This window comes from Tessaracoccus sp. MC1627 (genome assembly GCF_014164725.1).
Classification (GTDB): domain Bacteria; phylum Actinomycetota; class Actinomycetes; order Propionibacteriales; family Propionibacteriaceae; genus Arachnia.
Map to the genome: position 1 here is coordinate 1 of NZ_JACJGA010000001.1, position 230,686 is coordinate 230,686.

The following is a 230,686-nucleotide window of genomic DNA, read 5'->3' on the forward strand; positions in this document are numbered from 1 at the left end:
CCTACTCCACGCGCCGAGCCAACGGCCTGGACCTCGACCACACCCACCCCTTCACACCCGGCCGCCGAAGGCAAACCCGGAGCGGGAACCTTGCCCCACTCAGCCGCCGAGTCCACCGCGCGAAAACGGCCCGCACCTGGCGCGCCGACCAACCCAGACCAAGCCAGCTCCACTGGTCCAGCCCCCTGGCTACCGCTACGAAGTCACCCCCACCGGCACCCGCATGCTTGTGTGAGCGGTCGCGTCGGAGGAGCGCTGCGGGAGGTGAGGCGACGGCGACGCCCCGAACGGGCTGCCCACTGGAACGTGTGATCGGTGGGGCCCGCGATACCCCGTCGCCCATTAGGCTGGGGGCAAACGGAAGGGGCAGCCTGTGAAGGGCGTTGTCGTGTTCTCCGGGTCGGCCCACGCCGCGCTCGCCGACGAGATCTGCAGCCACCTGGGTCTTCGTCGTTCAGGCGTCAAGATCTCCCGTTTCAGCAACGACTGCCTGCAGGCGCAGCTGCTGGCCAACTGCCGCCAGCGCGACGTCTACATCGTGCAGCCGCTCGTGCCGCCCACGCAGGACCACCTGATGGAGCTCCTGCTGATGATCGACGCGGCCCGCGGCGCCTCGGCCGGCCAGATCACCGCCGTGATGCCGCACTACGCCTACGCGCGCTCGGACAAGAAGGACGCGTCGCGGATCTCGATCGGCGGGCGGCTGGTGGCAGACATGCTGTCCACGGCAGGGGTGGACCGGGTGCTCACCATGAACCTGCACGCGCCCCAGGTGCACGGCTTCTTCTCGGTTCCCGTGGATCACCTCACCGCACTGGGGGTGATCGCGGACCACTACCGGGATCGGGACCTGAGCAACACCGTCGTGGTCTCCCCGGATCTGGGGAACGCGAAGCAGGCCACGCTGCTGGCCCGCCTCCTCAACCTGCCGGTCGCGGCCGGGTCCAAGCAGCGCCTAGCAGACGACCGCGTGGTCATCGACGCCATCGTCGGCGACGTGGCCGGCAAGCGGGCCATCGTGCTGGACGACGAGATCGCCACCGGAGGCTCCATCGTCGAGATCGTCACCCGGCTAGGGGACTTCGGCTGCGAAGAGGTGTCGGTGGCGTGCACTCACGGACTGTTCGCGGGCCAGGCCGTGGAGAAGCTGCAGAACGTGTCGCGGATCGTGGAGGTGGTCTCCACCAACACCGTGCCCCCGCCCGAGAACTTCCCCGGCCTGACGGTGCTGAGCGTAGCGGGACTGTTCGCCGACGCCATCGACCGCATCCACAACGGCCGCTCGGTGAGCAAGCTGTTCAACGACGTGGACCCGTCCTATGCACCGCCCCCGCTGCCAGAAGGCCTCTTTTAGCCCCTTTTAGCCCTCGTCGCTAGTCCTCGACGCGCCGGTCTCGGATTCGGCGCGCCACCTCGCGCCACGACGGCACGACGACGCCCTCCTCCGCCATCAACCGGCGCAGGCGTCGCCTACTGAGCTGGATACCTACGATCCCCACCGCGAAGAAGGGGATCTGGAGCAGCCACGCGAGGCGGAGTTGCTCCGGGGTGTAGGCGCTGCCCCCCGAGAGCCAGTCCAGGAAGAGGCCCATGATCAGGATGAGCACGGTGCCGCCCACGAAGCCGCCCGCGATGACGATGCCGTTGGCGGCCCCGAGCCGGGTCACCGGGAGGTTGGTGCGGGGGAAGTCGAAGCCCACCCCGGTGCCGGGGCCCGCCACCGCCAGCGCGAGCACCAGCAGGACCAGCAGCGGTAGCGGGGCGCGCCCCGGCCACAGCAGCACGGCCGCCCAGCACGCGATGACGGCCCACACCAGGATCATCACCAGGGTGCTGCGCCGCAGCGGGTGCCGGGCGGTGAGCGACCCGACGACGGGGCCGGCCACCATCGATGCCACCGAGAGCAGCGCGAAGAGCCCGCCCGCTTCGGCCTGCGACATTCCCTGGCCGACGACGAGGTACGGGATCCCCCACATGAACACGAAGGTGATGCTGGAGAATCCAGAGGTGAAATGCACCCAGAAGCCGAGTTGGGTGGCGGGGTGCATGGAGACCCCTCTGATCCGGCCGGGGATTTCGCGAATGGGGTCCACCACCACCGCCGACGCCTGCCCGGGGGGAGCGTCGCGCACCCACGCCATCACGAGCACTGCGGCCAGGACGCTGAAGGCCACTGTGATGAGTAGGCCCGTCTGCCAGCCCATGAGCTTGATCAGCGGAAGGACCGCGCCCACCGCCGCGATCTGGCCCAGTGCGCCGACCATGCCCGTGACCTGGCTGAGCACGGGGACGCGCTGCGGCGCGAACCAGCGGGGAAGGAGTCTGAGCACGGAGTTGAACATGCAGGCGTCGCCGATGCCGAGCAGCACCCTGGCGACGTAGGCCGTGGACAGGTCGTCGGTGGTGGCGAGCATCGCCTGCCCGCCGGCGATGACGAGGGTTCCGCCGGTGAGCATGAGGCGGGAACCGTACCTGTCGAGCAGCAGGCCGACGGGCACCTGGGCAAGCGCATACGTGGCGAGTTGCAGCACGACGAAGGTGGAGATGATGCCGGGAGTGGTGCCGAAATGATCCGCCGCCTCAAGCCCCGCGACGCCGAGGGCGGCACGGTGCATGACCGCCAGCGAGTACCCGAAAACGCCGACTCCCCAGACCACCCAGGCCGCTCGACCGTATCCGCTCGCCGCCACGCGTGACCTCCCGGGACGATCCTATGCCGATGACTGATGAACCCACGCCCGCGGCTGGGCTGTCGCGGCAACCGTGGGCAACAGAGGCACCGGCGGCCGACGTCGTCGTCGGGGGTCGGCCCGGTTGCCGGGAAAGCGCCGGGCCGACCGGCCGGCCGCAGGAACGGTGGACGCCGTTCCTACCCCTCCATCGTCGCATCGTCGACATGGGAGCCCTGGTGGGGGTGGAGGAGCCGCGCACCTTACACAGGTGTATTCTGCGTTCGTCCTCTCTGCCCCTTTGCGACCCCTCAGATGGTGGCGATGTCGATCACGTAGCGGTAGCGGACCTTCGACGCGACGACATTGTCGTACGCCTCGTCGATCTGATCCGCGCCGATGATCTCGACGATAGGCGCGAGCCCGTTCTCAGCGCAGAAGTCCAGCATCTCCTGCGTCTCCCGGATCCCACCGATGTTCGATCCGGCCAGCACCCGGGCCTGCCCGGTGAGCACGCCGAGGTGCACCGACGACGCGTTCTCCGGCAGGCCGACGTTGACCAGCACCCCGTGCGCCTTGAGCAGTTTGAGTAGCGAATCCAGCTCGACGCCGTCGGAGACGGTGGTGACGATCAGGTCGAACGAGCCCCGGAGAGACTTCATCACCCCGCGATCCTGCGTGGACACGTAGTCCGTGGCGCCGAGCTTGAGCCCGTCGTCGCGCTTGGCCAGAGTGCGGCCGAGAACGATGGTCTCGGCCCCCATGGCCGCCGCGATCTGCACGCCCATGTGACCGAGGCCGCCCATGCCGACGATGCCCACCCGTTTGCCAGGCGCGGCGCCCCAACGCTTCAGCGGGGAGTAGAGCGTGATGCCGGCGCACATCAGGGGGGCGGCGTGCTCGAGGCGCATCTGCTCCGGCACGCGCATCAGGTAGTCCTGCTCCACGGTGATGCCTTGCGAGTAGCCGCCGTCGGTGGGCAGCCCGTCGCGACCGGTCCCGTTGTAGGTCCAGACCGCGCCTGGCCGGCCGGTGCAGAACTGCTCCTCACCCTGGAGGCACATCTCGCAGGTGCGGCAGGAATCGACGAAGCAGCCGACGCCAACGCGATCACCCACCTGGAACCTCGTCACCTCCGAGCCCACCTGCCTGACGACGCCCGCGATCTCGTGGCCGCCGACGAACGGGTAGTGGATGGGCCCCCACTCGCCGCGGGCGGTGTGGATGTCCGAGTGACAGATGCCCGTGTACGCGATGTCGAAGTACACCTCGGTGGGGCCCGGCTCGCGACGGCTGATGGTGGTCCTGTGATAGCGGCCGGTGGGTGAATCGATGGCGTAGGCGGCGACGTCGGGCATGACTTCCTCCATGAAGCAGATCCGTGGGACAGCTTGCGATGCTACCCCGTCAGCTTCTACTCGCCGCCGAGACCTTCCATCCACGCCGCGACCTCGGCGCCCGGCGCCGGCTCCTCGGCCGTCTCGGACGGCAGCGTGCAGTTGGGCGCGACGCCTGCTGCCGGCCCGAACTCCTTGCCACCGAAGATGTAGGTCTTCGCGTAGTCGTAGTAGGCGGCGTGCTCGCCCGAGTCGTACGGATTGTCCAGCGCACAGCGGCCCACGTAGTAGCCGACGACGTCGGCGAACGTCTCCGTGACGCTGCGGCCCGCGTACTCGCTGAACCGGCCCTCGCGGGCGAAGAGCTTGGTGAACACCGTCCAGTACTCGGGGTTCTCGTAGCGGTCCGAGTTGCGCACGTGGCCGAGCTCGTGGATCACGAGGCGCACGAGGCGGCCCTCGTCGCCGCTGTCCAGCGCGCGCTGGAACTTCGCGAAGTCCATCGTGACGTAGTTGGTCTTCGTCAGGCTCCAGTCACCCCAGGCGTAGCCGGAGATGTGGGCGGCGTTGAGGCCGAGAGTGCCGTGCACGTTGGCCTGGAGATCCGCGCGGTAGGGGGTGCACTCCACCGCGTCCAGGGTCTCCCACAGGATCTTGATGGAGGGCCGGCGCTGCTCGGTCCACTGGGATCCGGCGAGCTTGAAGCCGAAGGTGGCCGCGAGTTGTTCCTTGAGCTGCTCGATCGACGCGTCAGCCGGGTAGGGCTTCGTCGAGGGGCACGGGGTGGGGATCCCGGTCACAGACGCCACTGGGGCGGGGGCGATGGGCAGCGCCTGGGCGGAGGTGGCGACGACGGAACCCGCGGCGACGACCAGGGAGGCCGTCAACGCTGCGATCCACTTGCGCACAAGCTCTCCCACTCTTCACAGTCAACGACCCCAAGAATCTCTCAGGATTCTCAGATAGTCAAGCTGGTGTGCTTCGTTCACAGGACTCTGGGGATAAGGGTGTGGATAAATCGTTCAAATGGGGCGAACTTGTCCACATCCGGGTTCTGGGCTCCGAAGTGACCCTCTGCTCCTCTTACATTTGCGGCCGGAAGGGAGGCCCGATGCACGATCAGAAACGGCCACACACGCCGGAACCCGCTGCGCCCGCCGCGCCCCGGCCGGCCGAGGTCCAGCTGCGCGCACGCCGCAGCCCCAAGCTGATTGCCCTGGGAGCGATGCTCGTAGCGCTCGGCGGGCTCGGCGCCGCAACCCTCTATTCCATGAACGCGGACCACCGCGCGGTCGTTGTGATGGCCACCGACGTGCGCCGCGGGGACACGATCGAACGGGAGGATCTTGCGGTCCTTGAGGTCCCCGAGAGCCTCGGGGTCGAGGCGCTGGGCGCCGCGGAGCTGCCGGGCCTCGTCGGGCAGCGCTCGCTGACGGACCTCCCGCAGGGCGCGTTCCCGCTAGCACGCCACGTCGGGGAGGATCCACTTCCCAGCGGGCAGGCCCTCATCGGGCTGCGCCTCCCGCTCGGCAAGCTGCCCACCGCTGACATGCCGCCAGGCACCGCCGTACGCCTCGTCGGACTTGTGGAGGGCACGAGCACCGCCGCCCGTGCGGTCGTCGCCAGCTCGCCGGTGCTCCTCGACGACGGGGCCAGCTTCTCCCTGGACGTCCGGGTCTCCGATTCAGACGCGGATGCCGTGGCACGGCTCTCCGCTGCGGACCTCCTCGCCGTCGTCGTGGTCAGGGGGCAGTGATGGCGGTTGTCCTGCTCGCCTCGGCCACCGGCTCGCCCGGGGTCACCACCACCGCCCTGGCGCTCGGCCTGGCCTGGCCGCGACACTCGCTGGTGGCGGACTGTGACCGCGACCCCTCCCAGGCCATCCAGGCCGGCTACCTCCGCGGCATGGACCACGGCGGGCGGGGTCTGATGGCCCTGGCGCAACTCCACCGGGAGGGAACCGCGCTGGCCCCCGAGCTCTGGCGGCACACGCTGCCCCTCACCCAGGGAGGGGACCGGGAGCGGAGGCTCCTCCCCGGATTCTCGACGGCGGGGGCGTCCAGGCTGTTCGAGCACGTGTGGGGCCCACTCGGCGAGGCGCTGGCCTCCCTGGACGACCGCGGGATCGACGTGCTGATCGACGGCGGACGGATCTCGTCGGCGGGGCTGCCGCTGGGCCTGCTCGCCGCGGCGGACGCCGTTGTGGTGTGCGTGCGGTCGTCGCTGCGCTCACTTGCCGCGGCCAGGATCCATCTGGCCACGGTGGAGGAGCAGCTGCGCTCCATGCCGTCCCCCACAACGGCGGGCCTGGCCGTGGTGGGCCCAGGCCGGCCCTACGCGGCGGGAGAGATCGCGGCGCAGTTCGGCCTCCCCTGCTGGCTGGAGCCGTCGTGGGACCCACGCCAGGCCGAGGTGCTGAGCGACGGCGCCGTCGAGCCGAGGCGGTTCCACGAGGGAGGGTTCATGGGCAGTTTCCGGGCGGACGCGAAGGCGCTGTCAGAGCGCCTCACCCGTACCCGCCAGGCCGTGGCCGCGGTGACGGTGAGGGCCTGATGAGCGTCGGACAACTACCTCCGCTGGCGGGGGCGCTGGGCAGGCTGGGGCTCATGCCCGCGGACCCCGGGCCCGCGGCCCCTGCCCCTGATCCCTCGTCCGCCCGCAGGGCCGCCGCGCCGTCGGCAGGCGGGGCTTCCATTCCCCAGGACGTGGACTGGCAGCTCGTCGTCGGGCTGCGGCGCGAGGCGGTGGAGCTCATCTCCAACGCCTCCGCCGAGTGGCAGGCCACCCGCAACCAGCCCATGCCGGAGGAGGACCGCCGGGTCCGCGGCCGCGCCATCATCCGCAGCGTGGTGCACGCCCGGGCACAGAGCCTCGGCGAGGCCGGGGAGGCACTGTGGCCGCTCGAGCTGGAGCTGCGCTACGTCGACGCGGTGGACAACGCCATCTTCGGCTACGGCCGGCTCCAGCCGCTGTTCGAGATCCGAGACGCCGAGAACATCGAGATCCACGGCTGCGATACGGTCACGGTGCAATACGGCGACGGTCACCGCGAGGCGCACGCCGCCGTCGCGGACACCGACGAGGAACTGGTGGACGCCATCCGCTTCCTGGGTCAGACCGCCACGCCGCCAAGGCCGTTCGACGACCTGCATCCCACGATGACACTGGCCCTGGGCAATCGCTTCCGGCTGCACGCCATCGGGTTCGGACTCTCGTTCAGGCCGAGCGTGGTCATCCGGCAGCACCTCCTGACCGACGTCACCCTGGCCGAGCTGGCAGACGACGGGATGCTGCCGCCGCATGTCGCGCGCCTGCTGCAGAGCGCAGTGATGGCTCGCAAGTCCATCGTCATCTCGGGAGACCAGGGCGCGGGCAAGACCACACTGCTGCGTGCACTGATCGCGGCCATCCATCCCACGGAGCGGTTCGGCACGCTGGAGACGGACTACGAGCTGCTCACCCACCTGCTGGGCAACCGTCGCAACATCCTGGCGCTGCAGGCCAGGGTGGGGATGGGCGAGATGGCTGGCGGGACCAGCGTGGGGTCCTACTCGGTGGCGGATCTCATCCCGGAGGCGCTGCGGCAGAACCTCACCCGGATCGTCGTGGGCGAGGTGCGTGGCTCGGAGGCGGGCGCAATGTTTGAAGCCATGCAGTCCGGCGCGGGATGCCTGGCCACGACGCACTCGCACTCGGCGTCGTCGACGATCGACCGCCTGGCGGCCAGGGTGGCGCAGGGCCGGGTGCTGAGCGTCGAGGACGCGATGCATCAGATCGCCCATCACCTCAACTTCATCGTCCACGTCACGCTCCGCGACGACGCCTGGCGTGGCGGCACGAGAGTCCGGTTCGTCTCTGAGGTGAGGCAGCTCACCGGATCCGTCGAGGCGGGCAGGCCGGCCACGCACCTGGTCTACCGCGCGGCCACACCCACCCAGCCCGAGCTCTTCCAGCCTGAGGCGGCGATGGCGGCGGAGTTGGCGCAGTTCGACGGGGCCGGCCCGTGGGGGTGATCCTGGCGGCGCTGTCCGGATCGACGCTGGGCCTGGGTCTGCTGCTGGTGGGGCTCGGCTGGCGCCGCGCTGAGCGGTTATCCACACAGAAGTCCACAGGCCTGTGGACAAGAGTGTCGCGGTGGTGGACAGGACTGTCGAGGGCCCGCAGGGGCTGGTTCGCGGCCGCAGGGGCAGCGGGTGTCGTGGCCGGCCTGGCCACCGGCTCGGTGATGGCCTTGGTCCTACTGCCCGCCATCTCCATCGCCATTCCCCTGCTGCTGAGCGCGCCGCCCAACCGCGAGATCGAGATCCTGGCCGCCCTGGACCGCTGGGTGAGGCTGATCGCCACCTCGCTGTCGTCGGGCAGATCCATCCGGGACGCCATCTTCAGCACCCGCCAGCAGGTGGCTCCGGTGCTGCGCGAGCCTGTCGCACGGCTGTGCACGCGCCTGGATCAGCGCTGGCAGGCCCGGGATGCGCTGTTCGCCATGGCCGACGAGCTGGCCTCGGCAGACGCGGATGCGGTGGTGGCCGCCCTGACCATCGCCTCCGCGAAGGGCGGCTCCGGCGCGCGGGCCACCCTGGGTGCCATTTCCGACAGCATCCAGGCCCGCCTCGCCGCGCTGCGCGAGATCTCCGCGGAACGCGCCAAGCCGCGCGCTGTGGTCAAGCAGGTGACCTTCATCACCCTGGGCGTGCTCGTCGGGGCGTTGGTGATGAATCCGCAGTTCTTCGCCCCGTACACCACTCCCCTCGGGCAGCTGATCGCGCTCGGACTGGCCGCCGCGTACCTGGGCTGCCTCGTGATGCTGCGCCGCATGACGGTGCCGCCCGTGGCACCCCGCTTCCTCCGGAGCGCGCAGTGATCGGGGCGGCCATCGGATTCGGCATGGTGGCCGGTCTGGGCGCCGTCGTGATAGTGCGGGGCTTCACCACTCCCCCGGTTCGCCTCGGAGACGCGTTGGCTCTCCTGGACAGTCGTCAGCCGACGGCGTCGGCGTCGGCCCCCGCCGTCGGCGTGGAGGCGCTGGGCGAACGGGTGCACAGGCGCCTCAGGCTCCCGCTGACCGCCCGCCAGCAGCAATTACTGCTCATGCAGGGCCGCAGCGTGGGGGACTTCTTCGTCGAGAAGCTTGTCTGGACGGCGGCCGGGCTCCTGCTCCCGGTGGTGTGGGCCGCGTCTCAGATGGCGTTCGGCGGCTCACCAGGCCCCGCACCCCTGGCCATCGGCCTCGTGGCCGCAGTGGTCGGCTACTTCGTTGCTGACCTGCGGCTCCGCGGCGGGGCGGAGCAGGAACGACGCGCCGCCACCGACGGCATCCACACGTTCTTCGATCTCGTCGTGTTGGAGCGGTTGGCCAACTCGTCGGCCGCGCAGGCGGCGGCGAGCGCGGCTGGTGTCTCCGATTCGCCCCTCTTCCGGAGGATCTCATCCGGCCTCGAACGCGCCCGCATGGAGCAGTCCCAGCCATGGTCCGAGCTGCGGGAGGTGGCCCGGGAATGGAACGTGCCGGAGCTGGCGGACTTCGCGGACGTCATGCAGCTGGAGGAGCAGGGCGCGGGCCTGGCGGACGTCCTTCAGGCTCGGGTGCGTGAGCTGCGCGACGCCCACCTGGGCGCCCAACGCACCGCCGCGCAGGAGGCGAGCGAGGCGATGTCGCTGTGGATGACCATCCCCGCCCTGATTCTCGGTCTTGCCCTCCTGGTTCCGCCGCTGCTGAAGCTGTTGGCCACCTGATGTCAAGACCCGGACCACAACTGTGGACGACTATCTACTCTTTCGCCCGCACCTGTGGATAACTCAAGAACTGGCACTGCCCCCCACCACAATCATCACCAGGAGGTTCCCATGTCACCCATCCATCACCTCGTCGGGCTGCTCGTCACCCTTCGTCACCTGCCCCGCGAGCGCGATGAGCGAGGCCTCAGCCAGAGCACGGAGAACGCCATCCTGCTCGCGGGCGCCGCCGCCATTGCACTGGTGGTCATCACCGCCATCACCGCGTACGTCACAGATCGCCTCCCCAGCTGACATGCGCGCGCACTCAGCCGGCGAGGAGGCAGGGCCATGAGGCTCATCCGCGCCCTCGGCGCCACGCTGGCACTCGCCTTCCTCCTGATCGGCATCCCGTGGATGCTGCTCCAGGTGGGGAATCCGACGGCGCTCCTCAACGCGGACTGGGCCACGTCGCTCTTCGTGGCGATGGACAGCCGCCTGGTCGTGGCCGCGCTGAGCGTGGTGGGCTGGGTGGCGTGGGCGGTCCTGGCCCTCACCGTCGTCTTCGAGCTGCTGTCCGTGGCCACCCGACGGCGGGTCGCGGTGGCGCTTCCCGGCACCGGCTGGCTCCGGCCCGTCATCGGGGCGCTGGTGTTGGCGGCTGTCGCGGCGCCCAACGCGGCGGTGGCCGACACGGTCGCGGCGCCTGGCGGCCCCGCTGATGCGTCCGGGGGGCGCGCGTCGGTCTCGGCCCGCGCCGAGGCCTCCGTGTCCGATGAGGCGGCAGGGTCGCGCACCTACCTGGTCCAGCCGGGCGACGAACTGTGGGGGGTGGCCGAGCAGGAGCTGGGCGAGGGAGGCCGCTGGCGGGAGCTGGTGGCCCTGAACCCCGGGCTCACTGAGTCCACTCGGCTCGAGGCCGGGACGCGGCTGGTCCTCCCCGAGGAAGCAGCCGTGGGTGCCGTGGAGGAGGTGGTGGTGGAGGAGGGTGACACGCTGTGGTCCATCGCGGCGGACGAGCTCGGGGATCCCGAGCGGTGGCCGGAGATCCACCGGCTCAATCAACAGCGCATCACAGACCCGGACCAGATCGACACCGGTTGGGTCCTCAGCGTCCCCGTTGCCGCTGAGCCGGTCGTCGAGGTTGTCCCAGTGGCTGCGGCGCCGGCGGATCCCCTTCCTGACGAAGTCGCGGTTGAGTCCTCGCTCAGTGACCCCACCGACACCTCCACGCCCAGCCGCCCGCCCGCCACTCCGCGGCCGGACGAAGGTGCCGCGGACCCGCTCCCCGGTCCACCCACCGTTGCCCCATCTGAGCGCGCCGACGAAGCCGCGGCCGCCGTGTCCTCGATGGTTGACGCGGACGACGGCGTGGCCGAGGTGCTCGGCCCCATCGGAGCCATCCTGGCCAGCGGCATCGTGGCGGGCCTGGCCTCACGGCGTCGCCTGCAGCTTCTCGGCCGTGCGATGGGCCGCAGAGCCGTCCCGGTCTCACCTCCACTCGCCCGCTTCTGGGCGGCGCTGGCGAGGCGGGCGGAGGAGGCGGAGCCAGGGCAGTCGGCCACCGCCGTCGTCCTCGGGTGGACCGCTGAGGGCGAGACGGTCGCGGCGGACGTGGAGCGGGAGCGGGCGCTGATCCTCACCGGGCCGGCTACGGCGTCGGCGCTGGCCGCTGTGGTGACGGGCCTCAGCTGCGCGCCCTGGGCCGATGAGACGCAGCTTGTCCTGGTGGGCGGCACCGAATGGGCCGACGCCCTGGATGATCCCCGGATCAGCGCCACGCACACCGTCGAGGACGGCGTCCTGGCCCTCACCAGACTCTGCAGCCAACGGCGCCTCGCCATGGCCGGTCGCACCCTCCCCCAGCTCCGCGAGGACGCGGACCTGGCCGGCGTGTGGCAGCCGGTGGTGGTGGTGTTCGTGTCGACGGTGAACCCGGTGCAGCTGGATGCCATCGCCGATGCCCTCGCCCTCGGTGAGGTGGGCGTGAGCGTGGTCGTCGGATCGGAGTCCGCCACCCAGCTCGGCTCGCACCCCGTGACGGTCGATGATCGCTCAGGCACCTGGCGGGGTCAGTCGTTCACGCCCCAACTGCTGACCCAGCCGGCCCGCAGGGCAGTGCTTGAACTGTTCCGCGCAGCCGGCAGCACAGACACAGAGCAGGCTCCGTGGTGGCGCTCGGAGGACGAGCTTCCCCCCAACGTGACGCCCCTTCCGCACTCACCCAGACCGTACGAGGACGCCCCCATGACCGGACGGCTCAGCACTCCCGAGCACCCGATGCTGCTCCTCCTCGGGGATCCGGACCTGATCGGCGCCGCCGGAGACGTTCCTGGGCGCGCCGTGGGCCAGTGCCTCGAGTACTGCGCCTGGCTCCTGGAGAACCCCGGATCCACGCCGACGGCCATGACGCGTGCGCTGTTGATCGCCGAGACCACCCGTCGCTCCAACACCAGCCGGCTACGCAGCTGGCTGGGCGCCGCCCCGGACGGGGCGCAGTACCTGCCGGACGCGTACTCGGGGAGGGTGTCGCTGGATCCGAGGGTGTCCTCGGACTGGGAGCAGTTCCGCACCATGCTGAGCGGTGGCGTGAACCTGTCCTCGGACGCAGCTCTCGTGGCGGCACTGCGCCTGGTGCGCGGCGAGCCCCTTGGCTCCTTCGAGTTCCAATGGGGCTGGGCGCACCAGCTGCGCTCGGACATGGTGTCCATGGTCGTGGACGCGGCCAGTGTGCTGGCGGACAGGGCGCTGGAGCGCAGCGCGGCCGAGGCCGCCCTCTGGGCGGTACGAAGAGGACGTCTCGCTGCGCCCTCGAACGACGCCCTCGCATCGCGGGAGATCCTGGCCCTCGCCCTGGCCGGTCGTTCCTCCGAGGCCAACGGCGCCGCGGTGGCCCTGACCCGGACGGCCCGCGCCGAGGGCCGTGACCTGGCGCCGGACCTCTCCAGGCGAATCCAGGCCGCGCTCCACGCACCGTCGGCCCGCCGCGCAATGGCGGGGGCCCCCGAGGCGTGAGCTCCTAGACCAGTCCGAGGCCCGCCAGCGAGGACCTCTTCGCCAGGGCTGGGCGCAGTGCGTCGCGGCCCGGCTCACCGAAGACCTCGAGGAAACCGTCGACGAACAGCGGGGGCAACTCCTCCGCCGGGCTCCCGGCGCGGCACTCCACCAGCGCCGCCAGCGCGGTCGCGGCATCCTTGGCCGCCTTGGCGCGCAGCTGGTCTGGCTGCAGCCGATTCATCCCCCACACCACCGACGAGTATTGGGGATCGGTCAGGCAGGTCTGGAAGTAGACGGCTGCGGCGTCGCGCAGCTGGTCCTGCACAGCCGGCAGCCCCACCGCGGCGACGGCGGCCCGCACCTCGCGCCCGGCGTAGAAGCCATCGACGGCGCGTCGGACCTGGGTGAGGCTGGGAGTGAGTCGATCCTGGCGGGCATGCACCAGGATGGTCAGCCAGAAGCCGAGGAACCTGTCCCCGTCGTCGCGCTTGCCGTAGCGGGCGCGACGCAGCGCGGGATCGAGCTCATCGCGGGGGGCCTCCACCATGCCCGCAACCTACCACCGTGCTGGACGCGGCCCACGCCCCGCCGTCAGCCTGCCAGGGCGAGCGCGCGGGCCACGATGATGGCCACGAACACCGCCGCCAACAGACCCACCAACGGCCACTGCCAGGCGGCGCGGCGCTCCTTGGGCAGGTACATGATCAAGGCCGCCGTCGCCGCGCCGCCGAGGAGGCCGCCGAGGTGCCCCTGCCAGCTGATGCCCGCCCAGGTGAACGACAGGACGACGTTGAGTCCAAGCCAGAAGAGGATGCCGCGCACGTCTCCCTTGTGCCGGACGGCGATCAGCAGAAGAGCCCCCATCAACCCGTAGATGGCACCAGAGGCGCCGATGGTCGAGAGGAATGGCTCCGAGAAGAGCATCACCGCGGCCGACCCACCCAGGAGCGCCACCAGGTAGACCGCCAGGTACCGCGCCCGGCCGAGCACCTGCTCGATAGTGGGCCCGAGCAGCCACAGCACCAGCATGTTGAACAGGATGTGGAAGGGGGCGGCGTGGGTGAAGCCGGAGGTGATCACCTGCCAGGGGGCGCCCGTGGCCACCCCCGCCTGCCACACGTAGCCCTCCGCTGCGCAGCCGGCCGCGTCCGTGAGCAGGATCTGGTCGCCCACCGGGCAGATGCCCTGCGGGGTCAGGGCGAACAGGTTGAACAGGGACCCGAAGGATCCCCCCGTCAGCAGGACCCCCGCGAACACGACGACGTTGATCACGATCAGCGCGATCGAGGTGGCGCGCGGGTTGGCCGCCCGAGTCCCCCCGTAGGGGAGTTGGAGTTGCCGTGTCTCGCGGTGGCCGCGGGACACGCACTCAGGGCACTGGAAGCCGACCGCGCCGGGGATCATGCACTGCGGACAGATGGGCCGGTCGCAGCGCTGGCACGCGATACGCGTGGGTTGATCGGGGTGTCGATAACACGTCGACGACTCGGCATCCATGCGACGAGCGTACCCAGACGCCGCAGCGGGGCGGCTCCGTGGTTGGGGGCTGAGGGCCCGGGCTGGACGGGCTCGGGGCTGCTACTGCCCGACGGGCCGGCGCGACGCCGCCCAGGCCTCGCGGAACTCGGGATCATCCATGACCAGGTACACCAGGCCGCAGTCCTGCGGCCCCGTCACACTTGCCTGGCACAGGGTGCACGGCTCCCCCGGGCGCAGCGGGCACTTCGCGTCGGGTCGTCGCCGCGGGAGGGAGGGCTGGGGTGCCTTGAGCATCGTGCGTCCCATTCTAGGGCGAGCGGTCTTGGCCACTCCGGGCGGGTGGGCCGGTAAGTTGTGCCCATGGGTCACGGGCATGGGCACGGGCACGGCAGCCACGGGGTCGTCGAGGTGGGCCAGCGCGCCCGCACCCTGCTCACCGGCCTGCTGGTGGTGTTCGGCGTCCTCGCCATCGCCGGGCTGATCTGGCTGTGGCCCAGCCAGAGCGAGGTGTCGGCGGCGCTCAACAAGATCTCCGACGCCCCGGGAGTCACCTACGAGCAGGCCACCATCGACTCGATCGCGGACGGATGCGAGTCCTCCGTCGAGACCCCGACGGGCACGGCCGCGTGCATGACCGCCACCGTCACGCTCACGTCAGGGCCGGACGCCGGTGAGCAGGCCGCCGTCGAGCTCACCGGCCCCAACGTGCACAACGGGCTGCGGGCCGGCGACACCATCGAGGTGGCGCGCGTGCCTACCTCTGACGGCATCCACTACGCGTTCAACGGCATCAACAGGCTGCCGGTGCTTCTCGCGATGGCGGCGCTGTTCACTGTGGCGGTGGTCGCGGTGGCGCGCTGGCGCGGGTTGTTCGCGCTGCTGGGGCTGGTCATCGCCGGCGGAATCCTGTTGGGCTTCATGCTGCCGGCCATCATCGTCGGGAAGCCGGGGATGGCGGTGGCGCTGTCCGGGTCCACGGTGATCATGTTCATCGTCCTGTACGTGGCCCACGGGGTATCGATGCGAACCTCGGCGGCGCTGGCCGGCACCCTCCTGGGGCTCGCCGTCACCACCACGCTGGGGTCGATCGCCGTCGGTGCGGCACGCCTGTCCGGCTTCGCCGAGGAGAACGAGTACGACCTGGCCCAACTCGCCCCGGGCATCAACTTCCAGGAACTCCTGATGGTGGGCATCATCATCGGCGGTCTGGGCGTGCTCAACGACGTGACCATCACGCAGGCCTCGGCCGTGTGGGAGCTGCGGGCCGCCGCGCCGGAGTGGACGCGGTCAAAGGTGTTCTCGGCGGGCATGCGGATCGGGCGGGACCACATCGCGTCCACCATCTACACCATCGTGTTCGCCTACGCCGGTGGCGCCCTGACTATCCTGCTGCTGCTGTTCTTCACCACCCGGGAGCCGCTGGACCTGTTCGGGTTGGAGCTGTTCGCCGGGGAGGGCGTGCGCACATTCGCCTCGGCCATCGGGCTGATCCTCGCGGTGCCCATCACGACCGGCATTGCGGCGCTCACCGTCGGCCCGGCACGGGAGTCGCACGAGCCCCCCAAGCACAGCGGCCCCGTCGCCGACCCCGCCGTCGAGACGGACGGCGGGGGTCAGCGGCCGCGACCCGGGACCGGCAGCCCCAACCATCCCCCCGACCTGTGGTGCGCCCCTCCCACCCGCTCGACCCCGCCCAGCAACGGGTAGCGCTCGCGCACGGCAGCCTCGATCCGCTCGTGGAGCGTCGAACTGGCGGCTGGGCAGTCCTCGCACGCGCCGCCGAAGTCCAGGGTCAGCCGCCCGCCCTCCGCGGCCGCGACCGTGATGACGCCCCCGTGAGATTCGACGTAGCCGGCGAGTTCGCCGTCGAGGATCTCCCGGGCGATCAGGCCGAGCAGCTCGTCGGATCCCTCATCGACCTTCCAGCCGGGCAGGTCGACGGCCGACGAGACCGCGTCCCGGATCCGCGGCCCGTGCTCGGTCCACGTGTGGTCCGGGGCGAGCCACGTCCACACTCCCCCGCGTTCGACGAACGCCTTGGTCAGCACGCCGTACTCGAGCAGCGGGCCGAGGGTGCCGGGGGCTGAGACCACGCGCCCCACCGGCAGGTCGACGTCCGTGACCCACCGGACCGCCGCGGGCTCTCCGGGGACGGCCTGGGGATGGATGCTGCGCTTCACAGGAGTGCTCCGACGATCGAGTGGGCAAGGAACGCCATCAGCCACGCGATGACCCCGAGGTGCACGAAGGCGATCAGCGGCCAGCGCCAGGTGCCGGTCTCGCGCCGCATCACGGCGAGGGTGGACATGCACTGCAGCGCGTAGACGAAGAACACCAGCAGAGCCGCGATGGTGGGCGGCGTGAAGACCTTCTCCCCGGCGCGGGGCCCCTCGGTGTGGGTCATCGCCTCGAGCGCGGCGGTGGGGTCCTCCGGGTCCGAGGCGGCGGCCACCTGGCCCAACGTCGAGACGAACACCTCGCGGGCGGCCAGGGAGGAGATGACGCCCACGTTGACGCGCCAGTCGAAGCCGAGCGGCTCGAACACGGGTCCGATGGCTCGCCCCACGGCTGCAGCGGCCGAGTGGTCCAGCGTGTAGGCCGTCACCGCGACACTGTCAGCCGGGTCCACCCCAGCCTCGAGCAACTCGTCGGTACCGCGGATCGGCAGGTTGAGCAGCGCCCACAGCACGACGGTGGTGACCAGGATGATGGAGGTGATCTTGCGCAGGAAGGCCTTGCACGCGTCCCATACGGAGATCAGCACGGTGCGCAGCCGCGGCATCCGGTAGCTGGGCATCTCCATGTAGAACGGCAGGCTCATGCCGGAGCGTCCGACGATGCGCTTCCAGAACCAGGCCGACGTCATGGCGGAGGCGGCCCCCATCAGGTACAGCCCGAACATGATCAGGCCCTGCGCACCGATGGGGCCCCAGCGCAGGTCCGGCGGCACCAGCATCCCGATGAGCAGCACGTACACGGGTAGCCGCGCGGAGCAGGTCATCAGCGGGGCCGCCATCATGGTGGCGAGCCTGTCCTTGGCCGACGGCAGGGTCCGGGTGGCCATGATGCCGGGGATGGCGCACGCCATGGAGCTGAGCAGTGCGACGAACGCGCGACCCTCCAGCCCCGCGGTGGCCATCACGCGATCCATCAGGTACGCGGCCCGCGACAGGTAGCCGGAGCCCTCCAGCAGCGAGATGAGCACGAAGAGCAGCGCGATCTGGGGCAGGAAGACCAGCACCCCGCCGACGCCGGCCAGCAGCGCGTCAGCGACGAACCGGCCCAGCCACTCCACCGGGATCGACGACCGGGCCACGTCACCCAACCAGGCGAAGGCAGCCTCGATCCACCCCTGCACCGGGGCCGCGACCATGAAGATGGTCTGGAAGAACGCGAACATCGTCGCAAAGAACACCAGTGACCCCCACACGGGGTGCAGCAGCACCCCGTCGAGGCGGCCGGTGCGCGAGTCGGGGTCGGGAGGCGCGAAGTGCGCGGCCTGGAGGATGGATCTGGCCCAGCCGGTCACCTCGTCGGGCTCGGTGGGCGGCGGCAGCGGCGGGGCGGGCCAGGCCGACGGTGCGGCAAGCGCCTCGCGCAGTGCCTCGACCCCCCGTCGCTCCCCCGCCACCACGGGCAGGACCTTGACGCCCAGCGCCCGTCCGAGCCGCTCCGGGTCCACCCGGCCGCCGCGTCGGAGCAGCTCGTCGACGAAGGTGAGGACCACGACGGTGGGCAGGCCGGCCTGCTGCACCTGCGAGACAAGGCCGAGTCCGCGGCGGAGGTGGGTGGCGTCCACCACCACGACGAGGCCGGCGAGCTCGTGGGCCTCCTCCAGCACCTGCGCGACGATCTCTTCGTCCGGGCTGATCGGGTCCAGCGAGTAGGTGCCCGGGAGGTCCTCCACGACGACGGGGCCGGCCGGGGTGTCCACCCGCCCCTCGTACCGCGACACCGTCACCCCGGGATAGTTGCCCGTCTTGGCCCGCAGGCCGGTCAGGCCGTTGAAGAGGGTGGTCTTGCCGGCGTTGGGGCTTCCGACGAGCGCGACCCGGGCGGCGTCGGGCAGCACTGGCGCTGCGGAGGTTCCGCCGTGGTTGTGGGTCATGCGGAGACGAGGATCCGCCGCGCCTCAGCCCGGCGCAGCACGATCTCGATGCCGCCCACGCGGAACATCAACGGGTCGCCGAGCGGCGCCTGCCTCAGCCTGATCACGGGTTCTCCCGGCGTGAATCCGAGGTCGAAGAGGCGCCGCGCGACGACGTCGTTGGCGTCGAAGGCGGCGATGGTGGCCGCCTCGCCTACCCTCAGTGCGTCCAGTGCGCGCGTCGTCCCGGCGTCCAGCTGTTGGGCTGTGATGCACCGACGGCTCACGAAGCGCTCCACGAGGGTCATGGAATTAAGCTAACACTGCGGTTGTCAATTGCGACCCCGGGGGTCAGTTATGAGCTGAGGCTGTCCTAACCCCTCAGTCGTGCCACGTCGCCTCTGCGAAGTCCCCACCCCCGCACGCGGGCCGTGGATAGGGTGGAGGAGCAGTCAGTTGGAGGACACCATGCAGTACACCCACCTCGGCCGTTCCGGCCTTCTCGTCTCGCGCATCGTGCTCGGCACCATGAACTTCGGCCCGCACACCTCGGAAGAGGACTCGCACGCCATCATGGACCGGGCCCTCGACGCGGGCATCAACTTCTTCGACACCGCCAACGGCTACGGCGGTCAGGGCCATCGCGGCCGCACCGAGGAGATCGTCGGGCGCTGGTTCGCCAAGTCTGGCCGCCGCGACGAGGTGGTGCTGGCCACCAAGTGCTATGGCTCCACCCTCGACGAAGAGGTGCCGAACTTCTCGAAGCTGTCCGCCGTCAACGTGCGCCGCTCGGCGATCGCCTCCCTGCAGCGGCTCCAGACCGAACACATCGACCTTTACCAGATGCATCACGTGGACCGCGCCACCACATGGGAGGAGGTGTGGCAGTCGATGGACCGCCTCGTCGCCTCCGGCGACATCGTCTACGTGGGCTCGTCGAACTTCGCCGGCTGGCACATCGCCGCGGCCAACGAGGCCGCCAAAGCGCGTCACTCGCTCGGCCTGGTCAGCGAGCAGTCGCTCTACCACCTCGCCGCCCGCACCATCGAGCTCGAGGTCCTCCCGGCAGCCCGCCACTACGGCCTCGGCGTCATTCCGTGGTCGCCGCTGGGTGGCGGCCTGCTGGGTGGCGTGCTCCGCAAGATCGATGAGGGCCGCCGCGCAGACGCGGGCATGCTGAAGCGCATCGAGAAGCAGCGTGCCCAGCTGGAGCAGTGGGAGGCGTTCTGCGACGAGCTCGGCCACGCGCCCGGCGACGTGGCCCTCGCGTGGTTGCTGCACCAGAACGGTGTCACCGGACCGATCATCGGGCCTCGCACCATGGAGCAGCTCGAAGGGGCCCTCCGCGCGGTGGAGATCACCCTCGACGACGCGGCCCTGAAGCGCCTCGACGAGATCTTCCCCGGCCCCGGCGGCGCCGCGCCGGAGGCCTACGCCTGGTGACCGGACGCTGAGCCGTGGCGAAGATCTCGACCCTCGACGAGGCCACCCGGATCCTCATCCTCAGCGGGGCCGGGCTGTCCACCGCCGCGGGCATCCCGGACTTCCGTGGGCCGGAGGGCCTCTGGACGCGCGACCCCTACGCGGAGCTGGTCTCCACCCTCTCCTGGTACCTCCGCGACGACGACGTGCGCAAGGCGGCCTGGCGCCGTCGGGCCCACCCCGCGATGTGGGCCGCGCAGCCCACTCGCGCACACCGGGCCATCGTCGAGTTGGAGCGGGCGGGGCGGTTGCGCGCGATCGTCACGCAGAACACCGACGGTCTGCACCAGTTGGCCGGCAGCAACCCCGATCTGGTGCACGAGATCCACGGCTCGGCGCGCACCTGGCGCTGCGAGATGTGTGGGCGCACCGGTCCGATGGAGGAGATGCTGGAGCGGGTGGCGGCCGGCGAGGAGGATCCGCGTTGCCCCGCGTGTGGGGGGATCACACGGGCCACCGTCGTGCTGTTCGAGGAGGTCCTCGACGCCGACGTGCTGGGCGCCGCGGTGGCGGCGGCGGAAGACTGCGACGCCATCGTCGCCGTCGGCACCACTCTCGGCGTCTACCCCGTCGCCGGCCTGTTCCCGTTGGCGTTGGAGCTCGGGGCCTACGGAGTGATCGTCAACGCGGAGGCCACCGCCTACGACGACGACGCGGACCAGGTCATCCGCGGTCAGCTCGACGAGGTCCTCCCGGCTCTGCTCGGGGTCGCGAATGAGTGACGAGGTGGTGGAGCGCGTGCTGCGGGCCGTGGAGCAGGTGCCGCCGGGGCGGGTCGTGGCTTACGGCGACATCGCGGCTCTTGTCGGCACGTCGCCCCGCCGGGTCGGCAGCATCATGACTAGTTGGGGCGGTGAGGTGTCGTGGTGGCGGGTGACCAACGCTTCTGGGCGAATGCCCGAGCATCTGCTCCCGCTGGCCCGGAAGCAGTGGCAGCGGGAAGGCATCGACGCCGACGGCGACCGCTGCCTGATCAGCCGCTGCCGGGCGGACCTGGAGCGCCTAGGCGACGACTATCGGGCCGCCGTTGCAGATCTGCCTGACCGCCCATTTATGGACGCCCCCTAGCGCTCAACACCTTGTTGGGTGGACACTGGCGGCGTCACCGGAGACGCACCCCCAGCGTCGGTGATCGGAAGTGAGTTGCATGACGGAAGAGCCGGAGTACGAGCACACCTCGGGCATGACGCAGTCGGCGATGCGATCGTCGAACCTCGCGTTGGTGTTTCTGCGCGTGGTGGAACACAGCGGGCACGTGTCGCGCGCGGGAATCGCCCAGCAGCTGGGGATGACGAGATCGACGGTGTCGCGGCTGGTTGACGAGCTGATCTCCGGCGATCTGGTGAGCGAGGGCGAGGCGGCCAGCGCCGGCCGGGGCCGCCCCGCGGTCCCGCTGTTCATCAAGTCGGGCACCACGTTCGGGCTGGGCCTGCATGTACGCCTGGGCAGGCTCGCGGTGGGCCTCGTGGACCTGACCTCCAAGGTCACTGCCTCGAGGGAGGTGGCCACGGACGCCAAGCACCTGGGTGTCGCGGGGACGATGGCGGAGTTGGAGCGCCTCTCACGCAGCGTCCTGGAGGAGCTTCCTCCCGCAGGCCGCCTCATCGGGGCCTACGTGGCGCTGCCCGCGTTGGTGGATCGCAAGGCCGGCGTGGTCGTGCGCTCCACCCCGCTCGGCTGGGAGGGGGAACGCCCTGCCGATCACTGGTCTCTCGAGCACGACGGCGTGCCAGTGGCGCTGGGTGTCGCCAACGACGCGGACTGCGGCGCGGTCACCCTGCTGCGCGACGCGCACGGCGGGTCCTTCATCATCCTCTGCGGTGACGCCGGGGTGGGGGGCGCCATCGTCGTCAGGGGCAGGCTGCACCTCGGCGAGCACGGCTGGGCCGGAGAGATCGGACACGTCTGCGTGGATCCGCGCGGGGCACCCTGTCCGTGCGGATCCGTCGGTTGCCTGGAGACGGTGGTGGGCCAGCACGCTCTGCTGTCAGCGGCCAGGCAGCCCTCCCTCGAGGCACTCATCCATGCCCTCTCCCACGGCGACGAACGGGCCCAGACTGTGATCCGGCGCGCCGCCGGCGCCTTGGGAATCGCGCTCGGGGCTGCGATCAACCTCTCCGACGTGTCCACCGTGCGCCTGACCGGACACTTCGCCCACCTCGAACCCTGGCTGCGGGAGCCTCTGCACCGGCAGCTGGCGGGCCGGGTGGTGTGGGCGCGCAAGACACCCCTGGAGGTCACGGCACTGACCGACGCGCCCCTGAGGCCCGCGATGGGGGCGGGGCTGGTGGCCATGGGACCCGTCTTCAAGGATCCCGAAGGGTGGCTGGCCGCCCGCGCCGGCCACTACCACCTCTGAGCCGGTCGGTCCACACAGCCGTCCACACAGTTGTCCACAGGTTCGCGGTGCGAAATGACCGCAGGTCACCGCGAAGGGGTCAGGCCCCGTCGGACTCGTCGGACTTATCCGCCGGGTTATCCACAGCCTCGGTCTCCACATCGCTGACTGCGCGCATCCGGGCCCAAGACCAGAGGACGAGGCCGATCAGCACCATGGGCAGCGACAACCACTGACCCATGCTGAGCCCGAGCGAGAGGAAGCCGAGCTGCGCGTCGGGCTCGCGCCAGAACTCCGCGATGAACCGGAACAGTCCGTAGCCGGCGATGAATGCGCCGGTGATCTGGCCGCGGAAGCGGGCCTTGCGGGCGTAGAGCCAGAGCAGGATGAACAGTAGGACGCCCTCGAGGAGCATCTGGTACAGCTGCGACGGGTGGCGCAGGACGTCGCCCCCGGTGGGGAACCTCATGGCCCACGGCAGATCTGCCGAGGCCTCGCGGCCCCACAGCTCGCCGTTGATGAAGTTGCCGAACCGGCCGGCCGCCAGGCCGATGGGCGCGGCGGGTACGAGGAAGTCCGCCACCTGGAGGAAGGGGCGCTTCTCGCGGAAGGCGAACCAGGCCAGGCCGAGCGCCACGCCGATGGCACCGCCGTGGAAGCTCATCCCGCCGTCCCAGATCTGGAGGATCTCCAGGGGGTTGGCGAAGTAGTAGGCCGGGTTGTAGAAGAGCGTGTAGCCGAGGCGTCCGCCCACCATGACGCCGATGATGGCCGCGAGCAGGATGTCTTCGATGCTCGTCCGGGTCCACGGTCTGGGCGTGGCGATGGAGCGGTAGGGCTCGTGCCGGAGGCGCAGGATCATCAGCCCGTACCCCATCGCGAACGCGAGGAGGTACATGAGTGCGTACCAGTGGATCTTCAGGCCGAAGATGTTGATGGCAACCGGATTGATGTCCGGGAAGGTCAGCTCGAGGGGTGTCACGGCCCCAGCTTTCCATACCGCGGCAAGGTGGCCGCCGGACCGGCCATCACTCCTCGGTGGGTTCCCAGGCTCGCGGCGTGATGTCGGGGCGGTTCGCCCATGGCTGGCTCATCAGCGGCGAGGAGATCAGGACGTCGGCAGTGGCCACGTTGCACGCCATGGGCACGTTCCACACGGCCCCGATCCTCAGCAGTGCCTTCACGTCAGGGTCGTGGGGCTGCGGCTCGAGCGGATCCCAGAAGAAGATGAGCGTGTCGATGCGGCCTTCGGCGATCATCGCGCCGATCTGTTGGTCCCCGCCCACGGGGCCGGACAGCAGCCGGGTCACGGGCAGCCCGAGCTCGAACTCCAGCATCGTGCCCGTGGTGCCGGTGGCGAAGAGGGTGTGGTGGCTGAGGGTGCCCCGGTTGTAGTTGGCCCAGCTGAGCAGCTCGGCCTTCTTGTTGTCGTGGGCCACCAGGGCGATGTTGTGTTTGACGTCCGGCATGTCTGCCGCCTCTCATCCGTGTGAGGCCAGCGTAGGCCTGCACGAACCGCTGGGCGCGGCTTAGCCGTCTGTTGCCTCCACCTGCTCGATCGGGGTCCCCGCGGTCCGGCTCAAGCAGCGGTGAGTCCGAACCACCGCCGCGACACCGCCGCGATCCGCTGCCTCAGCATGCCCCCGCCGCCGCTGGTCACCACCAGGCCGTAGACCATCCGCACGGCCGTGAGCACATCGTCGACGACGAGGTCCGGGCGCACCTCCCCCGCCTGCCTGGCGGCCTCCACGTGGGGGGCGAACACCGCGACCACACGCTCGTTGCCGCCGAAGTCCGGCATCTCGCGCCGCGCCTCGACCGCCATCTCGACGAAGGCTGCGGATTCCACCACGCTGTCCACCATCACTCCCCACAGGGCGCTGAAGGAGCCGGGGCCCACGTCGGCCCCGGCCGTCTCGAGGCGGACGAAGTTCTCCTCGAACACCGCCAGCGCCAGGTCCAGTCGCTTGGGGAAGTGCCGGTAGAGCACCCCCTGGCCGACGCCGGCCCGCTTGGCGATGGCCTGCATCGGCACGTCGTAGCCCCGTTCGGCGAAGAGTTCGCGGGCGGCGGCCAGCACCGCGCGGCGATTCTCGGCGGCCGCTGCGGGTCCCCTATTGATCCGACGGTGATGGGCGGGCATGCTGGACAGCATAGAACCGGACATAGATGTCCGGTATGAGGAGGAGAGATGACGCAGACTTTCGACCACACTTTCGATGTGGTGGTTGTGGGCTCGGGTGGGGCCGCGATGGCCACCGCGCTGGGCGCCGTCGACGAGAAGCTGGACGTGGTGATGCTGGAGAGCACCGAGAAGTGGGGCGGCAGCACGGCCATGTCGGGAGGCGGCCTCTGGCTGCCCAACAATCCCTTGATGCAGCGGGAGAGGGTCTCCGACTCCCGCGAGTCCGCACTCGAGTACATGGAGGCGTGCATCGGGGACGTCGGACGGTGCACATCGCGCGAGCGCAAGGAGGCCTTCGTCGATTCGGTGTCCGACTTGGTCACCACCGCTGAGCGCTACGGGGTGGAGTTCGTCCGGGCGGGCGAGTACCCGGACTACTACCCCGAACTCCCCGGTGGGCGGATCGGGCGCGCCGTGGAGGTGAAGCCACTGGACTCGAAGGTGCTTGGCGACTGGTATTCGACGCTCCGCCTCACGGCGCCGCTGCCGATCATGACCGACGACGTGTGGCTCATCCAGCGCGCCTGGTCCACCTGGGGCGGATTCAAGCGCGGAGCGAGCCTCGTGTTCCGGATGCTCGGATTCCTGGGCACCGGGAGGCGGGGCGTGGGGATCGGCGCCGCGCTCGCCACCGCGATGTTCGCGGGCGTGGTGCAGAAGGGCGGAGCGAAGCTGTGGCTGAGCAGCCCCGTCGAGGAGCTGATCTTCGACGGCGACCGCGTGGTCGGCGTGCGGATCACCCGCGACGGCCGCACCCAGACGGTGGGCGCCCGCCGCGGCGTGATGCTCGCGGGCGGCGGATTCGACCGCAACGCCCTGATGCGGGTGCAGTACCACGGCATCGAGGGCGACAGCTCCGGCAACCCGGGCAACCTGGGCTCAGCGATCGGGCTCGGCCAGCGGGCGGGCGCGGCGCTGGAGCTGATGGACGACGCGTGGCGGGGCGCGTCCGTGATCGGCGCCGACGGCGGGGACCCGTCCTTCATCGTGGGCGAGCGGGCGCTGCCCTACTCGATCATGGTGGACGGCCGCGGGGAACGGTTCGCCAACGAGGCGGAGTCCTACGTGGACCTGGGGCACCACATGTTGGAGCACGACAAGGACGGTGCCTACTGGATCATCGGCGAGGCCCGCCACGCGCGCCGCTACATGCGCACCTACGCGATGGATCCGCGCACCAACAAGAAGCTTGCGGCCGAGGGGTTGATGGCGAAGGCGGACACCGTCGAGGCTCTGGCGCGGAAGCTGCGGATGGAGCCCGCCACGCTGCGCGCCACCGTCGACCGGTTCAACGCCTTCGCCCGGGCGGGCGTGGATGACGACTTCGGCCGCGGGAGGTCCGCCTACGACCGCTACTACGGCGATCCGTCGGTGATCCCGAACGCCAACCTGGGCCCGCTGGAGAAGGGTCCGTTCACGGCGTATCGCGTGGTGATCGGCGATCTGGGCACGAAGGGAGGCGTGGTGACCGACGAGTTCGCGCGGGCGCTGCGTGAGGACGGCTCGGTGATCGAGGGCCTGTACGCGGCGGGCAACAACTCGGCCTCGGTGATGGGGCGCACGTATCCCGGCCCCGGCTCGACGATCGGCCCAGCGGCGGTGTTCGGCCTCCGGGGGGCCCGCCACATGGCCGGCGCCGGATCGGCGGGAGACCTCGTGGGTGCGGGAGGTTCAACCTCCGCCGGCTGACGGCGGCGGTGCGCTGCCAGCACGGTCATACAGAGATATGAGCATTTGGGATCACCGGCTCGAATGCCTCATAACTATGCATAACTATGACTCGCTCCCCGGGCTCGATAGGCGAAGGCGGAGCACCTCAGACGTGATCAGGTGTGGTGTGCCAAGGTGGGAGGCATGCAGACTTCCATTTTGGGTAGGACCGGCCGCACCATCGGCGTCGTGGGACAAGGATGCTGGCAGTTCGGCGGCGATTGGGGCTCGGTCAGCGACGACACCGCCATGGCGGTCCTCCACACCGCCGCCGACGAGGGCGTCACCTTTTTCGACACCGCGGACGTCTACGGCGACGGGCACAGCGAGGAGCTCGTCGGCCGTTTCCTCAGGGAGCGCGCCGACGACTCTCTCACGGTGGCCACCAAGCTGGGCCGCCGCGCCAACCCGCACACCCCGGACCAGTTCACCCGCGACAATCTCCGCGCCTGGACCGACCGCTCCCGCAGCCTGCTCGGCGTCGAGGCCATCGACCTGATCCAGCTGCACTGCCCGCCCACACCGGTGTACTCCGACGACTCGGTCTACGACGTGCTCGACGAGATGGTGGCCGAGGGCCGGATCAGGCACTACGGCGTGTCCGTGGAGACGGTCGACGAGGCCCTCACCGCCATGGCTCGTCCCGGGGTGGCCAGCATCCAGATCATCCTCAACGTGTTCCGCCGCAAGCCGTTGGAGCGCGTGCTGCCGGCCGCCGTCGAGGCGGGGGTGGGCATCATCGCGCGGGTGCCGCTGGCCAGCGGGCTCCTGACAGGCCGGTTCACCGCGTCGACGACGTTCGCGGTGGAGGACCACCGCACCTACAACCGTCAGGGCGAGGCCTTCGACCAGGGCGAGACGTTCAGCGGGGTCCCCTACGACGTCGGCGTCGAGGCGGCGCGGGAGTTCGCCGCCATCGTGCCCGAGGGCGTCAGCCCGGCCCAGCTGGCGCTGCGCTGGATCATCGATCAGCCTGGGGTCTCCGTCGTGATCCCGGGGGCGAGCCGGCCGGAGCAGGCCCGGGCGAACGCGGCGGCGGGGTCGCTGCCGTCGCTGACCGCTGAGCAGTTGGCGGCGTGTGAGCGAATCTACGACGAGTACATCCGCGGGTACGTGCACGACCGCTGGTGAGGCGTCGGCCGGGCCTACGATGGAAGAAGGCATCAAGATCCGGCCGAACACATCTGGCCCCGCTGAGAGGTGGCATCCATGATCCCCGTCCACATCGTCGGGCTCGCACTGGACGTGAAGTCGCAGCCGGTGGTGATCCTGAAACCCGTCGGCGAAGAGACGGGCGAGGGCAGGATGCTGCCGATCTGGATCGGCGGGCTCGAGGCCGCCGCGATCCTTCAGGGCGTCAACGGCGACCCGGCACCCCGGCCGCTCACCCTGGACCTGATGCGGCATGTGCTGGAGGCGTTGGATGCCTCGGTGGAGAGGGTCGCGATCACCCGCATCGAGGGTGGCACCTTCTACGCCGAGATCACCTTGTCCACGCCCGGCGGGCAGCTCGTGCTGGACGCGAGGCCCTCGGACGCGCTGGGGCTCGCCGTCCGCACGGGGACGGTGATCTGGGCGGACGAGTCGGTGCTCGACGACGCCGCCATCCCCGACGACCGGGAGCACGAGGTGGATGAGGAAGCCGAGGTGGAGGCGTTCACCAAATTCCTGGAGGACGTGGAGCCGGAGGACTTCCAGGGCTGAGCCGGCGCCGACCCCGCTAGCGTGTGCCCATGGCCACCCCTGATTTCATCCTGAAGCTGCGCGAGAAGGTGGGCCACGCCCCGCTCTGGCTGACCGGCACCAGCGCCATCGTCGTGCGCGACGGCGAGGTGCTGCTGGTGCGGCGCGCGGACAACGGCGCCTGGACTCCGGTCACGGGGATCGTCGATCCGGGCGAGGAGCCCGCGCAGGCCGCCCGCCGGGAGCTGCTCGAGGAGGCGGGGGTGGTGGGCGAGCCGGTGCGGTTGGTCTCGCTGCGGGTGACGCCGATGATCACCTACGACAACGGGGATCAGACCCAGTACCTGTCCGTCGAGTTCCTCTTCCGGTGGGTGAGCGGCGAGCCCCACCCCGCCGACGACGAGAACACGGAAGCACGATGGTTCCCCCTCGACGACCTTCCGCCCTTGTCGCAGTGGCATCGGGAGGCCCTCGAGCACGCCCTGACAAGCGACGAGGCCACCCACTTCGTGCGGTGATGGACATCGGCGACGGCGGGGAGGGTACCGCCGAAGGTCCGTCCTGCGCTTCCCGCGAACGGCGGAGCAGAGGTCCCTGCGTGACCCACCCGTTGCGCTATCTTGAGCGCGTCGTCGGCCTGAGCCGGCGCATCACTGAACAGGAATTCTCATGACTCAGCCTCCCCAGGACCCCCAGCGCAACGTTGACCCGGAGCCGATCGGCACGCCCGCCGAGCAGCCGAGCTTCGATCAGCCCACCTTTGACCAGCCCGCCGCCGACCAGCAGCCCGCCGACCCCCAGCCCTACGCCGCCCCGTTCCAGGCGGACCCGGCCCCGGCCTCCCATGCCCAGCCCGAGGCCCCCGTCTACGGGCAGCCCACCGGCACCCCCACTTACGGGCAGCCCACCGGCCAGCACCAGGGCCAGCAGCAGTACTCCGGCGCCCCATACCAGGGCCAACAGCAGTACTCCGGCGCGCCTTACCAGGGCCAGCAGTTCGGCGGCGCCCCCGTGAGCCAGAAGTCCAAGATCGTGGCCGGCATCCTCGGCATCCTGCTCGGCGGGCTGGGCATCCACAACTTCTACCTCGGCTTCACCAAGAAGGCGCTGATCCAGCTCCTCATCACCGTGCTGTCGGTGGGCTTCCTGTCCTGGGTGTCGGCCATCTGGGGCCTGATCGAGGGCGTCCTGATCCTCATCTCGAAGCCGGGCGAGCAGTGGCACCGCGACGCGACGGGCGTGGAGCTCACGGACTGAGTTGGTTGCTCCCTCTCGACGGTTCCCTGGGTCTGGTGGATCAGGACCCAGGCGGAGAGAGTGAGAATCCGGGGAGATGGCGCCCTATGGCGTCCATCTCCCCGGATTCTCACCATGTGGGTGCATGCGTCAGCTGACCGCGCGTGCCTCCTGCAGGACCTGCGGAGGCATGGCTCGCCGCAACTTCCAGGTGATCGCAATCGGTCGCTCGCCTCGGTGGTCGACGTAATCAACGTCCCCGAGCAGCAGATACGGCGCGCCAGTGCCGAACTCCCACGTCGAGGTGTTCCTCACGAAGAGCGCCACCTCGGCGCCATTGGTGCGTTGGGTCACGTAGCGCTGCCCCGTCGGTGATTCGACGGTGGTCCGGGACTGCGACTCCCAGTGGAACAGCGATGCGTTGATGGCGTAGTCGCGATACATCGTGGTTGGCGAGAAGCCGCGCTCGGTCTTGACGAGTGTGACCAGCAGCGCGTCGACGTCGACCTCCCGGTTGTAGAACACCCCCTCGCGCAGATTCCCGGGCAATCGGCTGAGGCTGGCGTACCCCAGAGCGGCCGCAAGCTCCTCACGTGAGTACCGCGCATGCGACCTGAGCGGCGTGTCACGGAGCCGTCCGACGAGGGGGCGCGCCACGTGTTCGGCCTGGTCAAGCGCCCAATCGAGCACCATGCACGCCTCCTGCCTGAAAGCTGGCTCATCACGCAGAGCCGCCAGGCCATCCTCGACGCTGGCGAATCCTCCGCCGTGCGGCCAGAGGGAGAAAAAGAGCATCTGGGCCCAGCGACGATCTGGGTCCTGGAGGTTCTGGGAATAGGGGGCGGCGTCCGACAGCAGCCGCGTGTAGGCCGCGTGGCGGTCCACATCGTCGACGTGAACCAGCGCTTTGACGCGTTTCAGGAGCTGGGCCTCCAGGTGCCCGCCCGCGGGGGTGGGCAGGCCCGCCTCGCGGCGCAGCTCGGTGAACGACTTCTTGCCCAGCAGGTCAGGAAGCTCGACGCCGCTCTCGTCCAGGTAGGTGCGGAGGTCGACGTCGCCGACGGCCCGCATTTCGGCGACGAGGTGCTTCCACCGTGTGGCGATCTGAGCCTTGATGTTGTCGAGGACGCGCTCCTGAGTGACGTCGTCGAGCACTATCTGCGAGCCCGACGGCAGGTAGGGGAAGCCGCGCTCTACCTGCTCTCTCAGTGACTTCCGCGACCCTCCGACGATGGCGCGGAAGCGCTGGGCGACGTTGAAGTCCTTACGGTGATGGCCCACGAAGTCCAGCACCGTCAGCACCGGCTTGTCCGGAGTGCGCCTGAGGCCGCGCCCCAACTGCTGCAGGAAGATCGTGGCACTCTCCGTGGGGCGGAGGAACAGCAGGGTGTCGACGTCCGGGATGTCGACGCCCTCGTTGAACAGGTCCGCGGTGAAGATCGCCACCAGCTCACTCGCAGTGAGCCGAGCGACGGCTGCCTTGCGTTCAGCCTCAGGGGTGTCTCCGTCGACGGCCACCGCGGGAAGACCCGCGTCGTTGAACACCTTGGCCATGTAGCGCGCGTGCGACACGTCCACACAGAAGCCCAGGGCCCTCATGGCACCCGGGCTGGCCACCTTGCGGGACAACTCCTTGAGGACGACACGCGATCTGGCGTCGTTGCCCGTGAAGAGCCCAGACAGCTGCCCCACGTCGTAGCGTCCCCGCCGGAAGTCGACGTGGCTGAGATCCGTGGTGTCGGCGATCCCGAAGTAGTGGAACGGGCTGAGGAGGTCCGAGCTGAGCGCGTCCCAAAGCCTCAGCTCGTAGGCGGCACGGTTGCCGAAGAAGCTTCGGACATCGACACCGTCGGCACGCTCCGGGGTTGCGGTGAGGCCCAGGAGTTCGGCCGGCTTGAAGTGGTCCAGGATGCGGCGGTAGCTCGAGGCCTCAGCGTGGTGAAACTCGTCAACGACCACCACCTCGAAAGCCGATGAGTCCATCTGAGCCAGCGATTCGGCGCTCAACGACTGAACCGAGGCGAAGACATGCTGCCACCGCGAGGGCCGATAGCCGGCAACGAGCAGCTCACCGAAGCCTCCGTCGGCCAGGACCTCGCGGTAGGTGCGCAGGGCTTGCTCCAAGATCTCTCGGCGATGCGCCACAAACAGGAGGCTGGGCCGCCGACCCGCTGCCCGAGCGAGGTTGCGGTAATCCAGCGCCGCCACCACGGTCTTGCCTGTTCCGGTGGCCGCGACGACGAGGTTGCGGTGCCGGTCATGCACGTGGCGCTCCACGTCGAGGGCCTCCAGGATTCGCTCCTGGTGCGGCCACGGATGCACCTCGAGCCCCGAAATCGCGAGGGAGCCCGTCGCCCGGGTCTTCCCCGAAGCCTCCGCGAGGGCGCGGTCCAGACGATCCCCGTCGTCGGGCGTGTAGGGCTCGAAGGCCTGATCGTTCCAGTAGCTGTCGAAGGTGGCGCTGAATTTGCGCAGCAGGTCCGGAGTGGAGGTCGACGTGAGCCGCACGTTCCACTCGACGCCGTCCAGCATCGCCGTGCTGGTGAGGTTGGAGGACCCGACGTAGGCAGTGTCGTATCCCGTGTTGCGGAGGAATCGCCAGGCCTTCGCGTGGAGCCGGGTGCGGGACGTCTCGTAGCTGATCCGGACCTCGGCGCCGAAGTCTTGGATCAACCGATCGAGGGCCGCTCGCTCCGTCGAGCCCAGGTAGGTGGAGGTGATCACGCGCAGCGGGACTCCCCGCTCGCGGAGGCTGCTGAGCTGCTTCTCCAGCGTGCGGATGCCGTACCACTTGATGAACGCGCACAGGAGCTCGACGTGGTCGGCGGAGCCGAGCTCGGAGGCGATCTCGCTCCCCATCGTCGGCTCGCCTCGTGAGTTGGTGAGGAGGGCAGGCTGCGACAGGGGTGTTTCCGGAGCGCCGAGGTAGCGCGCTGGGTGCCCGGGGATGGCGGGGCGCAGGAGTGCAAGCAGGCGACGAGGCTCGCCTGCGACGAGGTCCCCCTCGGATCCCATGCCGGCGATCACCTCATCGACGAGCTCACGGCCACGTTTCTCACTCACGTCCTCGAAGGCGGCCAGTGACACTCGGCGCACATGGTGGGCAAGCACATCTGCGAGTTCTGCGGACTCGATGGCCGCGAGGGTGGGGTCCAGGCCAGAGACCTCAATCTGGCGCTGGAGCGCCCGGGTGACCAACGCGTCGTAGAAACCCTCTGGCACATCGCTGCTGCTCACGGCCCCAGCATGTCAGCTGGCCGCGACGAAAGACCGCGCGCCTCGCCTTGTCAGCGGGGTTCGGCTGGAAGATCCGCGTGCATGTCGAAGTTCGGGACTCGTACTCCCCGGGTCCAGTTGTCGGTGTTCTCACGCTCGACGACGAACCCGAACCGCTCGAAGGCCGGCCTGGCCGTGCGGCTGGCGTGGGTCACCACGCGGGCGAGCCCGCGCCGTCGCGCCTCCACCAGGACCGCCGTCACCAGCAGCCTCGCCACACCCTGGCCCCCGGCGTCGGGGTGCACGAACAGCATGTCGAGCACCCCGTCGTCGGTCAGGTCGCTGAACCCCACCACCCGATCCCCCTCCACCGCGACCAGAGTCCACGCCTGGGCCCGCCGTCGGCCCCAGACCTCGAGATCCACCTCGTCGGGTGACCAGGCCTCCAGCTGCTCGGGCGTGTAGTCCCCGCGAGCCGTTACGCGCACCGCAGCGTGGAAGACCTGCCAGGTGGGCTCGGCGTCGAGGTCGCGGTAGGGGCGGAGCGTGACGGGCATCCGGCAACGCTACCTTCGAGGTCTCTGCAGGGCGAGAGCGCACTCGACGGCACTGCGACGAGCCTCGCAAGGCGCTGCCCGAGCACCCCCGATGGCAGACTCGTGTGTATCCATGACGAAGGAGAGAGATGACATCAGACGAGGACCCCGGCACCCACACGCCCGTCACCTTCGAGAGCTGTTCCCACGTCGAGGGGCCGTTCTACCACGGCACGAAGTCGGCGCTGGAGCCCGGCACCGAACTCGTTGCAGGCTACGGCTCAAACTTCCACGCGGGGCGGACGTCGAACAACATCTACTTCTCGGCACTGGTGGAGACGGCAGTGTGGGGAGCGGAGCTGGCTACCGCCCTGACCGGCAGCGCCGAGCGCGGTCACGTCTACGTCGTCGAGCCCACGGGCCCGTTCGAGGACGACCCCAACGTGACCAACAAGCGCTTCCCGGGCAACCCCACGAGGTCCTACCGGACCCGGCACCCACTGCGCGTTGTCGCGGAGCTTGAGAACTGGGAGGGTCACGACCCAGTGGTGCTCAAGGGCATGCTGGACCACCTCGCCCAGCTCCGGGAGCAGGGGCTCGACGTCATCGAGGACTAGCCGGTGGGCGAGGACTCGACCACTGGCGTCATCGGCGGCGGGTCTCGAAGGGTCGTCTCGGACCCCACAAGCAGTTCGTGCTGAACCTCACGCCACGACCCTTCGAGACGCGCCGCGCCGCTGCGCGGACGACGCTCCTCAGGGAACGAGAAGGTGATCAGGACAGGCGGCCGGTCGGTTCTAGAGGACGTACTCGAACAGGTGGAACTGGTTCAGGTCAGTTCCGTCGTAGCGCACTGTGTGGCAACCCAGATCCGTGAAGCCGCACCGTTCATACAGCCTGCGCGCGGGGATGTTCTCGACATAGGTGTCCAGGCGGACGGTCCGGCAGTCCTGTTCCCTCGCGACCCTGATCGAGGCGTCCACGAGGAACCGGGCCACGCCCAGTCCGAGATGGTCAGGCACGACGCCGAGAGCGTGGACAATCAGCACCTCGTCCCGCTCCGCCTCGATCGCCCAACCAGCCTCCTCGTACGCGTCGGCTGCGTCGTGATTGAGCACCACAACACCGGCGATGGTGTCGTCGTCGACGGCCAGGTACAGCTCGCCGGCTTCAACCCACCCGGCGACCTCCGCCTGCGTAGGGTGGTCCTCGGTGTGCCAGTGGGGGTAGTCCACGGTCTCGGCGAGGTGGTCGATGATCTTCCGGTAGGCCGCCTGAGCCGCCGCAGTGTCAGGCGTCTCGGCTCGTCGGAAACTCAGGCCCATGCTCGGTGTCCTTCTGTCGAAGTGGGTCACAGATGTCTTTCTTCCGACCGTATCGGGCTAAGACGGGCCATGGGTGTGTCGCCCGGTTCGGTCAGACAGCCGGGTGGACGTGGCCGTACGCCGTGGTGGCGAGCAGCCCAGCCCCGATGAGCAGCAACGCGATGCCGCCCAGGAGGGTGACAAGACGGTCAGCGGTGGAGGACCGGTGGACGCCGAACAGCCTCACCAGGGCGATCGCCGCCGCCCACCACAGCCCGGCCCCGAGCACGACTGCTGCGCACAGCGCGGCGGTGCGCATCTCGGCACCGTCGCCGGGCCCGATGAACTGGGGCAGGATCGCCGCGAAGAAGAGCAGCGCCTTCGGATTGGTCGCGTTCGTGACCAACCCGCGCACGTAGCCACCCCGCGCCCGCCCCGCGGTGATGCCTTCGGTATCCACCCCGGTCCCCGCACTGCGCGCGGCGCGCAGCATGCCCGCGCCTATCCACAGCAGCACTCCGGCGCCGAGCACCTGCATGGCGGTCAGAGCGCCCGGCGCGGACACCAGCAGAGCAGTCGCACCCGCCGCCGCGAGCAGCGCATGCAGCATCAACCCGGTGACGATGCCGGCGGCCGCCGAAGCGCCTTCCCGCACGCCACGGGTGGCCGAGTGCACCACCAGCACCAGGTCCGGGCCGGGCACGGCCAGCGCCACCAACAGCGCGACGGCGAACGCCGCCCACGACTCAGCTCCCACCATGCCTCCAACCCGAGATTCCGTCCCGGGCAACGTTATGGGTGGATTCGCTACCCTTCGCTCATGAACGAACCCCAGAGGAAAGATCACCGATCTCCCGAACTGGATTCGGTGGACTGGGCGATCCTCGAACTGCTCCAGGTGGATGCGACCATCCCCAACAAGGACATCGCCGCCAAGGTGGGTGTGGCCCCGAGCACCTGCCTGGAGCGGATCCGGAGGATGCGCCGCAACGGCACCATCGTCGCGACGCGCGCTCACGTGCTCCCCAGCCTCCTCGGGAAGGGCGAACAGGCGTTCCTCGGCATCCAGATCCGGCCGCACGCACGAGACACCGCCAACGACTTCGTGCAGAAGGCCCTTGCCCTGCCCGAGACGCTCGCGCTCTACAACGTCAGCGGCAGCGAGGACTACCTCGTCCACGTCGCCGTGGCCAGCAGCGCGGAGTTGCAGACGCTCATCATCGACAAGCTCCTCGCCATTCCCCAGGTGGCTCACTGCCGGACCCAGCTCATCTTCGGCGAGCCCTGGGTGGCTCCGTTGCGGCACCCTCCGGGACCCGCCGAGCCCTGAGACTCAAGCCTGGCCGTCAACGCGACGAGGGGGCCGCGCACCCCCGCGCGGCCCCCTCGTCGATCCCCGAACGCTACGACACCAGAGCGAACACACCCCAGGTGAGCAGGAAGCCCGTCAGGCCCAGGATGGTCGACAGCACGGTCCACGTCTTCAGGCCGTCCTTGACGCTGAGGCCCAGGTACTTCGTCACGATCCAGAAGCCCGAATCGTTGATGTGGCTGAGCCCCAGGCCGCCGAACGCGATGGCGAGGGTGACCAGCGTCATCTGGGTGGGGTTGTAGCCCGCGTCCAAGATGGGCTGGGCCAGCAGTCCGGCCGCGGTGAGGATCGCCACCGTCGCGGAGCCCTGCGACGCGCGGAGTGCGAGCGAGATGAGGAAGCCGGCCAGGATGATCGGCATGTTGATGGCGATCAGTGCCTCCGAGAAGGCCGCGCCGATGCCCGAGGTGACGAGCACGTTGGCGAACACTCCGCCGGCGCCGGTGACGAACACGATCACCGCGACATCCGGCAGCGCCGAATCCAGCACCGACCCACGCTTGCCCAGCGACCAGCCCTGGTTGTGACCCACCACGAGGTAGCCCACGACGACGGCGGTCAGCAGCGCGATCGGCGACGAGCCGATCATGCCCGCCAGCCCGCGGGCGGTGGAACCCTCCGCGAGCGTCATGTTGCCGACGGTTCCCACCATGATCTGCAGGATGGGCAGCAGGATGAGGGCCAGGACGGTGCCGGCGCCGAGCACCCGCTTCGGGCCGTCGACGGCAGCGTCGTGGATGACGGCGGCCTTCGTGGCCGGCGACTCCAGCAGCTCGTACTTGTGCGCCTTGATCAGCTTCGAGGCGTAGAACCCGACGATCGCGGTGACGGCGGCGATCGGCAGGCCGATGAGCAGCATCATGCCGACGTCGGCGCCGGTGATGCCCGCGGCGGCAACGGGGCCGGGATGCGGGGGCAGCGCCACGTGGACGGTCAGCATCGCGCCGGCCACGGGCAGGCCGAGGACGAGCGGGTTGAGCTTGGCCACCCGGGCGAAGCCGAACACGATCGGCGCCAGGATGATGAAGCCGACGTCGAAGAAGACGGGGATGCCCAGCACGAAGGCGGCGGCCGTGACCGCTGCGACGACGCGCTTGGGTCCGAGGACTGCGGAGAATTTCTCCGCCAGGGCGTCGGCGCCGCCTGAGACCTCGATGAGGCGGCCGAGCATGGCGCCGAGGCCGACGACGATCATGACGCTGGAGAGCGTCTTGCCCATGCCCTCGGTCATGGTGGGGACGACCTCGGTCAGTTCGATCCCGGTGGCCAGCGCGGTGCCGAACGCCACGAGAAGCAGGGCGACGAAGGCCGACATCTTGATCTGGATGACCAGGATCAGCAGCAGGACGATTGCGCCGACGGCTATGCCGAGCAGGCTTGCGGCTCCCATGGCTCAGCCCTTCTTCGGCGCGACGAGGCGGATGACGGAGGAGTCGTCCATGGCGGCCTGCCCGTTGGCGAGGCCCTGGAGGTAGAGCTGTTCGGCGGCGGCGGCCACCGGCACCGGCATGCCCACGGACTTGGCCGCGGAGGTGACGATGCCCATGTCCTTGACGAAGATGTCCAGGCGGCTCTTCACCTCGGCGTCCTCGCCCGCGTAGGCCTGGATGGCGCGGGGGCCGCGGTCGCCCAGCATGAACGACGCCGCGGCGCCGGACATCAGCGCCTCGAGCGCCTTGGTCTGGTCGAGCCCGAGCTCGCCGGCCAGGGCCATCGCCTCGGCGGCGGCGGCGATGTGCACGCCGCACAGCAGCTGGTTGACCGTCTTCATGCATTGCCCCTTGCCGGGGGCCTCCCCCACCCAGACCAGGTTGGAGGCCATCACTTCGAGCACCGCGCGGCAGTGCTCGTACACGGCCGGGTAGGCGCCGACGGTGACCAGCAGGTCGCCCTTGCCCGCACGGGCGGGGCCGCCGGAGACGGGGGCATCGGCGAGGCCGATGCCGTCGTCGGCCAGCCGCGCCGCAACGTCCTCGACGGCCTGGATACCGACGGTGGAAGTGAGGATGATCGCGGCGCCGCGGCTCAACGCCGGGACGATCCCGGCCTCGCCGTAGAGCAGCTCCTCGAGCTGGGCCTGGTTGCGCACGGCAACCAGGACGATGTCGGCGCCGTCGGCGGCGTCACGGGCCGACGGCTTGCAGGTGATGCCCGCATCGGTGGCGAGCTGCACGCGCGCCTCGGCGATGTCGAAGGCGGTGACGGTGAAGCTCTGGGCTAGCCAGGTGGCCATGGGCAGGCCCATGGCGCCGAGTCCGAGAACAGCGATGTTCATGGAAGAGGGGTCCTTTCGGGGGTGGTTCAGGCTTGGGTGAGCGTGTCGACGACGGCGGCGAGAGAGTCGGCGGCGCCGACGTTGCCGGCGAAGACGACGTAGGGGATTCCCGCGGCGGGGCCGTCCTGGCCGGACCACAGGGAGACGATGCCGGGAAGCATCGGGCCGACGACGTTGGCATGGCGGAAGCCGAGGCCCTTCGTCGCCACGTCGGAGGATGTGATGCCGCCCTTGGCGACGACGAACCTGGGCGGGTTGGCGGCCAGCACTCGCTGGACCACCTCGACGACCGCGGCCGAGACCTGGCGGGAGATGCCCAGCGACTCGTGGCCGTCGGCCCCGGTGACGAGCGTGCGCGAGGTGCGGACGACGACGTTGCCGTGGTTCAGTGCCCCCGCGGCCTGGTGGGCGATGTCGGCGACGTGACGGTCGCGGGCGGTGGGATCGGTGACCTGCGCCACCTCGATCTCCAGCTCGAACGGGTGGTTGTGCTCGCGGAGGTGGTTGAGCTGGCGGGTGGTGAGGTCCACGTGGCTGCCGACGACGATGAGCCCGCCCGTGGCGAGTTCGCGGTCTCCGCGGGAGGCGCGGATCTCGTCGAGGGTCACCGGGGGGTGGACGGCCTGGCCGATGCGGGCGCGGGTGAATGGCGGGCCGACGCGGTAGATGAAGCGCGACCCGGCGGTCTCGGCCTCGATCAGCGCGAGGGAGAGCTGGCGGAGGTCCTCCTCCTCGACGATGTCGACGACGATCACGCGGGCGTCCGAGGCGGAGCGCAGCAGCGCGACGGTGTGGGCGCGGTCGGTGCGGAGCGTGGTGAGATCGATCAGGATGACGTCCGCGGCGCGGGTGGCGCCGTCGGTCTTCTCCTCCACCCACTCCGCGAGGCTGGACGACCGGTAGCCGAACGTGGCGTCGCGGGCGAACTCGGTCTCCCCCACCGGTGTGAAGCCGGCGTCGCGGGAGCCGGCGTAGTGGATGCCGTCGACGGTGATGCGGCCAGCGTCGCCGAACGCGGGGACCACGACGATGCCGTCGACGCCGTGGCCGGTGGCGGTCCGGATCTCCTCGGCGATGGTCAGGGGCTCCAGAGGGAAGTGGCCGCGCAGCGTCGAGTCGGAGCGGGAGACGAACGCGACGGGGATGTCGCGGGCGGCCTCGAGCGCCGCAGCGACGACCTCGCGGTTGACCCGCTCGGCGTCGGCGGGGGCCAGCGAGCGCGAGTTGGTCATCACGTAGACGGCGGGCTTGCCGGTGCCGAACGCCCAGCGGAAGTCGTCGACCTCCCAGGCGGTGAGGACGGGGAGGTCGGCCACCGACTGCGTGCCGGTGGGGTCGTCGTCGAGGACGACGTAGACGGTGTGGTCGCCCGCGCGGTGGCGCGCCTCGACGACGTCATCCGCGGTCACGGACACCACGGACGGATGGTTGGTCAACAGATCGGACAGTTCCACTGTCATGTCACTCCTTTGTGCTCAGACCTCAGAGGTCTTAGGAAAGAATGACACAAGGATTGTCCGGGTGCAAGACCCTGCCCACCGCAAATGAGGCTTCAACACCGGCCGAGCCGCTCCGCGGCCGACGCCGGGCTCAACCGCGGGGGGGTCGGGACCTACAGCGCCGCGATGTCGTCGTGGGTCTGCTTCATGTGGGCGCGCATCGCGTCCTTCGCAGCCGACGCGTCGCCGCCGGAGATGGCCTCCAGGATTCGACGGTGGTGCTCCTGCGCCCGCGCCCTCACGTCCTCGCGCGCCGCCGTCGTCTGCCGCGACGCCGACAGAGCCTCTGCCAACGGCTGCATGATCGCAGCCAGGAACGGGTTGCCCGAGGCCTTCAGGACCAGGCCGTGGAACGCGAGGTCCAGCCTGACCACCTCGTCGACGTCTGCTCGGGCCGCGGCCTCGTCATACCCGTCGAGCACCGCCCGCATCGCAGTGAGGTCGACGTCGTTCCGGTTCTCAGCGGCGAGCCCCGCCGCGCCCACCTCGAGCATCCGTCGCACCTGGATGAGCTGCAGCCCCAGATCCCTCGACGGCGTGGTGCGGGCCAGCACTCCGATCAGCGTGGGCAGGTCACGCCACTCCTCCCGGGGAGCGACGAAGGTGCCGCGACCGTGCACCACGCGCAGCACGCCCCGGTCGCTCAGCGACCGGACCGCCTCGCGCATGGTGGGGCGGCTCACCTCGAGCAGTGCCGCGAGGTCCGCCTCCGGAGGAAGTGCGCTGCCGGCCGGAAACCCGCCGTCGACGACGCGGTCGAGGATTCCCTGGATGGCCTCGTCCACCAGTCCCCGCCGACTCATGCCTCCCCCGTCCACTCAACGTCTCTCGGCTGGTCAGCCTACGCCACACGCTCAGGGCCCCAGCGCTCCCAGGGGGACCACATGTACACCGTCTTCCCGGGTGTAGGCCAGCGAACCGGTTGTCATGACCACCAGAGCGCGTGGAGGCCGCTCCACTCGTGCCGCTAGCGCATGCAATGAGCCCGCGGCCCGCTCCACCTGAGCATCTCCCATCTTCACCTCAACTGCGAGCCACTCGCCGTCTCGATCCTCGACGACGTAGTCCACCTCCAGCCGACCCTCACCCTCCCGGTAGTGAAACACCGACGCGCCGGCTGCTTCGGAGTACACCCGCAGGTCGTGGGCCACGAGACTCTCGAAGAGGAATCCGGTGGTGGAGAGGTCCGCGAGCATGCCGTCGGTGGACAACCGCAGCAGGCCCGCCGAGAGCGACGGGTCTGCCAGGAGCCGCTTCGGGGTGTTGACGAGGCGTTTCGATGATCTCACCGCAGGATCCCAAGCGGGCACCTCGTCGACGATGAGCATCCGAGTCAGAGCGTCGTAGTACAGCTGCGACGCCGGACGAGATGGGGCCTCTCGATCCTCCATCCGTTTGAGGATGGCACTCAGAGTCGCTGGGTGGGCCGTCATCTGCGCGTAGGCGTGAAGGAAACGACGCACCAGCCGGGGGTTCCGTGGCCCCCCGGACACCTCGTCGATGTCATGCTCGACGATGATGTCCAGGTAGCCGTCGAGGAAGGTGCGCGCCCGGCGTTCGTCGGCGCCCACTAGGAACGGCCACCCGCCCACCGCAATGTGATGGAGGTAGTCCCGCACCCCGAGTGTGCTGTTGGCAGGGGTCACCGGATCGCCGCGCAGTAGGCCGGCCAGGGAGACGGCCGGGTTCGACGCCTGCTTCTCCGTCAGCGTCATGGTGCGCATCCGCATCACACCGAACCGTCCCGCTCCCGTGTGGCGCTGCAGGTTGTTGTTCGGGGTGGCGGAGCCAGTGAGGATGAACTGGCCCGGAATCCCACGGGCATCGACCTCACGCCGCACGGCGTCCCAGATCCGCGGTGCGCGTTGCCATTCGTCCAGCAGCTTCGGGGTGGCGCCATCGAGCAACAGTCGCGGGTCGAGGGCCGCGCGGCGCTCTGCCTCCGGATCGGTATCCAGGAGCACCTCACTGGCAGCACGCTGACGTGCTGATGCGGTCTTCCCGCAGCCCTTCACTCCCTCGATGAGCACGGCTCCCATCGCGTCGAGTTGTGCGGCCAACTCACCGTCAGCGAGGCGAGGAAGATATCTGCTCACGCTTTCAGTTTACATTCGTCACACCTAAAAGTTTAAAAAAATCACAGATTTCAGTTCACATTCTTCACACTCAGTGATCCTGGCTGTGCCCCTTCAGGACCATCCGCATGATCCTCGCGTTGAACACCACGAACCGCGTCAGCTGGAGCGGCAGACTCATCCGTTTACGCAACGTCGACGCCGTGGGCAGCGGCGCCTTGGACAGGTCCGCGACCGTGGAGCCCGCCGGGGCCCGCAACTGCTGCTCGTGCACTCGCTCACTCATCGCACTCACTCCGGAATCAGCTGCCACCCGGGCAGCGCCTTGGCCTTGTAGAGGAACAGGAAGTGGAGCATCAGCTTCACCCAGTGCCCGGCCAGCCCCACCTCGCCGCGCGTGTCGGCGAGGTCGCGGCCCGTCGGATAGCGCTGGTAGTCCGGCACCACGGGCATCATCGTCATGGCCGCAGCCGAACCGGTGCGCAGCCCCTCGCCCACCGACGCCACGCACGCCGCGCCCATCGCGGCCATCGACGCCTCGTGGTTGACCGCCGTCGGACCCTTCCGGATCCGGTCCGCGATGGACATGGCCGCCACCTTCCCCATCACCCCCGACGGCATCCCCGTCCGGGGCGGGGACGGCGCGATGACCGTCCCGTTGGCGCTCTTGCGAGGCCGCGAGATCTGGTGCGGCGGCGCGAACGCGATCCCCACCGCCCAGATGTTGTCGTAGCCCACCGCCTGGTAGGTCTTGGGCCAGTCCTCTGCCCGCCACTCCTCGTACGGCTTGGGCGTGTAGTCGGCGTCCACCTTCATGAACCCCGACGGCGCGAACAGCCGATCCGTGATCTCGGCACCCTCGCGGCTGAACGCCTGCAACGGCACCCCACCGAACGGCGGCAGCAGCATCCCAAAATCGAACTCCAGCGTGTGGGTGGCCCCGTCGAGGGTCTCGTAGTGCACCACACCCGGCTCCACATGGGTGACGTGGGCGCCGAGGATGGCCTGCACGTCGCGCTCCCGGAACAGCGACCCGGCCCACAGCTCGGAGGTGGTCTGGAAGCCGCGCTCCTCGAACACCATGCCGTCCACGCCGAAGTCACCCAGCTCCGCTTCGTTGGTGAGGTACACCAGGCGGGCGCGGTCGCGGACGCCGGCCTCGCGGAGCTCGTGGTCCACATTGAAGACGTACTCGAACGCCGCCCCCTCGCAGGTGCAGGTGCCGTGCCCCATGCCCACCACCAGCGTGAGGCTCTCGCCGGACTTCAGCCGTTCGATGGTTGCCCGCAGCGCCGCGGCCGCCTCGACGGCGTGGTCCGCCGTGCAGACGCTGACGGTGTGCCCGCCGTGGGGGCCGAGGCCGGGGGTGGCCCCGAACTTCAGCTGCGGTCCGGTGGCGTTGACCAGATAGTCGTAGCGGATCCGCTCGGTCTGTCCGGCCTTGTCAGGGGAGGTGTACTCGATGTCGACGGCAGGGCGCGCGGACGTATCGTCGCCTTCCGGCCGGATGGCGGTGGCCTTCGTCTGGAGGAACCGGATGCCCTTCTTCCGGTAGACGGGCGCAAGAGGGAACACCACCTGTTTCTTGGTCATCTTCCCGACCCCCACCCAGATGTTGCTGGGGATCCAGTTCCACTGCGAGTTCGGGGACACCACCGTGACGGTGTTGCCGGCCGGCAGTAGCCGGGACAGATGCAGCGCTGCAGTGTGCCCCGACACACCAGCCCCGAGAACGACAACGTCAGCCATCTCAACTCCTTCGTTGTGACTGCATCTTCCACAGTAGCCCTGTCGGTCGGGCGGCGCGGGGTCAACCCGGCAGACCGGGCGCGGGGCAGGGCCGGCAGGCCTATCCTCGGATGCAGGGGGCCTCCGCTTCCAGCGGTGCCGACGAAGCCGTCGGCTGGTCAGCCTGCCTGACCGTCTCCCCCACTCACCGAAGGAGTTAGCCATGCCGCACACCACCGCCACCGTCGGATCCTCGGTCGGGCTGCGGGCCCGTCCGGCCGCGATCATCGCCGACGCGGTCAGCGAGCTCGGGATCCCCATGACGCTGAGGTTCGACGGCCCGCAGACCGAGGCCTTCGACGCGTCGTCGTCGATGGAGATCGTGAAGTTGGGAGCCGACAAGGGCGCCCGGGTCGTCGTCGAGTCTGATGACGAGGACGCCAACGCCGCGATCGCCTCGCTGATCGAGAGTGACCTCGACGAGGAGTGACGTTTTCAGCTCTCGTTTCACAGGCTTCGAGGCCGCTACGCGGCACCTCAGCCAGCGGTAACGCGAGGAGCGAAGCGACGAGCCCACCCCCGCTGGCTGAGGAGCGAGGAGCGAAGCGACGAGCCTCGAAGCCTCAGAAAAGTGACGTTGTCAGCTCGCGTTTCATAGGCTTCGAGGCCGCTGCGCGGCACCTCAGCCAGCGGGGGACAGCCCCTGCGCGGCACCACAGCCAGCGGTAGCGCGAGGAGTGAGGCGGCGAGCTCAGCCAGCGGGCTCACCGACGTCGCGCTTGACACCGACTGAACGCGCGTTCAGAATACTGAACATGGGTTCAACCGATGATCTCCAAGCACACGCCCGCATCCGCGACGAGGCGATGCGGCTGTTCGGCACCCACGGCATCAAGTCCACCACCGTCCGCCAGATCGCCGAGGGAGCCGGCGTCTCCCCCGCCCTTGTCATCCACCACTTCGGCAGCAAGGACGGGCTCCGCCGCGCCTGCGACGAGTGGATGATGGCGCGCCTCACCGAGACCAAGACCTCCGCGGTCTCCGGGGCCAATCCCACCGAGGCGGTCTTCCGCGCGCAGAACGAGTTCCGGCCGTTCTTCGGCTACATCGCCGCATCCATCGGCGAGGGCGGCGACGGCGCCGACCGGCTCTTCGAGGCCATGTGCGCGCTCACCCGCGAGATGTTCGCCGTCGGTGTCCCCGCCGGAATCCTGCGCGAGCCCGAGGATCTGGACGCCACCGTCGCGCTCCTGGTGACCTTCAGCCTGGCCGCGACAGTGCTCGAGGCGCAGGTGTCGCGGCATCTGGGCGGCACCCACCTCCTGGACCCCGTCGTCCTCCCCCGCTACTCGCTCGCCTCCACCGAGTTCTTCACCTACGGCCTCTTCGCCGACGACACCTTGCTCCGCCAGATCCGTTCGGCCTTCGCGGCCGACGCGGGCAGGGTCCCGGCCGACGGCGTCACCGACCCCGACCCACCGTCGGCCGGCTGACCACCGCACCCCCCATTCCTTCCACTGCAAGGCAACCCAATGACCAACGCCCTCGAGATCCGCGATCTCACCAAAACATTCGGCCGCACCGTGGCCCTCAACAAGCTGAACCTCGACGTCCAGCAGGGCGAGGTGCACGGCTTCCTCGGCCCCAACGGGGCCGGCAAAACCACCACGTTGCGCATCCTGCTCGGCCTGCTGCGCCCCGATTCCGGCACCGCGACCGTCCTCGGCGGACACCCCGTCCGCGACGCCGTCGAGCTCCACAAGCGCATCGCCTACGTGCCCGGCGACGTCGAGCTCTGGCCCCAACTCACCGGCGGCGAAGCCATCGACGTGCTGACCCGGCTCCGCGGCGACTCCGACCCGGCCCGTATCGCCGAACTCTGCGAACGCTTCGACCTCGACCGCACCAAGAAGGGCCGCACCTACTCCAAGGGCAACCGGCAGAAGGTGGCCCTGGTGGCGGCGCTGGCCAGCGGAGCCGACCTGTTCATCCTCGACGAGCCCACCTCCGGCCTCGATCCGCTCATGGAAGCCATCTTCCAGGACGAGGTCCGGGGCCTCATCGCCCGCGGCGCCACCGTCCTCCTGTCCAGCCACATCCTCGGCCAGGTGGAGGCGCTCGCCCACCGCGTGTCGATCATCCGCGAGGGCAGCATCGTCGAGACCGGCACCCTCGACGCCATGCGCCACCTGCGCCGCACCACCATCCAGGCGACCACGGCTCAGCCCGTCAACGGCCTCGCCCACATGACCGGCGTGCACCACGCCCAGGTCGACGGGGACCGCGTCAGCATGGAGGTCGACGGCGAGCACCTGGGCACCGTCATGTCCCAGCTGACCGTGGCCGGCGTGCAGTCCATCGTCGCGCATCCCCCGACGCTCGAGCAGATGCTGCTGCGCCACTACGGGGAAGAGACCCCCCGATGAGCCAGCCACTGACCGCCACCGGCCCGCTGCTGCGGTTCGCCGCCCGCCGCGACCGGGTGAAGCTCACCATCTGGGTGGTGTCCCTGGCCGCCTTCGTGCCGTACATGATGACGGCCTACAAGACCATCTTCGGCACGCCCGAGGAACTGGCCCCCCTCGCCATCCTGATGGCCAACCCGTCGCTCACCCTGTTCACCGGCCCGGGCTTCGGGCTGAAGAACGTGGACCCGACCACCCTCACCCACCAGATCATCTTCTCGGGCGTCTACTGGCTGTACCTGCTGATCTTCGTGGCGCTGATGAACATCCTGCTGGTGTCGCGGCACACGCGCCTGGAGGAACAGACGGGGCGCGCGGAGATCGTCCGCGCCAGCGTGGTGGGGCGCTTCGCGCCGCTGACGTCCGCGCTCATCCTCGCCCTGATCGCCAACCTGCTCGTCGGGGCGTTGATCGCCGTCGGCCTGATCGGCTTCGGGAGCGACGCGTCGTCGTCGCTGCTGCTGGGCGTCGGGACGGCCGGGGTCGGACTGGTGTTCGCCGGGGTGACGACGGTGACCTCGCAACTGAGCGCGTTCTCGTCGGCGGGCAGCGGGATCGCCGGGGCGGTGCTGGCCACCGCCTGGGTGGTGCGCGGCATCGGCGACATGGCGGCCGCGCCCGGCGAGTACGCGAGCTGGCTCTCCTGGCTGTCACCGCTGGCCTGGGCGCAGCAGACCCGCGCATTCCACGACGACCGGTGGTGGCCCGTCGGCCTGCTCCTGCTGACCGCAGCGGTGCTGGTGGCCGTCGGGGCCGCGATGGAGGCCAGGCGCGATCTCGGCGCCGGGCTGGTGCAACCCCGCAGGGGTCGCGCGACGGCTGCGGCCTGGCTGCGCGGACCCCTCACCCTCGCGTGGCGCATCCAGCGGACGCAGACCCTCTGGTGGGCCGTGGCGCTGACGCTGGCCGGGGCCATGTACGGCTCGTTCACCCCGGCCATGGTGGAGGCGTTCAACGACCTGCCGGACATCTTCCAGCAGCTGATGGGCGGCTCCGAGGCCGCCGTGGAGGGCTACCTGACGCTGACCGTGACGATGATGCGGATCACCGTGGCCATCTACGCGGTCATCGCGTGGCAGAAGGTGGTGGCCGAAGAGGTGGGCGGTCGCGCCGAGCCGGTGCTCGCCACCGCGGTGCGACCCTGGGGATGGCTCGCCGGGCACCTCGCCGTCGTCGCCGCAGCGAGCGTCGGGATGCTGCTGATCACCGGCGCGGTCGCGGGGTTGTTCGCGGGCATGGTCGACGGGGACTACTCCCTGGTGGGCGACGGTGTCGCGGGGTCCGCGGTCGGCATCCCGTCGGTGCTCATGGTGCTGGGACTGGCCGTGGCGCTGCACTCGCTGGCGCCACGCCTGGTGGTATTCACGTGGATCCCGGTGGTGGCGGGTGCGCTGATCGAGCTGTTCGGCGACATGCTGCAGTTCCCTGACTGGGTGCGCCAGATTTCACCCTTCGAGCACACGCCGGCGCTCCCGGCGGAGGAGCTGACTGTGGCGCCGCTGGCGGTTCAGTTGATTGTCGCGGCGGGTTTGGTGGCTTTCGGGTTGTGGCGGTTCGGCCGTCGCGACATCCCCGGCCACTGAGAACCCCGGCTGAGCCCACCCGCTCGCTGAGCCCACCCCTGCTGGCTGACCCCCCCCCCCGCTGGCTGAGGAGCGAGGAGCGAAGCGAGGGCCCACCCCTGCTGGCTGAGGAGCGAGGAGCGAAGCGAGGGCCCACCCCTGCTGGCTGAGGTGCGAGGAGCGAAGCGACGAGCCTCGAAGCCTAAGAAAAGTGACGTTGTCAGCTCGCGTTTCATAGGCTTCGAGGCCGCTGCGCGGCACCTCAGCCAGCGGGGATGCCAATCAGGCGACGGGGAGTCCAGTCGGGAGTCCGTCCAGGCTCACCAGGTTGTTGCGGCGCTCGTACTCGCGCAATCCGTCGTCGCCCTTCTTGACCAGCCAGTCGGTCATGGTGTCGCGGTCGGCGCGGAAGTCCATCAACGGCACCCCAAAACCGCAGGAGGTCTGCGCCATCTCCACACTCATGTCGAACACGTTGCGGGCGCCGACGAACTCCGGGAAGAGGTCCAACAGCTCGGCCCATCCGTCGTCGCCGTGATGCAGCGCCCGCGCCGTGCCGTAGAGGCGCAGGATCTGCGGCTTGGCGTCGAAGGAGCAGAACATCAGCGTCATCCGCGGCGTGTCGAGGAGGTGCGCGGCCGTCTCGTTGCCGCTGCCGACGGCGTTGACCCAGACCACGCGGCTGGGGCCCACCACGCGCAGGGAGTCCAGGCCTTTCGGCGAGACGTTCACGCGTCCGTCCCGCGCCGCCGTCGCGACGAAGAACAGATGCTGAGCCTCGACGAAGGCGCGGATCTTCGGAGTGATCTCAAGGAACTGCTTGCCCATGGATCTCAGCCTATGCTGGTGGGAAGGCGGGTCCGGGTGTGACCTATCCGAAGAGCCGGTGTACGGGGCGTAGCCGGCCGCGTGGATTTCATTGCGCGCCCCTTTTGTCCACCCGGGCCCGCCCCTCGACTCAACTCCGCGGCAGGTGTTCCTCCAGACCCGCATTCGGCCCCGGATGGGCGCCGAGGGGCCACCTCGAGGAACATCTACCGCAGGTCCGCCGGTGTTATGGTCCCCGTGTGCTCTCCGATCAGGCTCACCGCACGAGGGCGTTCAACCACGTCCTCGGCAACACGGCCGCGGCGATGCTGGCCACGATGTTCCTGTGGTTCGGCATCACGTTCTGGGCCTACCTCGAGACGCGCTCGGTGCTGGCCACGTCGATCATGGGCGGCGCCTACATGCTCGGCATGGCGGTCCTGGGCGTGCCGTTCGGCAGCCTCATCGACCGGTACCGCAAGCATGTCGTCATGGTGTGGTCCGCCGTCGGCACCGCGGTGCTCTTCATCCTGGCCGGGGCGGTGTTCATCCTCACCCCTGAGGAGGCCCTCACCGACCTGCGGCGCCCCTGGTTCTGGCTCTTCACCGGGATCAGCCTGATGGGCGCGCTGTTGGTGATGTTGCGCGGATTGGCGCTGGCTACGTGCGTCACGATGCTGGTCGAATCGGATCGGCGCGCAAACGCCAACGGGCTGGTCGGGGCGGTCAATGGGCTGACCATGCTGGTGACCGGCGTCCTGTCGGGGCTGGCCTACGGTCAACTCGGCATGGGCTGGGTGATCATGATCTCCCTGGGCACGATCGTCGCCTCGCTGGTCCATCTCCTGCTGATCCGGATCCCCGAGCCCACCATCGTCCACGCCGAAGGCACTCCGAAGGCCGTGGACTTCAAGGCGGCCTGGCTGGCCATCGTCGCTGTGCCGGGGCTCATCGGTCTGATCCTCTTCACCACCATCAACAACCTCCTCGGCGGCGTTTTCATGGGCCTGCTGGACCCGTACGGCCTGGAGCTGATGTCGGTGGAGGCGTGGGGCGTGCTCTTCGGGCTGGGAAGCATCGGACTGATCGTCGGGGGATCCCTGATCGCCAAGCTCGGCCTGGGCGCCAAGCCGCTCCGCACGCTCCTGCTCGCCTGCGTGGCACTGTGGATCGTGAGTGGGGGCTTCACGCTCCGGGAGTCCGTGGCGGCCCTCGGCGTCGGCATCTTCTTGTACATGACGATCATCCCCTTCATCGAGGCGGCTGAGCAGACCCTGCTGCAGCGCGTGGTTCCCTTCGAGAAGCAGGGCCGGGTGTTCGGATTTGCCGCCGCTGTGGAATCCTCCGCGGCGCCCATGAGCGCATTCCTCATCGGGCCCATGGCCGAGTTCTGGCTCATCCCATACGCCGGGTCGCCCGAGGGCCGCCGGGACCTGAAGTGGCTACTGGGAGAAGGTGATGCGCGCGGCATCGCACTGGTGTTCGTGCTGTTCAGCATCGCCGGGCTCCTGGTCACCGGGGCCGCCTTCTTCACACGGACCTACCGCCTGCTCAACGCGTCGTACGCGGCAGGCGACGTCAACGAGCGGGTAGCGGAGGCCACCGACGACGGCCCACCCGGGCCCGACCCCCTGGGGAGGGGCTTCGCCGAGCACTGAGCCCCGTCGGTCCCAGTACCGCGGTGGGGGTTCTCACTGGGCTTGCCTCAGTGCTCCCCTGGATTAGCCCTGGGTTGGGCCGGTTGAGCGTGTTGATGACACCCGTGCCCGCCTAGCATGACGGCCATGCACAGGTGTCTCCCCATCGCGTTGGCCGGCTCGCTCACCGCGGGCGTGGTCATGTCGTTCGGGCAGACCTACGCTCCCGACGCACTGGCCCCCCTGTTCAACTCCGCGACACCCGTCGTCGCACTCGCAGCCCTGGTGGCGGCGGCGTGTCGAGGCACCTGGTGGACGCACGCGCTGCTCGGCGCAGCTGCGGGACCATTGGCGATGGTCGGTTACTACGCCACCACCATGCTCCGCGGCTACCCCGTCGGGATGCGGATGGTGGTGTTCTGGTGCGTGGCCGGCGTGGTGAGCGGGCTGGCCATGGGCGTGGCGGTCTGGTTGCTGCGGGGGCACGGGGATCCGGTCCTGCGTGGCGTGGCGGCGGGCCTGTTCCCGGCCGTCGCACTGGGCGAGGCGGCCCACGGTCTGCGTCGGATCGCGGAGACCACGCCGTCGACCTACTGGTGGGCGCAGGCGGCTGTGGGTGTCGCGGTGCTGGTGTGGCTCTCACTCGCCCGGCTTCGAACCTGGCGCGCCCGGCTCGCCGCCCTCGCCGTCGCCGTGCTGGGGGCGCGAGTGTTGTTCCTGATCTACGGCATGGCCTGAGCCCTCTGCTGCACAGTGGTGCCATGGCACAGATCCGTTTCATCCACATCGGCGACCTGCACGGGCATCTGGTTCCCCGCCCGAACGTCCGCAGCGACGGAACCGGCCGGCTGGAAGGTGGGCTCGCCCGAATGGCCACCCTCGTCGCACGGTTCCGCGCCGAGCGGCCCGACGCCCTGCTGGTCAACACAGGCGACACCATCCAGGGCAGCGCCGAGGCGCTGTTCACGCGGGGCCAGGCGCTGGTCGACGTCGTCGATGCCCTCGGCCCGGATGTGTTCGCCCCCGGCAACTGGGACTACCTGTACGGGAAGGAGCGCTTCCTCGAACTGTTCGGGCCAGGATCCGGCGGACCGGGAGGGAATCCGCTTCAGCGGCGACGCCCACGAGATCCCTGGCCATGTCGCGGACCTTCGGACGGCAGGTGTGGACATCGTGGTCCTGGTCTCCGAGTTCGGCCTCGCCAAGAACATCCTGATCGCCGAGGACAACCCCGGCATCGACGTCGTGCTCTCCTCCGACATGCACGAGGAGACCCACCAGATCGTCCGGACCGCCACCGGGGCCCTGGTGTCCGAGGTGGGGCAGGACGGCACCCGCCTGGGAGTGCTGGACCTCACAGTCGGGGACGGCGGCATCACCGACTGGTCCTACACACTGCACGTGGTCGACGAGTCCATCGACCCTGACCCGGAGGTCGCGGCGCTCATCGAGGACGTTCGCCGCCCGTTCCTCAGCGGCGCGGACTTCCGGCCGCACGTGAATCCGATCAACGGCACCGTGCTCAGCCGCCCGATCGACGAGGTGGTTGGCCACACCGAGGTGGCGCTCCACCGCAGCGATTTCGTCGACGGCCCCCGCCCCGCGGTGATCTCAGGCACATCGCACGATCTGATCGCCGAGGCGATCCGCGAGGAAGCCGGGGCGGACATCGGGCACCTTCGCGGCTTCCGGTACGGCACCCACGTGGCCCCGGGCCCGATCCGCCTCGAGGACCTGTTCCACTACCTGCCCGTCGGGGCCCAGGTGGGCGTGGGCGACGTGCCCGGGGCGGCGATCGGGAGGCTGCTCGAGAATTCGGCCGACGGCGCCCTCAACCCGGACCCGTGGGCGTGGAAGGGCGGCTGGCTGCACGCCACGGCCGGGGTGCGCTACCGGCTCGACCCCGACGCGTCTGCTGGGGAGCGGACGTCCGAGGTGACCGTTCGACGGGCCCATGGCGGGGCGGAGGAGCCGCTCGATGTGGGGGCCACCTACCGGGTTGCCGGCTACTTCTACGACGCCGCCGCCGGGAAGGTCGGGCCGCTGGACGCGATGGGCGCCGTGGAGGTGCTCCGGGAGGGTGGCCTGGCGGTGGACGTCACCGAGATCGTGACTCGGTACCTCGCCGGGCACCGGGTGTCCGACGTGCCCTCGCTGATCGCCCACACCGGGCCCCTCCCTCCGCCCGAGCACCGAAATCCCGAGATTCAGCCCCTCCGGGGCCGGACTGGTGGGCCCGGCCGGGGTCGGGGGGAGGGTGGCCTCGCAGGGTGAGGATTCTGGGACGGTCTACCGTCCCAGAATCCACACTCCCGGAGGTACTGGCAGCCAGCCCCCCGATCGGGCACACTCGAATCGCCGCACAACAAACACAGAGGGGGACTCCATGGCCGAACGCGAAGCCCTGGCCGGGATGGGCGCGATCATCACCGACGGCGGTGTGGCGTTCCGGGTCTGGGCACCCCACGCCGACAGCGTGGCCGTGACCGGCGACTTCAACGAGTGGAGCATCACCGCCGACCCACTGGGCGACGAGGGCAACGGCTTCTGGTACGGCTTCGTCGAGGGCGCCACGGCAGGGCAGGAGTACAAGTTCCACCTCACCAACGGTGAGCAGGAGCTCGACCGGATCGACCCCTACGCCATGCAGGTGACCAACTCCGTGGGCAACGGCGTCATCTACGACCACGCCGCCTACGACTGGGAAGGCGAGACAGCCCACTGCCCGCCGCATCACCAGATGGTCATCTACGAGATGCACGTGGGCTCCTTCGCCCCCTCCGACGACGGCGTCGGTGGCTTCCACGACGTCATCGAGCAGCTGGACTACCTCCAGGAGCTCGGCGTCAACACGCTCCAGATCATGCCGGTGGCCGAGTTCGCCGGGGACCAGTCCTGGGGCTACAACCCCGCTCACATCTTCGCGGTCGAGAGCGCCTACGGCGGCCCGGACGCCTTCAAGACCCTGATCAAGACCGCGCACTCCCGCGGCTTCGCGGTGATCCTCGACGTGGTCTACAACCACTTCGGCCCCTCGGACCTGGATCTCTGGCAGTTCGACGGTTGGGTCGAGAACGGCAAGGGCGGCATCTACTTCTACAACGACGACCGCTCCTCCACCCCGTGGGGTGACACCCGGCCTGACTACGGCCGCGAGGAGGTGCGCCGCTTCATCCACGACAACGCCATGATGTGGCTGCGCGAGTACCACGTCGACGGCCTGCGCCTCGACATGACGCCCTATATGCGCAGCGTCCACGGCGGCGGGTTCGAACTGGAGGAGGGGTTCGGGCTGATGCGCTGGATCACCGACTCCCTGCGCAGCCAGTACCCCGGCCGCATCTCGATCGCCGAGGACCTCCACGGCCACGACCGCATCGTCGGCACCGAGGACCACGGCGCCGGCTTCCACGCCCAGTGGGACGCCGAATTCGTGCACCCCGTGCGGCACGCCATCACGGCGATGACCGACGAGGAGCGGTCGCTGTCTTCCATCGCGGAGGCGATCTCCCACAACTACGACGGCGACCCGTTCCGCCGCGTCGTCTACACCGAATCCCACGACGAGGTGGCCAACGGCTCCGCGCGCGTCCCGCACGAGATCGACCCGGAGAATGCCGACGGCTGGTTCGCGCAGAAGCGCTCCACCGTCGGCGGCGCACTGGTGATGACCAGCCCCGGCATCCCGATGATCTTCCAGGGCCAGGAGGCGCTGGAGGGCGGCTGGTTCTCCGACGACGACCCCTTGGACTGGGACCGGATCAAGCGGTTCGAGGGGATCACGAAGCTGTACAAGACGCTCATCGACCTGCGCCTCAACCGGGGCGGCGTCACCCGCGGACTGACCGGGCGCGGGCTGAACGTCTACCACGTCAACGAGGAGGACAACGTCATCGTCTTCCAGCGCTGGATGGACCACGGGGCGGGCGACGACGTCGTGGTGGTGGTCAACCTCAGCACCAACACCTACACCGACTACCGGATCGGGATGCCGCACGGCGGGCTGTGGAAGCTGCGGTTCAACAGCGACGCGAAGCTCTACAGCTCGCTCTTCGGCGATCACGACTCCTTCGACGTCACGGCGTTCGAGGAGGACGAGGACGGGATGGGGGCGCACTCGAACATCTCGGTGGGCCCGTACTCGGTGCTCATCTACAGCCAGGACGCCTGACCACTGGGGGTGGCCCGCGTGAACTGGCGAAGGTAGAGTCGTCGGGGTACCGCGCCTCGGGACGGGCCGACGACGACCCCACCGTCGCGCACCTGGGAGACTCCGATGATGGCTGCCAAAATCCCGACCTGGCGAGCGGCGGCAGATCCCGACGATCTGCGCGAGTACGACGCCTTCGGGCCCTGGATCGCCGAGGTCAAGGACCCGGCAGACCTTCCCCGCCGGTTCAGCCGATGGTGGCCCGACCTTGAAGGCGCCCGATACCTCCTCAAGGTGCCGCGCCCCATCGATCGCGCCAAGGTTCACCCCGGGATGGACCTGTACGAATCGGTGATCGCCGTCTTCCCCGACAAGGTGCGCGTACTGCGGGCAGGACCGACAGACGTCACCAGCCGCGAGGCGCCGCGCAACGACGTCGTCGCCACCATCCTCCACACCAACCTCCTGGTGGCCAGATGGACGCTGCTCCTCGCCGACGGAGGCGCGCTGGACGTCGAGTACAACGCCGTGTCGCACCCGACGATCGCGGAGGTGGACCGCTACGTCCTGTCCCACGGGCCAGGCGACCTCAAGCAGCCGGCGGCCCCCGTCGTGACCTCCTCGACTGCGCCGCCCAAGTACCACTTCTTCGGCTCACTGTTGCTGGCCCTCAACACCGGCGCCACCGAGCGCGTCCAGCCGATCCACGTCGACGAGCCCGGCCAGTCCTGCCTCAACGAGCGGGGCCGCCGGCGCCGCTCGGCTGGGGCGATGATCCTCGCGTCATCCGAAGATCTGGTGATCATCAACCGCAACAGGACCGTCGAGCCGCTCTTCCGCCGCTCCAACTACGCCTACAACGTGACCCGGGTCCCGTTCCGGAGAATGACGTCCTTCGAGATCCGCAGGCCCGAGAAGACCTCGCCGCCGAGCTTCACGGAGCTGGTGCTCACGTGCCACAGGACCGTGATCACTCAGGCTGTCCTCACCTCCCCGGACGCGGTGGCAGACCTGCTCGCCGCGCACGGGGTGCCGTCGGCTCGCTGACCGCGAGCCACGAAGGCTCACGACTCCTTCGGGGGCCGACCCCGCTGAGGCAGCGGGCCGGCATCCTTCGGAGACCGACCCGCCCTCTTGAGCGCGTCACGCAGCAGGAGCTCGATCTGCGCGTTGACCGAGCGCAGGTCGTCGGCGGCCCACCGCGCCAGCGCGTCGTGGACGGCGGGGTCGAGCCTGAGCAGCACCGCCTTGCGTTCGGCCATCATGACCTGCCCCCTGCCGTCGCGCCGCTACTCAGGTGTACAGCGAGCCGGTGTTGACGACGGGGGTCACCCGCGAATCGCTGGTGAGGACCACCAGCAGGTTCGACACCATGGCGGCCTTGCGCTCGTCGTCGAGGGTGACCACGTCGTCGCGCTCGAGGCGTTCCAGCGCCTTCTGCACCATGGTCACCGCGCCCTCGACGATCTTCTCGCGGGCCGCGATGATGGCGGAGGCCTGCTGCCGCTGCAGCATCGCCTGGGCGATCTCCGGCGCGTAGGCCAGCGAGGAGATGCGGGTCTCCACCACCTCGAGGCCAGCGATGGCGATCCGTGCGGCCACCTCGTCGGCCAGCTCCCGGGCGACGAGCTCCGTCGAGCCGCGAAGGGTCTCCTCGCCGGCCTCGCCATTGTCGTAGGGGTGGGTGGTGGCCACGTGGCGCAGGGCCGACTCGGACTGCACGGCCACGAACTCGTCGTACTGCTCGACGGCGAACACGGACTTGGCGGTGTCGGCCACCTGCCACACGACGATGGCGGCGATGTTGACGGGGTTGCCGTCGGCGTCGTTGACCTTCAGCTCGTTGGTCTCGAAGTTGCGGACCTTGACCGAGACCTTCTTCTTGGTGGTGAACGGCACGGTCATGAGCAGGCCGGCCTTGCGGATGGTGCCGATGTAGCGGCCGAAGAACTGGATGACCTTGGTGTCTCCGGGGCTGATGATGGTCAGCGAGGAGAACATCACCATGGAGAGCAGGAACGCCAGCATGGAGAGGAACATCCGCCAGCCGCCGCCGTCGTTGTTCTCCAGCTGGATGCCCGCGAGGACGCCCTGCCAGGTGGCGAGGGCGCCGATGACGAGGGCCACGAAGAAGGCGAGCAGGCCGTCGACGTACCAGGCCTTGCGCTCCTCGATGTCCACCCGTGCGCCCTCCCGGCCCACCGGACGGCCCGACGGTGCGCCGCCGAGCGAGTCGCCCTCGAGGTCTGTTGAGGGATCTGGGATGTGGGGGGTGCTCATGGTGCGTCCTTCCGCGAAAATTTCGATATCTAAGTGATATCACATTCTGAAGGCTCTGGGCAAGGCCCCTCCTCCGCCGCCCTGGCCGGGGGACACGGCTGAGCCGGACACGACTCCCGCGGAGGGTCGTGTCCGGCTCAAGGCCTTAGCGGGTGCGGGCCCCCTCGAGCTCAGCCAACTCGTCGTCGGTGGCCATCCGGAACGGCCCGCTGCCCTCGACGGCGGGCGCGGGGGCAAGGCCGCGGGTGGCCCGGAGGCTGGCGACCACGGAGACGGTGAGGATCGTCGCGATCACCGCCAGCGAGATCGCGGTGGGGATGTAGAACACGTCGATCTTGAGCGCCATCTTGATGCCCACCCAGATCAGCACCAGCGCCAGGCCGATCTTGAGGTAGACGAAGCGGTGCATGAGGTCGGCCAGGAGGAAGTACATGGCGCGGAGGCCGAGGATCGCGAACGCGTTGGCCGTGAACACGATGAACGGCTCGCTGGTGACGGCGAAGATCGCGGGGATGGAGTCGACGGCGAACACCACGTCGGTGGCCTCGATCAGCACCAGCACCGCCAGCAGGGGCGTGGCGAGTAGCACGCCGCCCTTGCGGATCAGGAGGCGCTGGCCGTAGTAGGCGTCGGTCATCGGCACGAAGCGGCGGAACAGGCGCAGCACCGCCGACTGCTCGGGGTCAAGGTGCTCGTCGCGCTGCCGGATCATCCGCCAGCCCGTGTAGAGGAGGAAGGCGGCGAAGACGTACAGGATCCAGGTGAAGTTCTCGATCAGGACGGCGCCGACGGCGATGAACGCGCCGCGGAGGACCAGCGCGCCGAGCACGCCGAGGAAAAGGACGCGGTGCTGGAACTGCGGCGGCACCGCGAAGTAGCTGAAGATGACGGCCCAGACGAACACGTTGTCGACGGCCAGCGACTTCTCGATGAGGTAGCCGGCGAAGTACTGCTGACCGATCTCGGGCCCCTGCCACCACCAGAGCAGCGCCCCGAAGCCGACGCCGAGCGCCACCCAGACGGCGCTCCAGGCCGCGGCCTCGCGGACTTTGATGACGTGGGCGTCGCGGTGGGCGACGAGGTCCACGGCGAGCATGGCGAGGATGACGGCGATGACGCCGACCCACACCCAGAGTGAGACGTCCATGATGAACCTTCCGATCGAGTCAGTCGATCGGAGGTCTCTCCCGGTCCGAAGACCGGCTCGCCGGGCCCGATGGCGGACCGTAATGACGACGAGGCGCCTGGGGGATACTCCCCTCCGTGGGCACTATTGAAGCCTATGTTGAAGGTTTGTTCAAGGGCGTCTTTCCGTGCAATGCCGTCCCGGCCCAGAGCCGAGTGTCGCGGGGCCTTGAGTTGAGGGTCGCGGCGGCGTGCAATGGGGGGATGAGTTCTCTGCAGACCTCCCTGCCCATCGCCGGGTTCGTCATCGACGACTCGGCCTGCGATGTCGACGACCTCGCCTTCTGCGGCGGGGTCCAGGTGACGGTGGCCGCCGACGAGAGCTGGGACGGGCTCGTCGAACGCGCCGTCGCCGAGGGGTGGATGGGCGTCGAGGCGTTGTCGGGGATCCCGGGAACGGTGGCCGACGTCGTCCGGGCGAACTCCGCTGCGTATGGTCAGGCGGTCGCGGACACCGTCGCCTCCGTCCGGACCTGGGACCGGGTGGCGGATGCTCAGCGCACGTTCCCCGCCGTCGAGTGCGCGTTCGTGGACGGGGGTTCACGCTTCCAGGAGCCGCTCGACGACGGCGGCCACCGATACGAGCTCCTCGACGTGGCGTTCCTGTTCAAGCAGGGGGACTTCAGCGCCCCGATCGTCGACGGGGTGCTCGCGGGAGCCTTGAGTGTCGCGGTGGGGGCGCGCGTGCCGCTGGCTGAGGTGCGGGCGGCCGCGTTGGCGCTGCCCGCCGTGCACGAAACGCCGTCGGACCCGGCCCCGAACCCCACATAGGGGCTCGGGAGGACATCGCGACGGCGTGTCGTGCACGCCGGGAAGTGGCAGGTCAGTTCCAGGCGAGGTCGATGCGTGGGGCCCCGATCACCAACGGCTCTTCGGCCCTCGATGGCTGGCGTCGGGCGATGTCCAGGTCCACGTCGCGCACCATCATCGCGAAGAACAGCTCATCGTCCGTGAGCCGCCGCGGGTCCCACCTCGAGACTCGATAGGCGGCCCAGGCGAAGCAGCGGACGGCCGTCGCGGGAAACCGGAGCGCAGCAACCGGCCTCCCCACGGCCAGGGACGCCGCCAACGTCCAGCAGGCCACCACCCCCAGCTGCGACATGCCGGGGATGGAGTCGTCATGCATCATCAGATGGCAGGCCTCGTCCAGCAGCTCGGCGATTTCGTGTGTGTCATCGGTCATGGGGTGTCCCTTCTGGTGTGCATCCTCACTCGTCGGCCGTCGCCGGTTCGTGCTCCCACGTGCACACTCTTATTCGGATTCGCACCGCGGACTTCCCCGGCATGCCCCTTTCTGTGGACAACTCGCCTGCCGCGACACGACTGGTGGTCACCTCCGTCAGATCAGCAGAGGGGGCTGGGCGATGGGTCGGGGGCTGTCCGTCCACAATGCGGCCATCGCCACGATCGGCCCACGGGTGCAGGGCATCGCCCTCAGCGGATCTGGATTGCTCGCCAGGTTGCAGTCACGACCCTTCGAGACGGCCCACGCCGCTCCGCGGGCGGCCCTCCTCAGGGAGCGAAGCTCGGTCCCTGAAGATCCCGCAACGACGACGAGATCCGCGTGACGGCAGTAGTCACGACCCTTCGAGACGAGCCGCGCCGCTCCGCGGGCGGCCCTCCTCAGGGAGCGAAAGCTCGGTCCCTGCCGCTCCGCGGGCGGCCCTCCTCAGGGAGCGACAGTTCGGTCCCTGAGGATCCCGCGTCGCGAAGCGACCGCGGGAGTCTCGAAGGGTCGAGAACTCGGACCTGACAGCGAGGGTGGGGGACGTCAGGGCGGCACTGCGCAGCGGTGCCCAACCCGACGATCACCCAACTGGCATCCCGCCCAAGCAGACCCACCCCCAACGCCGCCCTGCCGGCCCACACCCGGGACAGACAACGCCACAAGCCAGACGAGTGCGGGGAGACGGGAGACGATGCCCGGGCGGCCTAGCAACCCGACCACAGACCCCGGCCGCGACGACCTCCGGAGCGTGGACAACGGCCGCCCGGGCATCGACTCACGGCTCACCGCACCCGACCACAAGAACTGCGTGAAAGTGGTAGTCACGACCCTTCGAGACGGCACCCGCGCCTTCGGCGGCGCGCCTCCTCAGGGAGCGGCAGGGACTGCACCCGCGCCTTCGGCGGCGCGCCTCCTCAGGGAGCGGCAGGGACGGCACACGCCCCGCGGACGACGCTCCTCAGGGAACTACATAGCGTCGACACCACACACGACGAAGCGCCGCCCGGGTCAACCCCGGACGGCGCCTTGCCTGGTTGGTGCGGAACTCAGAAGTCGAAGTCCGCGATGTTGTCGCCGTTGAACACGTACGGCTCGCCGAGCAGCACCGAGGCGCCCTCACCGACGGTGTAGGAGCCCAGCTTGCCGGCCTCGAACTCGTCGCCCTCAGCGCCGGTGATGTCACCGTTGACGAGAGCCTGAGCGGCGAAGGCGGCCAGGTAGCCGAGATCGGCAGGGTTCCACAGCGCGAACGCTTCGACGGTGCCGTCCTCGACGTATTCACGCATCTGGTTCGGGGTGCCGAGACCGGTCAGCATGACCTTGCCCTTGTAGTCCGACGTCGACAGGTAGCGCGCCGCAGCGGCGATACCGACGGTGGTCGGGGACACGATGCCCTTGAGCTCCGGGTAGGTCTGGAGCAGAGCGGCGGTCTTGTCGAAGGACATCTGATCGTCGTCATCGCCGTAGGCGACCTCGACGAGCTCGACGTCGGGGTGGTTGGCCGCGAGCTCGGCCTCCATCATCTCGATCCACGCGTTCTGGTTCGTCGCGTTGGCCGAGGCCGACAGCACGGCGATCTGGCCCGCGTCGCCGATCTGCTCGGTGATCAGATCCACCTGGACCTTCGCGATGCCCTCTGCGGTGGCCTGGTTGATGAACAGGTCGCGGCACTCCGGGTTGGTGTCGGAGTCGAAGGTGACGATCTTCACGCCGGCGTCGCGCGCCTCGTTGAGGGCGTCACAGATGGCCTCGGGATCGTTGGCGGACACGACGAGCGCGCCGACGCCCTGCTGGGCCGCGGTCTGGATGAACGGCACCTGCGCGGTGGGCGATGCCTCCGTCGGGCCGACCTCCTCGAACGTGCCGCCGAACTCTTCGACTGCCTCAGCGCCGCCGGCGTTGGAGGTGTCGAAGTAGGGGTTGCCCAGGTTCTTGGGCAGGAACGTCACGCTGACGCTGCCCCCGGCGTCGCCGCCACCGCTGGTTGCGGTGGGGTCAGCTGAACCCTCGGTGCCCGGGTCCGAGCAGCCTGCCAGCGCGAGTGCCGCGGATGCGGCAATCGCGACGAGGCCGAGGCCGAAGCGCCCGGTCTTGCGTCCCTTGATGAACATTGCAGTTTCCTTTCTTGGCCCGTCGTTGGACCGGTGGTCTTTCGTCTCTTTTCAGGCTGCGGCGCCGGTGGCGCCCGCCTGTCCCTTCTTTCTTCCGATGGCCGCGACCCGCTTGGTCCGGATCCAGCCGAGGAAGCTTGCAGACACCACCGACAGGATGAGGACGATGCCGGTGATGACGTTGATGATGTCGCTCGTGACTCCCGCCAGGCGCAGTGCGCTGGACATCGTCCCGATGAGGAACACGCCGGCGATCACGCCGTGCAGCGCCCCGCGACCTCCGAAGATCGACACCCCGCCCAGGAGGACCGAGGCGATGATCAGGAGCTCCATGCCGATGGCGTTGTCGCCTCGGGCGTTGTTGTAGAGAAGTGTGAAGTACACCCCGGCGAAGCCGGAGACCGCCCCGCTCATGACGAACAGCCAGAACTTGGTGCGGACCACGTCGATGCCGGAGAAGGCGGCCACCTCCTTGTTGAGGCCGATCGTGTAGAGGGAGCGGCCGAAGGGGGTGAAGTGCAGCAGCACCGCGAAGATGAGCGCGAGCACGAGGAACGGGATGATGATCACCGGCATCGACGTGCCGGGGATGTTCGCCCGGATGAGGTCCGTCCAGTAGTCGGGGAACTCGCTGATCGCCGTCGTGCCGAGCAGGCCCACCGCGATCCCTCGGAACAGCGCGAGCGTGCCGATGGTCACGGCCAGCGACGGCAGCCCGACGAAGGTGATCAGCCCGCCGTTGATGGCGCCCGCGAGCGTCCCGACGAGGATGGCCACGAGCCCGGCAACCGGCAGCGGCCAGCCCGCCTGCACGCCGAGCCCGGTGACGACGCTCGCCAGGCCGAGGATGCTGGCCACCGAGAGGTCGATCTCCTCGGTGACGATGATGAGCGTCATCGGCAGGGCGATCAGCAGGATGGGCGCGATCTCGCGGATGAGGAAGGTGAGGGTGAGAGGGCTGTCGAAGTTGGGCACCGTCAGCGTCGATACGACGACGACGATGGCGAGCAGAGCGATGATTGCGGTTTCGCGGGTGGCGATGATCCGGCGCCAAAGCGGGTGCTGGTAGGACTTGTACTCCCTCGCGGGATTGTCGGTGAGGGCCGTGGCGGTGCTCATCACTTCACTCCTTCCCTCGCCGCGACGAGTCGTCGATGCTGACGGACGGCGAGGACGCGGTCCAGGATGATGGCGCCGATGATGAGGATGCCCACCACTGCGCGCTGCCAGAAGTCCTGGATGCCGATGATCGGCAGGGCCCGGTTGATGGTGAGCAGCAGGTAGGCGCCGAAGGCAGCGCCCCACACCGTGCCGACGCCGCCGGACATCGCGACGCCACCGATGACGGCGGCACCGATGGCCTGGAGCTCCCAGCCGGTGCCGGCGTTGGAGCTGACGGTGCCGTAGCGGGCAGCGAACAGCACCCCGGCCAGGCCGGCGAGCGCTCCCGACAGGATGAACGCCGAGAGGATCCGCCGGGTGACGCGCAGGCCGTAGAGGTGGGCGGCGTCGGGATCTGAGCCGATGGCGTAGAGCTCCCGGCCGCTGCGCAGGTTGCGCAGGTACCAGGCGGTGACCACCAGCACGAAGACCGCCAGGATGGTCAACAGCGGGATCCCGAGCACGATCTGGGTGCCGAGATCGCGGAAGGACGCGGGCATGTCTGAGGCGTTGATCCGGTCACTGCCGGTCCAGGCCACGTTGATGCCGCGGTAGATGTACATGGTGCCAAGCGTGATGACCAGGGCCGGCACCTTCGCGAACGCCACCAGCGCTCCGTTGATCAGGCCGAGGAGCCCGCCGAGCGCGATGCCGGCGAGGAAGACGAGCCCTGGGTGGATGCCTTCGATGTCGATGAACAGGCGGCCGGTCATGTAGGCGGTGAGGCCGACGACGGAGCCGACGGACAGGTCCACGTTGCGGGTGATGATCACCACGGCCTGGCCGATCGCCACCACCATGAGCAGCGACGGGGTGAGCAGGAGGTCGCGGAAGCCGTCGGAGGAGAAGATGAAGCTCGGGTTGACGGCGGTCGCGGCGATCACGATGAGGATCAGCGCGATGACGATGCCGGTCTCGCGGGCCTTGAGGATGTGGCCGGCCACGTCCAGCACGGAACGCCTCGGCAGCGTTGCGGTTGCCGCGGTCATCACGCGACCTCCTCGTCGGCCGTCGCGGCGAACATCACGGCCTCGGGGGTGGCGTCGGCACGGTCGAACTCGCCGGTGATGCGACCAGCGCGCATCACCAGGACGCGGTCGGCCATGCCGAGCACTTCTGGTAGTTCGGAAGAAATCATCAGGATTGCGAGCCCCTCCTGGGCGAGTTGTGAAATGAGCCGGTGCACCTCGGCCTTGGTGCCGACGTCGATGCCGCGGGTGGGCTCGTCGACGATCAGCACCCGTGGCGTGGTGGCCAGCCACTTTGCCAGGACGACCTTCTGCTGGTTGCCGCCGGAGAGGGTGCCGGCCTCGGCGTCCAGAGCCGCCGTCTTGACCTCGAGCCGGCTGGCCCACACCTTGGCGCTCGCGTTCTCCAGCGCGCCCCAGATGAGGCCGCCCTTCGCCAGCCGCTGCCGGATGGCGAGCGTGAGGTTGAGGGCGACGGACTGGTCCAGGACCTGTCCCTGCTTGCGGCGGTCCTCCGGCACGAGCGCGATGCCCTGCGCCATCGCGGCCTTCGGGTTGCCCTTGGGCAGCGCCTGGCCGCTGACGGTGACCGATCCGGACTGGTAGGGGTCGACGCCGAAGATGGCGCGGACCACCTCGCTGCGGCCTGCGCCGACGAGCCCGGCGAGGCCGACGATCTCGCCGGAGCGCACGGTGAAGGAGATGTCGTTGAAGACGCCCTTCTGGGTGAGTCCCTTGACGACGAGGATGTCCTCGCCGATGTCGGCCGGCAGCTTGGGGAACATCTCGGTGACGTCGCGGCCCACCATCAGGTGCACCAGTTCGTCGACGGAGGTGTCCGCGATGGGCATGGTGTCGATGTAGGAGCCGTCGCGCATGACCGTGACGGTGTCGCAGAGCTCGAACACCTCGTCGAAGCGGTGGGAGATGAACACGAGCGCGCGGCCCTCGTCGCGGAGGCTTCGGGCGACGGCGAACAGCCGTTCCACCTCGACCCCGCTGAGCGCCGCCGTCGGCTCGTCCATGATCAGCACGCGGGCGTCCAGGGAGATGGCCTTGGCGATCTCGATGATCTGCTGGTCCGCGATGGACAGGCCCTCGGTGAGCCGGTCGGGATCGATGCGGACGCCGAGGCGCTCGAAGATCTGCGTGGCCTCGTCGCGCATGGCCTTGCGGTCGATGCGTCCGAAGCGACCGACGGGCTGGCGCCCCATGAAGATGTTCTCGGTGACCGAGAGGTCCGGAAACAGCGTCGGCTCCTGGTAGATCACCGCGATGCCCGCTGCCTTGGACTGGGCGGTGCTGTGGAAGTCCACCGGCTCCCCTTCGAGGCGGAACTCCCCAGCGTCGCGACGGTAGAGCCCGGCGACGATCTTGACGAGCGTGGACTTGCCGGCCCCGTTCTCGCCGATGAGGGCGTGGATGGAGCCCTTCTCCAGGCTCAGGCTGCCCGAGCGGAGCGCGACGACAGCGCCGAAGGATTTCACTACCCTCGACAGCTCTAGAGCCGGCGTCGTCGCCGGTTCGGGTACCGTATCCGTCACTAGCGGTTCTCCTCTTTGAGTGTGTTGCCCTCCTCGCCGAGGGCCGCCTTTGAATCGATTCAACGTCGTTTCATGGTTACAGTATGTTTCAGCGATCCGCCAGGTCAAGTCACCGGAGACAAATGATGCGGATTCGTTAGAGAGGGAGGCACCGGGGCATGGCAGCCGTGAGCATTCGGGACGTGGCGCGGCGCGCCGGGGTGTCGGTCGGCACCGTCTCCAACGTGCTCAACCGGCCCGACGTGGTGTCCGCGGACGCGGTCCTGCGCGTCCAGCAGGCCATCGACGAGCTGGGCTACGTCCGCAACGAGGCAGCCCGGAAACTCAGGCAGGGCATCAGCGGCACCGTCGGCTTCGTCGTCATGGACGGGCAGAACCCGTTCTACAACGACGTGGTCCGGGGGGCCGGCGACGAGGCCACCCAGCACGGCATCGCGATCCTCTTCGGCGACACCGCCGAGGACCCCGCACGGGAACGCATGTACATCGACCTGTTCGAGGAGCACCAGGTGCGCGGCCTGCTCATCGCGCCGTTCGGGGAGGTGTTCAGCCGGCTGGAGAAGCTCCGGAGGCGAGGGATGCCCGCGGTGCTCGTCGGCCGCTACTCGGGCCAGAACCTGTTCAGTTCCATCTCGGCAGACAGCATCGCCGGCGGCCGGATGGCGGTGGAACACCTCATCGCCGGGGGCCGACGAAGGATCGCGTTCGTCGGTGGCCCCTTCGAGCTGCACGAGGTGACCGACCGGCTCGCGGGCGCGAGGGTCGCGGCGGAGAACGCCGGTGGCGTCGAGATCGAGGTGATCCCGACGGCGGCGATGAGTGTCGCGGAGGGCGCGGCCGCGGGCCTGCGGATTCTGTCGCGGCCGCCGAGGGACAGGCCGGACGCGGTCTTCGCGGCCAACGACCTGGTGGCGCTCGGCGTCCTCCAGGCGCTGGTGGAGGACGGCCGGATGCGGGTGCCGGAGGAGATCGCGTTGGTGGGCTTCGACGACATCACCTTCGCGGCCGCGGCGGCGGTGCCCCTGACGTCGATGCGGCAACCGAGCGCGATGATCGGCAGGACGGCGCTGCGGATCCTGCTCGAGGAGGCGGCGGACCCGGAGCTGATCCCCCGGCAGACGGTCTTCCAGCCGGAGTTGATCGTGCGGCGCTCCACCGGCCGTCGCTCCTGAGTCGCCGGGATCGCCTTTGTGACGCGTACACCTTCGCCGTCGCCAGGACCAGGCTGCAACTTGCTATCCATAGAGCGGCTTCTGCGCATATACACACAAACCGCTCTATGGATAGCAAGTTGCAGACCCGCGCCCCCGGCGGGCGGACCGAGACGCGCCGTCGGGCACCGTTACGGAGCTGAGTGCGTGGGGAGGCCCGTGGTGCGTCCATCCCGAACCGCACCGCCGGGCAGCACCTCGGAGATGATCGATGCGTGCACAATAGGTTGGCCCCGCGACCTTCCCGCTGCACGAATGCGGCTCAATGCCCCTTGCCGGGGCCCCTCCCGGGGGAAGATGGTAGACACCACAGCAGGGGCCCAAGGAGGGGACACAATGAAGCGTCTCGACACCGACGTCGTCGTCATCGGAGGCGGCTCGACAGGGCTGGGCGTCGTCCGCGACGCCGCGATGCGCGGATACCGCGCGGTGCTCGTCGAACGCGTCGACCTCGGCCAGGGCACCACCGGCCGGTTCCACGGTCTGCTGCACTCCGGCGGGCGATACGTCGTCAGCGACCCGGGATCGGCCACCGAGTGCGCCGAGGAGAACGCGATCCTGCGCCGCATCCAGGCCAGCGCGGTCGAGGACACCGGCGGTTTCTTCGTCACCCTCGCCGGCGACGACCCGGCCTACGCCGACAAGTTCCTGGCCGGGGCCAAAGCCACGGGCGTCCCAGCCACCGAGATCTCGGTCAAGGAGGCGCTCCGCCGCGAGCCCCGCCTCGACCCCCACATCCAGCGCGCCATCGAGGTGGCCGACGGCTCCGTCGACGGCTGGCAGCTCGTCTGGGGCGCCGCCCGCTCGGCGGAGGCGCACGGCGCGAAGGTGCTCACGTACCACCGGGTGACGAAGATCGAGCGCGACGGCGACCGTGTGGCGGCCGTGATCTGCCGCGACGAGAAGGGCGGCGAGGACGTCCGCATCAACTGCACCTTCGTCCTCAACTGCGCCGGGCCGTGGGCGGGACAGATCGCGGAGATGGCCGGCGCCGAGCCGGTCGCGGTCGTCCCCGGCCGCGGCATCATGATCGCGATGAACCACCGCCTGGTGAACACCGTCATCAACCGCTGCGTCTACCCCACCGACGGCGACATCCTCGTCCCTGTGCACACCGTCTCCATCATCGGCACCACGGACATCCACGAGACGGACCCCGACCACCTGCCGATCCCGCGTGCCGAGGTGCAGCAGATGCTGGACGCCGGCGAGGCGATGATCCCCGGCTTCCGCAAGGCGCGCGCCCTGCACGCCTGGTCCGGGTCGCGGCCGCTGATCAAGGACAAGCGGGTCTCGGTGGAGGACACCCGCCACATGAGCCGCGGCATGGCCGTCATCGACCACTCCCAGACCGACGGCCTGAACGGCATGCTCACCATCGGCGGCGGGAAGCTCACCACCTACCGGCTGATGGCCGAGCACATCGTCGACGCCATGAACCGGCAACTCGGCGAGGAGCGGCCCTGCACCACCGCCGACGAGGTCATCCCCGGCAGCGAGGACCGCAAGCTCTACACCGTCACGCACCGCCTCGAGGACCGCGAGAAGGACCGCCTGGACGACCAGATCATCTGCGAGTGCGAGCTGATGAACCGCTCCATGTTCGTGCGGCTCCTCAAGGAACAGCCCGACGCCACCCTCGACGACCTGCGCCGCCAACTGCGTCTCGGCATGGGTCCTTGTCAGGGCGGGTTCTGCGCCGCTCGCGCCGCCGGACTGGCCTGCTCGGAGAAGGCGATCGACGCGGAGCCCGCCTCCGGGCTGCTTCGCCTGTTCCTCAAACACCGGTGGATCGGCATCTGGCCCATCCTGTACGGCCAACAGGTGCGCCAGACCGCCCTGGACCACTGGATCTTCGCCGGAACGCTCGACGTCGAGCACCTGCCCCAGCCTGAAGAGGAGATCGTGCGATGAGCGACGTCGTCGTCATCGGGGCCGGACTTGCCGGCCTCACCGCCGCGCTGCGGCTTGCCCGCGCCGGGAAGTCCGTCACCCTGACCACGAAGGGGCCCGGCGGGCTCCAGCTGTCCCAGGGCACCGTCGACATCCTCGGCTACACACCGGAGCGGGTCACCGCACCGCTGGATGCGGTGGCGGCCGTCTCCAGTGAGCACCCGTATGCCTCGATCGGCGCCGACGCCGTGGCCGCGGGCGTGTCCTGGCTCGCCGAGGAGCTCGGCCCGAACCTGCTCGTGGGCGATCCGGCGCGCAACTATCACCTGCCGACGGCGGTCGGCGCCGTGCGCCCGACGGCGCTGGCCCAGCCGTCGATGGTCGCGGGGGACGCGGTGGGCGGTAAGAGTTACGCCGTCGTCGGCGTGCGGCAGCTCAAGGACTTCCCGGCGGACCTCATCGCCGGCAACCTCGCCCGCTCGAAGGCCCCCGACGGCGGCGCCCTGAGCGCGCACTCAGCCTGGATCAACCTCCCCGCGCGGAAGGGTGAGGCGGACCCCACCCCGCTCACCTACGCCCGAGCGATGGACGATCAGTCCTTCGCCGCCGCGTTCGCGACGGCGGTCGCGGCTGTCGCGGGGAAGGCCGACGTGGTCGCGCTGCCCGCCGTGCTCGGCATCAAGCGCCGCGACGTGTGGCGGCAGGTCGCTGACCAGCTCGGCCGCGACATCTGCGAGATCCCCCTGCCCCCGCCGTCGGTGCCGGGCCTGCGGCTCTATGACGCGCTGCTGGCGATGGTGCGCGCCGCGGGCGTGCGATTCGTGCAGGGCAGCCGCATCGTCGGCTTCACCCCTGGCGGCGACGGCGTGGCCTCGGTCACGCTGGCCGCGGCCGGCGGGCCCCGCCACCTGAAGGCCGCCTCGTTCGTGTTCGCACCGGGCGGCTTCGAGAGCGGCGCACTCGACGTCGACTCGTTCGGCGCGATCACCGAGCCCGTGTTCGGGCTCCCGCTGACGGCAACGGACGCGACCCCGCTGATCCCCTCGGTCTACTGGGGCCCGCAGGCCCTGTTCGAAGTGGGAGTCCGCACCGACGACGCCGGCAGACCGGTCGACGCCGCCGGCACCGCCGTCCACCCCAACCTGTTCGTCGCGGGCGGCATCATCGCCGGCGCCGAGCGCTGGCGCGACAAGTCAGGCGACGGGATCGCCGTCGCCACGGCCGTCCGGGCCGCCGATCACATCACCGGAGGTGCACGATGAGCGAGAAGCGCGACGAGCGGGCCAAGGCCCTGCGGGAGCGGCTCAACAACGAGCTGCAGCGGATGAGCCTGGACATGTGCGTCAAGTGCACCATCTGCGAGACCTCGTGCCCGGTCTCCGCGGTCACGCCGCTGTTCTCGGGCCCCAAGTTCGTGGGGCCCCAGGCGGAACGGTTCCGCGACGACGAGTCGGTGGACCACTCCGTCGACTACTGCTCCAGCTGTGGCACCTGTTCGGTCGTCTGCCCCCAGGGTGTCAACGTGGCCGAACTCAACTCCCTGGCACGCGCCGTGATGAAGGCCGAAGAGGGCGTGCCGGTGCGCGACAAGATGATCACGCAGACGGTGCTGATGGGCAAGGCCATGACCCCCATCGCGCCCATCGCGAACGCCGTGCTGGGCAACAAGGCGGCGCGCTACGCCATGGAGAAGGTGGTGGGCGTCCACCGCGACGCCCCCATGCCCACCGCCCGAGGCGAATCCCTGCACAAGTGGCTGAAGAAGCGGCCCGCACGGACCAAGCCCGCCACCCGCGGCGCCCTGGTCTACTTCCACGGCTGCGCCGGCGGCTACTTCGAAGTGGACGCGGCAAAGAAGGCCATCGAGGTGCTGGAGCACCTGGGCTACGAAGTGATCGTGCCCCAGCAGGGCTGCTGCGGCCTGGCCGAGCAGAGCAACGGCCTGTTCGAGGCTGCCAGCGCGTCGGTCCGGAGGCTCGTCGACCAGCTTCGCACCCCGGGCACTGACCTGACGATCATCAGCACCGCGGGCAGCTGCACCGGCATGCTCAAGCACGAGGCGCACCAGATCCTTGGCATCCACGACCCCGAACTGCTGGACGTCGGCACGCGAATCCGGGAGATCTCCGAGTTCCTCATGGAGCTCTACGAGGCGGGCGAGCTGCCGACGGACTTCCACCCGGTCAACATGCGCCTGCCGTACCACGCGCCGTGCCAGCTGAAGAGCCAGGGCATCGGAACCCCGGCGTCGGATCTGCTGCGGCTCATCCCCGGGCTCGAGGTCATCGACAGCAATGTCACCTGCTGCGGGATCGCCGGCACGTATGGGTTGAAGAAGGAGAAGTACGAGATCGCGCAGGCAGTCGGCCAGCCGTTGTTCGACATGGTGCAGGCCAACAACGACGGCCTCGCCGCGTGCGACACGGAAACGTGCCGGTGGCAGATCGAGAAGTCGAGCGGCGTCGAGACGGTCCACCCGATCGTGCTGGTGCACCGCGCCTACGGGTTGGGCGGGGTGGTCACCCGCTGACCCTTGCGCCCGGTTTGGATCCCTGCCCCACTCCTCAACCTGAAGCCGACGCGACCTCGCTCTGACAAGGGCTGTTGACCTCTGCGAGCGATGCCTCCGCGCGTGGTCGAGCTGCGCGGAGAAGGCCCAGAAATTGGTTCAAGAATTTCTTGCATGGCGGGCTTTCTGGGCCCGTTTTTGTCGGTGGTCGTTGCCAGAATGATTCACATGAGCGAGACGGTGGTGGACCTGGGACAGCGGTACCTCGCCGCCCTGTGGGACGCCGCCGCCGCGCTCGGTTCGGACGCGGTGGCGGTGGAGCGTCTGGCGGCTCTGGTGGACTCGATCGGTGAGTTCGAAGCCCAACTCGCTGGGCTCAGGCTGCACCTGCTCCACGAGGCCAGGCTGTCCGCGGCGGACCGGGTGGTGGAGGGGGTGCGGCAGTCGGTGCGCACCACGCCTTCGCAGGCCACCGCCGCATTGCGTCTCGCCACGGATTTGGGGGACCGGTTCGGGTTGATCGCCGCCGCGTTGAGTCAGGGTGTGGTCTCTCTGCCGCAGGCCGAGGCGATCGTGGCCGGGTTGAAGAAGCTCCCCTCCCGCCTGACCCGCGGCGAGTTGGTGGAGTGTCAGGAGTTGATCCTGGCCCACGTCGACACCCTCGGCCCCAGCGAGTTGCGGATCCTGGCGTCGCGCCTGACGGAGGTGATCGACCCGGACCGCGCCGACGCCGACGACGCGACGCGTCTGGCGCGGGAGGAGCGCACCGCGCATCGGGACCGGTTCCTGCATCTGGCGCCGGATCATCACGGGTCGATGCGGATCACGGGCCAGCTCCCTGTCGCCGACGCCGCCCTGTTGTCAGCTCAACTGGATGCGTTGATGCCTCCGGCGTCGAAGTACACGGACACCGGGGAGGCGCCGAGCCGTGGCGCCCGACGCGCCGATGCCCTGGTGCTCCTGACTCAGCATGCCGCGGGTCACGGCACGCTGCCCTCGCACGGGGTGGACCGCCCCCACGTCCACATCACCCTGGACTACGACACCCTGGTCACCGGCCTCGGCGATGTGACACTGCTCGGCGGCGGCGTGGTCGACGGGCTGTCGGCCAGCGAGGCGCGGCGCCTGGCGTGCGACGCGGACCTGATCCCCATGGTGCTGGGCACCACCTCCCGGCCGCTGGACGTGGGCCGGACCCATCGCCTGTTCACCCCCGCCCTGCGCGCGGCGATCGTGCAGCGGGATCAAGGGTGCGTGTTCCCCGGCTGCACCGCCCCACCGGCGCCGTGTCAGGCGCATCACATCATTTCCTGGTGGGCCGGCGGGGACACCTGCCTGGCCAACGGCGTTCTGCTCTGCCCCCACCACCATCGCCTTGTCGAACCCGATCCGCTGCAGTCCGCAGAATCCCAGTGGCAGGTGCACATCGACCAAGTGACCGGCCTGCCGTGGTTCACCCCACCGCGGCACATCGACCCCGCCCGCCGACCACGGCAGCATCAGCGCCACCGCCTTCAACAACTGGCACCGCTGGTCGGGGGAGCACTATGCCCACTGGAGCCCGACCGGCATGAGTGGGACCATGACCCCCCGGATCCGCCCGACTGGGATCTGGAGCCGCCGGACCCGGACACGTGCAGCCTGCCCGACCACCACGGACCGGCCCTCGACGAGCTCATCCGCAGCGCCACTGCCTGGGGCACTGACGCGGCCTGAGTGCATGAACCGCGTGCGGGAGGGTGGTTTGGACTTGGATCGGGCTCCGCGTCGGCTCAGCCGCTGACCCGCAACGCGGTCGATCAAGTCACGACGGTGAGCCGACCTTCCGCCTTCGCCGGTACAGTCAGCCCCATGGCTCCTACATCGGGCTCACCCGGCCGCCGCGCCGTGTTCCTCGACATCGACGGCACCTACGCCGACCACGGCGAGGTTCCCCCAGCTCATGCGACGGCGGTGCGCAGGGCGCGCGCGGCCGGCCACCTGGTGTTCCTGTGCACCGGTCGGCCGAAGTCGATGGTGCCGCCCCGGATCCTGGAGGCGGGGTTCGACGGGTTCGTCGGCGGGGCCGGCGCCTACGTCGAGGTGGACGGACAGGTGCTCGCCGACGTCCGGTTCCCGCCAGCCGTGGCCGCCCGCACCGTCGAGGTTCTCCTCGAGCACGACGTGGCGTTCCTGCTGGAGGCGACGGAGGGGTTGTGGGGCCCGCCTGGTGTCGACGTGCGCGTGGCCCGTCACCTGGAGCCTCATCTTCGCTCAGAAGACCCCGCGCAATCGCGGCCCTTCGACCTCCTCGACAACCTGCGGATGACCGATGACCTCTCCGACGCCTCGTTCGGGAAGGTCTCCTGCGTCGAGTCCCCCACCCTTATCCCGGAGTTGGCCGAGCTGATCGGTCCCGAGGTGGCTGCGCTTCCGAGCTCCATCCCGGACCTGGGCTCCGCGGCCGGCGAGCTCTACCTGGTGGGCGTGCACAAGGCCGTCGGGATGCGCCTGGTCGTGTCGTCGCTGGGCGTGGACCCCGCGACAGTCGTCGCAGTCGGCGACGGGCTCAACGACCTCGAGATGATCGACGAGGCCGGCGTCGGCGTCGCCATCGAAGGCGCCCATCCCCGCGTCCTGGCGGTAGCAGACCGCGTGGCTGCTGGCCCCAGGGATAGCGGTCTGGCTACGCTCTTCGCGGACCTCGGGCTGTTCTGAGGCGCCAGCGGTCGCGAGCCTCGGCCGGTCCCGGCGCCGTGACCAGCGCTTCCCTTCCACGATGCCGCCCACGGCTCAGACGGCACCCTCGACGCCGGGCCAAACGTAGAATGCCACCATGCCGCGTGACGCACGCCTCGATGAGCTCGCGTTGCTGCGCCGGGCGCGCGACGTGATGGACCGACGCTTCGCCGAACCGCTCGACGTGGCCGCGATCGCCGCGGAGGCCTACATGTCCCCGGCGCATTTCACGCGCCGCTTCAAGGCCGCTTATGGCGAGACTCCGCATGCCTACCTGATGACCCGTCGGATCGAGCGCGCCCAGTGGCTGCTGCGCGGTGGCGGCCTGACCGTCACAGAGGTGTGCCTGGCCGTGGGCTGTACGTCGCTCGGGTCATTCAGTGCGCGGTTCACCCAGCTGGTGGGGCGGACACCCACCGCCTATCGGGCCGGAGACCATTCGGCGCTGATCGGGGTGCCCAGTTGCGTGGCCCGGCTCGCCACCAGACCGAGCAGGAATGGAGAAGCGCCTAGCCCGCGGCCGGTCTAGCGTTGCGGGCATGGACATCAAGCTCTCGACCTCATTCATCACCGTCAACGACCCGGATGCCGCCCTCGCCTTCTACCGCGACGTGCTCGGCCTCGAGGTGCGCATGGACGTGCCCCAAGGTGAGTTCCGCTGGATCACCGTCGGCTCGCCGACGCAGCCCGACGTCGGGATCGTGCTGTCGAACTACGTGGACGGCTCGCCGGAGGACATCGAGGTGATCCGGGCCCTCGTCGCGAAGGGCGGCATGAACGCGGCGCACTTCAGCTCCTCCGACGTCGACGCCGTCTTCGCCAAGGCCACGGAGGCCGGAGCCGAGATTGTCTCCGAGGTCGCGGACCAGCCGTGGGGGGTCCGGGACTGCGCCTTCCGCGACCCGTCCGGGAACCTCGTGCGCGTCGACCAGGCGTGACCCCTCCCTAGGAGGTGGATCTGGTGCCGTAGTCGAAACTAGATCCGCCACTCAGCTGCACGAGGCAAGTCGTCGTGCTGGAGGTCGGACGCCTCCGCGACGAAGCGTTGAACGAGCGCGACGACGGCGCTCTCGTCGCGCCCTCCGCCCACGAGGTGGACAGTGCCGGGTCGCGCGATCGTCGGGTGGGTGGTGTCGGCGATGCTCATGATCATCATCCTGACACCGCCCGCCGGGGGTCACGGGTGGCGACGCGCCTCGTCCTCCACCGGCGGCTCCTGCGTGGAGCCGCTTGGCCGGGGACGTAGCCACTCGCGGGCCCCGCCCCGTCGAATCTGGTCCTGGAACAGGCTCACCAGCGAAGCGACGAACACCAGGTTGAACACCAACTGCACCGTCACCAGCAGCCGTGCGAGTTGGCCCTCGGCGTGGATGTCGCCATAGCCGACGGTGGACATCGTCGTCATCGAGAAGTACAGGGCGTCGAGGCGGGTGGTGAGCCCATTGAACTGCCCCGGCTGCTGGACGGTGAGCAGGAAGTACCCGAAGGAGAAGATCACCAGCACCAGCTCGAACGTGAGCAGGAGGTGAACCGGTCTGAGGCGCTTCGCGGCCTGGCGCACCTCGTTGAACACGGCTCCGGCGACGGCAGCAAGGCACACGGCGCCCACCACGAACCCGAGGACCGTCCCGACGGGGGCGTCACTGGCGCTGACGGGCACCAGGAAATTGAATGGTCAACACAGCCGTCGGAAGGAGCATGCGGCTGAACACGAGGCGCCAGTTCACCGCGTCAGTCTAGGAACAGAGGGCCGCGAATATCGGATCCAGTCCGCGTCGCCGTCGCCATGGCCGGCCGCCGCCGTGCGCTTCCGTATTCGGCGGATCTGGTGTCGTAGTCGGCACCACATCCACCGCCGGAGCGCCTCCGTGGATCAGGCGAGCCTGAGAACAGATGTTTCGTCTCGCCCGGGAGTGGGTAGGTAAAGAACGCCAGGGATCAAGGATCTAGTGGAAGGCGAGGCAATGGCAGAAAGAAACCTGAACGGTCTCTTCTGCGCGACGATGCGCGACATGGACCGCGCCGAGCGCCACATCCGACGGCATGCACGCTGACGCGGTTCTGGGAGACCGCTACCGCCTCTCGCGCCTGATCGCCTCCGGCGGCATGGGCGAGGTGTGGCAGGCCCACGACGCCGTCCTCGACCGCGAGGTGGCGGTGAAGCTGCTGTCCGCGGGGGAATCCGACCCTTCGGCACTGGAGCGCTTCCGTCGTGAGGCGGTGGCCATGGCCGCACTCCAGCACCCGAACACTGTGTTGGTCCTCGACATCGGCACCCATCACAGATGGACCTACATCGTGATGGAACTCCTCCCGGGGCCGACTCTCGCCCAGCTGGTCGCCTCCCGAGGACCCCTTCCGGACGAGGAGGTGGCCGGTCTCGGGGCGCAGGTGGCGGCCGGCCTGGAGGCCGCCCACCGCGCGGGGATCGTGCATCGCGACATCAAGCCGGGCAACCTGATGCTGGGCGCGTCGGGGGAGCTGAAGGTGGTCGACTTCGGGGTGGCCCGCTTGTCCCAGGCCGCCGCATCCGCCCTGACCGCGACCAACACCATCGTCGGGAGCGCCCTCTACCTCTCCCCCGAGCAGGCAGCCGGATCGCCGGCCGACGAACGGAGCGACCTCTACGCGCTGGGATGTGTCCTCATGACTCTCGCGACGGGGCGGCCCCCGTTCGAGAGCGAGCACCCGATCGGGGCGCTCCACCAGCATGTGCGGGTTGATCCGCCACTTCTCCGCACGCGACGCCCCGGTGCGAGCGCAGCCCTGGAGGCCTTGATAAGCGAGCTGCTGGCCAAGGATCCCGACGATCGTCCGGCGTCGGCCGCCGAGGTAGCCCTCCGGCTGAGGAGCATCGAGATGTCGCTGCGCGACGCCCCGACCACCCCCGCGTCCCCTTCGCCTGAGGTCACGGCTCGGATGACCCGCTCAGCCGCGTTGCTGCCGAGCGCGGGCACCGCCCCCGCTGAGCCGCGGCATGCTCATGTGTCGAAGTCCCGGCCGGCACGGGGCAGGGCCCCGTGGGTGGCGGCTGGCGTCCTTGTCTCCAGCGCGCTCCTGGCGGCGATGGCCTTGACTCAGGGCGCGGATCCCGCCGGAGACCCGCGGACCTCCGTGGCTGGCTCACCCGCCGCGGCTGCCAGCGCCTCGCCGGTGCCATCGCCGTCGACGATGCCCTCGACGACGCCCGACGGGTCGGAGACCACCTCGCCGACACCGACCCCGGCTCCGGCTTCCACCCGATCCGCCGTCGGCCAGGACACCGCACCCCCCGTCGCCGCCGACGGTGACAAGCCGGCGCGCGGCAAGTCCGAGGAGAAGAAGCCCACCAACCCATCCGACGGCAAGGCGAAGGAGAGGCCAACCCAGGCCGGGAAGAACTAGAGGCGGCGCGTGGGGTGGGCGGATCAGAGTGTCGCGGCGGTGGGATCCGTCTTCGGGGCGAAGCGACGCGACAGGAACTCGACGAGTTCCGCCGCGTCCGGCTCGTCATCGTCGAGGAGTGTCATCACGGGTTCCAACTCCGACGCTGCGACAGGGTCCAGACCACCGAAGACACTCAGACCGGCCACCGTCGAGGCCACGCGGGTGCAGTAGTACTCCCCCGCCTCGACCCGACGGCTCCAGTCCAGCTCCGTGACCTCCTCGACCTCACCGGTCCGGACATCGCGAAGCGTGATGGAGCTGCCGGGGATCGCCGAGGCCACCTCGTACACCGACCGCCTGGTCAGCAGCCACTCCTGCGCCAGTTGCAACTCGTCGGGGGGCAGCAGAGCGCCCCTACGGTTCAGGTACTCAGCGAAGACGCCTCCCTCCCACAGGGCGACGTCGAGGATCAGGCCCTCCTCCAGCGCCCGGTCGAACCCGTCGGTCCCGTCCCAGTGCTCGGCACGTGCCTCGGCGAGCTCGAGGATGAACGGCGTGTCCTTCTCGATGAGGTAGCCGACCGCCTTCTGATAGAGCCAGTTCCAGCGCTCGGTGAGCGGGAGCTGCGCTTGCCGAAGATGGCACTGCTTGAACTTCTTCCCCGAGCCGCACCAGCACGGAGCGTTCCGCGGCAGGCTCCGTCCCTGCCCCGGCAGGAACTGCTGCAGGTAGCCGTAGAGCGGGTCGTCCTCGGCGCCGGCGCGGCGGAGCAGGGACATGCCACGGGCCGCGTCGCCTCGGTCGCTGGCGCACACGGCCAGCGACAGCAGCGCCGGGGGCCACGAGGGATCGAGCGCCTCGGCCTGTTGGTACAGCTCCTCGGCACCAAGCACGTTCCCCATCTCCTCGACGGCCACCCCCCGCATCCACCTCAACGCGACCCGCGCAGGACGGGGAGCGTCGGGCTCCCACGCACTCGTCAGCGCAGCGACGACGACGGGCTCCCCGTCGAATACGCCCAGAGCCTCGTCGAGGAAGGCCACCGCGACGGCGGGGTCCCGCAGCAGCGACACCGCCGCCTCGACGCCCTCGCCCGCGATCCCCAGGGCCTCGAAGCCTCCGAGCCCGGGGCCCTCGGACTCTCCGGCCCCCTCCGCGGGACCGACCCACCTGGCCAGAGCCTCCGAGACTGCCGTTTCCCGGGCTTCTTCCTCTGTCTCCATGGCCGAGTCGAGATCGTGGGTCATTCCGACCACGATCTGCAGCAGCTGCACGACGGCGACCGCCTCCGATTCGTCGAGGTCATGCTCCTCCTGGATGCGGCGCAGAATCTCTTCGGCCTCCCCGGCGTCGAAGTCGTAACCCTCGGTCGCGATCAGGGAGCCACGGCGCGCCACCCCGCAGGATTCGAGCTGTTCACCCAACGGGAGCTCCGGCCGACGCAGCAGGTCGTTGTCGGCCGCACACACCGCCCACACGGAGTTCTCGATCAGATGGGGCCGGTCCGGGGACTCCCCCACCATGGCGGCCAACGCCTGGCCGGTGCTCGTCCCCGAGGCCTCCTCCACCGCCAGCAGCTCAAGGCCGTCCTGCTCGACCCTCACTCCGACGATGTCACCAACACCGAGCCCGAGCCCAGCAAGGCGCCCGCGTTCGAGCAGTATCGCGCCCCCCGAGACGACCTCTGCATCGATGGCCCTGTCCAGGAGCTCAGGGTCAGACGGATACACGACGGTGGCGTCCGCGCCGTCGGTGAAGCGGTCGTACGGCGGGTCGCCGATCAGTACCTCCAGCGGCGCCAGGTCTCCCGGCGTGACGAGCAGGTCGTGCTCCACCTCAGCCTCGCTGAGCCGGTGGGTGAAGATCCGCCCCTCCAGCAGCTCAGGCAGCCACACCCACCGTTCGTCAGCGACGGGCATGATCGGCGGATCGGTCTCGACGAGGAACTCCTCGAACCAGTCCCCCTCGTCGTCCAGCGTGAGGCCAAGCGCGAGAAGACGCTCCCGCAACTCGTCCTCGTCCATGGGCCCGTGGGCGATGAGGAGGTCGCGCGCGGCGGCGAGAAGCTCTTCTGGAGAAGAAATCGGCATGACAGCCACACTATCGGGGGCCGGACATCCGTACCCTTCGTCGGCAACTCACCCCTGCCCGGCAGATGGACCAGCGGGAAGCGTCGGGCTCGCGTCGTCACCGAGCTCCGGGTGTAGGGACCAACGCTTGTGCGGCAGATCTGGTGGCGTAGTCGGCACCAGATCCGCCTGTCAGTGAATTGGCGCCTCGAGCGCATGGGACTCGAACCCTGCTCAAACGTGCTCCGACAAGGGCGTGATCCTCCGGCCTGCCGACAGCCCGGTCTGACGCATCCCCACTCAGCCATGGCTTCTCGCAGCTGGACGGTGGCGAGTCGTTGTTGAACTCACCCGTGATCTGCATCGTAGGGATACAAGGATCTGCCTGATAGAAACACTGCGATCTGCCTGATAAGGATCCCTTGCGGGGTATGTTGAACGCATGGCTTACGAACGCCGGATCTTGGATGAGGTGCTGGATGAACTGTTCCCCCACCTCGCCGCCATCTCTGTGGAAGGCGCCAAAGGTGTGGGGAAGACAGCGACTGGGACCCAACGCGCCGAGTCGGTGCTCACTCTGACCTCACCGCAGCAGCGGGACGTGGTGGTGGCAAATCCGGACTACATCACCCAGCTGCCCCCGCCACTCCTGATCGATGAATGGCAGCTGGTGCCCGAGATCTGGGACCGTGTCCGGCACGCCGTTGATGCCGACGCGACGGGAGGGCGCTTCCTCCTCGCAGGCTCGGCTACGGTTCCCGCCGGAGTCCGGATTCACTCTGGCGCCGGTCGGATCGTCAGTCTGACCATGCGCCCGTTGACCGTTCACGAACGAGGGCTGGCCGAGTCGACGGTCTCTCTCAGGGCGTTGCTGACGGGAACCCAGGAGACGGTCGCGGGTGCCTCTCCGCTTCGACTGCCTGATTATGTCGATGAGATTCTGGCGTCTGGGTTTCCCGGGATTCGCGGACTTCCGGAGCGGGCGCGCCAGGTTCAGCTCGACAGTTACCTCATCCGGATTGTTGAGCGAGAGCTGGCTGAGAATGGCGTGACGGTGCGACGCCCCGAGGCTCTCAAGGCATGGCTGACTGCCTACGCCGCCGCCACTGCGACCGACGCGGCTTACACCACCATCTTGGACGCGGCCACCGCCGGGGATATCGACAAGCCTGCCCGCAGCACGGTCGACGCCTATCGCGAGCAGCTGGCCAGGCTGTTCATCCTTGATCCCATCCCTGCATGGCTTCCCGCCTTCAATCCGCTCAAACGCTTGGCGCGTAGTCCGAAGCATCATTTGGTCGATCCAGCACTGAGCGCCAGACTGGTGGGCGTGAGTAAGCCCGGGCTGTTGGCGGGGGAAGGCAGGCGGGTCGATCAGCGCACCGGCACTTGGCTCGGGGCCCTGTTCGAGTCACTGACCGCGCAAAGTATCCGCGTGTACGCGGAGGCGGCTTGGAGTTCGGTCGGACACCTGAGAACCCAGGATGGAACTCGTGAGGTGGACTTGATTGTTGAGGGGGAGGACCATCGGGTGCTGGCAATTGAAGTCAAGCTCGCGCCCAGTGTCGGTGATAGCGATGTCCGCCACCTGAACTGGCTGCACACTCACCTGGGGGACCGCCTCGTCGACAAACTGGTGGTGACGACGGGAGACGTGGCATATCGCAGGTCTGATGGCGTGGCCGTCGTACCGCTTGCGCTTCTGGGACCCTGAGCCGCCTGGCGTCGGACTGGGATCGCGGCAAGAGAGCTGCGCGCACTGGTGCGCAGGATCGGTGGCCGACCTCACTGGACGAGTCGGACGTTGTCTCCGGTGAGGTTGGCGCGGAAGCCGCCGTCGACCACCTTCACGCTTCGCAGGACGACCCCGTCGGGCAGGCCCTCGATGCTGTGCTCGAACGTGATCAACTCCCGCAGCGCGGCTCCCAGCAGATCCGAGACGAATTGGGGGCCTCCGATGTCGATGGATGTCGGCACCATCACCAACTTGCCGCCCACGACCTCGACAGTGCCGGTGGCGCCGACGGGGAGGCTCCGTCCCAATGCCTCCACCAGGGTGTCGACACGCACCTCACCATCATCGGCGGCGCTCAGGGTGGCGTCCGGGCCGACCTGCGCGGCCACGACGTCGAAGGGGACCGTGGCCGTCAGATCGAGGTGGCGGGCGACGAGTCCGTCCGGCCCCGACACGACGTCGGTACCCGTGCCGACGACGTCGTTGAGCGGCGTTCCCGCGGCGATCACGGAACTGGCGTCCAGCGAGACGTCACCGAGCCAGACCTCGTTCTCGGCGAGATCCGGAGGCGGGGTGGGTTCCGCTATGGGCGCCGTTGTCGACGCGGCGGGCGTCGGGGCATCGGTGCTGCCCACCGGCCGCGTGATCGACAGCCAGAACAGCAGCAGCGCGAGGAACACAAGGCCGAGCATCGCAACGGCCCCGATGGCCCAGTCGAGCACTCGCCCACGCAGGCGTCGACGCGACGATGACGTGGAGGCGTGGTTGCCGTCCGGCTGGACTGGGTACTGATCAGCCATTCGCACGTGCTTTCCTGACGCGGGTGCGCCGCTCGCGCTGCAGGATGCCGGACGGCCAACTGCTCAGCGGACCCACCAGCGTGATCAGCGACGGCACGAGCAGCGCTCGGACGATGAATACGTCGATCAGGATACCGACCCCCAGCAGGAAGCCCAGTTCGCGGAACGGTCCCAGCGGAACCAGTGCGAGGAGCCCGAAGCTGGCGGCCAGCGCCAGGCCTGCGGAGGTGATCGCTCGGGTCGACTCCGGGGTGGCGACGAGGAGGGCGTCCTTCATCGACCGGTGACGGGCCTCCTGCCAGACGTGGCCGACGGCGAAGATGTTGTAGTCGGACCCGAGGGACAGCAGGAGCACCGAGCCCGCGAACGGGACGTAGAACGTGAGGTCGTCGTGCCCGAGGAAGTCCTGGAAGAACAGCACCGACAGACCCAGCGTCGCCCCGAGCGCGAGGACGCTCGACGCGAGGAGGTACAGGGGGGCGATCAGCGCACGCAGGAAGATGACCAGCAGAAGCAGGTTCACGGCAAGCGCGACGAGCCCGATGCGGAGGAGGTCGTTGGTGGTGTCCGCGATGATGCCCGAGGCGAGCGCGGTGTCACCGCCGACGTGGGTGGTGACCTGGCCGAGGTTCGCGTCGGCGGCGAGCCGCGGAAGCGCTGCTTCAACCTGCCTGAGCGTGTCGATCGCCGTCGCCTCGAGTGGCGTGCTGTCGAGGACCATGAGGAAGCGGACGGCGTCGCCCGACTCAGTGGTGAAGGCGCCGACGTCGACAGCGGCGCGGAGGTCGCCGGGGCCGATCACGCCGGCCACTCCCGGCTGGGACTCGAGGGCCTCGCCCAACTCGGCGACTTCGTCGGTCTTCTCCCCCACTCCCGGTCCCTCGAGCACGATCTCTGTCGGAGAGATGATGCCGGGAGCAAAGCCCTGGCTGGCCGCATCGGCTGCTCGCTGCGCGCTCGTCGAATCCGGCAGGGATTGGACGAATCCGAGGCCGAGGTCAAGGTTGCGCGCCTGGTAGGCGGCGGCACCCAGGCCGGCCACGCACAGCAGCACGAGGACGAAGGCGGAGCCGCGGTGCGCGACCGCCCGGGTGAGGAGGGAAGGACGTGCGCGCACGGTCGCGGGTTCGGCGATGAGGGTTCGCGGCCAGAACGCGGCGCGGCCGAGGATGGCCAGCAAGGCGGGCACGAGGGTGACGGCCACCACGAGTCCGGTGAGGACGGTGAGCGAAAGCGCGGGCCCGAACCCGCTGAAGAGTGGGGACTCGGCGACCAGCAGCGAGGCTGTTCCCGCCGCGACCGTGACGCCGGCGACGGTGACGATCGGCGTGACGGACGCAGTGGCCAGGCGGGCTGCCTCGAGGCGTTCGTGGCCTTCCCGGAGCCGGCTGCGTAGACCGGACAGGTAGAAGATGCAGTAGTCGGTGACGATGCCGAGGAGGAGTGCGACGATCAGTGGCCTCAGGTCGGCCGGGATCGACACGTCCATGACGGTGGCGGCCCATCCGGAGACGCCGAGCGTGACGAACACGGCCGCCCCCACCGAGATCAGAGTCAGCGCGGGCGCGGCCAAGGAGCCGAACGTGAGCGCCACGATCGTCAGCACCGCGAGGACGGTCACCGCCTCGACGATGTGGACGTAGGAGTTCAGGACCTTGCCCTGGGCGGCGCGCGCAGGGATAGAGCCTGTGACGCCCACATACCCGTCGGAAGCGTCCGTGAGCTGGTCGGCGGCGAAGTCCTCGACAACCTGGGTCTGCTCGAAGAAGTCCAACGCGGGGTCCGCGAAGACGAAGGTGACGACGGTGGTGTTCTGCTCACCGGCGCCGGGGAACGCGCCCTCGGCGTTGGGCACCGGGATTGCGCCGAGGAGTTCCGTGTCGTGCTTCCCCTGGTTGACTGCGATGCCACGCATGACGGCTTCGGCCTGGACCAATGGAGGCAGGCCCTCAGGGTTGCGCTGCACGATCGCCGCTCGACTCAGGAGGGGGATTCCGAACAGCTCCATCGACCGCTGCTCCGCCGCGAAACTGGCGTCGTCGGCCCCGAGCGCTTCGATGTCATTGGCAGTGCTCTGCATTGGCGGCAGAAACAACGTCGCCGCGATGGCCGCCGCCACCCATCCGAGGACGATGACCCAGCGCAGCGCGACCACTACTTGGGCATAGCCGTACCAGAGTGTCGCCATGAAGCCGCGGCGCGGCTCCACCTCGACCGGCCCAGGTGCTGCGGTCATGACGTGGGGCTGGGGCTGGGGTTGGCGCTCGAGTTGACGCTGGGGTCGGCGCTGACGGTGGGGCTGAGGCTGGGCTTCGGAGAGGCGGACTCTTCGGCCTGTGGGGTCCTCCCGGCCTGGGCAAGGCACTCCTCGGACGCCCCGTCGGCCGTCTCGCGAGCGTCTTGAAGACGGTCCAGGGTCTCCTGCAGTGCGCGCGCGTCCTGCGCCTCCACACCCCTGGCGAGGTCGTCGATGGCCTCGTCGACCACCAGGCTGTACTCCGCCGCCCGCACGCACGCGTCGGACACCTCACCCGGCTCCGTGCTCGAGCTGTCCGCCGTCGGCGACGGCGACGGCGACGGGCTGGCGCTGATGACCGACTGCGCCTTGATCGGGGTTGCCCACCCGATGCCCAGCAGGGAGACGCCAGCAGCCGCGGCCAGCGCAATCCCGGCAAGAAGGCCGATGAAAAGCATCACCCCGCCGCTGAGTGAACTGCCACCCCGGCGCGAGGCGCTCCCGCGATCGTCACCTGTCATCGATCCTCCTCGTGGTGAGGCCGTCACCTGGCCCGATGGGCCTAGCGGTACTGCGATCGTAATTGTCAAACGCGAGTGGCACCGCGTTTGCGGACAGGATCAGCACGTGACCCGGACGCGACACGGCAGTGAGGGCCGCGGTCGTCGTCGAGGAGGTGCTATTCGGCGCTCGTCAAGCTCAGGCACGCGGAGGCGTCAACGGTCGCCTAGGCGCTGGCCGAGTGCCCGGTGGGGGTGCCGATTGTGCCGGTCATCTTCGCCGCGACACGGCAACTGGCCCAGGAATGGACATTCCGGTTCCTCGGCGCGGCGTTGCGGGAGCGACGGGAGTCGCGGGCAGCCGACTGGTCATGATCCGGGGGCCCCACGCGGCTACGGTGACGGATCTGACGCCGGCCTCCACGGACTCTCGCAGCCGCGCTCTGGCAGCCATGAACGGGCCGAGCTACGTCGTGCGACGGAAGGCCCCCAGCGCATTGTCCAGGGCCTCGAGGCCGGCCCGCCTCTCCCGCACATCGAGTGACTCCGCCAAGTCAAGGGCGGCCAACACAACACCGCGCTGTGCGAGGTCGCCGACAATATCGAGATCCATCCCCGTGGCGCGGAGAGTTACTCGACCCTCGTCGTCACGGATCAACCCATGAGCACGGACCACGTCCTCGACCTCGCGGACCGCCAGATAGCCGTCGATACTGGTGGTCTCGGCCAGCCCAAGCTGCCTCCCGGCATCCGTGGCGCATACGAGCAAGCCGAGAAGGTACTGACCCGCGCTCGAATGCGCCCGATACCGCCTTACGACGGCACGAGCTCGCGCACGCTCCACGAACTCGGACGCAGTCAGTCCCCGAAGCCGCGACCTCAGACGCGACCGCTGCGTCAGCCCCAACCATGACCCATGCCCACCCGACAGCAGCGACACCGCCGCCCACGCCGTGGACTCAGACCATGCCCGCTGGTGTGATCCGCCACGCACCGCCACCAGCCGCTCCACCGAGGTCCCGTCCACGACCCCTCGCGCCAATTGGCGCAGCTCTCCCTGTGCGACCAGATACTGCACCTGCCGTGTGGACACCCCAAGACGCTCAGCCGCCTCGGAAACCATCATCAACCCCACAACAGAGAGCTTCGCAGAAACGAATAGGTTTGCCAATCCTGCATCGAGACGGCGACCACCCCCGAGCTCGCTCGTCGCTGGGCAACTCAAAGCCTTGCGGCAAGGCATCTCACAAGACGCCTGAGCCTGCCGAGCCCTTGTGCCCCATCGGGGCCGGCGTGGTCATCGAGGTCCGGGCCTAGACGATGCGTGCTTCGGGGGCGGATCTGATGGCGTAGTCGGCACCAGATCCGCCGAACCAGGGCTGGTCATCACCGGTTCTTCGGCACTACTGGGCCAGGCGGAGGCGAGACTCGCGAAAGTACGAATACCGGACCGCAAATCTACGAAACACGGTCTGAACTCGATCACGCCGTCATCCGTCGCTGATTTCGGCCGCCACCTTACGCAGCTCGGCGACAAACCCCGGCAGGTCGTCGACGGCGGTAGCGATCAACACCTCCAGGTCGACCGACCAGTAGCCATGGACAATCCGATTTCGAAGCTGGCTGGGCCTCGACCACCTCACCTCGGGGTGCGCCTGCTTCACTGACTCCGGGAGCTGCGACGCGGCCTCGCCGAGCACAGTGAAGTTCCACAGCAAAGCGTCGCGTCGTTGACGGTCGTGCGTGAGCGACTCGACTTCCAGTCCCGCCACAAGTCGTGTCGCCTGCTCGGCCGCGTCGATCATCTCGCCGAGGAGCAGCAGTTCACGCCGCGGCATAGACCGGCTCCGCCTCCAGCAGTACGTGCTCACGCAACGCAGGGTGTAGAGCCCTTCGCGCCACCAGATCCACCCTGCGCCCGAACACGACGGCCAACTCGTCCGACAGGTCCTCGATCTCCCAACCCAGACGCGCACCAGGGGCGAGTGTGTACAACAGGTCGATATCGCTGTCGGCGTCAGCCTGGCCGCGCGCAACGGACCCGAACACCTCCAGTGACGCGATCCCATACCGCTGGCATATGTCGCGCAGCCGTTGGCGATCAGGACCAACGATCTCCACAGCGACCCTCCCCTCGAACCAACACCAACAGTCTACGGCGGACGCTGAAGGTCAGCCCGCAACCGGCACGTAACCACGGTTGTGCTCCAGTCTGCGGCAACCCGCGCACAGAGTCTTCAGCCAGCCCCGCCGCCTGCAAAGCACCGCGTCGGCCCCGCACACCTCGCAGGTCCGCAATGAACGTTCCTCCGCGTCGCGGAGCAACGCATCCAGTCGCCGATGCCTGGGATCTTCGAGCGGAAGGCCCTCGGCGTCGAAGTAGAACCGCAGGGAACCGAACTTCTCTTTCACTTGCTGAACCACGTACGTCGGCCAGATCGCGGCCATTGCCGCGTCCAAGTCCACGATCAGCGGGTACCAGCCTGCGTCACAGGAGATCCACCGGCCCCACCCGTCCGGGATCCGTCGCAACAGACCCTCCAACGCCTCGGCGTAAGCGCCCGCGTCCTCGGGGACGTGGAGTGCGAACCGCGCCGGGTCAAGCTCGATCTGGCCTGTCTGGGCCAGCGTCGCCCCCACATCCTTCTCGGTGAGGTCACCCTTCGCGGCCGCCTCTGCGAGGGCTCGGTACGAGGAGCCCAGCGCCTTCCAGCCGGCCCTCTCGGTCTCGGTCAGTTCGGGAGTGACGGCGTCGCCCATACTGACGATCATGCAGGGTGGGTCCGACAGTTCCGCACGAACGCGCTTGTCTGTCCCTCATGCCGGCGACTTGATCAGCGCAGACCCACGCGGAGCCGGTCTCGGGCGACGAGCGCTCCGGCGGCAGATCTGATGGCGTAGTCGGCACCAGATCCGCCGAACAACCCCAGAGTCGGGCCACACGGCAGGCCCTCCGCACCGGGGCGAGCGCACACGGTGCCCGACCTTGCGGAAGTTGGCGCGGGGTGACGCACCCACGAAAGTGCAATGCCCGAATCAGCCATATGAAACGCGCCTGACTAAGGGAAACGCACAGTGGAGCATAGGGGACTCGAACCACTGTCTAAACGCTTCTGACTACGAGTCTAGCCAACACCGCCCGCCGCCGTGCTACGAACGTGCCACCAACCTCTCCCTGAGTCGGCTTGCCCAGCCACACCCCGCAGCTTCGCTGCTGGACTCCCCTCCATTGCAGGCATGTTGACACATATCATCCCGAATGGGACCATATGTGCGTGCGAGTGACGGTCTCAAACGCTGCCGACGAGGCGGGGGTGACCACCCATCAGGTCCGCGTCGCCCTGCGCGACGGCACGCTCCAGGCCCGGCACGCGTTCGGCCGCGAACCGGTCCTCGACGACATCGCCGTCATCGCCTGGAAACGGTCACGCTCGCGGGGCCGGCGCTGGAGTCAGCGCGCCACGCAGGCGGCACTCGACCTGCTCAGCACCGGCACCACCACCGCGTTCACCGGGTCTGAGCTGAGCCGACTCCGGCGCGTCTTGCGCACCGCCACACCCAACCACCTCGCGTATCTCGCCGGCGGTCTGGGCGGCACTTGGGCCAGATACCGCGCCCTCGAGACGGTGAAGGGACTCGACCCGATCGGCCCATCCGCAGCCAACGACATCATCCGGTTCCACTTCGCCGGTCCTCGGAAGATGTCCTTCGTAGAGGTCGAAGACCTCAACGAGTTCGAAACCCGCACCCTCGTCGCCGCTGACGGAGAAGGCGACCTCGGCGTCGTCGAGCGGCGACCCGACCGGCGAGTCGCCCGCGTCCTACTCGACACCTACCTGCTCGGAGACAGCCGCGAATCGTCCGCTGCCGCACAGGCACTCATCGAGCGCGCACGTGACCTCTGACCCGTTCGACCTGCTCGACGAGGTCGCCAACGTCCTGCCTCCAGTTCACTGGATGCTGGTCGGCGGGCTGATGGTCCACGCCCATGCCATCCTGGCCGGCGTTGAGAACAACCGCCCCACACTTGACGCCGACATCGTCGTGGAGGTCATGGCCGCCGGCAGCTACCAGGAGGCGGCGCGAGCAATCCAAGAACTGGGGTTTGAACCGCACGACCCTGTCAATCCCAACGCCCCCAGCTACCGTTTCGACCGCGAAACCGACCGGATCGACCTGATGCTCCAGGACCGGAGGAGGGCCGTGCGGTTCCGGAGGAGGACCGTGCTGCAGGTGCCCGCCTCTGATTCAGCGCTGAAGAACACCCGGGGCTTCGTCCTACCCTCCGGCTCAGCCATCCGCATCCCCACGCTGGCCGGAGCGCTGGCGCTCAAGGGCGCGGCCTGCGCCACCTCGTCGCCCAACCCGATCCGCCACGCACAAGACGGGCTGATCCTGCTCGCCTGCGCCGACGCCCTCGGCGTGCCCACCTTCTCCAAGTCGCAGACCAGACACGTCAACCGGCTGCTCCAAGATCTGAACAGCATCGAGGCATGGAGCCTCGCCGGACCGGTCGAGGTTCGTCGGGCGATGCGGGCGGTGAAAGCCATCCGCGCCGATTGGGAGGCTCCCGCATTTCTCTCAGGGGCCTAGTGAGGACCGCATAGCCGCGCTGCCTCACGAGGCACGAGGCGCAAGGAAGTCACCGTCGGGGGGTGGTTCTGTGAGGCACGCAGGGCGTCGAATAGCTCGGCTGGGCTCCGATCGCATAGGCCATTCGGGGTGGTCGGCTGGATCAACGGAAGATCCGTGTCGAGCTCGATACATGATGATCTGTCGCTGCCGACGATGACCCGGCCCCCAAGGCTTCTCCCGTCGACCTTGAGTGTTCCCGCGACAGAGAAGCTGTTGGACGTCAACTTGTCGTACCCCCACCGCCGCGCGCCCGCTCTCGGTCTGGGGGCTGAGGTGTTACGGGTGCTCATCAAGGATCCTCTCGCTCATACCCCTATGAACCCCCACGGCCGACACCCAGCGTGAGAGGGGCCATTTGAACTGCGACGGTTCAGTCGCGACCGAAGCGCTGATAGGCAGCCTGACGGGTGGTGTCGAGCGCGGCCCCGATAACGGTCCAGGAGTCGCCGGCCTCGCGGGCCTCGTGTACTGCTTCTCGCAGTTCCTGTTCGGCCTCCGCCACCGCCTTCCGGGCAGCGAGAATCCGGCGGAAGTGCGCGGCGTCGCGGGCTGGGTTCGTACGGACGTCTAGCTGGTCCAGCCCGGTCGAGTCATTGTGTGTCTTGATGGTCATGGCGTTCACCTCACCTCAGGTAGTCGTAGAACTTCGGTCGTAGTCGATCAGCGTGGATGATCCGAGTCGGTTCATCTGCAGGCACAGCAACGAGTTCCAGCAAGCGTCCGTGCTGGTCAGCCCCGATCACCAACAGGCGTTCCTGACCGTTGTATTCATACTCGACGAGCCTTATGGCGTGGTGCCAAGCATGTTCGATCTCTGCATCCGTGATCCCGTGCTTGCGCGCCGAACCGCGGATCTCCATGTGTAAAGACTACCTTTACATCCTGCCCTCGTCAAGGGAGCCTTTACACGTAGAGAGGCGATCGGGGGCCTCATGCCACGACGACCGTGAGGCCCTTGAGCGCTTCGTCCTGCTTGGGGCCGACGCTCTCGACCCGTCGTGGAAAGACGCGGCTGTAGACCTCAAGCGCCATCCGCGAGTCGCTCCACCCCAGCAAGAGCAGGACTTCCGCGATCGTGTACCCCTCGCTGAAGAGCCACGCGGCGTACGAAGCACGAAGGTCGTGCAACGTGATGTGGTCCTCCGTCGGCACCGGTAGACCCTTCCGCCACAATCGGCGCCGCTCCGCCTCCGGGGTCCGCAACCCCATATTTGCCAGCGCCCTATTGTGCCGGCGGTCTGCCTCGGCCGGCCCCATTGGCTTGCCATTCGCGACGGTGAACACGAGCTGCTCCGGCGACCGGGGGTGCGCCTCGAGGTGATCCCGCAGAATCGTGACCAAAGGTCGTCGACATCGGCAGCGAGCGGATGCCGGCCGACGTCTTTGGAACCTTCACACCCAGGCGGTAGGCAGTGCCGTCCTTGCCGAGCTCGATCGCCTGGCGCACGAAAATCCGTCGCCCCTCGAGGTCGAGGTCCATCCGGCGCAGACCTCGGACCTCACCGGATCTCAACCCGCCCAATGCAACCGTGGCCAACATCGCCACGTGCTGAGGTTCGGCCGCCTGCAGATAGCGTCGCACGTCATCCAGGTCGAACACATGACGCTGCTCCAACGCCTTCGTCTGGCGCGGGATGCCCACCCCGGCGGCTGGGTTCTTGTCGATCCATCCCCAATGCGCAGCCTTAGCCAGCAACTCGCTGAACAAGGCCAACGTTGAACGGTCGCGGCGGCGCTCAGCACCCAGCGGGCCCTGGCGCCACTGCCACACCTCGTCGTGAGTGATGGTCTTCACGTCACGCTCGGCCCCCCAGTGGGGAACGATCCGCAAACGCCAATCCTGCTCAAACGCAGTAAGCGTGGACAGAGCCAACGGCCGCGGGCGCTGTGCCAGGAACCGGTCGTAGGTCTCCTGAAGGGTTCGCAGCGTCGGCCGCCGAGCCTCCACTTCCTCGGGCGCGAGCCACTCTCCTCGCTCGATGGCCCGCTCCTGCATCCTGAGCCAATGCTCCGCGTCGCTCTTGTGCGAGAAGGTGACTGGTGCCGTCACACGTCTACCCCGGTCGTGGGGATGCACGAAGGACGCCTGATAGCGCTGGCTTGGCAGCTTCCGGACTAGTCCAAAACGTCTCATGGCTGCAGGAACCCGGCCCAGACGCGCCCAGCGCGTGCATCGAACGTGCAATGCGAAAGCTCTCTTGTGTCCCTCTGAGGACACTCGAGTCCAAGGTGAAACATACAAACTCCCTAGTCAAGAGCGTTTGACTAGGGAGTTCGGCCGTGGAGCATAGGGGACTCGAACCCCTGCCCAAAGCGGCTCCGACAACGGACGAAAGGCCGTCTGGCCAGCCGAAAGCCCAATCCGAGCCCAATGGAATCCCTCTCCTCTGGGGCGGCATTGTGTTGTGTCTGCCCGGAGGCGACGAACCAGGGATAGTCAGCACAGTTCTTTGGTCACTACTATTGACCGTGTGGATGTGTTGACCGATGAGATTGTTCAGGTCCTGGCGCAACTGGGCGCCACGCCGAGTGACCGACGCCCGACAGGCCCGGATGAGGACGCGATGCTCGTCACGATCCCGACGCAACCCGGCCCTGTGACAGTCCCAGTTGAGATCAAATGGCGTTCCCAGCCGCTCGGGGTAGCTGAAGCTGCCCGCTGGCAGGAGCGCCACGCCGAACCCACGATCCTCGCCCTGCCCTCCATCCCCCGAGGACTGGGCGCCCATTACCGCGCCCTGGGCATCAACTACGTCGACTCCGGCGGCAACGCCTACCTGGACTTCCCCGGGTTCCACATACACATCGAGGGCCAGAAACCGCGGGTCGCGGCGACGTCGGGCACCAAAGCACTTCCTGCTTCGACCAACCCGGCCGGCCTGAAGGTCGTCTTCGTACTGCTCATCACTCCCGAGGCACTCACCCTGAGCCACGACAACCTGGCCAGGCTGGCCGGGGTATCGAAGGGCACCGTCACCAACACGCTGGCGGACCTGCGCCGGCGAGGACACGTGTTCGGGGAGCGGAAGCACCGCAGCCTCGTCGACCGCGATCGGCTGGCCAGGGACTGGGTCGACGGCTACGTCCGCGACCTCTCCCCCCGCCTGAAGGAAGTCGAGCTCGCCGGACCCGAGCCCGACTGGTGGACCCGCAACTGGACCGACGCCGCCGCCGGGACGATCGGCGGAGGACTCGCCCTCGCTCACCTCGGCGCCCCACTGCGACCCGACCGCACCGTGATCTACGGCGTCCCACCGTGGCCCGACATCCGCCGCCAAGCGCGCCTCACCCGCGACAACGGAGCACCCGTGACCCTACGTGAACGCTTCTGGTCCGCCGACTTCCTGACCGGCAACAGGTACATCCCGCCCCTCCTCGCCTACGCCGACGCCCTGGCCAGCACAGACCCGCGCGAAGCCGACGCAGCCCGCGAACTGGCCAGCCTCAACCACTGGACATTCGCACGATGACCGGACCACTCGCCGAACTCCCGGAGGGACTGCTTCATACCCTCTCCGCCGTCATCCCCGACTTCACCCTCGTCGGCTCGTTCGCCCGCGACTACCGCGTACACACCATCGCAGGACTCCCACGAGTGGCCCAGACACTCGACGTCGACATCGCCATCCTGGTCCCGTCGATGACCGACTACCGCACGCAGCTGAAACCCTTCAATGGACCCCACGGCACCGGCATCGCCTTCCTGATCAACGGCATCCAGGTCGACGTGATCCCCTACGGACCGCAGATCGCCCCTCAGGGAATCGTCGAACCACTCGAGGGGGTCACACTCGACGTCACCGGAATGAAAGAGGCCGCCGCCACCGCCGAACAGGTGCCCATCGGAACCGCCACCGTCAGGATCCCCACCCTCAGCTCGATGGTCGGACTCAAACTCGTCGCGTGGGCATACAGGAACCACACCACGCAGAAGGACGCCCGAGACCTGGGCCCCCTGATCACCGCGACCTACCACGGTCCGTCCGGAGAGGCCCTCTGGACGAATCACGACGCAGGAATGACATGGGCCTACGACGACATGCTCATGGGCCCCTACATCGCCGGCCGGGAACTCGCCTCCACCTGGGAACAGGACTCTCTCGACCGCCTCAACGAGATCCTCCAACCCACCGGCATCGCGGAACTCTCCACACAGATCGCCCGCTCCCCAACCACCCCAAGCTCGCTCGTCGCGGAGCAACTCCAGGCATTGAGGCAAGGCATCTCACACGACACCTGAGCCGGCCGAGCCCGTATGGGGCGGCACCCACTCCGGCATCTTCAACGGTGGCACCAGCGGAGTCACGGACGCCCCCCACCGGCCAGGCATGCAGCAACCGCCCGATCATTCCTCCCCCCACCTGCCTCGGCGACGTCGACAAGACACGCCGCCAGATCCACCCGGACAGTCGGCTCGGAACGCAACAACACATTCCCATCAGGTGCCGCCACGAGCAGAAGGCCCCAGATCACGCCCTCCCGATCCCAGTCCGAGACATGCGGCTCAAGCAGAATCCCACCTACCAAACCCAGAGCAGGATGCGCCGCACCACCAGGACTCAGCCGCGAATCCGCGAACAACTCGGCGGCCTCCCCTTGAAAGGAGAACCGCTCCGCACGACAGCGGCGCGGCAACCAGGCCCGCAGCAGCGGCGCTGGCTCCTCACTTGCCCGCAACTGCTCCCACCTGCGCCGCAGCCGTGATCGCTCCCGATCCGGCAGCCCCAGCCACGACACACCAGCCGGCTCACCGAAATGCTGACCGATCAAATCCACCATCGCCCGCGCCATCCGCGCCGACATCGGCCGCACACTCGGCCGACGCGCCACCTCAAAGACCTGCAACTCCGCTTCGGGGATGGCCCAACTTCGACCCAGACGCTCCGCATGCAGACGCCCATCGCCGATCAACTGGACAACACGCTGACGACTCACCCCGAGTCGCTCCGCTGCCTCAGCCACCGACAACCCAACCATGCCACAAGCCTAGACGTAGCAAAAGACTAGTGGCAAGATCAGATTGTTACCTGGATCCGATTCCGAAGCTGGCGGGCCTCGACCACCAGCCGGCGCCGACAGAGACGGCCTGCGCAGAAGTACGATAAGCCGGCCGCGAAACTACGGATCCATGACCGCCCGGGGAGCAATCGCGCACGCGCAAGGCCGTGCTCTGCATGATGAGAACCACTATTTGCCTGACAGCAGCACTGCGATCTGCCTGATAGTCCATCGCCGAAGGTAGGGCATTGACCGGGGGCGCGCCTCGACGATCGGTGACGGCGTCGTCGTCAGAGCACTTGGGCGAAGGTCATAGGGGCCTCAGTCCACCCTGGCCACGCCACCGCGCGTCCCCATGGGTCTCGATGTCGTCCGCGGGCTGGGCGACCATTGCCTCGTTCGTGGACACGACGATGACGGCGTGATGTGACTCAGCGAAGAAGGCGCGGGTGCTGCACTCCACATGGGTGTCTCTGGGGATCCTCACCACCTCCCGAAGCTGAATGTCCTCCGACGAGCGGCCGATGCGGATCTCTATGTCGCCCGCCTCGCTGAGCCAGTTCATGTCGCGGTCGAGGAAGGCCAGTTGGCTGAGGGCCAGGGTGAACCGGACCCTCGCCGACTCGGCGGGTTCCAGGTGGACCCGACGGAAGCCCGCAAGCTCCTGGACAGGCCTGGACACAGACGCGTACGGGTCCCGCACATACAACTGGACGACGTCGGTCCCGGCCCGCTCGCCCACGTTGTGGACCAGCGCCGTGACCTCCAGCTTTCCGGGCGCGTTTCCCTCCGCCGACGCGACACTCAGGTCCGAGTACTCGAACCGCGTGTAGGACAGGCCATGTCCAAAGCGGTACCGCGGCGTGTGCGGAGCGTCCACGTAGTCGGGAAACCCGATGCTGTCGCCCTGGTGCCATGCCGATCCGTTCGGATGGTTGTAGTAGATCGGGATCTGGCCCGCACTACGCGCCACGCTGACTGGCAGCCGGCCGGAGGGATTGACCTCGCCGAGGAGCACGTCGACGATCGCCTGGGCTCCGTGCTCCGCCGGGCTCCACGCCTCCATCAGGGCATTGGCATGGGCATCGGCAGCGTCGCTGGACACTGGGCGGCCGTCCAGGTGAACACCGACGATCGGCTTTCCCAGCAGGGCCACCAATCGGATCAACTCCTCCTGGCAGGGCGGGAGGTTGATGTCGGTGGCATCGATACCCTCGCCCATTGACGCGATGGAGGAGGTGCCGTGTTTACCGCCCATCGTCATGAGGATCAGGTCAGCCTGCTCCGCCAGCGCTAGCGCCTCCTCGTAGCCCGAGTCGTCGTCGCCGGCGATCGGATAGCCCTGCGCCCAATTCACCTCTGTGCCGGGGAGGCGCTGTCGCAACTCGTCGAGCAGGGTGAGGATGTGGGGCTGCTGCTTCTGCATCAGCTCCTCGAACACAGGGTCGTCGTCGGCCTGGATCCCAGTGCCTGGCACGGTGCGCTCGATCGCGCGGTCGGCGCCGCCCCCGGCCAGGCCGGCCATGGAGGCGACCGCAGCCAGCTTGCCCTCAGCCATGGAGAAGTGTGTGTAGCCACCGAAGAAGAACCGCGCCGTCTTCGCGTGGCAGCCGATCACAGCCAGCCTCCTGATCCCGGATGCGAGAGGGAGGACGCCGTCGTTGCGGAGGAGCACGATCGACTCGCGAGCCGACTGCAGGGAAGCGCGCTTGTCGTCGTCCGAGCTGAACTCCGCATGGAGGGCGTCGCCCATGAGGGCGAAGGGGTGCTCGAACAGCCCCATGCGGAACTTCGTGGTCAGGACCCGATGGACGGCGCGATCGAGGATCGCGATGTCGGCACGCCCGGTTGCGAACCACTCGCGAAGCCCGGGTCCGAATCCCTGCGGCACGTGCAGTTCGGTGTCCATACCTGCCTCCATAGCCGCCAGCCCTGCGTGCGCGAACGACTCGGCCACACCCTGGAAGAGGTGCAGGTTGCCGATTGCGCCGTAGTCGGACACCGTCACGCCGTCGAAGCCCATCTGGTCGCGCAGGAGCCGTGTGAGGATACGCAGCGACGAGGACGCTGGCTCGCCGGCGATCGAGTTGTAGGACGGCATGATTCCGCGCAGCCCGGCGGTGCTGATGGCGGCCTGGAACGGCTTGGCGTACACCTCGAGCAGCAGCCGGTCAGGGATGTCGCAGTGGGCGCCGTGGATGCCGCCCTCGCTGTGGTGGAAGCCGAGGAAGTGCTTCGCGACGGCCTCGGTTCGCAGGCCGGCCCTGTCGCGGCCCTGGAGGCCGCGCACGAATGCCACGCCAAGCTCCGCGGCGAGCGTGGGGTCCTCCCCGTAGGTCTCCCCCTGGCGGCCCATCCGCGAATCCCGTGAGATGTCAAGCACCGGCGCCAACGTGTGAGTGATGCCAACCGCCCGCTCCTGCCGGCCCACGATGGCCCCCACACGCTCCTCAAGGTCGGGGTTCCAGCTGGAGGCTCGTCCGATACCCGCGGGAAAGCTCGTGGCTGCAGGGAGGAATGCCCCGCAGAGGCCTTCCATGTGGAAGATCGCGGGAATGTCGTGATCGCTGCCCGCCATGGCCGCCGACTGGACTCGGCGCTGGAACTCGGCCACCTCCTCGAGCGTCTCGGCCGAGCGCGCCTCAAGACACGAGACCTGGCCGATGCCGTGCGGGAACTTCTCCTCGAAGTCGCTGGTGTCGGTGATGTCGGCCGGGAAGTAGCACGAGACCTGGGCCATCTTCTCATCCAGGCTCATCACCTCCAGCAGCGCGGCGGCGCGATCCTCGGGACGTGCTTCGTCAAGGGTGGTCATGGTTGGTCCTCATTGGTGTGGTGGGGCGAACGGTGTGTGCGTGACAGCTTGTGGGCCGGCGTGGATCTTTGAGAGCAGGGAGCGATGTGAGCCCGCCGGAACAGGCGGCGGCGAAGTTGAGCTAGCCGACGTAACCGGTCGAGTCGCGGATCACGAGTCGCGGCTCGAGCACCTCGTGACGTGCCTCAGCCCGTCCCTCGATACGCTCAAGAAGCAGATGACCCACACGCTCTCCCATGAGGAGTCCGGATTGGTCGACGGTAGTGAGACGTATGGGCCCGAGGGATGCAGTGCGCGAGTTGTCGAAACCCACGATCGAATACGCCTCAGGGACCGATCGGGAGTGGTCCCACAACTCGCTCATCATGCCGAACGCGACGATGTCTGCGCCGGCATGCACCGCCGTCGGCCGGCTTTGGAGCGCGTCGAGCTGCCGGGCCGCCTCGCGTCCGCCCTCCAGGGTCCACCGGCTGTCGATCACCGTGGACGAGTCCGTGAGACCGTGATCCGCCATGGCATCCTCGAAGCCTCTGAGCCGATGGCACTCCAGGCGCGTGTTGTCACTGCGGTCGGCCTCGTTCATGACGAAGGCGATGTTGCGGTGCCCTAGGCCCAACAGGTGCTCGACGACGAGCCTGGAGCCGTGAGCGTCGTCGCTCGCCACGGAGTCGAGGAGCGTGCTCTCGCTGTGGTGACCCACGACGATCAGGGGGATCTCCTTGGCCAGGAGGTCCAACTCCTCGTTGGTCATCACGGGGGCCACCAGGACAAGTCCGTCCATCCGGTGGTCGATCATCGCCTCGATGACGGCCTTCTGCTCCGCGGGTCGGTAGCCGGCGGGCGAGACGAAGACCTCGTAGGCCTGAGGCCGGGCCACCTTGGCCAACCCGTCGGTGACCAGGCTGAAGAACGGATTCTCGATGTCGGAGACAACGACCCCGAGCGTGTAGGTGCGGCCACGCATTCCTCGGGCGGGACCGTGCGGCCGATACCCAAGCTCATCCATCGCAGCCTGCACGCGGGCACGCATCGGGGCACTGGCCCCATATGCGTTTCGCAGCACCTTGGAGGCGGACGAGGTGGATACCCCCGCATGCTTGGCGACATCGACGATGGTGACCCTGCGGCGCTGCTGCGTCGCTTCTGCACTCGTCATCGTGGCCCCAATCCGGTCGTTCGACAGGCTACTCCCATTCTTCGGTTGCCTTCGCTCCAGCACCGGTCCACCGATCCCCATTCGAAGGTCACCTCGTCGGGCTGTAGGTGAAGTTGCGAACCGTGGTCGCGTCACGGTCCGACCCCAGCGCGAGGACCCGACCGGTGAACCCGGATGCGACCTCGGTGGACAGGTAGCGGCCATCGAGCCGCGCCAGTTCGATTGTCTCCCCTTCAACCACAACCGACAGCACGATGTCATCGGGTCCGGCGTGACCGACGGGGACTGCTGCGGTGCCAGGATCCACGGCCTCGATGCTCAGAACCACGTCCTGTCCACCGACAGCGAACTCGGCTAGCAGTGCACTGACGTCGCCGATGGTCGCCTGAGCCACCACCACACCGTCCGCGAGCCTGAGATCGTAGGAGTGTCGGGGGTCGATGCGGAGGCCGAATCCGCCTGACTTGACGATGGCCGCCTGAGCACGCCAGCGCAGGTCCTGAACCCGGGTGCACAGCCGCGAGCCCGCTGGCACCCGGACACCGGGCGTCAGGACGTCGATCGAGGTCAAGTCGCCCGTGGGTACCACCCAGCGAAGATCCAGTTCGGCGGTCAGGAAGTGATCCTCGAAGGCGCGCTCGCTCGGCGCAACCGTGTACCGGTCGAGGTCGAACTCCGGCCACCCGTCCACCCAGTCGATACCTGCCACGAAGGTTTCGCGCCCGAGGACGTGGAAGCCGGGCGTCGATCCCGCTGATCTGACGCCCAGGTAGACAGCAGCCCAACCTCCGCCGGGAGCCTCTACAAAGTCGGCGTGGCCGACATTCAGGACCGTCTCGAAGGTGCTGCGCCTCGTGAAGACCGGGTTCGCCGGACACCCCTCGAACGGTCCCTCGGGGCGGCGGGCCCGGGCAACCGTGACGCAGTGACCACGCTCGGTTCCGCCCTCGGCCAGCACCTGGTACCACCAGTCGCCGATCCGGTACAGGTGCGGGCTCTCAGCAGCCGGAAGGCCGCTCCCTTGCCAGACATCTACTGGAGGAGCGTGGAACCTACCGGTCGCGGGGTCGATGTGCGCCTGACGTACCGCCTGTCCACCGTTGACGAAGTCCAGCACGTGCCAGGTGAGCAGGCATCGCCCGTCCTCGTCCCAACAGATATCGGGGTCGATACCAATGGCCTCCGGGATGTGGATCGGATCGCTCCACGGCCCCGCTGGGTCCGCAGCCGTGACGATGAAGGGCCCGGCGTCATGAGCACTGGCGTTGCTGGTCACGTAGTAGAAGGTCCCAGCATGGTGGCGGAGAGTCCCCGCGTAGAGACCGCCCGACGGTGTGCGCTCGGACAGTCCGAGTTGTTCGGGCCTGTCGAGGATGTGCCCGATCTGCTCCCAGGCCACGAGATCCGTACTGTGGAAGATCGGGACCGCGGGGAAGTACTCGAAGCTGGACGTGGCGAGGTAGTAGTCACGGCCCACCCTGCAGATCGTCGGATCCGGTTGGAAGCCGGGCAGGATGGGCGTCGTGGCGGCGCTGTGTTTGTTCACTGGATCGTCTCCACCGACACCGGGGTGAGGAATGTCCGTTCGTGGCTCGAGAGCACGCGCACATCGCCGACGAGTTCGAATGACCCGGTCAACTCGTGACGGTCGGAATCGAGGCCAACCATGACGTCGACCCGACACGGCTCCACGGCGAACACACGGCCGATGTTCGTGTAGCCGAGTTGCGTCGCGTCCAAGCTGAAGGTGACGCGCTGGGATTCGCCCGCCGCGACCTCGGCCCGTCCGAAGCCGGCCAACTGCTGCGCCGGGCGCGTGACCCCGGACGTGTTGGCCCGGAGGTACAACTGCACCGTGCTGACCCCGGTCCGCTCCCCTGTGTTTGTGAGCGTCACGCTGATCGTTGCCGAGCCGTCAGTGCCCATGGCGTCGCTGAGCTCCAGGTTGGACAACTCGAAGGTGGTGTAGCTGAGGCCGTGGCCGAAGGGGAACAGCGGGTCGGCGCTCGAGTCGAGGTAGAGCGAGTCAACGCCCGGGGGCATGCTGATGCGTCGACCGGTTCCGGCCTTCTGGTAGTGGAAGACGGGGACCTGTCCCTGGTGACGGGGGATGGAGTAGGGCAGCTTGCCGCTCGGGTTGAGCGTTCCGAAGATCGCGTCAGCGACCCCCTGGGGGCCGAAGGGGCCACCGAAGGAGGAGACCACGATCGCCTGGGCATTGCGAACGACCTCCGGCAGCACATATGCGCGCCCCTGCACTAGGACCACCACCATGGGCTTGCCGACCTCGGCTACCGCCTCGGCGAGGCGCGTCTGCACCTCCGGCAAACTGATGTCAGCGGAATCGGATGCCTCGCCCTCGGTGCGTTCACCGGTGAACCAGAGGCTTCCCCCGCCGAGCGCCAGCACCACAACGTCCGACTCCTCGGCGGCCTTGACGGCCCGCTGGATCCCGCCTTCCAACTCCTCACGCAGCGAGGTAGCCTGCTCGACGCGCACACTCGCGGCATGGTCACCCACGGCCTCGGCCAGCGATCGCGCACCGAAGCGTTCACGGACCAGCTCATCGGTCGGCTTCTCGGGCAGAATCCGTGCGGTCCACGCGGCCATCCCGGGGTCCACGCCGACCGCGCCCCCGAAACCGCCGCGGGACATCAGGTGCATCATCTCCCGGAACGCGGGGAACGTGTAGGTCGGGAACTGGAGCACCAGGTTCTCGGCGTGCGGACCGATGACGGCGATGGACTTGCTCCCCGAGGGCAGGGGCAGCGTGCCGTCGTTCTTCACCAGGACCACGGATCGGCGGGCCAGCTCCTTCGAGAGATCGACGCCCTCGTCCGCGGCGCTCTTCACGTCGATCGTCTCCGACGGGTACGGGTTCTCGAAGAGTCCGAGGTCGAACTTCGCCCGCAGGATGCGCCTGACGGCGGTCTCGAGCAACGACCGGTCGACGGCGCCGCGCGCCACGTCACCGGCCAATACGTCTCCGTACCCGAACGGCATCGGGTTCTCTGTGTCGAGGCCGGCCGCGAGTGCGAGCCGCCCGGCCTCCGCTGGGTCGGCGGCCACTCGCTGACGGTCGATGAACTGCTCCAGCGTCGTGTAGTCGGAAGTGACGAATCCCTTGAAGCCGAGTGTCCCTCTCAAGAGGTCCGTGAGGACCTCTCGTGACGCCGCGACCGGGACACCGTCGATGTCGGCGTAGGAGTTCATGACCGAGGCCAGGCCTGCCTCCTGGATCGCGGCCTCGAATGGGAAGCAGTAGACGTCGCGCAGGGTGCGGGCGCTGATCTCGGTGGCGCCGAGGTTGATGCCACCTTCCGGCTTGCCGTAGCCGACGAAGTGCTTGCCGGTGGCGATGACGCCGGTCTTCAGATCGACCCCTTGGAGACCGGCGGTGTAGGCAACGCTGAAGGCGGCGGCCAGGTATGGGTCTTCCCCGTACGTCTCGTGGACGCGCCCCCAGCGCGGATCGACTGCCACGTCCATGTTCGGCGACAACGCCTGCCGTAGGCCCAACCGCAGCATCTGACGGCGGATGAGGTCGCTCATCTGCTGGACCAGGTCCGGGCTCCACGTGGCCGCCAGCCCGATGGCCGTGGGAAACACCATGTGGCCACCGGACATCAGTCCGTTCAGGGCCTCGCAGTGGATGAGCATCGGAATCCCCAGTCGGGTCCGCTCGACGCTGGCCTTCTGGATGCGAACAACCAGATCGACACTGTCAGTCAGGTTGTCGGTCACCAGGTTTGATACGTGTCCCGGGTTCCTGTGAAGCCAATGGTCGACGCCCTCCGGGTCCCCACCCTCCGGCGCCGCCAGCAACCAGGGAGCCACCGCGGTCAGCTGATAGGCCTGCTCGAGGACGGTCATCTCCTTGAGGAGCAGCTCGACCCGCTCGTCGGTCGCGAGGGTGGAGTCGCGGTAGTGAGTTGACATCGTGTGGTCCTGTTCTGTGTGGTGGGGGTTCGCTGTGGCGGTGCAGCGCCCGGTGCGTTCGGTACTGGTGGGTCGAGGGGTGGCCGGCCTCCGGACGAGGCCGGCCACCCTCATGGTCAGGAGCGGGTCACTTCACGGGACTCGCCGGGTCCTTGCAGGCGTTGGCGGACTTGCCACCGCCGGGGTGCTCCTCGCCGTTGGGCAGCCGACATCCGTTCGCGTCCCGGTTGAGGACGTCGACCAGTTGCCAGACCGAGAGGTTGCCCTCCCACGACGGGTAGGCCCCGAACTGGCCGGGATCGTGGGCCTCATAGCTGCCGGCGGTGTTGAACTCGTAGCCCCACTCCGGAACGCCCCACAGTTGTCCAGCCACGGCACCGGCAAAGCCCATGCCGCTGTCGACGAGCGAGTCGTCGCCCAACCGTCGGCCGGCGGACACGAGGTTGGCCGCGAAGGCGTAGTTGGCCTGCACCGTGACCGAGGCGGACGAGCCGGTTGCCGACGCGACGAGGTTGGCGCCGACAGGGCGGCCGGCGTCATCGGTGAGGCCCTCAGTGAATCCCGCCACCGTCTCGAGATGCGTCGCGTAGCGATCCATGTCGACGACGTCGGGCAACCCCGCGCGTTCCGCGAGGAACTGAGCGAGGAAGGTGGCGATCATGGCATCCTCGTCTCCACCTTCGGACTCTGCTGGCGTGTAGCGGTAATAGCCCCCGTCGGCGAGCCAGAACAGTTCCTCGAAGTCGGCCTTCGCGGCCGTGAGGTCCGCCCGCAGTGCGTCGATGGTCGCCTTGTCCTCGCCCATGCGCTGCCCTGCCTCGATCATCGTCTCGGTGGCCAGGATGTACAGGGAGGAGACGTAGGCGTCGAATCGATTGGACGGCAGTCCGTTGTACGCATTGGACATGGGGAACGGGCTGAGGAGATCAGGCGACGGGTTGTTGGCAGAAGGCACCTCAGGGAGGGCGTAGTCGGCCGGGATCGTCTTCTGCAGGAAGGCGAAGGTCTTCTCCATGGCCGGATACGCGAAGCGCAGGAACCCGGGATCGTTGTGGCGCTGGGAATAGTCGTACAGCCGGAACACGTTGATGGCCGGGCGGTCGAGGAACCACGCCAGGCCAGGGCCGGAGTCGGTCCCCTGACGCCAGGAGATGAACGGGTTGTCACCTCCATTCTCGGCCATCCCGAAGTCCCACGGATCGCCCTCCGTGGTCTCGGCCATGATGGCCTCCACCTTGTTGCGCATGCGGTCCCGCTCGATGGAAGGGAACAGATCCGAGTACACGGTGTAGCTGTAGATGCCGATCTCGCCCCCCTGCCCCAGGGTGGAGAGACCCCCCGAGTTGGAGTCCAGGCCAAGGTAGTTGTGTGTTCCCGGCACGGCCGAGCCGATGCGATCGCCCCCGGTGATCACCGGTTCGGTGTTGCTGACCAGGCCACCCTCCCAGAGGGCGGTGTGGAAAGTGACGTTGGCCAGCTGGTTCAGCGCGGCCTCCTTGAGCCAATCCGGGTGGGAGGTCGAGTCGACCAGCGGCGACCACCACTTCTGGACATCGGCGAGGTTCTTCTTCCGATCGGTCAACGCGTCCCTGGCGATGGAGTAGCTCTGGTGGAAGGGGTAGCTTCCGGCGATGTAGTCGTTCTTCTCCGTGGTCTTGGCGCCGTAGAAGTTGGTGTAGCGGCGCATCCAGACTGTCTCGTTGTCGTTGAATGCGACCTGCGGGAAGTCCCACGTCAGTACGAACGGGATGGTGGCCACCTCGCCCGGCTTCAGGGTCGCGGACACCGAGATGGCACCGGCGGACGCGGAGTCGTCGAGCGCGCCGTTGCCGAGCGCACCGCTCGCGGTGAAGGGCGCGTACACGTCGGATCCGTCCCCGGTCGCATCCCAGGACGTGGTGTAGCTGAACGACTGGTTCTTGTCGACGACCGCAGCGATAGTCCACTCCGACTTGTGGGCATCGGGTGTGTTCTCGGGCGAGTCGGATGCCAGGGTGACGGCATGGATGCCCCTGGCCTTGTCCACGCGATACTGGCTCGAGAGCCCCTCCCGCACTGTGACCGGTTGGCGGTCCTCGTGGGCTGCCACGTTGGGCATCGTGAACATCGTCGAGACCTTGGCCGTCTCATCGGTGTCGTTGGAGATCTGCACATCGAAGTACGCCACAGGCAGCGAACTGCGCCGATCGTCCTCGGCGACGATCGGCGAGTAGAACCGCATGGAGATGTCGGTCTGGAACGGTTCGTAGGTCATCCAGCCGAAGGGGTAGAGCGCCGCATACTCGGCGTCACCGGCGTCGAGGGTGTTCCACCCGGAGAGGGGGTCCTCCCAGGATCGCTCGTCGATCAGTTCGCCGTTGTGGTCCAAGGCCTTGGCTCCGTCGGTGGCGAGGGTCCGGACCTCCGCGGGCTGGTTCCCGATCTGTTCACGCACGTGGAAGGCGGCTTGGGGAAGGGCGCGCGTCTCCCAGGAGTTGTTCTGTGAGCCGCCGAAGAACCACGGCCCGAAGGTTCCGGACTGGTTGACCATGAAGCTGCCGGCACCGATGCCGCCCAGCGGGATGCCCATGCCGGGGACCGTGAGGGGGAACTTGATCCCCGGATACGGCCACCACGGAGAGTCCTCCTTGCAGGCGTACGGCAAGAAGGTGTCGGGGCAGGTTCCCTCGGAGATCTCGCCCAATGGCCGCACCGTCGCCGCGCTCGGGATCTCGAACCCCGAGTCCTTCGGGCTAGCTGCGGCATGCGGACTGGGGACGACGGCGCCGACGGCCAGGGTGAGCGCCACGGCCAGAGCCGCCACTCCCCCAGCCCGCGCGACGGCCGACCGCGAGGATGTGCCGGGCGCCGATCTGGCTTCGGTGTGTCTACGGAACATGCATTGACTCCTTTGTCTGGACTGCTCTTTCATCGACTGGCGGCGCGCCGGTCGACGGGAACTTGGGTGATGGTCAGCTGCTGGTCCTGTCGCTCGAGATCCAGAACTCGTGGATTCCGGGGCCGCGTTCGAACGGCTGGAGGCCCTCGAGATCGAACTCGGCCACGGTCCCATCTGGGATGACCGCGCGAACGTGTGTCCCGGCGGCCTCGACGCTCCAGTCCACCGAGATCGGGCCGAACGGGCTGAGGTGTGTGGCGCCCGCGTCACGGAGCGGACGACGTGGCCGCGGCGCGATCCGGATGCGCCTGTAGCCGGGCTCCGCCGGCTGGATTCCTGCCACCGTCCGGTGCAGCCAGTCCGCGACCGCACCGAAGGCGTAGTGGTTGAAGGAGGTCATCTCACCCGGGTTGATCGACCCGTCCGGAAGCATGCTGTCCCAGCGCTCCCAGATCGTCGTCGCCCCCATTCCGACGGCGTAGAGCCACGACGGGCACTCCTCGTTGAGAAGAACGCGATACGCGTCATCGACGGCCCCCACCTGGGTGAGCGCATGGAGAAGCAGAGGGGTCCCGACGAAACCGGTCCCGATCCGGTGCGATCCCTCACGCACCAGCTCGACCAAATGGCGGCCCGCCGCGGCGCGCTCGTCATCGTTCGAGAGCAGTTCCAAGCAGATCGCCACGGCGTAGGCCGTCTGCGAGTGGCTCGTCATGCGGCCGGCAGGAGTGACGAATCGAGCGCGGAACGCCGCCGAGACCTCCGACGCCAGCGCGGCGTAGTGCTTATGCGCGGCCTCGTCGCCGATGATCTCGGCGGCGCGGGCGGTCAGGCGAGCCGAGTGCGCGAAGTAGGCGGTGGCCACCAGGGCCTGCTGCGTCGCCCCGGCGGCGGGGTCATGCGGTGGAGCGGTGGGATCCAGCCAGTCGCCGAACTGAAACCCGGTGTCGCGGATGCGGCTCGGTCCCGCCAGCTCGGCGACGCCGTCCACCCACTTCCGCATCATCGCGAAGTTGTCGCGCAGATGCCTGACGTCTCCGGTGGCCTCGTACATGGCCGCGGGCACCATGGTGGTGGCGTCGCCCCAGACGGCCGCATGGACCCGGCCGAACTGCGGGCTGATCTGGGGCGCCTCGTCGGGGTACGGGACCTCCGGGACGAAGGTCGGCACACTGCCGTCCTCGCGCTGTTCCAGGGACACGTCCCGAAGCCAACTGCGAAGGAAATCTGCGGTGTCGAACAGGAACGACGCGGTCGGCGCGAAGACGGCGATGTCGCCTGTCCAGCCGAGGCGCTCGTCGCGCTGGGGGCAGTCCGTCGGGATGGACACGAAGTTGCCTTCGGTGCTTGCCACCACGTTGTGATGCAGCTGCTGAACGGCTGCGTGGGAGGTGCGGAACCAACCGGCCCTGGGCATGTCGGAGTAGACGACGACCGCCTCGATGCTGTCCGCGCTCGGCTCGCCGCCCGGCCATCCGTCCACCTGGACGAACCGGAATCCGTGGCACGTGAAGGACGGTTCCCACGCCTCCTCACCGACGCCGGCGAGGATGTAGCGGTCCGTGGCCTGGGCCGTCCTGAGGGGGCGCACACCCAGCTCGTCGTGTTCGAGGACCTCTGCGTGACGGAGGGTGACCTCGTCGCCCGATTCACCACGGACGCAGATCCTCACCCATCCGACGAGATTGCGCCCAAAATCGACGATGACCTTGCCCGACGGCGTCCTGAAGATGCTGGCTGGCCGAACCGTCCCGATCCGCCTCACCGGTGGACCGATGCGCGGCTCCAGAAGATCCATGTCGAAGTCCAGGACCTCGACCGGTTTGCTGCCGTCGGTGCGCAGGGCGTGCGCGATGCGCGCGTCGTAGGTTTCGCCGTCGTACAGCTCGGCCGCCGTCGTTGCGCCGCGATGCCAACTCCAGGTGGTGTCCGTGGACACCACCGGTGCCCATTCTCCAGCCCGTAGGGCGTCGAGCTGCGCCATGAGTCCGCGGTCGGTCCCATAGATCTCCCGCTGCTGGAAGAACCCGAGCCGCCCGCTGTACCAGCCGGGGGCCACCTCGGCCTCGATCTGGTTCACGCCCACCACCAGGAGTGGGCCGACCTCATGCGACCGGTACACCAGCCGGTGGTGGTAGCTCTGCCATCCAGGCTCGAGGACCTCGTCTCCGACGGTAACCCCGTTGATCCTGACGGTACCGATGCCGAGGAAGGTCGACCGCAGGACCGCGGAGTCGGGCAGGCTGTCAAGGACGAACGTCCGGCTGTATACGGGCACCGCCACGTCGCCGCTGCCAGAGCCGATGAATCGGGCAGTCAGGTCCGGGAGCGTCAGCCAGCCGTCTGCAAGGGCCGACGGCTGGGTCCGTGGGGTGCCTGGCGTACTGGTCAAGGCGATTGTGGGCATGCTGAGTATCTCCGTTGAGGCTGATGCGCCACGCGGCCGTGGCTGGGATAGGGGTGGGTTGCGTCGGGTTCAGGACGCGCGGCTGGTCTCGGCCGCATCCATGGACAGCTGGAGCAGTCGATTGCGCTCAGCGCGGCGCTCGCGCTGCTTCTTCGGATCGGCAACTGGCGCAGCCATCTGCAGTCGGCGCGTGTATTCGTGGGTCGGGGCCGTCGCGACCTGGTGCGCGTCGCCGAGTTCCACGATCTCGCCCTGGTAGAGAACCGCGATCCGATCGCTGATGGAATGCACAACTCCCAGGTCGTGGCTGATGAACAGGTAGGCCACGCCGGTGTTCTGCTGTAGCTCCCGGAACAGCTCGAGGACGGTCGCCTGCGTCGTCACGTCGAGGGCACTGGTGGGCTCGTCACAGATGATGACGGCGGGTGAGAGCGCGAGCGCTCGGGCGATCGCGATGCGCTGGCGCTGGCCGCCGGAGAACTCCCGCGGGTAGCGGCTTCCTGCGTCGGCGGGGAGCCCGACGGCGTCGAGCAACTCCCGCACCCGGTGCTTTCCGCCTTCGACGCCGGCGGCCTGGAGAGGCTCCACCAGGATGCTCTCGACCGTCATGGACGGGTTGAGAGAGGTGTACGGGTCCTGGAAGACGACCTGAATGTCGGATGCCAGCCGTCTCCGCTCGGCGCGCGAGACGTTGCTGATCGTCTCACCTCTGAAGGAGACTGAGCCCGCGCTGACCGGGGCCAGTCCAAGGATGGCCCGGCCGATGGTGGTCTTTCCGGAGCCCGATTCGCCCACGAGGCTGAGAGTCTCACCCGCGTGGAGGTCGAAGGAGAGGCCATGGATGACCTCGGTCATGGCCCCGCGCTTGCCGCGGAAACGGACGACCAGGTCACGGACTTGCAGTAGCGGTTCGTTCACTTCTGGATCTCCATCAGTTCGACACGTCGCGATGAGGCGAGCAGTGTCCGGGTGTACTCCTCGCGGGGGGACTCGAAGATGGCCTCGACATCGGCATGCTCGACGACCCTTCCCTCCTTCATGACGCTGACGGTGTGGCACAGATCCGCCACGACGCCCAGGTTGTGGGTGACGAGGATCATCGCCAGCCCTCGCTCCTCGCTCAGTCCCCGCAGGATCTCGAGGACTTCCGCCTGGATGGTGACGTCCAGTGCTGTGGTGGGTTCGTCGGCAACGATGATGTCGGGGTCAGAGGCGATCGCTCCGCAGATCAGCACGCGCTGCGCCATTCCGCCGGAGATCTCATGGGGGTACAGCCCCATGACGCGCTCGGCGTCGCGGATACCCACCCGCTTCAGCAGCGCGATGAGCTTCTCCTCCGCGTCTGCCTTGGTCATCGGCACCGCCGAGCGAAGCCCCTTGGTGAGCTGGCGGCCGATGGTGAACGACGGGTCGAGGTTCGACATCGGTTCCTGGGGCACGTACCCGATCCGCGTGCCGCGAGCTTCCCCTTGGCGCTTTGGATCCGCGAGAAGGTCCACCCCGTCGAGCAGGACGCTGCCGCCAAGGATGATTGCTTCGCGGGGGAGGATGCCGAGCGTCGAGAAGGCCATCTGGGATTTGCCCGAACCCGACTCGCCGACCAGCCCGTGGATCTCGCCTCGCCGGATGTCCAGGTTCGCCCCGTGCACCACCTCGGTGACGGTGCCATCCGGTGCCGGGTATCCGATCCGAAGAGCCCGGATGGCCAGGATCACATCCTCCGCGCTGCCGAGTTCACGCTGTTCGATAGAGGTGTCGTCGTGCTCCATCCGGAGGGTCTCGACGGAGGCGGCCACAGCGGCCTCCCGCTTGCGGCGGGGCAGGACCTTGCTGCGCGCGGAGGACTGCAGCGCGTCGCTCAACGCGTTGCCGAAGAGGATGAGGAGCAGAACCGTGAAAGCGATGACGAGGCTGGGCCAGAGGATGCTGATGGGGTTGTTGTAGATGGATTGGAAGGACTGCTGAAGCATGATGCCCCACGACGAGCTGGTCGGGTCTCCCAGCCCGAGGAAGGACACACCTGCCTCGATTCCGATGCCGGCCGCCATGGTGAAGGCGCTCTGGATGATGACGGGCGCACGGACGGCCCACAGGACATGCCGGCCGACGATGCGCACGTCCGACAGGCCGACGACCCGTGCTGCGTCGACATACAGTTCGTTGCGCACGCTGACGACGATGGAGCGGACGAGCCGGTAGTAGCTGGGGGCCAGCAGGATGCCGAACACACCCATGGCGACAGGAATGTTGGAGCCGGTCAGGGCGTACAGCGCGATGATCAACACGATGCCCGGGAGCGACATGATGACGTCGGTGACGAAGTTGGCTACGGTCTCGAACCTGCCACGGTAGAAGCCGCTGATCAGACCGGCGGTGACGCCCACCGTGATCGAGACGACGGTCACGATGGCGACCGCCATCACCGTGGAACGCGAGCCCCAGATGAGTCGGTCGAGGATGTCGCGGCCGGCGGCGTCGCCGCCGAGGAAGTGCCCCTCGGTGAAGGGGGGGACGTTGGCTGCGCCGAGGTCGGTCACGTTCGGGCCCCCCGAGGCCAGGAACGGAGCGAAGGCTGCCGTAATGAGCACGACGGCGAACCACGCCATGGCCAGGACGGCGAAGGGGTTGCGGAGCAACTTCCCCCAGACGCCGGGGCGCTTCGTCTGCACCGCGGCCCGCGTATCGATCGCCGTCGTCATCGCACTCTCGCCTTCGGGTTGAGCGCCTGAATCAGGAGGTCCGACGCGGTGTTGATGGTGAGGACGATCAGGACGCTGATGAGCATGGTGCCCATCACCAGCGGGACGTCGCTGATCTTGGACGCCTCAGTGGCAAGCTGCCCCAGACCTGGGAGAGCGAACACCTGCTCGATGAAAACTGCGCCGCCGAGGAGGCTCAGCGTGGTGAGACTGACCACTGTCAGCCCTGGTGCTGCTGCGTTGCGCAATGCGTGCTGGAAGATGATGGGGCCCTCCTTCATCCCTCGCGCCCTGAGCGTGCGGATGTAGTCGTTGCCCAACGTGTCCAGCATCGCGGTCCGGAACTGCTGGGCACCGCCCGCGACGGCCCCGATCAGGAGGGCCAGCATGGGCAAGGCGATCGAGGCGGCCCAGCCGACCGGGTCCTCGCTGAACGGCACGAAGCCGGTGGCTGGGAAGATCCGCCAGCGGATCGCGAAGGTGAAGACCAGTGCGATCGCGATGAGGAAATTGGGGATCGCCGTGCCGGCGATCGAGAAGAACTGGACGAAGCGGTCGATCGCCCCGCCCTTGACCGCCGCCCCCACGCCCAGAAGGACGCTGAGGACGGCAGTCAGGGCGAGTGCCGGCACGATGACGGACAGGGTGACCGGTACACGCCCCGAGAGGGCGTCCGCGACCGGTTGACCGCTGTAGAACGAGCGACCGAGGTCACCCGTCACAGCTGAGGTCAGCCAGTCCCCGTATTGGACGAGCAGCGGACGGTCGAGGCCGAGCTGTTCCACTTTCGCCTGGACACTCTCCGGAGTTGCCCCGATGCCGAGCACCGACGAGGCGATTCCCGTCGCGTTCCCGAACATCATGGCGAAACCCAGGAAGGTCGTGACCAGTAGCACCCCGAGAGATCTCACGAGGTTCTTCAGCAGGTTGAGTAGCATCACTCGGCCTCTTTCGTCAGCGCCGGTTACTGGAAGTCGCGCAGCTTGGGCGCGAGAGCTTCGATGTCAGAGTCGGTCGGGATCGAGACCTTCTCCGGGTCGAAGGCGAAGTGGGTGCCCTTGTACACGAGCGGGACCTGCCACGCCTCGTCGATGATGTACTGGTTGATCTCCTGCTCCAGGGCCTTGGCCTCGTCCGGTTCGGCCGTGGCGAGCTGCAGGTACCGGGAGTCGACGTACTCGTCGGGCTGGTGAGACACGTTCCACCATCCGTCGGGGTAGCTCTCGATGTAGATCTGGAAGGTCGAGTCGCCCAGGTTGCCGAGTTCGAACAGGATGACGGGGAACTTGCCCGAGAGCAGGTCCTCGATCGCGTTGGCGCCGGAGAGCACCACCTCTTCGGCCTCGATGTTGATCTCAGCCAGCTGCTGGATCACGTAGGGCATGATGTGGGCGAGGTTGCTGTCCAGGGACGGCAGCTGGATCTTGAACCCATCGGCATAGCCGGCCTCAGCCATGAGCTGCTTGGCCTTCTCGATGTCGTACGGGTACGGATCCTCGAGACCTTCGATGAATGCGGTCGAGCCCTTGCGGAACACCTGAGCAGTCGGCTCGGCATTGCCGAGGTAGAGGGAGTCGGCGATGGCCTGCTTGTCGAACACCATGTTCATCGCCTGACGAACCCGGACGTCGCCGATGGCGGGGTACACCTCACCCTGATGATCGGTGAGGAGGATGCGCACGGTCTGACCCTGGAAGCTCTTGACCTCCAGGCCCGATCCCTCGACTTCGGCCTTCGCCTGGTCGGTCACGAGACCGCCGGCGACCTGCCCGGTCTTGAGGGCCGAGACCATGGCGGCCTCGTTGTCGAGGACCTTGACCTCAAGGGTCTCGTACGGATAGTGATCGGTATTCCAGTGGTCAGCCCTCTTGACGAAGGAGTACACCGAGCCGGTTGTCGTCTTGGCCGCGTCAAGGGTGTACGGGCCCGACCCGAGGGGTGCATCGAGGGAGTTGCCAGAGGCCAGATAGTCGGCGCTCTGGACGTGGATGTCGCACAGGAGGGTGTTGACCAGCGCCTGGGGCTTGTCCCACTTCAGGGTGATGGTGAGGGGGTCGATGATCTCGTAGGTGAGCCCGGCGTAGTCTGCCGAGCGCGCGCTCTCGGGTTCGGCCATGTATTCGTAGGTCGCCTGGATGTCCTCGGCGTCCAGGGTGGAGCCGTCGGAGAAGGTGAGGCCCTCCCGGAGCTTGGCCGTCATGCCCATGTTGTCGGGCAGCATCTCCCAGGACTCCGCGATGTCCGGCTCGAGTTCTGCGGTGGAGTCACACTTGACGAGGGAGTCCCAGACTGCGGACGCGGGCCAGTTCTGGAAGCCGGGCTGGACACGGGGATCCCATCCCTCGATGTCCTGGCTCATGGCCAGCGTGAGCGCCCCCTTGGCCTCCGCCGGGGCGGAGCCCTCGGACGAGGCGGCTTCCGAACCACTCGGCTCGGTGTTGGGCGTGCCTGAGCAGGCCGCCAGCGCGAGCGTCGCGACCAATGCGCCGGCCGCGAGGCCCGCCGCGCGACGGCGATACGGGTTTCTCATTACTACTCCTTTGTATGAGGGTCTCCCGGCCTGGGTGGCCAGGAAGCGAACGAAACCGTCATCTTCGCCAGCGAAGGAGGTTGGGGAACGTTCTCCATTTACGGTAACTGCGCCGTCCGGGGTCGTCAATCATCGGCCGGTGACGATGGTCACGCCCAAGTAACCAAGACGGCTTCATATTTGATCCACAAGGCGTAATATGCACCTAGAGGTTTTGCGCAAAAGGAGCTGGGATGGCACGAGATCAAGACGGCCGCCCGTCGCTCGCAAGCGTGGCCCGAGCCGCCGGGGTGTCGATCTCAACGGCATCCCGAGCTCTGACCGGGCGCGGTGATCTCAAGCCCGAGACCCGCCAGAGGGTGCTCTCGGTCGCGTACACCTTGGACTATCACCGCCCCTCCACGCGCGGAGGCCGTCCGGCTGTCCGCGACCCCCGGGTCATTGAACTCGTGCTCGGCAGCTTCGACGACGCTTGGACTGCAGCCGTGACGACCGGAGCGAGAGAGGCCGCCTTCGGGCTCGGCTACGACCTGGGACTGACCCTGGAGCGGGATGATCCGGCTGACGATTGGCCCGTCAGGGTGGCGTCCCGCCGGCCGTCCGGCATCATCGTGGGCATCATCGTGCCGACTCGGTCCCAGCGCGAGGCGATCCGAGGACTGGGGATCCCCATGGTCCTCCTGGACCCCAGGGCCGAGACCGAGGACGCGCTGGCCAGCGTCGGCACCTCTGACTGGCTGGGCGGGTTCGCCGCCGGGACCCACCTGGCTGAATGCGGTGCCGAACGCTTCGTCGTCGTGGCCGGTGTTCCTCGCCTACGATTCGGTCGGGCAAGGGAGGAAGGCTTCCGGGCTGCCATCCAGCAGCGTGACCCCAATGCCCCGATCCGAAGGATCAACGGACAGTGGTCCGACTCGCCGGTGACGAGTGAGATGCTGCATATCCTTGGGGAGGGTTCGGGTCGCGTGGGGGTCTTCGCGTGCAACGACGAGATGGCCTTGGCCGTCTACACCGGCGCTGGGCAACTGGGGCTCCGCATCCCCGAGGACGTCCTCGTGGTCGGCTTCAACGACGAGCCCAGGGCCGCTTCCGCCTCTCCTCCGCTCACCTCAGTCCGACAACCTCTGGAACAGATCGCGGGTCGAGCAGTCGAGCTCGTCCATGAACTGCGCGGCCACTCGGAGGACAAGGTCGCCAGGGTCGAACTCCCCACGACACTCATCGTTCGAGCTTCGACAGGAGCGTGATTGGTCGGCCGGCGTGATCCGTTCTAGGCCACCGGTCACGTCAGTCCCGGGATCTGCGCCTCCGTTGGTTCGCAGCCTTCTGCCGAGACCCTCACGAGCACCGGACCTGTTCCGCTGCGGCGGACGACAGCAAGGGCTCCGCCCTCGAATGTCCGATGACGATCAGAGCGGTAGCTGTCCTGGGGGGCCCTGGCCTCAACAGTGACGTCGCCCGCCGCGGTACCGTGCGCTTCCCCTTGTCGGTGGCCAACAGCCCTCGGACGGACACGCTCAAGGGAGACTGCCTGAAGCCCTACCGTCGCTCGCCTCGGAGCAGTGCGTCGATCTCGTTGAGATCCACCAGCACACGGAAACCGTTCTTGTATCGGGTGAGCTTGCCTTCGGCGATTCGGCGCTCGAGTGATCGGCGCGAGCTCCTGCAGTACTCGACAGCCTCTGGCAACGTCGCGTAGCGCGGATGAGTTGTCGTGTTGGTCTGTAGACGAGACATTGCTTCACTCACCCCTGCTCCGCGAGACGGGCGTCGCCTGAGAGCTGCTCCCCCACGCCCACTGCCCCAGCGTCCTGGGCACGCGGCCTGAGGCGCCGGCGGACTTCGGGGACGTGCCGACCGCCCAGAGCGGCGGCGTCACTGACCTGGACAAGTACGATCCCAGTGCGTTCGCGGACGGCCAGCGCGACCCGAGGATCTGAGCCTGCGACAACCCGCCGCCTTTCGGAGACCGCAGCCGTGGCCCTGAGCACCTGCACGATGATTCTCGACTCTCTCGCGGCCAAAGCTTCGTGGCCCCGGTGTCGCTGATCCCGCACCAAGAGACGGACTAGCTGACGAACGCTGTCTGACATGGTCGCTCCTTCAAGGACGCCATCAACAGGAGGGGTGCTCCTGACCTATCCCTATGAACCCGGCCACGGATGCACCGCAGCGGGATCGATCTTCCGAGACGGGCCTGACTTGGTCGACGACCGTGACGCCTGGCCGCGCCACAAGCGACGAGGGGACGGAGGGTGCGGCACCGGCAGTGGGTCCTTGAGGATGCTGAGGCTGGCAGGGCGATCGCCTGCACGAGCATCAGTCAAGATGACCGTCGAAACGACCGCGGTGGCCAAGTCGCGAGCCTGTCCTTCGTGACCACCTCAGTCGCTGACCATCACCTGCAGCCTTGGACACCACCGCTCAGCTGGATGAGCTAGGAGCTCTTCAGCGAGAACCCGCGTGATTGTGATGTACCCCCGTCGCCAATGTCGAACACACCTCCTGCACTCTCGGATGGTCTGAGCTTTATTCGATCAGATGTCACAGCAGGGGGCGTTGCTAGCGACGACGTTCCCCCGGGAGCCTCGAAGGCTCACCATCGTTTCAGGCTCCGGCACTTGAACCCACCCGTTGATGTTATATTAGATGTCACAACGTGATATTTAATGTAACGGGCTGGTGGGTCGGATGGGCGAGTTTCCGGGTTCGGCGACGCTGATGCTGGCGCCGGGGATCGTCCATCTGAATGAGCCGACTGCTGTGTTCGAGGCGATGGTCACTGGCTGGTCGCGGCAGCAGAAGTCCCGCCAGCTCGGCCAGGGAACGGTCCGGGTTCGCGAGGCGCTGGTCCGCCGGTTCACCGAGTTCGCGGGCACGTATCCGTGGGAGTGGACACCCGGTGACGTGGAGGACTTCACGGTCTCGTTGACCTCAGGCACCGGCCGGTTGGCGCTGTCCACGATCCGCGGCTACCACCTGACGTTGAGGATGTTCTGCGACTACCTGACCGACGGCCGCTACGAGTGGGCCAAACAGTGCAGGGACCGTTTCGGGATGCTGCCATCCCAGGTCTGCAACGAGTGGAACACCGTCGCGCACCTGAACGACTACGAGGGCAAACCCGAGCGCCGCCCCCTGACCTACGGGGAGCTGCAACGGCTCTTCGACTATCTCGACGACCGGGTCGACTCCATCGCCAGGTCGGGCCGCAAGGGCGCACTGATCGCGATGCGCGACGCGTTGATGATCAAGACCGCCTACGCGTTCGGGCTGCGCCGCAACGAGCTGGTCCGCCTCGACATCGCCGACCTTCGCCCCAACCCGCACATGCGCGACTGGGGCACCTACGGCTCGGTCCATGTCCGATTCGGCAAGGCCACCACCGGTAGCCTGCCGAGGCGCCGGACCGTGCTCGCGGTCCCTGAGTTCGACTGGATCGTTGCGGGTCTGCGGCAGTGGGTCGAGGAAGCTCGGCCGTTGTTCGACGCGCCAGGGAACCCGGCGTTATGGCTGACCGAACGACTGACCCGGGTCTCGGGGCGCCACGTCGACTCGTTCTTCGCCCAGGCCCGCACCGATCTCGGCCTCGACGAGCACCTCACGCTGCATTGCCTGAGGCACTCCTACGTGACACACCTGGTCGAGTTCGGCTACCCCGAACGGTTCGTCACCGATCAGGTCGGGCATCTGTGGGGTTCGACGACGGCGATCTACACCTCGGTGTCCAACGACTTCAAGAACAAGACGCTGCAGGCCGCCCTGGCCCGCGTCTACCAACCTGCCGATGACGGGAGCACACGATGAGAACGATCGCAATGCAGTGGAACCTGCGTCAGGTGATGGCCGACCGCGGCATGTTCCAGACCAGCGAGCTGCTGCCACTCCTCGAAGAACGTGGCATCCACCTGACCCGTGAGCACGTCTACCGTCTGGTGACCAAGACACCACAACGCTTGAACACCGAGGTCCTCGTCGCGTTGTGTGATGCTCTGGGCTGCACCCCCAACGACCTGATCGAGCCCATCGTCGAGCAGCATCAGCAGCTCGCGCGGACAGGCACCGAAGCCGGACCCAAGATCGGTTCCCTGCGTCCGGTCCGGGCAACGATCCGCCGCCCCGAGGGCGTCGACGGATGAGACCACTGTCACCCATCGGCCCCAGCGCTTGAGCGGCCGCCCACGCCCACGAACGCCGTGTGGTTGGTGCGGTCTGTTGAGCGCCACCGTCGCGCTCCCCCACGTTGGTATCTGCTTCAACTGCCGCCGCTACCGCCAATACCACCCCAGCATCTGCCCTGACTGCCTGAGCCTCAAACCGCTGGGCTACCTCGACGCCGCCGGCGAGACCGTCTGCGCTGCCTGCGTAGGCCAGGACTCGGTGTTCGCCTGCACCCAATGCGGACGAGAAGACCACCCCTACTCGTTCGCACGATGCGCACGCTGCGTCCTCCACGACCGCCTCACCGTGTTGCTGACCGACCCCACCACCGGCGCCGTCCACGAACAACTCAAGCCCGTCTTCGAGGTCCTCATCAACGGACCACGACCACAGACCGCGATCTACTGGCTGATGCGCCGCCAACGGATCGGACCCGGCCTGCTCGGCCAGATGGCCCGCGGCGAGATCCCGATCAGCCACCACACCTTCAACCAGCTACCCATGGACCGCACCCGCAACTACCTACGAGACCTGCTGGTCGCCGTCGACGTCCTGGAACCCTACGAGCCCCTCATCGAGCGAATGATCCCCTGGCTCGCCACCCTGGGAGACCCGCTGGATGCCCACCACAAGCCCATCCTCGACCAGTTCGCCCACTGGCGAGTGCTGCGGCACCTCCGCCGCCAAGCCGACGTCGGCCGACTCACCAAAGGCACATTCCAATCAGCACGCTCCCGTCTCCGGCGAGTCGTCACCCTGCTGACATGGCTCGAATCACACGGCCGAAGCATCGAGACCGCCACCCAGGCCGACCTCGAGGACCACCTCGCCACCCAGCCCAAGTCCGTCGCCGCCGAGCTCAGCCAGTTCCTCATCTGGACCCACGACGCCGGTCTGAACAGGTCCCTCACCCTGGCCCACCGGGCCACGACCGAGCCGCAAGTCACCATGAGTGACAACGACCGATGGACCCACGTGAACACTCTCCTGCACGACGCGACGATCCCGCTACCCACCCGTATCGCCGGCCTGCTGATGCTGCTGTTCGCCCAACACATCAGCACGATCTGCGCCATGAGGACCGAGCACGTCGACACCACCTCCGAGGACCGAGTGCTTGTCACCTTCAAGTCCACGCCGATCGAGATGCCCGACCCACTCGCCCAGATGCTCCGCGACCACCTGAAGCGACGAGGGCCAGCCTCCTACGTCAGCCGCGACAACGGATGGCTGTTCCCCGGAGGCAACCCCGGGAGACCACTGGCCACCGAGAGCATCCGCCACAGGCTCGTCGCCCGAGGCATCCCACCCCACTCCGCCCGGCACGCGGCACTGTTCGCGCTATCCGGTCAGGTTCCCCACATGATCCTCGCTCAGACCCTCGGGATCTCTCACACCGCCGCCGCCCGCTGGGCCGCGCTCGCCGCCCGCGACTGGGGACAATACGTCAGCCAACGGACCCAACAAATCCCGCACTGAATATCGCAGGTCCGCCGACAGCGCTGTGGCGGGGGCGGCTGCGGGTTCAAGGGGGTATGACGGCGTCCCTGCACAAGCTGACGGCCGGATCAGGCTACGACTACTTGACCCGGCAGGTCGCCGCCATGGACTCCACCGAGAAAGGCCACGCGTCGCTGACGTCGTACTACACGGAGAAGGGTGAGGTGCCCGGCCGGTGGGTCGGCACCGGCCTCCAGGCCCTCGAGGTGGAGCCAGGGTCAGGGGTGTCGGCGGAACAGATGCAGTCGCTGTTCGGGGCAGGGTTCCACCCGGACATGGCCGCGCGGCTGGCTGCCCTGCCGGTCGGCGCGACGCGCGAGCAGGTCCGTGCCGCGGCCCGACTCGGGTCACCGTTTCGGGTTCATGAGGCGGCCAGCGCGTTTCAGCAGGAGGTCTCGACGAGGTGCTCGGTGTGGGCGGTCGAGCACGGTCTCGCGGCGGATGAGTCGGTGCCGTTGGAGGTCCGCGCGCGGGTCCGCAACGAGGTTGCGACGGAGGGCTTCGCGGCGCGGATGGGTCGGCCGCCGAGCGGGTTGGAGTTGTCGTCGGAGGTGGCCCGCCTGTCGCGGAACGCGACGACGGCGTGCGCGGGGTTCGATGTGACATTCACGCCGGTGAAGTCGGTCTCGGCGTTGTGGGCGGTCGCGCCGCAGGCGATGGCGGCGCAGATTGAGGAGGCTCATAACGCGGCCGTCGCTGACGCTCTGGCCTATCTGGAGGAGCGGGTCCTGTTCTCGCGCAGGGGTGCGGGTGGGGTGCGGCAGGTGGAGGTCACCGGACTGATCGCCGCGGCGTTCACGCATCGCGATTCGCGGGCGGGGGATCCGAATCTTCACACCCATGTGGCGATCGCGAACAAGGTTCAGACCCTCGACGGCGCCTGGTTGGCGATCGACGGCCGCCCCCTGTTCGCGGGGCTGGTAAGCATCTCGGAGGTCTACAACACCCAGCTGGAGGCCCACCTCGCCGCCCGCCTGGGTGTGCGGTTCGCCGCCGACGCGGTGCGGGATCCAGCCAAGCGCCCGGTGCGGGAGATCGTCGGGGGCCCCGCCGAGTTGCGTGAGGCGTGGTCCAGCCGTCGGGCGGCCATCGTGGCCCGGCAGGCTGAGCTCGCCGTCGACTTCCAACACGATCACCACCGCCCGCCGACACCGGCCGAAGCGATCGCGTTGGCGCAACAGGCCACCCTGGAGACCCGTCAGACGAAGCACGAACCCCGCACCCTGACAGAGCAGCGCAGCGCCTGGGCCGCGCAAGCCGCGGCGGTCCTCGGCGCCGACGGAGTGGACCGGATGCTCGCCGACGTGACCGCCGCGGGCCGCGTGACCAGGCCGGAGCCGACGGCAGAGTGGATCGAGTCGGCGGCCGACGAGATGGTGACCCGGATGGGCCTGTCGCGGGCATCGTGGACGGTGTGGCACCTCCAGGCCGAAGCCTCCCGCCGGGCCAGGGAACGCGCCACCACACCCGACCAGGCCGCCCAACTCACCGCCCAGCTGCTCGACGCGGCAACCGACCGCTGTATCGCGTTGGAGGGGTGGGTCGATCCGATCAGCGACCCCCAGGTGCTGCGCCGCACGGATGGGGAATCGGTGTACACCACGGTCGGGAGCCGACGGTTCACCTCCACCGCTGTGATCCAGGCCGAGCAGCAGATCACCCACGCAGCAACCCTCCTCGACGGCCGGACAGCGAGCGAAGAGGACGTGTCGCTGGCGCTCCTCGCGGCGACCGCCAACGGCATCAACCTGACCACGGGCCAGGTCTCGTTGGTGCGTCAGATGGCCACCAGCGGACGCCGGGTGCAGCTCGCCCTCGCCGCCGCCGGCTCCGGGAAAACCACCGCCCTGGCAACCCTCGGGCAAGCGTGGCGGGACGGTGGTGGCACGGTGGTAGGCCTGGCTCCCTCCGCCGTCGCCGCCAGATTGCTTGCCGATCACGTCGGCCACGCCATCACCCTGGCGAAGCTCGCCTGGGACCTCCACCAACACCCCCGCGCAGCCGAGACCCTGATCGGCCCGGACACCCTGCTGATCGTCGACGAAGCAGGCATGGCCGACACGCCGACGCTGGCCGCCGTGATCGGATTCGCCATCCAACGGGGCGCATCGGTGCGCCTGATCGGCGATGACCAGCAGCTCGCCGCCGTCGGCGCCGGCGGGGTGCTTCGCGACCTCGCCCACACCCACCCGGCCATCCACCTGACTGAGGTGATGCGGTTCGAAGACCCGGCCGAAGCGGCCGCCTCGTTGGCGCTGCGCGACGGCCGGCCAGAGGCGCTGGGCTTCTACCTCGACCAACAACGGATCCACGCCGGCTCGGACGAAACCGTCCTCCGCGACGCCCTCAACGCCTGGCTCAAAGACAAGGAAGCCGGTCTGGACTCGGTGATGCTGGCCGGCACCCGCGACCAGGTCGCCCAACTCAACAAGTGGGCCCGCGACCACCGCCTAGGCGCCACCCACGGCGATGTTGAAGGTCCCGTTGCGGTGCTGTCGGACGGTAACCATGCATCTATCGGGGATGTGATCGTCACCCGCCTCAACGACCGCCGCCTCTCGATCAGCGCCACCGACTGGGTCAAGAACGGCGACCGCTGGACGGTCGCCGGAGTCGACCCGTCCGGCGCGATTCACGCCCACCACCTCGTCACCGGACTGCGGATGACCCTCCCCTCCAGCTACGTCACCGAGAACGTGGAGTTGGGCTATGCGGTGACCGTCCACGGCGCCCAAGGGATCACCGCCGACACCACCCACACCGTCCTCACCGGCACCGAAACCCGGCAGCAGCTGTATGTGGCGATGAGCCGCGGCCGACAGGCGAACCACGCCTACATCCAGGTCGTCGACGGCGGCGGCGAGAACTCCCCCATCCACCCCACCACTCTGCAGCCCGTCACCGCCGGCGACGTCCTGGAGCAGGTCCTGGCCCGCGACGGATCCGCCCGCTCCGTCACCACCGAAACACGCCAAGCCGTCGACGCGTACACGCGCCTCGGCCTCGCGGTGGCCCGCTACAGCGACGCGGTGAGCGTCGCCGTCGAACACCTCCACGCCGACACCGCCCGCGAACTGGACCAGCACGCCGACGAGGTCGTGGACCAACTCACGTCCAGCCCCGCCTGGCCCACCCTCCGCGCCCACCTGCTCCTCCTCTCCGCCACCGGCGACACGGGGCCCACCGCTGCAGCTGCTGCGTGACGCGGTCGATGCGCGGGAACTATCGACCGCCCACGACCCGGCGGCAGTGCTGACCTGGAGACTCCCCCACCCCGATCAAGAAGGTCCGCTCCCCTGGCTGACCGGTATCCCCCAAAGCCTCGCCGACCACGATCAGTGGGGCCCCTACCTGACCGCCCGCCAAGATCAGGTGCGCGCTTTCGCCGCCGACGTCCGAGCCGCGGCCACTGCCATCGGCCAGCCGGTGTGGGGGCTACCGGGCCAGACCCTCACCTCGTCGACTGTGGCCGATGTCGAGGTGTGGCGGGCCGCCTGGCAGGTCGAACCCGCCGACCGTCGACCCACCGGACCGGTACAGCTCGGCGCAGCCGCGCACCACTGGCAGCAACAGCTCACCGAGCGGCTCCGGCCCGCCCATCCCATCGCGATCTGGACCGACCTCCTACGCGACATCCACCCCGACCTCCCCCGCGACCCCTACGCGGTCGTCCTGGCGCATCGCCTCGCCTCCCTCCACAACGCAGGCGTCCCGATCACCGAGCATCTCGCCGCAGCCGTCGCCGACGGACCGCTGCCGGCGTTGCAGCCCGCCGCCGCATTGTGGTGGCGCCTCAGCCGCCGGATCGCCGCCGTCGACGCCCCCACACTGCCTGCTTGGGAAGGGTCCCTGGTCGACCGACTCGGCTATGAAGCTGCGGCTGATCTGGAAGCCAGCCCCTGGTGGCCACATCTCGCCGCGACCATCACCCGGGGCGCTGACCTAGGGCTCACAATCGAGGAGCTGGTCGCCCCCGTGGCGGATGTGTCCGGGTTCGATGATGCGTGTCACGCGATGCTGTGGCGAGCCCGCCAGGTCACCGCCACCCCACCCGATGAGGTGGAGCCGCCGCATCCCGATCAGGTGCCACCCGACGGCATCGAGGACATCGACTGGACCACCCGCACCGCCGACCTCGCGGTCGCGGCCCAGTTGAGGGAGCGCACCGATCCGGACTTCACCGAAGTCGAGCTGCGGCAGGGGTTCACGGCTGCCGACCGCTGGGCCGAGGAACCCCACACCCCACAGCGCCTCGCTGAGGTCACCGAGGCGGCGGCCGTGTTCTTCGAAACTCAGCTGGCCGGAAGTTGGGGCCACACCTACTTCTCGCAGCGGTTCGGGGAGGATCTCGCCGGCGATCCCAGGTTCCGGGTCGGACACGCCCCCGCCGGCTGGACGTCCCTGGTCGGCGACCTCCGCAAGCAGGGGTTCACCACCGACGAGCTGCTCGCCGCCGGCGTGGCATCCACGACCCGGCAGGGCAACGTGATCGACCGGTTCCGTGACCGCGCCATCCTCCCCATCACCCACGACGACGTTGTGGTCGGGTTCGTCGGCCGACGCCACCCCCACGCCCGCGACGAGCAGGGACCGAAGTACCTCAACACCCCCGCCAACGCCTTGTTCGCCAAGCGCGACGTGCTCTACGGCCACCACCTCCTCCCCCGGAACGCTGTGCCGGTGATCGTCGAAGGACCGATGGACGCGATCGCCGTCACCCTCGCCGGCCGAGGCGCCTTCGTCGGCGTCGCACCCCTCGGCACCGCCCTCACTCCCGAACAGGTTCTCCTCCTCCGCGGCAGGCCGACGCCGCTGATCGCCACCGACTCCGACACCGCCGGACACACCGCAGCAGAGAACGCGTTCTGGCAGCTGGCCCAGCACCGCCACGACCCCCACCGCCTGCTTCTTCCCCCCGGCAGTGACCCAGCCCAGCTCCTCGAGCAGCACGGACCCGACGCTCTCCACGACGCCCTCACAATTTCCACCGCGCTGCAGGCCGAGGTGATGATCCGGGACCGCGCCACCTTCCTCGACCCCATCGAAGCTGGACGTCAGATCGCCGAGATCATCGCCGCCCGACCCGCCGCCACCTGGGGCGACTCGTTGCACCTTGTGCCTGAGGAGCAGACCCAACGTCTGGTGGCGCGGCTCAACGCCTGGACCACCACACCCATCACAGCCGTCGACCAAGCCAAGGAACATACGCGGGCAATGCGACGTCGGCTCGACCAGCCCCCAGCGGAACGCTGGCAACGGTGGGCGGACACCACCGGAGTCGCCGGGGCTGCACAATGGCCACAAATCGCGGGCCGACTCCAGGAACTCCACCACGCCGGCGCCGACGCCACCCTGTTGGCCAGACGCCTCACAGGGGTCCCAGCAGACGTTGTGGCAGCGTCCCTGGATCAGCACAAGCCTGGGTCTGCTGTGCACCTCAACTGGCACCCCTGGGCCGAAGCCGTCAACCCCCACCTATCCAAGGCCGAGACCTGGGAAACCACACAGGCACAGCTGACCCAACTGATCGACGTCGGCCTCGACCTCACCGCTCTGGCCGAGGCCATGGCGGGTAGCGCACCGGAGAAGGTGGCAGCCCGGCTGCACACCCTGCTCCGCAACCACAACACCGCCCAGATCGATCAGGAAGCGTCGAGTCATCCCGAAACGGTGCTCCGACGGTTGAACAGAGAGGCACGCCGCGATGGTGCACCCCGGATGTGAACTCAGTATCGACGACGCTTGAAAACTGAACACTTTCGACGAAACCGACCAGTTTTCGGGCGTCCTCCACACTCAGCCGCGGGTCTTCAGGGGTCGGGCGCACAGCCGTCGACACCAGACGACACCATCTGGGAGAAATAGGAAATGGACGGTGGACCGACCTCAGGCGGTACGGGACTCCAACCCCATCCGACTGGCACAGGGTCAGCGGTCTTTCCATCCCGACGCACCACGGCGCACCACGGCGACACCTTGGCGTCACTGGCTGGGACAGAGCCTCCGCGTGTTCTTAGGTCATTTGTCGGCTCCGGCGAGGGCGCCCTTGATGAAGTACTTCTGAAGGAAGAGGTAGGCGATCAGGATCGGGATCACGCCGATCAGAGCGGCCGCGGCGGCGGCTCCGACGTCATTGCTTTGGCTGGCGAAGAAGCTGGCCGTCGCTGGTGCGAGTGTTCGCACATCTGCGGTATTGAGAATGTATGAGCTCATGGCGAACTCGTTCCAGACGTTCGTCGATGTGAGGATCGCGACGGTTGCTAGCACGGGTTTGAGTGTGGGCAGGACGATGCGGAAGAAGATGGTCAGGGTGCCGGCTCCGTCGACCGATGCGGCTTCCTCGAGAGAGATCGGAAGTCCGCGCATGAACTGCGTGAACAGGAAGACCGCCAAGGGCAGCTGGAGCGCGGTGAGGACGAGGATCAGGCTGATGTAGTTGTTCAGGATGCCGAGCTGGGCGAGCATCGTGTACAGCGGCACCAGGATGCTCAACGGTGGCACCATCAACATGCTGAGGATCCCGAGTGACACAACCCGGTTGAGCTTGGTGTTTCGGCGGGCCAGAGGGTAGGCGGCGAGCGCACCGACGACGCAGGTCAGCACGGTGGCGACGGACGTGACGAGAAGGCTGTTCTGGAGTGCCCAGTCGAGGTGGCCGGTGTTCCATGCGGTGCTGAAGTTCTCCAGTGTCCCCCCCTCGAAGGGTGGGACCCAGAGGGAGGACGTGTCGGTCCGTGGCTTGAAGGCTGTGGTGATGGTGAGATAGAAGGGAGTGGACTGCAGGAGCACCGCTATCAGGATGATGATCCACTGGCTCGTCCCGGTCAACAGACTCGGCCTGCGCTGCTGAATAGTAGTCATCAGGCGTCCTTTCCTGAGCGTTCCATCCGGTTCACGAGAACGACGGACACGATGGCGATGAGGATGAAGAGGACGACGCCCATGGCGGAGGCGTAGCCCGCGGCTTGCTGGCCGAAGTACGTGCGGCTGATCAGCGTTGAGACCGACTGCGAGGCGTACCCTGGTCCGCCGGCGGTCATCACCTGGATGACGTCGTAGAGTTTGAGCCCTCCGATGAGATTGATGATGAGGCTGGAGACCATCGCTGGTCGAAGCAGCGGCAGTGTGATGGATGTGAAGAGACGGCCACCGCGGGCACCATCGATCGCTGCTGCTTCGTACAGTTCCTGGGGAATTCCTTGGAGGCCGGCGAGGTAGATCACCATAGAGATGCCCACGAACTGGAGGGTGTTGATGATGACGATGATGGTCACCGCTCCTGCTCCCGTGCTGAGCCAGGCGACGCGTTCGAGGCCCAGGGCGGCGAGGATGTCGTTCAGGGCGCCGCGGTTGTACTGGAAGAGGAAGTAGTACATGACACCCATCACCACCGGGGCCACGAGCACTGGGAGGTAGATGATGGAGCGCGCCACGGTCTTCACCCGCCCGGTGCCGTCCAGAAGGAGCGCGAGGCCGAGGCCGAGGACCTGTTGGATCAGGGTGCAGCCGAAGCCGTAGATGAGGGTGTTCAGCAGCGCGGTCTGGAACGCGGCGTCACCGAGAAGTCGGGTGAAGTTGTCGAGACCGACGAACGCTCGGTCGGGCGAGTAGCCGTTCCAGTTTGTGAAGGCGAGACCGATGCCTTGGATCAGGGGGTAAAGCATGAAGACTGCGAGCAACAGCAGGGCGGGGATGTACATGGCATTCATCCCAGAACCCGTCGGCCGCCGCCGGCGGCGGGATGCCTCGAGTGTCGGGATCTCCGGCCGAGGCGTGGTCAGTGTGAATTCGGTACTCATCTTTGAGTCCTCCTCGCGAATCAGTGAGATGTGCCGGTGGGATTGGCTGGGAGGCCTGGTTATCCAGGCCCCCCAGCCTGGTGTTTCACGCTCCGAAGAGGGTTTCGAACTGAGTGCGCACCTGGTCGACGGCCTGGTCCACGGTTGCCTGGCCGGTGATGACCGAGTCGGTGGTCACGACCATGGTGTTCCACATGCCGTTGGGCAGAAACACGCGGTCGAAGTACGGCTTGACTGGGACGTTCCCGTCGACGACGTAGGCGGTGAAGCTATCGGTGAGGTTGCCGTAGTCGACATCGATGCCGAGCAGTCCGGGTGCTGAAGCGGTCGACTCCGCGAGTGCGGCGGCATTCTCGGGCTGAGCAAGGTAGTCGAGGAACTTCAGGGCTGCTTCCTTGTTCTGGCTGGTCTTGGAGACGCCGAACGAGTCAACACCCTCGCCTCCGACGAGGTAGGGCTCGTCGCTGAGGGTGGGCGGCAGGGGGATGAACCCGAGGTTCGCGTCCGGGTTGTAGGTGAACGCGTTGCTCAAGATGGCGTTCTGGGCGATCTCGAATCCTGTGGTGCCATCTGCCAGCGCTCGGGCCATGTCGTCACGTGAAGCTGAGGAGTAGTCGGGGTTGAACCAGCCGTTCTGCTGCCAGCCGTGGACCTTGTCCAGCATCAGAGCGTAGGCGGAGTCCACGAAGGTCCCCTCCTGCATCTGCGTCTGCTCGGCTTCGGTGAAGGTGTCGGCGGCGAGGAAGTCTGCGAGGATGCCTGCAGATCCCTGGTCCTTGCCGCTGATGTAGATGGGGACAGTGCCTTGTGCGGCGAGTGATTCGGCCGCGCTGTCGAACGCCTCCCAGCTTGTGATCGAGGCCGGGTCGACGCCGATCTGGTCGAGCACGTCCTTGTTGTAGAGGATGCCGGCGACGTCCGTCTCACCGGGGAAGGCGAAGATGTTGCCGTCTGCGTCACGCATCGCGGAGTCCAGGGCTGGGTTGACATCTGCGGCCCAGGTCTCATCGGTCAGCGGCTCGAGGAACTCGCTGTATCGCAGCAGCGACCAGCCGTGGGTGGAGAAGAGATCCGGAATGTCGCCTGAGGCTAGGCGCACCTTCATCTGGTCCTCGTAGGTGTCACCACCGGTGGTGGCGGTGATGCTGACTCCGCTTTCCCCTTCGTAGGCGTCGATGATCTTGCTCAGTGCTTGGTACTGGGCAGAGTCCGCGCCCATGTTGAGGAAGAACTCCAGCGACTCACCGTCGCTGCTGCTGGTGCTTCCGCCGCGGCTGCAACCCGTTGCGGTGACGGCCATCGCGGCTGCGCAAGCAACGGCGATAGCGGTGCGGTACTTCTTGTGGCGTAGCTTCATTGCTGTCTCCCTTGGTGTTGTTGGGCCGGAATGCCCGTGGGTGTGGTTCAGCGCCGTGTGATCGTGTAGACGCGGGCTGTGGGTCCGTCGATTCCGGGTGTGAGGACGACGGTGTTGAGTGGTCCGTCGGCGACGTCCCAGGTTTGGAGGGTGCGGGGGTAGATCTCATGGAGGTCGGTCGCATTGACGCCGTCTCCGAGTTCCAGGTGGATCTGACCGGTCGCGTCTCCGCGGTGCCAGACGTACAGCAGGGTGTGCCGCGGGGTGGAGAGCGACAAGGCGATCGAGTCGCCGTACCACTGGGGCAGGCCGTTCGGCCATTCAGGCGTTGACTGAGCGATATCGTCCCGGGTCGCCTTGAAGACGGCGTACGCGTCACTGACCAGTGCGAGTTGGCGGTCGTCCATGAGGTTCAGGAATCCGGAGGCGTAGAGGCGTCCGCTCAGACCGGTCGTCATGGTGAATACGATCTGTTCCTCGGTCATCCACTCCTGCGGGTAGGCCCAGTTGCCGGCCTGTTCTGGGAGCATCTGCAATGGGGCGCCGGCCGCGATCGGTGGGTACAGCGTGTAATCCTGTTGGTCGGAGGTCGACTGGAAATCGAATGCCTGCAGCATTGCGAAGTCTGCACGCATCGCTCCCGAGCTGCAGTTCTCGAAGATGACCTCCGGGTATCGGCGGCGGAGTTGTTCGAACCATGCCAGGTGGGCGCGGTTGTGCCCGAGGAGGCCGGCGCCCGCCGAGAACGCCTCGACGTCCGTGCCTGGACCGGGGGTCACGTTGTAGTCGAGCTTGAAGAAGTCGACCCCGAAGTCGGCGATCAGACGGTCGAAGGTGGCGTCGAGGTGGGCACGCGCAGCCGGGTGACGAAGATCGAGGAAGTGCCGGCGATCCTCGGTGACGCGACGGCCATGACGCTGCAGGAAGGCCGCATCCGGAAGCACCTGAGCGAGGGAACTCCTCACTCCGATGACCTCGGGTTCCAGCCACAACCCGACCCTCATCCCTGCTTCGCGGATCGCGGCCACCACCCGGGCGAGACCGCCGTTGGGGAAGCGACGCTCGGATGGGATCCAGTCGCCGACGGAGGGCCACCAGTCCCCCAGATCGGTGTCGTCATACCAGCCTGCGTCAATGCAGAACACCTCTGCGCCCGCGACAGCGGCGGACTCGATCAAGGGCAGGAGCCGAGCAGTAGTGGGATCACCGTCGATGGTGTTCATGTAGTCGTTGAACACGAGAACCGAACCAAGGTCAGCTCTCCTGTCACGACGAAGCCAGCGTCGGTGACGCGTGAGCTCGGCAACCGCGCCGGTGAAGCCCTCACGGGAAACAGCGATCGAGACCGGTACCGAAGTGAACGAGCCGCCCGGCACCAGTTCCTCGGACCACTGGTGATCAAGGTCCTCTGGACCCATCAGGAGGACCGAGACGGAGTCGCCGTCCTCGTGGCCATTGTCGATCTCCCAACGCCACCCGCCGTTGTGCTCGATCTGCCACGCGAGGGACCGTCCCGTCGCGGCGTTCTCCAGCACGCCGGTGGGCAGGTCGCGGGCGGTTGACCACGTCGACGTGCTGACCGCCTCGACCGCACCTCGGCCCGGCTGCCTGTGAAGAGTGGAGTTGAAGTCCGCGAGACAGGTCTGACTCCAGAGGGGTCGCGAACTCCATCGATTCTCCGCCAGCTGCTCGCCACTTCCCGTGTACACGATCAGATCGCGCGTCGACTCACCGCCGTATACGACGCAACCAAGTCCGAGCGACGTGACGACCTCCAGCACGACGGGATGATCACCGTCGTTGACGACGGCGGTGACCACTTGTGCAGCACACAGAGAACGAGACGCTGTGAAGGTCGTCGTGACCCGCAGACCTGAGAGCGCATCGGACTGGACGATCGAGATCCACGCCCCGCCATCAGCCTCCCCCGCCTCGTGGCTCACATACCGAAGCCGCGCCCCCACGCCCGAGTGCGTGAACCGCGTCGTTGTCCGCGCCCGTCCATCGCCCGTCAGGTTCACCTCAACGATCGGCTGCGTCGTCTCCGAGTAGGACTCGTCAGTCAACGCTCCGAAGCGTGCAAGGACTACCGGCGCGATGCTGGAGACGACGAACGTGGCCGCGAGCGTCGCAGTCGACCACACGAGGCGACCTGCCGCATCCACGACAACGGACGACGATGCGACCACCCCGAGGGGAGGATGGCTCTGGGTGAGATTCAACGCTGCTCCTTTGCTGGCAAGATTCCTGAAAACGTTGATCAACATCTGAATGAAAACGTTGATCAAATTTCCCGATGACGATGATCATATGTCCTGACGAACGAACATGCAAGGGCCTGTTCGCCGGAGCGGTCCTGGCTCGTGAGCGATCGGCCGGGCTGCCCGCGCCGTCGTGAGCCGCAGCTTCACCTGACTACTGGAGACGTGGGTGATGACCGTCAGGGCGACGAACCACACTCGGCACGTGGGGATCCTGCGCTTGGTCGCACTGGATTTAGGTCACGGGTTGCGACCGAGGCTAGCCTGCGCGAGTTTCGCCGCGAGGAGCCGCGGTGCTCTCTCTCACGATGAGGTGGGACGAGGATCCGGCGATGGCGGGCACGCCGGACGGGTCGATCAGGAGATCGAACGCCGCGGTGCCTGCCCAGTCGAACTCCAGCCGATACGTAGTCAAGCTCGGGACCACGGCCTCGGCCAACGGGACGTCGTCGATCCCGCACACGCTAACGTCTTCGGGAACCCGTCGGCCTGCGTCGTGGAGGCTGCGCATCACCCCGAAGGCAAGCTCGTCATTCGCGCAGAACACCGCAGTGACATCAGGATCCAACGCGAGCTGCGCTCCCGCAGCAAGTCCGGAAGCGACGGACCAATCCGCGGCAGGGACAGTTGCGGGGATCGTGGCACCGGCCTCTGTCAGGACCTGACGCCAGGCAACCTCTCGGATGTGAGCCCTCCCACCACGACCAGGAACCGACACGTGATGAACCGTACGATGACCCAGCGCAAGTAGATACTCCGTCATCGCCACCGCCGCTCGACGATCGTCCACCTGAACATGCGCGACGTCCAACTCCTCATCGTCACCATGCATAACCGTGGAGACAGGGATCCCGATCAGGCTCTCGCGCAACCGCTGCGAGCCGTACGTACTGTAGTCCAAGACGATAACGCCGGCGATCGGCTGCCCCAGGAGAACGTCCAGGGCCTTAACTGAATCGATGAGAATGCCCGGGTCGACCACGGTGATCGCCACCAGATATCCGGTCTCCCGAGCGCGCTTCTCGATGCTCAGGAGCATCCTCGAGTACCCATAGGCCGACGTGTCGGGAGTGATGACCCCGATGATCGACTGCTGGCCCTGAACAAGGGCTCGGGCTGCACCGTTGGGACGGAAACCGAGCTCGGCAATAGCCGCCAGCACCCGATCACGCGTAACGTCACGAACGGGCGTGCTCCCGGTGAGCACACGAGAAACAGTCGGCAGCGACACGCCGGCAACGCGCGCCACATCGACTATCGTCGGCGGCTTCCTCTTCGAACGAACCATGTCCAGACAAACGTACACGCAGGCACCCCACAACTGAAGCTCCACCAGCCCCGTCACCTTCCAGGTAGCCCCCATGGACAGGGGTTCTGGTCGGACCTCATCCGGTGGAACAAGCGCCGCCGACGCGGAGCGCCTGCTCGTTCAAACACGGGACGAAGGCCCGTAGACGTGATCGAACTCGGCCGACTCCCGCCAGATCGGCCCCCGCGTTGTCGTCAAGGTGCCCTCCGCCGCATTCTCGAGGCTCAGCATCGTCTTGGTCGACTCTCCACCACGGCACGCCCCTCTGGAGATCCGTGAAGGTGACCAATTACTCGCCATCCGTGCTGGCGATGAACACGCTCCGTCGTCGTTCGGCAGCCTCGACCTGCGCGTGGCGGGTGTGGGCTGCGCGTCCGGGCCAGGGTTGGTGCTTCTCCTCGCACGCTCGGCGCTGGTCACGGGTCCGGTCGAGGTAGGCGGGCAGGGCGTAGCGGTGCCACTCCTCCATCGGCATGGGGCCGGTGGCTTCACCGGCCTGGAACCGCAGGAAGGCCAAGGTTCCGAGCTCGCGGATGAGGGGCGGGTGTTCGGGCCAGCAGGCTGGGGTGTGGTCGGCGGAGTACCAGGCGTGTTGGGAGTTGAGCCAGACGACGAACGAGTCGAGCCAGTTCCACGTGTCCCAGCTCAGGTCGGGGTCGGCGATCGTGGTCAGATCCCAGATCCTGGGCAGGATCTCTCCGCTGGCCAGGATCTCCTCAGCGGCTCCACCCCCGCGTGCGAACGCGGCGAGGGCGTACAGGGCGGCGAGCATCCGTTCCGTGAGGTCGGGGAACGGCTTCAGGTGATGCGACATAGCGACAGTCTCTCTAGTCGGTGAGGCCGAGTTGACGTGAGTAGGAGTGGGCGAGGGCGGTCTTCTCCCCCACGTTCATCGGGTGGGGAGACCCACCCTCCGATACCCTGAGGAGGCCTCTTGCTGCGCGCTGCTGCGCCAGGAGCCGCTTGCCGGGTCTGCCGTCGATGGCGCGGTGAAGGGTCGCGATGATCGGCTTCCCGTTCTCCGCCACCACCAGCGCGGTGCGGGTGGGGAGTTCGCGGAGTTGCTCGGGCCGGATGACGGGGGTGTCTTCGCCATGGGTGGAGATCGAGCCATGCTGACCGTGCTGCTGATTCCGGCGAGTGATGCGACGGGTGCCGAGGAGGTCGCTGATCTCCCGGTTGAAGCCAGCGTCTTTGGACCCGCCGAAGATGATCAGGGAGTTGGTCAGGTCCTTGATCGCACGGGCCTGCTGCTCGCCGTAGATGCGGGTCAGCTGCGCCCAGGTCTGGGAGGCCCAGATGAACGAGATCCCCAGCGCCCGCTCGTTGGCCATCCTGGTCGCCAGTGTCGGGAGTGGTGCGGTGGAGGGGAGTTCGTCGAGGCAGGCCAGCATCGGCGGACACAGCCTGCCGAACCCACTCTCATTCGCGAGCTGGAGGGCGGTGTCGAGGACGTGTTCGGCGACGGCTGTCATCAGGGGGGGAGGCGGAGACGTATGGGTCTTCACGACCGAGCAGGTAGATGGTGCCGCCGCGGCGGATGAGGTCGGCGATGTCGACGGCGGGGCGGCCTTCAGCAGGCACGCAGCGTTCGCGGCGGTCTCGGGTCGCGAACAGAGCGAGTGCCTGGTCGACGGTGGATTTGGTGTTGCCGGCGGTGCGCTCGTCGGTGTTGCTGACCGCGCCGGCGAGGAGTCCGGACCAGTTCGGTTCCGCCATCGGATGCGACCGGAGAATCTCTGAAGGGAGGGTGGCGGTGCGGGGGTTGGCGGACCATTCGAGAACATCGTTCAACGTGTAGCCGGCCAAGGCTGCGGCGTGGAGGTAGCACTGGATGACTTTCGCGGCTTCGGCGGCGTAGAACCGGGCGGCGGAGTCGGCCCCGTCTTCCCCACTGCCCAGGGTGCCGGCGCAGAACGCTTTGGCTCGCTTCTCCGCCACGGTCGCGTCGACGCAGCCGTCGATCGGGTCCCAGATCAACTCCGGCAACCCAGGTGCGGCACCGAACGGGTCCAACACCGCCACCGGGCCGCGGGCTTGGCGTGCGGCGAGGGTGAGGAGCAGGTCGTCGGGCTTGGTGAGGGTCACCAGAGCGGCGCCGGGGGCCTGGAGGAATGCCGGTGTGAGGATGTCGAGGGTCTTGCCCGATCCTTGGGGGCCAATGACGCCGGCGGTGCGGTCCCACGGTTGCCACAACGGCACCCCCACCGGCACCTTGCTGGTCCCGATCCGCCACCCCACAGCGGTGGGCTCAAACCGCCTCATTGCAGGCTCTTCCGGTACAGGTCGGGGCGGATCACGGCCCGGTTGGCTCGGAGTCGGCTGAGGCCGAGGAGGTGTTCAGCTTGTGAGGGCGTGGCCATGCCCCTGAAGCGGCGGCCTGCGGTGACCCGCAACGCAAGGACAATGGCGGCAGTAAGACCGGCGATGAACAGAGCTGCGGCGATCGCCCACGCGACCCAGACGGCGGCGTGCCTTGGGTGGTGGTGAGGCCGGCGTCGAGGTCGCCGGTGAGGATGCCCCAGCTGCTCGTGAGCAAGGCGGTGGAGGGGGGCCACCGCCACCCGGCCCCCGCGGCGGCGAGGGCGAGGCTGCGGCCGGCCTGGAGCCCCACCACCCCAAGGATGGCGACGGTGGTGAGGGCGCCGACAGCTGGTTCCCAGGTCCAGGCGTAGCCGTCTTCATGCTGTGAATCGGTCATGCCCTTATGAACCCCGCCGAAGCGTGCTGAGCGCGGAAGGATTCACGCATCGGCAACCTGCTACAGGCCATCACACGCCTGGTTCCCACACTGGCAACGGGTCCGCCTGCCCGAGGGCCTGCAGGCAGGAAGACCCCGCTGATGGGGGCGGGTTTCAGGGTGTGGTGTGGACAGTGACGGTGGCGAAGGAGTGGGGCGGCAGTGTGACTTTCTTCGTTAGGCCGTCGTCGAGGAGGCAGTGGGGTGTGGGTGAGACGGTGTGCGGCTGGTCGATGGTGTTGTGGGCGGAGGGTGAGGGTGCGCTGAGGAGTCTTGCCGTTGCGTGGTGGATGCCGGCGCCTCGGATGTCGAGTGTGACGTCGATGGGAGTTTCTGCGTCGAGGTTGGACAGGGAGATGAGGATGCGGCCGTTCTTGGTGCTGGCGGAGGTGGACAGGAGGTTGAGTTGTCGGCCGTCGACGTTCAGGGGTGGAGGTCCGTCGAGGATCCGGGTGTGGAGTGCGGTAGCGTCCTGATGGGCCTTGTTCATTTCGAAGATGTGGTAGGTCGGGGTGAGGACCAGGTCGCCGCTGTCGCTGTCGGTGAGGATCATGGCTTGGAGGACGTTGAGGGTTTGGGCGATGTTGGCCATCACGAGTCGGTCGGCGTGGACGTGGAAAGCGTCGAAGTGGATGGCTGCGACGAGGGCGTCGCGGAGTGCGTTTTGTTGGAACAGGAATCCGGGGTGGGTGCCGGGCTCGACGTCCCACCATGTGCCCCATTCATCGAGGATCAGGCCGAGTCTCCGGTTCGGGTCGTAGGCGTCCATCACCGTCTTGTGGGTTTGGATGACCCGGTCGACGTCTTGTGCCTTGCTGATGGTGCTGTAGTACTGCGCTAGGGAGAAGTGGGTCGCGGATCCGCGGTCTCCTGTGGTCAGGCCAGAGGCTGTGTAGTAATGGAAGGAGATCCCTTGGTAGATGCCCATGGGTTCCTTGTGGCAGCCGAAGCAGCTGATCGCCTCCATGAGTTCGCGGGTCCAGGCGACGTCGTCATCTGAGGCGCCAGCGGCGATACGGTAGAGCGTGTTGCCGCTGTGGTCGCGGCAGAAGGTTGCGTAGCGTCGGGCTTCGGCCGCGTAGTGTTTCGGATCCATGCCGCCGCCGCACCCCCAGGGCTCGTTCCCGATGCCCCAGAAGGGGACCTTCCAGGGTTCCTCGCGACCGTTCTGTCGTCGGAGACGGGCGAGGGGGGCGTTGCCTGAGCGGGAGATGTATTCGACCCAGTCGCTCATCTCCTGGACTGTGCCGCTGCCGACGTTGCCTGCGACGTAGGCGTCGGCGCCGAGCATCTCGCACAGGTCGAAGAACTCATGTGTGCCGAAGTGGTTGTTCTCCTCGATGTCGCCCCAGTTCGTGTTGATCATGGTGGGTCGCTGGTCGCGGGGGCCGATGCCATCTCTCCAGTGGTATTCGTCTGCGAAGCAGCCGCCGGGCCAGCGGAGGTTGGGGATGGAGATCGCTTTGAGTGCGGCCACGACATCGGAGCGGATGCCCCGAACGTTGGGGATAGGTGAGTCCTCACCGACGTAGAAGCCGCCGTAGATGCAGCGCCCGAGGTGCTCGGCGAAGTGGCCGTACAGGTGACGGCTGATGGTCGCTTCTGGGTGGTCGGCGTTGATGACAACGCGCGCGGCGGCGTGGGCCGTGGGCATGGTTCTCCAATGGTGTGCGGTGCGGGCGGGTTGAGCGTGAGGGGCTCAGCGTGGTGGCGGTGTGCCTTGGGGGGCTGTGCTCGGCGCTGCGAAGCGTTGCGTGATGCTGACCCACTGAAGGTGGGTCAGCGGCAGGACGCTGCCGTGCTTGGTGTTGGGGGGGATGACGAACTCGCGGGCCGCGGAGGTCCATCCCGACTGTGGGTCGGTGCTGACCAGCGCGACGTATCCCTGAGGCCGGCGGTCAAACTGGTCGACGAGCAGGACCCAGCGGCCGGCGTGGTGGTCGAAGAACACCAGGGGGCCTTCGACCTGGTGGTAGGTGTCGTCGGCGATCCGTTGCGCGAGGGTGTCGAAGTCGTGGCTGAAGTAGCCGGTGCCAGTTTCGTGGAAAAGGCGGCGAGAGTGGGGCACGCCTGAGTCCTCCTTCGAGATGCGGTGGACGCGGCCGTCGTGGAGGAACATGGTGGTGTCGATGATGTCGACGCCGTAGTCGATCATCGGTTCCGGTGTGGTGATGGTCGTGAAGTCAGTCGTCCAGGCGGCGAGGATCCGGCTGTAGGTGGTGCCTCGGTGGTGAGGGTCCGTGGTGTTGAACAGGGTGGAGGCCCAGAAGAGCAGGTAGCGGCCGGTGTGCTGGTCGTAGATCGCTTCAGGGGCCCAGGCCATCCCGGCCTCGGGTGGTGCGATGTCGAGGGTCCAGGGTGTTGACCAGTCGATCAGGTTGGGCGACTTCCACACGATGATGCTGCGGCTGCCGGTGCGCTTCCATTCGTCCCATCCCTGGTTGTCGCCGCCGTAGACGCGTAAATCGGTGGCGATGATGTAGTACTCGCCGTCGCCGTGGACGATGAATGGATCGCGGGCGCCGGTGGTTCCGAGGCTCGACTCGAGGACGGGGTGCCCGGCGTTGGCTCGTGTCCAGCGGGTCGGGTCGGGTCCGTTACTGAGTGAGAAGTACACCCGTTCCCCATGGCCGTGTGGGTCTTCGACGAAGTGCACGAGGAGGTATCCCGCGACGTCTGGGGTGTGGGGCGGGTTGGGTGGGGTGGACATGTCAGCCCTTCACGCTTCCAGCGACCAAGCCGGAGACGATGTGGCGTTGGGTGATGAGGAAGAAGATGACCATGGGGATCAGCGCGATGACAGAGACGGTCATGAAGGCGGGCCAGTCGGTCGTGAACTCGCCGACGGCGCTGTACACCTGCAGGACGATGGTGCGTTTCTCCGACGAGGAGATGAACACGTTGGGTAGGACGAAGTCGTTCCAGATCCACATCGTCTGAAAGATGCCGACGGTGACGAGGATCGGTCGGATCAGCGGCAGCATGATCCGCCAGAAGATCTGCCAGGTTCCTGCGCCGTCGATCTTCGCGGCCTCGATGATCTCGAACGGGACGGTCTTCATGTAGCCCTGGATCAGGAAGTAGGAGAAGATCGCGCCTGCCGAGTACAGGACGACGAGCCCGGTGAGGGTGTCGACCAGTTCGAAGTCGACGAGCGTGCGGTACAGGGGGATCAGGGTGGCCTGGGTCGGGACAATGAATCCCAGCAGCAGCACGACCCCGACGATTTGGTTGAAGCGGGTCGCGCGCATGGCGATCGCGTAGGAGGCCATGGCCCCCACGATCAGCTGCACGAGGACTCCGCCCGCGGTGACGAAGATGCTGTTGGCCAAGCTTTGCATCAGGGGGACCCGCTGGAACGCTTCAGCATAGTTCCCGAAGTACCACTGTGTCGGTAGCCCGAGTGGCGAGTTCACCATGTCGGCCTGGGTCTTGAAGGTGTTGATGACGATGTAGTAAAGAGGCACGCCGATCAGGCCGGCCAGCGCAAGCATGATGCCCGCGCGGAGGGGCCGCTGGAGACGGATCACAGGATGCTCCTTTCGAGGCGGCGTGAGACCAGAAGCTGCGCGATCGACACGGCCGCCACTGCGACGGTGAAGGTGACGGCCAAAGCGGAGGCCAGTCCGTATCTCGCCTGCCCGACACCGCTGGTGATGATGGACTGGGTGATCGTGTACGTGGAGTAGCCAGGGCCACCCTTCGTCAGGGTGAACGGCAGGTCGAAGACCTTGAGTCCTCCGGTAATCAGCAGGAACTGGCTGACGATGATGCCCGGGACGAGCTGAGGAAGCGTGATGTAGCGGAACTGCTGGAACGCTGAGGCGCCGTCGATGGTCGCTACCTCGTAGTAGTCGGTAGGGATCGACTGCAGATAGGCCAGGTACAACACGGCATGCCAGCCCACCGAGCTCCACACTGCGACGAAGATCACCGACACCCGGGCCAGTGTGGAGTCCGACAGCCACGGGACGGGTCCCGCCCCGAACGCGGCGAGGACCTGGTTCAGCACCCCGGCACCCAATGGGGACAGGATGTAGCCCCACACCAACCCCAGCAGCGCCAGGCTCGGAACCGAGGGGAAGAAGAACACCGAGCGGACCAGGTTGCGGCCGGTGAAGCGTCTGTTCAGCGCCACGGCCAGTGGAATCGCCAACGCACTGATCATCAGAGTCGTGCTGAGCGCGAACACCAGCGTGAACGACAAGCCAGCCAGCATCGAGGGGTCGGTGAAGATCTGGCGATAGTTTGCCAGACCCACGAAGGTGACATCGGTGGAGTAGCCCGTGAAGTCGGTCAGACTCCAGTAGAAGCTCTGCCCCAGCGGGATGACGAACAGGACCACGAACACGGCCGTGATCGGCACCAGGAACAGCTGGTTCGCCGTCGCTTCCCTCCATCGACCCCGCGATGATCCTCGTCGGCGTGGCCTGGGGATCATCGACGGGCCGGACACGGGTGCCTCAGTTGCTGACGACGACATGGTTGTCCCTCTCTCCTCCACAAGAGGCCGGGGGCGGAATGGGTACGCCGCCCCCGGCTCGGTGATCAGTTGGCGGAAAGCTTCGCGTCAAGGGCGGCAGCCACCTGCTCGGGAGTTGCCTGCCCCAGGGCCATCAGCTGGATCTGCGCGGTCGCTTCGACATTGAGAACATCCTCGGCTCTCGTCCACGCGATCTGCGGCAGGTAGAACTGCCCCTCGCGGATCATCGGGACCAGCGGCTCGAACGCTTCATCGATCGCGGGCTCGAAGTTCGGCGTGACCGTGATCCCGTTGCTCGCCTCCTGATACGTCGAGATCCCCTCCTCCGACACCATGAATGTCAGGAAGGCCTTCGCCGCGTCGATGTTGTCCGACTCAGGGTTGATCGCCCACCCGGGGCTGGCTGCACCGGCGAGGTACGGCTCCCCATCCTCAGTGCCCGGCACCTGCATCATCGCGATGTTGAGGTCCGGCGCCTTCTCACGGATACCGGCCACATTCCAGGGACCGGCAGGGAACATGGCCACTCGACCGGTCGCGAACTCGTCGATGATCTGATCCGGCTTCAAACCGGTCACGCTCGACGTCTCCACCCCCTCGGTGAACAGGCGGTTGTACTGCTCGAGCGACGGGGTCCACTCCTCCACGAACGACGACTCCCCGTCGAAGATCCGGGCATCCATCTGGAAGTCCTGCGACGCGTCCCGCGCACCCAGGAACGCGACCAGCGCGGTCGGGATCCCGTCCAGTGCCTCAAGATACGGCGTCTCCACACCCGACTCCTTAAGGCTCTGACACAGCTCCAGGAACTCATCCCACGTCTCAGGCGGCGTCGACCAGCCCACCTCCTTGAGCATGTCGACGTTGTACATGATGCCGCTGCCCCACGAACTCACCGACAGCCCGTACACCGCCCCATCACGGCCGTAGGTCCTCTGGTTCATGTCGGGGATACCCTCCATGAACGGCTCACCAGCCAAATCGAGAACATGCTCACCATCGATCAGGTTCGTCTTGTTCTCCGCCGCGATCAGGAAAACATCGGGCGCCGTCCCCGACAGCACACGCGTCTGCAAGGTCTGGATGTACTCGGCCACCGGCGGCGAATAGGACACATCCAGTGTGATCTCCGGATGCGCCTCCTCGAACGCGTCGATCACAGGCTGCATCACCGCTTCACCATCCCAGGACAACAACGTCAGGGTCGTGGACCCCTCAGTCTCACCACTGGCCTCACCACTGGCGCTACCCGGGCTGCCGGCGCCACATGCCGTCAGTGACACCGCCACCAGCGCCACGGCCGCGACAGCGACCCCACTGTGAATCTTCATTGTCGACTCCTTCGTCGTCCGCATCATGTATCGATACATTCCTTGAATCTGGTAGACTCATGTATCGATACACCGCACCGTAGTCGCGCCTCCCCGGGTTGTCAACACTCCACCTGGGGCTGCTCGACGGGTAGCCTCAATGCTCACGAATCGAGGAGGAATCGTTGGCCACAACGATCCAGGATGTCGCAGCCGCGGCAGGGGTCTCCCCAATGACCGTGTCGAACGTCCTCAACGGACGCTCATCGGTCAACGACGAGTTGCGCGACCGTGTCCTGAAGGCAATTAACCAACTCGACTATCGGGTCAACGTCGCGGCCCGCAACCTTCGTGCCGGTCGCACCGGCACGATCGGCCTAGCCGTGCCGGAGATCGACAGGCCCTACGCGGCGCAACTCGCCGCGCGGATCATCCGCGTCGCCTCCGCCCGCGACATCCGGGTTGTCGTCGAAGAGACTGGCGCGAGCCGAGGGCGCGAACTCGACGCCATTGCCAGATCCCGGGTGAGGATGTACGACGGCCTGATCATCGCCTCCGTGGGGCTGGCCGCCCGTGACCTGGTCGATGTCCTCTCCACCAGCCCGGTGGTCATGCTGGGTGAACGATTCAGCGGATCCGCCGTCGATCACATCGGACTTCCCAACCGAGAAGGCACCCGGCGAGCCGTTGAACACCTGATCGCCACCGGTCGCCGACGCATCGCCATCATTGGCGGCCCAACAGACAGCGAACCGGGCACCGCGAACGACGTGCCAGGCGGCTACGAACTCAGACTCGAGGGATACCACAGCGCACTGGCAGCAGCGGGGATCAGCCCCGACCCCACGCTGATCGCGGTGGCCCGCGACTGGGACCTCGAAGGGGGCCGACGCAGCGTCATGGAACTGTGCGACAGCGCCGTGCAGTTCGATGCCGTGATCGGCATGACGGACACACTCGCGTTGGGCGTCCTGCGCGGACTGGCCGACCGTTCCCGCAGCGTCCCCGCTGACGTGTCCGTCGTTGGTTTCGACAACATCCTCGAATCCCGCTACAGCATCCCGCGACTGACAACCATCGCCCCAGACCACGACGAGATCGCCCGACTCGCCGTGACCCTCCTGATGGACCGGATCGCTGGCCAATGGCCCCCCACCGAAACCACCGACCACACAGTCGGATGCGAACTGGTCATCCGCGAGTCCACCTAACCTCGATCGTTCATGGCGGAGTGAGCGACGCGTGCGGTAGATAGGCCGGAGTGCCTTCTGACTACGGGATACTTGGACTTGCGACTGTTCAAGACCCCTGAAGCGGAAGGCACTCCGTAGGTGAAGCGTACTTCGTGGTCCACCCGTATGTCCGTGACCGGCGATGGTGGCGCGGTCATCGCCCACGCCGGCAGCATTGGACTCAGGATGCTGGCCGAGAACACCGGCCTGACCGGAGCCCTATCGACGGCGATGGCCCGGCGTTCGTTCATCCCCTCGGTGCATGATCGCGGCCAGGTTCTGACCGATGTCGCGGTGCTGCTCGCCGACGGCGGTGAGGCGATCTCCGACATCGACGTGCTGCGCCACCAGGGGCAGGTGCTGGGGCCGGTCGCGTCAGCTCCGACGGTGTGGCGGGCGTTGGACGAGCATAACTAACTAGCGCTGCCGCCTAGGTGTCGAGGTCCTCGTCAATGTCTTCCAGGTCGTCGAAGGGAGGTTGATCCTCGTACTCGTCTTCATTGACTGCACTCGTATCGGAGCCGACTGCCAGGAAGTCGTTGAGGGCATCGTGCTGCTCGTCATCCATCGGCACAAGGAGGGTAACGGAGGTAAGCAGCACGTGTGCGAGCAGGGTATCGCTCTTGGTGACGCCGATGCCTGTACTGCGAGTGAAGTCGACGGTGATGCGGCCGGTGGGCGTGGTGACCGTAGCCTTATCGACCATGGCCGAAGGCATGCTGCTCGTAGCCGCAGTCAGGACATCCGAATCCGTCGTCCCGCTGTCATCGCTGATCGCAAGACGCGTGCCACCGACGCTGGCGCTGACGGAAGCAACGGAGGCACTCTGGGTGCGCTCGACGTACTCCTCGACCAGGATCCCTGCACCCGGCTTCTTCAGACGCGATTCGATCAGCTTGCCGGTACGAGCAGCGAAGGCATGGAAGCCGGGACCGCGCAGGGTCAGCGCAGGTGGCGTCTGCGAGACGGAAAGGTCCACGCCCCACCTGAGTTCCGGCGGCTCCTTTTCGTCAAGGAGGCGCATGTCGACAACCTGGCATGCGCGTGCTCGAAGGACGTCAAGGTTGGCGTTGACGAGGTGCTGGAAATTGTTCGTGCGGGCAACGTCGGCCTTCGCTAGCTCGAACAGTTGCTCGATGGTCAGGTTCCGGCCGACCCCTCGCCAGAACCCCTCTTCGTCGGTGTCCATGAGTTGCACCAGGTAGAGCAGGGGCAGGCTTCCGACGTCACTGGACAGTTCGGCGTCGCCGGGGTACTGGTCGAGGCGGGATCCGCCTCCCTCCCAGACTGCTTGCACGACGCGGTTGAGCCGGCGCGCCTGCCCTTCTCCGAAGAAGTGCTCGATGGTGTTCAGCGCCTCGCGTGTCCCTGTAACTTGGCCACCCGCAGCATCGGTGAACCCCTTGGCGAACGTGTCGGCAAGGTCACGGGCATCCGTGGATCCGACAAGTGCACCTCGGCCAGCGTGAGCGAGCGAGTTACGCAGCATCCGGTCCGTGGCCGCGGCGGACTCACGGGTCATCAGTTCCTCGACCGCCGCTGGAGTGGTCAGCAGGACGTCGGCCTGTCGGCTCGTCTCGTCGAGATGGTCCTCGTCCGACTCGGATAGTTCGGGTGTTGTCAGGCCGAAGATCAACGGGTCGAGCTTGTCGAGCATCGAGATGTCCTGCCCAAGCTCGGGAAGGTTGTCGGTGAAGCGCAGGAAGACCGGGCGCTCCACGTCCTTGGCCCATCTCAACATCATGTCGGGCGCGTACGTGTGGTTGAAGTAAGTCGTGATCTTCACAGTAGCGCTCGGGTCGAAGGCCGCAAGTGCTCCAGCGATCGCCTCCTTGACCCTCTTCTCCGACTGGTGAGGGTCACGCTCGTGAAGGGCATCGATAACGTGCTGTTCGAGGGTCGTCATAGCCCCGACGCCTTCAACAACTCGTGGCTGTGGATGAGCCCGAGGTGAACGGGGTCGGGAACGAGGGCTTCCTGCTTGTCGCTCAGCACCAGAAGCCACAGACGCTCGGCGACCTTCGCACACACCTCGTCGTCAGCAAGTTCCTCGGCGTTTTCGCCGTCGGCGAAGATCCGCTTGGCGTTGGCCATGACGGCGTTCTTGACCCTGTCTGCGGAAGTGAGCCTGTCCCACGTGGTTGCAGCGTGCGGGGCCCAAGAGATCCACATGAAGTTGTCAGCCAGTCTGGGCATGGCCAAGTAGGCGACGTAGCACTTGGCCAAGAATTCGCGATAGTGCGCAGGGAGATCCCCTGAATTGGCGTACTTCTTCACCTCTGCGTAGAACATCTGCCCGTGGAAATCGCCGTATCTCAGCGTGCCGCCAAGGTCGAATGAGAAGGACTCCCCGCCTTGGGGCCAGTCAAAGCTCAACTTGTCAGCGGCGCCTTTGTCCGGGTTGACCCAGCAGGCATCCACCCTCGACGTGGATTCGAGCCACTGCTTTGCCCGCCGCGCCCCTTGGCGGCCCAATTCGTGCAGGGATTCGCCCTGCTTGACCGCCTCATCCATGGGCGCCACCTTAGCGGCCGGACGGTGTCGCGGTCGGGATGGCGGCTCATGTCGGAGAGCCACGGTGTCCATGAGCCTGACCCTACGGGTCGGGTCCGACAGTCTTCGCCCGGTGTGCTGTGCATTTTCGTCTGGGAAGTTGTGACATTGCCTGTCGATCAATGGCGGAGTCCCGCCAAGCGGGGCGGACGACGAGCCGCGCTGTGCCGTAGCCGAGAGGAACAAGCCTCCCGCAGGGCGAAAGTAGGTAGTCATGGATTCCTCGAGGACCAGATCAAGGAGGCCGAGTCGCTGGCCGCGGCCAAGGAGAAGCTTAAGCAGCGCAGGAGGCCGTGGAGGCACGATGCCTGGGCGGGTCTGGAAAGGGTGCACGGGAACTCGGCGTGACCGCGATTCGCGCTGCTGACGACGACCCCCGCAGCGCCCGGCATCTGGATCCTCTCCTCGACAGATCGACACGTCGGCTCCTCAAGCATGAGTGTGATGGTTGGGGAGCGGTAGTCGGAATATCGAAGAGCGCTCCGATCAAGTTACGAGTGGTGGGCACCTTCCGAGTGGGTCGCCGGGTGTGCACACTCCCCGTCGACGAGGGCCCCGTCCCTATGGAGCCTGGCCTGGATGTGGGCGAGTGGGCCAGGCCTCCTCCGTGGCCTCCGGCTTCCGCGCCTCACCCAGCCAGCGTCTTGATTCCCCCGGCGCTCGCCGTCACGAGATCATCGAGCTCATCTAGGTCAACCATCACTCGTCGTCCAACGCGGTACCGGATCAAAGAGCCGTCGCTGAATCGCCGGGTCAGGGTCTTTGGATGAACGCTGATGTACTCGGCGGCATCCTTGAGTGAGGCCCAGCGTCGGGCCCTCACCTGCCGCGTCGGTGTTGGACTGTTGTGGCTCCTCATCGTGGTTCCTCTCGGTGGCTCCTCTTCAGCTTTACGACTTCACGCGGTTCGATTCCGCACAGGGCAGCTGCCTCTGCCGTGGCGACTGCCAGCTCTTCGAGTTCACACAGCGCAGCCGCAATTCGACGTTCGGCCAGGCTGATGACGCGTTTGCGTTCCAGAAACGCTGTGGTTGCCTCCACCACAAGGTCCCTGATTATGGCTTCGCGCGCCAAGTGCTCCTCTCGACGTTTCTGGAACGCCTCGGCTGCTCGTCGTCTCGCGACCTGCTTCAACGCTTGGGACATAGGTACCTCCTACGAGAGGCAACTCAGATGAGTGCCGGGGTTGATATGGGCAGCTCGACGCGCAACAGGTCAGGGAGTCCAAGACCGGCCGCTGGCGGGTCGGCGCCGCGTCGACGAGGTCCGCCTCCGTCGCGCTCCGCCCCTTGTCCCCTTAGGCCTGCCGCGTGTCGCATACACCTCAGAACCCCATCGAGACACGCCCAGCGTGAAACGGTGTCCATTGGCCGGCCCAACCGGCCCTCCGGCGTCCAGTGGATCGTCCTTCACCCGGGGGCCACGCTTGGCTGGGTCTCAGGCCACGACCACTGTGAGGCCCTTGAGGGCTTCGTCCTGCTTGGGGCCAACGCTCTCGACTCGGCGTGGAAAGACGCGGCTATAGACCTCAAGCGCCATGCGGGAGTCGCTCCACCCCAGCAAGAGCATGACTTCCGCGATCGTGTACCCCTCGCTGAAAAGCCACGCGGCGTAGGAAGCGCGGAGGTCGTGTAGCGTGATGTGGTCCTCCCTGGGCACAGGAAGACCCTTCCGCCACAATCGGCGCCGCTCCGCCTCCGGGGTCCGCAACCCCATGTTGGCCAGCGCCCTGTTATGCCGCCGGTCTGCCTCGGCCGGCCCCATCGGCTTGCCATTCGCGACGGTGAACACGAGCTGCTCAGGCGACCTTGGGTGCGCCTCGAGGTGATCCCGCAGAATCGTCACCAACGTCGTCGACATCGGCAGCGAGCGGATGCCGGCCGACGTCTTGGGAACCTTCACACCCACCCGGTAGGCAGTGCCGTCCTTGCCATGCTCGATCGCCTGGCGTACGGAGATCCGCCGCCCCTCGAGGTCGAGGTCCATCCGACGCAGACCTCGGACTTCACCTGATCTCAACCCGCCCAATGCCACCGCGGCCAACATCGCCACGTGCTGAGGTTCGGCGGCCTGCAGATAGCGTCGTACATCGTCCAGGTCGAACACGTGGCGCTGCTCCATCGGCTTCGTCTTGCGTGGGATGCCCACCCCGGCAGCTGGGTTCTTGTCGACCCATCCCCAATGCGCAGCCTTCGCCAGCAACTCGCTGAACAAGGCCAACGTCGACCGGTCGCGTCGGCGCTCAGCAGCCAGCGAGTCCTGACGCCAATGCCACACCTCGTCGTGGGTGATGGTCTTCACATCACGCTCGGCCCCCCAGTGGGGAACGATCCGCAACCGCCAATCCTGCTCATAGGCAGTGAGAGTGGACAAGGCCAACGGCCGCGGGCGCTGGGCCAGGAACCGGTCATAGGTCTCCTGAAGGGTTCGCTGTTGGGGACGGCGACCCTCCTCCTCTTCCGGTGAGAGCCACTCTCCTCGCTCAATCGCCCTCTGCTGGAGTCTGAGCCAGTGCTCCGCGTCGCCTTTGTGCGTGAAGGTGATCGGTGCCGCCACCCTCCTCGCCGGGTCATGGGGATGGGCGAAGGACGCACGGTAGCGCCCGCTGGGCAGTCGTTTGATCGATCCGAACCGTCTCATGACTCCTAGAACCCCACTGAGATCCGATGGAGCGCGTTCCACGAACGTTCCATCTCGAGGTCCTCTGTTGTCCCTTTGAGGCCTCTTGAGTCCGGTAGCAACATGACAAACTCCCTAGTCAATGGCGTTTGACTAGGGAGTTCGGCCGTGGAGCATAGGGGACTCGAACCCCTAACTTCCACCTTGCAAAGGTGGCACTCTACCAATTGAGTTAATGCCCCGAATCGACGGCAAGTATAGGGCAGCACGCGCCCCGGGGCATCTCGCTCCGGGGGGCTCCTCTAGGGTCGGAACGTGAGCATGTCCGAACGCCTCTACTCCGCTCTCCTCCACCGCGACCTCGACGCCGAGCGGGCCCTCCCCGGAGGCGCGGGAGAGCACGTGGCGCGCAACGGCCTCCGGCAGGTGGTGGCGAGCGCCCTGCAGTCCTCCGGCGATCAGATCGTCAAGCCGTCGACGGTGCTGCCGTGGCTGCTGAATGCACTCGGCGCGCCCACCGCGCTGATCGGCCTCCTGGTGCCCATCCGCGAATCCGGCTCCATGCTCCCCCAGGCGTTCCTGACGCCCCTGGTGATGCGGGTCCGGCACCGGAAGTGGGTGCTGGTGGTGGGCTCCTTGATCCAGGCGGTGGCCGTGGCGGCCATGGCGCTCACCGGCGCCGTCGGCTCCGGCTTGGCGGCTGGGCTCGCCATCATCGCCGCCCTCACGGTGTTCTCGCTCGGCCGCTGCCTGACGTCGATCGCGTCCAAGGACGTGCAGGGCCGCACCATCCCGAAGGGCGAGCGGGGGCAGATCAACGGTCTGGGCACCACGGCCGCGGGCATCGTCGCGATCACGCTCGGTCTTGCCATCCGGATCTTCGCCGGCGACGACCTGTCCGCAGGCCAGTTGGCGTGGATGCTGGCCGCGGCCGCGGCGCTCTGGCTGGCCACCGCCGTCGTCCAGGCGGGATTCCACGAGCCCGACGACGGCGCGCCCGAAGCCGCGGCCGACGGCTCCCCCACCGGTGTCCTCGAACTGCTTCGCACGGACCGCGAGTTCCGCAGTTTCGTCACCACCCGCAGCTTCCTCCTGGTCTCCGCCCTGAGCCCGCCGTTCGTCGTGACCCTGTCCGCGACGGAGGGCACAGACACGCTGACCGGCCTGGGCGGTTTCGTGCTCGCCTCCGGGGTGGCGTCGCTGATCGGCGGCCGCATCTTCGGCCGGCTGGCTGATCGCTCCAGCAGAACCCTGATGTCGTTCGCCGGTGCCGCGGCGTCTGTGGTGGTTCTCGTGCTGGTTGCGGTGGTGTCGCTGCCGGGCTTCGACGGCGGGTCGACGTGGGGCACCGTCGTCCTGGTGACGGGCTATTTCCTGCTCACCCTCCTCCACACGGGGGTGCGGGTGGGGCGGAAGACCTACGTCGTCGACATGGCGGAGGGCGACATGCGGACCGTCTATGTGGCGGTGTCCAACACGGCGATGGGCGTGATCCTGCTCATCGTCGGCGGGATCAGCACGCTGCTGGCGCTGGCCGGGGTGGTGTGGGCGCTGCTGTTCCTGGCGGGCCTGGGCATCCTGGGCGCGTGGTGGGGGTGGCGGCTGCCTGAAGTGTCGCGGGGGCGGTAAGCCCTCCGCCCTCGGCTGCACGGTTCGCGCAACCAAGATGCACGTTCGTGCACAGCTTGGTCTAGACTTGCCGGCGACGGTGTACGACGAGTCCAAGGAGGGGCGAGTGGTCAACCGCACCAGCGACTCACTGCTCACGGTGGCGCGCATGTACTACGTCCAATCCGAGACGATGGACGCCATCGCGCACCACCTCGGGGTCTCCAGATCGACGGTGTCGAGGCTTCTCAAGGAGGCCCGGGATCGCGGCCTGGTGCGCGTTTCCATCGTGGATCCCGACCGTCCGCTCAACCGGATGGCGGAACTCTTCGAGAAGTACTTCCATGTCACCGCACACCTCGTCCACGTCCGCCCCGGGGCCAGCAGCATCTTCCGGTTGGACCAGGTGGGGCGGATGGCCGCCGGCCTCCTCAGCAACGCGGTGCAGGACGGCGACATCGTCGGCATCGCGTGGGGCACCACCGTCTCGGCCATCGCCACCCACCTGCACCCCCGGGACCTCACCGGAGTCACCGTCATCGGGCTCAACGGCGGCGCCAACCATCAGACCACCGGCCTGCCGTACGTGGGCAGCATCCTGCACAAGTTCGCCCAGGCCTTCGGAGGCCAGGAGCAGCTGCTGGCGCTGCCCGCCTTCTTCGACGACCCCGCCACCAAGGAAGCCATGTGGCGCGAGCAGAGCACCCGCCACATCCTGGCCGTGCGCGCCAACTGTCGGGTGGCGCTGTTCGGCGTCGGCGGCCTCCACTCGGAGTTGCAGAGCCACGTGTACTCGTCGAACTACCTGAGCGAGACGGACCTGCGCCACCTCCGCGAGCAGAACGTGGTGGGCGACGTGTGCACCGTCATGCTGCGCGAGGACGGTTCCTACCGCGACCTTGAGATCAACAGACGCGCCACCGGCATGACACCGGCCGAGCTGCAGACGGTGCCCCGCCGGATCTGCGTGGTGAGCGGGTTGTCGAAGGCGGCGCCCGTGCTGGGCGCGCTCCGCGCCGGGGTGGCCACGGACCTGGTGATCGACGCCGAGACCGCCCGCGCCGTCCTCAACAGGATGAAACCCGGCATCCGCGTGGTGTGACGGCCAGCCGGGACGCCGAAACACTGCTCCGCTCCCGGCAGACAGCCCCCCGCGGGTTCACTTAGGCTGGCCCCCATGTCTGAATTCATCGTCACCGAGGTGCAGGACGGGATCGCCCGCATCACCCTCAACCGGCCGCGCGCGATCAACGCCCTCACCGAGGACATGTTCACCGCGATGTATGACGCGCTCACCGCCTGGCACGACGACGATGCGGTCACAGCGGTGGAGCTCGCGGGCAATGGCGAGCGCGGGTTCTGCGCCGGCGCGGACGTGCGGGCACTGGTCCAGCTGGTCCGCGACGGCGGCCCGTTCCTGCAGTACCTGGAGACCGAGTATGCGCTGGACATGATGCTGGCCAACTACCCCAAGCCCGTCACGTCCTTCCTGCGCGGCGTCTCGATGGGCGGCGGGCTGGGCATCGGCGCGCACGTGGACCGTCGGATCGTCTACGCGGACACCGTGATGGCCATGCCGGAGACGAAGATCGGCTTCGTGCCGGATGCCGGCGTGCTGTACGAGCTGTCGCGGGCGGGCGCCGTCGGCAAGCACGTGGCGCTGACCTCCGCCACGTTCACCGGCGGTGACGCGCTCCTGATGGGGTTGGCAGACGAGTCGGCCGACGGCGACCTCCCGGCTCCCCTCTTCGCCGAGTCCGCCGCCTGGATCCACGAGTGCTACGCCTCCGAGGATGTGCTCGAGATCATCGGGGAGTTGGAGAACCACCCGGCGGACGAGGCCCGCGCGGCGGGACGCGAGCTGCGCGCCCGCAGCCCGTTCGCGGTGCACGTCACGGCGCGCGCCATCGTGCGCGCCCGCTCGCTCAGGCTCAGCGAGGTGCTGGCGCAGGACCTGAGGCTCGCGGAGACGGTGATCCCCTCAGGGGACTTCGTCGAGGGGGTGCGGGCGCTCCTGGTGGACAAGGACAACGCCCCGCATTGGCGGCACGCCTCCCTGGAGGAGGTTCCCCTGGACGAGGTGGCGCGGGCGTTCGAGTACTGACGACCCTAGCGGCCGGTGCCGGGGGGCTTGAAGGCCATCGCGACGTTGACCAGCACGATGCCCACCCACACCATGAGCAGCGCCGCGATTCCGAACTGCAGGACGATCGCCGTCAGCGGGATCGCCATCACGAGCGACACGATCGCGAGGGCGAGGCGGCCTCCCTGGCCCTGGCGCTCCGCCGCCGACTGCGCCTTGGTGGCGGCGAGCTCGGCCTCGTATCGACGGCGGACGGTGGCCTCCACCTTCGCCGCCAATGAATCCACAAGCGCCGGCTCGATTTCTGTGCCCATCTCGCGGCGCACCTCGAGGGCGGCGTGCAGCTCGTCCCGGGACAGCTCCTCACTCATGCTGCGAAGGCTACTCCTGACAGCACCCGAACGGCACCGTATGCCCCTGGGGGTATACTCGACGCGGCCGCCTCATCTCCGCCAGGAGCACACTACGATGGTGGCGGCTGACCGCCCCCGTGAAGGAGAAGCATGCCCACCGTGCACGACGTCATCATCATCGGCTCCGGCCCCGCCGGCTACACCGCGGCCATCTACGCCGCCCGCGCCAACCTCAAGCCGGTGATCTTCGAGGGATCGTTCGAGGGGGGCGGCGCCCTCATGAACACCACCGAGGTGGAGAACTTCCCCGGCTTCGCCGAGGGCATCATGGGCCCGGACCTCATGGACCAGATGCGCAGGCAGGCCGAGCGCTTCGGCGCCATCCTCATCACCGACGACGCCACCGCAGTGGACCTCACCGGCGAGATCAAGATCGTCAAGGACTCCGAGGACACCGAGTACCACGCCAAGTCCGTCATCCTCGCGATGGGATCGGGCTACCGCAAGCTCGGCCTCCCCGACGAGGAGCGCCTGTCCGGCCGCGGCGTGTCCTGGTGCGCCACCTGCGACGGCGCCTTCTTCCGCGACAAGCCCATCGCCGTGATCGGCGGCGGTGACTCCGCCGTCGAGGAGGCCACGTTCCTCAGCCGCTTCGGCTCCAAGGTGGTCATCGTCCACCGTCGCGACGAACTGCGCGCCTCCAAGATCATGGTGGATCGCGCCATGCGTGACCCCAAGATCGAGTTCGCCTGGAACTCGGTGGTCGAGACCATCAACGGCACGAAGTCCGTCGAATCCATCACCCTCAAGGACACCCACACGGGCGAGTTGCGGGACCTCGACGTCCAGGGCGTGTTCATCGCCATCGGCCACGACCCCCGCTCGGCCCTCGTCAAGGACCAGGTGCACACCGATGCCGAGGGCTACGTACTGGTGGACGGACGCACCACCGCCACCAACGTTGCAGGCGTCTTCGCCTGCGGCGACCTCGTGGACCACACCTACCGGCAGGCCATCACCGCGGCGGGGACCGGCTGCGCGGCGGCACTCGACGCCGAGAAGTACCTGCAGGCGCTCGAGGACTGATCCCGGTCCCGCGGGGCCGGGCGCATAGACTCTGTTGACCTATCCCATTCTTGAGAGGCAGCACCATGGCAGTCACCGACGTGACGGAGAAGACCTTCGTCGACGAGGTCCTCATGGCAGACACGCTCGTCGTGGTGGACTACTGGGCGGACTGGTGCGCGCCGTGCAGGCAGATCGCACCCATCGTCGAGGAGCTCTCGAAGGAGTACGGCAACGTGAAGTTCGTGAAAGTGGACACCAACACCAACCCGGGCCTCGCCGCCGAGCAGGGCGTCCTCAGCCTCCCCACACTGCAATTCTTCCAGGGCGGGCGCGTCGCCAAGTCACTGACGGGCGGGAAAACCAAGGGCGCCCTGAAGAAGGCCATCGACGAGTTGCTCTGATGAGCAGCAGCCCAACCCCCACCCGCGCCGCCTGGACGGCCGTCTCCGACGACACCACACAGCCGCCCGCCCCCTGGTGGCAACGGCTGTTGGGGCCGGCCATCGCCGCCGCCCTCGTGGTGGCTGGCGGGCTCATCGGCGCGGGTTTGGGCGGGGCGACCGGCAGCTCGCAGTCTCCCACCCACGCTCCGTCACCGACGCTCATCATGGACCCGCCGGTCCAGGTGGGAGATCTCGTCCGGGGAGACGTCACCGCGAGCGATGGCCCGGCACCTGAGAATCAGCGCATCGTCCGGGCGGACTACTCCGACGGCGTCAACAAGGTGATCTTCGTGATGACCTGGCCTCAGGAGGATGCGGCCACCTACGTGGCGGACGCCGGCGTCGAGGACGCCTCTGCGGTGGGAGGCGGCGGGACGCTGTGCGGATTGTCGGTGGACACGTCGCTTCCCGCGTGTGGGCGGGTGACGGAGGAGACGGGCCTGCTCCTTCTCGCCGTCACCGAGCACGCCACGGAGGACCTGGCGGCGCTGCTGACTGAGTTCGAGACGGCGGTCACACCCTGATGTCCTGCGGCCAGTCTGGCCGGACCGGATAGGGTGGGCGCAGGCTCAACGCGTGTCGCCAACGGCGGCCGCGTCCCGAACGCAAGGTAAGACAACGTGAGCGAGCACTCGAGGCACGACACCCGGCTGGACCGGTTCGTCGACAGCTACTCCCAGCGCACCAACGGCATGCGGGTCTCCGCCGTCAGGGCACTGTTCGCCGTGGCCAACCGCCCCGAGATCGTCTCGCTCGCCGGCGGCATGCCCAACATCAAGGACCTGCCGCTGGCGGACATCGCGGCGTCCATGGCGCACATGATCAGCACCAACGGCACCCAGGTGATGCAGTACGGCTCCGGCCAGGGCGAGCCGGTGCTCCGCGAGCAGATCCTCGACGTCATGGCGCTCGAGGGCATCACCGCGCACGCCGACGACGTGGTCATCACCGCCGGCTCACAACAGGGCCTGGACCTCGTCACGCGCATCTTCTGCGATCCAGGCGACGTGGTGCTGGCGGAGTCGCCGTCGTACGTGGGCGCGCTAGGCACCTTCCTCAGCTACCAGACCGAGGTGGTGCACGTTTCCTCAGATGACGACGGACTGGACCCGGCGGCGCTCCGGGAGACGGCGGCTCGGCTGAAGAAGGCGGGGAAGCGGATCAAGTTCCTCTACACCATCCCCAACTTCAACAACCCGTCGGGCAAGACCCAGCCCTGGCAGCGGCGCCTCGAGATCCTGTCCGTGTGCGCGGAGGCGGGCATCCTCGTCGTCGAGGACAACCCCTACGGGCTGCTCAACCTGGACGCCGAGCCGCTGCCCGCGATGCGCTCGGTGGACGCCGACGTGATCTACCTGGGCTCGTTCTCCAAGACGTTCGCCCCCGGGTTCCGTGTCGGATGGGTGCTGGCGCCGCACGCCGTCCGCGAGAAGTTGGTGCTGGCCCAGGAGTCGGCCACGCTCTGCCCGCCTGTGTTCAGCCAGTTCGCCATCTCCACCTACCTGTCCACCCAGGACTGGAAGGGGCAGGTGGGGATCTACCGCAATATGTATCGCGAGCGCCGCGACGCCATGCTCCACAGCCTTGCCGAGGAGATGCCCGACGGCGCCACCTGGACGCGCCCGGCCGGCGGGTTCTTCGTGTGGGTCACTCTCCCCGAAGGCCTGGACTCGCAGGCCATGCTGCCCCGCGGGGTCAACGCGCGCGTCGCGTTCGTGCCCGGCAGCGCGTTCTACGCCGACGGCCAGGGCGCGCGCAACGTGCGGTTGTCGTTCTGCTTCCCGCCGCCGGACCGGATCAAGACCGGTGTGCAGCGCTTCGCCGACGTCGTGCGGCGCGAGCTCGAAGTGATGACCACCTTCGGGATCGAGGCCTCCCCAATTGACCGGCGCCGCCCTTCCGGGCCCGGCCCAGACCTCAGCTGACAAGGAGTTATCCATGACGATCATCGTGATTGCCGGTGGGTTGAGCCACGAGCGCGACGTGTCGCTGCGGTCCGGCCGACGGGTCGCCCAGGCCCTGCGCGACGTGGGCCGCGAGGTGATCGAGGCCGACGTCAACGCAGACCTCATCCCGCTGGTGCGCCGCACTCCGGACGCCGTCGTCGTCCCGATGCTGCACGGCGGTCTCGGCGAGGACGGGGCGCTGCGCGAGGTGTTCGAAGTCCTGAACGTTCCCTTCGTCGGACCGGCCGGTGCGTCGTCGAGGCTCACGTTCGACAAGTCCATCGCCACCTCCGTGGTGCGCGGCGCGGGGCTGGCCGCCCCGAAGCAGGTCGCACTCCCCCACGACATCTTCCGCGAGCTCGGCGCCCCCGCGCTCATGGAGGGCATCGGGGCGCAGCTCGGCTACCCGCTGATGGTCAAGCCGTCGAGGAGCGGATCCGCGCTCGGCGTGACGAAGGTCGACGATGCGTCGGGTCTCCCGGCCGCCCTGGTCGCGGCCTACGCCTACGGTGCGGTGGCCGTCATCGAGTCGTTCCTGACGGGCACCGAGATCGCCGTGACCGTGCTCGACGAGGGTGACGGCCCCGTCGCCATGCCTGCCGTCGAGATCAGGCCCCAGTCCGGGGTCTACGACTACGAATCCCGCTACACCGCCGGCGCCACCCGCTTCGTCACCCCCGCCGAACTGGACGACGACGTGCTCGCGGCGGCCGGTGAGCTCGCGGTCTCCGTCCATCGGGCACTCGGGCTCAGGCACCTGTCGCGGGTGGACATGATCGTCGAGCGGTCCGGGAGGCCCGTCTTCTTCGAGGGCAACGTCGCGCCAGGCATGACGGAGACGTCGCTGGCACCCCTGGCGTTCGAGGCCGCCGGCCGGGAATTGGGCGAGGTGTTCGCCACACTGGTGGACCTCGCCCGCGGCTGAGTGGCGGTAGACGTGAGGGTGCGCGCGAAGCAGGCGGTCGCGGTGACGGCGGGGCTCGTCGTCGCTGCCGTGATGCTGACGCTCGGGCTGTGGCAGATGGCTTCCTACGAGGAATCGACGCGCGACGTGTCGGCCGAGCGTGCGGCTCTGGAGCCGGTTGCGCTGGCTGAGAGTGTCGCGGAGAGCGGGGAGATCGACGACGTGTACGGCCGACAGGTCACCCTCACCGGGGCCTACACCACCGATGAGGTGCTGGTCGGAGAGCAGTGGCCGCTGCGTGTGGTCACTGCGTTCGAGATGGACGACGGCCGGCACGTCGCGGTGGTGCGCGGGATCGTCGAACAGGGAGCCGTGGCCCCCGCCGCACCGAGCGGTGAACAGGACGTGGCCGGGGTGTTCCTGTCGTCAGACCTGCCGGCTGAGAGTGTCGCGGTGGGGGCGGATATTGGGTCGCTGAGGGTGCAGGCGCTGGCTCAGGGGTGGCCGTCGCCCTTGATCGGGGGCTACGTGACGCTCCCCGCGGAGGCGTCGACGGCGCAGGGGCTGAGCGCGGCGCCGCTGGTGCTCCCCGAGGCGGAGGGGTCGGCGACGCATCGCGGGTATGCGCTGCAGTGGTGGGTGTTCGCGGCTGGTGCGGTGGCGTTCGGAATCTACGTCGCTCGCGGCTTCGGGAAGGACGCAGCGAGCGCCCATCCGGCTAACCTCCGCTGATCAGGTGCGGTGGCCGCTCCCTGAGGAGGGCCGCCCGCGAAGCGGCGTGGCCTGTCTCGAAGGGTCGTGACTACCACCTTCACGCAGATCTCGTTGTCGGTGCGATGAGCCGTGAGTCGAGGCCCGGGCGGCCGCTATCCATGGCTTTGCTGACCGTCGCTGGTCACACTGTGGCCGAGTGGTGGAGGCCGCCCGGGCCTCGTCTCCCGTCTCCCCGCACTCGGTCCTCCTGTGGCGTTGCCTGGTCCCGGGTGCGGGCCGGCAGGGCGGCGTGGGGGTCAGGTCAGCTCGAGCGGGATGTCAGTTGGTGATCCTCGGGTTGGGCACCGCTGCGCAGTGCCGCCCTGCCGTCCCCCACCCTCGCTGTCAGGTCCGAGTTCTCGACCCTTCGAGACTCCCACGGTCGCTTCGCGACGCGGAACCATCAGGGACCGAAGTAGGGCCCCGCGAAACGGCGTGGCCCAGATGCCTATCTCACTCGGTCTCGCTGGCCGCGATCGTCGCCCGGACGTTCTTTGTGGCGAAGTGCTCGGCGACGAACGACAGGAACGGCACCGTCCCCGCGGCCATGATGACCAGGAACCACTTGATGGACCACTTCACCCGGCGACCGAGGTCGTAGGCCGTGATGAGGAGCACCATGTACAGCCAGCCGTGCGGCATCCCGGTCCACACCACCACCCGGCCGTCTCTCCAGATGTACTTCAGGGGGAGGCCCACGCACACCAGCACGACGAGGAGCACGCCGACGACATAGGCCATGATGCGGTAGCGCAGCAGGGCGGACCTGATAGCGGGGATGTCGCTTGGGGCGACGGTCGCGGCGGGGGTCGCGGTGGTCATGTCAGTTCCTCGTTAACTCTATCTATGGTTTTGTCGCTATATTGCTTTATTGCTAGACGCGTTTAGCGTTAGAGCGTCCTGCCGTCCAGCACTGCGACGATGCGGTCCAGGTCGTCACCGCTGGCGAACTCAATGGTGATGCGGCCCTTGTTCCGTCCGATGTTCACCTTGACCCGAGTGTCGAAATGATCACTCAGGTGAGTGGCCAGTTCCCGCTCCCGCTCGGAGGGGATCCTCGGGGTCCGCGCGACGCTGGAGCGGTGGGCACTCCCCCGCCCCAGCGCGACGATCTCCTCGGTGGACCGGACCGACAGCCCCTCGGCGATGATCCTCTCACTCAGTTCCTCCTGGGCGTTCGCGTCGGGAAGGCCGAGCAGGGCGCGCGCATGGCCGGCGGACAGGACGCCCGCCGCGACCTTCGTCTGCACCCGCGTTGGCAGGTTGAGCAGACGCAACGTGTTGGAAACCTGTGGGCGGGACCGGTGGATCCGCTGGGCGAGGTCCTCCTTCGTGCACTCAAAGTCACGGAGCAGCTGGGAGTACGCGTTCGCCTCCTCGATGGGGTTCAGGTTGGCCCGGTGAAGGTTCTCCAGGAGGGCGTCGCGCAGGAGGGCGGTGTCGTCGGTCCCTCGGATGATGGCGGGGATGGTCTCGCGGCCGGCGAGCTGACTGGCACGGAGACGTCGCTCCCCCATCACCAACTCGTAGGCGTCATCGCCGCGGCGACGCACAACAACCGGTTGCAGGACACCGAACTCGGCGATCGAGTCAGCCAGCTCGTTGAGGTCGTCCTCGTCGAAGACCGTGCGCGGCTGATGGGGATTCGGGGAGATCTGCTGGAGTGGCAGGTCGGCGAACGTGGAGCCGTCGCTGAGTTGTTCGGCCTTGTCGTCGTCGGTTCGGGCGAACAGGTCCCCAAGGCCTTGGCCGAGGCCGCTCTTCTTCAGTACAGCCATCATTCCTCCACCTTCTGGGCGCGCTCAGCCATCTCGCGTGCGGCGGCCGTATACGCGAGTGCGCCCGGAGATTTGGGCTGGTAGTTCAGGACGGTCTGCTGGTAGCTGGGGGCTTCAGCGATGCGCACGGAGCGCGGGATCTCCTGGGTCAGCGTCTGGTCCGGGAAGTGCTTGCGAACCTCGTCGGCCACTTCCCGCGACAGATTCGTCCGTGCGTCATACATGGTGAGGAGGATGGTGCTCAGCTCTAGATCGTCGTTGAGGTTGCCCTTGACCCGTGCGATGGTGCGCATCAACTGGGTGACGCCCTCGAGTGCGTAGTACTCGGTCTGGATGGGCACGAGGATCTCGTTGGCAGCCACGAGGGCGTTCAATGTGAGCAGTCCCAGCGACGGCGGGCAATCGAAGAAGATGTAGTCCACGCCAGACTCGTCCACGTACTGCTTGATGGCATCACGCATCCGGTGCTCACGGCCGCGGAGATTCACAAGTTCGAGTTCCGCCGCCGCGAGATCGATGGCGGCAGGAAGGACATGCAGATTCGGCGAGTGCGGAGACGGCTGTGCGTGTTCGATGATGCCGACGCCTTCGAGGAGAACCTCGTAGGTACCCTTCGTACCGGGGCTGTGCTTGATGCCAAGGGCGGTGGAGGCGTTGCCCTGGGGGTCGTTGTCGACGACGAGCACATTGAGACCGCCCAAGGCCATTGCATGTGCGATGTTCACTGTCGTGGTCGTTTTCCCCACGCCGCCCTTTTGATTGGCGACCACTACGATGCGTGGGCTCGCAGGCCGGGGGAGAGTCGCGGCGGGGGAGTCGAAGTCGACCATCTCATCGCCGTACTCGGATTCGACGCTGGCCTCGGCGTCGCGAGCGGCTCGTCTGGGGTGCAACCCCGTTTCACGTGAAACGTTGCTGTGTTGCTTCCACAGCTCGTCATCATTCGCTTGCTGCGCCTTGCGCTTGCGGAAGAACAACGCCATCCGGGGCCTCCTTGGTGTCCGCGATGACTCTACCCAACTCGGGTGGCGGACCGCGAAGTGTGAGCGCCGCGTTTCACGTGAAACGCTCCTTCGCCATTCCGGCGCGTCCCGCACAGCCCGACGGGCCACCGTTGGTTGAGCCAGCCGCGGCGCGAAGCGAACGCAGCTGCGTCGAAACCCACGGCACCCGCAGAGTCCCGCAGCTAGTTATCCCTGAAGACCGGTCGGTTTCGACGCGGGCTGCGCCGCTTCGCGGCTGGGCTCCGCTCAACCAGCGGGGCACGGGTGGGCCCCTCCGCCAGCCTGACTCTTCGCGGACACAATGTACTCACCCAAGGAGGCGGTGCGACTCGGCGCGGCTCGGCACAAGTCAACGCGGGCCGCGCCGCGCCTTGCTATGCCCGGTCCGGTTGCCCGCCACCGCGGTGAGCCAGCCGCGGCGCGAAGCGCCCGCTGCTGTGTCGAAACCCAGGGGACCCGGTGCAGAGTCCCGCAGGTGGTTCCCCCTGAAGACCGACGTCGGTTTCGACGCGGGCTGCGCCGCTTCGCGGCTCGGCCCGGCTCAACCAGCGGGGGGTGTAGCTTCGTCCGGCGCGCAGGCGCTGCCGCTAAAGTCCTGTGGGGTCGCGACAGCACGGACGAGGGTCTGGCTCGCCATTACCTCTGGCTCGCCGTTACCGCTGGTTGGGCCAGCCGCGGCGCGAAGCGCCCGCTGCTGCGTCGAAACCCTTGGCACCCGGTGCAGAGTCCCGCAGGTAGTTCTACCTGAAGACCGACGTCGGTTTCGACGCGGGCTGCGCCGCTTCGCGGCTAGGGCCGGCTCAACCAGCGGGGGAACGAGGCCCGGCTCAACCAGCGGAAAGCGGCTTCGTCCGGCGGGACCGTTGCGGCCGCAAGTCCAGTGGGATCGGGAGCGGCACCGGCCTGCCCGTCCTGCTACATCTACGCCAACGCCCCTCTCACCGGCCAGGGACACAGCCCCTGGCAGAAAGGAGTCGCTCGTCGTGGCGGTTCTGCGTCGTGATGCCCAACCCGAGGATCACTCAGCCGGCATCCCGCTCAGGGAGTCCCAACCCCGGCGCCGCCATGACGATCGGCTCCCGGACCCAGGCAAGGCCACGCTGGGAGCCGGCTGTGAGGCGTGACCCGCTCTCCGGGCGGCCCTCAAAAGCGCCGCAGGCCCCGACCCATGCTCGACCGGGGCGAATGACAGGACAGGCCCACGAGGGGCCGCCCGGAGAGCGGGTCACGCCTCACAGCCCTGAGAACCCAGCTCGAGTTGGAGACGCGGGTGTCAGCTAACGCGGATCGCCCTCGCGCCTTCGACGCCCGGGGCCACACTCAACTCCAGCACCTCTGCTTTGAGTCCCGCTCGCACCAAGGTGGGCCTGGCATCACGGATCTCCTGCTCGGCCGACTCTCCCTTGAGGGCCAGCAGTTGGCCACCGTCGGCGAACAGGGGAGTGGTCCACCCGAGTAGCTTCGTCAGCGGCGCAACGGCGCGACAGACGACGACGTCATAGCGGCGCTTCGTGTCCTCGGCCCGCGCCCGCAGAACCTCCACCCGGTCCTCCAGCCCCAGCTCCTCAACTGCCAGCGTCAGGAAGTTGGCCCGGCGCAACAGCGGCTCAATGAGCGTGACCGTGAGGTCGGGCCGGGTGATGGCGACTGGGATCCCGGGAAGGCCGGCCCCGCTGCCAACGTCCGCAACCTCCACTCCCTGCGGGATGGCGTCGTTGAGGGCCACCGAGTTGGCGATGTGGCGCTGCCACAGCTTGTCGCCCTCCCGGGGCCCGAGCAGTCCCCATTCGATCCCGCGCGAAGCCAATATATCGACATATCGGCTTAACTCTTCAGCGCTTCGGCGATGAAACTCTAAGAGTGCCGCTCGAGCCGTCAGCTCCGGGGACTGCTCGTCGGTCACTTCGCGCTGACCACAACCCGGCGGTTCGGGGGCTCGCCCTCCGACTCGCTGAGCAGCCCGGCGGTGGCGACCTCGTCGTGGACGATCTTGCGCTCATAGGCATTGAGCGCGGCCATCCGCACCGGATCACCAGACTCCTGCACCTCGGCAATGGCGTCCTTCGCCATGGCAACCAGTTCGGCCCGACGCCGCGCGCGGTACCCCGCCACGTCAACCATCAGCCTGGAGCGGTGCCCGGTCTCCGTCATCACGACGAGACGGGCCAGCTCCTGCAGGGCGTCCAGGACCTCGCCGTCCTTACCCACGAGCCGATCCGATTCGGTGTCGATCACGACGAACGCGCGACCGTCCTGGACGGAGTTCTCGATGTCGCCGTCGAGATCGGCGATGTCCAGGAGCTCTTCGAAGTAGTCGGCAACCAGGTCGCCCTCCGCCAACAGGGCGGCTTCGGTTTCATTGTTCGACACGGAAAGTGTCCTCTCCTCATGCCCGGTGGGGGCGGTGTGTGGTTGGGTGTCGGGGCCCTGCTCGGAGGGCTGGCTCACTTCTTCTTCCGAGCGGAGCGCGGCGCCTGCTTCGGCTGCTGCCGGACGACGACGGGCTTGCCGTCCTCGGAGGTGCGGACGGTCTGGCGCGTCACCTGCTGACGGGTCACCCTCGTCGGCTGCTCCGCGACCTCAGCGCCCTCCGTGACCTCAGCGCCATCGCCACCCTCCGCCGCCGGGGCCTGGGCAACCGGGCGCGCCACGGGGCGTGAGCCGGCAGCGCCGTTGCCGGTCTTGCCGCGGCGCTTCTCCGCGCGGGCGATCATGATGCCCTGCGGATCCTTGCCCTTGGCCAGCATCCGCTCCTCCCATTCGATGAACGCAGGAGTGTTGGGCGCGGGATTGTTGCGGATGAGGAGACCCTGCTGGCCCATGGTCCACAGGTTCGAGGTGAGCCAGTAGATGAGCACGCCGATGGGGATGACCACAGACGAGGCGGCGTAGATGACGGGGAAGAGGTACAGCATCATCTTCTGCTGCTGGGCCATCGGGCCGGTGAGGGACTCCGGGGGCAGGTTCTTGCGCATCAACTGGAGCTGCGTGACGAAGAACACCGCGACCATCGCCACCACCAGCACGATGCCCACGGCCTGGGTGGGGCCGAACGAGGTCATCGGGAAGATGCGGTCCGCCAGGCGGGCGCCGAAGATCTCGGCGTTCTGCAGCGACGACACCAGGTCCGGGTTGATCTTGAAGAAGTGGCCGCGGACATTGCCGGAGGACACTCCCTCGAGCACGCGGAACAGCGCGAGGAAGATGGGCATCTGGAGGAGCAGCGGCAGGCAGGAGGCGGTGGGGCTGACCCCCTCCTCCTTGTACATCTTCATGGTCTCCTGGCCGAGTCGCTCCCGGTCATGGCCATGCTTCTTCTGCAGCTCCGCCATCTTCGGCTGAAGCATCTGCATGCTGCGCGCGGAGTTGATCTGCTTCACGAACAGCGGAATGAGGAGGGTTCGGATCACCACCGTGAGGCTGATGATGGCCAAAGTCCAGTTCCAGCCCGATTCGGCGCCGAACAGCGGCGTGTACAGCCAGTGGAAGAACACCACGAGGCCGGACACCGCCCAGTACAGCGGCTGCATCATCGCCGACAGCACCCCGTAGAAGCTGTCCCAGATGTTCAGCGTCACCAGTAGATCGACCACTTAAGCCACCTCAGTCTTCGGTTGGGACTTGGTGTCCCGTGATTCGTTGGAATTCTCTTCTGCCCAGGCCGCCGCTTCCGGCGTGCCGGGCACATAGTCGACGCCGCCCGCCGCCCAAGGATGGCAGCGCACGAGCCGTCGGCCGGTGAGCCAGACGCCCTTGACGGCGCCATGGGTTTCGAGCGCCGTCAGCCCGTAGCTGGAGCACGACGGATGGTACTTGCACACGTCCCCGTAGGAGGGGGAGATGACCGCGCGCCAGGCCTTGACGAACCAGATCAGCGGGTACTTCAGCACTTCGCCGCCTTCCGGAACGCGCGCCGCCAGGCGTCTGCGAGGTCCTCGCCCAGCCGATCCGTCGCGACGGCGGCATCGGGCAGGGCCCGCACCACGACATCTGCCACGACCGGGGCCTCCAGTCCGACGACGAGGTGCCGCAGCCGCCGCTTGACGCGGTTGCGGGTCACGGCGTTGCCCACCTTCTTGGAGACGACAAAACCCACCCGGCTGACGTCGGGTGGATTCTGGGTGGTGGGGCGCAACACGTGCACCACGACTGTCGGGCTGGCTGCCCTGGAGCCGTGCCGGACGGTGACACCGAAGTCACTGGGCTTCGTGAGCCGACGAGGACCTGGCAGCACCGACGTCCGGACCTAGGCCGACAGCTCGGTCCGGCCCTTGCCACGACGGGCCGACAGGATGGCGCGACCCGCGCGGGTGCGCATGCGGGCGCGGAAGCCATGGGTGCGGCTGCGACGGCGGTTGCTCGGTTGGAACGTGCGCTTAGTCATGGGAATACTCGCTCAGTGTCGTTGGTGTACAACTGCCCTGGTGGGCAGGGGGAAGTGACCGCCTCAATGGCGACTGGTCAACGATACGTGGCAACAGGCCCTGGGACCAAACCGCGCCCACGCAGCCGCACAACTAAGCAAATGACAGCCGTGTAGTCCAGCGTGGCACCGGCGTGTCGCGGAAATCGCCTTGCGTGTGGGGCCCGACGGGACTAACTTCGTTGTCCTGCCTTCCAGCTTATCCACAGGTGAGCCCCGGTCGGCTGTACCGCTAGGGTGAGTTATCCCCCTTGTGGACAACCTTGTGGACGAATGAGAAGGCGGAGCGAACCGCCGGGAAGTGGGTGAGGTGAGCGAATCACCGACGCCGGACCTGGCAGCCCTGTGGAACGAGGTCATCGCCTCCGCCGATGCCCCCACGAAGGCGTGGCTGCGCCGCACCAAGCCCCTGGACATGCACGGAAGCACGCTGATGCTCGCGGTCGGCGACGAAACCACGCGCGAACGCCTCGAGACCCGCCTCCGCCCCCAGATCGAGGAGCGCTTGAGCGACATCTGTGGTCAGAGCACCCACCTCGCGGTGATGATCAATCCACAGATGGTGCAGGAGGCCGACGCGTGGACCTCGACGGCGCCGGACGTCCATGAGGACGAGGAGCCACGGCGTGCGGCGCCACGTTCGCGCCCCCAGGACGTCCGGCTCAACCCGCGCTACACCTTCGAGTCGTTCGTCGCCGGCTCGTCCAACCGCTTCGCGCACGCCGCGGCGGCCGCCGTCGCCGAGACTCCCGGCAAGTCGTACAACCCGCTCATGATCTACGGCCCCTCCGGGCTCGGCAAGACCCACCTGCTGCACGCCATCGGCCACTACGTGACCAACTACTACGAGCAGCTGCGCGTGAAGTACGTCTCCACCGAGGAGCTCACCAACGACTTCATCAACGCCATCTCCTCGAACCGCACGGCCGAGTTCCGCAGCTCCTACCGCGACGTCGACGTGCTGCTGGTCGACGACATCCAGTTCCTGGAGTCCAAGATCCAGACCCAGGAGGAGTTCTTCCACACCTTCAACACGCTCCACAACGCGCAGAAGCAGATCGTGATGACCTCCGATCGCCCGCCGAAGCTGCTCGAGGCGTTGGAGCCCAGGCTGCGGTCGCGGTTCGAGTGGGGCCTCATGACCGACATCCAGCCGCCCGACCTCGAGACCCGCATCGCCATCCTGCGGAAGAAGGTGGCCCAGCAGCGGCTGACCGCAGGCACCCAGGTGCTGGAGCTCATCGCCTCGCGGATCCCCACCAACATCCGCGAGTTGGAGGGGGCCCTGACGAGGGTCGCGGCGCTGGCCAGCCTCAACCAGCAGGAGATCACGCTCCCGCTCGCCGAGCAGGTGCTCAACGACCTGATGCCCGACGACGCCGCCCCCGTCGATGCGCAGACCATCATGGACGCGGCCGCCAGGTACTTCTCCATCTCACTGGAGGACCTCACCGGCAGCAGCCGGGTGGCGACCATCGCGGGGGCACGCCAGATCGCGATGTACCTCTGCCGCGAACTCACCGACATGTCGCTGCCGAAGATCGGGCACCGGTTCGGCGGCCGCGACCACTCGACGGTCCTGCATGCCGTGCGCAAGATCAACGAGAAGATCGGCAAGGACCGCGTGCTGTTCAACCAGGTGACCGAGCTCACCAACCAGATCAAGCAGTCCTGAACGCCTCGCCCGCCGCCCTCACCCCGTCGTCGGGGCCGCGTCAGCGTGCCACTGGTTGTGTGGATCAGCTCGCCGCGTGACAATGGAACCTCGGCGGGGTAACCCGTGCTGTTCGAGTGCTATCACTTCCTATACCCATGGGGGTATATACTCGGACCATGATTGAAGAGGTTGATCCCATGCAGCTGGACCCAGAGCAGATGGTGTCGGTGGTCAAGCGGCTCAAGCGTGCCCAAGGGCAGCTGGGCGGGATCATCAAGATGATCGAGGACGGCCGCAACTGCGACGAGATCGTCACGCAGCTCGCCGCCGTCTCCAAGGCCGTGGACCGAGCCGGCTTCTCCACCATCTCGATCGGCCTGCGCCAGTGCATGGAGCAGCCGGATCCGGACCCGCTGGACCAGGCCAAGATGGAGAAGCTGTTCCTGAGCCTCGCCTGAGGCCGAGCGCCTGAGGACAGCCCCGAGCACGACGAAGGGGCCCTCGCCACCGCGGTGGTGAGGGCCCCTTCGTCGTTTCCTTGTGCACGACACGCCGCCCGAGACGCCCACCGTTGCCCCATCGGGGCTAGGGGAGGCACTCAGGCGGCGTGTCGTGCACGGGGAGAGCGGGGGGTGGGGGTCAGTGGAGCGTGATCCCCGAGCCCGCCTTCCACGTCGTGTAGCCGCCGTCGAGGTTGAGCAGCGTCCGGCCGGAGGACCTCAGCGCCGCCAGCGCCGCGTGGCTGCGGATGCCGACCCCACAGTGGAGGACCAGTGGGGCGTCGCCGTCGGGGATCTCGTCCAGCCGGTCCCGCAGCTCGTCGACGGGGATGTTGATCGCGCCCGGGATGGCGCCGGCCGCGAACTCCCCGGGGGTCCGCACATCGACGACGACGGCGCCGGCGTTCTGCGCCTCCGCCACCTCGTGCCACTGGATGCTGTCCTCCCAGCCGCTGAGCCGGTTCTCGGCGATGAAGCCGAGCATGTTGATGGCGTCCTTGCCGGAGCCGAACTGCGGCGCATAGGCAAGCTCGAGTTCCGCCAGGTCGTCGGCCCGGAGACCGCCTGCCATCGCGGTGGCGATCACGTCCATCCGCTTGTCCACGCCCTCCTTGCCGACACCCTGGGCGCCCAGAATCTGGCCGGTTTCGGGGTCCACGAGCAGCTTCAGAGCCATCGTCGTGGCGCCGGGGTAGTAGGTGGCGTGCGAAGCGGGGTGGGTGTGGATGGCCAGGTAGTGGCGCCCCGCGTCGCGGAGCCGCTTCTCGTTCCACCCGGTGGCAGCCACCTGGAGGCCGAGGAGTCCGACGATGGCCGTGCCGCGCACGGGACGGGCGGCCCGCCCGCGACCCGCGATGTCGTCCCCGACCCGCCGGCCCTGCAGGTTGGCCGTGTTGGCCAGGGGCACCAGCACCGATTCGTCGCTGAGCGCGTCCACCTTCTCGACGGCGTCGCCCACGGCATAGATGGAGGGGTCGTTGGTGAGCTGGCGATCGTCGACCAGCAGGCCGCCACGGGGACCGATCCGCAGGCCCGCGGCCTTGGCCAGCTCGGTGTCCGGGCGCACCCCGATGGCCGCGACCACCACATCGGCCGGCAGCACCGACCCATCGGCCAGCGTCACGTCCTTCTCACCGATGGCGATGACGCCGGAGCCGAGCCTGAGATCGATGCCGGCGTCGCGCATCACCGCGTGCACAGGGACGACCATCTCGGGATCCAGCGGGGCCATCACCTGGGGGAGCGCCTCGACGACGGCGACCTGCATCCCGCGGTGCAGCAGGTTCTCGGCCACCTCGAGCCCGACGAAGCCGCCGCCCACGACGACCGCCGTACGCGCCCCGTCGACGGCCGCGATCATCCGGTCCGTGTCCTCCACGTTGCGCAAGGGCAGCGCGCGGCCGATGCCGGGGATGGGGGGCATGAGGGGCCTGGCGCCGGGGGAGAGGACCAGCTTGTCGTAGGTGAGGGTCTCCTCGCGGCCCGTGGCCACGTCGCGCACCACGACCTCCTTGGCCTGACGGTTGATCTGCACCGCCTCGGTGCCCACGCGCACGTCCAGCCGGAACCTGTTGTACAGGGACTCCGGGGTCTGCAGCAGCAGCGCCGAACGGTCCTCGATCACTCCGCCCACGTGATAGGGAAGGCCGCAGTTGGCGAAGGACACATAGCCGCTCCGCTCCACCACGATGATCTCCGCGGACTCGTCGAGGCGACGCAGACGCGCCGCCGCACTCATCCCACCAGCAACTCCACCAATGACTACAACTCTCATGTTTGGAAATCCTATACCCCTGGGGGTATGGTTGGCGAACCGGGGTGACCCGAGACAGCAATCCAAAAGGAGATCAACATGTGCAGTCCCGTCAAGTGCCGTCAGTGCGGCAAGACCACCTGGGCCGGATGCGGCAACCACGTGGAGGCCGTCAAGCGTTCCGTGCCGGCCGGCCAGTGGTGCGGCGGTCACCAGAACACCCAGACCCCCTCGTCGGGCGGCGGCATCTTCGGCCGTCTCATGGGCCGCTGACCCTGCGGACAACCGTGTGAGAGCGGCCGGGTCCTGGCTGTGGATAACTTTCCAGCCCGGCCGCTCCCCACAAATCCTTCACGTGTAGTTTCGATTCATCCACAGTCGCTCAACAGCCGCAATGCTGCGCTGACAAGCCGCGACACCAGTTATCCACCGCCTCCACAGGGGCTATGAGTACAACGAGGATGTAATTACTCAAAGCCACTCAAAGTCACAGCTGTGGGGAACCCCGCTCAGGGCGCAATTTCGCCCCTGGCAGCGCTGGAGGCCGCTGCTACCTTTGTGGGCGTGAGCATCGCAGCGCGGGCCAGGGGCCTCACCAAGATCTACGGATCCGGATCGGCGGTGGTGACCGCCCTGGACGACGTGGATTTCGAGATCGCAGACGGCGAGTTCACCGCCATCATGGGCCCCTCCGGCTCCGGGAAGTCCACCCTCATGCACCTCATGGCCGCGCTGGACACCCCCACGTCGGGAGAGGTGTACCTCGGCGAGACGGCCGTCTCCACGCTCGCGGACACCCCGCTGACCGAGCTCCGCCGCGACCGCATCGGCTTCATCTTCCAGGCCTTCAACCTGGTGCCAACCCTCACGGCCCGGGAGAACATCGTCCTCCCGCTGCGGATCGCAGGCAAGAAGGTCGACGAGGAGTGGTTCGAGCGCATCGTCGACGTGCTGGCGCTGGGGGACCGCCTCACGCACAAGCCGTCCGAGCTCTCCGGCGGTCAGCAGCAGCGCGTCGCCTGCGCCAGGGCCTTGATGAATCGCCCGCACATCGTTTTCGGAGACGAGCCCACCGGCAACCTGGACTCCACCTCGGCCGCGGAGGTGCTCGGATTCCTGCGCCGCAGCGTCGACGAGTTCGGCCAGACGGTGGTCATGGTCACCCACGATGCGCATGCCGCCAGCTACGCGGATCGGGCGGTCTTCCTCTCGGACGGTCGCATCGTGCATGAGATGCGAGGCGCCACCCAGGAGGACCTGCTGGGAGCGATGTCGCACATCTACCCCCGCCACACCCCCACGCACCGGGCGCCGGAGACCGTGGAGGACGAGCCCGCCGGGGAGGGTGCGGAGGGCACGGCCGTCTACCGCGACGGCGGCGCGGCCCCCACGAGCGGCCCCGTCGACGACGGTGGCGAGTCCACCGTCGAACGTTCCATGGCGCGCCGCGCACTCCTGGACCAGTAGATGCTGCACGCCACCTGGAAGTCGCTGTGGGCGCGCAAAGTCCGGCTCCTGCTCAGCGCGCTGTCGATCGTGTTGGGTGTGGCCTTCGTGGCCGGTTCGTTGCTGTTCACGAATCTGCTGTCCTCCAGCTTCGACCAGCTCGTCAAGGGCGCGCTGGCGGACGTCAACGTCTCACCCGAGTCCAGCGGCATCCAGGGGTTCGATCCCACGGCGGGCGCCCAGCAGATCCTGCTCACCAGCGACGAGGTGACGGCCATCGGCGAGGTGGACGGCGTCCAGGCGGCCGCCGGCATCGTCTCCAGCAGCCAGATCTTCCCCCTGGACCAGGACAACCGCCTGATCATGTTCCCCGGTGCCCCGGGCATCGCGATGAACTGGGTGGACCTCCCCGCAGCGGGCGGCCAGGTGGGGGCACGCCTCGTCGAGGGCCGCGTGCCCGAGGCGTCGGACGAGGTGATGGTGGACCCGGCCACCGCCACGCGCGGCGGCTTCGTCGTCGGCGACACCCTCAGCGTGTCCACGCCCGTCGACGGGATCCAGAGCTACACCATCGTTGGTCTCGGCACCTACGGCGCGGGGGCCACGGCCGGCGCCAGCTACCTGTTCTTCACCCTCGACGAGGCCCAGCGCCTGGTGCAGGGCGGCAAGGAGGGGTTCTACGCGGCCTGGGTGCAGACCGCACCGGAGGCCGACCCCGACGCGGTGGCCGAGGCCGTCCAGGAGATCCTCCCCGAAGGTTTCGTCGCCGAGACCGGAGATTCGCTGGCTGAAACCATCCAGGATCAGCTCGACGTGGGCCTCGGATTCATCAACACGTTCCTCCTGGTCTTCGCCGGGATCGCGCTCCTGGTGGCGACCCTGCTGATCCTCAACACGTTCTCGATCCTCGTGGCCCAACGCTCCCGGGAGCTGGCCCTGCTCCGCGCCATCGGCGCCACCCGCGGGCAGGTGCGGCTCTCGGTACTCACGGAGGCCGCGGTCATCGGCGTGATCGGCGCCACCGTCGGCCTGCTGGTGGGCTACGGGTTGGCCTGGGGAATCCTCGCCGCGTTCCGCCTCTTCGGCATCGACCTCGGCACCGCCGTGCCCACCTTCACGTGGCAGGCGGTGGCCGCGTCCTACACCATCGGCATCGTCATCACGCTCGTGGCGGCCACGCTGCCCGCGCGGAAGGCATCCCGGACCCGCCCCGTCGAGGCCATGGCGATGGCGCAGCAGTCCGGGCCGGAGCGGCTCGGCGGGCTGCCGCTGATCGGCGTCGGGATGATCGAGATCGGCATCGCGGCCATCGCGTGCGCACTCTGGCTGGACGTCCCGCAGCCCCTGATCTGGGCCGGCGTCGGCGCGGTCCTGCTCCTGGTGGGCATGGTGCTGGCCGCCGTCCTGGTGGGCAAGCCACTGATCTGGCTGTTCGGTCTGGCCTACCGTGCGCTCTTCGGCGAGGTGGGCAAGCTGGCCCGGCTCAACGCGGTCCGGCAGCCCCGTCGCACCGCGGCCACCGCCGCCACGCTCATGATCGGCCTGGCGCTGGTGGCCACGGTGGCCATCCTGGCCGCCAGCACCACCACCTCCATCCGGGAGCGGCTCACCTCTGATCAGCGCGGTGACTTCACCATTAGCCCCGTGGCCTATCAGCCGTTCGACGCGACTGTCGCGGAGGAGGCACGGGAGATCGACGGCGTCGAGGCCGTCTTCGAGTTCTACCGCGGCGCCACTGTTCTCGACGGCGAGCCCGTGCAGCTCACCGGCGCCACCGACGAGGGCCTGGAGCGGGCCAGCAGCCTGGAGGTCGTGGCCGGCTCGCTCAGCGACGAGGGCGGCACCGCCCCGGCCGTGATCTCCTCGGACTTCGCCGAGGATCAGGGGCTCAGCCTCGGCCAGCTGCTCGAACTACCCACGCCGGCAGGGGGCACCGTCGAGCTTCTCGTCACCGGCCTGCACGACGGCGGCGGTGGCCCGCCCCCGCTGGGCGACATCATCGTGGACCCGGACACGTTCGCCGAACTCGGCGACGGCAGCCTGGTACAGCAGGTGGTGGTGTTCACCGAGCCCGGCGCTGACCTGACGGCAGTGCGTGAGGGCCTCGACGAGGCCACCTCCGAGTTGCCCACCGTCGTGGTGGCGGACGTGGCGGAGTTCGTGGAGGCCCGGGTCGGGCAGTTCCAGCAGATCTTCTCCATCCTCTACGCGCTGCTGGCGCTCGCCGTCGTGATCTCGGTGCTCGGCATCGTCAACACGCTCGGCCTGTCCGTGATGGAGCGGACCCGAGAGGTGGGGCTGCTGCGCGCGGTGGGGATGACCCGTCCGCAGCTGAGGCTCATGGTGACCCTCGAATCGGTGATGGTGGCCACGCTGGGCGCCACGCTCGGCGTGCTCCTGGGCGGCGTCTTCGGCTCCGTCCTGGTCAACCTTCTACGGGACGACGGAATCGACATTCTGGTCGTCCCCTGGGTCCAGCTGGGGGTGTTCGTCGTGGTGGCGGCCCTGTTCGGTGTGTTGGCGGCGGTCGGGCCGGCGCGTCGCGCGTCGCGGCTCAACGTGCTCGAATCCATCGCCAGCGAGTAGGTCAGCGGCTGGCATGGGCGCTGAGCGGCCCGGCTATGATGCAGGCGATGGTCTGTCCCGAGCGCACCCACGTGGCTGCGCTCACCGACTGTTCACGTAGCGAGATCGAAGGGGAACCCTGTGAAGATTCGAGTTGAGCGCGAGGCGCTGGCGGATGCCGTGGCCTGGGTGGCACGCAGCCTCCCCACGCGCCCCACCGCACCGATCCTCGCGGGCATGCTGTTGGAGGCCGACGCCAACGGGCTGACGCTCAGCAGCTTCGACTCGACGACCTCGGCCAAGGTCACCCTGCCGGCCACCGTCAACGACGAGGGCACCGTCCTTGTCTCGGGTCGCCTGCTCGCGGAGATCGCGCGCTCGCTGCCCAACAAGCCGGTGGACCTCGTCGCGGACCACTCGAAGGTCGAGCTCACCTGCGGCCAGGCCCGATTCACGCTCCAGACGCTGCCGGTGGAGGAGTACCCCACGCTCCCGGACATGCCCAGCCAGACCGGCACGGTGGACGCGGCCACGTTTGAGAAGGCCGTCGGTCAGGTCTTCGTCGCCGCCGGCCGCGATGAGCTGCTCAACGTGTTCACCGGTGTGAAGCTGGAGATCAACGGCGAGGAGCTGTCGCTGCTCGCCACGGACCGTTACCGGATGGCGCTCAAGGAGCTCACCTGGCGCCCGTCCTCCCCGTCGGTGGAGGGCGCGGTGCTCGTGCCGGGCAAGGTGCTGGCGGACACCGCCAAGTCCATGACCTCTGGCGAGACGGTCACCATCTCGCTGTCCACCACCGAGGCTGAGGGTGAAGGGCTTGCGGGCTTCGTCGGGCAGAGCTCCCGGAGCACCCGAGAGGCCACCACGAGGCTGCTCAGCCAGGCGTTCCCCAAGGTCCGCCACCTGATGAACGTGGATCCCACCGTCAGCGTCCGGGTCAACACGGCAGACCTGCTGGCGGCCGTGAAGCGCGTGTCACTGGTGGCCGAGCGCAACACGCCGCTGCGGATGCGCATCAACGAGGACCACATCGCGCTCGAGGCCGCCACCGGTGACCAGGCGCAGGCCTCGGAGGCCATCGAGGCCGAGGTGGAGGTGGTGGGCGATTCCCAGTCCATCACGGACGCCGGCTTCAACCCCCACTACCTGCTGGACGCGCTCACCGCGCTCGACGCGCCGTTCGCCCACTTCTCGTTCACGCTCCCGGGGAAGCCCTGCCTGATCATGGGCCTCCCCAACATCGACGGCGACCCACTGACGGACTACAGGCACGTCATCATGCTGATGCGCCTGCCCGGCTGACCCCACCATCCAGGCATCGAAGGAGCCACACATGCGCATCGGACTGATCGGCCTCGGGAAGATGGGCGGCAACATGCGCGAGCGGCTCCGCCGCGGCGGCGTGGAGGTCGTCGGTCTGGACCACAACCCGGACATTTCCGACGCCAAGGACGAGGCCGACCTCGTCGCTCAGCTCGGAGCAGGCCCGCGCGTGGTGTGGCTGATGGTCCCCATCCACGCCGTGGATTCCCTCATCGAGACGTTGAAGCCCCTGCTATCTGCGGGAGACGTGGTCATCGACGGCGGCAACTCCAAGTGGACCCACGACGCCAAGCACGCCGCATACCTCTCTGACAAGGGCATCCACTTCGTCGACGTCGGCACCTCGGGTGGCGTGTGGGGCCTCGAGAACGGCTACGCGCTCATGGCCGGCGGGCCGAAGGAGGCCATCGAGATCGCCATGCCCGCGTTCCAGGCTCTGAAGCCGGAGGGCGAGTTCGGGTTCGTCCACGCGGGCGAGAGCGGCGCGGGACACTTCGCCAAGATGGTGCACAACGGCATCGAGTACGGCCTTATGCAGGCCTACGCGGAGGGCTGGGAGCTGCTCGAGGCCTCGGACGTGGTGACCAACGTGCCGCAGGTGTTCGAGTCCTGGCGCGAGGGCACCGTCATCCGCTCCTGGCTGCTGGACCTCATGACCTACGCGCTGGGGGAGGACCCGCACCTCGAGGCCATCGAGGGCTATGCGGAGGACTCCGGCGAGGGCCGCTGGACCGTCAACGCCGCCGTCGACCTGGCGGTCCCGGTGCCGACGATCGCGGCCAGCCTGTTCGCGCGGTTCGTGTCGCGGCAGGACGACTCGCCGGCCATGAAGATGGTCGCGGCGATGCGCAACCAGTTCGGCGGCCACGCCGTCGCGCCGTCGAAGGACTGATTGGGTAGGTGTTCGTCACCGAACTCGCACTGATCGACTTCCGCAACTACACGGAGGCGTCGCTGACTCTGTCGTCGGGGGTCACGGTGTTCGTCGGCTCCAACGGTCAGGGCAAGACCAACCTGGTGGAGGCCATCGAATATCTGTCCACCATGTCCTCGCACCGGGTGGCGGCCACGGCGCCGCTGATCCGGGCCGGCGCGGAGACTGCGGTGGTGAGGGCCAAGGTGCAGGCTGGCCGCGAGGATCCGCGGGTGATCTCGCTGGAGCTGGAGATCGCCAATGGCCGCTCCAACGTAGCGCGCCTGAACCGGGCGCCGTTGGGACGCCCGCGGGAGCTGATCGGCGCGCTGCGCACCGTCGTGTTCTCGCCCCTGGACCTGGCGATCGTGCGCGACGACCCGTCGGATCGGCGTGCGTGGCTGGACTCCCTCGTCGTGACGCGCTGGCCGCGGATGGCTGGCGTGCGGCAGGACCTCGACAAGGTACTTAAGCAGCGAAACGCGCTCCTCAAGGCGATGGCGGGCCGGTCGTTCGTGCCCAGCGGCGGCGACGAGGCCGTCACCCTGGAGGTCTGGAACGGCCAGTTCGCCACCCTGGGGGCCGAGCTGCTGCACGCCCGGCTGGACACCCTGGCGGACGTGGTTCCCCACGCTCAGCGCGCCTACGAGACCATCGCGCCGCTGAACAATCAGATCTCTGCGTCGTACAAGACCGCGCTGGACCTCGACGGCGTGGCGGGGGAGGCGGACGTGAGGGCGGCGCTGCGCGGCCGGCTGCTCGAGGCGATGGAGCGGGTGCGCAGGGACGAGGTGTCGCGGGGGGTGACCCTGGTGGGCCCGCAGCGCGACGACGTCGAGTTGGCCATCGGACCGCTGCCGGCCAAGGGGTACGCGTCCCACGGGGAGTCGTGGTCGTTGGCGTTGGCGCTGCGGTTGGGCGGTTTCACGTTGGTGCGCGACGACGGAGTGGAGCCGGTGCTGGTGTTGGACGACGTGTTCGCGGAGCTGGACGTGTCGCGGCGGGAGCGGTTGGCGGCGGCGATCGCGGACGCCGAGCAGGTCCTGATCACCGCGGCCGTCGGGGCGGATGTGCCGGACTTCCCGGCGGAGCGTCGCTTCCGCGTGGACGCCGGGACGGTCACCGCCCTAGCTCCCTGACGACCGACGGCCGTCCCCGTCGCGTCGGTACCTGACCGTGGTTGTGGTGGTCGGGTTTGGCGGTGGGTGGTGGGGGCCGGGCCGCCCCATAAGCCCGCGGCGGCGCGTAGCGCGGCCCCCCCGGCCAAAACCCCCCCCCCCCCCCCCCCCCCCCCCCACCGCCCTGCTGTCTCGTCGCGTCCTCCTGAGTCTTCGACCAACGGCATGGTTGGCTGGGTGTCACTTCTGGTGTCGACTACGGCAGCAGAAGTGACGGTGAGGCAAGCGGCGGGAGTCGCGGCACGCGAGTTGGGCGCGAGGGTGGGGGACGGTAGGGCGGCTCTGCGTCGGGGTGCCCAGCCTGAGGGTCACGAGACTGGCGTCCCGCCCGGGCAGGCTCTCGCCATGGCCGCCCTGACGGCACGCGCCCGAACTCGACCACGCCACCGGGAATCGCGCGGGGAGACGGGAGCCGAGGCACGGGCGGCCTCGACACTGGGCCCGAGAGCAGCTGGCGGGTGCGTGCAACCGTGGACAACGGCCGCCCGTGCCTCGACTCCCGACTCCCCGCACCGACGGCGGGGTCGGCCGACGGCGGGGCGGGTAATGTCGGCCGCATGAGCGAGGAGGCGCACGACCCGACGGGGCTCGACCTCGCCTCCGAGATCGCCCGCGCCGCCGTCGAGTCTGCGGCCTACGGCGTGGTCCTTCCGGAACCCTCGCCGCCGAAGACCCCGCGCCGCCGACAGCGCCCCATGGAGCAGCAGCGCTCCGGCGCCCATCCCGACGACCGCGACCCCCAACGCGTCGGTGACGTCCTCAACACCGTCATCCAGGCCCGCGGCTGGCAACGTCGGATCAGCCTCTCGATGGTGCTGCGACGGTGGCCCGAACTGGTGGGGGAGTCCAACGCTCAACACTCCACGCCCGTCAACTACGCCGACGGGGTGCTGATCGTGGATTGCGACTCCACTGCGTGGGCCGCGGCCATGAAGTACGCGGCGTCGCAGATCGTGGCGCGTCTCAACCGCGCGCTGGGCGAACAGACGGTGTTGCGTGTCGAGTTCCGGGGGCCGAGGCCGCCGAGCTGGAAGAAGGGCCTCCGCTCGGTTCAGGGTCGCGGCCCCCGCGACACCTACGGCTGAGACCTAAGCTGAGCGCATGCGCATCACAGTCACCGGCACCAGCCGGATCACGCTCCCGGCGGAGTGCGTCGCGGTCAACGTGACAGTCGGCTTCACCGGCCCGGACCGCGACTCCGTCGTCGCGGACACGGCCGGCCTGACGGATCGCGTCCGGGCACAACTCGAGCAGCCCCTCGCCTCAGGGGTGGTTCGCGACGTCAAGCTCACCAGCCTCCGCACGTGGACCTCGACTCCGCTCAACACCCGCGGGCAGCCCCAGGCGCCCCAGCACACGGCGGAGGTCCGCGGCTCCTTCATCGTCGACGATCTCGCCGCCCTCGGTGACATCCTCGGCACCCTCGCCGCGACACCCGGGGTGCAGGTGGGCTGGCTGGACTGGCGCCTCCGTGACTCCACCCTGGCCGAGGTGCAGCCCAGGGCCCTCGCCGACGCCTTCGACGATGCCCACCGTCGAGCCGAATGGATCTCGACGGCGGCGCGCCGGGGAGGCGTCGAAGCGGTGGCGGTGCAGGACCAGGGTGGCGGGATCGTGCCGTTGGCGTCGGCGAGGAAGGCGTCGCGGGCGATGATGGACTCGGCGCCGTCGATCGATCTGGACCCTCAGGATGTCGAGATCTCCGTGAGCCTGACCGTCGAGTTCACCGCGGCTTAGGCTCGACGACGGCACCCGCGACACGCCGGGCGCGAATTCCCTTTCAGACCCAGTGCTCCAACTCCTTCCCATCCGGCCCTGGGCGTGATTCGATGGGCGGGTATGAGCCAACCGGTATCGGGGGACTGGATGAAGCTTCGAGGGCTGTCGTCGGTGGTCGCTGCTGCGATCTCGGCGGCCCTGGTTGGAGGAGCCGTCACGTATGGGCAGGAACCGCTGACGGCCATTGAGGCCGTCCCGGTCCCGCCGGTGATGCTGGTGGCGCCCGGCCCGGTCACCTATCCCACGTCGACGGCCTCGCCGTCGAGTCCGCTGGGCTACCGCCTCGAAGGCTGGTCGTTCGACGAGGCCCCCGGCAGCTTCGACCCGTTCAGCGCCCCTACTCCGCAGATCGTCCCGCTGGATGGACCCAGGCCCGCCGAGGCTCCGCCACCGCCAGAGCCGGAGACCATCCCGGAGGCGACGGCCATCGGGTCCGTGGGCGAGAAGGCAGGCGGCGACCTCCTCTCGATGCCCGTCAACGGGCGCCGGACGTCGGTGTTCGGGATGCGCTACCACCCCATCCTTCGCGTCTGGAAGCTGCACACCGGCCTGGACTTCGCAGCCCCGTGCGGCACCCCCGTCGGCGCGGCCGCGGCCGGGCGCGTTGTCTCAGCAGGCTGGGCCGGCGGGAACGGCGTCCAGGTCAAGATCGACCACGGCATGCTCGCCGGCTACCGCGTGGTCACCACCTACAACCATCTCTCCGCCATCGGTGTGAGGGTGGGGCAGCAGGTCGACGCCCTCGACGGCGTGGGCCGCGTGGGCAACACCGGCTACTCCACCGGTTGTCACCTGCATTTCGAGGTGATCGTCAACGGCCGGTTCACGGACCCGGAGCCGTGGCTGAACGGCCAGCCCACACGGGTGGACCTGAGGGACATCGCCTTCCTCGACGTGGACGGCTCCTCCACCACGCCCAGCCTCGTCCTGGGCCTGTCGCCCAGCGCCGAGGCCAGCGAGGTTCCCACCCAGAGCGTGTGGGACAGCCTCATCGCGAGCCTGACCGGGGAGCCGAGCCCGTCCCCGAGCGTGAGCCCGTCGACGAGCCTCAGCCCGTGGGCGTCGGCGAGCCCCAGCCCGTCGATCAGCCCCAGCGATTCGCCTAGTGCGAGCGATTCTCCGAGTGCGAGCGAGTCGTCCACCCCCAGCACAAGCGAACCATCGCCCAGCGACACCTCGCCCCTCCCCTCGGCCACCGAGTCGGAGAGCACGCCGCCTCCGTCGTCCACGGCGCCGGATCCCTCGTCCGAGGCCCCAGCTCCCGAGCCCACCACCCAGGCTCCAGAGCCGGACCCCACGACGGAGTCACCGCCGCCACCGCCGCCGGCGCCTGAGCCCGAACCAGAACCGGAGCCTGAACCGGAGCCACCTCCGCCGCCCCCGGCAGATCCTGAACCCACCACGGATGCACCGCCCCCGCCCAGCGAGGACGCCTCAGCTACGCCGTGACGCCCGGTCAGATGATCAGCAGCGCTCCGGCCGCGATGATCGAGGTGAGCAGCGTCACCACGTCGAACGTCCTCTGTGGCACGCGGTGGATCAGCGCCACCCCGATCACCGTGCCGAAGAGGACCACCGGGATTCCCCACGCGACGGTGAGCATCACCTGCGGCGTGAACAATCCGAGTGATGCGGTCAAGGGCGTCTTCGCTACGTTGACGATGAAGTAGAACCACGCTGAGGTGCCGAGGAAGCGCATCTTCTCCACCTTCGCCAGCTGGAGGTAGACCGCCATCACCGGTCCAGCGGCGTTGGCGGCCATCGTCGTGAACCCCGCCGCGACACCCGCGCCCATCGTCAGCGCCCGATGCGGAGGCCCGTCGTCGACGGTGGGGTCCGGGGCGCGCCGTCGGGCCAGGGTCGACAAGACGAGTTGGAGCAGCACCGAGACGAGCAGGATGGCGCCGATCGATCGGCGCAGCACCAGGTCGTCGACGAACTGGATGAACAGGGCGCCGAGCAGGATTCCGGGCACGACCGAGGGCAGGAGTGCCTTGAGCAGCGACCAGTCGGCGGAGCGGCGGTAGCGCAGCACGCCGATGATGTCGCCGGTGATGAGGAGCAGCAGTGCGGCGGCGGTGGACTCCTTGGTGGGCAGCGCCAGAGCGAGCAGCGCGACGGCGAGGGAGCCGAGGCCGCCGAAGCTGGTTTTGGCGATGCCGATGATGAGGGCAGCCGCTGCCGCCGCGATCCACGTCCACTCCATGCTGGGACTCCCTCTGTCGCGGGAAGGCTACTCCACCGCCCCGCCGTCGTCCCAATGCATCGACCCTCCGACCACCCGCCCCATTCCCGGCGATTTGCCGCGCTACCGGCTCCGGATGGATAGGGGACCTTGCGTCTGCCCCCATGATCGGCGCCAATCGTGCCCTGGGCCCGTTTCAGGCGGCATTGACCCCCCGTCGATGTCCGGTTTTGTGCCCGGACACGGTAGAATTGGCACGATCAACGGCGCCGGCCAGCCCGGCGCCCGTTTGTGTGGACAGGAGCTTTTGTGACGGACGACGTGCAGGTGGACGAGGACTTCAATCTGAGTGAGCGCATGGAGGGCTTGCAGGACTCAGCGGACAACACGGTCACCGGGCTCTACGACGCGGATCAGATCTCGGTCCTGGAGGGCCTCGAGGCGGTCCGCAAGCGCCCGGGCATGTACATCGGCTCCACCGGCGAGCGCGGGCTGCACCACCTTGTCTACGAGATTGTGGACAACTCTGTGGACGAGGCCCTCGCGGGCTACTGCGATTCCATCGACGTCGAGCTCCTGGACGACGGCGGGGTCCGGGTCAAGGACAACGGCCGCGGTATTCCCGTCAAGGAGCACCCGATCGAGAAGATCCCCACCGTCACGCTGGTGCTGACGGTGCTGCACGCCGGCGGCAAGTTCGGCGAGGGCGGCTACAAGGTCTCCGGCGGCCTTCACGGCGTGGGCTCCTCCGTCGTCAACGCGCTGTCGGACAAGCTGATCGTCGAGGTCACCCGAGACGGCTACCGCTGGCAGCAGACCTTCCATCTCGGTGTCCCGGTGACCGAGTTGGAGCGCCTGGAGGAGTCGGCCGAGACCGGCACCACCATCACGTTCTACGCCTCGAACGAGATCTTCGAGACCACCCGCTACAACTACGACACGCTCGCCACCCGCTTCCGCGAGATGGCCTTCCTCAACAAGGGCCTGCGCATCTCACTGATCGACCTGCGCGCGGACCGGCAGGTGGCCACCGGCGACGAGGGGGAGACCGACACCCCTTACGACGAATTCCAGTACGCCGACGGCCTCACCGACTACGTCAAGTACCTGTCCTCCGGTAAAGACGCCATCCACCCCACCGTGATCGCCGTCGAGGCGCACGCCCCGGACCAGGGCATGGGTGTGGAGATCGCGATGCAGTGGAACACGTCCTACACCAGCAGCGTCTACACGTTCGCCAACACCATCAACACGCACGAGGGCGGCACCCACGAGGAGGGCTTCCGTGCGGCGCTGACCAACACAGTCAACCGCTGGGGCGAATCCTGGGGGTTGATCAAGAAGCGCGAGGACCGCGTGGCCGGCGACGACATCCGCGAGGGCCTCACCGCCATCGTCTCGATCAAGGTGTCCGAGCCGCAGTTCGAGGGTCAGACCAAAACCAAGCTGGGCAACACCGAGGCCAAGTCCTTCGTGCAGCGCGTCCTCAACGACCGCCTGGGTGACTGGTTCGAGCGCAACCCGGCCGAGGGCAAGGACATCGTCCGCAAGTCGCAGTCCGCGGCCGCGGCCCGCATCGCCGCCCGCAAGGCGCGTGACATGGCCCGCTCCCGCAAGGGGCTGCTCGGCGGCTCGGGTCTGCCGGGCAAGCTGGTGGACTGCCAGTCCACGGACCCCAGCGAGTGCGAGCTGTTCATCGTCGAGGGCGACTCGGCCGGCGGTTCGGCCCGAGGCGGCCGCGACCCCCGCACCCAGGCCATCCTCCCCATCCGCGGCAAGATCCTCAACGTGGAGAAGGCCCGCATCGACCGGATCCTCGCCAACAAGGAGGTCGAGGCGATCATCAACGCCCTCGGCGCCGGCATGCAGGAGGACTTCAACCTGGACAAGCTGCGCTACCACAAGCTCGTCCTGATGGCGGACGCGGACGTCGACGGCGCCCACATCCGCACCCTGCTGCTCACGCTGCTGTTCCGGTTCATGCGGCCCCTCATCGAGGCCGGCCACGTGTACCTGGCCCAGCCGCCGCTGTTCAGGCTGCGGTGGACCAACGCCGCGCACGAACTGGCCTACGGCGACACCGAGCGCGACGGACTGCGGGAGAAGGGTCTGGCCGAGGGCAAGAAGCTGCCCCAGGTCAACCCCATCCAGCGCTACAAGGGCCTGGGTGAGATGAACGCAGATGATCTGTGGGACACCACGATGGATCCGGAGAAGCGGATCCTGCTGCAGGTCACCATCGAGGACGCGGCCATGGCGGATCAGATGTTCTCGATCCTGATGGGCGAGGACGTCGAGCAGCGCCGCACGTTCATCCAGCGCAACGCGCGCGACGTGCGCTTCCTCGATATCTGAGCAGCGCCACCCCCCCAGAGTTTGTGGATTTTCGGAAGGTTTGAGAACTGATGGCTGACGACGGCACCCTGACCCCCCCGGCATTCGGTCGGGTGGACCCCATCGACCTGCAGGTGGAGATCCAGCGCTCCTACCTGGACTACGCGATGAGCGTCATCGTCGGGCGCGCCCTGCCGGATGTGCGCGACGGGCTGAAGCCGGTCCACCGGCGCGTCCTGTACGCGATGTGGGACGGCGGCTACCGCCCGGACCGCGGCTGGAACAAGTGTTCCCGCGTGGTCGGCGAGGTCATGGGCCTGTATCACCCCCACGGTGACACGGCCATCTACGACACCCTCGTGCGCCTCGCGCAGCCGTGGGCGATGCGCCTGCCGCTGGTCACAGGGCAGGGCAACTTCGGCTCCCAGGGCAATGACAAGGCCGCGGCCATGCGGTACACCGAGTGCAAGCTGGCCAACCCCGCGGCCGAGATGGTGCGCGAGATCGAGCAGAACACCGTCGATTTCCGCCCCAACTACGACAACCGTGAGCAGGAGCCGGTGGTCCTGCCGGCCCGGTTCCCGAACCTGCTGGTCAACGGGTCCACCGGCATCGCCGTCGGCATGGCCACCAACATCCCCAGCCACAACCTGCGCGAGGTCAACGACGCCGTGCAGTGGGCGCTGTCGCACCCGCAGGCCACCCGCGAGGAACTCCTCGACGCGGCCATGCACCGCATTCAGGGCCCCGACTTCCCGGGCGGCGCCCTCATCGTCGGCCGCAGCGGGATCGAAGAGGCGTACCGCACCGGTCGCGGGTCGGTCACCATGCGCGCGGTGATCAACATGGAGGAGGACCCGAAGGGTCGCCAGCTGCTCGTCATCAACGAGCTGCCCTACATGTGCAACCCCGACGCGCTCGCCCAGCGGATCGCGGACCTGGTCAACGCCGGCAAGCTCACCGGCATCGCGGACATCCGCGACGACACCTCCGCCCGCACCGGCCAGCGCCTCGTCATCGTGCTCAAGCGCGACGCCCAGCCGCGCGTCGTGATGAACAACCTGTACAAGCACACGTCGCTGCAGGACACGTTCGGCTGCAACATGCTGGCCATCGTCGACGAGGTGCCCCGCACCCTGCGCCTGGACCAGTTCATCTCGCTGTGGATCAAGCACCAGCTCGAGGTCATCCGTCGCCGTACGCAGTACCAGCTCGACGACGCCGAGAAGCAGGCCCACATCTACCGCGGCCTGGTCAAGGCACTCGACGCCCTCGACGAGGTGATCGCGCTCATCCGTCGCTCCCCGAACACCGAGGAGGCCCGCGAGGGCCTGATGGACCTGCTGGACATCGACCAGCTGCAGGCCACCGCCATCCTGGACATGCAGCTGCGCCGTCTGGCCGCGCTCGAGCGGCAGAAGATCATCGACCACCTGCTGGTGCTGGAGGCCAAGATCCAGGACCTCAAGGACATCCTCGCCAACGAGGAGCGCCAGCGCGCCATCATCGCCACCGAGCTGCAGGAGATCGTCGACAAGTACGGCGACGATCGCCGCACCCGGATCGTCGCGGCGGACGGTGACTTCTCCGACGAGGACTTCATCCCCGACGAGGACGTGGTGGTCACCATCACCCACGGCGGCTACGCCAAGCGCACCCGCGCGGACCAGTACCGGGTGCAGAAGCGCGGCGGCAAGGGCGTGCGCGGCGCCACCCTCCGGGCCGACGACGAGGTGCAGCACCTCTTCATGACCACCAACCACCAGTGGCTGCTGTTCTTCACCAACTTCGGGCGCGTCTACCGCGCCAAGGCGTGGCAGCTGCCAGAGGCGGGCCGAGACGCGAAGGGCGGGCACGTGGCCGGCCTGCTGAGCTTCCTGCCGGAGGAGAAGATCGCGCAGGTGCTGGCCATCCGCGGCTACGAGGACGCCGAGTACCTGCTGCTGGCCACCAAGCACGGGCTGGTGAAGAAGACCGATCTCAAGACCTACGACTCGCCGCGGCAGGCCGGCGTGATCGCCATCAACTTCCGCGAGGAGACCGACGAGCTGATCGGCGCCTCCCTGGTGAGCGCCAGCGACGACGTGCTGCTGATCTCGCGCAAGGGTCAGGCGATCCGCTTCCAGGCCGACGATTCGCAGCTGCGGCCGATGGGCCGGGCCACCTCCGGCGTGACGGGCATGAAGTTCCGCTCCGGCGACGAGCTGCTGTCCATGGCGGTGCTCCGGGCAGATGACGACCTTGAGGGCCAGTTCGTGTTCACGGTGACCGACGGCGGGTTCGCGAAGCGCACCCCGGTGGACTCGTACCGGCAGCAGGGTCGCGGCGGGCTGGGCATCAAGGCGATGCGTCTCAACGAGGATCGCGGCTCGCTCGTGGGCGGCCTCATCGTGGGCGAGGCCGACGAGGTGCTGGCGATCAAGGTCTCCGGCCAGGTGACCCGCTCGGCGGTGGCCGATGTCCCTGTCAAGGGCAGAGACACCATGGGTGTGAAGTTCGTCGGCGTCAAGGGCGACGACTCGGTGGGGGCCATCGCGCTCTACCCCGAGTCCGAGGTTGAGCTGGAGGACGCCCCGGCAGACCAGGACGCGGAGTTGGACGAGGGTGCCGAGGACGCTGCAGAGAGTACGGTAGATGTCAGCACCGCCAGCCAGGCGGAGCAGGAGCCGAACAGCGAGGAGGGCGCCGATGAGTGAGAACTCGCCGCGCTGGCCATCCGCCTCCGGGGCCTCCGGCCTCGACTTCTCTCCGCACCGAGCGCCGTCGGACGCCCCGGCGCCCGTCAGTCCGGCGGTGCCGGTGATCAACGGTGACGGGCCGACGCATGCGTCCAGCGCCCCGTCGTCGGGCACGCCGGCGTCCCCGTCGTCCGGGCCGTCGTTCTCGCCCGCCCCCGTGAATGCCCCTTCGGAGCCGGCCTCGGCCGCCCCGCAGGCGGAGGCTGCAGACCAGACCCGCACCATTCCGGCAGTGGCCGGGCGTGCGGCCCGTGTCGCCCAGGAGTGGGCGGCGAAGGCGAAGGTCGCGGTGACGCCCAAGCCCGCGGCGGCCCCGGGCGAGGGGCCTGGTGTACCCGGTGGGTCCCCTGGCGCGGTGACCACCCCGTCGCGCGCCGCCACCTTCGTACCCGTGGCGAGCACTCTTCCCGCTGAGGCCGAGGCGCGGACCGCGCACCCGAGCCGTCGGACCCGGAAGGCGCGGCTGAGGCTGTCGCGGATCGACCCGTGGTCCGTGATGAAGACCACGTTCCTGTTCTCGATCGCCTTCGGCGTGATGATGGTGGTGGCCGCGTTCATGCTGTGGTCGGTGCTCGCAGGGTCCGGGGCCCTGGAGTCCGCCAACACGTTCATCAACACCCTCATCGGGGATCAGGACACGGCGTTCAACATTGGGGACTTCCTCAGCGCCTCGCGCGTGCTGGGGTTCGCGACGGTGGTGGCGGCGGTCGACGTCGTGATCATCACGGCCGTGGCCACGCTGTTCGCGTTCCTGTACAACCTTGCCGCCACGGTGATGGGCGGCCTGGAGATCACGCTCGCCGAGGACTGATCCCGCTCCCACCCCTGGCTCGTGATGGTCAGGGGGCGGGGATGCGGGCGATCAGCCGCTCGTAGACGGCGGTGCGGTCGAACTGCAGCGCGTGCCGGAGGGCACGGTCGGCCAGGTCGGCGCGCTCGGCGTCGGTCATCACCAGGACCGCGTGGTCGAGGGCCGCCGCGATGCCGTCGGGATCCTCCACGCCGATGAAGAGGGCGCAGTCGCCCACCGCCTCGCCGATCCCACCCGTGGTGGTGGTGATGACGGGTCCACCCCCGGCGAGCATGCTCTCCGCCAAGGCGATCCCGAACGTCTCGACGAACTCCGGGACGGGCTTGCTCGGGAGCACGAACGCCGCGCAGCCGGCCATGAGGTGCGGCTTCTCCTCGTCGCTGACGTCGTCGAGGAACACGACGCGGTCGGCGACGGGTGACTCGGCGGCGAGCTCCCTGAGCCTGGGTGCCTCGGGGCCGTTGCCTGCGACGACCAACCGGACCCGTTCGGCGGCGGCGCTGCGCGCGAAGCCCTCGATAAGGTCGTCGACGCCCTTGGCCAGGCTGAGGCGCGAGAGGAACAGGACGTAGCCCCGGCGCGACAGTCCGCGGGCCTCGAGGGCGTCGTGGGTGTCCTGCGGGTCCAGGTCGGTGAACTGGGCCGCGTGGATGGCCGGGTACGAGATCTGGACCTTGCGGCGACACTGCTCGGCGAAGTCTGTGCCGTGATCGGCGTCCAGGAGGGCTGCCTCGCTGACGATGAGGTCGCGGGTGTACTCCGAGACCGCCACGCAGAGGTCGTTGGCGAGATAGGTCGTGAGCAGGTGGGCGGCCGCGCCGTAGCGACCGGACTCGATGCAGTTGCGGACCACGTTGGTGATGTCCGACCCGACGGCCTCGGCGATCGTGACCACCCTGACCGGGAGCCCCGAGCGATGCGCCGCGCGGAGTGCGTCGTCGACCGCCACCGCGTGGGGGGTGAGGTACAGCGACATGCAGACGGTGGGGACGCCGTCGGTGAAGAGCTCGAAGAGCCGGCCGGTCAGGCCTGCGAGGTACCGGCCGTCGAGGATCTTGTAGTTGCCGACCGGCTCGGGCCGTTCGACCGTGATGCCCTCCCGGTAGGGGGAGATCGAGTCGAGTGGCTTGAGCGGCAGCTCGGACTCGATCAGCCGGTCGAGGGGCCAGGTGATGATGCGCACGTCGTCGAAGCCCTGGTCCAGAGCCGCCTCCGCCAGGTTGCGCGCCTCGCCGGAGTGGCCGCAGATGACGGGGTCGGCGCGCACGACGAGGACGAGCCTTCGTGTGGGACGGGTCACGGGGTTCCTCCTGGCAATCCACTGGGTGCGGAACGCACGGTACGGGACGACGCGGCGCCTCAGCGACTCGGGACCGGCAAGCGATCCGCGACAAGGGCGGACGGCGCGCCACCGGAGCGTCGGAGGAGCCGCGCGGACCTCTCAGGGACATCGCAGCCGTCAGGAATCCCGGAGCGTCGGGACGGTTGTCCCGTGACGCCCGGGACAACCGCGCCGAAGACTGGACTTCTGAACGCACCCCGAGGAGGAGCAGCAGATGTCCAGCACCTCAACACCTGCCACGGGGCAGGACCGGCTCGGTACCGAGCCGAGGGTCGCCGTCGTGTTCGTCGCGCCGGAGCCCGACCAGAGAGACTCGGCCAGGCTCGTGGCGCTCGGCGTGGTGATGCTTGCCTCGGGCGCCTTCCTCATCGTCATGTTCGTCTCGCTCGCCCGGGGTGGCAGCGCCGCGCCCTGGGGACCGATCAACGACCTCCTGAGCGCGGCGGCGAACGTGCTCCTGGCCAGCCTGGTGCCGCGGATCAGCCGTGGCGCCGCCCGCACGGCGCGAGAACGGGGCTTCGTCCGGCTGATCGCCGGCACCTGCCTGGTCGCGGCGGCCTCCGGTGTTCTCCTGGTGGCCCAGGTCCTGCCCTTCGAGCCGTCGACGGCGATCTCCATGGTGGCCATCACGCTGCAGGCCGCATGGATGGCCTGGCTGAACACGGCGTGGTCGCGGGATCCCCGGATGCCCCGGTCCATCTGGAGGACGGGCGGGGGCGTGGGCTACGGGCTGGCCGCCGGGTTCGCGTTGACCGGCGCCTCCTTCCTGTTCCCCTGGGGCTCGGCGGCCGCAAAGGCGCTGCTCTACCCCGGAATCGCGCTCGGCGGCGCGCTCTGGCTCGCCTGGCCACTTTGGTTCGTCCTCCTCGGCCGCCACCTGCGGCCCGCCGCCGAAGCCGACACCTCGACCCATGACCAGCCGGACGCATGAGGCGTCCGCGCAACGGAAGGAGAAACCGATGATCACCGTCTACCGCGTTCTCGCGGGCACCGTCGCCGCCCTGGTGGGCGTGCAGGCCGCCTCCCACGCCTGGGCCTCCGCCGGCCTCGGCGCCTACATCATGGGCGGCGCGGTCGTGGACAAGTCGATGATGGAGGACACGGGAGGCCCGCTGCCGTTCCCGGAGGTCCTCGGCATCCTGATCCACGGCCTGAACGGCGGCATCGTCATCCCCGCCGTCGCCCTGGCTCTGCTGGTGGTGTCATTCTTCACCCGGGTCCCGCGCGCCCTCATGTGGGCCGCGATCGTGCTCGGGCTCGTCGCGCTCCAGATGACCCTCGGGTACGCCGCCCACGGCATGGCGGTGCTGGCGATCTTCCACGGCCTCAACGCCCTCCTGCTGCTCCTTGCGGCAGTGTCCGCCCTGCGCAACGCGCGGAGGCCGGTCGCGGCATCTGACGTGACGCCGACGAACGCCCGGGGATCGGTGGCGGTGTGACGTGAGCACCAGGGCGTCGTGGGTGTCGCGGCGGGTCGTCGGCGCCGGGGTCCTGGTGCTGGCGCTCGGATGCTCCGCCTGGGTGTGGGCGGCCAGCCTGCTCCCGGGCACCTACTCCATGACCTCGATGGGGTACCCGGACTACGGCGGCGGCCCTCAGCCTGCCGGGGCGACCTCCCACGGCCACGCCCAGGGCGGGGTGGACATCGGCACCCTCGTGCCCGACCCCGATCGCGCGCCGGACGTCCGGGTGGACCTCGTGGCGAGGGCCGAGCGGGTCACGCTGCCAGGGGTCCCGCCCTTCGACGGCTTCACCCTGAACGGAACGACCCCCGGGCCCACCATCCGGGCCCGCGCCGGGGAGCTGGTCGAGGTCCAGGTCACCAACCAGAACGTGGCAGACGGCATGACGCTCCATTGGCACGGCGTCGACCTGCCCAACGCGATGGACGGCGTCGCCGGGGTGACCCAGGACGCGATCGCGCCGGGGGAGGGGTTCGTCTACCGCTTCGTCGCCCAGGAGGGGACCTACTGGTACCACTCGCACCAGGTCTCCCATCCGCAGGTCAGCGGCGGATTGCTGGGGGCGCTCGTGGTGGACCCCGCAGCGCCGGATCCGGGCGTGGTGGACGCCATCGCGCTCGTGCACGCGTACGCCGGGACCCGCACCGTCAACGGGACGCCGGGCGGGTTCGCGCACCCCGCACGCCCCGGTGACACCGCCAGGGTGCGGGTGATCAACACCGACGCCGGTCCGATGCCCGTCTGGGTGTCCGGGGCCTCCTACCGGGTGGTCGCGGTCGACGGCCGCACGGTGAACCGTCCGGGTCCGGTGACGGGGGAGGCGCTGCTGGTCACCGCCGGCGGGCGGGCGGACCTGGAGGTCGTGGTGCCGACGGGCGGTGCCCGGGTGGAGTTCGCCGGGGCCTCGGTCTCCGTCGGCGGCACGGGGGCGCCACACTCCCCGGCGCCCCGGGCGCTGGTGGACCTGCTCAGCTACGGCTCACCGGGACGGACCTTCCACGACCTGGGGCAGCCGGATCGCACGTTCGAGTACCGGATCGGCCGCCGGTTCGGGCTCCTCGACGGCCGACCGGGGTCGTGGTGGACGATCAACGGCGGCCTCTACCCGGACGTGCCGATGTTCATGGTGCGCACCGGGGAGCGTGTCCGGTTCCTGGTGTCGAACGAGAGCGGCGAGGTGCACCCGATGCACCTGCACGGCCACCACCTGCTGGTGGTCTCGCGCGACGGCGTCCGGGCCACCGGGTCGCCCTGGCTCGTCGACTCGCTGAACGTCGAGCCGGGCGAGACCTATGAGGTGGCGATGGTTGCAGACAACCCTGGCATCTGGATGGACCACTGCCACAACCTCCCGCACGCGCGGGAGGGGCTGATGACGCACCTCGCCTACGAGGGCTACCACAGCCCCTTCGTCGTGGGCGGCGACCACGGGAACCAACCCGAGTAGGGGCTCAGCCCAGGCCCGCCCGGCGCGCCTTCTCGATCGCGGAGGCGCGGTCGGCCACCTGCAGCTTGACCAGGATGAGCGAGACCAGGTTGCGGACCGTCTTGTCCGCGATCCCGAGGTGCCGGGCGATGCGGGGGTTGTCCCAGCCCTTGGCCACCAGTTCCAGCGCCTCCCGCTCCCTCGTCGTCAGTTCGACGAAAGGCGCCCGGCCGCCGCTGCCGCCCGCCACCATCGCAGTGAGCCGCGCCGCCAGGGCGGAGGAGAAGATGATGTCGCCTTGGGCCACCGACCGGATCGCGGCCAGCGTCGCGTCCGGCGTGGCCGACTTCACCACGTAGCCGCGCGCACCCGCCGCGACCGCGTCGGCGACGCTGGAGTCGTCGAGCATGCTCAGCATCAGCACCCGCACGTCGGGGTCGGCCGCGACGATCCGCCGCGTCGCCTCGATCCCGTCGAGCCCTGGCATGGTGACGTCCATCACCACGATGTCCGGCGAGAGCTCGGCCGCGAGCCTGACCGCCTCGAGGCCATCGGCGGCCTGCCCGACCACCGCCAGGTCGTCCGTCGTGCCGAGCAGGCCCACCAGGCCCTCGCGGTAGAGGGGATGGTCGTCCACAACGAGAACGCGGACACCGGTGATGCTCATGGCCCCTCCATCGGTAGCACGGCGCGCAGAACGGTGCCGCCGGCGAGCCGGGACTGGATCGTGCAGGTTCCGCCGAGCTCTGCGGCCCGCTCGCGCATCGCGGTGAGCCCCACCCCGGCGTGGAGGTCGGCGGGCGGGCCGACGCCGTCGTCGGCCACCTCGATCTCGAGCGTTCCGTCGACGCGGCGGAGGGTCACCCAGCACGCCTCCGCCTGGGCGTGGCGGGCCGCGTTGGCCAACGCGGAGGACACGATCCGGTAGGTCGCGACCTCGACGGCGGGAGGAAGCGGCGTGCCGGTGGAGCCGATGCCACCCGTGTCGAGGTGCACCACCAGGGGCGCCAGGCCGACGGCCAGCTCCTCCAGCGCCGAGGCCAGGCCCAGGTCGTCGAGTGCGGGAGGTCGGAGGTCGTAGGCGAGATGCCGCACCGCGTCCGCGGCACGGGTGGCGTCGTGCTCGATCCGGTCCAGGAGTGCCGCCACCTCCTCGGTCGCCTGCGGCACCATCAGCCGGCGGACCGTCTCGGTGCGTAGGGGGATGGCCGCGATGGTCGGGCCCACATCGTCGTGCAGGGTTCGTCTCAGCATCCGCCGCTCGTCCTCTCGGGCCAGGATCAGCCGCTGCCAGGAGGCGCGGACCTCCTCGTCGAGCTCCTCCTCGTGGAGGGCGGAGGCGACCTGGTTGCCGAGGTCCTGGAGCAGGCGACGTTCGGCCGGGGCGAAGCCGCCCCCACGACCGCGGGTGGCCACCAAGAGGCTGCCCAGCGTGACGTCCGCATGCACCAGGGGCGTGACACGTAGCCGGGCCTCGTCTTCCGGCTGAATGCCGGCCTCGGCGAGCCGGTTCTGCTCCGTCCGCACCGACACGTATGGAACACGCAACGCCCGGCGGAGGTCGGCGGCGACCTCGGGCCACGAGACCTCCCGTGCGCTGAGCAGACCTGCGAGCCGTGCCAGCGCCACGTAGGGATCGTCCCGATCGCCGTAGAGGCCCCTGCTGACCCAGCTCTCCAGCCGGACCCGCACCGGATTGACCAGGATCGCCACGGCGACCGCGCCGGCCACGGCGACACCGGTGGGCTGGTCGGCGATCAGGGCGGTCAGGACCGCCACGGTCAGGAGGTACACGCTCACCGCGACAACCGTGAGCGCCGCGTAGACGAGGGTCCGGCCGAGCACGACGTCCAGGTCGAAGAGCCGGTAGCGCAGCATCGCGACGCTCATGCCAGCGACATAGAACAGACCAGGCAGACCGATCAGCTCGTCGGGCAGCAGCGACCGCCCGATGAGCAGCGATGGGGCGATCCAGAACGCCAACGCCAGCAGTCCCGCCACGATCCCGGACCCGCCAAGCCAGAGCAGCTGCTGCCGATGCACCGGGTCGCCGCCGGGGCGGCGGGTGAGGACCATCCGCAGCACCAGAACCCCCATGGAGGCTGACAGCCCTACGACGGTGAAGACGGTCTGCAGGGGTATGGCGCGGGCCATCCAGCCAGGGAACGCGGTTCCGGCTCCGCTGACGGCAGCGAGGGCTGCCCACAGCAGGGGTGGACCCCAGGTGATCAGCACCCTCGCTCGCACCCCCCGCATCCACGGGGCCAGCGGCGTGGGGAACTGGAGCGCCCAGGCCAGCATCCCGCTCCACGCGAGGGTGTAGAAGAACCCGACGTTGAGCACAAAAAGCCATCGCAGCATCCCGGTGAAGGCCCACGACGGCGGCAGACCCGCCACGGTCACGACGGTGCTGCCGAGGAGGGCGGCGGCGAAGACCAGGTTGGCCCCGGCCGCGGGGTCGCTCGGACGGCGGCTGATCGCGAACCCGGACAGGGCAAAGAGGGCGGTCACGAACAGCAGCGTCCCGCCCGCGCGCCAGGCCTGGAGCGCGAGCGAACCCGCCTGGGCCACGAGCTCGAGCGGCACGCTTCGCGACCCCGGCTCGACCGTGACGTCAGCACGCCCGTCGACAACCTGCACAGTGCTGATGAGGCTTCCGTCGGGAATCGGGCAGCCCAGGTGCACCTGAGGGAGAACCCCCTCAGCGCTGAACGCGTCCGCCTGCGGGGAGAGCCACGCGCACTCCGCGGGGATCACCAGCCGAAAGCCGATGAACACCACGGCGGCGAGGCACGCCAGGAGTGCGCCTGCTAGGGCGTCCCACTGCGGACCTTGGGCTGGCGGCGACACCGGAGTCTCCTCCCGTTCAGGTCATCGTCCCAGAACACCCTTCCTGTGACCAGAGGCTGACGAGCACGGCTCTCCCGTCGGTCACGGCCCCGACACCGAAGGAGGTTCCTGCGCATCCGTGCAGGCGACCGCGGCCGACCCGCACCAACGCACCGCCGCCGACGTACTACGCGATGTAGTGGCTTAGCCTGAGGTTCACCGCAGGCGGAAGCACCGAAGCTCGACCCGTTCCTTCGAGGAGTCATCGTGGACCAGACTGCCCGTTACGCCGATCTCAGCCTCCGTGAGGAAGACCTCATCGCCGGGGGACAACACATCCTGTGCGCCTACACCATGAGGCCGAGGTCCGGCTCCTATCTGGAGGCCGCCGCGCACTTCGCCGCGGAGTCCTCGACGGGCACCAACGTCGAGGTGTCCACCACCGACGACTTCACCAAGAGCTTCGACGCTCTGGTCTACCACGTGGACGAGGCCACCGAGGAGATGCGGATCGCCTACCCGCTGGACCTCTTCGACCGCAACATCATCGACGGCCGGATGATGATGGTCTCGTTCCTCACCCTGACCATCGGCAACAACCAGGGCATGGGCGACATCGAGTACGCCAAGATGTACGACTTCTACGTGCCGCGCGCGGCGATCAACCTGTTCGACGGGCCCGCTATGGGCATCGCCGAGTTGTGGCGGATCCTGGGCCGGCCAGTGATCGACGGCGGCTACATCGCCGGCACCATCATCAAGCCGAAGCTGGGCCTCCGCCCCGAGCCCTTCGCGCAGGCCGCCTACGAGTTCTGGCTGGGCGGCGACTTCATCAAGAACGACGAGCCGCAGGGCAACCAGGTGTTCTCGCCCATGCGGAAGACCATCCCGCTGGTCTACGACGCCATGAAGCGGGCGATGGACGAGACCGGCGAGGCGAAGCTGTTCAGCGCCAACATCACCGCCGACGACCACGCCGAGATGATCGCGCGCGGCGAGTTCATCCTCGAGGCCTTCGGGCCGGACGCCGACAAGGTGGCGTTCCTGGTCGACGGCTACGTCGGCGGCCCGGGCGCCGTGACGACCGCCCGCCGCTACTTCTCCCGCCAGTACCTCCACTACCACCGTGCCGGCCACGGGGCGGTCACCTCTCCCAGCTCCAAGCGCGGATACACCGCCTACGTGCTGGCCAAGATGTCGCGGCTGCAGGGGGCCTCGGGCATCCACGTGGGCACCATGGGGTACGGGAAGATGGAGGGCGCCCGCGACGATCGCGCCATCGCCTACATCTGCGAGCGCGACGAGTACCAGGGCCCCGCGTACTTCCAGGAGTGGCACGGGATGCGCCCCACCACGCCGATCGTCTCCGGGGGCATGAACGCGCTGCGGCTGCCGGGCTTCTTCGCCAACCTCGGCCACGCCAACATCATCAACACCGCAGGAGGCGGCGCGTACGGCCACCTCGACGGCGCCGCGGCCGGCGGAAGGTCGCTCCGGCAGGCGCACGAGTGCTGGGCGGCCGGGGCCGACCCCGTCGAGTGGGCCGTCGAGCATCGTGAGTTCGCGCGGGCCTTCGAGTCGTTCCCGGCCGACGCGGACCTCCTCTACCCCGGATGGCGCCAGGCCTTGGGCGTCGCCGATGAAGCCTCCCCCTCCGTCGACACCGACTGAGGGGGACGGTCATGGCGCCGCGGACCTTGACCCAGTACCTCCTGGACCTCCACGACGAGCGCGACGATTCCCCGGCCCACGACTACGCCCACATCCTGAGCGCTGTCGCGGTGTCGGTGAAGCTCACCGCGGCCATGGTGAGCCGCGGCCAGTTGTCGCTGGGCGCCGTCGCTCAGGACGGCCAGGGGGATCACGCCCAGCTCCATCGGGGACTGCGCCGGCTCGCCACCCGGATCCTGCTCGACCAGGCCGCCGGGATCGAGCAGTTGGCGGCCGTGTCGGTGGCCGGTGACCCGAGCATCCACCCGATCTCCCGCTCGCCACGCGCCCGGTACCTGCTGGTCTTCGAGGCGCTGCACGGGTCGGTCAACCTGTGCGAGAACCAGACGGCGGGGCTGGCGTTCTCCATCCTGGAGCGCGCAGAGGTCGATGCGCCCTGCACCGAGGCCGACTTCCTGCAGCCCGGCTCCAGGCAGGTGTGTGCCGGGCTCGGGTTGTACGGACCCAGCACTCTGCTGGTGCTCACTACGGGGCGGGGGGTGGACGGCTTCACCCTGGACCGCGACGTCGGCAACTTCGTGCTCACCGATCAGGCGATGACCATCCCGAGCCGGTCGGACAGCTTCGCCATCAATCCGTCCGAGGCCATGCACTGGCCGGCACACACGAAGCGGTACGTCGACGAGTGCCTCCGCGGCGCGGAGGGTCCGCGCGGGCGTGACTTCAAGATGCGCTGGAACGCATCCGCCGTGATCGGGGCTTTCCGAATCCTCGTCCACGGCGGGATGTTCATGGCGCCCGACACCGGCCGCCGCGGCGCCCTCTGGGGGGTGCCGCTGATGCACAACGCGGCCCCGCTGGCGCTCCTGGCCGAGCAGGCGGGCGGCGCGGCCTCCACCGGCGCCCAGCGGGTCCTCGACGTGGTCCCGACCTCCCTCACCCAGCGTCTGCCCATCTACTTCGGGGCCGCCGACGAGGTGGCGCGCGTCGAGCGGTATTACCAGGAACACGAGCAGGGACTCGACGAAGGCTCGTCGTATCCGTTGTTCCACAGCCGCACCTTGTTCATCGAGCCCTAGGAAGACGGAGACAGCCATGTCCGATCTGCATCCAGTCGTCGCCATCACCGGCTCCTCGGGGGCGGGCACCACCACCGTCACCGACACGTTCGCGCAGATATTCGCGCGGGAGTCCATCACGTCGTCGGTGATCCACGGCGACTCCTTCCACCGCTACGACAGGGAGGAGATGAAGGCGGTCTACGCCGACGCCCTCGAGACCGGCGAGATCGCGCCCAGCCACTTCGGGCCGGAGGCGAACCTCTTCGACGAGCTCGAGCAGTTGTTCGCGGAGTACGGCCGGACCGGCACCGGACGGGTGCGCCAGTACGTCCACGACGACGAGGAGGCCCGGATCTACGGGCGTCCGCCAGGCACCTTCACCCCCTGGGAGGACCTCCCCGGCGGCACCGACCTCCTCTACTACGAGGGCCTGCACGGCGCGGTGCGCACGGACAGCGTCGACGTCGCCCGGCACGTCGACCTGCGGATCGGGGTGGTCCCGATCATCAACCTGGAATGGATCCAGAAGCTGCACCGCGACCGGAACACGCGCGGCTACTCGACGGAGGCGGTCACCGACACCATCCTGCGCCGGATGCCCGACTACGTGCACTACATCTGCCCGCAGTTCTCCAACACCCACATCAACTTCCAGCGGGTGCCCGTGGTGGACACGTCGAACCCGTTCATCGCCGGGTGGATCCCCACGCTGGACGAGTCGATGGTGGTGATCCGATTCGCGGACCCGCGCGGCATCGACTTTCCCTACCTGCTGTCCATGATCGACGGCTCGTTCATGTCGCGGGCTAACAGCATCGTCGTGCCCGGCGGCAAGATGCACCTGGCCATGCAGCTGATCTTCACCCCGCTGATCTGGCGGCTGGTCGAGGCGAGCCGGAAGGCGAGGGCCCGCGCCATGGGCTGAGACGGGGTCTGTTTGCTGCCCCGGCGAGCGGTGCGCTAGACTTACGCGTCGGTGAACGGGCCTATAGCTCAGACGGTTAGAGCGCTGCCCTGATAAGGCAGAGGTCACTGGTTCAAGTCCAGTTAGGCCCACCAATGAAGTGGCGTTCACCGCCACACCAGCGCAGCGGCTAGCGTGGGCTCATGAGTCCGGACGCGGGCAGCACCCAGGAAATCCTTGACGCAGTCCGTCGCGCTCCCACGCTGCTCGCAGGGCTGGACCTGATGGATGCCCTCACCGCGGCCGCCCGCCGCGACGGGTCGGCGGCCGCCGAGCCGCTCAATGACGCCATCGAGGCCTCCGGCGACGACCTCACCGCCATCGCCGCGGTGCACGCTGCCGCCGCAGCGGGGGCGGCCACGGCCTCCGGCCTGCTGGTGCCGCTCCTGACCTCCCCGTCGGCCCACCTGCGTGAGCACGCCGCCTGGGCACTGTCCTCTGCGCCGCGGATACCCGACGCCGTGCCGGCGCTTGAGGTCATCGCCGCCGCCGGCGGTTTCACCGGCACCCTCGCCGAGGCCACCCTCGAGACGTGGGGCCTGACCCCTGACGATTCCGACGACGACCCAGACGACGAGCCGGCTCCCCCCGCAGCGGGAACCGGCCTCACCGTCGCCCAGCTGTACCTCCACGCCGACATCGACGGCACCCTCAGCCACGCCGGTCAGGGCGACACCGGCGGCATCGCCACGCTGCTCGTCCACCTCGGCGACGCCCTGCTCGCCGGAGGGACCGTCGAGCGGGTTCTCACCCTGTCGCGGGGGAATCCCGGCCGGATGCGCCTCCCCGACGACCTGGCCGGCCCCGGCCACCACTACCTGTCGGTTCCCCTGCCCGGGCCCGTCCGGCAGGCCCCCGACGCCTGGCCGCTGCGCCTCAGGGCCCGCCGAGGAGTGAGGCGGATCCTGCGATCGGCCGGACGCGTCGACGTCCTGCACCTGCGGATGGCCGACGTCGGGTCCTGGGCCGCCGCCGAGGTGGCGCGCGAGCTGGGTATCCCGACCGTGCTCACCCTCGCGCCCGACCCCCACGCCCTGATCGCCGCCCGCGACGCCGCCGGCACCCTCGCCCGCGACACCTTCGGGGCCGCCGACAACGCCGAACACCTCGTGTTCCGCTTCCGGCTCCTCCGCGACCTCGCCGCCCAGGCCGCGCACCTCGTCGTGTTCCCGCGCCCGGACCTGGCCCGGGATCTCCGCGACCTTCTGCACCTTGACCCCGACGACGCGCACCGGGTCAGCGTCGTGCCCGAGGGCATCGACCTGGCACCCCTGGAACGGGCCGCCCGCGAGGTGTCGGACGCGTTGAACGGCACCCCGGTCCCGGAGGACACCGCGACCGCCCTCGCGAACCTGGACACTCTGCTCTCCGGCCTTCCGCCCGAGCGTCGCGGCCTCCCGCTGGCGATCACCGTCGGGCGGCTGCACCGCGTCAAGGGAATGGCGACCCTGGTCGAGGCCTGGGCGTCCGACCCGACCCTCACGCGCCGCTGCAACCTGCTGATCGTGGGCGGGGACCTGCAGACCCCCTCCGACGACGAGACCGAGCAGCTGAGCCAGATCGACGCCGCGGTCCCCCGGCCCGATGGCCCGGCGCGCGGCCTCCTGCTCGCCGGGCACCGGCCCAACGGCGTTGTCGCGGCGTGGCTCGCGGCGGTGAGGCTGGGCCGCCCCGGGCACGCCGGGCCCGCCGGCGTCTACGTGTCGGCGAGCCTCAAGGAGGAGTTCGGCATCGCCATCCTTGAGGCGATGGCCTCTGGCCTCATCGTCGTGGCTCCGCGCGAGGGCGGCCCCGCCACCTACGTGGAGCACGGCGTCACCGGCCTGCTCGCCGACACCGGATCGCCCGTCGCCCTCGGAGCGGCGCTGGCCTCCGCCCTCGATCTCGCCTCCGCGCCGGGCGCTGCCGACAGCGCCGAGAAGGCCCGGGCCTTGGTCAGCAACAAGTTCAGCATCCAGACGATGGCATCCGCGCTCGCGGCGATCTACCAGGAGGTCACTCATGACACTGCTCGTCATCAGTCCTGACTACGCCTCGCACCTGTACCCGCTCGCCACGTTGGCGACTGCCTGGCAGGACGCCGGCGAGCGTGTCGTCGTCGCCACCGGGCCCGCGACCGACGCCATCGTGCGCCGGTTCGGGTTCGAGCGCGAGAATCTGCAGCTCGGCCGGGGCTCCAACCCGGGCGTGATCCGGGCCGAGGACCAGCCGCGCGGAGAGGGCGACGCCCTCCGCGGCTTCTTCGACGCCACCCGACGCGGCGCCGTCGAGACGCTCGCGTTCCAGGCGGAGGCCCGAGGTGACGACCTGCTGTGGGATCCGCTCACCGTCGCCCGCGAGGTGCAGCGGGTCGTCGACCGGGTGCGCCCAGACCAGGTGATCGTGGACCACCTCGCCTTCAGTGCGCGGCTGGCGCTGGCGAGCGCCGGTGTCCGGCACGGCGACGTCGTCCTCGGCCACCCGACGGCGCTGACCGTCGGCGACGAGGTGTACGGCTATCCGCCCGCCTGGCCGCGGGCGCTCCACCCCGATCCGGCCGCGCTGGCCGACCTGCGCCGGCTCTGCGAGCGGGTCCGCGACCAGTTCACCGCCCAGTGGAACGAGGCGCTTGCCATCCTCGACCCAGGCGCGGTCGCCAGCGACGACGCCTTCGCCGAGACGGGCGACGTGCTCCTGCTCAACTACCCAGGCGAGCTGCACGCGCCCGGGCGCACCGCACTGCTGGGGCCACACGCGTTCCTGGGCTCGGCCGTCCGCACCGAGGAGCCGGATGCCGAGGTCGACGCCTGGTTGGCCTCTGGTGACGCCCCGATTGTCTACGTCAGCCTCGGCAGCTTCCTGTCCGTGCGCTCCGATGTGCTGGCGCGTGTCGCGGAGGCGTTGCGCGGCCTCGACGTGCGGGTCGCCCTCGCGAACGGGTCGACCTCACGGGACGCGCTGGGCCCGATCCCGGCGTCCTGGCTGGTCCGCGAGGTGCTGCCGCAGGTGACCCTGCTCGGCCGCTCGGCGCTGGCTGTCTCGCACGGCGGCAACAACAGCGTCACCGAGGCCCTCACCGCGGGCGTCCCGCTGCTGCTGCTTCCCCTGTCCACGGACCAGTTCGCCGGTGCGGCCGCGCTGGAGGACGCCGGATTCGGTGAGGTCCTCGATCCCAATGCCGCCACCCCGGACGAGCTGCGCGCGGCGGCCGCCCGGCTGCTGTCGCTCGACCCGTCCGCCGCCGCCCGCCTGACGGGTCTGGCCAGCGACCTCACCGCCCGGCCCGGCGCGCTGCGGGCGCGGACGGTGCTGGCCGGCAACACAGAAGCCCCCGACCGAGGAGGTCTCCGATGACCAGCACCACCGCAGTCCACCCCGTCGACGAGGTGCCCCCGGCCCCGAAACTGTTCGCGCTGGGCCTGCAGCACGTACTCGTCATGTACGCCGGCGCGATCGCCGTCCCGCTCATCGTGGGCCGCGCGCTGCAACTGTCCCCCTCCGAGGTGGCCTTCCTCATCTCCGCGGACCTGTTCGCGTGCGGCGTCGTGACCATCCTTCAGGCGTTCGGCGCCACCCAGTGGTTCGGCATCCGGCTGCCCGTCATGATGGGCGTCACCTTCGCCGCCGTGGGGCCCATGGTCGCCATCGCGGCCGCCAACCCGGGCGCCGACGGGGCCCGGAAGCTGTTCGGCTCGATCATGGCCGCCGGTGTCATCGCGATGCTCATCGCGCCGCTGGTCAGCCGGCTGCTGCGATTCTTCCCGCCGGTGGTGACGGGCACCATCATCCTGGTCATCGGCGTCTCGCTCATGCGCATCGGCATCAACTGGGTCTTCGGCAACCCGGTCGGCCCCACCGCGCCCACCGTCGTGGACCCATCCCACGCGGACTGGCTGAGCACCGTGGGTGACCTGTCCTCGGCCCCAGGCAGCTCCGTCCCGCCGGTCCCGCCCGGGCTGACCGTCGCACCCAGCCTCCCCAACCCCCTCTACGCCTCGCTGGGAGACCTGGCCATCTCGGCGGCCGTGCTCGTCGCGATCGTGGTGGTTGCGCGCTTCGGCAAGGGATTCCTCGCCAACATCTCGGTCCTGCTCGGCATCGTCATCGGAAGTGCGATCGCCGCCGCCGCCGGAAAGGTCTCGTTCACCAGGGTTGTCGAGGCGGACTGGTTCGCGCTCATCACGCCCTTCCACTTCGGGATGCCCCTGTTCGACCCCGTCATGGTGGTGACGATGTCGCTGGTGATGGTGGTTGTCCTCATCGAGTCCACCGGCATGTTCCTCGCCCTGGGGGATCTGACCGGAAAGCCCGTGACCCGGCCGATGCTCTCAGCAGGGCTGCGCACCGACGGCCTGGGCACCCTCATCGGCGGCATCTTCAACACGTTCCCCTACACCTCGTTCAGCCAGAACGTGGGGCTGGTGGGCGTCACCGGCGTCCGGAGCCGCTTCGTGTGCGTGGCGGGCGGCGGGATCCTGATCGTGCTCGGACTGGTGCCCAAGATGGGCGCCCTGATCGAGGCACTGCCCATCTCCGTCCTCGGCGGCGCCGGCATCGCCATGTTCGGCATGGTGGCCGCCACCGGCATCCGCATCCTGTCGGGCGTGGACTTCGCCGCCAACCGCAACAGCCTGCTCGTGGTGGCGATCTCGCTGGGCATCGGCATGATTCCCCTGGTCGCGCCCGACTTCAGCCAGTGGATGCCGTCCGAGATCCACCCCCTCATCGAATCGGGGATCCTGCTGGCCACCTTCTCGGCGGTGGCGCTCAACGCCTTCTTCAACGGCACCACCGACGACGCTGACGCCGTGCGCCGGGCCGCGGCGAAGGCCGAGCACTGAGGCGACGGGGCGCGTCCGATCGGTCCCCACCTTCATGCGGATCTCGTTCTCGGGTGCGGTGAGCCGTGAGGCGATTCCCGGGCGGCCCTTGTCCAGGGTCTGTTGGTGGCTGCTGGTCCTCCTGTGGTCAGGTTGTTGAGGCCGCCCGGGCATCGTCTCCCGTCTCCCCACACTCGGTCCTCCTGTGGCGTGGTCTTGTCCGGGTGCGGGTCGGCAGGGCGGCGTTGGGGTTGGGTCTGCTGGAGCGGGATGCCAGTTGGGTGATCGTCGGGTTGGGCACCGCGACGCGGCGCCGCCCTGCCTGCCCCCACCCTTGCGCTCGGTCTCGGGTTGCAACCGGAGCTGACAAGCATTTCCGATTTACCCTGCTGAACCAAAGGGGAGGACCGCTTAGCCGGCGAGGGTTCCGCCGAACACCTGCCAGGCCAGCAGCGACTTCGCGACCAGGCTGAGGATGATGTAGCTGCGCTCCCCGACGAGGTAGTCGGCCCACCTGCCCTTCGCCCGGTACTGCAGCCACTGGTTGAGGCCGAAGACGTTGAAGAACAGGAACAGGGACACGACGATGGCGTAGACGAAGCCGGGAGGCTCAGCGTCGGAGCCGGGGGCGATCGTGTAGTACAGGATGGCCAGCCACGGGACGAGGCCGGCGATGCAGCCGAAGATGAACGGCAGCCAGCCGCCGCCCCCGGGCTGCTCGTACTTCTCCTGCAGCCAGCCGAACAGGATCATGGAGACGTTCGCCCCGGCGATGCCGATGAGAGCGCCGACGTCGGTGATGCCCACCAACTGGGAGATGACCACGATCATGAGCGTCGAGGAGAGGGAGTACTCCACCCAGCGCGCCCGGTTGATCCGCAGCGACAGGTCCTTGATGTAACCGGGGAACCAGACCGTGGCGACGATGAGGTGCGCGAGGAACGAGAGGGCCAGGAAGCCTGCGACGGCCAGGCCGGTGGGGAGGTCCATCTGGACTGTCGCGGGACCGGGCGGGGTCCCTGGCGGGCCTGACAGGTAGGACGCGGTGATCGGGAGGGCGAAATCGGTGGCCAGGAGCACCACCGCGATCGCCTGGACGAGGTGCAGCGCGGCGGCGGTCAGGTTGAGGGTGCGCAGCCGGCTCGTCTCCGCAGAGCTGATATCCCGTGGGGTCATGAGCTCAACGTAGCCCCTTCGTCGTCAGCGGGATCACCCTCTGTGGGTGATGCCTGGAGCTTCGGCGCAGCGCATGATCTGCTCGGCTGGTGCATCTGCGCCGGCTCTCCGAGCCGTGCGTGTGCACGGCGCGACATTGATGATGAGGACGACGTGAACTTCTGGGATTTCTTCTGGCTGATGGTGTGGGGCTTCATCTTCATCAGTTACCTGATGGTGCTCTTCCAGGTGATTGTGGACATCTTCCGCGACCGCGGACTCAAGGGTTGGACGCGTGCACTGTGGGTGGTGGCGCTGTTCATCGCACCTCCGCTGACGGCACTGGTCTACGTGATCGCACGCGGCCGCGGGATGGCGGAGCGGCAGCTGGCCGGCGCCGCCGAGGCCCGTGAAGCCACGGACAACTACATCCGCTCGGTGGCCGCCGAGGCAGACCCGTCCGCGCAGATCACCCGGGCCAAGTCGCTGCTCGACAGCGGTGCGATCAGCCCCGCCGAATACGACCAGCTGAAGGCGAAGGCCCTCGCCTGACGGGTCCCGCAACCGACTGAGCACGAAGTGCTCGAAACCCCCCGCCCGGATTGGGCGGGGGGTTTCGTGTCTGTGCCCCTGGTCCGGCGGCCCTCGTCAGGCGAGTTCGGCGTCGATCGCGGTGGCCAGTGTGCCGATCACCGGCCACGCCCCCTCGGAGCTGTTGCCCAGCACGGTCACCGTCGTCCGGGTGGCGGGAATGTGGGTTGAGCGGAACGACGCCCCGGCGTCGTAGCCCTCAAGGACGAGCGCCGGACCTGTCCGATGCAGCCAGAACCCCATGCCGTAGCGCATGCCCTCGTCCTGCACGTCGTGGCGCGGGCGGGTCATCTCCTCGACGGTCCCGCGCGAGACGATGCGGCCCTCCAGAAGCGCCAGCCAGAAGCGGTGCAGATCGTCGGCGGTGGTGAATGCGCCGCCGTCGCCGTTGCCGAGGATGGGCAGGTGCAGGGTGTTGACGAGGTCTCCGTCGTCCGCGAGGTAGCCGAGGGCTGCGTCGGCAGGCAGGTCGTTGAGGGGGAGGAACCCGGTTGCCGCCAGGCCGGCCGGCTCGAAGACCAGACGGCGCACCACGTCGTGATACACCTCTCCCGTGACCCGCTCCAGCAGGATCGCGAGCACCATGTACCCGCCGTTGCAGTAGGCGAACCGCTCCCCGGGAGCGAACTTCGCGGGGTGGCCCTCGAGCATCGGCAGGAACGCCTCGGACGTGGTGAGCGTGTGGACGGGGAGGGTGAGGATGAACTCGTCGACCTCCCAGTCCCCGTCCTCGTCCAGGTAGTCACCGATCCCCGACGTGTGGGTGAGGAGGTGCTCAACCGTGACGGCGTCGTCGATGAGCGGAAGGTCGTCGCCGAGCAGTTCGCGGACCGGCTGGTCGAGCCGGAGTGCGCCGTCCTCGACGAGACGCATCACCGCCAGCGCGGTAAACGTCTTGCTGCCGCTGGCGATCGCGATCCGCGCCGAGGCGGTCATCGGCACGCCGAAGGCGCGATGCATGAACCCCTCGCAGCGCTCGAGGACGCGTGCCTCGCCGACGTCGATGGTCACGACGCCGGTGAACGCATTCTTGGCGACGGCGTCGTCGAGGGTGTGTGGATCAACCTGCATGTCTGCCCCTAGGGAGAGCGGTGTGAGGTTCGATTGTGCGTCACTTCAGCGACCCTGGCCAGGGCCAAGATTCTTTTCCACGGATCTCCGTGATTCGAACCGGTGACGCAAAAAATGTCAGAGGGGGGTCATAGTGTCGGGGTCATGAGGGAGTCGGTGCGGCAGATCGCGGAGCAGTTGCGCTCCACTGATGAGCTGCGCCGGTTCGCCGAGGCGGGCACCGTCATGTTGCTGTGTGACCTGGCCGAGGCCTACGAGGTGGATTACGAGGATGTGGTGGAGGTCCTGGCCGAGCGGAAGGTCGTGCTCGGCGGGTCCGGGACTCCGCGGGTGTCGGAGTTCGTGGCCCTCGAGGTGGCGGGTCTGTTGCGCTGCACCCCGATCGTGGCGGCGTCCAAGCTCGCGGATGCGCTGAACCTGAAGCATCGCCATCCGGGCATGTTCGAGGCGATGCGGCAGTTGGAGATCGAGCCGGCCCGGGCCTGCAAGGCCGCCGAGATGTGCCTGGACCTGGGCCCGGAGGCCGCTGATTCGGTGACCGATCGGTGGGTTGGCCGCCAGGAGGCGCTGGGCTGGACCGCCGCGTTCAATCTGCTGAGGAAACTGATCCTGGAGGCCGACCAGGCACGGGCGGCCGAGCGTGAGGAGGCAGCTCGCGCGGCCCGCGGGGTGCATGTGTGGGGGTTGTTCGACGGGGTGATGAACCTGACCGGCCGCCTGGATGTGTTGGATGCCCGCTACCTGGACGCCGCGGTGGACCGCGTCGCAGACGTGTTGGCCGTCGAGCACCCGGATGCCACGAAGTCGACGCTGCGGGCCAAGGCGCTGGGGGTGTTGGCGAACCCGGCCTACGCGTTGGCTCTGCTGCAGCGGGCCGCGCAGCCCGCCCTCATCGACGACTCGACCTCAGAGGACGGCGCCGCCGTTGAGCCCGGCCATCCCGTTGAATCCCAGGGGCAGCGCCATGATCCGCACTGCCTGGGGGCGTTGTGCGGCACCATCACCGTCCCGCTGGCGGCGCTTCGCCCCAAGCTCGAACTCGCCGTTCACCTCCACGCCGACGCCGTCGGGCAGCTCAGCGGTGCCGCGCGGATCGACGGAGCTGGGCACATCACCACCGCGCTGCTGGCCGAACTGCTGCCCGGCGTGGAGGTGTCGGTGCAGCCGGTGATCGACCTCCCCGAGATAGCCGCCGAAGACCAGTACGTGCCGTCGGTGCGGCTGAAGAAGGCCATCCTGATCGCTCTGGATCGCGAACTCTTCCCCTACTCCACCCGGCGCAGCAAGGGTCTCGACGTTGACCACACCGAGTCGTTCTCCCCCGGTAGACCGGGGCAGACACGGATCGGCAACATGGCCCCCCTGGGGCGCGGGATCCATCGCGCGAAGACCGCCTGGTACTGGCGCGTTCAGCAACCCAGGCCCTGTCAGCTCTACTGGCTGAGCCCACTGGGTTACCGCTACGAAGTCACCCCCGGCGGCACCCGCATGCTCGCCTAGCCTGGCTGGCCACCGCTGAGGAGGGTCGGCGCGCCGGGGGCTGAAGGGGCCCTCGGGCGGGTCATCGCCGCCGCGATCAGGACCGGCAGGATGGGGGCCAGCAGCACGTAGGTCCACCCGGCGGAGCCGAGGACGAGCCACTGGTAGAGCGCCAGTGCGCCGGCCGACGCGACGTACAACGCCGCGTGCTTCGGCAGCCACCACCGGTCCACGGTGACGAGCACGGCCGCGATGGTCAGCACCAGCGGAGCGATGAACTGGCCGAGGACCCGCAGGTCGGACCCGGACGACAAGCCGACTCCCGCCGAGAACGCGAACGCCAGCGACACGGCGGTGTACCCGAGGAACGAGATGGACGCCACCGACGCCGCACGGAGCAGTGTCGTCGCCCAGCCGGGGAGCGGATGTTCGGCAGCGCGCAGGGTGCGGTGTACGAGGAAGCTGAAGGCCAGCGTCTGTAGCAGCATCTCCGGCATCCCGACGGCGTGGAACCACAGCGGGATCTGCGTGTAGATCACGCCCTCAAACGAACCCGGCGCCGCCGCCGGGGTGCCGAGGATGCCGATCACCACGAAGAGCAGCCACACCCACAGCCATCCCCATCTGGTCGCGGCCAGGAACCGGCGGAACGGCAGCAGCACCAACCCGAACAGTGCGCCCCGCACCACCTGCAGCCCCCACGCGAGCGACACGTCGGGCGAGGCGTAGGGGAGGTAGTAGTCGCGGATGACGGGAGTCTCGAAGATCGCCTCGTAATCGAAGACCCGCGATGCCACCAGCCCGGCCAGTAGATAGGTGACGACGTGGCTTACGGTCACGTAGACGACGAACCGAGCTGCGCCCCAGGCGCCGGTCTGTGGTGATGTCGATGGTGTGGCCATGATGCTCTCTCCCAACCGTCGACACTACTCCCGCGGCGGTCGACGAAACGGGACTAGTGCGGTGAGAGGGTCAGCAGCATCGCGGCATTACCGGCGTAGACGACCAGCATGAGCGCCGCGTCACCCGCCAGTAGGAACCGCTTGCCTCGGGCCGACGGATACGTCAGCCCGATGATTGCGATCGCCGACATGGCGATGGTGGTCAACACGGTGAAGAGGTGGCTCGGCGAAGCATCGGCGAGCAGGAGCCCGTCGGTGTAGGCCACGTCGTCGATCGCCAGGATGAGGATGTTGAACAGGTTCGAGCCCAGGATGTTGCCCACCGCCAGGTCGATGGCGCCAATCCGAATCGCGGCCAGGGACACGGCCAGCTCAGGCAGCGACGTCGACACGGCCACGAAGATGGTTCCGACGAAGGACTCCTCCAATCCTGACATCCGGGCGATCGCCTCGGCCGCGGGCGGCAGCAGGATGGCCGCCACGACGACGATCCCGGCATGGAGTGAGTAGCGGGCGGCGACCTGACGTAGTCCGAGCCCTGCCGTGACGGCGTCGCCGGGGGAGAGGTTCTCGTCGAGCGGTGGCTGAACGCTGGGGTCCGGGGGGAGGCCTCGCCCGTTGCGGAAGATGAGCCGCACCGAACCCAGGTACAGGAAGAGGAACACCAGCGATGAGAGCCCGATCCAGGGTGTGAGCGGCAGCGAGTCGTCGACCAGCAGTCCGACGCCGACGGTGGCGAGGAGCACGATCCCGAGAGCGGCCGCCATGACATGCGACGGGGAGGCGAGGGCGAAGAGCCTCCGGCGGGCCGGCACGAAGGCGTCCAGGCTGGCCAGGATGAGGAGGTTGATGGCGCAGCTGCCGAGAACGTCGCCTACGGCCAGGTCGGCCGACCCGACCAGGGCCGACGAGCTGACGCCGACGACGAGCTCGGGCAGGGACGTGACCGATGCCATGAGGATCAGGCCCACCCACGCGCTGCCCCAGCCGCTCAGCTGGGCGATGCGCTCGCCGTAGCGCGACAGCCGTCCGCCGGCGAAGAAGATCGCGGCGGCACAGGCCACGAAGGCCAGAACGGCGACAAGGTCGGACACGGTGCACCCACGTCTCTGTGTGGGGTTGACGCTACTCCCAGAGCGCCGCAGCGTCCGGAAGAATGAGCCCTCTTGTGTCCTAATCCTATTAGGGATACCTTTTGGCATAAGGAGGATTCATGGATACGAGCACGGAGCGTCGGCAACGGCGGCACGGCGAGACCCGCGACGAGATCGTCGCGATCGCCGTCCGGCTGATGGGCGAACATGGGGTCGGGGGGCTGTCGCTGGGGGAAGTGGCCCGACGACTCGGCGTGCGCACCCCGTCGCTCTACACCTACTTCGACTCCAAAAACGCCCTCTACGACGAGCTCTTCCGCCGGGGATGGCAGGCGTGCCACGACACCGTCGCCAGCCACCGCGACAGGCTCGGGCCCGCGACCACCGAGACCGACCCGGTCAGCCGCGCCATCGAGTTGGAGGGGACCTTCGTCCGCTGGGCCCTGGAGAACGCCGAGCTCAGCCATCTCTTGATGACCCGCCCCGTCCCCGCCTGGGAGCCGAGCCCCGAGGCGTATGCGCCGTCGGTGGCCCTGTTCACGATGCTCGGCGACGACCTGCGCGGCTTCCGCGACCTCGGCCTGCTCAACCCCACCGTCGACCTCGACGAGCTGTCCCAGAACCTGGCCAACGCCGCCACGGGGGTGATCGTCCGCCAGCTGTCCAACGAGCCCGGCGTCGCCTACGAGGACGGCACCGCCTCCCGGCACTTCCCAGCGCTCGTGCGGGCGCTGATCACCGCCCATCTCCCCGAAAGGACCTCCCATGCGAGCCACCACTAGCACCACCGCCTCCGGCCACCCCTCGACGAAGGATCAGACCATGCGTGCCATCGACATCCCGCTCCCCGGCCCCGGCGACGGTCTCCGCGTGGGCCGCGCCCAGCACCTTCGCCTGATCGACGAGGTGCGCGGCCTCACCCCGGAGCAGTGGGACACCGTCACCGAGTGCCCCGCCTGGACGGTGCGCGACATGGTGGGCCACGTCGCCTCAGCGGCACGGTTCCCGGGCAACCCGCTGCTGTTCATCGTCGACGCTCAGATCGGGCGGTTCCGCTACCGCGGTCGCAGCTCCCTGGACGCCGCCAACGAGGTGGGCATCGACAGGCACCGCTCCCTCTCCACGGCTGAGCTGCTGGAGCTGCTTCGACGGCGGACGATGTCGGGCCGCGACACCCCCGGCTGGATGCGCCGTCGGCTGACGAATGACGCGGCACTGCCGTCGTACACCACGATCGGATGGTTCGTCGACACCATCCTCACCCGCGACACCTGGCTGCACCGCCACGACATCGGACGAGCGGTGGGGCGGGAGCCGGTGTCGGACCCCACGGACGCGGAGGTGGTGGAGCAGGTCATCCGCGACCTCGGACTCTCGTGGACCGGCCCTGCCGTCCACCTGCGCCTCACCGGCCCCGAAGGGGGAGCGTGGGACCTGGGGGAGGGGGAGGGGCCCGCCGTCGAGGTGCCCGCGGTGGAGTTCATGCGGCACCTCTCCGGACGGACGGCGGAGGACAGCCTGTTCGACGGCGTCGCCGTCGACCTCCGTCCGTCCCTCGAGGCGGCCCGGGTCGTCTTCTGACGCCCACCTCCCCGTGCACGACACGCCGCCTGTCCCAGCCCTCGACGTGACCACGGACACCGAGGTGGCACCGCGACGGCGTGTCGTGCACGCCTGGGGCCACCCAGCGGCAGCGGAAGACGCAGCGGAAGACGCAGAGGGAGAGGCGGCGGAGGCGCAGCGGAAGACGAGGGGCGAAGCGCGCTGCGAAACTGCCCATTGCCGCGACATGGTGGCGGGTACAGCTTGACGCCATGAACCGCAGGGGGATCCGTGGCGTTGTGGCCACGCTGGCGACGCTGGTCGTCTCACTCACCATCGTCGCGGGCGGCGTCGACGCCGCGGCCAAGCGCCCGGCGCCGAGCCCATCGCCGACCAACGAGCCGTCTCCGACGTCCCCGCCGCCGGCCCAGCCCGTCTACGTCGCCCTCGGGGACAGCTACGCGGCCGGCGTCGGCGGAGGGAGCTACATCCAGGACGGCACGGACTGCTACCGCACGCTCAAGGGCTACCCGGGGTTGATTGCGCAGGAGAAGGGCTACGCCCTTGATCTCCAGGCATGCTCAGGGGCGGACATCGACGATGTGACGGCGGAGCAGCTAGAGACTGACTACCTGGCGGTGGCTGACTACGTGTCGATCACGGTGGGCGGCAACGACGTCGGGTTCGCATCGGTGCTCACCACCTGCATCGGGACCAACGAATCCGCCTGCATCACTGCCGTCGACGACGCCGTCGACGCGGCGAACGCGCTTCCGTCGCGGCTGGTGCTGCTGTTCACCCAGATCAGGGAGGCCGCCCCCGACGCGACCGTCGTGGCAACCGCCTATCCCCGGCTGCTCAGCGCCACCAAAGCCGACTGCAGTTGGATCACCACAGTGTCGGTCCGCGAGCGCGACGCGCTCAACTCCGGGGCGGCCACCCTCGCCGGAGTGATCTCCAAAGCTGCTGACGATGCCGGGATCGGTTACGCCGATGTGCTTCCAGACTTCCTGGGCCATGGCGTGTGCGACTCCTCCGCGTGGATCTACAACGCGTCGCTGTTCCCGACCTATCTGTCGTATCACCCCACGGCCACTGGCTACCTGTCCGGCTACAAGCCCGCCGTGGCCACGGCTCTCGGCACGAGCACGGCACCCACCGGGACCGCTATCACGCTGACCCTCGGCGGCGAGACGTCCAGTGACACCAACCGTGGCACAGTGAAGATCCCGAAGTCCCAGAAGGACTGACCCACACCGATCAACCACCGCCCCGGCCCGCCAGCTCACCGCTGGCTGGCCGGGGCGTCGTCGTCCTACCTGCCCTCCACCGCAGGACGGGTTCGGGCGCGTCGATTCCGGAGCGGCGTCCGGCCGTCGCATCCGGCACGGAGCGCTCCACGTTGCCGACGCGAGTCTTGCCAGTCAAAGGCGGCGGATCTGGTCGCGTAGTCGATACCAGAAGTGCCACTGGGATTTCCGGGGTCAAGGCCCACCTGAGGTTTCAGGAACGGGGGACCGTGACCGACGAGGAACGCACCACGAGGGTGCTCGGGACCACCACCGCCGCGGGGGGCAGGTCAGGCTCCGCGAGTCGCCTGAGGATCGCCTCCCCGCACGCGATGCCGGCGTCGTGTCCGTGGCTGTCCACCGTAGTCAGGTCGAGGAAGCGGCTGCGTGCGAGGTGCGAGTTGTCGTAGCCGATGAGCGCGACGTCGCGAGGCACCTCGCGCCCCGCCTCCCTCAACGCGGCGCGCGCGCCGAGGGCCATGGTGTCGTTGGCGGCGAAGACGGCCGTCACCTCAGGGTGCCGGCGCAGCAGCTCCACCGCCCCCGCGTACCCTCCGTCCTCGTTCGTCTCGTTTGATCCGCCGGCATAGAGCGGATCCTCATCCTCCGCCGCCATAGCCTCCAGGTAGGCCGCCAGGCGCGCGCCGGCGGCGCCGCCAGCCCCCGTGACGTGTCCGATCCGGCGGTGCCCTCCCGAGCGCAGGTGCTCCATGAGTTGGTGGACGCCGTGGCGCTGGTCGCTCTCAACGGTGTCGGCGCCGTCGATGCCGTGCAGGCGGGTGCCCTCGAGCACGGTCGGTACGCCGAGCGCCGGAAGGTCGCGTCCGGGCTCGGCGGCGATCACCAGCGCGTCCACCTGGCTGTCGAGGAACCCGTCGACGGCATTGATCAGCTCGTCGCCGTCGCGGTAGTGCTCCCGGATGGCGACATGGAACCCCTGCGGCCCGAGGAGAGTGCGCAGGCCGCGCAGCAGCTCGACGAACGAGGGGTTCTGGAAGTCGTCGATGACCAGGCCCACGGTGCGGGTGCGGTCCGCCGCGAGCGCGGAGGCGGCATGGCTGCGCCGGTATCCCAGCGTGGCGATGGCCTCGTGGACGGCCTGCCGCTTGGCGTCGGCCACCAGGGGCGAATCGTTGAGCACGAGCGACACCAGCGACTTGGACACGCCAGCCTCGCGGGCGACGTCGTAGATGGTTGGCCGGGAGGGCCGTCGACGAGGTGACATGGCGCACCTCCTTCCACGATGACCGAGGGTAACGCAGCCATTGACAGGACAAGTGCTGTCGATCTATTGTAAAGCTACTTGGACCGCTCCAAGCACATATCGAGGAGGATGAATGACCATCGGCATCGCCGTCATCGGAGCCGGCATGGCGGGGAAGTCGCACGCCGCCGCCTACCGTGTCGCGCCCACCCTGTATCGGCCCACGCTGCCCGACCTGCGCTACGTCTCCATCTGTGACGTCAACGCCGAGGTCGGCGAGGCCACCGCCCGCCGCTACGGCTACGAACGTTGCGACACCGACTGGCGCGCCATCGCCGCCGACCCCGACATCCACGTCGTCAGCGTCGTCATCGCCAACAGCCTGCACCTCGAGGTGGTCAAGGGCCTGCTCGAGGCCGGCAAGCACGTCCTGTGCGAGAAGCCGCTGGCCGACACGCTCGAGTCCGCCCGCGAGATGGCGCGGCTGGCCCGCGAGGCGTCGTCGATCGCCCGCATCGGGCTCACGTACGTCCGGCAGCCCGGCATCGCCGCTATCCGGAACTGGATCCAGGACGGGACGCTGGGCAAGGTGCTGCACCTCTCGGCGCGGTACTGGTGTGACTACGCGTGCAACCCGAAGGGGCAGATGAGCTGGCGCTACAAGGGCCCCATGGGGTCGGGCGCGCTCGCCGACGTCGGCAGCCACCTCACTTATCTGTCGGAGTTCCTCTGCGGCGGCATGACCGCCGTCTCCGGCGCAGCCTTCACCACCGCCATCACGGAGCGTCCGCTCCCGCTGGGCACCGTCGTCGGGCACGGCCAGGTCGAGGTCTCGAGCGAGACCGAGCCGGTGGAGAACGACGACTACGCCACGTTCACGGCGAAGTTCGGCGACACGACGGCGAGCCTGGAAGCCTCGCGCGTCGCCGCCGGCTACCCCAACGGCCTGAACTTCGAGGTCTTCTGCGAGAACGGCGCGGCGAGCTTCCACCAGGACACCCCGTCGCAGGTGCGGCTCTACCGCCACGACGACCAGCCGGGCACCAACGGCTATCGGACCGTCAACCTCGGCGCCGACCATCCCTACGTCGCCGGTGGCATGGCCATCGACGTGGCCGGTGTCGGCTTCGGCCAGAACGAGGGCTTCGCGTTCCAGGCCCGCGCCTTCCTGGAAGAGGTCGCCGGCATCCCCGAGGCCGATTCCCTCCCCCGCAACGCCTCGTTCGACGAAGGCGTCCACAACATGGAAATTCTCGCCGCCGTCGCTGAGTCGGCTGCCAACAACGGAAAGACGGTGACCCTGTGAAGCTCGGTGTCTACAACGCGGTCCTGCACGACCGCCCCCTCGAGGATGCGCTCGCGGTGATCGGAGGTCTCGGCCTCACCGGCATCGAGATCAACTCCGGCGGCTTCCTGCCCCCGGTCCACATCCCCAACATCGACGAGATCGCCACCAGCCCCGCGGCGGCCACGGAGTACCTGAAGAAGTTCGAGGGCACCGGCGTCGAGATCGCGGGCCTCAACTGCAACGGGAACCCGCTGCATCCGAACGCGGAGATCGCCGAGAAGCACGCCCAGGACATCCGCCTCTCGATCCGTGCGGCCGCGGCGCTCGGCCAGACCCGCGTCGTCACCATGTCCGGCCTTCCCGGCGGCGAGCCCGGCACCAAGTACCCCAACTGGATCGTCAACGCCTGGAACTCCGCCGCACTCGACGTCCTCGACTACCAGTGGGAGATCGCCGCGCCCTTCTGGACCGAGATGGACCAGTTCGCCAAGGACCACGGGGTGAAGGTGGCCCTCGAACTGCACCCCCAGAACCTTGTTTTCAACGCCCGCGACGTCAAGAAGCTGATCGAGCTGACCGGAGCTACCCACATCGGCGTCGAGATGGACGCGTCGCACCTGTTCTGGCAGCAGGCCGATCCGATCGCCGTCGTCCGGGAGCTGGGACCGCTGATCTTCCATGCCGCGGCCAAGGACGTGCGGATCAACCCGAACGCGCGGCTCAACGGGGTCCTCGACAACGGCTTCCGCCGCATGGGTGCGGACGAGGCACGCGTCAACCTCGGCGGCGACGAGTGGGCCAACGAGTGGCCGAAGGACTCCTCCTGGGACTTCGTCGCCCTGGGCAAGGGTCACGACACCGCCTACTGGACCGAGTTCATCCGCGCGCTGTACGAGGTGGACCCCGACATGTGCCTGAACATCGAGCACGAGGACACCGAGCTGGGCCGGATCGAGGGCCTAGAGGTGGCCGCCAAGGTCCTCACCGACGCCTGGGCCGCCCTGGAGCTCGGGGTCTGATTCAGGCGGACGGGAGCCGCAACTCGAAGACGCAGCCAGGCCCGGCGTTTCTCGCGGTCGCCGTCCCGCCGTGGGCCTCGGCGACGCCCCGCGCGATCGCGAGGCCGAGACCGGCGCCCGCACCGTCCCCGGGGCCGCGGTCCTCGCTGCCTCTCCACCCCGGCTCGAACAGGTGCGGCAGGTGGTCGACGGGGATGCCACCGCACCCGTCGGCCACCTGGACCGACGCCCACCCGTCGGCTTCTCGCACGGCCACGGCCACCTCGCCTCCCGACGGGGTGTGCCGGATCCCGTTCGCGACGAGGTTGGACACGGCCCGCGACACCTCCCTCGCGTCGGCGCTCACGGGCGCGGACTGCTCGGCCTCCCCGGTCAACCTGACCCCGGACCGGTCGGCGACCGGCCTGGCCTGCTCCAGCACCCCGGAGACCAGATCGCGGAGGGAAATCTCCTCCCGGTGCAGCCAGCCGACCGGGCTCTGCAGCCGGGACAGGGCGATCAGGTCATCGACCATGGCGTCCAGACGCATCGCCTCGCCGTGCAGCCGCGCGAGGTACGCCGCGGGATCAGGGGCCACCCCGTCCTGCAGGGCCTCAGTGATCGCGGTCATCCCGGCGAGCGGCGTCCGAAGGTCGGGGGACATCCACGACACCAGCTCCCGCCGCCTCAACTCGACCTGACGGTCGCGCTCGAGCGCCGCCTCGCGCAGGGTGATGGACCGGTCCCGGGAGCCGAGCTGCCGCGACAGCACCAGGCCGACGACGAGGGCCATCGGCGCCGCGCCCGCCAGGACGAGCTGGATGGTCGCCGCGGCCGAGTCGCTGATGGCCATCGTCTGCACGCTCGCGGCCACGCCGGCCGCCAGCGAGACCACCACCACGATCGGGGCAGCCACCGCGGCCAGCCGGATCGATCGGCGCGCGATCAGCATCACGACGGCGGTGCCGAGCACCCCCACGGCTGCGGCGACGAGGGCGGAGATCAGGACGGGGTTCATCGAGGCTCATCCCCGCCCATGCCCGGCTCCCAGCGGTAGCCGACCCCGAACACCGTGACCAGCCGGACGGGGTTCCCGGGATCTGCCTCGATCTTCTCCCGAAGCCTGCGGACGTGGACGGTCACCGTCGAAGCATCGCCGAACTCCCAGTCCCAGACCTCGCGCATGAGTTCCTCCCGGCCGGCCGCACGCCCAGGATGCGCCAGGAACCAGGCCAGCAGTTCGAACTCGCGCGACGTCAGGGACAAGGCGCGTCCTCCGCACAGGGCGCGGTGGGCAGACCGATCCACGACGACGTCGCCGTCCGCGAGCGTGTCGGGGGCCGAAGGCCTCGGTACGGATCCGGGCGCGGCGCGGCGCATCAGCGATTGCGCACGCAGCACGAGTTCACGGGGGCTGAAGGGCTTGCTGACGTAATCGTCCGCACCGACCTGAAGGCCGAGGATGCGCTCCTCCTCGTCGCCGCGGGCGGTGAGCATGATGATCGGCAGGTCCGCGCGGGCGAGCCGGAGCCGTCGGCACAGCTCCAGGCCGTCCATCCCCGGCAGCATGAGGTCGAGGATCGCGAGCGCGGGCGGCGTCTCGGCGGCCATGGCCAGGGCCTCCTCGCCAGACGTCGTGTGCCTGACGCGCAGTCCGGCCCGCCCCAGGTAGAGGCCGAGCACCTCGGCCACCGTGGGGTCGTCCTCGACGACGAGCACGTCCGTCATGTCGCCATCGTAGGTCGGCCCGGACCTGCCGCCGGCAGCGCCAACCAGGGCGTTACATCCCCGTAAGAACCAGGTAAGCGCTGCGTCATGGAGTCCCGCGGGGCTCAGGAGTTGACTTCGAGGCACCGGCAACAAGGCCGGGGACTACCCGAAAGAGGTTCAGACATGTTCACCTTCACCCGCCTCGCCGCAGCCGCCCTCGTCGCCGGCGCCACCGTCGCCGTCCCGCTCACCGCCCACGCCGGGGTGACCGGCCCGGCCTTCTATGTCGACGGCGTGATGTACCGAACCGTCGGCACCCCGACCGACCTCTCGGGGACCGGCGCCCCGGCCCACGCCTGGGACACCATCTACAGCTTCGACTCGGCGCAGCCGAGCGTGGCGACGGCGGCCCCCGGCGACCCCGGCTACAACGGGGGACGTTGGATGGTCCACGCCCTCAGCTTCCCCAACGGGTACGCGGCGGCGCTCGCGTCCTCCGACCTCGATCACGACGGGGTGATCGACACCACGGCGGAGGTGACTGAGGCGTTGGCGACCGGTGACGCCGTCGATGATGGCGTCGTGAAGTACTTCGTCTGCCCCGTCATCAAGGTCCCCGCGAGTCGCTGAGCGGCAGGGCCCGTCCCCTGCCGATCCCTGAGGAGATCGCCGCGCGGAGCGCCGGTGATCGTTCCCACCGCTCCCTGAGGAGATCGCCGCGCGGAGCGCCGGGGATCGTCTCGAAGGGTTGTGTCGCGACATGTTGCATCGACTGCTGGAAGGTGGGGGATACGACCCTTCGAGACGGCCGACGGTCGCTTCGCGACGTCGGCCTCCTCAGGGATCGATCGGGCGCCCGCGGGAGGGGATTATCGCAGGGAGGCGCGGACGTCGGCGCCCTTGAAGGGCTTGCCGAACAGCGGTGAGAGCAGGCACACGTCCGCCACGCCCACAGTCACGAACACCGCGCCCAGGATGCCGAGCACCCACGCCCACACCCCGCCGACGATGAACCCCGCGACCAGCAGCACGACACCGATGGCAGCGCGGGTGATGCGGCCTGCGGTTGAGGACAAGAACTCGATCATGTGAAGGCTCCTTCGTTCGGAATCTCCAGCATATACCCCCCCGGGTACCGCGGGTCGAGGCCCAACCACCGCCTGGGGGCAGCGCCGCTGCCACTGACCGCGGGGTGCGTTCAGGGGCGCGATTCCGACGGGGTGGCGAGGCCGCGGCGCCGTCGGATCCGCCGCGACATTGCTGTGAAGGCCGTGTCCGCGAGCATCCCGACGATCAGGATGACGATCATGTACGCCATCAGCCCGGTCGCGTCTCCGAACTCCTGCGCCGACGACAGCCGGTTGCCCAGGGCGAGCGAGCCCGGGATGACCACCAGCAGCTCGCCAGCCATGAGGGAGCGCCACGCGAACGCCCAGCCCTGGCTGAGCCCCGCGACATACGACGGCAGCGCCGCCGGGATGATGATGTGCCGGTACAGCGTCCAGCCGTGCGCGCCGAGCACGTCGCCGAGCTTGTGGTAGGCGGGCGGCACCTGGTCCACGCCGGTGAGGACGCCGTTGGCGATGCTGGGTGCCGCGCCCAGCACGACGACGAACATGATGGCCTGCTCGCCGAGGCCCAGCAGCAGGATCGCCAGCGGGAACCACACCACCGATGGCATCGTCTGCAGGCCGGTGACCAGCGACCCGATGGCAGAGCGCAGCAGCCGCGACCTCGCCGTCGCCAGCCCGATGGCGGTGCCGATGGCCAGCGCCAGCGCGAAGCCCAGCACCGCGCGGGTGAGGGTGCGGCCGAGCGCCTGCCAGAACTCCGGGTCGGCGGAGAGCCGCGCGAGCTCCCCGAGGACGACGAGGGGCCCGGGAAGGAGGTAGTCGGGCTTCCAGCCGGCCCACACCACCACCTGCCACACCGCGAGGAAGAACAGGGTGGCCAGCAGGATGGGGAGGGCGCGCCGCCAGCGGGGCAGCGCCTTCCGTTCGACGGTGGCGTCGGCCGCGGCGTCGTCGATGGGCTCGAGCGGGTCCGTGGCAGGGGAGTCAGATCTCGAAGTAGTCGGCCTCGTCATGGCGTGCCACCTCCTCGCGGAGTCGTTGGGTGAGGTCCGCGGCCAACGCGACGCACGCCGCGGACTCCATGGCCCGGGGCCGGGGGAGCTGGATGCGCTGTTCGTGGATGATCCGCCCCGGCCGCGACCCCATCAGGATGGTGCGGTCCGACAGCCGGACCGCTTCGCGCACGTTGTGCGTGACGAACACCACGCTGAAGCCGGCGTCGAGCCACACGTCCTCGATGAGGTCGTGCATCTGGTCGCGGGTCATGGCGTCGAGCGCACCGAGGGGCTCGTCCATCAGCACGACGGCGGCGTCCTGCGCCAGCACCCGCGCCAGCGCCACGCGCTGCCTCATTCCGCCGCTCATCTCGTGCGGGCGCTTGTCCAGGTGGCGACCCAGCCGGACCTTGCCCAGCAGCTGACGGGCGAGGGCGGCGCGTTCGCCCTTGTCAACGCCGCGCAGCTGGAGCGCGAGCTCGACGTTGCCGGCAGCGGTGAGCCACGGCAGCAGCGTGGACTCCTGGAACATCAGGGCCACCTTGCCGCCGGCGTCGATGGTGCCCGACGTGGGGGTCTCGAGCCCCGCGGCCAGCGTGAGCATCGTCGACTTGCCGCAACCTGAGCCGCCGACGAGGGCGACGAACTCGCCTGGTTCCACGTCGAGGTCCAGGCCGCCGAGGGCGGTGACCCGCTGCTCGCCCTGCCCGAACGATTTGGTCACGCCCCTGAGCCGGAGGCCGCCGGCGGGCGCCGCGGGTGCTGTCGCCGCGCTCACGAGGCCACCTCGGCCAGGCCGCGGGCGTCCAGCGCCTCGTTCAGCACGGCCAGGTCCCACAGGCGGGCGAAGTCGTCGTTGGGCTTGTCCGGCAGCAGGCCCACGGCGTCGGCGTGGGCGGCGGCGGCCCGGAGGGTGTCGGCGAGCGGCTCGACGGTGAACTCGAGCGTCTCCCAGGAGGCGCGGAGAGTCCCGGGGTCCATCACCTGCCCGGTCAGGGCCGTGATCTGGGCGGCGGCGGCGTCGCGGGCGGCGACCGGGTCCTCGTCGATCAGTGCGAGGGCATCGAGGTGGGCGTCCAGGAACGCGCGCAGCAGGTCCGGGCGCTCCTCGACGAACCGCGGGTTGGCGATCACGGTGGTGGAGGCGAAGAGCCCGTCGGGCCAGAGGTCCCGCTCGTCGACGAGCACCACGCCGCCGGCCTCGACGAGCCGGGTGGCGAAGGGCTCGGGCAGCCAGCCGCCGTCGATCCCACCCGCGGTGAAGGCCTGCACAGCTGCGGAGTTGGGCTGGGGGAGCACGCTCACGTCGCCCCCGCCGTCGTCGGTGGCCGTGAGGCCCTGGGTGCCGAGCCAGTGCCTGAGGGCGATGTCCTGCGTGTTTCCGAGTTGCGGGGTGGCCAGACGCTTGCCGCGGAGGTCCTCGGGGGACTCGATGCCCGCACGGACCACCAGCGAGGCACCGCCGGAGGTGGAGCCGGCGATGACCCGCACGGCCTCGCCGCGCGACTGCAGGTAGGCCGTGACGGTGGGGTTGGGGCCCATGTAGGCCACGTCGACGGATCCGGCGAGCACCGCCTGGAGCGCCTCGGGTCCCGCCCTGAACGACTGCGTGGATGCGGTGGCCCCGGCCTCCGCCAGCCGGGCGTCGAAGAGGCCCTCGCCGTCGGCGATGAGCGCGGGCGCGTGGGTGACGTTGGCGAAGTAGCCGATGGTGACGGTGTCGTCGCCGTAGTCGGTGGAGGCGCAGCCGGCCAGCAGCCCGCATGCCGTCAGCAGGCCGACGGCGGCAGCCGTCCGCCGCGACAGCCGGGTGCTGCGGTGGGCCATGGGGGTTCTCCTGGTGAGCGGGTGATGCCGAAACTAGGTGCGCCCACCACCTGAGTCAACGCGTCGCGCCCGCGTGAGACGGCCCCTGAGCGTGCGTTGCCCACGGCTTTCGCTGACTGCTGAACCGGGGAATAACCGCCTCTGGAGCGGTCAGTCGACCAGCATGGTGCCGGTCTCCCCAGGCAGGCTGCCGGTGGCGCGCTGGCCGGGGGCGAGCGGGCGGTTGGCGGAGACCTCCGCCTGGCTCGGCAGGAGGTCCTCCCAGGGCACGTCCTGCAGCACCAGCAAGGTGGTGGTGCCGTACAGCAGGAAGCTGGTGGCCAGGCTGCCCAACGGCCAGTAGCGCTGCCCGGAGTGGCCGTGCGCGCTCACCAGGACGAGGTCCACCCCCTCCGCGGATGCGAGCTGGTGCAGCGCCGCCGCCGGGTCCTGGTCGCGGAGCACCCGCACTTCGGTGTCGGCCTGCAATCCGGCGGCGAGCTCGTCGAGATAGGTCTGCGCCTCGACGACGAACTGGTCGATGGCGCGGTCCACGGTGGCCTCGATCCTGCTGCCGCGCCGACGGTGGATGTAGCGGGGCGGCTGCACGACGTGGGCGAGCACCAGCGTGGCGCCGATGCCGGCCGCGATCGCGTCCGCCGCGCCGAGCACGTGCTCGGCCCGGAGCGACCCGTCCATCGGCACCAGGATCCTGTGGTAGGTCTCGGGCACCAGCGGGGCGTCCTGCGCCGCGTCCTGGCCGACGTGGTAGCCGCGCACCAGCAGCAGCGACGCCCCGGAGCGCTGCGCCACCTTGAAGGCGACGGAGTTGAGGTTCCAGGCGTTCAGGCCGCCGGCGCCGTGGCTGTCCAGCGCGATCAGGGAACAGTCCCACTCGCGCGCGACCTCCAGGATCCGATCCGCCGCGGAGCCCTCCTCGACGCGCGTGATGCTCTGGAGCCCCATCTCCTCCAGCACCCGCCGCGCGATATGGCCCAGGTAGACATCGGCCACGTCGCGGCGCATCCGCCACTCGAGGGGATCGTTCAGCGGGGCCTCGGCGTTGCCTTCCAGGACCCGCAGGAGCATCGTCTCCGAGCCGGGGGGCGCGATCCTTGCGACGTGCGTGAGGACACCGGAGGCGAGAACCGAGCCGTCCAGCGGAGCAAGAACACGTTCGAACATGCGTCCCCCTGTCGTGCCGTCCCTGGTCATGCTACGCCTGCGGGTTCGTGAGGTTCTGGTCCACCCGCCACTGGTCGCCGTCGCGGCTCACCGTCACCTCGATGCGGCGCCCGCCGCGGCGCACTGTGGCGCGGTAGCCGTCCCAGTGCAGCGGCAGCCGGGGGTCGACGCGCAGGGTGTCGCCCTCCCAGGTCAGCCCCAGGATGGCCTCGACCCCGACCCGGTAGAGCCACCCGCTGGAGCCGGTGTACCAGGTCCAACCGCCCCGGCCCACGTGCGGGGGCCGGCCGTACACGTCGGCGGCGAGGACGTAGGGCTCCACCAGGTAGCGGGCGACCCCCTCGGGGTCGGCGGAGCGCCGGACGGGGTTGAGCAGGTCGAACAGGCGGTGCGCGGTGTCGCCGTCGCCCGCCTCCGCCGCCGCCCAGGCCAGCCAGGCCGCCGCGTGCGTGTACTGGCCGCCGTTCTCCCGGATCCCGGGCAGGTAGCCCTTGATGTAGCCGGGGTCGTCGGCGGTGTGCTCGAACGGAGGGTCCAGCAGCAGTGAGAGCCGCTCGTCCCAGCGGACCAGCTCTTCCACGGCCGACGCCAGCGCGGTGGCCGTGCGGTCGCTCCGCGGGGCTCCGGACAGCAACGCCCAGCTCTGGGCGATGGAGTCGATCCGGGCCTCGGGTTGGGTCGCGGAGCCCAGCGGATGGCCGTCGTCGTAGAAGGCACGCAGGTACCAGCGGCCGTCCCAGGCATGCTCCTCGACGGCGGCGAACAGCTCGTCCGCCCTCGTGCGTTGGGTGGCCGCCTCGTCGGCAAGCCCGGCCAGCTCGCACAACTCGGCGAAGTCCCGCAGCACCGCGCCACCGAACCAGCCGAGCCACACGCTCTCCCCCCTGCCCTCGGCGCCGACGCGGTTCATGCCGTCGTTCCAGTCTCCGGTACCCATCAGCGGTAGGCCGTGGGCGCCGGCGGTGATGCCCCTCCGCACCGCCCTGCGGCAGTGGTCGAGCAGGTCGGTGTCGCGCGGCGACGCGTGGAACGTGTCGTAGCGCTCGGCCTCCTCGGGCGCGAGGGGCTCGCCGTGCAGGAAGGGGACGCGCTCGTCCAGGACGGCGACGTCGCCGGTGGCCCGGATGTAGCGCGCCGTCACGTAGGGAAGCCACAGCAGGTCGTCGGAGATGCGCGTCCGCACCCCGCGACCCGTCGGCGGGTGCCACCAGTGCAGGACGTCTCCCTCCTCGAACTGATGTGCGGCGGCGCGCAGCAGGTGCTCGCGGGCGAGGTCCGGCCGCGACCATTGAACGGCGAGCACGTCCTGCAGCTGGTCGCGGAAGCCGTAGGCGCCGCTGGACTGGTAGAACCCCGTGCGGCCCCACAGCCGCGCGGTCAGGGTCTGATACGGCAGCCACGTGTTGAGGAGCAGGTCCATCGCGGGATCCGGCGTCTCCACACTCACCCCGCCGGTCGCCTCGTCCCACAGCGCCCCGACGCGGCCCATCGCGTCCCCGATCGCGCCCGGTTGCCGCAGCTGGGCGACGGAGGCGGCCGCCTCGTCGACGCCGTCGGACTGGCCGAGTAGGAACGCCACCTCATCCTCGCCGGCCGCCGGGAGGTCGACGTGGACCTGCAGGACGGCGCACGGGTCCACGCCGACGCCGGCGCGGCGGGACAATCCGATCCGGGACAGCCCCGCTGGGCGCGCGAGGCTGCCCGCGCGGCCGATGAACTCGCCGCGGTCCGCCGTCCAGGCGTGCAGCGGGTGGGTGCTGGCCACCCAGGCGACGCGACCCGAGAGGTCGGTGTGGAACGGGTTGCGGGCGAGGATGACGCTGGAGGCCTCGTCGAACCGGGTGGTCACCTGGTGGCGGGTGGTGTCGCGGGTGCCGCCGAGAACGAGGTCGGCGAAGTAGGTGAGCGTCACCCGGCGTGGGCGGGAGGTGAGGTTGGAGACCTTGACCCGAACCACCACCGCCGCGGGATCCTCGCTCGCGAAGACGGTGGTGGTGAGCAGCAGGGCGTGGCTGGAGTACTCGTAGGTGGTGTACCCGACGCCGTGGCGCACCAGGGTGGGCCGTTCGCCTCCGCAGGGCTGCGGGGTGGTGGACCAGAAGGCGCCCGTCTCCTCGTCGCGCACGTAGACCGTCTGGGCGGGCAGGTCCGCCAGAGGGTCGTTCCGCCAGGCCGCCAGCCGGTTCTCCCCGCTGTTGACCGCCCACGCCGCCCCGAGCCCGGCCTCCGTGGCGAGGCAGCCGACCTGGGGGGTGGCGATCACGTTGGACCACGGGGCGGGGGTGTGGGTGCCTGGGGGCAGGAAGATCTGGTACTCCCGTGCGCCGGCGTCGAACCCGCCCAGCCCGTTGTCGAACTGCAGCCCGGTCGGCCGGGCCACCGCGGGACCGGCGGCGGCCGAGAACATGCTGCTCGTCTGGTCGCCGGGCCGGGGATCGAACGGGGGGAGTGCGGCGGGGGCGGGGCCCATCAGCCGCGACAGCCGCAGGGTCAGGTCGCCCTGCCCCGGGTCGAGCACGACGCGCGCGGCGTGCCGGAGCCACCCGAGCGCGTGGCCGCCCACGTGCGTGCTGTTGAGCAGGAAGACCCCGCCGCGACGGCCCAGCCATCGGTCGGCGTCGTTCCTGGTGATCACCCCGAGGGCTGCGTCGCGCACCCCCGCCGAGTACCCCGTCGGCTCCTCGTCGACCACCACGACGTCCACCTCGATGCCCCGACGGCGCCAGTAGCGGTGCGCCCGGAGCACCTGGTCCAGCAGGGGGAAGTCATCCTCGTCGGCGATCCCGACGTAGAGGATCGGCACGTCACCGGAGACGCCGAGCCCCCACAGTGCGCCGAGCGCCTCTCCCGGCACCACGCCGTCGGGCGCGGGCACCCGCACGTCGGGGGAGGGGAACAGCAGCAGGCCCAGGAGCCGCTGGGTGGTGGCCAGGTCGTGGCCGGCGAACCCGAGGTCCTGCAGTTCGCGCACGGCGTGCGCGGCGGCGAAGGTGGAGGCGTGCTCCAGGTGCGACCACACCCGGTAGCGGTCGATGAGCAGCTGCGCCTGTTCGCGGCTGGGGGCGAAGCCGGTGACCACCGCCAGCCGGACGCGTCCGTTCTGCTGCAGCGTCACCTCCTGGCCGAGGGCCAGTGCAGGATCCAGCGGTGCTTCCGCGAACTCCCGCTCGGCGCCCCACCAGCCGGCACGGGGATCCAGGGCGGCGGGGCGGGCGGGCGTCCGGTGGCGGCCCAGGAACTGCGCCCGGTCGCTGGTCAGGCGGGTGGGACCCCATTCGCCGCCGTCGGGCTCCGGCCCGCGGACCACGAAGGCGAACACGAAGCGCTCCGGCTCGTCGGCGGCCCGCGGCCTCCGTCGGAGCAGCAGGCCCGGCAGGCCCGGGATGGGCTCGGCCTCGACGAAGAGGCGGCTGAAGGCGGGGTGGCGGAGGTCGTCGCCGGCCGGCGCGAGGGCGATCTCCGCGTAGCTGGACACGCCGAGCCGGCGCGCCGTGGGCGACTCGTTGCGCAGGTCGAGCATCCGGATCTCGACGTCGTCGCGCGCAGCCACCGTGACCTCGAGGTGGCTGTAGATGCCGGCGTGCCGCTGGCGGAACTCCGCCTTGGAGGGGCCGAACAGGGTCTCCTGGGGCGCGGGGCCGCACGGGCTGGCCGTTGCGGACCACAGGTTCCCGTGGGTCAGGTCCTGCAGGTAGAGCCACGACCCGGAGTCGTCGAGCGCCTCGTCGGCGCGCCATCTGGTGATCGCGATGTCGCGGTGGCTGCTGTGCCCGGCCCCGCTGTCGGTGAGGAGGACCGAGTAGCTGCCGTTCGACAGGCAGTGCAGGCCCACCGAGCGTCCTTGTGGCGGCCCGACGGTCCAGGGGACGGTGGGGGCGATGGCCTCCACGGCATCCCCGGCGTCGCCGTCGGGCACCACGTCCTCGTCGACCGGGCCCGTGGCGGGCAGGCGGGCGCCGGCACCCCCAGGCACCTGCTCGGCGAGCAGGAGGCTGATCGCCGCCGTCGACGGTTCCTTCTGGAAGCGATGCACCATGCGTGGCCCGTCGAGGTGGGCGGCGAGGGCGAGCATGATCATCCCCTGGTGGTGAGCCATGTGGGACCGGACGATGCCGAACTCGCGCCCGAGTGGGATCCGCGACGGCGTGAAGTCCACCGCCTCGTACATCCCGTAGCTGCCCATCGCGCCCAGTTCCTCGAGCCTGTCGAGGTTGGCCAGGACGGCCGCCGGGTCGTAGGGCAGCCCCAGGACGCTTGCGTAGGGGGCGACCACCAGGTCGTCGGCCAGCCCGCGGGTCAGGCCCGCCCCGGGGACCCCGAAGGCGCGGTACTGGTAGCCGGAGGCCGCGTCGAAGGCGTAGAAGCCGGACTCGGAGATGCCCCACGGCACCCCTCGGCGCCGTCCGTAGGCGATGTGGTGGGCCACGATCGCGGCGCAGGTGTGGCCGAGCAGGCTGTCGCGTGGCGTGGGGACCAGCAGGGTGGGCATGAGGAACTCGAACATGGTCCCGCTCCAGGAGGCGAGCGCGTGGTCGCCGTCCAGGGTGCGGGTCATCGGGCGGCCGAGGTGCAGCCAGTGGTCCTGTGGCACGTCGCGCTTGGCGATGGCCACGAGGCTGGCGATCCGGGATTCGGAGGCGAGGAGGTCGTAGTAGCTGTCGTCGAGGCGGCCCGTGTCGATGCTGAAGCCGATGTGGAACACGCCGCGGCCACGGTCGTACAGGAAGCCGAAGTCCATCTCGGTCACCATGGCGCGCGCCCGGCCGGCCAGGGATCTCAGGGATTGGAGGGTCCGGTCTGCCGCCGAGGCAGCGACCTCCAGCGACGCCGTCAGTGCACGGGCCCACGCGCGTGCCGCTGCGGGTGCGTCCGCGAGGGCGGCGACGAGATCGCGTGCACCGGCCGCCGCCTCACGACTGGCGCGGGGGAGCTCCGCCCAGGTCAGCTCCACCGGGAGGGCGTCGAGGACCCGTTGCCAGGCCTCGGCGGCGGTGCCGGCGCCGAGCGCGTCGGACCAGGCCGGATCCGGACGCGACGACAGCCAGGGCAGGGCCAGCCCCGCCTCACGCTCCAGCGCCTCCAGGTGCCGATGGATCAGCCCTGCGTGCAGGCGCATGGCCGCGACGGCGATGGGGTCCAGCTTGCGGCCGTGCTCCACCAGGTCCGCCAGGAGCAGGGAGACGTTGGCCCGCACGTCGGCGAGGAGGGCGGGCAGGGCGTCGAGCCAGCTCGTGGGGTCGGCCTCCACCGTGGCCACCCGTCGATCCAGCTCCGTCAGGTAGTCGACGAGGGCCGGCTGGCCCGAGCCGAGCGCGCTGGCCTCGTCGGCCACCAGCATGATCGCGTCGCGCAGTCCCTCCCAGGCCGCGATGGGCCAGACGGGACCGAAGGGCAGCTCGTCGCAGCCCTGCGCCAACACGATGAGGCAGGCCGCGAGGTTGCCGCTGTCCACCGTCGAGACGTAGCTGGGCGGCAGCGGGCGCAGCGTGCGGGTGTCGACCCAGTTCACGGGGTGGCCGCGGTAGTGGTCGATGCGGTCCAGGGAGTCGAAGGCCGATTCGAGGCCGGAGACGAAGCTCTGCGTGCCGAGGTAGCCGCGGTCGTGCGCGGCCAGGGCGGCGACGAAGTAGAGGCCCACGTTGGTGGGGGAGGTGCGGTGCGCGACGACGCCGAGCGGCTCCTCCTGGTAGTTGTCCGGAGGGAGCCAGTTGTCCTCGGGTCCGACGAACTGTTCGTAGAAGAGCCAGGTTCGGCGGGCGAGCGTCCGCAGGCGGCGGTCCTCCGCCGTCGTGAGGGAAACCTTGACCCGCCGGTCGGGGCGGCTGGTGAGCTGGAGGATGAAGGGCGCGGCGAGCCAGGCGGCGAGGAAGGGCGCGGCCGCGGGCAGCGCCGACGGCCGGATCAGCGCCACCGCGACCCCGAGTGCCAGCGTCAGTACTGTCGCGGGGACCGCCGCCCGCACTGCCGTGGCCAGCGGGACCGTCCTGCCCACCCGTCGCACCGCCCCGGCGGCCGTGGTCCACTCCAGCAGATTGCGCCGCGACACGTACATCCGCCACAGGGTGCGCACGATGGCGTCCGCGCTGATCATCGCGTCGCCGGCCAGCCCCACCAGCAGGAAGCCGGCCCGGGCGAGCTGACGCTGCAACGGGGCCAGTCCCGTCTGCCACCTCCTCCCCCGGTCGCGGGTGAAGAGGGCGGCGACGGCGCCGGACAGGGTGCCCAGCGCGCCGGCCAGGAGGCCCGTCACGGGGCTGGCCAGGGCGAGCAGTGTCCAAGCCCACGGGGAACCGGGCAGCCACAGCCAGGCCGCGGCGAGCAGCGCGACGATCGAGGCGGGGACCAGGCTGCGGCGGAGGTTGTCCGCCAGCTTCCAGCGCGCGAGCAGCGGCAGGGTGTTGGGCTGGCGCCCGTGCTCCGTGGGCACGCGCGGCCCGAGCCAGCGCAGCAGCTGCCAGTCGCCTCTGATCCATCGGCTCAGCCGCAGCGAGGCCACCAGGTAGTTGGGCGGGTAGTCCTCGTAGACGGTGATGTCGCTGACGAACCCCGCCCGGCCCAGCGAACCCTCGAACAGGTCGTGGCTGAGCAGCGAGTTCTCCGGCACCATGCCGTCGAGGCTGCGCTCGAAGGCGTCCACGTCGTAGATGCCCTTGCCCATGTAGCTGCCCTCGCCGAACAGGTCCTGGTAGAGATCCGAGACGGCGATGTTGTACAGGTCGACGGTGGAGTCCCCGGCGAGCGCGCGGGTGAAGGGGGAGAGGGTGGCGCTGACCGGATCGGTCTCGGAGCGCGGCTGCAGCACCGTGTAGCCGGCCACCACCCTGCCCCGATCGTCGAAGCGCGCCCGGTTGAGCGGATGCGCCAGAGTGCCGACGAGACGCGCGGCGGCGTCCGGCGGGAGCACGGTGTCGGCGTCGAGGGTGATGACGTAGCGCACGCCCGTGAGGCGTTCGGTGTCCCCGGCCAGCAGCTGGAAGGACGTGTCCGTGGCGCCGCGCAGCAGGCGGTTGAGCTCCTGCAGCTTCCCGCGCTTGCGCTCCCAGCCCATCCAGGTGCCCTGCGCCTCGTTCCACAGCCGCCGCCTGTGCAGGAACAGGAACGGGGCGCCGGACGTTGCGGCGTTCAGCGCGGCCAGTGCGGCCTCGGCATGGGCGAGGACCTCGTCGTCGCCCGGTGCGGCGGCGGCCTGGGCGTCCGGGAAGTCGGTGGCGGCCGCGAAGACCAGCTGCGGGTCCGGGTTGCGCAGGTAGTGGGCGCGGATGTTGTCCAGCATCGCGTCGACATCCTCCGGGCTCGCCACCATGCCCGGCACCACCACCAGGGTCCGGTGCTCCTGCGCGATGCCGTCGCTGAAGTCCAACTTGGGGAGGACCCGCGGGTGGAGGGTGCGCGAGAGGGCCCAGTTGACGAGGTGGACCGCGGCGGTGAGGGCCGGCACGATCGCCAGGACGGTGGCGGGGAGCGCGGCCCAGGGGTCGCGGCTGCCGGCGTAGAGGCCGGCGGCCACGACGACGGTGGTGGCGATCAGCAGGATGGGGAGCAGGTAGGTGGCGGTGGGGCGATCGAGGAACGCCCGCCGCATGCGCTGGCCCAGCGGCGGCCGGCTGCCGACGGCGGCCTCCAACGCCCGCGCCCCCTCGCCGATGAGGTAGTAGCCCACGTGCCGTTCCTGGGCGTCGTCGGCCTGCTCTGCCAGCCCGACGGCGGCCTGCGCCACCTCGATCTCGGTCCGCTGTGAGGTGCGGGTCACCTGCTCGACGGCGGTGCGGTAGCGGTTGCGGCTGTCGTATTCCATCGCCGGGTAGTGCCCCGAGGGGTCGCCGTCGGCCAGGATCCCGTGGAGGACGCTCAGCCGCTCGGCCGCGGGCTTCCAGTCCCACCGGTCCAGGGTGCGCAGGCTCACCACGGCGGTGGCGATGATGTCGTCGTCGTCCTGCGCCCTCGCATCCCTGCGGGTGGGGGCGGGACGATAGGGCGACGGCGGCGTCAGGCCCGCCAGCCGCGCGGCCGCACCGGTGACCGCCTCGAGGAGCACCGCGCGGAGCATGGACGGCAGCACCCACACCTCGCCCTGCGTCAGCACGGTATGGCGCTGATAGGCGTCGACGAAGGCGAAGAGTTGCTCGGGATCCAGTTGGAGTTCGTCGGCGGTCAGGATGGCGTCTGCCAGGACCAGGCTCCTCGGGTGGGCCTGCTGGTCCGGCCGACCGACCAGCCACGGCAGCTCGCGATAGAAGTGGGAGGGAAGATCCTGGCGCACCTGGCCCAGCGCCTGTTCGACGAGGTAGTAATTGTCCAGGAACCACTCGGCGCCCGACGACGGGGCCGCCGCCCTACCCCTCCTGCTCTGCGCGGTCCGCGAGGCACGCAGCGTCTGCAGGAGGTCCGGGAACCGGCCGGGCAGGTCGATCGGGCTGCCCCGGCGCGTTGTGGTGAGGGCGCCGTCGTGGGCCAGCCCCAGGCTCGCGGCGTCGTTCCCCCGGGCGGTGTCGTCGTCGCGGCTATTCATGATTGTCGTGCACCCCTCTCGGAGGCGTCCCTTTGGATGGTACTCGGACGCCACGCGACAGGGCGCCTCGCAGCACGCTCAGGTATCCTCGGCGGAGATGTCTGGATCTCCGCACCCGTCGCCCCGCCACCTCCCGCGACGCTCCTCCTGCCCTGCAACTCGCGTGAACCGTGCCGGTGCGCCGTGGTGAGCCCCGGTGAGGTGGGCGCCCAGGCCGCCCGCCGTCGCACCATCGCGGTGATCAGCCACCCCGACGCGGGTAAGTCCACGCTCACGGAGGCGCTTCTGCTGCACGCCCGAGCGATCGGGCAGGCGGGCGCCGTGCACGGCAAGGCGGGCCGCCAGGGCACGGTGTCCGACTGGATGGACATGGAGAAGGACCGCGGCATCTCGATCAGCTCGTCGGCGCTGCAGTTCCCCTACCGCGACTGCATCATCAACCTCGTCGACACCCCCGGCCACGCCGACTTCTCCGAGGACACCTACCGCGTCCTCACCGCCGTCGACAGCGCGATCATGCTGCTCGACGCCGCGAAGGGCATGGAGACCCAGACCATGAAACTGTTCGAGGTGTGCCGCTCGCGCCGCATCCCGATCATCACCGTCATCAACAAGTGGGACCGCCCCGGCCACGAGGCGCTCGCGCTCCTCGATGAGATCGAGAAGCGCACCGGCATGGTGCCCACGCCGTGGACCTGGCCGGTGGGTGTCGCGGGGGACTTCCACGGGGTCATCGAGCAGTGGAGCGACGAGTTCGTCCGTTTCACCCGCACCCCCGGCGGCAGCACCAAGGCCATCGAGGAGCGCTTCACCGCCGACGAGGTGGGGGAGCGTGACCGGGCGGACTTCGACGCGGCCCGCGAGGAGCTGGACCTGCTCGCCGCCGACGGCTACGTCCACGACCAGGAGCTGTTCCTGGCGCAGGCCACCACCCCCGTGTTGTTCACGGCCGCCGTGTCCAACTTCGGCGTCGGGCACCTGCTCGACGTGGTGGCCGACATGGCGCCGTCGCCCACCGCCAGGCGCGACGTGGAGGGCCAGCCGCGCGCTGTCGAGGCGTCGTTCAGCGCCCAGGTGTTCAAGGTGCAGGCCGGCATGGACCGCGCCCACCGCGACAGGCTCGCGTTCGCGCGGGTGTGCTCGGGGGTGTTCTACCGCGGCGACGTGATCACGCACGCCGCGACGGGCAGGTCCTTCACCACGAAATACGTCAGCAGCGTCTTCGGGCGGGACCGGGAGACGGTGGAGGAGGCGTTCCCGGGCGACATCATCGGCCTCGTCAACGCCGGCACCCTGCGGGCCGGGGACACCCTGTACGGCGAGGACCCCGTCGAGTACCCGCCCATCCCGTCGTTCGCGCCCGAGCATTTCCGGGTGGTGCGCGCCGCCGACCCGTCGAAGCACAAGCAGTTCCAGAAGGGGATCGAGCAGCTGGACCAGGAGGGCGTGGTGCAGGTGCTGGACTCGGAGTCGAGGTCGCGGCAGACGCCGATCCTGGCCGCGGTGGGACCGATGCAGTTCGAGGTGGCCAGCCACCGGATGGAGCACGAGTTCAACGCGCCGGTGCGCTTCGATCAGCTCCCCTACACGCTTGCGCTTCGCGCCAAGGCGGACGACCTCCGAGACATCAACTCGGTGACCGGAGTGGAGGGCGTGGAGCGTCGCCAGGATGGGGCGTCGCTCGCCCTGTTGACGGGGAAGTGGCAGGTGTCGACGTTCCGGCGCCTGCATCCGCATGTGGTTCTGGAGTCCATCAGCACGGACGTCGAGGACACCCTCCCGTCCGCCTAGCCGCCCATCGCTCCCTGAGGAGGGCCGCCCGAGGAGCGGCGTGGCCGTCTTTCGCTCCCTGAGGAGGCGCGCCGCCGAAGGCGCGGGTGCCATCTCGAAGGGTCGTGACTACCACCTTCACGCAGTTCTTGTGGTCGGGTGCGGTGAGGCGTGAGTCGATGCCCGGGCGGCCGTTGTCCATGCTCTGGAGGTCGTCGCGGCCGGGGTCTGTGGTCGGGTTGCTAGGTGTACCGCCCGGGCATCGCCCCCGTCTCCCCGCACTCGGTCCTCCTGTGGCGCTGTCTGTCCGGGTGTGGGCCGGCAGGGCGGCGTTGGGGCTGGGTCTGCTTGGGCGGGATGCCGGTTGGGTGATCGTCGGGTTGGGCACCGCTGGGCAGTGCCGCCCTGACGTCCCCCACCCTCGCTGGCAGGTCCGGGTTCTCGACCCGTCGAGACCGTCCCCACACCACTAAATGTCATGCTGAGGGTCGTACTCGACTCTGAGCATGACATTTAGAGGGCCGAGCTCGCCCCTCAGGTCCTCAGTTCCTCGGGCGGGGCGGTGATATGCCCCGGTGTAGGCTCGATGCAGCGACGGCGAGGCCGGTGTCCACCGCAGAACGACGGCATCCGGCCCCTCGTCAGGCTCACGTCCTGCAAGGAGGCACGATGATGCTGAAGGTGTGGTTGAGGAGAGGTCTGGCGGCGTTCGCCGCGATCCTCATGGCAGTGTTGATCGCCGGCTGTTCCGGATCCGGGTCCAGCTCGGAGGAGATGCCCGGCGTCGAACCCGCACCCGCCGTCGGCGGCGACAGCGGGGCACTCCCTCAGAAGGACGGCGAGGAGGACACCTCTGGCGACGGCGACCGTCTCGTCATCCGGTCAAAGACGCTGCGTCTCGAGGTGGACAGCACCGCGGACGCCATCACCGAGGTCCGCGACCTGGCCCGCACCCACGAGGGCACCGTCTCGAACATGCAGGTGGCCACCGGCGACGACTGGCTGTACCACTACGACGAAAGGGGCACCCTCGTCGGCGACGGGGCAGCGCTGCGGGGCTGGATCACCGTGCGCGTGCCCACCGACTCCTACGAGGACTTCGTCGCCGCCGTCGCCGAACTCGGAGTGGTGAAGTATCAGTCCGAGGCCACCGACGACGTGACCCAGGAACACGTCGACCTGTCCGCCCGCCTCGAGAACATGCGCGCCCAGGAGGTGCGCCTGCGCGAGTTCTTCGAGGCGGCCGTGAAGGTTGAGGAGATGCTGGCCATCGAAACCGAGCTGGGACGGGTGCGCGGGGAGATCGAGTCCCTCGACGCCCAGGTCACCTACCTCGAGCGGCAGGCCGCGATGGCGACCGTCTCGGTGGAGCTGACTGAGCCCAGCGCCGTGGTGCGGCCCGACGGTGAGTCATGGGGCTTCGTCGAGGCCATCACCAGCGGCATTCGGGGAGCGGCACAGGTGGTGACGGTGGCGTTGACCGTGCTCATCGCGACGTCCCCGCTCTGGCTCCCCGCGCTGATCCTGTTCTTCCCCATCCGTGCGTGGGTGCGCCGCCGCCGCGCGCCTGCCGCGCCCCCGGTGCCGCCCTCAGCCCCGCCGGCCGGTTCCGATGCCGAAGGACCCTCCTCGCCTTCGGCCGAGTGAGCGGCAGCGGTCATCGCCGCGATGGCCTGCGGCAGGCGCTGGATGATGCCGTGACAACGCAGTCCCGGCCGCACGTTCGGTGGTCACAGCGTTCGCGACACTGCCATAGGACACCCGGAGGGCCGCCAGATCGTCACCTGCGATCAACCCACCCCGAGTGCGACGCTGTCCGACCCTGCCGATACGTTGAGTCGACCGTCGGAAGAGGGGGACCAATGGCCGGGTACACAGTCATCGATTTCGAGACCACGGGGCTCAGCCCAAGACACGGTGACCGGATTGTGGAGATCGGTGTCGTGAAGGTCAGTCATGAGGGCGAGGTCTACGACGCCTGGAGCACCCTTGTGAACCCGCAGCGAGATGTTGGCGCCTCGAGCATCCACGGGATCACGGCTCGCGACGTGGTCGGCGCACCCACGTTCGACGACGTGGCACCGTCCCTGCTCGATGCCCTGGATGGGCGCATCCTTGCGGCTCACAATGCTGGCTTCGACACCAGGTTTCTCTCTGCCGAACTGCGCCGTGCCGGCTACGAGGTAGAGGACCTCGCCGTCCCCGCCGTCTGCACGATGGCGTGGTCCTCCGCCTTCTACCGCGAGTCCAGCCGTCGGCTACGGGACTGTTGCGCCTGCGCAGGGGTGGACCTTGACGGTGCACATAGCGCCCTCGGTGACGCGTTTGCCACAGCACAGCTCCTGTCCAGGTACCTGGACTGTTGCCATCATCAGCCACTGTGGGAGGAGACCATCGCTGCTGCCAGGCAGTTCAGGTGGCCCAGCCACGGTTCCGGCACAACCGGTGTGCCCTTCAGATCACGGACCGACAACGCCCCCGCGCGTCCCGATGGCTGGCTGGAGCGGATAGTCGCCCGCATGCCACGGTCGGCAGACGCTCAGGTGGACTCATACCTGGCGGTTCTTGAAATGGCGATGCTCGACGGGTACCTGTCGCTCCACGAGCAGGATCAGCTGGTCGAGATCGCTGGGGCAGCCTCGCTCACAAGGCCGCAAGTCCTGGCGCTGCACGCGGAGTACCTGCACGCGATGGCCGTAGTGGCGCTGCAGGACGGTGTCGTGACACCGCAAGAGCGCGCTGACCTGGATCGTGCCGCGTCGTGCCTTGGGCTGGCCCCCCATGACGTCGAAGGAGCCCTCGAGAGTGCGGCGGAGGAGGGTGGGACCGCGGGACTGGTGATCACTGGGCTGACGCTGCAGCCAGGCGACCGGGTGACGTTCACTGGTGAGATGTCAGCGGACCGATCCGTCTGGGAGGCGCGCGTCCGACAGGCAGGTTTGCATCCCGCAGGACTGGCCAAGTCGACGAAGGTGCTTGTAGCAGGGGATCCTGACTCGTTGAGCGGCAAGGCCTCGAAGGCGCGTGCATACGGCGTTCCGATCGTCGACGAGACGGCCTTTGACACGATGATGCGCGACCTGGAGAGCTGACGGCTCCAGGGCAGATCCTGTCGCCCCGCACCGGAGCGGGCCGCGCCGCGACCCGGTGTCAGCGCCAGCGGCCCCGCTGTTTCGGTGCAGTCGATCGCGGCTTCCTGGCTGGTGCGGGCTGAGGCTCGCCGGCCTGGGCCTTCAGCACCTTCTTGTGTGTCTCCCGTTCCTCGACCAGCCAGCCGGGCGGATCGGCGATCAGTTCCCCGATCTCGTCCGAGGTCATCGCATCACTGACGCCGGCGCGGGCCAGGCCGGCGCGTGAGATGCCCAGCTTCTGGGCCACCACGTCGCGCGGGAACGGTCCGTTGCGGCGGAGCTCGACGAGCCAGGCCGGCGGGTCCTCGCGGAGGGCGTCCAGGTCGTCCCGGGTGATCGGAGTGTTCTGGAACTCCTC

General features: G+C 68.6%; 199 protein-coding genes, 3 tRNA genes and 1 pseudogene (1 of these 203 cut by a window edge). 97 read left to right on the top strand and 106 right to left on the bottom strand.

What is annotated here, in order from left to right; genetic code table 11:
• Positions 1–373 precede the first annotated feature (373 nt).
• Complete coding sequence (locus tag H5399_RS00005; RefSeq protein ID WP_182780992.1) at positions 374–1,354, top strand: ribose-phosphate pyrophosphokinase; 981 nt, start codon at positions 374–376, stop codon at positions 1,352–1,354.
• Positions 1,355–1,373: 19 nt separating this feature from the next.
• On the opposite strand, the gene H5399_RS00010 is transcribed toward H5399_RS00005, so the two are convergent.
• The 3 genes from H5399_RS00010 to H5399_RS00020 form a co-directional block, all read right to left on the bottom strand.
• On the bottom strand, positions 1,374–2,690 hold the full coding sequence (locus tag H5399_RS00010; RefSeq protein WP_220490667.1) for an MFS transporter: 1,317 nt from the start codon (positions 2,688–2,690) through the stop codon (positions 1,374–1,376).
• Positions 2,691–2,980: 290 nt separating this feature from the next.
• A complete protein-coding gene (locus tag H5399_RS00015; protein ID WP_182780993.1) occupies positions 2,981–4,027 on the bottom strand; it encodes an NAD(P)-dependent alcohol dehydrogenase in 1,047 nt (348 codons plus the stop codon).
• A gap of 56 nt (positions 4,028–4,083) precedes the next feature.
• Entirely contained in the window at positions 4,084–4,926 is an 843-nt protein-coding gene (locus H5399_RS00020) for a hypothetical protein (RefSeq protein WP_182780994.1), read from the bottom strand.
• Positions 4,927–5,117: 191 nt separating this feature from the next.
• On the opposite strand from H5399_RS00020, the gene H5399_RS00025 reads away from it, so the two are divergent.
• The 7 genes from H5399_RS00025 (at position 5,118) to H5399_RS00055 (ending at position 12,733) form a co-directional block, all read left to right on the top strand.
• A complete protein-coding gene (locus H5399_RS00025; protein WP_182780995.1) occupies positions 5,118–5,762 on the top strand; it encodes an SAF domain-containing protein in 645 nt (214 codons plus the stop codon).
• On the top strand, positions 5,762–6,559 hold the full coding sequence (locus H5399_RS00030) for a hypothetical protein (protein WP_182780996.1): 798 nt from the start codon (positions 5,762–5,764) through the stop codon (positions 6,557–6,559). Before H5399_RS00025 ends, H5399_RS00030 begins: the two co-directional genes overlap by 1 nt.
• Entirely contained in the window at positions 6,559–8,019 is a 1,461-nt protein-coding gene (locus H5399_RS00035) for a CpaF family protein (protein WP_182780997.1), read from the top strand. Before H5399_RS00030 ends, H5399_RS00035 begins: the two co-directional genes overlap by 1 nt.
• Positions 8,010–8,867: a type II secretion system F family protein gene (locus H5399_RS00040; RefSeq protein WP_182780998.1), complete on the top strand. Its 858-nt coding sequence runs from the start codon at positions 8,010–8,012 to the stop codon at positions 8,865–8,867. The genes H5399_RS00035 and H5399_RS00040 overlap by 10 nt, the downstream gene beginning before the upstream one ends.
• A complete protein-coding gene (locus H5399_RS00045; RefSeq protein WP_182780999.1) occupies positions 8,864–9,739 on the top strand; it encodes a hypothetical protein in 876 nt (291 codons plus the stop codon). The genes H5399_RS00040 and H5399_RS00045 overlap by 4 nt, the downstream gene beginning before the upstream one ends.
• Positions 9,740–9,850: 111 nt before the next feature.
• Positions 9,851–10,033, top strand: coding sequence for a hypothetical protein (locus tag H5399_RS00050; protein WP_182781000.1), 183 nt, complete (start codon positions 9,851–9,853; stop codon positions 10,031–10,033).
• A 36-nt stretch (positions 10,034–10,069) separates the two neighbouring features.
• Complete coding sequence (locus tag H5399_RS00055) at positions 10,070–12,733, top strand: LysM peptidoglycan-binding domain-containing protein (protein ID WP_182781001.1); 2,664 nt, start codon at positions 10,070–10,072, stop codon at positions 12,731–12,733.
• Positions 12,734–12,737: 4 nt separating this feature from the next.
• Here H5399_RS00055 and H5399_RS00060 read toward each other — a convergent pair whose 3' ends face one another.
• From H5399_RS00060 to H5399_RS00070, 4 genes and pseudogenes are all read right to left on the bottom strand, one after another.
• Positions 12,738–13,262 carry a DUF6553 family protein gene (locus tag H5399_RS00060; protein ID WP_182781002.1) on the bottom strand — a complete coding sequence of 175 codons (525 nt, stop codon included), beginning with the start codon at positions 13,260–13,262 and terminating at the stop codon, positions 12,738–12,740.
• A 44-nt stretch (positions 13,263–13,306) separates the two neighbouring features.
• Entirely contained in the window at positions 13,307–14,080 is a 774-nt protein-coding gene (locus H5399_RS00065; RefSeq protein ID WP_370585680.1) for a rhomboid family intramembrane serine protease, read from the bottom strand.
• Positions 14,081–14,128: 48 nt separating this feature from the next.
• A pseudogene (locus H5399_RS18360) lies at positions 14,129–14,212 on the bottom strand (hypothetical protein); the annotation flags it as partial.
• An 81-nt stretch (positions 14,213–14,293) separates the two neighbouring features.
• On the bottom strand, positions 14,294–14,488 hold the full coding sequence (locus tag H5399_RS00070; protein WP_182781003.1) for a DUF6767 domain-containing protein: 195 nt from the start codon (positions 14,486–14,488) through the stop codon (positions 14,294–14,296).
• Between the two features lie 66 nt (positions 14,489–14,554).
• Between H5399_RS00070 and H5399_RS00075 the strand changes: the two genes are divergently transcribed.
• Positions 14,555–15,901, top strand: a complete 1,347-nt coding sequence (locus tag H5399_RS00075) for a YibE/F family protein (protein WP_182781004.1) — start codon at positions 14,555–14,557, stop codon at positions 15,899–15,901.
• Here H5399_RS00075 and H5399_RS18365 read toward each other — a convergent pair.
• Genes H5399_RS18365 through H5399_RS00090 form a run of 3 tightly spaced genes read right to left on the bottom strand, consistent with a single transcriptional unit; the run spans position 15,808 to position 18,589 of the window.
• Positions 15,808–16,374, bottom strand: coding sequence for a NifU family protein (locus tag H5399_RS18365; RefSeq protein WP_182781005.1), 567 nt, complete (start codon positions 16,372–16,374; stop codon positions 15,808–15,810). The genes H5399_RS00075 and H5399_RS18365 overlap by 94 nt on opposite strands.
• Positions 16,371–18,302: a ferrous iron transporter B gene (locus tag H5399_RS00085; protein ID WP_182781006.1), complete on the bottom strand. Its 1,932-nt coding sequence runs from the start codon at positions 18,300–18,302 to the stop codon at positions 16,371–16,373. The genes H5399_RS18365 and H5399_RS00085 overlap by 4 nt, the downstream gene beginning before the upstream one ends.
• The gene (locus H5399_RS00090; RefSeq protein WP_182781007.1) at positions 18,299–18,589 is read right to left on the bottom strand and encodes a FeoA family protein; all 291 of its coding nucleotides are present in this window, start codon (positions 18,587–18,589) and stop codon (positions 18,299–18,301) included. Before H5399_RS00090 ends, H5399_RS00085 begins: the two co-directional genes overlap by 4 nt.
• Before the next feature lie 160 nt (positions 18,590–18,749).
• On the opposite strand from H5399_RS00090, the gene H5399_RS00095 reads away from it, so the two are divergent.
• The 4 genes from H5399_RS00095 to H5399_RS00110 all read left to right on the top strand — a co-directional run bounded on the left by H5399_RS00095 (position 18,750) and on the right by H5399_RS00110 (position 22,122).
• Positions 18,750–19,724, top strand: a complete 975-nt coding sequence (locus H5399_RS00095) for an aldo/keto reductase (protein WP_182781008.1) — start codon at positions 18,750–18,752, stop codon at positions 19,722–19,724.
• 14 nt (positions 19,725–19,738) lie between these two features.
• Positions 19,739–20,485 carry an NAD-dependent deacetylase gene (locus tag H5399_RS00100; protein WP_370585646.1) on the top strand — a complete coding sequence of 249 codons (747 nt, stop codon included), beginning with the start codon at positions 19,739–19,741 and terminating at the stop codon, positions 20,483–20,485.
• Positions 20,478–20,831: an MGMT family protein gene (locus tag H5399_RS00105; RefSeq protein WP_182781009.1), complete on the top strand. Its 354-nt coding sequence runs from the start codon at positions 20,478–20,480 to the stop codon at positions 20,829–20,831. Before H5399_RS00100 ends, H5399_RS00105 begins: the two co-directional genes overlap by 8 nt.
• A gap of 79 nt (positions 20,832–20,910) precedes the next feature.
• Positions 20,911–22,122 (top strand): ROK family transcriptional regulator, encoded by a 1,212-nt coding sequence (locus H5399_RS00110; protein ID WP_182781010.1) that lies wholly within the window; start codon positions 20,911–20,913, stop codon positions 22,120–22,122.
• A gap of 79 nt (positions 22,123–22,201) precedes the next feature.
• Here the strand turns inward: H5399_RS00110 and lgt are convergent, their stop codons facing one another.
• The 3 genes from lgt to H5399_RS00125 form a co-directional block, all read right to left on the bottom strand.
• Positions 22,202–23,083 carry a prolipoprotein diacylglyceryl transferase gene (gene lgt / locus H5399_RS00115; protein ID WP_182781011.1) on the bottom strand — a complete coding sequence of 294 codons (882 nt, stop codon included), beginning with the start codon at positions 23,081–23,083 and terminating at the stop codon, positions 22,202–22,204.
• Positions 23,084–23,129: 46 nt separating this feature from the next.
• Positions 23,130–23,570, bottom strand: coding sequence for a methylglyoxal synthase (locus H5399_RS00120; RefSeq protein WP_182781012.1), 441 nt, complete (start codon positions 23,568–23,570; stop codon positions 23,130–23,132).
• 110 nt (positions 23,571–23,680) lie between these two features.
• Positions 23,681–24,244, bottom strand: a complete 564-nt coding sequence (locus tag H5399_RS00125; protein WP_182781013.1) for a TetR/AcrR family transcriptional regulator — start codon at positions 24,242–24,244, stop codon at positions 23,681–23,683.
• 48 nt (positions 24,245–24,292) lie between these two features.
• On the opposite strand from H5399_RS00125, the gene H5399_RS00130 reads away from it, so the two are divergent.
• The 5 genes from H5399_RS00130 (at position 24,293) to H5399_RS00150 (ending at position 28,936) form a co-directional block, all read left to right on the top strand.
• A complete protein-coding gene (locus H5399_RS00130; protein ID WP_182781014.1) occupies positions 24,293–25,975 on the top strand; it encodes an FAD-binding protein in 1,683 nt (560 codons plus the stop codon).
• A 165-nt stretch (positions 25,976–26,140) separates the two neighbouring features.
• On the top strand, positions 26,141–27,127 hold the full coding sequence (locus tag H5399_RS00135; RefSeq protein WP_182781015.1) for an aldo/keto reductase: 987 nt from the start codon (positions 26,141–26,143) through the stop codon (positions 27,125–27,127).
• A 78-nt stretch (positions 27,128–27,205) separates the two neighbouring features.
• Positions 27,206–27,700 (top strand): bifunctional nuclease family protein, encoded by a 495-nt coding sequence (locus H5399_RS00140; RefSeq protein ID WP_182781016.1) that lies wholly within the window; start codon positions 27,206–27,208, stop codon positions 27,698–27,700.
• 29 nt (positions 27,701–27,729) lie between these two features.
• Positions 27,730–28,197, top strand: a complete 468-nt coding sequence (locus tag H5399_RS00145) for an NUDIX domain-containing protein (RefSeq protein WP_182781017.1) — start codon at positions 27,730–27,732, stop codon at positions 28,195–28,197.
• Between the two features lie 151 nt (positions 28,198–28,348).
• Positions 28,349–28,936: a TM2 domain-containing protein gene (locus H5399_RS00150; protein ID WP_182781018.1), complete on the top strand. Its 588-nt coding sequence runs from the start codon at positions 28,349–28,351 to the stop codon at positions 28,934–28,936.
• 129 nt (positions 28,937–29,065) lie between these two features.
• Here the strand turns inward: H5399_RS00150 and H5399_RS00155 are convergent, their stop codons facing one another.
• Both H5399_RS00155 and H5399_RS00160 read right to left on the bottom strand, forming a co-directional pair.
• Positions 29,066–32,152: a DUF3427 domain-containing protein gene (locus tag H5399_RS00155; protein WP_370585647.1), complete on the bottom strand. Its 3,087-nt coding sequence runs from the start codon at positions 32,150–32,152 to the stop codon at positions 29,066–29,068.
• Between the two features lie 50 nt (positions 32,153–32,202).
• On the bottom strand, positions 32,203–32,688 hold the full coding sequence (locus tag H5399_RS00160; protein WP_182781019.1) for a GNAT family N-acetyltransferase: 486 nt from the start codon (positions 32,686–32,688) through the stop codon (positions 32,203–32,205).
• Positions 32,689–32,816: 128 nt separating this feature from the next.
• On the opposite strand from H5399_RS00160, the gene arr reads away from it, so the two are divergent.
• On the top strand, positions 32,817–33,284 hold the full coding sequence (gene arr, locus H5399_RS00165) for an NAD(+)--rifampin ADP-ribosyltransferase (protein ID WP_182781020.1): 468 nt from the start codon (positions 32,817–32,819) through the stop codon (positions 33,282–33,284).
• Between the two features lie 180 nt (positions 33,285–33,464).
• Here the strand turns inward: arr and H5399_RS00170 are convergent, their stop codons facing one another.
• Both H5399_RS00170 and H5399_RS00175 read right to left on the bottom strand, forming a co-directional pair.
• Complete coding sequence (locus H5399_RS00170) at positions 33,465–33,992, bottom strand: GNAT family N-acetyltransferase (protein WP_182781021.1); 528 nt, start codon at positions 33,990–33,992, stop codon at positions 33,465–33,467.
• 91 nt (positions 33,993–34,083) lie between these two features.
• Complete coding sequence (locus H5399_RS00175; protein ID WP_220490669.1) at positions 34,084–34,731, bottom strand: LysE family translocator; 648 nt, start codon at positions 34,729–34,731, stop codon at positions 34,084–34,086.
• 60 nt (positions 34,732–34,791) lie between these two features.
• Between H5399_RS00175 and H5399_RS00180 the strand changes: the two genes are divergently transcribed.
• Positions 34,792–35,301 carry an Lrp/AsnC family transcriptional regulator gene (locus H5399_RS00180; RefSeq protein WP_182781022.1) on the top strand — a complete coding sequence of 170 codons (510 nt, stop codon included), beginning with the start codon at positions 34,792–34,794 and terminating at the stop codon, positions 35,299–35,301.
• Positions 35,302–35,374: 73 nt separating this feature from the next.
• On the opposite strand, the gene H5399_RS00185 is transcribed toward H5399_RS00180, so the two are convergent.
• From H5399_RS00185 to H5399_RS00215, 7 genes are all read right to left on the bottom strand, one after another.
• Entirely contained in the window at positions 35,375–36,733 is a 1,359-nt protein-coding gene (locus tag H5399_RS00185; RefSeq protein WP_182781023.1) for a GntP family transporter, read from the bottom strand.
• Positions 36,734–36,736: 3 nt separating this feature from the next.
• Positions 36,737–37,618 (bottom strand): NAD(P)-dependent oxidoreductase, encoded by an 882-nt coding sequence (locus tag H5399_RS00190; RefSeq protein ID WP_182781024.1) that lies wholly within the window; start codon positions 37,616–37,618, stop codon positions 36,737–36,739.
• A 26-nt stretch (positions 37,619–37,644) separates the two neighbouring features.
• Positions 37,645–39,078, bottom strand: a complete 1,434-nt coding sequence (locus H5399_RS00195) for a four-carbon acid sugar kinase family protein (protein ID WP_182781025.1) — start codon at positions 39,076–39,078, stop codon at positions 37,645–37,647.
• A 152-nt stretch (positions 39,079–39,230) separates the two neighbouring features.
• Positions 39,231–39,920, bottom strand: coding sequence for a FadR/GntR family transcriptional regulator (locus H5399_RS00200; protein WP_182781026.1), 690 nt, complete (start codon positions 39,918–39,920; stop codon positions 39,231–39,233).
• A gap of 51 nt (positions 39,921–39,971) precedes the next feature.
• A complete protein-coding gene (locus tag H5399_RS00205; RefSeq protein WP_182781027.1) occupies positions 39,972–41,213 on the bottom strand; it encodes an ATP-binding protein in 1,242 nt (413 codons plus the stop codon).
• Between the two features lie 70 nt (positions 41,214–41,283).
• Positions 41,284–41,478 (bottom strand): hypothetical protein, encoded by a 195-nt coding sequence (locus H5399_RS00210; RefSeq protein WP_182781028.1) that lies wholly within the window; start codon positions 41,476–41,478, stop codon positions 41,284–41,286.
• Between the two features lie 5 nt (positions 41,479–41,483).
• Positions 41,484–42,941 carry an NAD(P)/FAD-dependent oxidoreductase gene (locus H5399_RS00215; protein ID WP_182781029.1) on the bottom strand — a complete coding sequence of 486 codons (1,458 nt, stop codon included), beginning with the start codon at positions 42,939–42,941 and terminating at the stop codon, positions 41,484–41,486.
• 202 nt (positions 42,942–43,143) lie between these two features.
• Here H5399_RS00215 and H5399_RS00220 point away from each other — a divergent pair, with 202 nt between their 5' ends.
• The 4 genes from H5399_RS00220 to H5399_RS00235 all read left to right on the top strand — a co-directional run bounded on the left by H5399_RS00220 (position 43,144) and on the right by H5399_RS00235 (position 46,968).
• Positions 43,144–43,410 (top strand): HPr family phosphocarrier protein, encoded by a 267-nt coding sequence (locus H5399_RS00220; protein WP_182781030.1) that lies wholly within the window; start codon positions 43,144–43,146, stop codon positions 43,408–43,410.
• 325 nt (positions 43,411–43,735) lie between these two features.
• The gene (locus H5399_RS00225) at positions 43,736–44,413 is read left to right on the top strand and encodes a TetR/AcrR family transcriptional regulator (protein WP_182781031.1); all 678 of its coding nucleotides are present in this window, start codon (positions 43,736–43,738) and stop codon (positions 44,411–44,413) included.
• A 39-nt stretch (positions 44,414–44,452) separates the two neighbouring features.
• Entirely contained in the window at positions 44,453–45,346 is an 894-nt protein-coding gene (locus H5399_RS00230) for an ABC transporter ATP-binding protein (protein ID WP_182781032.1), read from the top strand.
• Positions 45,343–46,968 carry an ABC transporter permease gene (locus tag H5399_RS00235; protein WP_182781033.1) on the top strand — a complete coding sequence of 542 codons (1,626 nt, stop codon included), beginning with the start codon at positions 45,343–45,345 and terminating at the stop codon, positions 46,966–46,968. Before H5399_RS00230 ends, H5399_RS00235 begins: the two co-directional genes overlap by 4 nt.
• Before the next feature lie 261 nt (positions 46,969–47,229).
• Here the strand turns inward: H5399_RS00235 and H5399_RS00240 are convergent, their stop codons facing one another.
• On the bottom strand, positions 47,230–47,775 hold the full coding sequence (locus H5399_RS00240) for a pyridoxamine 5'-phosphate oxidase family protein (RefSeq protein WP_182781034.1): 546 nt from the start codon (positions 47,773–47,775) through the stop codon (positions 47,230–47,232).
• A gap of 239 nt (positions 47,776–48,014) precedes the next feature.
• Here H5399_RS00240 and H5399_RS00245 point away from each other — a divergent pair, with 239 nt between their 5' ends.
• The 6 genes from H5399_RS00245 to H5399_RS00270 all read left to right on the top strand — a co-directional run bounded on the left by H5399_RS00245 (position 48,015) and on the right by H5399_RS00270 (position 54,588).
• The gene (locus H5399_RS00245) at positions 48,015–49,412 is read left to right on the top strand and encodes an MFS transporter (protein WP_370585648.1); all 1,398 of its coding nucleotides are present in this window, start codon (positions 48,015–48,017) and stop codon (positions 49,410–49,412) included.
• A gap of 126 nt (positions 49,413–49,538) precedes the next feature.
• Positions 49,539–50,129, top strand: coding sequence for a DUF6518 family protein (locus tag H5399_RS00250; RefSeq protein ID WP_182781035.1), 591 nt, complete (start codon positions 49,539–49,541; stop codon positions 50,127–50,129).
• A 23-nt stretch (positions 50,130–50,152) separates the two neighbouring features.
• Positions 50,153–50,818 carry a metallophosphoesterase gene (locus tag H5399_RS18370; RefSeq protein WP_370585649.1) on the top strand — a complete coding sequence of 222 codons (666 nt, stop codon included), beginning with the start codon at positions 50,153–50,155 and terminating at the stop codon, positions 50,816–50,818.
• A gap of 115 nt (positions 50,819–50,933) precedes the next feature.
• Positions 50,934–51,665 carry a 5'-nucleotidase gene (locus tag H5399_RS00260; protein ID WP_370585681.1) on the top strand — a complete coding sequence of 244 codons (732 nt, stop codon included), beginning with the start codon at positions 50,934–50,936 and terminating at the stop codon, positions 51,663–51,665.
• A gap of 112 nt (positions 51,666–51,777) precedes the next feature.
• The gene (locus H5399_RS00265; protein WP_182781037.1) at positions 51,778–53,562 is read left to right on the top strand and encodes an alpha-amylase family glycosyl hydrolase; all 1,785 of its coding nucleotides are present in this window, start codon (positions 51,778–51,780) and stop codon (positions 53,560–53,562) included.
• 105 nt (positions 53,563–53,667) lie between these two features.
• Complete coding sequence (locus H5399_RS00270) at positions 53,668–54,588, top strand: hypothetical protein (protein ID WP_182781038.1); 921 nt, start codon at positions 53,668–53,670, stop codon at positions 54,586–54,588.
• A gap of 17 nt (positions 54,589–54,605) precedes the next feature.
• Here H5399_RS00270 and H5399_RS00275 read toward each other — a convergent pair whose 3' ends face one another.
• From H5399_RS00275 to H5399_RS00285, 3 genes are all read right to left on the bottom strand, one after another.
• Positions 54,606–54,806: a hypothetical protein gene (locus H5399_RS00275; RefSeq protein ID WP_255421928.1), complete on the bottom strand. Its 201-nt coding sequence runs from the start codon at positions 54,804–54,806 to the stop codon at positions 54,606–54,608.
• A gap of 28 nt (positions 54,807–54,834) precedes the next feature.
• A complete protein-coding gene (locus H5399_RS00280; RefSeq protein WP_182781039.1) occupies positions 54,835–55,821 on the bottom strand; it encodes an SPFH domain-containing protein in 987 nt (328 codons plus the stop codon).
• A gap of 145 nt (positions 55,822–55,966) precedes the next feature.
• Positions 55,967–56,968: a TerC family protein gene (locus tag H5399_RS00285; protein WP_182781040.1), complete on the bottom strand. Its 1,002-nt coding sequence runs from the start codon at positions 56,966–56,968 to the stop codon at positions 55,967–55,969.
• 242 nt (positions 56,969–57,210) lie between these two features.
• Between H5399_RS00285 and H5399_RS00290 the strand changes: the two genes are divergently transcribed.
• Entirely contained in the window at positions 57,211–57,777 is a 567-nt protein-coding gene (locus tag H5399_RS00290) for an FAD-binding protein (protein ID WP_182781041.1), read from the top strand.
• Between the two features lie 52 nt (positions 57,778–57,829).
• On the opposite strand, the gene H5399_RS00295 is transcribed toward H5399_RS00290, so the two are convergent.
• The 5 genes from H5399_RS00295 to H5399_RS00315 form a co-directional block, all read right to left on the bottom strand.
• On the bottom strand, positions 57,830–58,189 hold the full coding sequence (locus tag H5399_RS00295; protein WP_182781042.1) for a hypothetical protein: 360 nt from the start codon (positions 58,187–58,189) through the stop codon (positions 57,830–57,832).
• A gap of 1,091 nt (positions 58,190–59,280) precedes the next feature.
• On the bottom strand, positions 59,281–60,345 hold the full coding sequence (rhaS, locus tag H5399_RS00300) for a rhamnose ABC transporter substrate-binding protein (protein ID WP_182781043.1): 1,065 nt from the start codon (positions 60,343–60,345) through the stop codon (positions 59,281–59,283).
• A gap of 51 nt (positions 60,346–60,396) precedes the next feature.
• The gene (locus H5399_RS00305; protein ID WP_182781044.1) at positions 60,397–61,464 is read right to left on the bottom strand and encodes an ABC transporter permease; all 1,068 of its coding nucleotides are present in this window, start codon (positions 61,462–61,464) and stop codon (positions 60,397–60,399) included.
• Positions 61,464–62,495 carry an ABC transporter permease gene (locus tag H5399_RS00310; RefSeq protein ID WP_182781045.1) on the bottom strand — a complete coding sequence of 344 codons (1,032 nt, stop codon included), beginning with the start codon at positions 62,493–62,495 and terminating at the stop codon, positions 61,464–61,466. The genes H5399_RS00305 and H5399_RS00310 overlap by 1 nt, the downstream gene beginning before the upstream one ends.
• A complete protein-coding gene (locus tag H5399_RS00315; protein ID WP_182781046.1) occupies positions 62,495–64,018 on the bottom strand; it encodes a sugar ABC transporter ATP-binding protein in 1,524 nt (507 codons plus the stop codon). Before H5399_RS00315 ends, H5399_RS00310 begins: the two co-directional genes overlap by 1 nt.
• Positions 64,019–64,176: 158 nt before the next feature.
• Between H5399_RS00315 and H5399_RS00320 the strand changes: the two genes are divergently transcribed.
• The 8 genes from H5399_RS00320 (at position 64,177) to H5399_RS00355 (ending at position 73,287) form a co-directional block, all read left to right on the top strand.
• On the top strand, positions 64,177–65,190 hold the full coding sequence (locus H5399_RS00320; protein ID WP_182781047.1) for a LacI family DNA-binding transcriptional regulator: 1,014 nt from the start codon (positions 64,177–64,179) through the stop codon (positions 65,188–65,190).
• Between the two features lie 375 nt (positions 65,191–65,565).
• Positions 65,566–67,143: an anaerobic glycerol-3-phosphate dehydrogenase subunit GlpA gene (gene glpA / locus H5399_RS00325; protein WP_182781048.1), complete on the top strand. Its 1,578-nt coding sequence runs from the start codon at positions 65,566–65,568 to the stop codon at positions 67,141–67,143.
• On the top strand, positions 67,140–68,384 hold the full coding sequence (glpB, locus tag H5399_RS00330) for a glycerol-3-phosphate dehydrogenase subunit GlpB (protein ID WP_182781049.1): 1,245 nt from the start codon (positions 67,140–67,142) through the stop codon (positions 68,382–68,384). Before glpA ends, glpB begins: the two co-directional genes overlap by 4 nt.
• Positions 68,381–69,652, top strand: a complete 1,272-nt coding sequence (locus tag H5399_RS00335) for an anaerobic glycerol-3-phosphate dehydrogenase subunit C (RefSeq protein ID WP_182781050.1) — start codon at positions 68,381–68,383, stop codon at positions 69,650–69,652. Before glpB ends, H5399_RS00335 begins: the two co-directional genes overlap by 4 nt.
• A 207-nt stretch (positions 69,653–69,859) precedes the next feature.
• Positions 69,860–71,347, top strand: coding sequence for an HNH endonuclease signature motif containing protein (locus H5399_RS00340; protein ID WP_182781051.1), 1,488 nt, complete (start codon positions 69,860–69,862; stop codon positions 71,345–71,347).
• 135 nt (positions 71,348–71,482) lie between these two features.
• Positions 71,483–72,328, top strand: coding sequence for an HAD-IIB family hydrolase (locus H5399_RS00345; protein WP_182781052.1), 846 nt, complete (start codon positions 71,483–71,485; stop codon positions 72,326–72,328).
• A gap of 118 nt (positions 72,329–72,446) precedes the next feature.
• Positions 72,447–72,878, top strand: coding sequence for a helix-turn-helix domain-containing protein (locus H5399_RS00350; protein WP_182781053.1), 432 nt, complete (start codon positions 72,447–72,449; stop codon positions 72,876–72,878).
• Positions 72,879–72,888: 10 nt separating this feature from the next.
• Positions 72,889–73,287, top strand: coding sequence for a VOC family protein (locus tag H5399_RS00355; protein WP_182781054.1), 399 nt, complete (start codon positions 72,889–72,891; stop codon positions 73,285–73,287).
• A 38-nt stretch (positions 73,288–73,325) separates the two neighbouring features.
• On the opposite strand, the gene H5399_RS00360 is transcribed toward H5399_RS00355, so the two are convergent.
• Entirely contained in the window at positions 73,326–73,496 is a 171-nt protein-coding gene (locus H5399_RS00360; protein WP_182781055.1) for a hypothetical protein, read from the bottom strand.
• Positions 73,497–73,526: 30 nt separating this feature from the next.
• Positions 73,527–74,009 (bottom strand): potassium channel family protein, encoded by a 483-nt coding sequence (locus H5399_RS00365; RefSeq protein ID WP_182781056.1) that lies wholly within the window; start codon positions 74,007–74,009, stop codon positions 73,527–73,529.
• A 383-nt stretch (positions 74,010–74,392) separates the two neighbouring features.
• Here H5399_RS00365 and H5399_RS00370 point away from each other — a divergent pair, with 383 nt between their 5' ends.
• Positions 74,393–75,733, top strand: a complete 1,341-nt coding sequence (locus tag H5399_RS00370) for a protein kinase (RefSeq protein WP_182781057.1) — start codon at positions 74,393–74,395, stop codon at positions 75,731–75,733.
• 23 nt (positions 75,734–75,756) lie between these two features.
• Here H5399_RS00370 and H5399_RS00375 read toward each other — a convergent pair whose 3' ends face one another.
• Complete coding sequence (locus tag H5399_RS00375; RefSeq protein WP_182781058.1) at positions 75,757–77,805, bottom strand: SEC-C domain-containing protein; 2,049 nt, start codon at positions 77,803–77,805, stop codon at positions 75,757–75,759.
• A gap of 421 nt (positions 77,806–78,226) precedes the next feature.
• Here H5399_RS00375 and H5399_RS00380 point away from each other — a divergent pair, with 421 nt between their 5' ends.
• A complete protein-coding gene (locus tag H5399_RS00380; protein WP_182781059.1) occupies positions 78,227–79,498 on the top strand; it encodes an ATP-binding protein in 1,272 nt (423 codons plus the stop codon).
• A 71-nt stretch (positions 79,499–79,569) separates the two neighbouring features.
• Here H5399_RS00380 and H5399_RS00385 read toward each other — a convergent pair whose 3' ends face one another.
• The 7 genes from H5399_RS00385 to H5399_RS00415 form a co-directional block, all read right to left on the bottom strand.
• Positions 79,570–80,319: an LmeA family phospholipid-binding protein gene (locus H5399_RS00385; RefSeq protein WP_220489537.1), complete on the bottom strand. Its 750-nt coding sequence runs from the start codon at positions 80,317–80,319 to the stop codon at positions 79,570–79,572.
• A complete protein-coding gene (locus tag H5399_RS00390; protein WP_182781060.1) occupies positions 80,312–82,555 on the bottom strand; it encodes an MMPL family transporter in 2,244 nt (747 codons plus the stop codon). Before H5399_RS00390 ends, H5399_RS00385 begins: the two co-directional genes overlap by 8 nt.
• Positions 82,552–83,076: a hypothetical protein gene (locus tag H5399_RS00395; RefSeq protein ID WP_182781061.1), complete on the bottom strand. Its 525-nt coding sequence runs from the start codon at positions 83,074–83,076 to the stop codon at positions 82,552–82,554. The genes H5399_RS00390 and H5399_RS00395 overlap by 4 nt, the downstream gene beginning before the upstream one ends.
• A 445-nt stretch (positions 83,077–83,521) precedes the next feature.
• A complete protein-coding gene (locus tag H5399_RS17465; protein ID WP_220490671.1) occupies positions 83,522–83,824 on the bottom strand; it encodes a hypothetical protein in 303 nt (100 codons plus the stop codon).
• A 721-nt stretch (positions 83,825–84,545) separates the two neighbouring features.
• Positions 84,546–84,893 carry a DUF86 domain-containing protein gene (locus H5399_RS00405; protein WP_182781063.1) on the bottom strand — a complete coding sequence of 116 codons (348 nt, stop codon included), beginning with the start codon at positions 84,891–84,893 and terminating at the stop codon, positions 84,546–84,548.
• Positions 84,880–85,176, bottom strand: coding sequence for a nucleotidyltransferase family protein (locus H5399_RS00410; RefSeq protein WP_182781064.1), 297 nt, complete (start codon positions 85,174–85,176; stop codon positions 84,880–84,882). The genes H5399_RS00405 and H5399_RS00410 overlap by 14 nt, the downstream gene beginning before the upstream one ends.
• 51 nt (positions 85,177–85,227) lie before the next feature.
• Complete coding sequence (locus tag H5399_RS00415; RefSeq protein WP_182781065.1) at positions 85,228–85,815, bottom strand: hypothetical protein; 588 nt, start codon at positions 85,813–85,815, stop codon at positions 85,228–85,230.
• Between the two features lie 515 nt (positions 85,816–86,330).
• Here H5399_RS00415 and H5399_RS00420 point away from each other — a divergent pair.
• Positions 86,331–86,960, top strand: coding sequence for a hypothetical protein (locus H5399_RS00420; protein WP_182781066.1), 630 nt, complete (start codon positions 86,331–86,333; stop codon positions 86,958–86,960).
• Positions 86,950–87,648, top strand: a complete 699-nt coding sequence (locus tag H5399_RS00425; protein ID WP_182781067.1) for a hypothetical protein — start codon at positions 86,950–86,952, stop codon at positions 87,646–87,648. The genes H5399_RS00420 and H5399_RS00425 overlap by 11 nt, the downstream gene beginning before the upstream one ends.
• A 412-nt stretch (positions 87,649–88,060) precedes the next feature.
• Here H5399_RS00425 and H5399_RS00430 read toward each other — a convergent pair whose 3' ends face one another.
• The 5 genes from H5399_RS00430 to H5399_RS00450 all read right to left on the bottom strand — a co-directional run bounded on the left by H5399_RS00430 (position 88,061) and on the right by H5399_RS00450 (position 90,054).
• Positions 88,061–88,303 carry a hypothetical protein gene (locus tag H5399_RS00430; protein ID WP_182781068.1) on the bottom strand — a complete coding sequence of 81 codons (243 nt, stop codon included), beginning with the start codon at positions 88,301–88,303 and terminating at the stop codon, positions 88,061–88,063.
• A 10-nt stretch (positions 88,304–88,313) separates the two neighbouring features.
• Complete coding sequence (locus tag H5399_RS00435) at positions 88,314–88,550, bottom strand: BrnT family toxin (protein ID WP_182781069.1); 237 nt, start codon at positions 88,548–88,550, stop codon at positions 88,314–88,316.
• Positions 88,551–88,620: 70 nt separating this feature from the next.
• Positions 88,621–88,974 carry a tyrosine-type recombinase/integrase gene (locus tag H5399_RS00440; protein WP_370585650.1) on the bottom strand — a complete coding sequence of 118 codons (354 nt, stop codon included), beginning with the start codon at positions 88,972–88,974 and terminating at the stop codon, positions 88,621–88,623.
• Positions 88,913–89,740: a tyrosine recombinase XerC gene (xerC, locus tag H5399_RS00445; RefSeq protein ID WP_182781071.1), complete on the bottom strand. Its 828-nt coding sequence runs from the start codon at positions 89,738–89,740 to the stop codon at positions 88,913–88,915. Before xerC ends, H5399_RS00440 begins: the two co-directional genes overlap by 62 nt.
• 231 nt (positions 89,741–89,971) lie before the next feature.
• Positions 89,972–90,054: transfer RNA gene (locus H5399_RS00450), tRNA-OTHER, on the bottom strand.
• Positions 90,055–90,161: 107 nt separating this feature from the next.
• On the opposite strand from H5399_RS00450, the gene H5399_RS00455 reads away from it, so the two are divergent.
• Positions 90,162–91,160, top strand: a complete 999-nt coding sequence (locus tag H5399_RS00455; protein WP_182781072.1) for a type IV toxin-antitoxin system AbiEi family antitoxin — start codon at positions 90,162–90,164, stop codon at positions 91,158–91,160.
• Positions 91,157–91,930, top strand: a complete 774-nt coding sequence (locus tag H5399_RS00460) for a hypothetical protein (RefSeq protein WP_182781073.1) — start codon at positions 91,157–91,159, stop codon at positions 91,928–91,930. Before H5399_RS00455 ends, H5399_RS00460 begins: the two co-directional genes overlap by 4 nt.
• Before the next feature lie 62 nt (positions 91,931–91,992).
• Here H5399_RS00460 and H5399_RS00465 read toward each other — a convergent pair whose 3' ends face one another.
• The 11 genes from H5399_RS00465 to H5399_RS00515 all read right to left on the bottom strand — a co-directional run bounded on the left by H5399_RS00465 (position 91,993) and on the right by H5399_RS00515 (position 111,112).
• Positions 91,993–92,667 carry an excisionase family DNA-binding protein gene (locus tag H5399_RS00465; protein ID WP_182781074.1) on the bottom strand — a complete coding sequence of 225 codons (675 nt, stop codon included), beginning with the start codon at positions 92,665–92,667 and terminating at the stop codon, positions 91,993–91,995.
• A 331-nt stretch (positions 92,668–92,998) separates the two neighbouring features.
• Positions 92,999–95,503, bottom strand: coding sequence for a glycoside hydrolase family 3 N-terminal domain-containing protein (locus H5399_RS00470; RefSeq protein ID WP_182781075.1), 2,505 nt, complete (start codon positions 95,501–95,503; stop codon positions 92,999–93,001).
• A 121-nt stretch (positions 95,504–95,624) separates the two neighbouring features.
• Positions 95,625–96,659 carry a LacI family DNA-binding transcriptional regulator gene (locus H5399_RS00475; protein ID WP_182781076.1) on the bottom strand — a complete coding sequence of 345 codons (1,035 nt, stop codon included), beginning with the start codon at positions 96,657–96,659 and terminating at the stop codon, positions 95,625–95,627.
• Positions 96,660–96,747: 88 nt separating this feature from the next.
• On the bottom strand, positions 96,748–98,205 hold the full coding sequence (locus H5399_RS00480; protein ID WP_182781077.1) for a glycoside hydrolase family 43 protein: 1,458 nt from the start codon (positions 98,203–98,205) through the stop codon (positions 96,748–96,750).
• The gene (locus tag H5399_RS00485; RefSeq protein ID WP_182781078.1) at positions 98,202–100,598 is read right to left on the bottom strand and encodes a glycoside hydrolase family 3 N-terminal domain-containing protein; all 2,397 of its coding nucleotides are present in this window, start codon (positions 100,596–100,598) and stop codon (positions 98,202–98,204) included. The genes H5399_RS00480 and H5399_RS00485 overlap by 4 nt, the downstream gene beginning before the upstream one ends.
• Positions 100,599–100,725: 127 nt before the next feature.
• On the bottom strand, positions 100,726–103,476 hold the full coding sequence (locus H5399_RS00490) for a GH116 family glycosyl-hydrolase (RefSeq protein ID WP_182781079.1): 2,751 nt from the start codon (positions 103,474–103,476) through the stop codon (positions 100,726–100,728).
• A 73-nt stretch (positions 103,477–103,549) separates the two neighbouring features.
• Positions 103,550–105,883 (bottom strand): alpha-L-rhamnosidase, encoded by a 2,334-nt coding sequence (locus H5399_RS00495; RefSeq protein WP_182781080.1) that lies wholly within the window; start codon positions 105,881–105,883, stop codon positions 103,550–103,552.
• Between the two features lie 69 nt (positions 105,884–105,952).
• Positions 105,953–106,801, bottom strand: coding sequence for an ATP-binding cassette domain-containing protein (locus H5399_RS00500; protein ID WP_182781081.1), 849 nt, complete (start codon positions 106,799–106,801; stop codon positions 105,953–105,955).
• Positions 106,798–108,582: a dipeptide/oligopeptide/nickel ABC transporter permease/ATP-binding protein gene (locus tag H5399_RS00505; RefSeq protein WP_182781082.1), complete on the bottom strand. Its 1,785-nt coding sequence runs from the start codon at positions 108,580–108,582 to the stop codon at positions 106,798–106,800. Before H5399_RS00505 ends, H5399_RS00500 begins: the two co-directional genes overlap by 4 nt.
• The gene (locus H5399_RS00510; protein ID WP_182781083.1) at positions 108,579–109,520 is read right to left on the bottom strand and encodes an ABC transporter permease; all 942 of its coding nucleotides are present in this window, start codon (positions 109,518–109,520) and stop codon (positions 108,579–108,581) included. The genes H5399_RS00505 and H5399_RS00510 overlap by 4 nt, the downstream gene beginning before the upstream one ends.
• A gap of 26 nt (positions 109,521–109,546) precedes the next feature.
• On the bottom strand, positions 109,547–111,112 hold the full coding sequence (locus H5399_RS00515; protein ID WP_182781084.1) for an ABC transporter substrate-binding protein: 1,566 nt from the start codon (positions 111,110–111,112) through the stop codon (positions 109,547–109,549).
• A gap of 233 nt (positions 111,113–111,345) precedes the next feature.
• On the opposite strand from H5399_RS00515, the gene H5399_RS00520 reads away from it, so the two are divergent.
• From H5399_RS00520 to H5399_RS00545, 6 genes are all read left to right on the top strand, one after another.
• Positions 111,346–112,359 (top strand): LacI family DNA-binding transcriptional regulator, encoded by a 1,014-nt coding sequence (locus H5399_RS00520; RefSeq protein ID WP_182781085.1) that lies wholly within the window; start codon positions 111,346–111,348, stop codon positions 112,357–112,359.
• Between the two features lie 1,444 nt (positions 112,360–113,803).
• A complete protein-coding gene (locus H5399_RS00525; protein WP_182781086.1) occupies positions 113,804–114,919 on the top strand; it encodes a tyrosine-type recombinase/integrase in 1,116 nt (371 codons plus the stop codon).
• Positions 114,916–115,251, top strand: a complete 336-nt coding sequence (locus H5399_RS00530; RefSeq protein WP_182781087.1) for a helix-turn-helix transcriptional regulator — start codon at positions 114,916–114,918, stop codon at positions 115,249–115,251. Before H5399_RS00525 ends, H5399_RS00530 begins: the two co-directional genes overlap by 4 nt.
• Positions 115,252–115,327: 76 nt before the next feature.
• A complete protein-coding gene (locus H5399_RS00535) occupies positions 115,328–116,752 on the top strand; it encodes a hypothetical protein (protein ID WP_182781088.1) in 1,425 nt (474 codons plus the stop codon).
• 56 nt (positions 116,753–116,808) lie between these two features.
• Positions 116,809–119,976, top strand: coding sequence for a MobF family relaxase (gene mobF, locus H5399_RS00540; protein WP_182781089.1), 3,168 nt, complete (start codon positions 116,809–116,811; stop codon positions 119,974–119,976).
• Positions 119,977–120,145: 169 nt separating this feature from the next.
• Positions 120,146–122,497, top strand: coding sequence for a toprim domain-containing protein (locus tag H5399_RS00545; RefSeq protein ID WP_182781090.1), 2,352 nt, complete (start codon positions 120,146–120,148; stop codon positions 122,495–122,497).
• A gap of 294 nt (positions 122,498–122,791) precedes the next feature.
• Here H5399_RS00545 and H5399_RS00550 read toward each other — a convergent pair whose 3' ends face one another.
• The 13 genes from H5399_RS00550 to H5399_RS00605 all read right to left on the bottom strand — a co-directional run bounded on the left by H5399_RS00550 (position 122,792) and on the right by H5399_RS00605 (position 138,020).
• Positions 122,792–123,634: a carbohydrate ABC transporter permease gene (locus H5399_RS00550; RefSeq protein WP_182781091.1), complete on the bottom strand. Its 843-nt coding sequence runs from the start codon at positions 123,632–123,634 to the stop codon at positions 122,792–122,794.
• A complete protein-coding gene (locus tag H5399_RS00555; RefSeq protein ID WP_182781092.1) occupies positions 123,634–124,572 on the bottom strand; it encodes a carbohydrate ABC transporter permease in 939 nt (312 codons plus the stop codon). Before H5399_RS00555 ends, H5399_RS00550 begins: the two co-directional genes overlap by 1 nt.
• Positions 124,573–124,657: 85 nt before the next feature.
• Entirely contained in the window at positions 124,658–125,929 is a 1,272-nt protein-coding gene (locus H5399_RS00560; RefSeq protein WP_182781093.1) for an ABC transporter substrate-binding protein, read from the bottom strand.
• A 47-nt stretch (positions 125,930–125,976) separates the two neighbouring features.
• Positions 125,977–128,151: a glycoside hydrolase family 36 protein gene (locus H5399_RS00565; RefSeq protein ID WP_255421929.1), complete on the bottom strand. Its 2,175-nt coding sequence runs from the start codon at positions 128,149–128,151 to the stop codon at positions 125,977–125,979.
• Between the two features lie 298 nt (positions 128,152–128,449).
• Positions 128,450–129,523 carry a LacI family DNA-binding transcriptional regulator gene (locus H5399_RS00570; protein ID WP_182781095.1) on the bottom strand — a complete coding sequence of 358 codons (1,074 nt, stop codon included), beginning with the start codon at positions 129,521–129,523 and terminating at the stop codon, positions 128,450–128,452.
• Between the two features lie 265 nt (positions 129,524–129,788).
• Positions 129,789–130,313, bottom strand: coding sequence for a hypothetical protein (locus tag H5399_RS00575; protein WP_182781096.1), 525 nt, complete (start codon positions 130,311–130,313; stop codon positions 129,789–129,791).
• Positions 130,314–130,326: 13 nt separating this feature from the next.
• A complete protein-coding gene (locus H5399_RS17700) occupies positions 130,327–130,974 on the bottom strand; it encodes a type IV secretory system conjugative DNA transfer family protein (RefSeq protein ID WP_255421930.1) in 648 nt (215 codons plus the stop codon).
• Positions 130,922–131,764, bottom strand: a complete 843-nt coding sequence (locus H5399_RS17705; RefSeq protein ID WP_255421931.1) for a type IV secretory system conjugative DNA transfer family protein — start codon at positions 131,762–131,764, stop codon at positions 130,922–130,924. The genes H5399_RS17700 and H5399_RS17705 overlap by 53 nt, the downstream gene beginning before the upstream one ends.
• Before the next feature lie 590 nt (positions 131,765–132,354).
• On the bottom strand, positions 132,355–133,893 hold the full coding sequence (locus tag H5399_RS00585) for an alpha-N-arabinofuranosidase (RefSeq protein WP_182781097.1): 1,539 nt from the start codon (positions 133,891–133,893) through the stop codon (positions 132,355–132,357).
• Positions 133,894–133,938: 45 nt separating this feature from the next.
• On the bottom strand, positions 133,939–134,949 hold the full coding sequence (locus tag H5399_RS00590) for a glycoside hydrolase family 43 protein (RefSeq protein ID WP_182781098.1): 1,011 nt from the start codon (positions 134,947–134,949) through the stop codon (positions 133,939–133,941).
• Between the two features lies 1 nt (position 134,950).
• Entirely contained in the window at positions 134,951–135,769 is an 819-nt protein-coding gene (locus tag H5399_RS00595; RefSeq protein WP_220490673.1) for a carbohydrate ABC transporter permease, read from the bottom strand.
• Positions 135,766–136,605, bottom strand: a complete 840-nt coding sequence (locus H5399_RS00600; protein ID WP_220490675.1) for a carbohydrate ABC transporter permease — start codon at positions 136,603–136,605, stop codon at positions 135,766–135,768. Before H5399_RS00600 ends, H5399_RS00595 begins: the two co-directional genes overlap by 4 nt.
• Before the next feature lie 182 nt (positions 136,606–136,787).
• Positions 136,788–138,020: an extracellular solute-binding protein gene (locus tag H5399_RS00605; protein ID WP_182781099.1), complete on the bottom strand. Its 1,233-nt coding sequence runs from the start codon at positions 138,018–138,020 to the stop codon at positions 136,788–136,790.
• Positions 138,021–138,217: 197 nt separating this feature from the next.
• Between H5399_RS00605 and H5399_RS00610 the strand changes: the two genes are divergently transcribed.
• Both H5399_RS00610 and H5399_RS00615 read left to right on the top strand, forming a co-directional pair.
• Positions 138,218–139,243: a LacI family DNA-binding transcriptional regulator gene (locus H5399_RS00610; RefSeq protein WP_182781100.1), complete on the top strand. Its 1,026-nt coding sequence runs from the start codon at positions 138,218–138,220 to the stop codon at positions 139,241–139,243.
• A gap of 120 nt (positions 139,244–139,363) precedes the next feature.
• A complete protein-coding gene (locus H5399_RS00615) occupies positions 139,364–139,681 on the top strand; it encodes a transposase (protein ID WP_220490676.1) in 318 nt (105 codons plus the stop codon).
• 13 nt (positions 139,682–139,694) lie between these two features.
• Here the strand turns inward: H5399_RS00615 and H5399_RS00620 are convergent, their stop codons facing one another.
• From H5399_RS00620 to H5399_RS00640, 5 genes are all read right to left on the bottom strand, one after another.
• Positions 139,695–141,170, bottom strand: coding sequence for a hypothetical protein (locus H5399_RS00620; RefSeq protein WP_182781101.1), 1,476 nt, complete (start codon positions 141,168–141,170; stop codon positions 139,695–139,697).
• Positions 141,167–141,778: a hypothetical protein gene (locus H5399_RS00625; protein ID WP_182781102.1), complete on the bottom strand. Its 612-nt coding sequence runs from the start codon at positions 141,776–141,778 to the stop codon at positions 141,167–141,169. The genes H5399_RS00620 and H5399_RS00625 overlap by 4 nt, the downstream gene beginning before the upstream one ends.
• Positions 141,779–142,672: 894 nt before the next feature.
• Positions 142,673–142,963 carry a hypothetical protein gene (locus tag H5399_RS00630; protein ID WP_182781103.1) on the bottom strand — a complete coding sequence of 97 codons (291 nt, stop codon included), beginning with the start codon at positions 142,961–142,963 and terminating at the stop codon, positions 142,673–142,675.
• Positions 142,964–143,254: 291 nt separating this feature from the next.
• Positions 143,255–144,457 carry a site-specific integrase gene (locus H5399_RS00635; protein ID WP_182781104.1) on the bottom strand — a complete coding sequence of 401 codons (1,203 nt, stop codon included), beginning with the start codon at positions 144,455–144,457 and terminating at the stop codon, positions 143,255–143,257.
• 148 nt (positions 144,458–144,605) lie between these two features.
• Positions 144,606–144,678: transfer RNA gene (locus tag H5399_RS00640), tRNA-Ala, on the bottom strand.
• Positions 144,679–144,757: 79 nt separating this feature from the next.
• Here H5399_RS00640 and H5399_RS00645 point away from each other — a divergent pair.
• The 3 genes from H5399_RS00645 (at position 144,758) to H5399_RS00655 (ending at position 148,148) form a co-directional block, all read left to right on the top strand.
• Positions 144,758–146,065, top strand: coding sequence for an MFS transporter (locus H5399_RS00645; protein ID WP_370585682.1), 1,308 nt, complete (start codon positions 144,758–144,760; stop codon positions 146,063–146,065).
• Between the two features lie 106 nt (positions 146,066–146,171).
• The gene (locus H5399_RS00650) at positions 146,172–147,146 is read left to right on the top strand and encodes a sugar-binding transcriptional regulator (protein WP_370585651.1); all 975 of its coding nucleotides are present in this window, start codon (positions 146,172–146,174) and stop codon (positions 147,144–147,146) included.
• A gap of 75 nt (positions 147,147–147,221) precedes the next feature.
• Positions 147,222–148,148, top strand: a complete 927-nt coding sequence (locus tag H5399_RS00655) for an enoyl-CoA hydratase/isomerase family protein (protein WP_182781107.1) — start codon at positions 147,222–147,224, stop codon at positions 148,146–148,148.
• A 5-nt stretch (positions 148,149–148,153) separates the two neighbouring features.
• On the opposite strand, the gene H5399_RS00660 is transcribed toward H5399_RS00655, so the two are convergent.
• Positions 148,154–148,498, bottom strand: a complete 345-nt coding sequence (locus tag H5399_RS00660) for a hypothetical protein (protein WP_182781108.1) — start codon at positions 148,496–148,498, stop codon at positions 148,154–148,156.
• A 132-nt stretch (positions 148,499–148,630) separates the two neighbouring features.
• Between H5399_RS00660 and trxB the strand changes: the two genes are divergently transcribed.
• From trxB to H5399_RS00690, 6 genes are all read left to right on the top strand, one after another.
• Positions 148,631–149,566 carry a thioredoxin-disulfide reductase gene (gene trxB / locus H5399_RS00665; RefSeq protein WP_182781109.1) on the top strand — a complete coding sequence of 312 codons (936 nt, stop codon included), beginning with the start codon at positions 148,631–148,633 and terminating at the stop codon, positions 149,564–149,566.
• A 65-nt stretch (positions 149,567–149,631) separates the two neighbouring features.
• Entirely contained in the window at positions 149,632–149,949 is a 318-nt protein-coding gene (trxA, locus tag H5399_RS00670; RefSeq protein ID WP_182781110.1) for a thioredoxin, read from the top strand.
• A complete protein-coding gene (locus H5399_RS00675; protein ID WP_182781111.1) occupies positions 149,949–150,515 on the top strand; it encodes a hypothetical protein in 567 nt (188 codons plus the stop codon). The genes trxA and H5399_RS00675 overlap by 1 nt, the downstream gene beginning before the upstream one ends.
• A gap of 96 nt (positions 150,516–150,611) precedes the next feature.
• Positions 150,612–151,916: a PLP-dependent aminotransferase family protein gene (locus tag H5399_RS00680; RefSeq protein WP_370585652.1), complete on the top strand. Its 1,305-nt coding sequence runs from the start codon at positions 150,612–150,614 to the stop codon at positions 151,914–151,916.
• A gap of 13 nt (positions 151,917–151,929) precedes the next feature.
• The gene (locus H5399_RS00685; protein WP_182781112.1) at positions 151,930–152,862 is read left to right on the top strand and encodes a D-alanine--D-alanine ligase; all 933 of its coding nucleotides are present in this window, start codon (positions 151,930–151,932) and stop codon (positions 152,860–152,862) included.
• An 18-nt stretch (positions 152,863–152,880) separates the two neighbouring features.
• A complete protein-coding gene (locus H5399_RS00690) occupies positions 152,881–153,573 on the top strand; it encodes an SURF1 family protein (protein ID WP_182781113.1) in 693 nt (230 codons plus the stop codon).
• 474 nt (positions 153,574–154,047) lie between these two features.
• Here the strand turns inward: H5399_RS00690 and H5399_RS00695 are convergent, their stop codons facing one another.
• The 9 genes from H5399_RS00695 to rpmH all read right to left on the bottom strand — a co-directional run bounded on the left by H5399_RS00695 (position 154,048) and on the right by rpmH (position 160,760).
• Positions 154,048–154,416, bottom strand: coding sequence for a DUF3817 domain-containing protein (locus H5399_RS00695; protein WP_182781114.1), 369 nt, complete (start codon positions 154,414–154,416; stop codon positions 154,048–154,050).
• A gap of 68 nt (positions 154,417–154,484) precedes the next feature.
• Entirely contained in the window at positions 154,485–155,375 is an 891-nt protein-coding gene (locus tag H5399_RS00700; RefSeq protein WP_370585653.1) for a ParB/RepB/Spo0J family partition protein, read from the bottom strand.
• A complete protein-coding gene (locus tag H5399_RS00705) occupies positions 155,372–156,202 on the bottom strand; it encodes a ParA family protein (RefSeq protein WP_255421977.1) in 831 nt (276 codons plus the stop codon). Before H5399_RS00705 ends, H5399_RS00700 begins: the two co-directional genes overlap by 4 nt.
• 1,447 nt (positions 156,203–157,649) lie before the next feature.
• Positions 157,650–158,255 carry a 16S rRNA (guanine(527)-N(7))-methyltransferase RsmG gene (gene rsmG, locus H5399_RS00710; protein ID WP_182781878.1) on the bottom strand — a complete coding sequence of 202 codons (606 nt, stop codon included), beginning with the start codon at positions 158,253–158,255 and terminating at the stop codon, positions 157,650–157,652.
• 20 nt (positions 158,256–158,275) lie between these two features.
• The gene (locus H5399_RS00715; protein WP_370585654.1) at positions 158,276–158,746 is read right to left on the bottom strand and encodes a protein jag; all 471 of its coding nucleotides are present in this window, start codon (positions 158,744–158,746) and stop codon (positions 158,276–158,278) included.
• A gap of 74 nt (positions 158,747–158,820) precedes the next feature.
• Positions 158,821–159,969 (bottom strand): membrane protein insertase YidC, encoded by a 1,149-nt coding sequence (gene yidC, locus H5399_RS00720; protein ID WP_182781117.1) that lies wholly within the window; start codon positions 159,967–159,969, stop codon positions 158,821–158,823.
• Positions 159,970–160,266 (bottom strand): membrane protein insertion efficiency factor YidD, encoded by a 297-nt coding sequence (gene yidD / locus H5399_RS00725; protein WP_370585655.1) that lies wholly within the window; start codon positions 160,264–160,266, stop codon positions 159,970–159,972.
• Positions 160,260–160,610, bottom strand: a complete 351-nt coding sequence (rnpA, locus tag H5399_RS00730; protein ID WP_182781118.1) for a ribonuclease P protein component — start codon at positions 160,608–160,610, stop codon at positions 160,260–160,262. Before rnpA ends, yidD begins: the two co-directional genes overlap by 7 nt.
• A 12-nt stretch (positions 160,611–160,622) precedes the next feature.
• Positions 160,623–160,760 carry a 50S ribosomal protein L34 gene (gene rpmH / locus H5399_RS00735; protein ID WP_182781119.1) on the bottom strand — a complete coding sequence of 46 codons (138 nt, stop codon included), beginning with the start codon at positions 160,758–160,760 and terminating at the stop codon, positions 160,623–160,625.
• A gap of 340 nt (positions 160,761–161,100) precedes the next feature.
• Between rpmH and dnaA the strand changes: the two genes are divergently transcribed.
• Both dnaA and H5399_RS00745 read left to right on the top strand, forming a co-directional pair.
• A complete protein-coding gene (gene dnaA / locus H5399_RS00740; protein WP_182781120.1) occupies positions 161,101–162,474 on the top strand; it encodes a chromosomal replication initiator protein DnaA in 1,374 nt (457 codons plus the stop codon).
• 179 nt (positions 162,475–162,653) lie between these two features.
• Positions 162,654–162,914, top strand: a complete 261-nt coding sequence (locus H5399_RS00745; RefSeq protein WP_182781880.1) for a metal-sensitive transcriptional regulator — start codon at positions 162,654–162,656, stop codon at positions 162,912–162,914.
• A 181-nt stretch (positions 162,915–163,095) separates the two neighbouring features.
• Here H5399_RS00745 and H5399_RS00750 read toward each other — a convergent pair whose 3' ends face one another.
• The gene (locus tag H5399_RS00750) at positions 163,096–164,730 is read right to left on the bottom strand and encodes an FAD-dependent oxidoreductase (RefSeq protein ID WP_182781121.1); all 1,635 of its coding nucleotides are present in this window, start codon (positions 164,728–164,730) and stop codon (positions 163,096–163,098) included.
• 78 nt (positions 164,731–164,808) lie between these two features.
• On the opposite strand from H5399_RS00750, the gene H5399_RS00755 reads away from it, so the two are divergent.
• The 9 genes from H5399_RS00755 (at position 164,809) to H5399_RS00795 (ending at position 175,362) form a co-directional block, all read left to right on the top strand.
• Positions 164,809–164,982, top strand: a complete 174-nt coding sequence (locus tag H5399_RS00755) for a hypothetical protein (protein ID WP_182781122.1) — start codon at positions 164,809–164,811, stop codon at positions 164,980–164,982.
• 291 nt (positions 164,983–165,273) lie between these two features.
• The gene (locus tag H5399_RS00760) at positions 165,274–166,176 is read left to right on the top strand and encodes an ABC transporter ATP-binding protein (protein WP_182781123.1); all 903 of its coding nucleotides are present in this window, start codon (positions 165,274–165,276) and stop codon (positions 166,174–166,176) included.
• Positions 166,177–168,741: an ABC transporter permease gene (locus tag H5399_RS00765; RefSeq protein WP_182781124.1), complete on the top strand. Its 2,565-nt coding sequence runs from the start codon at positions 166,177–166,179 to the stop codon at positions 168,739–168,741. It begins immediately after the preceding gene.
• A 120-nt stretch (positions 168,742–168,861) separates the two neighbouring features.
• On the top strand, positions 168,862–170,022 hold the full coding sequence (gene dnaN / locus H5399_RS00770) for a DNA polymerase III subunit beta (protein WP_182781125.1): 1,161 nt from the start codon (positions 168,862–168,864) through the stop codon (positions 170,020–170,022).
• Between the two features lie 31 nt (positions 170,023–170,053).
• Positions 170,054–170,935 (top strand): phosphogluconate dehydrogenase (NAD(+)-dependent, decarboxylating), encoded by an 882-nt coding sequence (gene gnd / locus H5399_RS00775; RefSeq protein WP_182781126.1) that lies wholly within the window; start codon positions 170,054–170,056, stop codon positions 170,933–170,935.
• An 8-nt stretch (positions 170,936–170,943) separates the two neighbouring features.
• Entirely contained in the window at positions 170,944–172,095 is a 1,152-nt protein-coding gene (gene recF, locus H5399_RS00780) for a DNA replication/repair protein RecF (protein ID WP_182781127.1), read from the top strand.
• Between the two features lie 596 nt (positions 172,096–172,691).
• Positions 172,692–173,219 (top strand): DUF721 domain-containing protein, encoded by a 528-nt coding sequence (locus tag H5399_RS00785; protein ID WP_182781128.1) that lies wholly within the window; start codon positions 172,692–172,694, stop codon positions 173,217–173,219.
• 16 nt (positions 173,220–173,235) lie between these two features.
• Entirely contained in the window at positions 173,236–173,871 is a 636-nt protein-coding gene (locus H5399_RS00790) for an SIMPL domain-containing protein (RefSeq protein WP_182781129.1), read from the top strand.
• A gap of 102 nt (positions 173,872–173,973) precedes the next feature.
• Positions 173,974–175,362 carry a M23 family metallopeptidase gene (locus H5399_RS00795; protein WP_182781130.1) on the top strand — a complete coding sequence of 463 codons (1,389 nt, stop codon included), beginning with the start codon at positions 173,974–173,976 and terminating at the stop codon, positions 175,360–175,362.
• Positions 175,363–175,369: 7 nt separating this feature from the next.
• Here the strand turns inward: H5399_RS00795 and H5399_RS00800 are convergent, their stop codons facing one another.
• On the bottom strand, positions 175,370–176,119 hold the full coding sequence (locus tag H5399_RS00800) for a sulfite exporter TauE/SafE family protein (RefSeq protein ID WP_182781131.1): 750 nt from the start codon (positions 176,117–176,119) through the stop codon (positions 175,370–175,372).
• A 336-nt stretch (positions 176,120–176,455) separates the two neighbouring features.
• Between H5399_RS00800 and gyrB the strand changes: the two genes are divergently transcribed.
• The 3 genes from gyrB to H5399_RS00815 are packed head-to-tail and all read left to right on the top strand — an operon-like array spanning position 176,456 to position 181,981.
• A complete protein-coding gene (gyrB, locus tag H5399_RS00805) occupies positions 176,456–178,453 on the top strand; it encodes a DNA topoisomerase (ATP-hydrolyzing) subunit B (RefSeq protein WP_182781881.1) in 1,998 nt (665 codons plus the stop codon).
• Between the two features lie 50 nt (positions 178,454–178,503).
• A complete protein-coding gene (gene gyrA / locus H5399_RS00810; protein ID WP_182781132.1) occupies positions 178,504–181,128 on the top strand; it encodes a DNA gyrase subunit A in 2,625 nt (874 codons plus the stop codon).
• Positions 181,121–181,981 carry a DUF3566 domain-containing protein gene (locus H5399_RS00815; protein ID WP_182781133.1) on the top strand — a complete coding sequence of 287 codons (861 nt, stop codon included), beginning with the start codon at positions 181,121–181,123 and terminating at the stop codon, positions 181,979–181,981. Before gyrA ends, H5399_RS00815 begins: the two co-directional genes overlap by 8 nt.
• A gap of 28 nt (positions 181,982–182,009) precedes the next feature.
• Here H5399_RS00815 and H5399_RS00820 read toward each other — a convergent pair whose 3' ends face one another.
• A complete protein-coding gene (locus H5399_RS00820) occupies positions 182,010–183,281 on the bottom strand; it encodes a glycosyltransferase (protein ID WP_182781134.1) in 1,272 nt (423 codons plus the stop codon).
• A 256-nt stretch (positions 183,282–183,537) separates the two neighbouring features.
• On the opposite strand from H5399_RS00820, the gene H5399_RS00825 reads away from it, so the two are divergent.
• The 3 genes from H5399_RS00825 to H5399_RS00835 are packed head-to-tail and all read left to right on the top strand — an operon-like array spanning position 183,538 to position 186,233.
• Entirely contained in the window at positions 183,538–184,254 is a 717-nt protein-coding gene (locus tag H5399_RS00825; protein ID WP_182781135.1) for a hypothetical protein, read from the top strand.
• A gap of 28 nt (positions 184,255–184,282) precedes the next feature.
• Positions 184,283–184,762 (top strand): hypothetical protein, encoded by a 480-nt coding sequence (locus tag H5399_RS00830; protein WP_182781136.1) that lies wholly within the window; start codon positions 184,283–184,285, stop codon positions 184,760–184,762.
• Between the two features lies 1 nt (position 184,763).
• Positions 184,764–186,233, top strand: a complete 1,470-nt coding sequence (locus H5399_RS00835; RefSeq protein WP_370585656.1) for a multicopper oxidase family protein — start codon at positions 184,764–184,766, stop codon at positions 186,231–186,233.
• Between the two features lie 4 nt (positions 186,234–186,237).
• Here H5399_RS00835 and H5399_RS00840 read toward each other — a convergent pair whose 3' ends face one another.
• Both H5399_RS00840 and H5399_RS18375 read right to left on the bottom strand, forming a co-directional pair.
• A complete protein-coding gene (locus tag H5399_RS00840) occupies positions 186,238–186,879 on the bottom strand; it encodes a response regulator transcription factor (protein WP_182781137.1) in 642 nt (213 codons plus the stop codon).
• A complete protein-coding gene (locus H5399_RS18375; protein WP_182781138.1) occupies positions 186,876–189,062 on the bottom strand; it encodes a GAF domain-containing sensor histidine kinase in 2,187 nt (728 codons plus the stop codon). Before H5399_RS18375 ends, H5399_RS00840 begins: the two co-directional genes overlap by 4 nt.
• 246 nt (positions 189,063–189,308) lie before the next feature.
• Here H5399_RS18375 and H5399_RS00850 point away from each other — a divergent pair, with 246 nt between their 5' ends.
• The 7 genes from H5399_RS00850 to H5399_RS00880 all read left to right on the top strand — a co-directional run bounded on the left by H5399_RS00850 (position 189,309) and on the right by H5399_RS00880 (position 197,557).
• Positions 189,309–190,712: a ribulose-bisphosphate carboxylase gene (locus H5399_RS00850; protein ID WP_182781139.1), complete on the top strand. Its 1,404-nt coding sequence runs from the start codon at positions 189,309–189,311 to the stop codon at positions 190,710–190,712.
• 11 nt (positions 190,713–190,723) lie between these two features.
• The gene (locus tag H5399_RS00855; RefSeq protein WP_182781140.1) at positions 190,724–191,791 is read left to right on the top strand and encodes a class 1 fructose-1,6-bisphosphatase; all 1,068 of its coding nucleotides are present in this window, start codon (positions 190,724–190,726) and stop codon (positions 191,789–191,791) included.
• Between the two features lie 16 nt (positions 191,792–191,807).
• Positions 191,808–192,698: a phosphoribulokinase gene (locus H5399_RS00860; protein WP_182781141.1), complete on the top strand. Its 891-nt coding sequence runs from the start codon at positions 191,808–191,810 to the stop codon at positions 192,696–192,698.
• Positions 192,699–192,755: 57 nt separating this feature from the next.
• Positions 192,756–192,832 (top strand) — tRNA-Ile (locus H5399_RS00865).
• Between the two features lie 48 nt (positions 192,833–192,880).
• Positions 192,881–194,764, top strand: a complete 1,884-nt coding sequence (locus tag H5399_RS00870) for a glycosyltransferase (protein WP_182781142.1) — start codon at positions 192,881–192,883, stop codon at positions 194,762–194,764.
• Positions 194,739–196,070 carry a glycosyltransferase gene (locus H5399_RS00875; protein ID WP_182781143.1) on the top strand — a complete coding sequence of 444 codons (1,332 nt, stop codon included), beginning with the start codon at positions 194,739–194,741 and terminating at the stop codon, positions 196,068–196,070. Before H5399_RS00870 ends, H5399_RS00875 begins: the two co-directional genes overlap by 26 nt.
• Entirely contained in the window at positions 196,067–197,557 is a 1,491-nt protein-coding gene (locus tag H5399_RS00880; RefSeq protein ID WP_182781144.1) for a nucleobase:cation symporter-2 family protein, read from the top strand. The genes H5399_RS00875 and H5399_RS00880 overlap by 4 nt, the downstream gene beginning before the upstream one ends.
• Positions 197,558–197,947: 390 nt before the next feature.
• Here H5399_RS00880 and heR read toward each other — a convergent pair whose 3' ends face one another.
• Positions 197,948–198,712, bottom strand: coding sequence for a heliorhodopsin HeR (heR, locus tag H5399_RS00885; protein WP_182781145.1), 765 nt, complete (start codon positions 198,710–198,712; stop codon positions 197,948–197,950).
• Between the two features lie 153 nt (positions 198,713–198,865).
• Between heR and H5399_RS00890 the strand changes: the two genes are divergently transcribed.
• Positions 198,866–199,243, top strand: a complete 378-nt coding sequence (locus H5399_RS00890) for an SHOCT domain-containing protein (protein ID WP_370585657.1) — start codon at positions 198,866–198,868, stop codon at positions 199,241–199,243.
• Positions 199,244–199,339: 96 nt separating this feature from the next.
• Here H5399_RS00890 and H5399_RS00895 read toward each other — a convergent pair whose 3' ends face one another.
• Entirely contained in the window at positions 199,340–200,353 is a 1,014-nt protein-coding gene (locus H5399_RS00895) for a serine hydrolase (protein ID WP_182781146.1), read from the bottom strand.
• 144 nt (positions 200,354–200,497) lie between these two features.
• Between H5399_RS00895 and H5399_RS00900 the strand changes: the two genes are divergently transcribed.
• Positions 200,498–201,853, top strand: coding sequence for a hypothetical protein (locus tag H5399_RS00900; protein ID WP_182781147.1), 1,356 nt, complete (start codon positions 200,498–200,500; stop codon positions 201,851–201,853).
• On the opposite strand, the gene H5399_RS00905 is transcribed toward H5399_RS00900, so the two are convergent.
• On the bottom strand, positions 201,850–202,734 hold the full coding sequence (locus H5399_RS00905) for a hypothetical protein (protein ID WP_182781148.1): 885 nt from the start codon (positions 202,732–202,734) through the stop codon (positions 201,850–201,852). The two genes, H5399_RS00900 and H5399_RS00905, sit on opposite strands and share 4 nt — an antisense overlap.
• A 53-nt stretch (positions 202,735–202,787) precedes the next feature.
• Positions 202,788–203,828, bottom strand: a complete 1,041-nt coding sequence (locus H5399_RS00910) for a sodium:calcium antiporter (RefSeq protein WP_182781149.1) — start codon at positions 203,826–203,828, stop codon at positions 202,788–202,790.
• Between the two features lie 119 nt (positions 203,829–203,947).
• Here H5399_RS00910 and H5399_RS00915 point away from each other — a divergent pair, with 119 nt between their 5' ends.
• From H5399_RS00915 to H5399_RS00925, 3 genes are all read left to right on the top strand, one after another.
• A complete protein-coding gene (locus tag H5399_RS00915) occupies positions 203,948–204,610 on the top strand; it encodes a TetR/AcrR family transcriptional regulator (protein ID WP_182781150.1) in 663 nt (220 codons plus the stop codon).
• The gene (locus H5399_RS00920) at positions 204,594–205,409 is read left to right on the top strand and encodes a maleylpyruvate isomerase family mycothiol-dependent enzyme (RefSeq protein WP_182781151.1); all 816 of its coding nucleotides are present in this window, start codon (positions 204,594–204,596) and stop codon (positions 205,407–205,409) included. The genes H5399_RS00915 and H5399_RS00920 overlap by 17 nt, the downstream gene beginning before the upstream one ends.
• A 233-nt stretch (positions 205,410–205,642) precedes the next feature.
• Positions 205,643–206,620, top strand: a complete 978-nt coding sequence (locus tag H5399_RS00925) for an SGNH/GDSL hydrolase family protein (RefSeq protein ID WP_182781152.1) — start codon at positions 205,643–205,645, stop codon at positions 206,618–206,620.
• A gap of 253 nt (positions 206,621–206,873) precedes the next feature.
• Here H5399_RS00925 and H5399_RS00930 read toward each other — a convergent pair whose 3' ends face one another.
• Positions 206,874–207,884, bottom strand: coding sequence for a LacI family DNA-binding transcriptional regulator (locus H5399_RS00930; RefSeq protein WP_182781153.1), 1,011 nt, complete (start codon positions 207,882–207,884; stop codon positions 206,874–206,876).
• Between the two features lie 112 nt (positions 207,885–207,996).
• Between H5399_RS00930 and H5399_RS00935 the strand changes: the two genes are divergently transcribed.
• Both H5399_RS00935 and H5399_RS00940 read left to right on the top strand, forming a co-directional pair.
• A complete protein-coding gene (locus tag H5399_RS00935; RefSeq protein ID WP_182781154.1) occupies positions 207,997–209,169 on the top strand; it encodes a Gfo/Idh/MocA family protein in 1,173 nt (390 codons plus the stop codon).
• Complete coding sequence (locus tag H5399_RS00940; RefSeq protein ID WP_182781155.1) at positions 209,166–210,170, top strand: sugar phosphate isomerase/epimerase; 1,005 nt, start codon at positions 209,166–209,168, stop codon at positions 210,168–210,170. Before H5399_RS00935 ends, H5399_RS00940 begins: the two co-directional genes overlap by 4 nt.
• A gap of 1 nt (position 210,171) precedes the next feature.
• On the opposite strand, the gene H5399_RS00945 is transcribed toward H5399_RS00940, so the two are convergent.
• The gene (locus H5399_RS00945) at positions 210,172–211,167 is read right to left on the bottom strand and encodes a cell wall metabolism sensor histidine kinase WalK (protein ID WP_182781156.1); all 996 of its coding nucleotides are present in this window, start codon (positions 211,165–211,167) and stop codon (positions 210,172–210,174) included.
• Entirely contained in the window at positions 211,164–211,877 is a 714-nt protein-coding gene (locus H5399_RS00950) for a response regulator transcription factor (protein WP_182781157.1), read from the bottom strand. The genes H5399_RS00945 and H5399_RS00950 overlap by 4 nt, the downstream gene beginning before the upstream one ends.
• Positions 211,878–212,042: 165 nt before the next feature.
• On the opposite strand from H5399_RS00950, the gene H5399_RS00955 reads away from it, so the two are divergent.
• Positions 212,043–212,489 carry a hypothetical protein gene (locus H5399_RS00955; RefSeq protein ID WP_182781158.1) on the top strand — a complete coding sequence of 149 codons (447 nt, stop codon included), beginning with the start codon at positions 212,043–212,045 and terminating at the stop codon, positions 212,487–212,489.
• 239 nt (positions 212,490–212,728) lie between these two features.
• On the opposite strand, the gene H5399_RS00960 is transcribed toward H5399_RS00955, so the two are convergent.
• From H5399_RS00960 to H5399_RS00985, 6 genes are all read right to left on the bottom strand, one after another.
• Positions 212,729–212,947: a DUF2892 domain-containing protein gene (locus H5399_RS00960; protein WP_182781159.1), complete on the bottom strand. Its 219-nt coding sequence runs from the start codon at positions 212,945–212,947 to the stop codon at positions 212,729–212,731.
• A 110-nt stretch (positions 212,948–213,057) separates the two neighbouring features.
• On the bottom strand, positions 213,058–213,945 hold the full coding sequence (locus tag H5399_RS00965) for an ABC transporter permease (protein WP_182781160.1): 888 nt from the start codon (positions 213,943–213,945) through the stop codon (positions 213,058–213,060).
• Positions 213,917–214,705 (bottom strand): ABC transporter ATP-binding protein, encoded by a 789-nt coding sequence (locus H5399_RS00970; RefSeq protein WP_182781161.1) that lies wholly within the window; start codon positions 214,703–214,705, stop codon positions 213,917–213,919. Before H5399_RS00970 ends, H5399_RS00965 begins: the two co-directional genes overlap by 29 nt.
• Entirely contained in the window at positions 214,702–215,754 is a 1,053-nt protein-coding gene (locus tag H5399_RS00975; protein WP_182781162.1) for an ABC transporter substrate-binding protein, read from the bottom strand. The genes H5399_RS00970 and H5399_RS00975 overlap by 4 nt, the downstream gene beginning before the upstream one ends.
• Positions 215,755–215,904: 150 nt before the next feature.
• Positions 215,905–216,918, bottom strand: coding sequence for a universal stress protein (locus H5399_RS00980; RefSeq protein ID WP_182781163.1), 1,014 nt, complete (start codon positions 216,916–216,918; stop codon positions 215,905–215,907).
• A 31-nt stretch (positions 216,919–216,949) separates the two neighbouring features.
• Positions 216,950–225,427 (bottom strand): GH36-type glycosyl hydrolase domain-containing protein, encoded by an 8,478-nt coding sequence (locus H5399_RS00985; protein ID WP_182781164.1) that lies wholly within the window; start codon positions 225,425–225,427, stop codon positions 216,950–216,952.
• A gap of 186 nt (positions 225,428–225,613) precedes the next feature.
• On the opposite strand from H5399_RS00985, the gene H5399_RS00990 reads away from it, so the two are divergent.
• The 3 genes from H5399_RS00990 (at position 225,614) to H5399_RS01000 (ending at position 230,289) form a co-directional block, all read left to right on the top strand.
• Complete coding sequence (locus tag H5399_RS00990) at positions 225,614–227,218, top strand: peptide chain release factor 3 (RefSeq protein WP_370585658.1); 1,605 nt, start codon at positions 225,614–225,616, stop codon at positions 227,216–227,218.
• A 648-nt stretch (positions 227,219–227,866) separates the two neighbouring features.
• On the top strand, positions 227,867–228,844 hold the full coding sequence (locus tag H5399_RS00995) for a DUF4349 domain-containing protein (protein ID WP_182781166.1): 978 nt from the start codon (positions 227,867–227,869) through the stop codon (positions 228,842–228,844).
• Positions 228,845–229,059: 215 nt separating this feature from the next.
• A complete protein-coding gene (locus H5399_RS01000; protein ID WP_182781167.1) occupies positions 229,060–230,289 on the top strand; it encodes an exonuclease domain-containing protein in 1,230 nt (409 codons plus the stop codon).
• A 58-nt stretch (positions 230,290–230,347) separates the two neighbouring features.
• Here H5399_RS01000 and H5399_RS01005 read toward each other — a convergent pair whose 3' ends face one another.
• Positions 230,348–230,686 carry the 3' portion of a DUF5997 family protein gene (locus tag H5399_RS01005; protein WP_182781168.1) on the bottom strand. The gene runs 66 nt beyond the window's last position, so 339 of the gene's 405 nt are visible here — the last part of the coding sequence; its start codon lies off the right edge, out of view; the stop codon is at positions 230,348–230,350.

Excerpts from the sequence above, each read along its gene's own strand:
- H5399_RS00015 (WP_182780993.1), bottom strand. The coding sequence starts at position 4,027 with ATGCCCGACGTCGCCGCCTACGCCATCGATTCACCCACCGGCCGCTAT.
- H5399_RS00025 (WP_182780995.1), top strand. The coding sequence starts at position 5,118 with ATGCACGATCAGAAACGGCCACACACGCCGGAACCCGCTGCGCCCGCC.
- H5399_RS00030 (WP_182780996.1), top strand. The coding sequence starts at position 5,762 with ATGGCGGTTGTCCTGCTCGCCTCGGCCACCGGCTCGCCCGGGGTCACC.
- H5399_RS00035 (WP_182780997.1), top strand. The coding sequence starts at position 6,559 with ATGAGCGTCGGACAACTACCTCCGCTGGCGGGGGCGCTGGGCAGGCTG.
- H5399_RS00050 (WP_182781000.1), top strand. The coding sequence starts at position 9,851 with ATGTCACCCATCCATCACCTCGTCGGGCTGCTCGTCACCCTTCGTCAC.
- H5399_RS00055 (WP_182781001.1), top strand. The coding sequence starts at position 10,070 with ATGAGGCTCATCCGCGCCCTCGGCGCCACGCTGGCACTCGCCTTCCTC.
- H5399_RS00060 (WP_182781002.1), bottom strand. The coding sequence starts at position 13,262 with ATGGTGGAGGCCCCCCGCGATGAGCTCGATCCCGCGCTGCGTCGCGCC.
- H5399_RS00070 (WP_182781003.1), bottom strand. The coding sequence starts at position 14,488 with ATGCTCAAGGCACCCCAGCCCTCCCTCCCGCGGCGACGACCCGACGCG.
- H5399_RS00075 (WP_182781004.1), top strand. The coding sequence starts at position 14,555 with ATGGGTCACGGGCATGGGCACGGGCACGGCAGCCACGGGGTCGTCGAG.
- H5399_RS00085 (WP_182781006.1), bottom strand. The coding sequence starts at position 18,302 with ATGACCCACAACCACGGCGGAACCTCCGCAGCGCCAGTGCTGCCCGAC.
- H5399_RS00090 (WP_182781007.1), bottom strand. The coding sequence starts at position 18,589 with ATGACCCTCGTGGAGCGCTTCGTGAGCCGTCGGTGCATCACAGCCCAA.
- H5399_RS00095 (WP_182781008.1), top strand. The coding sequence starts at position 18,750 with ATGCAGTACACCCACCTCGGCCGTTCCGGCCTTCTCGTCTCGCGCATC.
- H5399_RS00105 (WP_182781009.1), top strand. The coding sequence starts at position 20,478 with ATGAGTGACGAGGTGGTGGAGCGCGTGCTGCGGGCCGTGGAGCAGGTG.
- H5399_RS00110 (WP_182781010.1), top strand. The coding sequence starts at position 20,911 with ATGACGGAAGAGCCGGAGTACGAGCACACCTCGGGCATGACGCAGTCG.
- H5399_RS00120 (WP_182781012.1), bottom strand. The coding sequence starts at position 23,570 with ATGCCGGACGTCAAACACAACATCGCCCTGGTGGCCCACGACAACAAG.
- H5399_RS00125 (WP_182781013.1), bottom strand. The coding sequence starts at position 24,244 with ATGCCCGCCCATCACCGTCGGATCAATAGGGGACCCGCAGCGGCCGCC.
- H5399_RS00130 (WP_182781014.1), top strand. The coding sequence starts at position 24,293 with ATGACGCAGACTTTCGACCACACTTTCGATGTGGTGGTTGTGGGCTCG.
- H5399_RS00135 (WP_182781015.1), top strand. The coding sequence starts at position 26,141 with ATGCAGACTTCCATTTTGGGTAGGACCGGCCGCACCATCGGCGTCGTG.
- H5399_RS00140 (WP_182781016.1), top strand. The coding sequence starts at position 27,206 with ATGATCCCCGTCCACATCGTCGGGCTCGCACTGGACGTGAAGTCGCAG.
- H5399_RS00145 (WP_182781017.1), top strand. The coding sequence starts at position 27,730 with ATGGCCACCCCTGATTTCATCCTGAAGCTGCGCGAGAAGGTGGGCCAC.
- H5399_RS00150 (WP_182781018.1), top strand. The coding sequence starts at position 28,349 with ATGACTCAGCCTCCCCAGGACCCCCAGCGCAACGTTGACCCGGAGCCG.
- H5399_RS00160 (WP_182781019.1), bottom strand. The coding sequence starts at position 32,688 with ATGCCCGTCACGCTCCGCCCCTACCGCGACCTCGACGCCGAGCCCACC.
- arr (WP_182781020.1), top strand. The coding sequence starts at position 32,817 with ATGACATCAGACGAGGACCCCGGCACCCACACGCCCGTCACCTTCGAG.
- H5399_RS00170 (WP_182781021.1), bottom strand. The coding sequence starts at position 33,992 with ATGGGCCTGAGTTTCCGACGAGCCGAGACGCCTGACACTGCGGCGGCT.
- H5399_RS00175 (WP_220490669.1), bottom strand. The coding sequence starts at position 34,731 with ATGGTGGGAGCTGAGTCGTGGGCGGCGTTCGCCGTCGCGCTGTTGGTG.
- H5399_RS00180 (WP_182781022.1), top strand. The coding sequence starts at position 34,792 with ATGAACGAACCCCAGAGGAAAGATCACCGATCTCCCGAACTGGATTCG.
- H5399_RS00185 (WP_182781023.1), bottom strand. The coding sequence starts at position 36,733 with ATGGGAGCCGCAAGCCTGCTCGGCATAGCCGTCGGCGCAATCGTCCTG.
- H5399_RS00190 (WP_182781024.1), bottom strand. The coding sequence starts at position 37,618 with ATGAACATCGCTGTTCTCGGACTCGGCGCCATGGGCCTGCCCATGGCC.
- H5399_RS00195 (WP_182781025.1), bottom strand. The coding sequence starts at position 39,078 with ATGACAGTGGAACTGTCCGATCTGTTGACCAACCATCCGTCCGTGGTG.
- H5399_RS00200 (WP_182781026.1), bottom strand. The coding sequence starts at position 39,920 with ATGAGTCGGCGGGGACTGGTGGACGAGGCCATCCAGGGAATCCTCGAC.
- H5399_RS00210 (WP_182781028.1), bottom strand. The coding sequence starts at position 41,478 with ATGAGTGAGCGAGTGCACGAGCAGCAGTTGCGGGCCCCGGCGGGCTCC.
- H5399_RS00215 (WP_182781029.1), bottom strand. The coding sequence starts at position 42,941 with ATGGCTGACGTTGTCGTTCTCGGGGCTGGTGTGTCGGGGCACACTGCA.
- H5399_RS00220 (WP_182781030.1), top strand. The coding sequence starts at position 43,144 with ATGCCGCACACCACCGCCACCGTCGGATCCTCGGTCGGGCTGCGGGCC.
- H5399_RS00225 (WP_182781031.1), top strand. The coding sequence starts at position 43,736 with ATGGGTTCAACCGATGATCTCCAAGCACACGCCCGCATCCGCGACGAG.
- H5399_RS00230 (WP_182781032.1), top strand. The coding sequence starts at position 44,453 with ATGACCAACGCCCTCGAGATCCGCGATCTCACCAAAACATTCGGCCGC.
- H5399_RS00235 (WP_182781033.1), top strand. The coding sequence starts at position 45,343 with ATGAGCCAGCCACTGACCGCCACCGGCCCGCTGCTGCGGTTCGCCGCC.
- H5399_RS00240 (WP_182781034.1), bottom strand. The coding sequence starts at position 47,775 with ATGGGCAAGCAGTTCCTTGAGATCACTCCGAAGATCCGCGCCTTCGTC.
- H5399_RS00250 (WP_182781035.1), top strand. The coding sequence starts at position 49,539 with ATGCACAGGTGTCTCCCCATCGCGTTGGCCGGCTCGCTCACCGCGGGC.
- H5399_RS18370 (WP_370585649.1), top strand. The coding sequence starts at position 50,153 with ATGGCACAGATCCGTTTCATCCACATCGGCGACCTGCACGGGCATCTG.
- H5399_RS00265 (WP_182781037.1), top strand. The coding sequence starts at position 51,778 with ATGGCCGAACGCGAAGCCCTGGCCGGGATGGGCGCGATCATCACCGAC.
- H5399_RS00270 (WP_182781038.1), top strand. The coding sequence starts at position 53,668 with ATGATGGCTGCCAAAATCCCGACCTGGCGAGCGGCGGCAGATCCCGAC.
- H5399_RS00275 (WP_255421928.1), bottom strand. The coding sequence starts at position 54,806 with ATGATGGCCGAACGCAAGGCGGTGCTGCTCAGGCTCGACCCCGCCGTC.
- H5399_RS00280 (WP_182781039.1), bottom strand. The coding sequence starts at position 55,821 with ATGAGCACCCCCCACATCCCAGATCCCTCAACAGACCTCGAGGGCGAC.
- H5399_RS00285 (WP_182781040.1), bottom strand. The coding sequence starts at position 56,968 with ATGGACGTCTCACTCTGGGTGTGGGTCGGCGTCATCGCCGTCATCCTC.
- H5399_RS00290 (WP_182781041.1), top strand. The coding sequence starts at position 57,211 with ATGAGTTCTCTGCAGACCTCCCTGCCCATCGCCGGGTTCGTCATCGAC.
- H5399_RS00295 (WP_182781042.1), bottom strand. The coding sequence starts at position 58,189 with ATGACCGATGACACACACGAAATCGCCGAGCTGCTGGACGAGGCCTGC.
- rhaS (WP_182781043.1), bottom strand. The coding sequence starts at position 60,345 with ATGTTCATCAAGGGACGCAAGACCGGGCGCTTCGGCCTCGGCCTCGTC.
- H5399_RS00305 (WP_182781044.1), bottom strand. The coding sequence starts at position 61,464 with ATGAGCACCGCCACGGCCCTCACCGACAATCCCGCGAGGGAGTACAAG.
- H5399_RS00310 (WP_182781045.1), bottom strand. The coding sequence starts at position 62,495 with ATGACCGCGGCAACCGCAACGCTGCCGAGGCGTTCCGTGCTGGACGTG.
- H5399_RS00320 (WP_182781047.1), top strand. The coding sequence starts at position 64,177 with ATGGCAGCCGTGAGCATTCGGGACGTGGCGCGGCGCGCCGGGGTGTCG.
- glpA (WP_182781048.1), top strand. The coding sequence starts at position 65,566 with ATGAAGCGTCTCGACACCGACGTCGTCGTCATCGGAGGCGGCTCGACA.
- glpB (WP_182781049.1), top strand. The coding sequence starts at position 67,140 with ATGAGCGACGTCGTCGTCATCGGGGCCGGACTTGCCGGCCTCACCGCC.
- H5399_RS00335 (WP_182781050.1), top strand. The coding sequence starts at position 68,381 with ATGAGCGAGAAGCGCGACGAGCGGGCCAAGGCCCTGCGGGAGCGGCTC.
- H5399_RS00340 (WP_182781051.1), top strand. The coding sequence starts at position 69,860 with ATGAGCGAGACGGTGGTGGACCTGGGACAGCGGTACCTCGCCGCCCTG.
- H5399_RS00345 (WP_182781052.1), top strand. The coding sequence starts at position 71,483 with ATGGCTCCTACATCGGGCTCACCCGGCCGCCGCGCCGTGTTCCTCGAC.
- H5399_RS00350 (WP_182781053.1), top strand. The coding sequence starts at position 72,447 with ATGCCGCGTGACGCACGCCTCGATGAGCTCGCGTTGCTGCGCCGGGCG.
- H5399_RS00355 (WP_182781054.1), top strand. The coding sequence starts at position 72,889 with ATGGACATCAAGCTCTCGACCTCATTCATCACCGTCAACGACCCGGAT.
- H5399_RS00360 (WP_182781055.1), bottom strand. The coding sequence starts at position 73,496 with ATGAGCATCGCCGACACCACCCACCCGACGATCGCGCGACCCGGCACT.
- H5399_RS00370 (WP_182781057.1), top strand. The coding sequence starts at position 74,393 with ATGCACGCTGACGCGGTTCTGGGAGACCGCTACCGCCTCTCGCGCCTG.
- H5399_RS00375 (WP_182781058.1), bottom strand. The coding sequence starts at position 77,805 with ATGCCGATTTCTTCTCCAGAAGAGCTTCTCGCCGCCGCGCGCGACCTC.
- H5399_RS00380 (WP_182781059.1), top strand. The coding sequence starts at position 78,227 with ATGGCTTACGAACGCCGGATCTTGGATGAGGTGCTGGATGAACTGTTC.
- H5399_RS00385 (WP_220489537.1), bottom strand. The coding sequence starts at position 80,319 with ATGGCTGATCAGTACCCAGTCCAGCCGGACGGCAACCACGCCTCCACG.
- H5399_RS00390 (WP_182781060.1), bottom strand. The coding sequence starts at position 82,555 with ATGACCGCAGCACCTGGGCCGGTCGAGGTGGAGCCGCGCCGCGGCTTC.
- H5399_RS00395 (WP_182781061.1), bottom strand. The coding sequence starts at position 83,076 with ATGACAGGTGACGATCGCGGGAGCGCCTCGCGCCGGGGTGGCAGTTCA.
- H5399_RS00405 (WP_182781063.1), bottom strand. The coding sequence starts at position 84,893 with ATGCCGCGGCGTGAACTGCTGCTCCTCGGCGAGATGATCGACGCGGCC.
- H5399_RS00415 (WP_182781065.1), bottom strand. The coding sequence starts at position 85,815 with ATGGGCGACGCCGTCACTCCCGAACTGACCGAGACCGAGAGGGCCGGC.
- H5399_RS00430 (WP_182781068.1), bottom strand. The coding sequence starts at position 88,303 with ATGACCATCAAGACACACAATGACTCGACCGGGCTGGACCAGCTAGAC.
- H5399_RS00435 (WP_182781069.1), bottom strand. The coding sequence starts at position 88,550 with ATGGAGATCCGCGGTTCGGCGCGCAAGCACGGGATCACGGATGCAGAG.
- H5399_RS00460 (WP_182781073.1), top strand. The coding sequence starts at position 91,157 with ATGACCGGACCACTCGCCGAACTCCCGGAGGGACTGCTTCATACCCTC.
- H5399_RS00465 (WP_182781074.1), bottom strand. The coding sequence starts at position 92,667 with ATGGTTGGGTTGTCGGTGGCTGAGGCAGCGGAGCGACTCGGGGTGAGT.
- H5399_RS00470 (WP_182781075.1), bottom strand. The coding sequence starts at position 95,503 with ATGACCACCCTTGACGAAGCACGTCCCGAGGATCGCGCCGCCGCGCTG.
- H5399_RS00475 (WP_182781076.1), bottom strand. The coding sequence starts at position 96,659 with ATGACGAGTGCAGAAGCGACGCAGCAGCGCCGCAGGGTCACCATCGTC.
- H5399_RS00485 (WP_182781078.1), bottom strand. The coding sequence starts at position 100,598 with ATGTCAACTCACTACCGCGACTCCACCCTCGCGACCGACGAGCGGGTC.
- H5399_RS00490 (WP_182781079.1), bottom strand. The coding sequence starts at position 103,476 with ATGTTCCGTAGACACACCGAAGCCAGATCGGCGCCCGGCACATCCTCG.
- H5399_RS00495 (WP_182781080.1), bottom strand. The coding sequence starts at position 105,883 with ATGCCCACAATCGCCTTGACCAGTACGCCAGGCACCCCACGGACCCAG.
- H5399_RS00505 (WP_182781082.1), bottom strand. The coding sequence starts at position 108,582 with ATGACGACGGCGATCGATACGCGGGCCGCGGTGCAGACGAAGCGCCCC.
- H5399_RS00510 (WP_182781083.1), bottom strand. The coding sequence starts at position 109,520 with ATGCTACTCAACCTGCTGAAGAACCTCGTGAGATCTCTCGGGGTGCTA.
- H5399_RS00515 (WP_182781084.1), bottom strand. The coding sequence starts at position 111,112 with ATGAGAAACCCGTATCGCCGTCGCGCGGCGGGCCTCGCGGCCGGCGCA.
- H5399_RS00520 (WP_182781085.1), top strand. The coding sequence starts at position 111,346 with ATGGCACGAGATCAAGACGGCCGCCCGTCGCTCGCAAGCGTGGCCCGA.
- H5399_RS00525 (WP_182781086.1), top strand. The coding sequence starts at position 113,804 with ATGGGCGAGTTTCCGGGTTCGGCGACGCTGATGCTGGCGCCGGGGATC.
- H5399_RS00530 (WP_182781087.1), top strand. The coding sequence starts at position 114,916 with ATGAGAACGATCGCAATGCAGTGGAACCTGCGTCAGGTGATGGCCGAC.
- mobF (WP_182781089.1), top strand. The coding sequence starts at position 116,809 with ATGACGGCGTCCCTGCACAAGCTGACGGCCGGATCAGGCTACGACTAC.
- H5399_RS00550 (WP_182781091.1), bottom strand. The coding sequence starts at position 123,634 with ATGACTACTATTCAGCAGCGCAGGCCGAGTCTGTTGACCGGGACGAGC.
- H5399_RS00555 (WP_182781092.1), bottom strand. The coding sequence starts at position 124,572 with ATGAGTACCGAATTCACACTGACCACGCCTCGGCCGGAGATCCCGACA.
- H5399_RS00560 (WP_182781093.1), bottom strand. The coding sequence starts at position 125,929 with ATGAAGCTACGCCACAAGAAGTACCGCACCGCTATCGCCGTTGCTTGC.
- H5399_RS00575 (WP_182781096.1), bottom strand. The coding sequence starts at position 130,313 with ATGTCGCATCACCTGAAGCCGTTCCCCGACCTCACGGAACGGATGCTC.
- H5399_RS17700 (WP_255421930.1), bottom strand. The coding sequence starts at position 130,974 with ATGACAGCCGTCGCCGAACACGTCCTCGACACCGCCCTCCAGCTCGCG.
- H5399_RS17705 (WP_255421931.1), bottom strand. The coding sequence starts at position 131,764 with ATGAGGCGGTTTGAGCCCACCGCTGTGGGGTGGCGGATCGGGACCAGC.
- H5399_RS00585 (WP_182781097.1), bottom strand. The coding sequence starts at position 133,893 with ATGCCCACGGCCCACGCCGCCGCGCGCGTTGTCATCAACGCCGACCAC.
- H5399_RS00590 (WP_182781098.1), bottom strand. The coding sequence starts at position 134,949 with ATGTCCACCCCACCCAACCCGCCCCACACCCCAGACGTCGCGGGATAC.
- H5399_RS00620 (WP_182781101.1), bottom strand. The coding sequence starts at position 141,170 with ATGACGACCCTCGAACAGCACGTTATCGATGCCCTTCACGAGCGTGAC.
- H5399_RS00625 (WP_182781102.1), bottom strand. The coding sequence starts at position 141,778 with ATGGATGAGGCGGTCAAGCAGGGCGAATCCCTGCACGAATTGGGCCGC.
- H5399_RS00630 (WP_182781103.1), bottom strand. The coding sequence starts at position 142,963 with ATGTCCCAAGCGTTGAAGCAGGTCGCGAGACGACGAGCAGCCGAGGCG.
- H5399_RS00635 (WP_182781104.1), bottom strand. The coding sequence starts at position 144,457 with ATGAGACGGTTCGGATCGATCAAACGACTGCCCAGCGGGCGCTACCGT.
- H5399_RS00645 (WP_370585682.1), top strand. The coding sequence starts at position 144,758 with ATGTCCGAACGCCTCTACTCCGCTCTCCTCCACCGCGACCTCGACGCC.
- H5399_RS00655 (WP_182781107.1), top strand. The coding sequence starts at position 147,222 with ATGTCTGAATTCATCGTCACCGAGGTGCAGGACGGGATCGCCCGCATC.
- H5399_RS00660 (WP_182781108.1), bottom strand. The coding sequence starts at position 148,498 with ATGAGTGAGGAGCTGTCCCGGGACGAGCTGCACGCCGCCCTCGAGGTG.
- trxB (WP_182781109.1), top strand. The coding sequence starts at position 148,631 with ATGCCCACCGTGCACGACGTCATCATCATCGGCTCCGGCCCCGCCGGC.
- trxA (WP_182781110.1), top strand. The coding sequence starts at position 149,632 with ATGGCAGTCACCGACGTGACGGAGAAGACCTTCGTCGACGAGGTCCTC.
- H5399_RS00675 (WP_182781111.1), top strand. The coding sequence starts at position 149,949 with ATGAGCAGCAGCCCAACCCCCACCCGCGCCGCCTGGACGGCCGTCTCC.
- H5399_RS00685 (WP_182781112.1), top strand. The coding sequence starts at position 151,930 with ATGACGATCATCGTGATTGCCGGTGGGTTGAGCCACGAGCGCGACGTG.
- H5399_RS00695 (WP_182781114.1), bottom strand. The coding sequence starts at position 154,416 with ATGACCACCGCGACCCCCGCCGCGACCGTCGCCCCAAGCGACATCCCC.
- H5399_RS00700 (WP_370585653.1), bottom strand. The coding sequence starts at position 155,375 with ATGATGGCTGTACTGAAGAAGAGCGGCCTCGGCCAAGGCCTTGGGGAC.
- H5399_RS00705 (WP_255421977.1), bottom strand. The coding sequence starts at position 156,202 with ATGGTCGACTTCGACTCCCCCGCCGCGACTCTCCCCCGGCCTGCGAGC.
- rpmH (WP_182781119.1), bottom strand. The coding sequence starts at position 160,760 with ATGACTAAGCGCACGTTCCAACCGAGCAACCGCCGTCGCAGCCGCACC.
- H5399_RS00745 (WP_182781880.1), top strand. The coding sequence starts at position 162,654 with ATGCAGCTGGACCCAGAGCAGATGGTGTCGGTGGTCAAGCGGCTCAAG.
- H5399_RS00750 (WP_182781121.1), bottom strand. The coding sequence starts at position 164,730 with ATGAGAGTTGTAGTCATTGGTGGAGTTGCTGGTGGGATGAGTGCGGCG.
- H5399_RS00755 (WP_182781122.1), top strand. The coding sequence starts at position 164,809 with ATGTGCAGTCCCGTCAAGTGCCGTCAGTGCGGCAAGACCACCTGGGCC.
- H5399_RS00765 (WP_182781124.1), top strand. The coding sequence starts at position 166,177 with ATGCTGCACGCCACCTGGAAGTCGCTGTGGGCGCGCAAAGTCCGGCTC.
- gnd (WP_182781126.1), top strand. The coding sequence starts at position 170,054 with ATGCGCATCGGACTGATCGGCCTCGGGAAGATGGGCGGCAACATGCGC.
- H5399_RS00785 (WP_182781128.1), top strand. The coding sequence starts at position 172,692 with ATGAGCGAGGAGGCGCACGACCCGACGGGGCTCGACCTCGCCTCCGAG.
- H5399_RS00790 (WP_182781129.1), top strand. The coding sequence starts at position 173,236 with ATGCGCATCACAGTCACCGGCACCAGCCGGATCACGCTCCCGGCGGAG.
- H5399_RS00795 (WP_182781130.1), top strand. The coding sequence starts at position 173,974 with ATGAGCCAACCGGTATCGGGGGACTGGATGAAGCTTCGAGGGCTGTCG.
- H5399_RS00800 (WP_182781131.1), bottom strand. The coding sequence starts at position 176,119 with ATGGAGTGGACGTGGATCGCGGCGGCAGCGGCTGCCCTCATCATCGGC.
- gyrB (WP_182781881.1), top strand. The coding sequence starts at position 176,456 with ATGGAGGGCTTGCAGGACTCAGCGGACAACACGGTCACCGGGCTCTAC.
- gyrA (WP_182781132.1), top strand. The coding sequence starts at position 178,504 with ATGGCTGACGACGGCACCCTGACCCCCCCGGCATTCGGTCGGGTGGAC.
- H5399_RS00815 (WP_182781133.1), top strand. The coding sequence starts at position 181,121 with ATGAGTGAGAACTCGCCGCGCTGGCCATCCGCCTCCGGGGCCTCCGGC.
- H5399_RS00825 (WP_182781135.1), top strand. The coding sequence starts at position 183,538 with ATGTCCAGCACCTCAACACCTGCCACGGGGCAGGACCGGCTCGGTACC.
- H5399_RS00830 (WP_182781136.1), top strand. The coding sequence starts at position 184,283 with ATGATCACCGTCTACCGCGTTCTCGCGGGCACCGTCGCCGCCCTGGTG.
- H5399_RS00840 (WP_182781137.1), bottom strand. The coding sequence starts at position 186,879 with ATGAGCATCACCGGTGTCCGCGTTCTCGTTGTGGACGACCATCCCCTC.
- H5399_RS00855 (WP_182781140.1), top strand. The coding sequence starts at position 190,724 with ATGGCGCCGCGGACCTTGACCCAGTACCTCCTGGACCTCCACGACGAG.
- H5399_RS00860 (WP_182781141.1), top strand. The coding sequence starts at position 191,808 with ATGTCCGATCTGCATCCAGTCGTCGCCATCACCGGCTCCTCGGGGGCG.
- H5399_RS00870 (WP_182781142.1), top strand. The coding sequence starts at position 192,881 with ATGAGTCCGGACGCGGGCAGCACCCAGGAAATCCTTGACGCAGTCCGT.
- H5399_RS00875 (WP_182781143.1), top strand. The coding sequence starts at position 194,739 with ATGACACTGCTCGTCATCAGTCCTGACTACGCCTCGCACCTGTACCCG.
- H5399_RS00880 (WP_182781144.1), top strand. The coding sequence starts at position 196,067 with ATGACCAGCACCACCGCAGTCCACCCCGTCGACGAGGTGCCCCCGGCC.
- heR (WP_182781145.1), bottom strand. The coding sequence starts at position 198,712 with ATGACCCCACGGGATATCAGCTCTGCGGAGACGAGCCGGCTGCGCACC.
- H5399_RS00895 (WP_182781146.1), bottom strand. The coding sequence starts at position 200,353 with ATGCAGGTTGATCCACACACCCTCGACGACGCCGTCGCCAAGAATGCG.
- H5399_RS00900 (WP_182781147.1), top strand. The coding sequence starts at position 200,498 with ATGAGGGAGTCGGTGCGGCAGATCGCGGAGCAGTTGCGCTCCACTGAT.
- H5399_RS00905 (WP_182781148.1), bottom strand. The coding sequence starts at position 202,734 with ATGGCCACACCATCGACATCACCACAGACCGGCGCCTGGGGCGCAGCT.
- H5399_RS00915 (WP_182781150.1), top strand. The coding sequence starts at position 203,948 with ATGGATACGAGCACGGAGCGTCGGCAACGGCGGCACGGCGAGACCCGC.
- H5399_RS00920 (WP_182781151.1), top strand. The coding sequence starts at position 204,594 with ATGCGAGCCACCACTAGCACCACCGCCTCCGGCCACCCCTCGACGAAG.
- H5399_RS00925 (WP_182781152.1), top strand. The coding sequence starts at position 205,643 with ATGAACCGCAGGGGGATCCGTGGCGTTGTGGCCACGCTGGCGACGCTG.
- H5399_RS00930 (WP_182781153.1), bottom strand. The coding sequence starts at position 207,884 with ATGTCACCTCGTCGACGGCCCTCCCGGCCAACCATCTACGACGTCGCC.
- H5399_RS00935 (WP_182781154.1), top strand. The coding sequence starts at position 207,997 with ATGACCATCGGCATCGCCGTCATCGGAGCCGGCATGGCGGGGAAGTCG.
- H5399_RS00945 (WP_182781156.1), bottom strand. The coding sequence starts at position 211,167 with ATGAACCCCGTCCTGATCTCCGCCCTCGTCGCCGCAGCCGTGGGGGTG.
- H5399_RS00950 (WP_182781157.1), bottom strand. The coding sequence starts at position 211,877 with ATGACGGACGTGCTCGTCGTCGAGGACGACCCCACGGTGGCCGAGGTG.
- H5399_RS00955 (WP_182781158.1), top strand. The coding sequence starts at position 212,043 with ATGTTCACCTTCACCCGCCTCGCCGCAGCCGCCCTCGTCGCCGGCGCC.
- H5399_RS00960 (WP_182781159.1), bottom strand. The coding sequence starts at position 212,947 with ATGATCGAGTTCTTGTCCTCAACCGCAGGCCGCATCACCCGCGCTGCC.
- H5399_RS00965 (WP_182781160.1), bottom strand. The coding sequence starts at position 213,945 with ATGACGAGGCCGACTACTTCGAGATCTGACTCCCCTGCCACGGACCCG.
- H5399_RS00975 (WP_182781162.1), bottom strand. The coding sequence starts at position 215,754 with ATGGCCCACCGCAGCACCCGGCTGTCGCGGCGGACGGCTGCCGCCGTC.
- H5399_RS00980 (WP_182781163.1), bottom strand. The coding sequence starts at position 216,918 with ATGTTCGAACGTGTTCTTGCTCCGCTGGACGGCTCGGTTCTCGCCTCC.
- H5399_RS00985 (WP_182781164.1), bottom strand. The coding sequence starts at position 225,427 with ATGAATAGCCGCGACGACGACACCGCCCGGGGGAACGACGCCGCGAGC.
- H5399_RS00995 (WP_182781166.1), top strand. The coding sequence starts at position 227,867 with ATGATGCTGAAGGTGTGGTTGAGGAGAGGTCTGGCGGCGTTCGCCGCG.
- H5399_RS01000 (WP_182781167.1), top strand. The coding sequence starts at position 229,060 with ATGGCCGGGTACACAGTCATCGATTTCGAGACCACGGGGCTCAGCCCA.